Genomic DNA, 225,414 nt, shown 5'->3' with positions numbered 1-225,414 from the left:
TCTTCCCGGCCGGGAAAGCCTGGATCGACGAATATGGCGACCCGGACAATCCGATCGACCTTGAATATCTGCAGTCCTATTCGCCGCTGCACAACGTCAAGCCAGCTTCCGAGATCAGCTATCCATCGATCTATATCGAAAGCTCGAGCAACGATGACCGGGTTCATCCGTCCCATGCACGGCGGTTCGCAGCACAGCTGGAGGCGCTTGGCCACCATCCGCTCTTCCATGAGTTCGCCTCGGGCGGGCATGGCGGCGATGGGGCATCGATGCAGCTCGCAACGCGCACGGCGCTGGGCTACAGCTTTCTGCGGGAGACGATCGTGAAAGGGAAGAACCTCTAAGGCCGTCTTCCGGCTCCCTGCGAAAATCAATGGTTGTACCCGCTTCCGATACGCTTGAAACGCGTCGAGGGGCGTGGTTAGCTGCGGCCGTGATCACGAAGAGCGGGCGAGCCCGCCCGCTCGTATCCGGGGGGAGTCATACATGGATCGTCGTTCATTTCTGCGGAAAGCCGGCGTCGCCGGCGCCGGCTCGGTTGCGGCTGCTGCAACCCTTGCTGCTCCGGCCATTGCCCAGAGCAATCCGAAGATCAATTGGCGCCTGACGTCATCATTTCCAAAGTCGCTCGATACGATCTATGGCGGGGGCGAAGTGCTGTCGAAATACGTGTCTGAAGCCACCGATGGCAATTTCAACATCCAGGTCTTTGCGGCCGGTGAAATCGTGCCGGGCCTGCAAGCCGCCGACGCGACTTCGGCCGGAACCGTCGAGGCCTGCCATACGGTCGCCTATTACTACTGGGGTAAGGACCCGGTTTGGGCGCTCGGAGCGGCCGTTCCCTTCGCGCTCAATGCCCGCGGCATGAACGCCTGGCAATATCACGGCGGCGGCATCGACCTCTTCAACGAATTCCTGGCAACACAAGGGCTGATCGGCTTTCCCGGCGGCAATACCGGCGTGCAGATGGGCGGCTGGTTCCGCAAGGAGATCAATACGCTCGCCGACCTCAAGGGCCTGAAGATGCGCATCGGTGGCTTCGCCGGCAAGGTGGTGGAGCGCCTCGGCGTCGTGCCGCAGCAGATCGCCGGCGGCGACATCTATCCGGCGCTGGAAAAGGGCACGATCGATGCGGCCGAATGGGTCGGCCCCTATGACGACGAGAAGCTCGGCTTCTACAAGGTGGCGCCTTATTACTACTATCCCGGCTGGTGGGAAGGCGGCCCGACCGTGCATGTCATGTTCAACAAGGCAGCCTATGATGGCCTGCCGAAGGCCTATCAATCGCTGTTGCGCACGGCAGCCCAGGCGACGGACGCCAACATGCTGCAGAAATACGATTATCTGAACCCCGCCGCCATCAAGCGCGTCGTCGCCGAAGGCGCGAAGCTCAGGCCGTTCAGCACGGAGATCATGAACGCCTGCTTTGAAAAGTCGAACGAGGTCTATGCCGAAATGGAAGCCTCGAACCCGACCTTCAAGAAGATCTGGGAATCGATCAAGGGCTTCCGTGGCCAGCACTACCTCTATGCGCAGGTCGCCGAATACAGCTACGACGTCTACATGATGACGCTGCAGCGCTCAGGCAAAATCTGACCGGTTCGTAGTTCCGAAACAGAAAGCCCCGGAGCGGCGCTCCGGGGTTTTCGTTGTCGCTGGACCAAAAACGATACGAGCTATCTCGTTCAATTAAAGGACGGCGGCTGGCTGAGATCGTTGACCGGCGGCTTCGGCTGATCGCCTCCGCCCTGCCCGGCCGGCTTTTCGTCCAGCGGGCTGCCTCCGGGAAGCTGCAGGCCCGGCAGGCCGAGGCCGCCGCCATTGTCCTGGCCAGGTGCGCCAAAGCCCGGCACCTCGATCTTGATCGTATTGGGATCGACGCCCGTGCCTGCTCCCTTGTAGTGCATGACCATCTGCGGGAACATGATCGTCAGCGCCACCATCAGGATCTGGATGCCGACGAAGGGCACCGAACCCCAATAGATCTGTCCCGTCGTCACCGGCGCGATCTGCTTGCCTGTCACCTTGTCGAGATACGGCACGCGCGCGGCCACCGAGCGGAGATAGAACAGCGCGAAGCCGAAAGGCGGATGCATGAAGCTCGTCTGCATGTTGACGCCGAGCAGAACGCCGAACCAGATCAGGTCGATGCCCAGCTTGTCGGCCGCAGGTGCCAGCAGCGGCACGATGATGAAGGCAAGCTCGAAGAAATCGAGGAAGAAGGCCAGCACGAAGACGAGGATGTTGACGGCAATCAGAAAACCGACCTCGCCGCCGGGCAGCGACACCAGCAGATGCTCGACCCAGACATGGCCGTTGACGCCATAGAAGGTCAGCGAGAAGACGCGCGAGCCGATCAGGATGAACAGCACGAAGGAAGACAGTCGCGTGGTCGAGGCCAGTGCCGAGCGGATGACCTCCATGTTCAGCCTGCCCTTGGCCGCAGCCATCGCCAGCGCGCCGACCGCCCCCATGGCGCCGCCTTCCGTCGGCGTGGCGATGCCGAGGAAGATGGTGCCGAGCACGAGAAAGATCAGCGCCAAGGGCGGGATGAGCACGATGATGACCTGCTGCGCCAGCCGGGACATCACGTTGAACTTCAATCCCTTGTCCAGAACCGCAATGGCATAGATGAAGGCAACGCCGACGGTGGCGCCGAGAATATCGGCATTCTCGCCATAGGTCGGGGTCAGATAGATGTGGGCGGCATAGGCCATACCGGCGCAGATCAGCAGGGCGATCAGCAGCGAGGTCACGCCGGAGCCGAGCGAGCGGGCCTCCTTCGGCAGCGCCGGCATGGAATTCGGCCGGACGATCGACATGATCAATACATAGAGCATGTAGAGGCCCGTCAGCACCAGGCCGGGAATCAAGGCGCCGGCATACATGTCGCCGACCGAGCGGCCGAGCTGGTCGGCCAACACGATCAGGACGAGCGACGGCGGAATGATCTGCGCCAGTGTGCCGGAGGCGGCGATGACGCCGGAGGCCACCCGCCGGTCGTAACCATAACGCAGCATGATCGGCAGCGAGATCAGACCCATGGCGATAACCGAAGCCGCAACGACGCCGGTGGTGGCCGCAAGCAGCGCCCCGACGAAAATCACCGCATAGGCAAGACCGCCGCGGATAGGCCCGAAGAGCTGGCCGATCGTGTCGAGCAGGTCTTCGGCCATGCCGGATCGCTCCAGCACGATGCCCATGAAGGTAAAGAACGGGATCGCCAGCAGCGTGTCGTTGGACATCACGCCCCAGAACCGATCCGGCAGCGCGTTCAGCAGAGGCCAGGACAGGTGGATGGAGCCGCCCGAATAGGGCGCGAGCTCGACACCGATCCAGAAAAACAGCAGCCCGTTGGCCGCGAGCGCGAAGGCGACGGGATAGCCTATGAGCAGGAAAACAATCAGCGAGGCGAACATGATCGGCGCCATGTTCACGGCAATGAATTCGATCATCAGCGCAGCTCCCCTGTCGGCGTTTCGACCTCAAGGGGCGCGTGCGTCGGCACGTAGGGGGTTGGATCTTCCATATCGCCGCGCATGACGGCGATCTTCTTGATGATCTCGGAGATGCCCTGCAATGCCAACAGGAAGAAGCCGGCCAGCAATACCGCCTTGCCCGGCCAGATGGTCAGGCCGCCGGCACTGGAAGACACCTCTCCCGAGAGGAAGGAGGTGCGGACATAGGGCACGAGATCATAGACCATCAGGAGCACGAAGGGCATCAGGAACAGGCAGTGGCCGAGCAGGTCGATCCAATGCTGCACCCGGCGCGACAGCGAGCCGTAGATGATATCGATGCGGATATGCTCGTTCTGCCGGAGCGTATAGGCGGCGGCAAGCATGAAGGCCGCGCCGAAGAGATACCATTGCGCTTCCAGCCACGCATTGGACGAGGTGTTGAAGACCTTGCGGACGATGGCGTTTCCGGCGCTGACCAAGACAGCGACCAAGATGAGCCATGAGACCGATTTGCCAATAATCTCGGTCACATAGTCCACCATTCGGCTGAAGCCGAGTAATGTTTTCATGATTTTCCCCCCGCGGCGATTCTTCCCGGATCTTTTTGCCGCGCTGAGGCAGAGTGCCGATTTCAGGCTGTGAATCAAGAGCCGGTACTCGTTTTCCAAGCAGGATGGCACACGGGCATGATGGCCCAAGATTGGACCTTGGGCCTTCCCTTGCGATTTGCCGCCCCTTGCCCGAATGTGGCATTCTGTTAAAGATCGCATCAATAATCATACTAATCGAGAGACACCCATGTCCCCCATCAAGCTCGCCATCGTCGGCGTCGGCAAGATCGTCCGCGATCAGCACCTTCCATCCATTGCCAGCAACCCCGATTTCGACCTGATCGCCACGGCAAGCCGCCACGGCACGGTCGAAGGCATTCCGTCGTTTACCACCATCGATGCGATGCTGGAGGCCGTGCCTGAAATCAGCGCCGTTTCGCTCTGCATGCCGCCGCAATATCGCTATGAAGCTGCCTACAAGGCGCTGTCGGCCGGCAAGCATGTTTTCCTGGAAAAGCCGCCGGGCGCGACGCTGAGCGAAGTTGCCGATCTGGAAAACCTCGCGAAAGCCAAGGGTGTTTCGCTCTTTGCCAGCTGGCATTCGCGCTATGCGCCGGCCGTGGAGGCGGCAAAGAGCTTCCTCGCCGGAACGACTATCCGCAGCGCCCACGTGATCTGGAAGGAAGATGTCCGCCACTGGCATCCGAATCAGGAATGGATCTGGCAGGCCGGCGGCCTCGGGGTCTTCGATCCCGGCATCAATGCGCTGTCGATCGTCACCCATATCCTGCCGCCGCTCTTCTTGACCGGCGCGACGCTGGAATTCCCGGAAAACCGGGATTCGCCGATCGCCGCCGATCTGCATTTCAAGAGCGGAGCCGGCCTTCCCGTCCATGCCGAATTCGACTGGCGCCAGACCGGCAAACAGAGCTGGGACATCGTCGCCGAGACGGATGCCGGCCAGATGGTTCTGGCCGATGGCGGCTCCAAGCTTTCCGTCAACGGCGAGCTGACATTCTCCGCGCCCGAGGCTGAATATCCTTCGCTCTATCGCCGTTTTGCCGAGATCGTCAAAGCCGGGACCTCCGATGTCGACGTTTCGCCGCTGCGCCACGTCGCCGATGCCTTCATGCTCGGCAGGCGCAAATTCGTTGAAGCATTTTACGATTGATAGGCATTTCCTAGTGAAGACAATGCGGCCCGCGACGTGCTAGCGTGGCGCATTGTCTTCATCGGGGAGTTGCCGATGGCAACGGAAAATGAACAGCCTTTCGGGCTCGGCGTCGGTCACAAATCCGTCAGGCTCGCCGACCCGAACCAGAGCTGGCACGAGGCCTATTTGCTGGAGGAATCTGCCATTCGCAAGGCTCTCGGCGACCTCGCGGTCGATGTCCAGCATTTCGGCAGCACCTCCATTCCGGAGATCAAGGCCAAGCCGATCATCGACATCGCCGTCGCCGTGCGGCGCTTCGAGGACGGCCTTGCCTGTGTCGAGCCGATGGCGTCGATCGGCTATGTCTATGCCGGCAGCAATATCGTACCGGACGACCATATTTTCGGTCGCGATATCGAAGGCGACACCCGCACGCATCTCGTGCATGTGGTCGAACATGGCGGCCAAAATTGGCGCAATTTCCTGATTTTCCGCGATAAGATGCGCAGACGTCCGGACCTCGCTCACGCCTATGAGGCGTTGAAGATCGAGCTGGCCGCAAAATACGCCAATGATCGCGCGTCCTATACCGCGGCGAAGAAGGACTTCATCCAAAAAATCCTGGCAGAAGGCGAGTAGCACGCCGCTTCCCGGCAAGGCGAGAAGGAACTAGGCCTTCTTCTCCCAACGGCCTTCCTGCGTCTGCTGCCAATAGGTGAGGTTGTGCCCCTCGCCTTTCAGGCGCTTCCATTGCGCGCGCGCGCTTTCCAACTGTTCCTGATCGTACCCGTCGAACATCAGCACCACGCGCTGATAGGCGCCGACATCAGCAACCTCGGCGCCATCGATGAAGAAACGCACGGTGGCATTATTGATATTGTCCGTGGAAACCGTCAGCAGCACAGGCTGGCGGTTTGCCATCTCATCTTCATCGGTACCGTGCGGCAAAAAGCTGTCCTCGCGATAGATCCAGAGATGGTTATCGAGAAGATCGCGTCGTGCCGGCTCGCGCATCTGCACGGCGACCAGCCAGCCGCGCTCGACACTCTTGTCGATCAGCGGCGGCAGGGCGTCTTCGAGCTTCGATTCGGTCAGGTGATAGAAGAGAACGTCTGTCATGCCGCCTCTTCTATCTTACAAAGCAAGGCCGGTCACGATTCGTAATTGGTGCGGACCAGCTCATCGAGCAGGCGCACGCCGAAGCCTGAACCCCAGGACTGATTGATCTCGTCCTGGACCGATCCCATCGCGGTACCCGCGATGTCGAGATGCGCCCAGGGCGTCTCGCCGACGAAACGCTTGAGGAACTGGGCCGCGGTGATCGAACCGGCATAGCGGCCGCCGGTGTTCTTCATATCGGCGAACTTGCTGTCGATCATCTTGTCGTAGTCCTTGCCGAGCGGCATCCGCCACAAGCGCTCGTCGGTTTCAAGACCCGCCGCAGTCAACTCGCCCGCCAGCTTGTCGTCGTTACAGAACAGGCCAGCCTGCAGATTGCCGAGCGCGACGAGGATAGCTCCGGTCAGCGTCGCCAGATTAATCATGAATTGCGGCTTGAAGCGGTCGTTCGTATACCAGAGCGCATCACAGAGAACGAGCCGGCCCTCGGCATCGGTATTGATGATCTCGATCGTCTGGCCAGACATGGAGGTAACGATGTCGCCCGGGCGCTGCGCATTGCCGTCGGGCATGTTTTCCACAAGACCGATGACACCGATGGCGTTGACCTTGGCTTCACGCGCGGCAAGCGCATGCATGAGGCCGGTGACGGCCGCTGCGCCGCCCATGTCGCCCTTCATCTCCTCCATGCCGGCGGCCGGCTTGATGGAAATGCCACCGGTGTCGAAGACGACACCCTTGCCGATGAAGGCCACGGGCTTGTCCTTCGCCTTGCCGCCCTTCCACTGCATGATGACCAGACGAGGCGGGCGGGCCGAGCCCTGCGCCACGCCGAGCAACGCTCCCATACCGAGCCGGCGCATCTCGCGCTCCGTCAGGATCTCGATCTCGACGCCGAGCTTTTCCAGCTCCTTGGCCTTCGCTGCAAACTCCACCGGGCCAAGAACATTCGGCGGCTCGTTGACGAGATCGCGCGCGAGAATCACGCCGCCGGCCACGGCTTCGGAGGTCGCATAGAGCTTCTTGGCGGCCGCCGCCTCCTGGGTAACGATCGTCACCTTCACCGCTTTGCGGGAGGCACCCTTCTCATCGTCGTCACCCTTCTTCGTCTTATAGGTATCGAAGCTATAGGCGCGCAGAAGCATGCCCAGGGCAAAATCGGCGGCTTGCCGGGCACCGACCTCGATATTCGGCGCATCGAGGAAGATCGCGACTTTCTCCGTGTTGCGGATTTTTGCCGCCGCGCTGCCGCCAAGCTTCAGCCAGTCGTGCGCAGTCAGATCCTTGGCCTTGCCGGTGCCGATGACGATGATCCGGTCGACCGGCGACGCTTCAGGCGCGATGATATCCAGATTGCTCAGCGCTTTGCTCTTGAAGCCGGATACGGGTGCGGCCTTGGCGAAAACATTTGCCGGATCGGCGCTCTCGGCGCCAGCCGGCAGCTCACTGTCCGTGCCTTTCAGGAGAATGGCCAGACCGCCGCTGAGGCGAGCCGACTTGGCGAAGGAAATCTCGAATTTCACAGACATTTCTGCTCCGATAAATATGCGTCGTAGTGAAAGAACATTGCACAACCATCATTCAAGGTCTGGCTAGGGAATACAAGCGTTTGGCGCAGCATTCCTTATGTAGGGCGCCCGACGGCTTCAAATCCCTGTCATTTAGCGCAGCTAGACTGCACGCGATGGTGTTCTAGCCGCCGCGCGCGGTACAATCCTTGTCGGAAAGCCGCATTGATCATAGATTTCAACAGCCTCAATCGCGAAGATCGCTTTCCAGAGATTTTGCGTCCGCGCACCGCAGGCGATGCCTTCATCGCCCTCTTCTGTCTCTGGTGGGCTCTGCTGGGTCTGTTTTCGCTCTTTCCACAGATCGACCTTAGTGTCGCGAACATGTTCTTCCTGCCGCAACAATGTCTTGCGAGCGTAAAGCCCGATCAGATCTGCGGCACTTTCCCATTAAGCGGCGATCGGCACATGCAGTTGCTGCGGGAAGTGTTCTTTCAGCTGCCCTATATCGTCGCTGCCGTGCTGGTTTGGATGCTGTTCCAATGCTGGCAGCACCACGGAGCAACCTTCAACAAATTGCATGCGCGCAATCTCAAAGTCGCGCTCGGCTCCTTGCTCATAGGCCCGGTGTTGATCGTCAATCTGTGGCTGAAAACCTTCTCCGGCCGCCCCCGCCCGCGCCAGACGGATCTCTTCGGCGGCACGTTCGATTTCGTGCATGCGGGATCTTTCGCCGGCAAATGTGTCAGCAACTGCTCGTTCATCTCGGGCGAAGCCGCGGCGGCGGGTTGGCTGTTCTGTCTGATCCTCATCATCCCTCAGCCGCTCAGATCAGCTGCCGCTCCGCTGATTGCAGCCGTTTCACTGCTGATTCCAGCACTTAGAGTAGCCTTTGGCGGGCATTATCTCTCCGATGCTATCCTCGGTTGGCTCTCCTCGCTTGTCATATTCGCCGCCCTGCTGGCGTTATCTCAAACGACACACGACAGAAGAATCTCGGAAAATTAACGAATTTTTTTCGAGTTGGTTGTCGCCAAAAAAACGTAAACAGCGTAGAGGAGGGTGAATCTCTGTCGGCTCGCTCGGCAGCTGTTGCGTTTAAGGGCCGGCATGAAGTTATTCGAGACATATATCGTACGGCGTGTCGGTATGATGTTCCTGGTGGCCCTGCTGCCAGTGCTCGCCATTATTTGGACCACACAGGTTCTGCAGCGCATCAATCTCGTGACGGATAGCGGTCAGTCGATGGGGTCCTTCGCGAAGCTCGCGACGCTCATTCTGCCGACGATCATTCCGATCGTTCTGCCCTTCGCACTTGTCATCGGCATCACCCAGACATTGACCGCGATGAACAGCGATTCCGAGCTGACCGTCATGGAGGCCGCGGGCGCAAAACGCAGCATCATCATCCGGCCGATCATGATTCTCGCGATCGCGATCAGCGCGTTTTCGTTCTTTGTCGATAATGTCGTTGAACCAAAGGCGCGCGTTGCCGCCCGTCAGATGGTTGCCGAAGCCTATGCGGACCTTCTATCCACAGTGATTGAAGAGAAGAATTTCCGACGCATCGAAGACGGTCTCTACGTCCAGATTTCCCAGCGCATGTCGGGGCGAATCCTCAAAGGATTGTTCGTAGTCGATTCTCGCGACCCAGCCTTCGACCTTATCTATTATGCGAAGGAAGGAGCCGTCGATCCGAGCGGCACGTCGCTGCTGATGAAGGACGGCGAGGTTCATCGCAAGACGCCCGATGGCAACGTCTCCGTCATCAAGTTCGATTCCTACTCCTTCGATCTATCGGACATGACGCAAAGCCGCGGCCAGGCAAATGCACGAGCCAGCGATCGCAGCCTTGGTTTCCTGCTCAATCCGGACACCAATGATCCGGATTACAAGCAAAGACCTGGCGATTATCGTGCCGAATTGCACCGCCGCCTCAACGACTGGGCGCTGCCGGCAATCTTTGCTCTCATATCCCTGGTGATTGCCGGTGACGCGCGGTCACATCGCGAGGCGCGGCTACATCCGATGGTGTCGGCGCTGACCATATCCTTCGCGCTGCGCTGGGCAGATTTCTACGCTGCCAACCAGATCGACAATTCAGCCAAATTCATCGGCGTTCTCTACGCGTTCAACATCGTTTCGGCCCTTGTCGCCATCGCCCTGCTGTTGCGGAACCGAAAGATGTCAATGCCTGTCTCGATCCGCAATCGCCTCAGCAACTGGCGGCAGAAAGTTCAGGACCGTATGCCGACTGCCCCGGGCAGCTCCAACGGGGGCGGTGCATGATTTTCGGCACGCTCGGGCGCTATTTCTTCACGCGTTACATAGTGACGACGTTCTGGTTCTTCCTCGGCGTCATCTCGATCGTCTACCTCGTCGATTTCAGCGAAACCGCTGGCCGGCTTGCGGGGCTGCCTGGATATACCGTCTCCATCGGCCTGCTGATGACGGCAGTCCGACTGCCGTTCATCCTGCAACAGACGGTACCGTTCATCGCGCTCTTCGTGGGCATGACGGTACTGATAGCCCTCAATCGCCGCCGCGAACTGGTCATCGCGCGCGCGGCTGGCATCTCGGTCTGGCAGTTTATGATGCCCTTCGTGATGGGTGCCTTCTGCGTCGGGCTCATGACCATGCTCGCCCTCAATCCGGTAGCTGCATGGGGCCAGCGGCATGCCGAAGCGATCGAAGCCGATCTGCGCGGCGACCCGTCCTATCGCAATACACTTTCTATTCCGTGGCTGCGGCAGTCCAACGGAAAAGACGACACAATCATCGGTGCCAAGGCCATCCTGGACAATGGAACGACGCTGATGGGCGTCGTGTTTATCCACTTCGATTCACAGGGAAATATCGTCCTGCGGCAGGATGCGCAGTCGGCAAAATTGGAAGATGGTTACTGGCTTCTTAACAATGTCGTCGAACGGCGGCCGGGGGAGATTCCCGACCATAAGAGTTCGATACAAGTCCGTACGAATCTGAAACAAGATTTCGTCTCGCAACGTTTGGCTCAACCGGAAACCATTGCTTTTTATGATCTTTCTAATCGAATAAAGGTCGCACGCTCCTTCGGCATATCGACCAACGCACTTGAGACACAGTTTCATTCGCTGCTGTCACAGCCATTCCTTCTCGTGGCAATGACGCTGATAGCAGCAACTGTGTCCCTAAAATTCAGTAGATTCAATCAATCGCGCTCTGTGATTCTGGGTGGAATACTCTCCGGCTTCGTGCTTTATGTTGTCACCGTGCTTGTAAAGGCATTCGGGAGCAGCGGAGTGGTTCCTCCCTACGTGGCGACATGGATACCCGTGATCGTCGCATTGGCATTCGGAGCAACGATCCTGCTTCATCAGGAGGACGGCTAAGTGGCGGCAGGCAACCGCAAGAGTATCAGAAAATTTGTGGCTGCCCTCGTTACGGGCACGGCCACGTGTGCATATATTTTGAGCCCGGTCGTCGCTTACGCCCAGGTCAACAATAATAATGCCAGCAATAACAATGGCGCTGCCGGCACTGCTACCTCCCCTATCAAGGTGAAGGTGCCGGAAGGCGCAAAGCTAGTCCTTTCGTCCAACGAACTGGTCTACAACAAGGATACTCAGATCGTCACCGCAAGCGGTGCGGTCCAGATCAACTATGGCGGCTACAAAATGGTCGCCCAGAAGGTCGAGTATAATCAGAAATCCGGGCGGATGACAGCTCTCGGCAATGTGGAGCTGATTACCCCGGACGGCAATCGCATGTACGGTGACAAAATGGACGTCACCGACAGCTTCTCCGACGGCTTCGTGAACGCCCTGCGCGTCGAGATGCCTGACAATACCCGCATGGTCGCCGAAAAGGGCGAGAGGGTCGGCGGCACACAGCTCATTCTGACGAAGGGCGTCTACACCGCTTGTATGGCCTGTTCCGAACAGGGGCGCGCGCCACTGTGGCAGGTCAAAGCCCAGCGCGTCGTCCAGAACGGCGTGACGCATACCATACGTCTCGAACACGCTCGCTTCGAGCTGTTCGGCCTACCGATCGCCTACGTCCCGTGGATTGAAGTTCCCGACAACACGGTCAAGCGCAAGTCCGGCTTTCTGTTTCCATCGGCGAGCGTTTCTCAGCGTCTCGGCGTCGGTGTAACGGTTCCTTATTATTATGTCATTTCGCCGAGCATGGATGCGACGGTTACCGCAACGGGCTATTCGAACCAGGGCCTGTTGCTTCAAGGTGAATTCCGTCAGCGGTTCGAGAATGGCACGCATGTCCTGCATGTGGCCGGCATCAATCAGATGGACCCGGGCGTCTTTAGCTCCGGAACCAGCGATGCCGAGCACAAGACTCGCGGCATGATCAATTCCAAGGCGGACTTCAAGATCAATCCCCGCTGGTCTTTCGGCTGGGATGTGATGGTGCAGAGTGATAACAACTTCTCGCGCACCTACGGACTGGACGGGGTGAACCAGAGTACCCATACCAACCAAGCCTACCTGACCGGTATCGGAAAGCGCAATTTCTTCGATATGCGCGCCTTCTACTATAACGTGCAGGATGCCGACAATAACAGCACTGCGCAAAAGCAGCAGGCATACGTCTATCCAAGCATCGACTATGATTATGTCGATCCCAAATCGGTTTACGGCGGTGAACTGTCTGCGAAGATGAATTTCACGCACCTGTCGCGTGACAAGACATCCGTGCTCGATGCCACTACCGCGCTTGGCGACTCCAGCCTGAATGACCGCTATCTTGGTCTTTCCGGAGATTATACCCGCCTGAGCACCGAGGTGCAGTGGCAACGTACATTCACCACGGACCAAGGCCTGGTGTTGACACCGCTGGCGGCGCTTCGCGGCGATGTCTACGGCCTGGACATGAATGGGCCTGCAGCCGGAACTTACTCGGGCAATTACGACACGAGCGACTATGCCTCACGCGGCATGGCAACCTTGGGCCTCGAGGCCAAGTATCCCTTCCTCATCACGACAAGCAACAGCACGCATGTGTTCGAGCCGATCGCACAGATCTATGTGCGCCCGGACGAACAGCTTGGCGGGCGGCTGCCGAACGAGGATGCGCAGAGCCTGGTCTTCGATGCGACCAATCTGTTCGACCGCGACAAGTTCTCCGGCTTCGACCGTGTAGAAGGCGGCACGCGAGCGAACGTTGGATGGCGCTACACGGGCAGCTTCGACAACGGCTACAAGTTGCAGCATATTTTCGGTCAGTCCTATCAGCTTGCCGGACGCAACTCCTTCGCCACCACGGATCTTGCGGGCGTCGGCTCGGATTCGGGCCTTGAAACGACCCGCTCCGACTACGTCACCATGTTCGGCCTGACGACGCCGCAGGGGATCTCGCTGGCAACGTCCTATCGCTTCGACGAGAAGGATTTTGCCTTCCGTCGCGGCGATACATCCGTCGGCTTCTCGAACGATATATTCCAGACATCTCTGATCTACACGCATATTGCTGCCCAACCGCAGTACGGTTTCACCAGCAATCAGGACGAAATCCAGTCGCGCGCGCAGATCAAGTTCAAGGAATACTGGTCTGTCTTCGGCACGGTCAGCTACGATATCAACAATAATCAGATCACCCGCCAAGGCATCGGCCTTTCTTATGAGGACGAATGCACGATCCTCAACATTTCGTTCCTCAATAAAAAGGATACGACCGCCAATTCGGCAAGCGACTGGTCGATCGGCGCCCGCCTGACCTTCCGTACGCTTGGCGATGTCAACCTTGGCAGCGTCCAGGACGCAACGTTCTGACATGGATCGAAACTGCGTGGGAGCCGGCTTCACCGCCGGCTCTTTTGCGTCGAGGCGGTTTGCCGCTTCCGGCGTCATTGTTTCGCCGCAAGGATTTTGCAATTCATCGCGCTTGATGTAGACATGTGGCGCAAAGTTGCCGTATTGCGCGACAGGCATGCCGATACGGCACAATGCTGGCAGGAAATACCTTTGGGAAGGGGTAGTTGATGTTTTCTGGAAAGACACCGATGCGCGCTCTGGTGTTCGGGGCAGTGGCCTTGGTTATGGCGAGCTTTGCCGTGCCGAGCAGCGATGTTGCTTTCGCGGCAAGCGAAGTGAAGGTCCTCGTCAACAGCCAGGTGATCACATCCGGCGACATTGCCAAGCGCGTTGCCTTCCTCAAATTGCAGCGCCAGAAGGGCGATCTGAACAAGCTCGCCAAGGATCAGCTCGTCGACGAAACGCTGAAACGTGCGGAGATCTCCCGCCTGCGCATGTCCGTTTCGACGACGGATGTCGATGCCGCCTTCGGCCGTTTCGCCGCCAGCAACAAGATGACGGTCGCACAGCTCAGCCAGATTCTGGACAAGACCGGCGTCACCGTCGATCATTTCAAATCCTATATCGCCGTTTCCATGAGCTGGCCGCGGATTGTCAATGCACGCTTCGGCGCCAGAAGCCGGATGTCGAACGACGATCTTGTGACACGCATGACGGAAAACAAGACGAAGCCGGTCACGACGGAATACTTCCTGAAGCAGATCGTCTTTGTCGTGCCGGCCGCAAAGCGGAATGCCATCCTGAATGCGCGCAAGGCTGAAGCCGAAGCGTCGCGGTCCAAGTTCCCGGGCTGCGACCAGGCAAAGGTCTTTGCCGCAACCATGCATGACGTCTCCGTCCAGGATCTCGGCCGCGTGCTTGCACCGGAGGTTCCGGAAATTTGGAAGCCGCTGCTGGAAAAAGCGTCCGGCAACACGACCTCTCCCATCATCACCGATCGCGGCGTCGAGTATGTGGCCATTTGCTCGCAGCGCCAGGTGAACGATGACGTCGCCGCGGCTGCCGTGTTCCGCGCCGAGGATCTCGGCAAGAACAATGCAGAAGGCGTCAGCGCCAACGACAAGAAATACATGGATGAGCTGCGCTCCAAGGCGCAGATCGTCTATCGCTGATTGACGATGCCGCCGCGTTCCTCCCTTCCCCTTGCGCTCACGCAGGGGGACCCGGCGGGCATAGGTCCCGATATCACGCTCGCCGCCTGGCTTCGCCGTGGTGAGCTGGATTTACCGCCCTTCCTGTTTTTGGGTGATGCCACTGTGCTGGCAGCAAGGGCGTCCCAGCTCGGTCTGAGCGTACAACTCGCAATCGCCGATCCGGAAAATACCTGCGATATATTTCCGGATGCGTTACCGATCCTGCCTATCGAAGCTGGCATGGAAGTCACCGCCGGCGAACCGCACGTGGCGACGGCAAAAGGCACGATTGCCGCCATCGAGACGGCCGTCTCACTCAGCATGAGCGGCCGGACATCCGCCGTAGTCACCAATCCGATCGCCAAATCAGTGCTCTATGAAGCCGGCTTCGGTTTTCCCGGCCATACGGAATTCCTGGCGGATCTCGCGACGCGTGCGACTGGGAAGCCGGTCATGCCCGTGATGCTGCTGGCCGGTCCGAAGCTCCGCGCGATCCCGGTCACCATCCATATTCCGCTGAAAGAGGTGCCTCAGGCACTGACCTTCGATCTGATCGTCGAGACGTGCCGGATCACAGATCACGACCTGCGCAGCCGCTTCGGCATCGCCACGCCACGCCTGGCCGTTGCCGGCCTCAATCCACATGCCGGGGAGAACGGCGCACTCGGCAAGGAGGACGACGAAATCGTCAGGCCTGCAATCGACACGCTCCGCAGCGAAGGCATTGATGCATTCGGTCCCCTGCCCGCCGACACCATGTTCCATGATGACGCCCGTCAACGTTACGATGTCGCCATCTGCATGTATCACGACCAGGCTTTGATTCCCGCCAAGGCGCTCGGTTTCGACGATTCCGTCAATGTCACGCTTGGCTTACCCTTCGTCCGCACTTCCCCGGATCACGGCACGGCCTTCGGCATCGCCGGCAAGGGTATTGCCAAGGAAAACAGTCTCGTGGCAGCCCTCAAGCTGGCTAGTGAGATTAGCAGCAAGATCGGAAATAATCGCTGATGGCCGCACTCGATGGCTTGCCGCCCCTCCGCGATGTGATCCAGCGCCATGGCCTCGATGCGCGCAAGGCGCTTGGCCAGAACTTTCTTCTCGACCTCAATCTGACCCAGAAGGTCGCACGCACAGCCGGATCGCTTGAAGGCGTCACCGTCTTCGAAGTCGGACCTGGGCCTGGCGGTTTGACGCGCGCCATCCTGGCGCTCGGTGCGGCCAAGGTCATCGCCGTCGAACGCGATGCGCGCTGCCTGCCGGCGCTGGCGGAAATCGCCGATCACTATCCGGGCCGGCTTGAGGTGATCGAAGGCGATGCGCTGAAAACGGATTTTGCGGCAATGGCACCAGAAGGCCCCGTCAAGATCATCGCCAACCTGCCTTACAATGTCGGCACCCAGCTGCTGGTCAACTGGTTGCTGCCGGATCATTGGCCACCTTTCTGGCAGTCTCTGACCCTGATGTTCCAGAAAGAGGTCGGCCAGCGGATCGTGGCGCAGGAGGATGACGACCACTACGGCCGGCTCGGCGTGCTCTGCGGCTGGCGCACGGAGGCACAGATGGCCTTCGACATATCTCCGCAGGCCTTTACGCCGCCGCCCAAGGTGACGTCGACGGTGGTGCATCTGACACCAAGGGAAAATCCCATTCCCTGTGCCGTCGACAAGCTGGAGAAGGTGACCCAGGCCGCTTTCGGCCAACGCCGCAAGATGCTGCGCCAGAGCCTGAAGCCGCTTGGCGGCGAAACGCTTCTGCTGAAGGCCGAGATCGACCCGCAGCGCCGCGCCGAGACGCTTTCGGTGGAGGAGCTCTGCCGGCTGGCAAATTGCCTTTGATCAAGATCAGAGCGTCCGATCGGCTTCAGAGCTGCGGCGTCTCTTCCAGCAGTTCGCGAACGAAATCGAACATGCCATGCCGACGGTCGCGGCGCAGGCGCTCGGCCTTGACGATCGACTGGACCGCATTGAAGGCCAGGGTCAGATCGTCGTTGACGATGACATAGTCATATTCACGCCAATGGGCGATTTCGGCCCGCGAATTGGCGAGACGCCTGGCGATCACCTCCTCGGAATCCTCGGCGCGACGATGAAGGCGCGATTGCAGCTCGGTCATGGTTGGCGGCAGCACGAAGATAGAGACGACATCGGCCGGCATCTTCTCCTGCAGCTGCTGGGCACCCTGCCAGTCGATATCGAAAAGCATGTCGCGACCTTCGGCCATCGCCACCTCTACCGGCTCGCGCGGCGTGCCGTAGAAATTGCCATGCACCTCGGCCCATTCGAGCAGTGAGTCTGAATCGCGGAGGCGCTCGAATTCGCGCTGCGACACGAAATGATAGTGCACGCCTTCGATCTCGCTCGGCCGCCGCTGTCGGGTGGTAACGCTGACCGAAAGGCTGACTTCGCCGTCCTTCTCCAGCAGGTTACGCGCAATTGTCGATTTGCCGGCGCCTGATGGAGAGGAGATGGCAAGCATCAGCCCCCGGCGGGCGATCGGAATGGATGTGGATGTCGCCGGCTTCATGGCCTACTCCAAATTCTGGACCTGTTCGCGGAACTGGTCGATGACCACCTTCAGTTCGATCCCGGCAGCCGTTACGGCCGCCGCGTTCGACTTCGAACAGATAGTATTCGATTCCCGGTTAAATTCCTGTGCAAGAAAATCAAGCTTGCGGCCGACGGGGCCGCCCTTGGACATGAGATCGCGCGCTGCTGCCACATGCGCCTTCAGGCGGTCGATCTCCTCGCGCAAATCCGCCTTGGTGGCAAGCAGGGCGGCTTCTGCATGCAGCCGGTCGCGGTCGAGGCCGGATGAGCCGTCCAGAAGCATGGAAACCTGCGTTGCCAATCTCGCTGCGATTTCCTGCGGCGAACGGGAGGGATCGCCCTCGACTGTGGTCGTCAGCGCCTCGATCGTCGCGACTTGCCCGAGCAGAACCCTGCCGAGCGCATCGCCCTCCTGCCTGCGCATGTCGCGGAGATCGCCGAGTGCCGCCTCAAGGCCGGCCATGATGTCGGCATCGCGCGCTGCGACCGCAACCTCGTCTTCTTCGGCCTCCTTGAACTCCACCAGGCCGCGCACGGCCATCAGGCTTTCCAGCCTCAACGGAGCGGGATCGACGATGCCGACCAGTTGATCGCGCAGCGCCAGGATCGCCGCCAGCGCATCCTGGTTCACGACCACCTCGACACGGCTCTCCTCGACGGAAAGCGACAGGCTGACCTGCAGATTGCCGCGTGAGAGCCGATCCGCAATCGACTTGCGAACATCCGCTTCGAGACGCTCCAGGCCCGGCGGCAGGCGCAGGCGGATATCCAACCCCTTGCCGTTTACCGAGCGCAGCTCCCATGCCCAGCGGCCACGACCGCTCGTTCCCTCACGCCGGGCAAAGCCGGTCATGGACTGCAATGCCATGCAAGCCTCCGATAGTTCCTATCCCCAATCCAACGAAAATCTTCGGATTATGGGGCAATGTAAAGTGAATCCGCGCTGGACTCCTTGGGCGAGCCACAGCGCAGTGGGGATTAGTTGGTCTTCTTCTTCTGTTGCGCGCCCGAGCCAGGGGCCACGGCAGAGTCGTCCGGCTGGCCATCCACGGCAATCGCGCTGGGGTCCTCGCCCTTTTCGGCAACCAGCTTGCGCCAGCGCCTGACATTGGCGTTGTGCTCGTCCAGCGTCGCCGCGAAAACATGCCCGCCGGTGCCGTCAGCCACGAAATAGAGATCCTGCGTCTTCCAGGGATTGGCGACGGCCTCCAGAGCATCCTTGCCCGGATTTGCGATCGGCGTCGGTGGCAAGCCCTTGATGAGATAGGTATTATAGGGCGTGTCCTTCTTCAGATCGGACTGATAGATCGGACGATCGGACGGCTTGCCTTCACCGCCGAAGAGCCCGTAGATCACAGTTGGGTCAGACTGAAGGCGCATGCCCTTGCCGAGGCGGTTCAGGAAGACGGAAGCAACATGCGCACGCTCATCGGCGAGGCCGGTCTCCCTTTCCACGATCGAGGCGAGCGTGATGAAATCCTGCTTGTTCGCCAGCTGCACGCTCGAGTCGCGCTTTTCCCAGATCTGATCGACCAGCTTCGTCTGAGCCGCCGCCATCTGCTGAACGATCTCGCCGCGTTTGGTGCCGCGCGTGAACTTATAGGTGTCGGGTCTGAGGCTGCCTTCCGGCGGCAGGGCCGATGGCAGATCGCCTTCCAGCACGGGATCGGCCTGCAGCTTGTTGAACATCTGCCGCACCGTCAATCCTTCCGGCAGAGTGACCGAATAGAGGATCGACTTGCCAGACTTCAGCAGCTCCATAATGTCCTTCATGGAGGCGCCGGCCTTGATCTCGTACTCGCCGGCGCGAAGGGTCTCGCCGTCATGCAGATAGGTGGCCGTCAGCCAGCGGAAGATGCGCTGATCCGTGATGATGTTATTGGATTCAAGGCGATTGGCGATCTCGCTGAGGCCGGCACCATTGCGAACGATGAAGTTGGTGTTGGTCGTCAGCGGACCGGAACCCTGATAGATCGAAAACGCATAATAGGCGCCGCCGACCGCGGCAACAGCGACAAAAACCGCCAGCGTCATCAGGAAATTCAGGAAGATGACCATCTGGCTGCGAGCTTTGCGCGAACGCTTCGGCGGGTCCGGAACACGTTCCGGACGCAAGGCTTCATTGGCCGATTTCGGGATAATCGGTCCTTTCTGCCCGTTCGGAGTTCCGTTGCTCTGGTTCGTATCGCTCACCGGCAATCCCTTCCCTTTTATGATTGCCTGCTCTTTGGCCAAGCAATGCGGCAAAAAGCAGGTTCAGAAGATAAGGCGGAACTCAGCTCCGACTTCGACCGATCAGACATTCCCGCACCGTATTCCCGAGAAAGACGAAGGCGCAGCAACAATCAAGGACGCGGGCGAGATTGCCGAAAGGCACCCTCGCCCTAACAGTTACGCGTTGTTATTAAGCCTCATAGCGACGCAGGACAAGCGACGCATTCGTGCCGCCGAAGCCGAAAGAGTTCGACAGCGCAACGTTGATTTCGCGCTTGCGAGCCTTGTGCGGAACGAGATCGATGGTGGTCTCGCGCTCCGGATTGTCCAAGTTCAGCGTCGGAGGGGCAATATTGTCGCGGATGGCGAGCGTCGCGAAGATCGCCTCGATGGCGCCGGCAGCCCCAAGAAGATGGCCGGTCGCCGACTTGGTCGATGACATCGAGATCCTCGACGCGGCATCGCCGACCAACCGCTCGACGGCGCCGAGCTCGATCGTGTCGGCCATGGTCGAGGTGCCATGGGCGTTGATGTAGTCGACATCGGCCGGCGTCAGTCCCGCGCGCTTCAGCGCCGAAGTCATGCAACGGAACGCGCCTTCGCCGTCCTCGGACGGAGCGGTGATGTGATGGGCATCGCCCGAAAGGCCATATCCCACGACCTCGGCGTAGATCTTGGCGCCGCGGGCCTTGGCGTGTTCCAGTTCTTCGAGAACGACGACACCGGCGCCCTCACCCATGACGAAACCGTCACGGTCGCGGTCATAGGGGCGCGAAGCCTTCTGAGGCGTATCGTTGAAGTCAGTCGACAGGGCCTTGCAGGCGGCAAAGCCAGCCAGCGAGATACGGCAGACCGGAGCTTCGGCGCCACCTGCCACCATGACGTCGGCATCGCCGAGCATGATCAGCCGGGCGGCGTCGCCGATCGCATGCGCACCTGTCGAGCAGGCGGTGACGACGGCATGGTTCGGGCCACGCAGCTTGTGGCGGATCGAGACCTGGCCGGACACGAGATTGATGAGGCGGCCGGGAATAAAGAAGGGCGAGATGCGGCGCGGGCCCTTGTCGCGCAGCGTATAGCCGGCTTCGACGATGCCTTCGAGGCCGCCAATGCCCGAGCCGATCATGACGCCGGTGGCGATCTGGTCCTCGTCCGTTTCGGGGTGCCAGTGGGCATCGCGCAGCGCCATATCAGCGGCCGCCATGCCATAGATGATGAACGGATCGACCTTGCGCTGTTCCTTCGGCTCCATCCAGTCGTCGGCATTGAACGTGCCGTCGCTGCCGTCGCCGACCGGAATGCGGCATGCGATCTTGGCGGGGAGATCTTCGACCTCGAATTCGGTCACGAGGCGCGCACCGTTGTGCCCAGCGAGCAAACGCGTCCAAGACACCTCCGTGCCGCAGCCCAAAGGTGATACCATGCCGGTACCCGTGATAACGACACGTCTCATCGCCCGCAGACCCCCGTCTTTTTATGATGATATGCGTATAAATATGCTTCGTCCGACTTTATCGGACGAAATAGGGCGGACTCTTCAGCCCGCCCCGTCAAAAAGCGCAAAAGATTAGGCCTGAGCCTTCTCAATGAACTTTACCGCGTCGCCGACCGTCAGGATCGAGTCAGCAGCGTCGTCCGGGATTTCAACGCCGAATTCTTCTTCGAAGGCCATGACCAGTTCGACGGTGTCGAGCGAGTCCGCGCCCAGATCGTCGATGAAGCTTGCGCTTTCAACAACCTTGTCGGCGTCAACGCCAAGATGATCAACAACAATTTTCTTTACGCGTTCTGCGATATCGCTCATGTCGGTTTCCTCGACTTTATATCCTGATCAGAATGCCCTGTGACATCCCTACCTATTCAAACCTGCAGCGTCAGTCCTGACACCGCTGGCAAACCCGTTCAACCCGGCATTGAGTTCCGGTCCAGCGCCTTGAATGCGGCCCAGTCCGTCTGCATTTTCCGGACGACTGTTCTCAGTCATGGCCCGCTTAACACGGTTTAAGTCCGTCGCAAAGCCAGAAAATAGCCGGCTCCGGGTTGCTCAACATGCTATTGGAGGGAAAGTTCCCTCCAATAGCAATTCCTTTAGATCATCGCCATGCCGCCGTTGACATGGATCGTCTGACCCGTGACGTAGCTGGCTTCGGAAGAGGCGAGATAGGCGACCGCCGAAGCGACTTCCTGACCCGTGCCCATGCGCCTCATGGGAATGGCACCCATGATGGCTTCCTTCTGCTTGTCGTTCAGCTTGCCCGTCATTGCGCTCTCGATAAACCCGGGAGCGACACAGTTAACCGTGACGTTGCGGCTCGCGATTTCCTGCGCCAGCGACTTGCTGAAGCCGATCATACCGGCCTTGGAGGCGCAGTAATTCGCCTGGCCGGGATTGCCTGTCACGCCGACGACGGAGGTGATGTTGATGATGCGGCCATAGCGGCGGCGCATCATCGGATGAGTGAGCTCCCGCGTCAGGCGGAAGACCGCCGTCAGATTGACTTCCAGCACCGCGTCCCAGTCCTCGTCGCTCATGCGCACGAAGAGGCCGTCCTTGGTGATGCCGGCATTGTTGACGAGAATATCGACGCCGCCGAGCTCTTCTTCGGCCTTGGCGCCGAGTGCCTTTACCTCGTCACGATCCGACAGGTTGGCCGGGAAGATCTTGACACGATCGCCGAGTTCGGAGGCCAACGTCTCCAGTTTTTCGACGCGCGTGCCGTGCAGGCCGACGATGGCGCCCTGCTTGTGCAGGAGCCGGGCAATTTCTTCGCCGATGCCACCGGATGCACCGGTTACCAGGGCCTTGCGGCCGGTCAAATCAAGCATGTTTGTCCCTCGTTCCTTATTCTATCAGCCGAGCAATGCGCCGAGCGCCGTATCGATGTCTGCAGCATTGTTGACGGCGATGCCGTTGACCGACTTGTCGATGCGACGCGCCAGGCCGGTCAGCACCTTGCCGGCGCCAATTTCATACAATGTTGTCACATTGTTGGCGGCAAACCACTCCACCGTTTCGCGCCAGCGAACCTGACCTGTGACCTGCTCGACCAGCAGCCTGGCGATCTCATCGGCGTCCGTAACCGGAGCGGCCTTGACGTTAGCAATGACGGGCACGACCGGGTTGGCCTTGGCGACGCCGGCAAGTGCCTCGCGCATGGCGTCCGCGGCCGGAGCCATCAGTTTCGAATGGAAGGGTGCCGAGACCGGCAGCAGGATGGCGCGCTTGGCGCCTTTGGCGGTTGCGAGCTCCGTGGCCTTTTCAACGGGAGCTTTCTCGCCGGAGATGACGATCTGGCCGCCGCCATTGTCGTTGGCGATCTGGCAGGCGCCGAGGGCGGACGCTTCGGCACAGACGGCGATGACATCGGCATGTTCGAGCCCAATGATCGCGGCCATGGCGCCGACGCCGACCGGGACCGCCGCCTGCATGGCATTGCCGCGAATGCGCAGCAGCCGCGCTGTGTCCGCAAGCGAGAAAGTGCCGGCGGCACAGAGCGCCGAATATTCGCCGAGCGAGTGGCCGGCCACATAAGCGACCTTGCTCTTCAGATCGAAGCCGCGCGCCTGCAGCACGCGGATAACGGCCATCGACACGGCCATCAGCGCCGGCTGCGCATTGGCCGTCAAGGTCAGCTTGTCTTCCGGGCCGTCGAAGATGACGTCGGAGAGCTTTTCACCGAGCGCTTCATCGACTTCCTCGAAGACGGCGCGCGCCTCGGCGAAATTGTCGGCAAGGTCCTTGCCCATGCCAACGGCTTGGCTGCCCTGGCCGGGAAATGTGAAAGCAACAGTCATTATAAAGCGTCCTTTTGGGGGTCGTTTCGCTTCCCAATGACATTGTTTACAGCGGAGTCAATAGTGCAAGCCCTGTCGCCACAGGCTTTTGCGCCTGCGAAGCACAATGATTTTTTTCTTGCGCTTGCTCAGATCGAGCCTAAATTTGCGCGACCTCATTCATTTTGGCTTTCTCCCATCCCCCAAGGTTTTCCCATGAAATATAAGAATTTAGGCCGCACAGATATTTCCGTTTCGCAGATTTGCCTGGGCACGATGACCTGGGGCACGCAGAATAGCGAAGCCGAAGCTCACGCGCAGATGGACTATGCCGTCCAGAAGGACATCAATTTCTTCGATACCGCCGAAATGTATCCGACGACGCCGGTGGGACCGGAGACGCAAGGGCGCACCGAGGAATATATCGGCACCTGGTTCGAGAAGACCGGCAAGCGCAAGGAAATCGTACTTGCCACCAAGGTCGCCGGCCCTGGCCGCGAGTATCTGCGCGGCGGACAAGGTCCGGATGCCGCCAATATCAACGCCGCGATCGACGCCAGCCTGAAGCGACTGAAGACCGATTATATCGACCTCTATCAGGTCCATTGGCCGAACCGCGGCCATTTCCATTTCCGCCAGAACTGGCGCTACAACCCCTTCAATCAGGACCGCGAAAAGGCGATCGCCGATATCACCGAGATTCTGGAAACGATGGGCGAGCTGGTAAAGGCCGGCAAGATCCGCGCCATCGGCCTGTCGAACGAGACGACCTGGGGCATCCAGAAATACCTGACGATCGCCGAACAAAAGAACTTGCCGCGCGTAGCGACCACGCAGAACGAATACAATCTGCTCTACCGGCATTTCGATCTCGACCTGGCCGAGCTTTCGCATCACGAGGATGTCGGCCTGCTTGCCTATTCGCCACTCGCCGGCGGTATTCTCAGTGGCAAGTATGTCGGCGGCGCCCGGCCTGCCGGTTCGCGTGGCTCGATCAATCAAGACATCGGCGGCCGCCTGCAGCCGCTGCAGGAACCGCCGGTCAAGGCCTATCTCGAAATCGCCGCCAAATACGGCATCGACCCATCGAAGCTGGCGCTCGCCTACTGCCTCACCAAGCCCTTCATGGCCTCCGTCATCATCGGTGCCACGACGATGGCGCAGCTCGAAACCGATATCGCCGCCGCTTATGTGACGCTGCCAACAGAGGTATTGGCCGAGATCGAACAAGTTCACCGGAAATATCCGATGCCGATGTGAAGCTGAAAAGCGCCCCGTTTTCACGCGGGGCGCCCCACTATAAAGTGCCTTGGAGCAGAATGTGCTCAGCACTATTCTATTCCTCCGCCTCCGGCGCGGTCGTCAATTCGGATCCATACGCCTCGCGCAACTCTTCCTGCCCTTTCATGCGGTCCTTGGCCTTGTGAAGCAGGATCGACCGATAGCCTTCCGAACTGCATCCCTCGATCAGGGTGACGTCGGCGTTTCCAGGATTGTCCGAGCGCTCAAACCAATCGACCGGGTGATGCAGGAAGTTCATCTCGAAGGCGCGGTTGGTGACGCCGTGGCCGACGATGATGACATTGTTTCTGCCATTCTCGGCGTCGTGCATGACGGTCTGCAGGAACAGACGGAGGCGCTGGGCGACATCGGCGCGGCTCTCTCCATCGGGCGGCCGTGCATAGAACTTGCCGTTATTGTTGCGCAGCCTCGCCCATTTCTCGAATTCGTCGGGGAACTTCCGCTTCTGTTCGGCATGGTCGTAGATCTCGGTGAAGAGCCCGAAATCCTGTTCGCGCAGCAGATAATCTTCCCTCACATCCCCGATCAGATCGGCCGGCAAAACTTCCAGCAAGGCATCCTTGCTCTGGCGCGTCCTCATGAACGGCGAATACCAGACGCTCAGCTTGCGCAATTCGGCTGATGGCAGTCCTTTCAGATAGGCTGATATCGCCTCCCCCGCCGTCAGCACCTGCCGATACCCCCACTCGGTCAGCGGAACATTGTGATCGCCGAATTGCCGATAGGCCCGGTCGTCGATATTGCCGAGGGATTCGCCGTGCCGAACGAGGAAGATGCGCATGAACCATCCCTATTGCTGTCATTCGCGGCTCATCATATTGGAGAGCGTGGCGGGCGCAACGCTGCTGCCGGCGGGCACTCGCAATTTGGCTTGAGCATTCCCAGCGATCGCATGCCGTCGTCGAGCAAAACGGCATAATTTCGTTCCCACCCTTGCCTTTCGGAGAAAAATCCGTATAAGCCGCCCTGTTCGCAACCCGGTCTTCTGGCTGGTGGCTGAACGGAGGGCCGGTTTTCCGATAAGGGGAATCGTTCGGAACGGAAGCGTTCCAGCCTCCCGTGTCTCCGCTCTCGACCGTCTCGGAAACGCTTTTCTTGCCTGGGTTTATCCCTCTCAGGAGCAGTCGTTGAGGCTTAGCCGCCGAATATCGGGTCAGATCAACGCAAGAAAGGCAAAGCTATCCATGGCTCTTTATGAACATGTATTCCTTGCTCGACAGGATATTTCCGCTCAGCAGGTCGACGCCCTCGTAGAACAGTACAAGGGTGTTATCGAAGCTAACGGCGGTAAAGTCGGGCGTATCGAAAACTGGGGCCTCAAGTCCCTCACCTACCGCATCAAGAAGAACCGCAAGGCTCATTACGCCCTGATGGACATCGATGCTCCGGCCGCTGCGATCCAGGAAATGGAACGTCAGATGCGCATCAGCGAAGACGTCCTGCGTTACATGACGATCGCTGTCGAGAAGCACGAAGAAGGCCCGTCTGCCATGATGCAGAAGCGCGACCGTGACGACCGTCCGCGCCGCGATGGCGACCGCCCGGAGCGCAGCTTCGGCGACCGTGACCGTGGTCCTCGCCCGGATCGTGGTGACCGCGAAGACCGTCCGCGCCGTCCGCGCGAAGACCGCGTATAAGGAGATTTTGAACAATGTCTGAAGTTTCCTCCGCACCGGTCCGCCGCCCGTTCCACCGCCGCCGCAAGACCTGCCCGTTCTCGGGTGCCAATGCGCCGCGCATCGACTACAAGGACGTTCGTCTCCTGCAGCGCTACATTTCCGAGCGTGGCAAGATCGTTCCTTCCCGCATCACGGCCGTTTCCCAGAAGAAGCAGCGCGAACTCGCCCAGGCGATCAAGCGCGCCCGTTTCCTCGGCCTGCTGCCCTACGTCGTCGCTTAATAGCGACCGACGCAGAATGAATTAGAGGGAAGGCAGTCATGCCTTCCCTTCTCCCTTTCGCGATGGGCGCGGATCGGAATATTGAAACCCCATGTTGGGGACGGCTTCCAGAACCGAATTTCGGAAGCATCCTCTAACTGCTCATACGAAGCAGGACAGCGACGTGAAGAAGTTGAACGCAAAAGAGCTTGGCATCGGCGCACTCGCCGGTCTGACCGCCGCCCTACTCGTGTATGGCGCGACGATACAGCCGTTGCTGTTCATCCTGTTCGGCGCGCTTTCCGCTCTCCCGATCCTGATCGTCGGCCTCGGCTGGGGCAACATGGCCGTCATCGTCGCCGTCGTGGCTGCCGGTATTGTCGGCACGGTCGCGCAATCGGTCTATTTCGGGCTGTTCGTCGTTCTGCTGGCCCTGATCCCGGCATGGCTCAGCCATCTTGCCAATCTGGCGCGTCCCGCCTCCGAACTCGGCGGGCCGGATAATCTGACCGCCTGGTATCCGCTCTCCGACATCATGCTGCACCTATGCGGCCTTGCCGCCGTCGTCATCATCGTCGCCGGCGCGGTCATGGGCTACAGTGCCGACCTCGTCGGCCAGGTCGTGGATCTCTACGTCAAGGCCGTCGGCGAGCAGCAGCCATCGTTGCCGCTCGACCCTGTCGCGATCCAGAAGACCAAGAGCCTCATGCTTTATGCGATCCCCGTCGCCTGGGGCATGATCTGGGTCATGATGCTGCTGGCCGCCTATTATGTGGCGACACGCATCGTCGCGACGTCGAGCCGCAATCTGCGCCCCCGCGAAGACATCCCCTCGGCGCTGCGCATGAACCGCAATGCGATCTTCGTCTTTCTCGCGGCGATCGTCGCCATCTTCTTCGGCGGCGTCGTGGCCCTCATCGCCGCCGCCGTGCTCGGTGCCTTCGGCGCGGGCTTCATCGTTTCCGGCTTTGCATCGTTGCATTACCGGACCCGCGGCAAGGACTGGCGCCTGCCGGTGCTGGTCATCTGCTACCTGATGTCCTTCGTGCTGACGCTGCCGCTCTTCATCATTCTCGTTCTCGGCCTCTACGATGTCCGCAAGGCAATATCGCTCACTCCGAACAAGAATGCCGACACACCCAAACAAGACACGAAACTCTGAAATCGAAAGGAACAACGAAAATGGAAGTCATTCTCCTCGAACGCATATCCAAGCTCGGCCAGATGGGCGAAACCGTCAAGGTTCGCGACGGCTTTGCTCGTAACTACCTGCTGCCGCTCGGCAAGGCGCTGCGCGCCAACGCCGCCAACAAGGCCCGCTTCGAATCCGAGCGCGCAACGCTCGAAGCCCGCAACCTCGAGCGCAAGAGCGAAGCCCAGAAGGTTGCCGACGTTCTCGGCGGCAAGTCCTTCATCGTCGTTCGCTCGGCTGGCGAAACCGGCCAGCTCTACGGTTCGGTCGCGGCCCGTGACATCGTCGAAATCCTCGCCGCCGAAGGCTTCAACATCGGCCGCAGCCAGGTTCACATGAACACCCCGATCAAGGCTATCGGCCTGCACGATGTCGCGATCGGCCTGCATGCCGAAGTCGAAATCAAGGTCGAACTCAACGTTGCCCGTTCCGCTGAAGAAGCCGAGCGTCAGTCCAAGGGCGAGACCCTCACCTCCGCCGATGCCATCTACGGCATCGACGAAGACGCCCTGCGTCCGGAAGACTTCTTCGATCCGGAAGCCGACGGCAACGCCGAAGAAGAAGCTTGATCCTCAAGCCTTCTTTAGAGATTACGAACGAAAAAGCCTGGGTCTCGGACCCAGGCTTTTTTATGTTCCAGGAGAGGATAGGACGAACCCTTCGGTCAGTCGCTATCCTTGGCCTCCGGCAGCGGAGCCGAATCCTTGTTGATCGAAACGACGACGGACATGCCGGGCGCCAGGTCATCCGCCAGCGGCTGCCCATCCTCGATCTTGATCCTGACGCCGAGGCGCTGGGCGACCTTGGTGAAATTGCCCGTGGCATTGTCGGGCTTGATGACGGCGAACTCGGAGCCCGCGGCCGGAGAGAAGCGCTGGATACGGCCCTTGATCTCGCGATGCCCGAGAGCATCCACGGAGATCGTTGCGGGCTGATCGAGTTTCATGCCGTCGAGCTGCGTCTCCTTGAAATTGGCGATGACCCAGATGTCCTTCGGGACGAGGTTCATCAGTTGCGTGCCGGGTGTCACATATTGACCGAGACGCACGCCGATTTCCCCGACGCGGCCGTCCTGCGGCGCCCTGATGGTCGTGTTGTCGAGATCAATGTCGGCAAGCTGCACCGCCGCTTCCGCACCACTGACGCCGGCCTCTAGCGAGGCGCGGTTGACGATGATGGTCGTCAGATTCTGCTGCGACACATCCAATGCGGCCTTGGCCTGATTGACCGATGCCTGCGCCTGCTGCAACGTTGCCTGTGCCTGTTCGGAATCGCTTGTCGTCGATACGCCTCTCGAGACCAGTGTCGTCACGCGATCGGCGGCAAGCTGCGCGCGCTTCAACGCGGCATTGGCGCTGTCGATCTGCGCCTGGCTGGAGACGATGCCGGCCTTGGCCGCCTGCTCCTGCTGCTGCGAATTGGCGAGCGCCGCCTTCTGCCCGGCGAGCGTTGCATTCGCCTGCGCCACCTTCTGCTTGTAGATGCGATCGTCGATCTGGGCGAGCACGTCGCCCTCCTTGACGAGCTTGTAGTCCTTGATCGGCACGTCGGTGATATAGCCGCTGACCTGGGGACTGATGGTGGTGACATAACCTTTCACATAGGCATCATCGGTGGTTTCGACCGAGCTTTTGAACGGCGGCAGGTGCCAGGCATAGAGTATCAGCATGACGCCGCCGATGCCGGCGAGAACGGCGATGACTTCGATTGGAGAGCGAACGAGCCTCGACATGGACCTATTTCATATCCTCAAGGGTTGGATGCGATGGCCTGCGACCGACTTTCGGCGAGCCGAGTTCTGACGAAGCGGACAAATACATGCAGCGAAAGTACGGCGAGCGACACAAAGGCGATGGCGGCGGCGACAAAGAATGCATCGCCATAGGCGAGCATATTGGCCTCGCGGCTCACCTGTGAACCGAGCAGCGCCAGCCCTTCGCCCTTCAAGAGCGCGCTATCGCCAATCACCTTACCATAAGACGATGAAAGCTGGCTGACACGCTCGGCCACGTGCGGATCGGTCAGCAGCACCCGCTCGGTCAAGACTGCCGAATGAAACTTCTCGCGAATGATGATCAGCGTGCCGTAGAAAGCCGAGCCGATCAGACCGCCGACGCTTTGCGTGAAGGTGAAGATGACGAAGAAGGTCACCAGATAGGGCGGCCCCTTGGACAGAGCCGCCTTGAAGCCCTCGGACATGGACGGCGGCAGGAAAAGCGCGGCACCGGCCGCGACCAACGCCTGACTGAGATACATCTGCTCAGGTCGGATCAGGTTCGTCACCTGCGAATCCATCAGCGACCCCACCCCCATCAGGATGAGTGCGACGAACTGAATCTGCCAGCTGAAACCATAGCACATGAACACGGTGCAGATGAGCCCGCCGACGACCGAGAAAGCCAAAATGATCCAGTAAAGCAAGGCCAGCTGATCGTAGAGCAGACCGACCGCATTCTGATAGAAGGTCATGATGACCGAGGTCTGCTCGGCGACAATCAGGCGGTACAACAAAAGAACGCCCGTCAAGTGGAGGATCTCCGGCTGCACAAGCCAGCGAATGTCGATGAGCGGTGTCGACCTGCGCAGTTCGGTGACGATGGCAACGGTCAGCGACGCGATGCCGACGGCCAACACGACGCCGAGCCAGGGCACTTCCAGCCACCAATACAGGCGCCCGACCGACAAAACGACCGCGAGACAGCCGAATCCGATCGCAACCAACAGATAGCTGAAGATATCGCCAAGAACGATGATCTTGACGCGCGGCGGCGGCGTTAACGGCAGCAGGTAGATGATCGGCATGACAAGCAACGCCAGGGCCATTTCCAGCGTATAGAGGCCGCGCCATTCGCCATTATCGAGAAGCGAGGGCGATACGAGGCGGGTGATGGGCGCCGCCAACAGCGTATTCATCATCGCCAGACTGACGCCGATTGTCATCTTCTTGGCCGGTTCGAAGGCTTCCAGCATATAGAGGAAACCGAGCGTCGAGAGCGGCGCGCCAGCGATGCCGCTCAAGAAGCGGACCACGATTGCCGACTGCAGATCGGAAACGAAGAGATTGAGCAGCGAGGCGACGACGAAGCCGAGAATGCTGACTTCGGCGAAATTGCGAACGCCATACTGCAGCCGGATCTTTACGAGCGCGATGGCGAGACTGACGTTCGGCGCCATATAGGCGGCGGAGAGCCATGCCGACTCGGTGGTCGTTGCTGCGATGGTTCCCTGAATCTGCGTGAGATTGGCGAAAGCGAGATTGAGGCCCAGACCCTGGGTCAGAAAGAACATGACGGATGCCGCAATATAGAGTGGCACCTTCCAGCCCGGCATAGGCGGCGGAGCGGCAGGGACGGCGTTGGCTTCCGCGTTGGCAACCGGGCCTGGCTCACCGCTCATGCGCTACCTCATGACTTGCCCACGTTCTGGAGGTTGACAGTCATGGCGCGGATAACCTTGAGCGCCATGCTGACATCCTCGTCCGAAATCCCTTCCAAGATATCTGCGCGTACACCGGTGGCAAGAGCCTCGACCTCGGCGGCGACGACTTTTCCGGATTCCGTCATGAAGATCTGCTTGGCGCGGCGATCGGACAGCGCGGCCCGACGCTCGATGAAGTTCTGCGCTTCCATGGCATCGAGAATGCGCACGAGCGTCGGCGTTTCCAGCTCCAGCTCGTCGGCGAGCTCCCTCTGGTTGATTCCGTCCCGGCGGGAGAGCTTGCGAAAAACCCTTGCGCGGGAGAGCGTCATGCCGTGTTCGCGCACAAGGGCGTCAAAAGCCGCCCTCAGCTTGCGATTGAACGCGGAAAGGTCGTCGAAGAGTTCTTGTCTTGATGGCGCACCTGGCATTATTGCAACTCTATACTATTAGCATCCTACCCTAATTTAAAGGAAATACCCGGATTTTCCCAGCTTTTCAAGCATGATAGCCGCAACAATTGATGCACACGGCGAAAGACCCGGCTAAAATATTCCCCACGGATGGTTTGCGTATGTGATTCGTGTGTCGATCCTTTCGTTGCAAAGTGGCCACAAGAGATTTTTTACGTGGCAGAAATCTGTCCCTGTGGACGAGTGGAAAAACGTTGATAGGCCAGACCTATTCGCCCCAGTTCGGGCGGCAGCACATTTGCACGGTTGACCATGACATCGGATCATCGCAAACCAGTCGATACCCTAAAGCACGAAGAGATGGAAAATGAACGAAGCGCCGCGCAAGCTCGCCGCCATTGCTCCCGCCGACCAGCACTATCGCGAAGCGCCCAATAACATCGAGGCGGAGCAGGCTCTGCTCGGCGCCATCCTCGTCAATAACGATGCCTATTACCGCGTCTCCGACTTCCTGAAGCCGACCCATCTCTACGAACCGCTGCACCGGAAGATCTTCGAAGTCGCCGGCGACATCATCCGCATGGGCAAGACCGCCAACCCGGTCACCATCAAGAGCTTCCTGCCGGCGGAGGAGAAGGTCGGCGACATGACGGTGGCGCAATATCTCGCGCGCCTTGCCGTCGAAGCCGTGTCGATCATCAATGCCGAAGACTATGGCCGCGCTATCTACGACCTGGCACTGCGCCGGGCGCTCATCACCATCGGCGAAGACATGGTTAACATCGCCTATGACGCGCCGCTCGACATGCCTCCGCAGACGCAGATCGAAGACACCGAGCGCCGGCTGTTCGAACTCGCGGAAAACGGCCGCTACGATGGTGGTTTTCAGGCTTTCAACGACGCCGTGGCGCTCGCGATCGACATGGCGGCCGTGGCCAAGGAGCGCGATGGCGGCCTCTCGGGCATCTCCACCGGCATCCACTCGCTCGACAGCAAGATGGGCGGCCTGCAGCGCTCCGACTTGATCATCCTCGCCGGTCGTCCCGGCATGGGCAAGACGTCGCTCGCCACCAACATCGCCTACAACATCGCCGCCGCCTTCGAAGGCGAAGTGCAGGCTGATGGTTCCACTAAGGCGAAGAACGGCGGTGTAGTCGGCTTCTACTCGCTGGAAATGTCTTCCGAACAGCTCGCCACCCGTATCATCTCCGAACAGACGGAAGTCTCTTCCTCGAAGATCCGCCGCGGCGACATCAACGACGCCGATTTCGAAAAGCTGGTGGCCTGCTCTATGATGATGCAGAAGGTGCCGCTTTACATCGACCAGACCGGCGGTATCTCCATCGCCCAGCTGTCCGCGCGGGCGCGACGCCTGAAGCGGCAACGCGGCCTCGACGTTCTCGTGGTCGACTACGTTCAGCTGATGACCGGCTCGGGGAAGTCAAACGAGAACCGCGTCCAGGAAATCACACAGATCACCACGGGCCTGAAGGCGCTCGGCAAGGAACTGAACGTGCCGATCGTCGCGCTTTCCCAGCTCTCGCGTGCCGTCGAAAGCCGCGAAGACAAGCGCCCTCAGCTTTCCGATCTTCGCGAATCCGGCTCGATCGAGCAGGACGCCGACGTGGTGCTCTTCGTGTTCCGCGAGGAATATTACGTCAAGAATGCCGAACCGCGCGATATCAACGACCCGAAATATGCGGAATGGGAAGCCCAGTTCGAGCGCGTCAAGGGTACGGCCGACGTCATCATCGCCAAGCAGCGTCACGGACCGACGGGCACGGTAAAGCTCGCCTTCCAGTCGGAATTCACCCGCTTCGCCGATCTCGCCGATTCCTCGTTCATTCAGTATGAGGAACATTGAGGGGAGCGCCTTGCGGCGTATCTATGCGATCTTTGTACCAATGCTGCCGTCAGACCCTAGCTTTGGGCCCGAGGCGAGGGTCCACCCTACAACGGCAGGCGCAGTTCACCTATTGAGATGCGCCTAATGAGATCGATGAAAAGCTGGCATTCGGCAACCATGACCCGTTGTTCTAGCGAAAGCACGTCATCGTCCTGATAGATTTGAACAGTCGAGGTGACCACAGTTCGTCCGTGGTCATACTCTCCGTCAACGAGATGGATCGTTGCACCTGTTTCTGTCTCTCGATTGTCGAGCACGGCTTGATGAACCCTTCGCCCATACATCCCCAACCCGCCATATCGCGGCAACAGTCCCGGATGAACATTCAGTATCCGCTTATCAAACGCGGCTAACGTGAGTGGGCCAAGCTTCTTGAGATAACCAGACAAGACAACTATTTCAGCACTGTGGGCGATGAGCATATCACGAAGCTGCCTGTCCGCTTCAGCCTCCCTACCCTTCGTCGGAATGTGAAATGAGGGGATACCGTTTGCCGCGGCATAAGCCAGCGCTGCGGACGAAGCCTTATTGCTGAACAGCACGACGGCGGCAGCGTTCATTTCATTCGCTCGGATGGCCTCGTTGACAGCACGAAACGATGTTCCATTGTTTGATGCAAGGAACGCTATTGCGAGTTTATCCATTTGAGACCTCGTTGATCGATGCTATCGCGGCAATCAAGATTCCCATTAATGGCAACCGGCGAAGATTTTCAATGAGCGCAAATCGCGCGAAGTTGCCGCCTAGTTACGCATACTTGCTTCGCAGCACTTTTTCTTTTCATCGACGACCGGTATCCTCACCCAGCCAAATCACCTCCGGCCATTTCCTTGTTCAGGCGGCTCCATGACAGACAATTTCAATGACAATGATGCTTTCGCTTCCGCCGGACTGCGGCTGACGGTGGATCTCGGCGCGCTCGTCGAAAACTGGCGCGACCTGGCTCGCCGCTCGGGGAAGGCCCGTACATCAGCCGTCGTCAAGGCGGATGCCTATGGGCTCGGCATCGAGGATATCGGCGAAACGCTCTACGCCGCCGGTGCGCGCGATTTCTTCGTCGCGACCGTGGATGAAGGCGCAACCTTGCGGCTCTATGCTCCCGAGGCGCGCATCTTCGTCCTGAGCGGCATCTGGCCGGGCATGGAGCGCCGATTCTTCGAAAACGACCTGGTGCCCGTCATCGCTTCGGAGGAGCAGCTGACCTTCTGGATGTCGGTTCTGTCTGATTATGGCGACTATCCTTGCGCGCTGCAGGTCGATACGGGCTTCAACAGGCTCGGCCTGCCGATGGAGGATGCGATCGCGCTTGCCGACGACGTCTCCCGTCCGGCCAGCTTTGCGCCTGTTCTGGTGATGAGCCACCTCGCCTGCGGCGACGACCCCGCAAATGCGATGAACAAGCAGCAACTCCAAGCCTTCCGCAAGGTCAGCATCGCCTTCGAGGGCATCGAGGCGAGCCTTGCCAATTCCGCCGGCATCTTTCTCGGACCGGACTATCATTTCGATCTCACCCGCCCCGGCATCGCCACCTATGGCGGCGAGGCGGTTCCCGGCATGGCCAATCCGATGCGTCCGGTCGCGACGGCGGAGGCCCGGATCATCCAGACCCGCTCGGTCAAGGCAGGCGAAACGGTGGGCTACGGCCGGGCCTTGCAATTGACGCGCGACAGCCGGCTGGCGGTCGTCTCGGCCGGCTATGCCGACGGCTACATGCGTAGCCAGTCGAGCGGCGGCGTGCCGCTGCGCCAGACCGGCATTGCCGGCGGTCATGGCTTCATTGCCGGCCACAAGGTGCCCGTTGCCGGCCGCATCACCATGGATCTCACCATTTTCGATATCACCGACCTGCCGGAAAACCTTGTCCGCGCCGGCGATTATGTCGAGCTTTTCGGCAACAACATCTCGGTCGACGAAGCTGCAAGGGCGGCAGGCACGATCGGCTATGAGATGCTGACCAGCATGGGACTGCGGCATGAGCGCCGGTATATCTCGGAAGAGACCGAGGAATAGCCCGGCGTTCCGGATGGAAAGACGCAGCGCCGTTTTCCTGCGATGCCCTAGAGCGGTTCAGTTTTTCACGGAATCTCTGAACCGCTCCATCTCTTTGTTTTCACGCAATTCCGGATGGAAAACCGCTGCGCACTTTTCCTGAAATTGCTCTAGCGATCCATGATCGCCAGCCGGACGCCGAGGGCGACGAACAGCGAGCCGAGCCCACGATCTAGCCACAGGCCAAAGCGGCGATTGCGCCTCAAGGCTTCGCTCAGGCGACCACCGAGCAGGATGATCGGCGGCTCGATGAAGGCGGCAACGACGATGATCAGGCTGCCATGCAGCAGAAGCTGCGCCCAGACCGGACCGGCGCCGTCGACGACGAATTGCGGCAGGAAGGCAAGAAAGAAGATCGCCATCTTCGGATTGAGCAACGAAACCATGATGCCCTGGCGATAGAGGCGGCTCAGGGGTAAAGCGTTGCCAGCCTCCTTGATCCACGCCCCCTCGCCCTTCGAGCGCAGCGCCTGGATGCCGAGCCAGATCAGATAGGCGGCGCCGACCCATTTGATCGCCGAGAATGCCATCGCGGAAGCGGCGAGAACTGCCGAGAGGCCAATGGCCGCCATCAGCACATGCAGGCACGCCCCGCTCCAGATTCCGAACAGTGCCGCAAAGCCGGAGCGGATGCCGCTTCTGATCGTATGGCCAAGAATGAAGGCGAGATCCGGCCCTGGCGACAAGTTGAGAAGAACCGCAGCGGTGAGAAACCCGATCCAGTGCGCAAGCGAATAGTCAAACATCGATCATCATCCATAAAACCCGGCATAAAAGCTGACACGATCGCCATTGATACGGAAATCATTAGTTTTGATAGGCCGGGAAAGACATTATCTGTCAGCCGATCACGATTCGCTGCGAAGAGCGCAGCATTTGAACTTGAGAACAGCATCCGATGGCCAAGGCCCGCACACAATTCATCTGCCAGAACTGCGGCACGGTCCACAATCGGTGGGCCGGCAAGTGCGACGGTTGCGGCGCATGGAACACTATCGTCGAGGAAGATCCGATGGGCGGGATCGGCGGCGGCCCCGCAAAGACACCGCGAAAGGGAAAGCCTGTCACGCTGACGACGCTTTCCGGCGAGATCGAGGAAGCGCCGCGCATCCATACCGGCCTATCCGAGCTCGACCGTGCGACCGGCGGTGGTTTCGTGCGCGGTTCGGCCGTTCTGGTCGGCGGCGATCCCGGCATCGGCAAATCGACGCTGCTGATGCAGGCCGCTGCCGCGCTCGCCCGCCAGGGACACAAGGTCGTCTATGTCTCCGGTGAAGAGGCCGTCGCGCAGGTTCGCCTGCGCGCCCAGAGGCTGAAGGCCGCCGATACCGAAGTGCTGCTCGCAGCCGAAACCAATGTCGAGGATATCCTGGCGACGCTCGCGGAAGGCAAGCGGCCGGATCTCGTCATCATCGATTCCATCCAGACGCTATGGAGCGAGCTTGCGGAATCCGCGCCCGGCACGGTCACACAGGTGCGAACCGGCGTTCAGGCGATGATCCGCTTCGCCAAGCAGACAGGCACTGCGATGGTGCTGGTCGGTCATGTCACCAAGGACGGCCAGATCGCCGGGCCGCGCGTCGTCGAGCATATGGTCGATGCCGTGCTCTATTTCGAAGGCGATCGCAGCCATCATTACCGCATCCTGCGCACGGTGAAGAATCGCTTCGGCCCGACAGACGAGATCGGCGTGTTCGAAATGTCCGACGCCGGCCTGCGCGACGTGCCCAACCCGTCGGAACTTTTCCTCGGAGAGCGCAACGAAAAGTCACCCGGTGCGGCGGTCTTTGCCGGCATCGAGGGCACGCGTCCGGTGCTGGTCGAAGTGCAGGCGCTGGTCGCGCCGACATCGCTCGGCACACCGCGTCGCGCCATCGTTGGCTGGGATTCGGCGCGTCTGTCGATGATTCTCGCCGTCCTGGAAGCGCATTGCGGCGTGCGCCTCGGCCAGCACGATGTTTACCTCAATATTGCCGGCGGCTATCGCATTTCCGAGCCGGCTGCGGACCTTGCGGTTGCCTCTGCACTGGTTTCCTCGCTGGCCGGTCTTGCCCTTCCCGCCGATTGCGTCTATTTCGGCGAAGTCAGCCTGTCGGGCGCCGTCCGGCCGGTTGCGCACACCGCCCAGCGCCTCAAGGAAGCCGAGAAGCTGGGATTTTCCGCGGCCGTTCTGCCTGCCGCTTCCGCCGACCTGCCAAAGGTCAATGGCGGACGCTGGAGCGAGATCGACAGCCTGCCGGATCTGGTGGCGCGCATTGCTGGATCGAAGGGTGCGCTCAAGCGCGCGGAAGATGAGGACTGAGCCTTACTTCAGCCGCTCTTGGCGAAGAAGAGGCTCATGATTGAGGCCGATGCCGACCATGAGGTCTGGCAAGTCTTGAAGTGGATTATAGATGCCCATTACGATTTTCGACGGTATTGTTATCGGCGTTCTTCTCTTCTCCGCCGTTCTGGCCATGGTTCGCGGCTTCTCGCGCGAAATTCTCTCGATCGTCAGCTGGGGCGGCTCCGCGGTCGCCGCCTTCTATCTTTATCCGCTGCTCGTTCCCTATGCCCTGCAATACAAGGCCGATACCAAGATCGCCACGATCGCGTCTGCCGCCGTCATCTTTCTGCTGGCGCTGATCATCATTTCCTTCATCACCATCCGGATTGCCGATTTCATCATCGACAGCCGCATCGGCGCGCTTGACCGGACGCTCGGCTTCCTCTTCGGTGCGGCCCGCGGCCTGCTCTTGATGGTCGTCGTTGTGGCCTTCTGGAATTGGCTGGTGGCACCGGCTGCGCGACCGGACTGGGTCAACAACGCCAAGTCGAAGCCTTTCCTCGATTCGATGGTCGAAAAGCTGAAGTCGGCGCTTCCTGAAAACGTCCAGGCCATGCTGCCGCCGGAGATCATCAACAAGATCGCGCCGAACCAGCAGCAACAGCAGCAGCAAGGAGGTGGCGACAATGCCGCTCCGAACGATACCGCGCCGTCGGATGACGCACCTGCGCCGCAGACAAACAATTGACGGTGCGTTTACAGGCTTGACCTGCCGCCCGAGAATCGCCATTTGAGCGGCGTGACAACAGAAGATCCGGCCCGATATTTTTTCCGGCCGGATTTTAGGCTATTTTAATGGTCACTCGTGACGCCGCCCCGATCCGCCCACGTTGAGAGCAAAGGCCCGCAGCCATGAACCATTCCCATTCCATCGAGGACGATATCGACGGCGACACGCTGCATGAAGAATGCGGCGTCTTCGGCATCCTGGGACATCCCGACGCGGCGACGCTGACGGCGCTAGGCCTGCACGCGCTGCAGCATCGCGGTCAGGAAGCGGCCGGCATCGTCTCCTTCGATGGTCAGCGCTTCCATTCGGAGCGCCGGATGGGTCTGGTCGGCGACCACTATACCGATCCCGCGACGCTCGCACGGCTGCCCGGCGACCGCTCGATCGGCCATGTACGCTATTCGACCACGGGCGAAACCATCCTGCGCAACGTCCAGCCGCTGTTTGCCGAGCTGGAAGTCGGCGGCATCGCCATCGCTCACAACGGCAATTTCACCAACGGCCTGACCATGCGCCGGCAGCTGATCGCCGATGGCGCCATCTGTCAGTCGACCTCGGACACCGAAGTCGTCCTGCACCTCATCGCCCGCTCCAAGCAGACCTCTTCCTCCGACCGCTTCATCGACGCCATCCGGCAGATGGAGGGCGGCTATTCGATGCTAGCCATGACGCGCACGAAGCTGATCGCCGCCCGTGACCCGATCGGCATCCGGCCGCTCGTCATGGGCGAACTCGACGGCAAGCCGATCTTCTGCTCGGAAACCTGCGCGCTCGACATCATCGGCGCGAAATATGTTCGCGACGTCGAAAACGGCGAAGTGGTCATCTGCGAGATCCAGCCCGACGGCTCGATCACCATCGATGCCCGCAAGCCGGAGGTTTCCCGACCCGAGCGCCTCTGCCTGTTCGAATATGTCTATTTCGCCCGCCCCGATTCCGTCGTCGGCGGCCGCAACGTCTATGTCGCCCGCAAGAATATGGGCATCAACCTCGCCAAGGAATCGCCAGTGGCAGCCGACATCGTCGTGCCCGTGCCGGATGGCGGCACGCCCGCGGCCATCGGCTATGCCCAGGCAAGCGGCATTCCCTTCGAGCTCGGCATCATCCGCAACCATTATGTCGGCCGCACCTTCATCGAGCCGACGCAGCAGATTCGCGCCTTCGGCGTGAAGCTCAAGCATTCCGCCAACCGCGAAATCATTGCCGGCAAGCGCGTGGTGCTCGTCGACGATTCCATCGTGCGCGGCACGACCTCGGTCAAGATCGTACAGATGATCCGCGATGCCGGCGCCAGCGAAGTGCATATCCGCGTCGCCAGCCCGATGATCTTCCATCCTGATTTCTATGGCATCGACACGCCGGATGCCGACAAGCTGCTTGCCAACCAGTACAGCAGCCTGAAAGCCATGTGCGATTTCATCGGCGCCGATTCCCTGGAATTCCTGTCGATCGACGGGCTCTATCAGGCTGTCGGCGGCGAGACGCGCAACAATGCGCAGCCGCAGTTTACCGACCACTATTTCACCGGCGATTATCCGACGCGCCTGCTCGACAAGGAAAGCACCAGCAACGTGCGCAAGCTTTCCGTTCTCGCCAGCAACGGCTAACAAGGGGCGCCCTGCCCCTTTCTTCTTCCCACGCATTCGGATCAAGGCAGCATGAGCGTCAATCTCAAGGACAAGATCGCCCTCGTCACCGGCGCATCGCGCGGTATCGGCTATTTTACTGCACTGGAGCTGGCCAAGGCCGGCGCGCATGTCATTGCCTGCGCCCGCACGGTCGGCGGACTTGAGGAACTGGATGACGCCATACAGGCTGCCGGCGGTTCCGCCACGCTCGTTCCCTTTGATCTCGCAGACATGAACGCCATTGACGCGCTCGGCGCCTCGATTTTTGAGCGCTGGGGCAAGCTCGATATTCTCGTCGCCAATGCCGGCGTGCTCGGCGTCATCTCGCCGATCGGCCATGTCGAGGCGAAAGTGTTCGAGAAGGTGATGACGATCAACGTCACCGCCACATGGCGGCTGATCCGCTCGGTCGAGCCGCTGCTGATGCGCTCGGACGCCGGACGCGCCGTCATCCTGTCCTCGGCCGCTGCGCATCGCTGCCGGCCGTTCTGGGGTCCCTACTCCGCATCCAAGGCTGCCGTCGAGGCATTGGCCCGCACCTGGGCCGGGGAAGCGCAAAACACGCCGCTGCGCGTCACCAGTGTCGATCCGGGTGCAACCCGCACCGCCATGCGCGCCCAGGCCATGCCCGGCGAAGATCCGGATACGCTGCCGCACCCTCGCGAGGTCGCCCAGGCGATCCTGCCGCTCGTCGGCCCTGACGTCACCGAAACCGGCAAGCTTTTCGTCGTGCGCGAAAACAAGCTCGTCGACTATCGTATGCCGGAATAAAAAACACCCTTTCCCCCTACCGGGGAAGCTCTCTCCCCACTTGACCAAATTCATCCGGCGCGCGATAAAGCCGCCCATGAAAACGGTTATCTGCATTATCTGCCGGAAAATTATTCGCTAGCGTTTCGCTGGCCTGGCCGTTTTCGTCTCCCAAAATCCAAGATGACAAACGTTCCGGCCGGCCGGTGACGATTTTTTCGGATTTATGCCTTGGGAGAGTGATATGGGCGCCGAGCTGCAATTGAAGTTCTACAACACGCTGACGCGCGAAAAGGTCGATTTCCGGCCGATCGATCGCGAGAACGTCCGCATGTATGTCTGCGGCCCCACGGTCTATGACTTCGCCCATATCGGCAACGCCCGCCCGGCCATCGTCTTCGACGTGCTGTTCCGGCTGCTGCGGCATGTCTATGGCGAAAGCCATGTCACCTATGTCCGCAACATCACCGATCTGGACGACAAGATCAACGCGCGCGCGCTGCGCGACCAACCTGGCCTGCCGCTGAACGAGGCGATCCGCCTGGTGACGGAAAAGACCGAACGGCAGTACCGCGAGGATACCGCGGCGCTCGGCTGCCTTGAGCCGACAGTGCAGCCGCGGGCGACCGACAGTATCGCTGAGATGATTGTGATCATCGAGACGCTGATCGCCAAGGGCCATGCCTATCGCGCGGCCGGCGAAGTGCTGTTCGACACCAAGTCGATGGCCGATTACGGTCAGCTTTCGAAGCGCAATCTCGACGAGCAGCAGGCGGGTGCCCGCGTTGCGGTCGACGAGCACAAGAAGAGCCCCGGCGATTTCGTGCTGTGGAAGCTGTCCGACGAGAACGAGCCCGGTTGGGAAAGCCCCTGGGGTCGCGGCCGTCCGGGCTGGCATATCGAGTGCTCGGCCATGAGCGGACGCTATCTCGGCGACGTCTTCGACATTCATGGCGGCGGGCTCGACCTGATCTTCCCGCATCATGAAAACGAGATCGCCCAGTCGCGTTGCGCGCATGGCACGCATGCGATGGCAAACGTCTGGATGCATAACGGCTTCGTGCAGCTCGAAGGCCGCAAGATGTCGAAATCGGAAGGCAACTTCGTCACCATCTACGAATTGCTGGAGACGGATAAGCTCGGTAGCCGGACATGGCCGGGCGAAGTGCTCCGGCTTGCCATGCTGATGACGCATTATCGCGAGCCGATCGACTTTTCCGTCAAGCGTCTCGAGGAGGCAGAGCGGCTGATCGCCAAATGGCCAGCGGCTGATGTCAGCGATACCGCACCGGATCAGACAGTCCTTGCCGCACTCGGTGACGATCTGAACACCGTTGCCGCCATTCAAGCACTGCATGCGCTGGCGCAAGCGGCCAATGCCGACGCGAGCCTGCTGCCAGTCTTCGCGGCCAGTGCCGATCTTCTCGGTCTGCTGCGGAAAAAGGCGGAGGTCGACGAGGCCGTGGTTGCAGAGATCGATGCCAAGGTACGCCAGCGTCTGGAATTGCTGAAGGCCAAGAGCTTCGCCGAGGCCGACAAGCTTCGCGACGAACTCGCGGCAAGAGGCGTTCAGCTCAAGGACGGCAAGGATGCGGCGACGGGTGAGCGGACCACGAGCTGGGAGATCAAGCGGTGAGCTTAGTTACCCCCCTCTGTCACTTTCGTGACATCTCCCCCACAAGGGGGGAGATTGGGGGGAGGTTGCCGCGCGTCTTCACAAAATCACAGAGCTTGATTTCCGCAGATTCGATCTTCGTTTGTGCCGAGCGAATGCCGCGGGTTAACGATCTCCCCCCTTGTGGGGGAGATGTCCCGACAGGGACAGAGGGGGGTACCTTGCCACACACTCCAGTCCCGCCGAAAACCCGAAACAATGCCCGCCGCATGCGCAAGGTCATGACGGACGCAGAGCTGCGCCTTTGGAATGAACTCCGTGCCCACCGCCTCATGGATCTCGGCTTCCGCCGACAACTACCCATTGCCGGCTATATCGTCGATTTCGCCTGCCCTGCTGAAAAACTCATCGTCGAGGTCGACGGCTCTCAACACGCAAACGGCCGCGATCAAACCTATGACCAGGTTCGCACCCGCCGTCTCGAAGCCGACGGCTGGACCGTTCTGCGCTTCTGGAACGACGATATCCTTCGGGACATCGACAATGTCTGCATGCATATCCTCATCGTCGCTGGAAAGGATCAGGCATGAGCGTCTCGACCCATACCGGCGGCTGCCAGTGCGGCGCGGTTCGTTTCCGGGTGCGGGGCGAGCTGAAGGATGCGTCGATCTGTCATTGCCGCATGTGCCAGAAGGCCTTCGGCGCCTATTATGCGCCGCTGGTCTCGACACGTGGCGCCGAGCTTATCTGGACACGCGGCGAAAGAAAAACGTTCCAATCGTCCAACCATGTGAAGCGCGGCTTCTGCGGAGATTGCGGCACGCCTCTGACCTATGAAGCGCCCGATGGCATCGCCGTCGCGGCCGGCGCCTTCGACGATCCATCGCAACTGCCGCCTCTCGTGCAGTACGGCACGGAAGCCAAGATCGACTTCGTCGACCGGCTGCATCTGCTGCCGGGCCACCGGACGGAAGAGGATGCCGAGCAGGCGCCTTTCGTACTTGATATCGTGTCCTATCAACATCCCGATTACGATACCCAAAGCTGGCCAGAGGAGAAGAGCCATGAGTGAAGCCACCAGAAGCGGCGGATGCCAATGCGGCGCGGTGCGGTTCCGTATTCGCGGCGAGCTCGGTCGTCCGTCGATCTGCCATTGCCGCATGTGCCAGAAGCAGTTCGGCAGCTTCTTCTCGGCACTAGTGACCACACCAAGCGATGGCCTTGAATGGACACGCGGCGAGCCGACCTACTTCCAGTCCTCCGTCAACATCGACCGCGGCTTTTGCAAGAACTGCGGCACGCCGATGACCTATCGCCATCCCGGCGGCCTGGAGATTGCCATCGGCGCCTTCGACGAGCGTGACGATCTCGCGCCGCAGATCCAGGTCAATCATGCTTCGCGCCTGCCCTGGGTCGAGACCATCTTCGAAAAGCCCGTCCATCAGGACCTCGATTTCTATGCCCAGCAAGAGCGGATCATTTCCTTCCAGCATCCCGATCACGATACGGACGTCTGGCCGGCGGAGGGGCTGAAAATATGACGGAGATCCTGCGGACATTCTATCCGGAGATCGAACCCTATGCCTCCGGCCATCTCGATGTCGGAGACGGGCACGTGATCTATTGGGAACGTGTGGGAACGCCCGGCGCCAAGCCGGCGGTCTTCCTGCATGGCGGACCGGGTGGCGGCATTTCGCCCAGCCATCGCCGCGTCTTCGACCCGGCGCTTTACGACGTGACTCTCTTCGATCAGCGCGGTTGCGGGCGATCGACGCCACATGCAGGGCTCGACGCCAACACGACCTGGCATCTGGTTGCCGATATCGAACGGCTGCGCGAGATGGCTGGCGTGGAGAAATGGCTTGTCTTCGGCGGCTCCTGGGGCTCGACGCTGGCGCTTGCCTATTCCCAAACGCATCCGGAGCGGGTTTCGGAGCTGGTCGTGCGCGGCATCTACACGCTGACGAAAGCCGAACTCGACTGGTATTATCAGTTCGGCGTCTCGGAGATGTTCCCCGACAAATGGGAGCGCTTCGTCACCCCGATCCCGCCGGAAGAGCGTCATGAGATGATGGCGGCCTACCATCGGCTGCTAACGCATCCCGAAAAATCAGCCCGCCTGGAGGCGGCCAAGGCATGGTCGATCTGGGAAGGCGAGACGATCACGCTACTGCCGGAACCATCCGTCAGCGCCCAGTTCGAGGATGCGGAATATGCACATGCCTTCGCCCGCATCGAGAACCATTTCTTCGTCAATGCCGGCTGGCTTGAGGAAGGCCAGCTGCTGCGCGATGCCAACAAGCTGAAGGACATTCCCGGCGTCATCGTTCATGGGCGCTACGACATGCCCTGCCCGGCACGCTATGCCTGGGCGCTGCACAAGGCCTGGCCGAAGGCGGAGTTTCATCTGATCGAGGGCGCAGGCCATGCCTCGTCGGAGCCGGGCATTCTTGATCAGCTGATCCGCGCCACGGACAAGTTTGCAGGAAAGATCTGACCTCGGAAGGCCCCTCACCCCAACCCTCTCCCCGCCGGCGGGGAGAAGGAGCGACTGAGCAAGAAGAAACCGGTTCGCCGGAGGAAACAGTATGACACGCGAAAAAATCTATCTCTTCGACACGACGCTCCGCGACGGGCAGCAGACGCCCGGCATCGATTTCTCGGTCGAGGACAAGATTGCGATTGCGACCATGCTGGACGAATTCGGCCTGGATTACGTCGAAGGCGGCTATCCCGGCGCCAACCCGACCGATACGGCTTTCTTCGACGACAAGCGCACGAAATCGGCCTCGTTCGTCGCCTTCGGCATGACGAAGCGCGCCGGCATCTCCGCCTCCAACGATCCCGGCCTTGCCAGCCTGCTGCAGGCGAAATCCGATGCGATCTGTTTCGTGGCGAAGAGCTGGGACTATCACGTCAAGGTGGCGCTCGGCTGTACCAACGAGGAGAACCTCGAAAGCATCACCGAGAGCGTCAAGGCGGCCGTCAATGCCGGCAAGGAAGCGCTTGTTGATTGCGAGCATTTCTTCGACGGCTACAAGGCCAACCCGACCTATGCGCTTGCCTGCGCCAAGACGGCTTACGACGCCGGGGCGCGCTGGGTGGTGCTCTGCGACACCAATGGCGGCACGCAGCCGCCGGAGGTCCGCGCCATCGTCGAGGCCGTCATCGCCTGCGGCGTTCCCGGGCACTGTCTTGGCATCCATGCCCATAACGACACCGGACAGGCGGTTGCCAATTCGCTTGCCGCGGTCGAAGCCGGCGTGCGGCAGATCCAGGGCACGCTGAACGGTATCGGCGAACGCTGCGGCAACGCCAATCTCGTGACGCTGATCCCGACTCTGGCGCTGAAGAGGGCCTATAGCGAACGGTTCGAGACGACGATCGATGCTGAACGGCTGGTGGGCCTGACCGGCCTTTCGCACGCCTTCGACGAGCTGCTCAACCGCTCACCCGACCATCAGGCGCCCTATGTCGGTGCTTCCGCCTTTGCGACCAAGGCCGGCATTCACGCCTCGGCGCTGCTGAAGGACCCCCGCACATACGAACATATCCCGCCTGAAAGCGTCGGTAACTTCCGCAAGGTCATGGTCTCCGACCAGGGCGGCAAGTCGAACTTCATCAACGCGCTGAAGCGACGCGGCATCGAGGTCGGCAAGGATGACCCGAAGCTGGACCAGCTGATCCAGATCGTCAAGGAACGCGAAGCGACAGGCTATGCTTACGAAGGCGCCGATGCCAGCTTCGAACTGTTGGCACGTCGCACGCTCGGCACCATTCCGGAATTCTTCGCGATCGACGGTTTCCGCGTGATGGTCGAGCGCCGCTTCGATTCCCATGGTCGGGTGAAGATCGTCTCGGAAGCCGTGGTCAAGATCATCATCGATGGCGAGACCATCATGTCGGTTGCCGAAGGCGATGGCCCCGTCAACGCGCTCGACCTGGCGCTGCGCAAGAATTTCGGCAAGTACCAGCACGAGATCGACGACCTGGAGCTGGCCGACTTCAAGGTGCGTATCCTCAATGGCGGCACGGAGGCCATAACCCGCGTGCTCATCGAATCCACCGACAGCGACGGCGTGCGCTGGTGGACGGTCGGCGTTTCGGAAAACATCATCGACGCATCGTTCCAGGCATTGATGGATTCCGTCATCTACAAGCTGATGAAGAACCGCCATATGGCCGGCAAAATCGCGGCGGAGTAATCCGCCGCCTATCAAAAAGCTTGACGATGCCGTCAAGGAAATGAATTAGCCATGCGTCACGCATTGGAGTAATCCCCTCTCAAATAACAGTGAGAGACGGGAAAATTCATGGCCACCGATGCGGTGAAACCGGAAATCAAGAACAATGACGCTGTCCGCGGCTTCGGCTTTGCGATGACGGCCTATCTCTTCTGGGGCATCCTACCGCTCTACATGAAGGCACTCGCGCATATCCCGGCTTTCGAAGTCATCGCGCACCGCATCTTCTGGTCCGTGCCCGTCGCCGGCATCGTGCTTCTGGTGCTTGGCCGCATGGGCGACGTGAAGGCGGCGTTTCGCAACCCGCGCACGATCGCCATGGCATCGCTGACGGCGACGCTCGTCACCATCAACTGGGGAACCTATGTCTGGGCGATCGGCGCCGGCCATTCGCTCGACGCCGCCCTTGGCTATTTCATCAATCCGCTGTTCAGCATCGCGCTTGGCGCCATCCTGCTCAAGGAAAAGCTGGCGCCGGCGCAGATCGTCGCGATCTGCCTTGCGGCCGTTGCCGTCGTCATCCTGACCGTCAAGGCCGGCACCCTGCCCTGGGTCGCGCTGTCGCTGACCTTCTCCTGGGGCTTCTACGCCTTTTTCCGCAAGACGCTACCCGTCGGCGCCAATCAGGGCTTCTTCATCGAGGTGCTGCTGCTCTGCATTCCGGCCGCGCTTTACATCGTCTATCTGGAGGTACGCGGCGAAGGCCATTTCTACCAGACCGGCCTTTCGGACACCGCGCTTCTGCTCGGCTGCGGGCTGGTGACGGCACTGCCGCTGATGATCTTCGCCAATGGTGCGAAGCTGCTCAGGATGTCGACCATCGGCATCATGCAGTACATCGTGCCGACTATGGTCTTCCTGATCGCCGTCTTCCTGTTCAAGGAACCCTTCGGCACGACGCAGCTGATCGCCTTTTCGCTGATCTGGGCCGGCCTCGTGCTCTATAGCTGGTCGTTGCTGCGTCAGAGCAGAGGGCGCTAACGACGTGATATGGTTAGTAAATCGCTAATCAGAGCGGTTCAGCTTTTCGTGGAAACCCTGAACCGCTCTTTCTCATTGTCTTTGCGCAATTCCGGACGGAAAACCGCTGCGCACTTTTCCTGGAATTGCTTTTAGAGCTTGGAGATGACGGCCTCTTCGCCGCTGCGGTCGCCACGGGTCTCGGCAGCATGTTTGCGGATGGCCGGAACGATATCCGCCACCTTGTCGATGACGAGCGGCTGGACGCGGTGGGTCGTATGGACGAAGCCCTCTTCCGTCATATGGCGGATGAGTTCCATCATCGGGTCCCAGAAGCCGTTGATATTGGCGAAGACCATCGGCTTTTCGTGGCGGCCCAGCTGACCCCAGGTCATGATCTCGACGATCTCTTCCAAAGTGCCGATACCGCCCGGCAGCGCCACGAAAGCGTCGGCGCGCTCGAACATGCCATGTTTGCGCGTATGCATATCAGGCGTTATGATGAGTTCGTCGAGTTGCCCGAGCGAATGGCGCGTCGCTTCCATATCGACGAGAAATTCCGGAATGATGCCGGTGACCTGACCGCCGTGCGATAGCACGCCGCTCGCGACAGCGCCCATGATGCCCTTCGTACCGCCGCCATAGATCAGGCGCAGGCCATTTTCGGCAATGCTTTTGCCCAGTTCGCGGCCGGCAGCCATATGGGAGGGATCGCGCCCCGGCCGTGAGCCGCAATAAACGCAAATGGATCGAATTGGCGCAGAATCGTCGGTCATGGATGCAAACAACTATGCTGCAGATGCTCAGTCAAGATTTTTCAAAGGAAAACTTGTGTCGGAACATGCGAAAATGGCTGAGAAAGCTTGTAAAAGCAGGCGAAATCGCTAGCAATTTCAGGAGTTGCGACGACTTCGCCGCGTGGAGATGAATGATGATGAAGAACCGTGCCGGTTGGCTGGCTCTGTTGGTGTTGGTGGTTGCGACCCTGTTGATGGTCTTCTTCGTGATGCCGCGCATCAACGGTGACAAGAGCCCGATCGGCAATGCTGTCAATCAGGCCGGCGACGCGGTGAAGAATACGATCGACGAAAACGCGCAGAAGGCAGGCGAGACCGCCCAGAACGCGACCAAGGCCACGCAGAATGTCGTATCGACCGCCGCCAGCACCGCAGACCTCGCCCAGAAGCTGACAGGCCTGACGGGTGCGGCAACCGCCTCGCTCGCCGATCTCAAGGCGCTGTTCAAGGATGGCGGCGCACCAGCCCAGGATATCTTCACGGCTGCGAAGACGAAGGCGATCACCGCGCTGCAATCGATCGTGGGATTTGCGCTTCCCGAGGGGATCGACGCGGCGACGACGGGGATCGTGAAGAAAGCGCAGGACGGCGCGGGCAAGGCGCTCGCCATCATCCAATCTCTGCCTGACAATGCCGCAGAAGCCAGTGCGGCGATCGACAAGGCTTTCGCAGCGCTGACCGGTCAGCCGGCGCCTGGGACCGACGCTGCTGCCAATCCTCGCGTACCATCATTCGACGTGTTGCGTGTCGAGCCGGACGGCTCCACCGTTATCGCTGGCTCGGCCGAGCCGAATGCCAAGCTGGAAATCGTCGACGGCGAAAAGGTCGTCACGACCACCAATGTCGGCCCCAGCGGCGATTTTGCCGCCGTGCTCGACAATCCGTTGCCGCCCGGCGACCACGAGTTGGTGCTGCGTGCCACAGGCAAGGACGGCAAGCCTGTCAATTCCGAGGAAGTCGCGACCGTCTCGGTGCCGAAGGATGATTCCACGCAGCTTCTCGCCATGGTTTCGAAGCCGGGCACGGCAAGCCGCATCATCACGGCACCCTCGGCCAAGCAGGGCCGCGTAGCCTCCGGCGAACAGGATGCTCCGGCTGCCGACCTGCAGGCCAAGCCAGATGCCAAGCCGCAGCAGGACGGCACGGCGGTCGCATCCGCCAACCCGGCCGCCGGCGCAGCAACACCGCCGGCTGCGAAGACGGATGCGGGCGAGGACGTCGTGGTCAACGCCGTGGAGATCGAAAACAACCATATCTTCGTTGCCGGCACCACGAAGCCGAATGCCAAGGTGCGCGCCTACGCCGATGAAAAGCTCATCGGCGAGAACGTTGCGGGCGCGGACGGTCATTTCGTCGTCGACGGACCGATGCCGCTTGCCGTCGGCGATCACAAGATCCGCGTCGACGTGCTCGACGGCGCCGGCAGGGTCGTCGTGCGCACCAGTGTCAACTTCACGCGCCCCGAGGGCAATCAGGTGACGGTCGCGGCGCAGACGCCGGCTGCCGCCAGCGCTCAGGCGGCTGCGACAAGCATGGTGCCGCTCGACGAAGCCGAGCTTACCAAACTCAGGGAAGGCGCCGGCAAGGCTTTCGCTCTGCTCAAGGGTCTCTTTACCGACGGCAAGCAACCGAATGCGGAGCAGCTCGCGGCCGCGCGATCCGGCACGGAAATCGCGCTGAAGTCGCTGTCGGAATTCCGCCCGACCATCGCCGCCAGCGCAGCACTCAAGAAGGCTGCGGCCGATGCCTCCAGCGCTGCCGCCAAGGCGCTTGCCGCTCTTGTCACCCTGCCCAATGACCCGAAATCGATCGGTGCCGCCCTTCCCGGCCTGGAACAGATGATCGCCGTCATCACGGCTCCCGTCCAGACCGCGCCGGCGCAGCCGAATGCGGAGGTATCCTCCAGCGACAACGGCCCGAAGACGCTCGAGCAGGCGCCGCTGTCGCAGGACAGCAATGCCGTCATCATCCGCCGCGGCGATACGCTCTGGCAGATCTCGCGCCGCATCTATGGCGCCGGCGTGCGCTACACGACCATCTATCTGGCCAACGAGGACAAGATCAACAATCCGGACCGGATCTTGCCGGGCCAGGTCTTCGGCCTGCCGAAGGATGCCTTGCCGAATGCCGAGGAGCTTCACCGCAAGCGGCTTTCGGGCGAGCATCTCTAGCGGCAACTACCGTCCATCGTGAACATTGCCATTGGCCAGGCGCCATCAACGCCTGGCCCCTGCTTTTATACGGGATAAAAATAGTATAAGCGTCGCCCGACCCTCATCGCCTTCACGCAACGGCCATGCCTTGGCTGCGAAGGCTTCCCAGTCGGCCGCGCATTCGTTGCTGCGCCCGGCTGCTTCTATCTTTGGCCGGAGACGGACATGGCAGACGGCAAGAAGACCATATCGGCGGATTCCAGCAATCCGTTGAGCACCATCGTCAATCTCTGGCCCTACATGTGGCCTGCCGGCCGCATGGACCTGAAGATGCGGGTGGTCTGGGCGACCGTCTTCCTGCTGGTCTCGAAATTCTTCCTGCTGCTGGTTCCCTATTTTTTCAAATGGTCCGTCGATGCGCTGAACGGCAAGCTCGACATGCAGGGCATCCTGCCGGCATTCATGGTCGGCGCCATCGCCTTGATCGTCGCCACGAACATTACCCGTCTGATTCAGCTCGGGCTCAACCAGCTCCGCGATGCACTGTTTGCAAGCGTCGGCCAATATGCCGTCCGCCAGCTCGCCTACCGGACCTTCGTGCATATTCACGAGCTGTCGCTACGTTTTCACCTCGAACGCAAGACAGGCGGCCTGTCACGCGTCATCGAGCGTGGCACCAAGGGTATCGAGACGATCGTCCGCTTCACGATCCTCAATACGTTTCCGACCTTCATCGAATTCTTGCTGACCGCCATCATCTTCTGGCGCGGCTATGGCTTTTCCTATCTCGCGGTGACGGCCGTCACGGTCTGGCTCTACATCTGGTTCACGGTGAAGGCGAGCGACTGGCGCATCTCCATCCGCCGGACGATGAACGACAGCGACACCGACGCCAATACGAAGGCGATCGATTCGCTGCTGAACTTCGAAACCGTCAAATATTTCGGCAACGAGGAGATGGAGGCCAAGCGCTTCGATCAGTCGATGGCGAAATATGAAAAGGCCGCGACCGGCGTCTGGACGTCGCTCGGCTGGCTGAACTTCGGCCAGGGCGTGATCTTCGGCCTCGGCACGACAGTCATGATGGTCATGTCGGGCTGGTCGGTCCTCAACGGGCATCACACGGTCGGCGACTTCGTCTTCATCAACGCCATGCTGCTGCAGCTCTCGGTGCCGCTGAACTTCATCGGCTTCGTCTATCGCGAGATACGTCAGGGCCTGACCGACATCGAAGAGATGTTCGATCTGCTCGAGGTCAGGCCGGAGGTGGTCGATGCACCCGACGCCAAGGAGCTCATCATCGGCAATGGCGCGATCTCGTTCAAGGACGTGCATTTCGCCTATGATGCGGCGCGGCCGATCCTCAAGGGCATTTCCTTCGAGGTGCCGGCCGGCAAGACGGTCGCCGTGGTCGGACCTTCGGGTGCCGGAAAATCCACGCTGTCGCGCCTGCTCTATCGCTTCTACGACGTGCAGAGCGGCACGATCACCATCGACGACCAGGATCTTCGCACTGTCACGCAGAAAAGCCTGCGCAAGGTCATCGGCATGGTGCCGCAGGATACCGTGCTGTTCAACGACACCATCGCCTACAATGTCCGCTACGGCCGGCCAGGTGCGAGCGATGCGGAGGTGACTGCGGCCGCAGAAATCGCGCAGATCGGCGAGTTCATCCGCCATCTGCCCGAAGGCTTCGAGACCAAAGTCGGCGAACGTGGCCTCAAATTATCCGGTGGCGAGAAGCAGCGCGTGGCGATCGCCCGCACCGTCCTCAAGTCGCCGCCGGTTCTGATCCTTGACGAAGCGACCTCGGCGCTCGATACGACCACCGAGCGCGAAATCCAGACCGCTCTCGACGTCGTTTCCAAGAACCGAACGACGCTCGTCATTGCGCACCGCCTCTCGACCGTCATCGGCGCAGACGAAATTATCGTGCTGAAAAGCGGCGTCATTGCCGAGCGCGGCACGCACGCCGACCTGCTGGCGCAAAATGGGCTCTACGCCTCCATGTGGAGCCGCCAGCGCGAGGCAACGCAGGCCGAGGAGCATCTGAAGCAGGTGCGTGAGAATGACGACCTGGGCGTGGTCAACAGGCTGGCACCGGCAAGCTGAGAAAGCAAATAGCGAGCGCCACGCCACCACCCACCGTAAGCATGGAGCTATGCGGTTATGCACCGGCTGTTGTCACGAGGCTGAGATAACAGCTTGCTAGGTACGGGTCTCACATATAGGGAGCCCCAAAATGCGTACTTTTGCCAAAGCTTTGAGCCTGTTGCTCGTCGTCGGCCTTGCTTCGCCGGTTTTTGCCGATGACGCCAAGCCATTCGCGGATGCCAAGGAGATCAATCTCCTCAACCTGCTGCCGCCGCCGCCCGCCAATGATTCGGCGCAAATGAAGGCCGAGCTCGGCGAAATCCTGACGATCCAGGTCACCCGCACCCCGGAAGCGGCCGCTCGCGCCGTTGCCGATGCGGAAGAGAACGTCTGGCGCTTCTCCGACGTCATCGACAATCCGAAATTCACCAAGGAAAACCTGCCGAAGTTCTCGGCCTTCTTCGATCGCATCGTCGAGACCGAAGGCGCTGTCGTCGATCCGGCCAAGGATGTCTGGAAGCGCCCGCGCCCGCATCTCTACAGCGATCTCGTAAAGCCGATCGTGCCCCTCTCCAAGTCCGGCTCCTATCCGTCCGGTCACACCACGCTCGGCACGCTGATGGGCATCGTGCTTGCGAACATGGTGCCCGAGAAGCGTCCCGTCATCATGGCCCGCGCCTGGGAATACGGCCATAACCGCGTCGTCGGCGGCATCCACTACGCCTCCGACATCGAAGCCGGCCGCATTGCGGGCACCGTCATCGCCGAAACCATCATGACGCATGACGACTACAAGTCCGAGTATGAAGGCGCCAAGGCAGAGCTGCGCGCCGCTCTCGGGCTCTGATTTCAGCCCGAGCATGCAGGACATGCAAGGCCGCCGCTCAACAACGGCGGCCTTCGCTTTACCGCCTGCACTGGCTTAGTTGGGCCATATTCTACAACCAGGGATCGTTGTATCTTGCTTTCGCGCGGATTGCGCTGGGGGCGAGCCCGCCAAAGCATTGCCCATGACAGAGTTTGCCTGTAGTCACGCTCAACTGGTAATCAGAACAAGACCGCTTATCTTGTTCTCATTCTTTTGACTGGCATGATCCCTCCCGGCAACCGGAACCCGGTTCTTGGCGGAGTGCCCTAACGGAGTAGGCCATAGATGAGCTTGTTGAACAGCGTGCGCAACGTCATCGTTCCCGTACACAAGGAGGGCTATCCCTTCGTTGCAGGTTTCTTCGTCGCGTCGCTGGTGCTCGGCTGGGTCTTCAAGCCGCTCTTCTGGATCGGCCTGATCCTGACGCTGTGGTGCGCCTACTTCTTCCGAGATCCAGAGCGTATGACGCCGCAGGATGATGATCTGGCGATATCGCCAGCCGACGGCAAGGTTTCCGGCGTGCAGATGGTGGTGCCGCCGGCTGAGCTCAACCTCGGCAGCCAGCCGATGCTGCGCGTCTCGATCTTCATGAATGTCTTCGACTGCCACGTGAACCGTTCGCCGATGCGCGGCCGCATCACCAACGTCGCCTATCGTCAGGGCAGCTTCCTCAATGCCGAGCTCGACAAGGCGAGCGAACAGAACGAACGCAACGGCCTCGTCATCGAAACGAAGCATGGCGAGATCGGCGTCGTGCAGATCGCCGGCCTCGTCGCCCGCCGCATTCTCTGCTTCGTCCATCCGAACGAGCCGCTGGATGCCGGCGAGCGCATCGGCCTGATCCGTTTCGGCTCGCGCCTCGATGTCTTCTTGCCGGAAGGCGCTTCGCCGCGTGTTGCCGTCGGCCAGCGGGCGATCGCCGGCGAAACCGTCATTGCCGAATTCGGTTCGGCAAAGGGCGCAACCATGAGCCGCCGCAGCTGAACCCGAGCGCATTTCCGCCCTAAACGGAGGCGCTGAAATGCTCTATACCATTGTTTTCACGCAATTCCGGACGCAAAGCCGCTTCGCGCTTTTGCTGGAATTGCTCTAGGAACACGAGCGAGATGAAGACGCCTTTTCCGCCTTTCGAGCCGCATGGGCCCAACGATGAAGCGCGCGGACCGCGCCTGCGGGAGATCCCGTTGCGGCTGATCGTGCCGAACATGATCACCGTGCTGGCCATCTGCGCGGGGTTGACGGGCATTCGCCTCGCTTTCGAAGGCCGCTATGAGCTTGCCGTCGTCGCTGTGCTGGTCGCGGCCTTCCTCGACGGCGTAGACGGGCGTGTGGCACGGCTGATGAAAGCCACGTCAAAATTCGGCGCGCAAATGGATTCACTGGCCGACATCGTCAACTTCGGCGTCGCACCGGCGCTGGTCGTCTATGTCTTCCTGCTCGATCAGGCTCGGTCGCTCGGCTGGATTGCCGCCCTGATTTACGCCATTGCCGCCGCCTTGCGGCTTGCTCGCTTCAACATCATGGCCGAGCGCGAACACAAGGCGTCCTGGCAGTCGGAATATTTCGTCGGCGTCCCGGCACCGGCCGGCGCCATGCTGGTGCTGCTGCCGGTCTACCTCGGCTTCCTCGGACTGACGCCAGACAAGACCTTCGCCTATTGGAGCGCTGCCTATACCGTGCTTATCGGCTTCCTTCTGGTCAGCCGCCTGCCCGTCTGGTCCGGCAAGACGGAAGGCAACGGCGTCAGGCGTGACCTGGTCTTGCCGATCATGCTCGCTCTCGTCGTCTATGTGGCGATGCTGATGAGCTATACTTGGCACGTCATGGTCGTGACCGTCGCCGCCTATCTGCTGTCCCTGCCCTTGGGCGCCCGCTCCTGGGCGAAGAAATACGGCACCTACACCATCAACGGTCCAGCCGATCCCAATGTCGACGATTCCAACGACGACATCGGCCGGCATATCTAGGGCCTGCATCTCTACCTGACGCGCGATAGGCCTCTGACGGCATCGGCCTCCTGCAACCGCAAGTCTGTAAATTTCCCTTATCAATCGAAGGCTTGATGGGTGGCCGTCTGACGCATGGCAAGTCTGCCCCGGCGCGGCATTTCAGCGGATTCGAACATTGCGGCAGTGTGGATTCTACACGAGGATTCGGCGCTAATCTCTCGAAATATGGTCGTTGTTTACAAAAGCTGATTGGAAAACGCCTTCGATTTGTCATGATTTACGACAAGAAGCACTACTCGACTGTGAATCGCGAAATGCTCCGGGGGAGCATGGTGAGGAGTGAAACATGACGCAGAAGAAAGACCAACCGGCACAACCGCAAGCAAAGATCGACCCCAGCAAGCACTATCGCCCGCTGGCCCTGAAAGCCGTTCTTGCAGCGCATCTGATGCTGAAGGCCAAGCCTCTCAAGAAGAAGCTCGCTTAAGAATACGGCCCTGACCGCCGCCGACCAATATCGGCAGGCAGCATGTCCGGTCGCTGGCCGCCGAATGGCGGCCGCTCAGAGAAGGCTTAGTTGGCCGTCATCGGAATCCGTCTTCTTCGGCGGCGTCTTGACCGGAACGAGTGTTACGGGTGTCTGCACGTCCGGTCCCATATTGGCGACCTTGTTGACACGATCCGAAACCGGGATCGCCTCGAAAAAATCCTCCTGGACCGGCTTCATCAGATCGAGGACATCACGCGGCTCCTGCGTCTTGCAATCAAGCCAGCGGGCAAAATCCTCCGGCTTGATGACAACGGGCATGCGGTCATGGATGGATCGGATCGCGCTGTTTGCCGCAGTCGTCAGGATTGCGCCCGTATCGACTTCCGAACCATCGGCGGACGACCAGGTTTCCATCAGCCCGGCAAAGGCGATGACGCCGCCGCTGCGAGGTCTAATCCAGTAGGCCTGCGGCTTCTCGCCGCTTTCCTTCGAAGGGCGGTGCCATTCGTAGAAGCCGGATGCCGGGACGAGGATGCGGCGATGGCGCATGGCGGCGCGGAACGAGGCCTTGCCGATCGCCGTTTCCGCCCGGGCATTGATCAGCAGCGGAAATTCCTTGGGGTCCTTCACCCATCCGGGCAAGAAGCCCCAGCGCACGAGCAACGCGCGACGATCCGGCAGATTGCTGCCCTGCAGCTGCCTTTCGCCCGATATGACGACGAGGATCGGCTGGGTCGGCGCGATATTGTAGCGCGCGGGAAAACCTTCGTTCAGCAGGACGCCTAGTGCTTCCCCCACATGGTCTGCCGTCGATGTCAAAGCAAAACGTCCGCACATGGAGCCTGTTTTGCACCCGCAGGGCGACGGGTCAAGCCTGAGATCAGCCGCGCGGTCCGAGGAGAATGATCCCCGCGCCGACCAGGCAGATGACGGCGCCGGAAATATCCCATCTGTCCGGCAGGCGTCCTTCGGCGAGCCAGAGCCAGAGAATGGAGGCAACGATATAGACGCCGCCATAGGCCGCATAGGTACGTCCGGCCGCCTCGCTCGGCACCAGTGCGAGCAACCAGGCAAAGAGTGCCAGCGACACCAGACCGGGAGCCAGCCACCAGACCGGCTTTGCCAGGCGCAGCCACGCCCAGAAGGCAAAACAGCCGGCGATTTCGGCAAGCGCCGCCAAGACATATAACCCGTAGATCATCTGTGATCGCCCCTATATTCGGCGCGTCAAGAATCATCGCCCCGGCCGGGAGTGAGTTAAGAGGCTTTCCCGGAGGACAGCAAGCATCGTTTCCTGTAGAGGTTGGGCGCCGATGGCCGTCGTCGTCGCACATCGATCTCCTCATCCGGATGCAAAGCGATCCATGACCTCTGTTCCACGCCCCGCCTCCTCCGCCATTCTCGAACGCAACGGCCGCTTCCTGCTGGTGTTGCGCAGCAATCCGCCCTCCGCCGACATGTATGCCTTTCCGGGCGGGCGGGCCGAGGAAGGGGAAACACCGGCCGAGGCAGCGCTGCGCGAATTCGAGGAAGAGACAGGCATAACCGCACGCAATCCGCGCCTGTTCGAAACCTATGACCTGCGCTCCCACGCTGCGGACGGGACGCTGACGAGCCATTTCCTGCTCTCGGTCTTCCTCGTGGATGCCGAGGAGGACGCCGTTGCCGAAGCCGCCGACGATGCGGCTGCCATCGGCTGGTACACGCTGGAGGAAGTGCGCACGCTCCCCGTCCCGGCCAGCGTGCTCGAATGCGTGGAACGGCTTGCTGCAGCAAACGCATAGCTCCGCCCCGAAATTAACGATGCTGAGCAATATCGGCGTGGAAACCACCCTCCCCGCCTTGTTCCCGTCATGCTTGTCCGGTCAACATGGTTACATGATTCATAACAGCCTTGGCCGACCGCTTCTGATCTGCATCGCGCTTGCCGCCGCCTTTCCCGCGGCCGCGCAGCCAGCAGCAAGCGTACCGCCGGCGCAGGCGGCCGATAGCGCGAATGCCGAGCAGCCCACTCCCTATGACGAGCAGCTGTCCCGGCTCTCCGAAATTCTCGGCTCGATCGACTATCTGCGCAATCTCTGCAGCCCGACAGGGGAAGACGGATGGCGCGGCGACATGCAGCACCTGCTCGACACGGAAACCAAGAGCGAGCCGAAACGAAAAGAAAGACTGACCGCCGCCTTCAACCGTGGGTATCGATCCTTTGCATCGGTTTACACGAATTGCACGCCACAGGCCCGCGTCGCGGAAGAGCGATACCGTAACGAAGGTGCAACACTGGCAACAGAAATCACCGCACGCTTTGGAAATTGACGATTTATTAACCTCTTTTCGTGCCGAGCCGTGTCGTTTCGGGAAAAGGCTGATAGAGTTATTAAGTAAGTGGTAAGGACATGAACGTCTCGAGGAAAGAAACAATGGAAACCAGCCTGAACGAAATCGACGACATGATCGTTCATGAGAAGATGCAGGCAGCGCTGGAATACCAGAATGAAGCTTGGGCCGACGGCATGGCAGATGGCATCGAGCCGGAAATCATCGCCGATGCAGCCATTGCCCATGCGATTCGCGAGACGATCCGGATTCAAGGGGAACAGGGCGCGGAAGCCTTGCTCGAATCGCTGCGTGAACGCATGCTCGCTGGCGAATTCTCTCCGAACCGTACCCTGCAATAACACTCAGAGATTGCTTATGCGTATCTTTCCAGGCAATGCGCTTACCTGTTCCATTGCCTCGTTTGCTGCCGTAACCCTGTTGTTGGGCAGCACGGCGTTGCCGCTATCGGCCAATGCCTTCTCTCAGCTCAATCCGCCAGCCCCCCAGGCGAAAGATACCGCACAATCCGCACAGCAGAAGAACGAGAAGCCGATCGAGCAGGCGCTGGAAGCACCCGCCAACAATGCGCTGCCGATGCCCGATCCGCTGATCAACAAGCAGGCCGGCCAGAGCAGCGGCGATGCTTCAAACGCCAATAAATCGGTCGAATTCCTTTTCGATATCGACAAGGCGCCAGAGCCGGTGAAGAAGCTGCGTGCGGCGATCGTGGAGGCTGCCGCTTCCGGCGATCTCGAACGCCTGCGCCCGCTGATGAATATCGGAGCCGGCCTCAAACAGACGCAGGTTACCGCCGACGATCCCGGCGAAGATCCGATCAAGACCCTGCACGACCTTTCGGGCGATCCCGACGGCATCGAGATCCTGTCCATCCTTCTCGACATCATGTCGACCGGCTTTGCCCATGTCGGCCAGGGAACCCCTGACGAAGTCTATGTCTGGCCCTATTTCGCCGAGAAGGACATCAAGACGCTCTCCACGCCCGAGAAGGTCGATCTGATGCGCATCGTGACGGCCGGTGACTATGCCGACATGCTGGAGTTCGGCGGCTATAATTTCTATCGCGTCGGCATTACGCCGGACGGCCGCTGGAAATTCTTCACCTCGGGCGAATGATCCGGCGGGGGAACTTGCGGTTCCCCGCCGAAGGCCCTACCTCTGCGTGATAGGCCAAATCAGCGGAACCATCATGCCAGCCGTATTTCTGAGAGAGCGATCCTTCATCCGCATCACCGGCGCGGAAGCGGAGACGTTCCTGCACAATCTCATCACCACCGATCTTGCCTCGCTTGGCGCCGACGAAGCGCGCCCGGGCGCGCTGCTGACGCCGCAGGGCAAGATCCTGTTCGACTTCATGATCTGGCGGGATGGTCCCGGCTTTCTCATCGAAACCGACGTGGCGCAGCGCGAAGGCCTGCTCAAGCGGCTCACCATGTATCGCCTGCGCGCCAAGGTCGATTTCGCCGACGAGAACGCCCAGGGCGTCACGGTCGCGTGGGGAGATGCCGCAACGGACGGCCCGAGAGACAGCCGCTTCGCCAAGGCGGGAATTGTGTTGACGCGCACGCCCGGCGAGCACGGCAGCGACCCCGAAACGCTCTATGACGCGCTGCGGATCGCCAACGGCATTGTCGTTTCCGGCCGCGATTTCGCATTGCAGGACGCATTCCCGCACGATGTACTGATGGATCTGAACGGCGGCCTGGGCTTCCGCAAGGGCTGCTATATCGGCCAGGAGGTGATTTCCCGCATGCATCATCGCGGCACGGCCCGCAGGCGCGTCGTCATCGTCAACGGCGGCTCCGAATTGCCCCCCTCCGGCACGGAATTGACTGTCGGCAGCAAGCCGATCGGCACGCTCGGTTCGATCGCCGGCAGCATGGGCCTGGCCATCGTCCGCATAGACCGGGCCGGCGAAGCCATTGCAGGGGGCACGGCGATAAAGGCTGGCGATGTTGACGTCACCGTCTCGCTACCGGCATGGTCCAGCCTCTCCTTCCCCGCCCGCGCCGACGAGGCGTCGGCATGACATCAGCCAAGACGGCGCGCGCCTGGCAACGCATGTTATCCGGGCGAAGGCTCGATCTTCTCGACCCGTCGCCGCTCGATGTCGAGATCGGCGACATCGCGCACGGGCTTGCCCGCGTTGCTCGCTGGAATGGGCAAACCTCAGGCGATCACGCCTTTTCGGTGGCGCAGCACAGCCTGGTCGTGGAAGCGATCTTTCGCCATCTCAATCCGGCAACGCCCGACGAACTGCTTGCCGCACTGCTACATGACGCTCCGGAATATGTCATCGGCGACATGATCTCGCCGTTCAAGTCAGTCGTCGGCGGCGACTACAAGGTCGTGGAGAAGCGGCTCGAGGCGGCGATCTACCGGCGCTTTGCCCTGCCCCCGCATTGCGCGCCGCAGCTCAAGGAAAGGATCAAGAAGGCCGACACCGTCTCGGCCTATTTCGAGGCGACGCTGCTTGCCGGCTTCACGCCCGATGAAGCGCGCAAGTTCTTCGGCCAGCCGCGCGATATCACGCGCGAGATGCTGCCGATCGATCCCGTGCCGGCGATCGAGGCGCAACGGCTGTTCCTCGAGCGCTTCGAGGCGATCGAGGCCGAGCGCGCCGCCATGAGGATCGGTGCGTGACCGTAATCGTCGTATCGCCGCTGGCGCGCATCGCCGAAATGGCCGTTCGCCATAAGGCCCGCGAAATGATCAGCCTCATGGCCAAGGAGCAAAGCTTTCATCGTCCCGCCGTCATCAACGCGGACCGGCATCTGCTCCTCAATATGAATGACATCAGCTTTGCCGGAACCGGCGATCTCATCGCCCCCCAGGAGGCGCATGTTCGAGCGATCATCGATTTTGCTATCGGCTGGGATCGAAACGCGCCTCTGCTGATCCATTGCTGGATGGGCGTCTCGCGCTCGCCAGCGGCAGCGCTGATTGCTGCCTTGGCGGTTCACCCTGAGGAAGACGATCTGGTGCTGGTGCGTCGTCTGCGCGCAAGCTCGCCATTCGCTACGCCGAATGCTCGACTGGTGGCCATCGGCGACGACATGCTCGGGCGCCAGGGGCGCCTGGTTGCCGCAGTCAAGGAGATCGGCCGCGGCGCGGATGCGGACGGCAATGCGCCCTTCACGCTGTCGCTGACCGTGTAATGCAATAGCGCATGAAAAACGGAGACTGCGTTTCGCAATCTCCGTTCGCCTCGTGACAATCGACCACCGCGATCACGCGGCGACGCCATCCGTCTGATCCGAGTCATACTGGCCGTAGGTGTTCTGATAAAGCGACGACGGATTCTGCATGTCGTTCAGGAGAACGTCCAGCGCCTGATCCTTGGCTATCGTCGCCGAATCCGTTGGATTGTTGTCGCTCGTGCTCGGCTCCAGCGACAGCATGTCGGCGGCGGAAGCATCCGACGACTTCAGGACATCGAGGCCCTCGGCGAACTGATCCTTCGTCAACGAGCCGGCATTCTGCGTATCCAGGCTCTTGAACAGGCTCTCCGCGTCGCTTTCGCTCATGTCCTTCGGACGCCCGGCAACGAACTCATCCTGCGAGATCGCGCCGTCCTGATTGGTATCGAGGCTGGCAAACAGCTGGTCAACGGGGGATTCGCTAGACGAACCGTCCGTCGACGTGGAACTGCTTGACTGGCTGTTCTGCTGCATCTGCAACAGCATCGACGCCAGGTTGCCGGAAAAGACGTCCGTGGCGCTTGGATCGCTGCTGCTGTCGCTATTCTCGTCGTTGGCGATGCTCGCCGACAGAAGGCCGGACTGCGCCGCCGCCTCCAGCTCTTGGGCATCCACGACGCCATCCTGATTCTTATCCAGGGGACTGTACGAGGCAGCCGTCATGCTGCTTCCAATTGAAGAAACCCCGCTCATCCGAATCTCCTACGGCAAATGCCATCGCGTGTTTGATAGACCCCGGCACGCTTAGTCATCTGCAGATAGGATAGGTTGTTTTGTCCTGTCGGTTAAAGATCGGTGTTAATTCATCATTAACCATAATTGACAGGCTTCGAATCATATTGGCGGTGGGCGCTCAGACCGCCGGAACAACCGTTGCTTGAGCGCCCGCCGTCCCAATGCTCGAATCACTTTCGCTCTTTAGTGGCCGCCTTCCTATTGAATGACGGCACAGGCCAGACGCTTGCCGGCACCGCCGACGGGCTGGCTGCGATAATCATCCGAGTCGGCGTGGATCATCAGCGTGCGGCCACGGATGCCGTTCTTGCCGTTCAGCGATACCATGTTGTTGAAGACCTGGGCGCGCAGCTTGCCGTCCTGATCGACATACTGGTTGGGCATATCGCCGGCATGGGGCCCATTGGCGGCCAGGAAGCCGTGTTCCGCCTTCGTAGGGTTGAAATGGCCACCGGCCGACTCAAAGCCGTGCGTGTGATCGCAACGGCTACTCTCGTGGATATGGAAAGCGACCCAGCGATTGACCGGCAAGCCGGTTACTTCCATCTCGATCAGAACGCCCTTCTTGCCTTCGGTCAGCGTCGCCCGCCCGGCCTGCTTGCCGTCGAGGCCGACAAAATCTGCGGTGGCGGTGTTTTGACTTTGGGTTTGCGCTGCCGCGGGCACGGCTGCGGCAAGAGCAAAAATTGCAACGATCATCATCCGCGTCATGGAACGCCCTCCCTGTTCTGCGTGGCAATTGTCCAACGCATGGCAGGCGCGTGTGTTCCGGCGAATGGAAAAAATGACCCTACATCAAAACGATAAGGCAGCCTGCCGGTATCCCGGCAAGCCACCTATATCATCATGCAATGCAGCCTTTCAGGCCGCTATGCTATTCGTGTCATACTGGCCGTAGGTGCCGTTATAAGCATCCATCGGTGTCAGCAGATCCAGGTCGAAGGTGACGTTGGATTCCGGCGACTTGGCCGTGGAAGTGGCATCGGAACTCGGCAACTGCATGAGCTTGGCTATCAGGCTGCTCAATGCGGCGTTGTTCGAGCTGCCGGCGGTGGCGTTGCTGCCGGTATTGTCGGCCATAAGAATGCCGGGACGCTCGTCCACGGAACGTTCCTCTTGGCTCAAAAGGCCGTCGCCATTCGCATCGAGGCGCGAGAGCGTGCCGCGATACGGATAGGTGCTGGATACGGAAGAAACATGGGACATACAAACCTCCTGAGGTAGGAGCCGCCTCATGCGACGTCGTTTGTACGCAATACATTCAGAGTTAAACTACGAACCTCTATTAAGCTGCTTCGCGCTGTCGGTAAAGACTAATTATTAATGGGTATTAACCATAGTTCTCAATTCGTAAATCCGGTTTTCCTAATATCTCCTTTGCAATCCCTTATGGGGTCGATCAGCATAATCCACTGGAATCATAGGGGAATCTGACTATCTAACCTTACCGGGCTGGCGGTTTCGTATATGGTACGGCGGATCGCCCATGGAGGGGACATGATGGAATTATTGCCGCTCGTCATCCTGGTCGTCGGTATCCTGGTACTGCGAGGCCACAACCTAAGGATAAGGCAGCTGGAAGCGCGCGTTCTGGAGCTGCAGAACGCTCTCGCGGGCAAGGTGCCGACAGCGGCTGCGAACGAATCGATTCCCACGACAGATAGCGTGCTTCATGCCGCCGAAGAGCCGATCGAAGATGAGGCGAAAGCCGCGATCGAGGATGCTTCAGAGACGGATATCGAAGCGCCCGCCCTCGCCGCGCGCAGCACCGCGGATACATTCGAGGAAGCGGCCGCTCCTCTTGCAGGCCAGACACCTGCGCAGGCGAAGGAAAGCCTGGAGAGCACGATCGGAGCGCGCTGGGCCGTCTGGGTCGGTGGCATCGCGCTGGCGCTCGGCGGCATCTTCATGGTCAAATATTCGATCGAGAGCGGCCTTCTCAGCCCCGGCGTGCGGCTTGTCCTTGCGGCGCTCTTCGGCCTTGCGCTGATCGCCGCCGGCGAAGCCATCCGCCGCCGTGCCGCCCCGGTTCTGAACAACGCCTTCCAGAATGCGATGATCCCCGGCGTGCTGACGGCAGCCGGTGTCGTCGCCCTGTTCGGCTCCACCTATGCGGCGCATGCCATCTACGGGTTCATCGGGCCGGCCACGGCTTTCATTCTCCTCGGCCTCATCTCACTCGCCACACTCGGGTTATCACTGCTGCACGGACAAGCGCTTGCCGGCCTTGGCCTTCTGGCGTCGATGACGACCCCTGCCCTGATCGCTTCGACCGCGCCGAGGCCCTGGGTACTGTTCGGCTATCTCGTTCTGACCTGGCTTGCGACCCTATTGGCCTCGCGCCTGCGTCGCTGGTTGATCGCCCCATCCCTCGCGAACGGGCTGCTGAGCCTTTGGCCCCTCCTCTACGTCACCTTCAGCCCCGCCGTCGATCTGACGCCGGTTAAGCTGTCCATGCTGGCGATGATCGGCGGCACCATCTTCCTCTGGCCGGGGCGTTACCCGATCTCCGAGCTTGTGGGGGAAGATACCGCGACGGCGCTGGCCGAAGACGCGCGTCCACCACTGGGTGCCGGCACGGAATGGGCGGCGTTTCTGGTCCGGCAGCCGCTCGGCATGACGCTGACGGCAGCGGTCGGCGCGCTTGCGGTGTCGCTCTGCCTCATCACCTACAGCCTTCAACAGGGATATCCCATTGTCGATGCCACATTCATGTTCGCTGCGATTGTTGCGGCGGTTGCGGCATTCGGCGCCGGCCGCCTATACGCGGCCTGGGCAACGATCCTGTCGGCGGTCATCGCCGTCGTCGGCGCGTCTGGCGTTCTGACCAATTGGATCGCCGGTCTCGATGCCGGCGCCACGGACGGCACCGTCAGCCTGCAGAGCGTGGTACTCTATGAATTGCTCGGCCTCGGCGCTCTTTTTGTGCTGATCGGCACCTTCTTCCTAAGACGCTTCGCCAGGCAGGAGAAAGCCTATGCCGCGCTTTGGAGCCTGGTCATGGCCGCCACGCCGCTGGCGATCGCCACGATCAGCTTCGTCAACTTCGGCAACTGGACGCTCGACTGGCTGCATGGGCTTTACGGCATCGGGCTGGCCCTCGTGCTGATCGCGGTTGCCGAATGGCAGGATCAGCAGGCGGGCGAAGGGCTGAACCTGCCGACGAACATCCTCACCGCCGGCTCCTTCGCCGCTGCAATCTTTGCCCTGCACACGCTTGCGCATCATGCCACCGCGACGATCCTGCTGCCGGTTCTCGGCATCGTCTATCTGCTGGCGGGGCGCCTGCGCAATTGGCCCGTCCTTCCATGGGCAATGGTTGCCGCGCTGGTCATCGCCATGGGGCGCATCGCCTGGCAGCCGACGATCGTCGATCCCTCGGAGCTCGGCACGACGCCGGTCTTCAACATGCTGCTTGCCGGCTACGGCATACCGGCGGCGCTTGCGGTCGTTGCGGCCTTCATCACCCGTCATGCACCGAGCCTGCGGCTGCGCAACGCCCTGCAGGCGCTCGCCTGCGTCCTCGTGCTGCTGACCATTGCCATCCTCGTGCGCCATGCCATGAACGGCGGCGTCCTCAACGATGCCGTTCCGACGCTCGGCGAACAGTCGATCTACACGCTGCTGGCGATCGGTGCCTCCGCGACGCTGATGGCCCTCGATCTGAGCGCGGCAAGCCCCGTCTTCCGCTATGGCGGCATGGCGCTCGGCGTCATTTCTGTCGTCATGATCCTCACCCTGCATCTGCTGGGGCTGAACCCGTTCATCACGGGCGAGAGCACGGGCCGCATCCCGCTCTTCAATCTCCTGTTGCTTGCCTATCTTCTGCCCGCCGTCGCCTATGGCGGATTGGCGCTCTTTGCGCGCAACCGGCGCCCCCTGCCCTATGTCAGCATGCTGGCCGTCGCGGCGGCCGTCATGGCCTTTGCATGGGCAACCTTGTCGGTACGCCGCCTCTGGCAGGGCGAATATATTCCCTTCTGGAACGGCTTCATCCAGGGCGAACTCTATTCCTATTCCGTCGTCTGGCTTTTGATCGGCATTGCGCTTCTCGGGCTCGGCGCCCGCTTCGAGGCACGGAGCCTGCGTATCGCCTCGGCGGTGCTGGTCTTCATCGCCGTCGTCAAGGCCTTCCTCATCGATATGGCAAACCTCGAAGGCTTCCTGCGGGCGCTGTCCTTCATCGGCCTCGGCGCCGTGTTGATCGGCATCGGCCTGTTCTACCAGAAGATCCTGACGCGCAAGAAAGCGACGGAGTGATTGCGGCGAATCCTTTCGCCCGGTAGGACGGAGGCAACTGCCGACAGATCAATCTGGAGCGAATGCGATCATGGAGACCGACAAGATGGCGCGGGCCTTTGCCCCGTTCGAGGCACTGGCTGCGGATCTCATCCCCCACGCCGCCGATGGCGACGACGGTTCGCACGATATTGCCCATATTCTGCGCGTCTTCCGCAATGCCATGGCCATCCAGGCCGAAGAAGGCGGCAATGCCCGCATTCTCGCGGCCGCCGTGCTGCTGCATGATTGCGTTGCCGTGGAAAAGAACTCACCACATCGCGCCCAGGCGTCGAGGCTCGCTGCGGAGAAGGCTTCGGGCATCCTGCGGCAACTCGGCTGGGCGGACGAGGATATCGCGGCCGTGGCGCATGCGATCACCACGCATAGTTTCTCCGCCAACCTGCCGCCGGAAACGCTGGAAGCAAAGATCCTGCAGGATGCCGACCGGCTGGATGCGATCGGCATGGTCGGCGCAGCACGCTGCTTCTACATTGCCGGGCGGCTCGGCTCCGGTCTCTACGATCCGTTCGATCCGCTTGCGACAGAGCGGCCGCTCGACGACAAGCGCTTCGCCATTGACCATTTCGAGACAAAGCTGTTCAAACTGGCGGACGGGTTCCAGACCGAGACCGGGGCCAGGTTTGCCGAAGCACGGCATGACCGGCTGAAGACCGTGCTGGCAATGTTCATCGACGAAATCTGAGGGTCATCCATGCGCGTCAGCGATCTTTTCATCTACCCCCTCAAGAGTGCGCGCGGTATCGCTATCTCCTCGGCCGCCATCGATGCATTCGGTCTTACGGGCGATCGTCGCGCCATGCTGGTCGACCCCTCGGGCAACTTCATTACCCAGCGCGAATTGCAGGCATTGGCGCGGATCGACATCCAGCCAGCACCTTCCTACCTGCGCCTGAAAATGGAGGGAAAACCCGACATCATCGTGCCGCCGCCACATCCCGACAACCGCATGGATGTCGTCGTCTGGAAATCAGCCGTCAACGCCTCCGTTGCCGATGATGAAACCAACAAGGCCTTGTCGGCCTGGATGGGACGTGAGGTCAGGATGGTCTTCTTCGACAGGCTTGCCGAACGCGTCGCCAGCCCGGAATGGGCGGGCGAAGATACACCTGTGACTTTTGCCGACGGATACCAGATCCTCGTCACGACCACCGGCTCGCTGAAGGCGCTGAATGCCAATCTTGCCGGTCATGGCGAAGGCGCAGTCGGCATGGAGCGCTTCCGCCCGAATATCGTCATCGATATCGACGAGGAATGGCCGGAAGACCGCTGGGCGGCCATCGAGATCGGCGGCATCCGCCTTGATCTCGTCAAGCCTTGCGCGCGCTGCATCATGACGACGCAGGATCAGCAGACAGGCTCGCGCGACGTGCCGAACCCCATGCCCGCCATGGGCCGCATCCGCATGTCCGCCGACCGGCGCGTCCCCGGCCCGCTCTTCGGCTGGAACACGGTGCCGCGCGGCGAAGGCACGGTGAAGATCGGCGACACGGTGACGGTGCTCGAGGAGCGGCCGGAAGGCTGGGCGCTGAAGCGACGCTAGAATAGCGCCCCTTTTGCGGGCGCTTCACTATTCAGCCTTTGGCTATAAGGCCTGGCGTTACCATACCATCATCCAGCGAAGCGACGGCAACCGCCTTTAGTGCGGCTTGCATAAAGCCGTCGCGCGCCGCGGCGATCTCTATGCCGCGCGGTTCGTAGACGTGGCGATGCAGGAAGAAGCCGGTCAGGCGGAAGGCGGCGGAAAGGCTTTCCCTATCCGCGGCGACCATGGCTCCGGTCGAAAGGAACGGCGGCAGGGCGAGCATCTTGTCGGCCCACGGCAGACCTGCCGCACGGCAGACGGCCCGCCCGCTTTTGGGCGAGACAAAGGCCAGGTCCTCGCGCACGCCAGTTGCGGCGCATTCGGTCAAATCGAGGCCGAAACCGAGATCATTCAGCACGGCAAGCTCGAAGCGTACGAAGAGCTCGCCGGCATCGGCGGGGTTCTGCAGGTTCTCCAGGATGACGTCGAGCGCGTCGTAGAGATGCGGATGCGGGTCGCGCTCCGGCAGCAGCCGCAGCAATGCGGCCATCGCCTGCACGCCATAGACGGCGGTCGCGGTTTCCATCAGCCGCGCGGCCCTCAGCGTAACCGGCTCCATGCGAAATTCGCCGAGATGCTCGTGCAGCCTTGCCCGCCAGGTTACCTCGACGAGATTGCCGGCCTGCAGCACGGGCTGCATCGTGCGCGAGCGGCCGGATCGTACCAGTCCCATATGTCGACCGCGGGCGCGCGTCATCACCTCGGCGACGACGCTGGTCTCGCCGAGGCGTTTTACGCCCAGAATGATTGCATGGTCCTGCCACTGCATCGGCCGGCTGCCCCGAAAGATTTTTGCGATTCGAGTTTAGGACAAATGGCTGCCGCTGTCACACGGCGAGGGAGGAGCCGCCCGCCAGCGTCTCGACGAAGAGGCGCATGGCCTGCTCGTCGAAGGGTTTGTTCAAAAGCGGCACATGCCGCAGATCCGCCGGGAAATCGAGTGTATCGGAATAGCCGCTGACGAAGCCGAATGAAATACCGCGTTCCATCAGCAGGCGGGCAAAGCCAAAGCTCGTGGACTCCCCGAGATTAACGTCGAGCATCGCGAAGTCGTAATGTTCGGAATGAACAGCATTGACCGCCTGTTCCAGATTTGAAGCAATCTCGACCTGCTGGATTCCCACGAGGCGAAGAATTTCCTCAGCCTCCATGGCAATAATCAGATTGTCTTCCAGAATAAGGACGCGCTGAAACGTCATATCAACGCCATCCTTGCATAAAGGCGCCGGCCGGCGCTCCCCGTAAAATGTCCCACATCGATCCCTCCGGCGCCAATCATCGGCCCGTATTGAATGGATGACTTTCGCCATCCGTGCCGGCTCAGTCTCTTGTGACATGACCTTGCCTCCAAACCGCTTCGCACTTTTTGCACTGCGGCACTATGGGCTCGTCGACGTGCTCCAATCGCTTTTGCCGCCGGGGTTAGTAAAAGGTGAAACTGGTGGAAAAGTGACCGTGATAGTAATCTAAGCTGATACAGGTGCTGTCAGCATTTAAAAAAGACATGTTGTTTGCAGGAAGGTCACCACTCAAATGAAGGGACGCCTGCCCGAATCAAGACCGTCCCAGCCGGCAAGCGCGGCAAGCCCTTCTCCGTCCAGCACCTCGCAGCCTCGCTCCTGCCAGAGTAGCAACTCTCGAGCCGCCAGCTTTTTCAAAGTCTTGTTGGTATGAACGACCGAAAGACCGAGCGTATCGGCGACGTGCTGCTGCGTGATGGGAATGATCTTGCTGCTGTTGAACAGACGCAGAGCGCTGGCGCGCTGATGCAGATATGCGATGAGATAGGCTGCGCGCTCGACCGCCGAGCGGCGACCGATGCTCAGAAGATGTTCATCCAGGATTCGCTCTTCCCGCGACGCGATCCAGGTCAGATCGTAGGCCAGCGAGGCGTGGGAATTGTAGAGCGTCATCAATTCGGTGCGCTCGAAGACGCAAAGCGATATCGGCGAAAGCGCCTCCGTCGAATGCTGCATCTCGCCCATGATCGAGCCCTGCAATCCGATAAGATCGCCGGGCATCACGTAGTTGAGGATCTGACGGCGTCCATCCTCCAGCGTCTTGTAGCGGAAGCCCCAGCCGGAGAGGATGGTGAAGAGATGGGCGCTATGCGCACCTTCGAGGAAGATCGTGGCGCCCGCGTCCACCAGCAGCTCGCCCTTCTTGAAGCCGCTGATGAAATTCAGCTCGTCACGCTCGAATTCACGGAAATGCGGCAGAGACCTTAGCGGACATTGCTGGCACGGTGTGCGTTGTCCATGCACCGTCGCGGCGGTCCTTGCCATGAAACGCTCCCTTGAGTTGCATCAGCTCAGGCGACACGCCCGACAAACTGTTGCAATATAAAGCCCTCGGGGAAGCAAAGTTCCATTAACGCGGGAAATCGAGCCCCATCTCCCGGAAGCGCTCCGGATCGTCTCCCCAGTTTTCGCGCACCTTGACGAAGAGGAAGAGATGAACCGGCTGCTCGAGGATCTCGGAGAGCTCCTTGCGCGATGCGGTCGAGATCGACTTGATCGCGTCGCCTCCCTTGCCGAGCGCAATCTTCTTCTGGCTCTCTCGCTCGACATAGATCACCTGTTCGATGCGAACAGAGCCATCCTTGCGCTCTTCCCACTTTTCCGTCTCGACATGCGAGGAATAGGGAAGTTCCTGATGCAGGCGGAGAAACAGTTTCTCACGGGTGATTTCGGCGGCAAGCTGACGCATCGGCAGATCGGAAATCTGGTCTTCCGGATAATACCATGGTCCCTCAGGCAGGGTCTTTGCCAGATAGTCCATCACGTCATCGCAACCGGAGCCGTTTTCGGCCGATACCATGAAAGTCTGCGTGAATTCGATCTTCTCGTTAGCCGCGGCGGCAAGCGCCAGCAGGTCCTCGCGGCGGACACGGTCGATCTTGTTGAGGACGAGGATCTTCGGCTGTGAAACTTCCTTCAATCCTTCGAGGATGGCCTCGGCATCGCCACGCAATCCACGCTCGCTGTCGATCAATAGCATGATGAGATCGGCATCCTTGGCGCCGCCCCAGGCAGAGGTCACCATGGCCCGGTCGAGACGGCGGCGCGGCTTGAAGATGCCGGGCGTATCCATGAACACGATCTGCGCGTTGTCGTGGATGGCGATACCGCGAACGATCGCGCGCGTCGTCTGCACCTTATGGCTGACGATCGAAACCTTGGCGCCAACGAGCCGGTTGAGCAGCGTCGACTTGCCGGCATTGGTCGGGCCGATGAGAGCCACGAAACCCGAATGCGTCGGGCCGATATGTTCAACCGCGCCGTCGCCGGCGGGCGTATCTTCTTGATTGGTCATTTTTTCCGTCATTCCTTAGAGCCGGATGATTTTAGGCCGAATCGACCTAAAATCTGAATCCGCTCTAAACTCAAAGAAGTAGAACATGACGTCGTGCGAAACCGCTCACACTTTTCGGCATCATGCTCTAGCAGTTACTTCTCACTCAATTGAGGCTGCCATACACCTTCACGCTCCAGAATCCGAGTCGCGGCCACCTGCTCGGCCGCACGCTTGGAGCGTTCTATTCCCGTCTCGGGTTTCGTGCCCTTCACTTCCACGGTCACCGTGAAGTGAGGATCATGATCCGGTCCGCTGCGATCATCAACCCTGTAGATCGGAGTGACGCCGAATTTCGCATGCGCCCATTCCTGCAACTCCGTCTTGGCATCACGCCTTGCACCTTCCGGCCGGGTGGCGCGGCGCTCCCAAAAACGCAGGATGAATGCGCGGGCGACTTCAAGTCCGCCGTCCAGATAGAGGGCGGCAATCAGGCTTTCGACGACATCGGCGCGCACATTGAGCATACGCTTGCCCGTCAGCTTCTTCACGTCGGCACCGGTGCGGATGTAAAGATGCAGCTCCATCTCATCGGCGACTTCAGCGCAGGTTTCGGCGCTCACAAGCTGATTGAGGCGCACCGAAAGCTCGCCTTCCGTCGCCGCGCCGAAGGTCTTGAAGAGCAATTCGGCGATACACAGGCCAAGAACCCGGTCGCCGAGAAACTCCAGCCGCTCGTAGTTGCCTGTTTTGTGCGTGCGCGCGCTGGCATGTGTCAGCGCGCGATCGAGACGCTCCCTTTCGGCGAACTCGTGGCCTATAGCAGCCTCAAGCCTGGCACGATCCGCCTGGGTGAGCGTCTGCGCCTTCGTCATTCGACAACCTTGAAGATACGATCCCAACGCATGTTGGTCGGCCACTTCCAGACTTCGCGGAAGGAGGTGTCGTGACCCAGCGAGAAGAAGATGATGCTGGCGCGACCGATCAGGTTTTCAGCCGGAACATAGCCGACGTCGAAACGGCTATCGTCGGAATTGTCGCGATTGTCGCCCATCATGAAGTAATGGTCCGGCGGAACGACATATTCCTGAGTATTGTCGCCACGCGAATTCGGCGAAAGATCCAGCGTGTCATAAACCTTGCCGGTATCCTGCAGGCGCTCGCTGTAGACGGGAATATTGTCGCCGGGCTCCTGGCTGTAATCAGACGAGAAGGTGCCGTGCGGCTCGCGCGGAACGGCCTGGCCGTTGATGTAGAGGACGTCGTTCTTCATCTGGATGCGATCGCCGGGCAAGCCGATGACGCGCTTGATGTAGTCGACATCCGGATTCGGCGGGAAGCGGAAGACCACGACATCGCCGCGCTTCGGCTCGCTGCCCAAGATGCGGCCGCTGAACAGATCCGGCGAGAACGGCATTGAATACTTCGAATAGCCGTAAGCGAACTTGTTGACGAAGATATAGTCGCCGACAAGAAGTGTCGGCATCATCGAGCCGGACGGGATGGTGAATGGTTGAAAGAGAAACGTGCGGATGATCATGGCCAGGACGAGCGCCTGAACGATGACCTTGATGTTCTCCCACAGGGCGTTCTGCTGTTTTACGGCTTTCTCGGACACGCAGTCTTATTCCTTTTTCGCACCCCACCGGCGCACTTGCATTCAGGCACTGTCTACTCGCTTCACATCATCGCGGCAATGGCGCGGATGCCAAAAGCGACACACGGCCATGATTCAGCCGTCTATCGGCAGCGCCTCGATGATCACAAAAGCCTGAGCAAGAGGAAAATCATCCGTTATCGTCAAATGAATGGCAGCGCGATGATTTGGCGGCAGCATGGAGGCCACTCTTTCGGCGGCACCACCCGTCAGCTGCATCGTCGGCTTACCGCTTGGCAGATTGACGACTCCCATGTCGCGCCAGAAGACGCCCTGCGCCAACCCGGTGCCCAGAGCCTTGGAACAGGCTTCCTTGGCGGCGAAGCGCTTGGCGTAGGAAGCCGCCTTGTTCTTGCGGCGTTCGGATTTGGCACGCTCGATATCAGTAAAGCAGCGCTCGGTGAAGCGGTCGCCGAAACGCTCGATCGTCTTTTCCACCCGGCGGATGTCGATGAGATCGCTGCCTATGCCGATAATCATGGAAAGGCCCTCCTGGCGGCCGGGACGAGGTCACGCACGTCAGACGCTCGACGCGTTCTCGGCAAGTGCCAGCCGCTCGCGGGCGCGCTCCATCAGCCGCTCCTTGCGGCGCGTCTTGAAGGTCTTCACGCCATAATAGGTGAGCGCATAGACGATGACACCGGTCACGATGGCGGGCGGAATGCCGCCGATCAGCATCGGCTTCAAAACCGGGTCCCAGATCTGCAGGAGATCGCCCTTGTGCCACAGTGCTGGCAGATCGATGCCGCCGCCCTGTCCACCGCTATCGCGCGCCAGGATCAGATGGCCGATTTCCCAGGTGAAGGCCCAGATGAAGGGGTAGGTAATGGGATTGCCGGCAGCCAGACAACCGAGCGCGGAGGCTATGACATTGCCGCCGACCAGATAGGCGATGATGATCGCCATCACAAAATGCACACCGATAAACGGCGTCCAGGATACGACGATGCCCGCTGCAAAGCCGGCCGCAACCGAATGCGGCGAGGCGGCAAGGCGAACAAGGCGCTTGCCGAAATATTGGAACGAGCGGACGAAACCCTTGCGGGGCCAAAGGTGCTCCCGCAACTTTTCCTTGAATGTCAGTGGTTTTCGGCGACGAAACAGCATGCGGCTTATCTAGTGCAATGGGGGCCGTCGTGACAAGAGCGGCCAAACGTGTCACGCACCGATTAAGAGCCGAAAGTGCGGCCCTTTTTTGGAACGTCGCCTGCTCAGGGTGCAGAAAACAGACATTCTCTTCATTTAGCGGAAGCAATCCCGTAAGATCGGGATGCTCCAAGGGCGCAACAACAACGCGCCCCTCCTGGTCTTGCAAGTATTAACAGCGATTAACGCATGCGGAACAGGCCGCGGTCGATCTGGCGCTGACGATATTCAAGGTCAAAGCGGTCATGCGAACCGTTCAGGTAAGCCATTTCGCGTTCTTCAACACTCGGAACACGCAAGGCGCGGGCGATTTTCTTGATCGGGGTAAACATTGTCTTCTCTCATCTCAGTTTCGTTTCTTCGATGACCAGAAGATAAGCGCGATAAGGGTTAATTACCACCGCTCGAAAATACACGCAGCCATGCATTCAATGCATATCAATCCGGAAAGGTGCTCGAATTTGGTCATAAAATGATCACAAAATATGCAGCCTGCCCTGGATTGATAGCAACGCCGCGTGGATATCACTCGTAGAGGCGCTTTACCGTCGCGATGCAATCGAGCTCCTTGAGCTGTACCAGCAGCTGGTTGAGCTGACGCAGATCCCAGACTTCGACATCAAGGGCCATTTCGGTGAAATCGGCGGCGACGCGAACGGTGTTGAGCACGCGGATATTGACGTCGACATCGGCGACGGTCTGCGCCACCTTCGCCAGCGTGCCCGGCTCATTGAGAGCATTGATCAGGATGCGCGCGGCAAAGCGGGACTTGTTGGCCTCGTCCAGATCCCAGCGCACATCGATCCAGCGCTCCGGTTCGTCATCGAACCGCTGCAAGACCGGCGACTGGATGGGATATATGGTGATGCCTTTGCCCTTTTCCATGATGCCGACGATGCGGTCGCCCGGAACGGCGCCGGTCGATGCGAAATGCACCTCGACATTGGCGGAGATACCGCGGATCGGCGGGGCATCGAGATCGGCGCCATCGGAAACGTCAGCCTTGTTCTTGCCCGGGATCTTGAAGATCATGCCGGAAGCGCTGCGGACATTGAACCAGCCTTCGTCGCCGGCGGGCTTCACGGTCACGCGTTCGTCCTGATGATCGGGGTAGACGGCGCGCAAGACGTCGAGCGACGACATCTCCCCTCGCCCGACGGCAGCGATCGCATCCTCGACATCCTTCTGGCCGAGGCGATGCAGGGCCGGCTTCAGCCCATCGCGCGAGAAGACCTTGCCGGCGCGCTCGAAGGTGCGCTCGAGAATACGATGGCCGAGACCGGCATATTGCTTGCGGATTGCAAGGCGGGTGGCGCGGCGAATGGCGGCACGCGCCTTGCCAGTTACCACGATCTCTTCCCAGGCGGCCGGCGGCACCTGCACGCCGGAGCGGATGATCTCGACTTCATCGCCATTGTTCAGCCGCGTCACCAGCGGCATGATGCGGCCGTTGATCTTGGCACCGACGGTCGTATCGCCGATGTTCGTGTGGACGGCGTAGGCAAAGTCGATCGGCGTTGCGCCGCGCGGGAGCGCGATCAGCTTGCCCTTGGGCGTGAAGCAGAAGACCTGATCCTGGAAAAGCTCCAGCTTCGTGTGCTCGAGGAATTCTTCCGGGCTGTCGCCTTCGGCCAGCGCCTCGATGGTGTGGCGCAGCCAGGAATAGGCGTTGCTTTCGCGCGACGCCAGGTCGGTGTCACCATTGCCATTGCCGTTGGTGCCGTCCTTGTAGAGCGTGTGGGCGGCGATGCCGAATTCGGCGATCTCATGCATGCGCTTGGTACGGATCTGCAGCTCGATGCGCTGACTGGAAGGACCGACGATCGTCGTATGCAGGGAGCGATAGTCGTTCTGCTTCGGCGTCGAAATATAGTCCTTGAAGCGGCCGGGAACGACGCGCCAGCGGGTATGCACGATGCCGAGCGCCCGGTAACAGGATGGAATGTCGTCGACGAGAAGACGGAAGCCGTAGACATCGGAAAGCTGCTCGAAGGAGAGCGACTTCGACTGCATCTTGCGGAAGACCGAATAAGGCTTCTTCAGCCGGCCCTTGACCATGGCATTGGCAAGGCCATTGGCCACGAGCAGATCGCGCAGCTCGGTCTCGATCTTCTTGACCAGCCCTTCATTGCGCCGCGACAGCTCTTCGAGCCGCTTGGTGACGGTGTCGTGTGCTTCCGGGTTGATATGGCGGAAGGAAAGCTCTTCCAGCTCCTCGCGCATGTCCTGCATGCCCATGCGGCCGGCGAGCGGCGCATAGATTTCCATCGTCTCCTCGGAGATGCGGGCGCGCTTTTCCGGCGACATGTGATCGAGCGTGCGCATATTGTGCAGGCGGTCGGCGAGCTTGACCAATAGCACGCGGACGTCGTCGGAAATGGCGAGCAGCAGCTTGCGCAGGTTTTCCGCCTGCTTGGCCTTCTTGGTGACGAGGTCGAGCTTCTTGATCTTGGTCAGACCCTCGACCAGACGACCGATATCCTCGCCGAACATCTCGTCGATTTCGGCGCGGGTCGCCGTGGTGTCCTCGATCGTGTCGTGAAGAAGAGCGACCGCGATGGTCGATTCATCCAGACGCATGTCCGTCAGGATGGCGGCAACTTCGAGAGGATGGGAAATATAGGGATCGCCGCTGGCACGTTTCTGCTGCCCATGCTTCTGCATTGCATAAACATAGGCTTTGTTGAGAAGAGCTTCGTTGGCATCGGGCTTGTATTTCTGCACGCGCTCGACAAGCTCGTATTGCCGCATCATTCCGAAGCTACTCCCGCAAAAACAAAAGCGCGCCAGTCATCTGACCGGCGCACGCATCCTCTCATCATATCGCTCCTGCCCGGAGCATCAAGCTCGACGATCAGTAATCGTCGCTTTTTTCCGGCGGAACCAGGCCCTCGATACCGGCCAGAAGCTCTTCTTCCGACATCTGGTCGAAAGTGACGGTTTCCGGCAGGTCTTCTTCCTCTTCGCTGGTGGCGGAAGCGCCAGCCGCAATGAGGCTTGCCGGATCGGGCTCGGGCTCGTCCACTTCGACATGCTTCTGCAGCGAATGGATCAGGTCTTCCTTGAGATCATCAGGCGACAACGTCTCGTCGGCGATTTCGCGCAGCGCAACGACCGGGTTCTTGTCGTTGTCGCGATCGATCGTGATCGAGGAACCCTGCGAAATCAGACGGGCGCGATGGCTGGCGAGCAGCACGAGCTCGAACCGGTTCTCTACTTTATCAATGCAATCTTCTACTGTGACACGGGCCATTGCCTGTCCTTTGCGGTCGTGATGTCGTCATCATGTCTCGGAGTAGCACGCCGATACAAGCAAACGAAGGCAAATTCAAGTTTTTCCTGTTTCAGCGCCTTTGCACCCTCCGGAAAAGTGTTAAAATTCCCCTATACAAACGGTGATTTCCACCTGAGGTTGCTTGGAATATCGCATTTCGTGCCCTAAATCTCGGTTATATGAATAATTCATAAAGTAATACGAATTATTCTGCAACGCCTTACAAGGCATTGTTTTAGCTAACCTTTGAATGAAGTGATTACGTTTTTATAACAGTGGATATGTAAGCGATGTTTGACCCACGCGAAAAAATTGCACTCTTTATAGACGGCGCCAATCTCTACGCTGCATCCAAGAGCCTCGGCTTCGATATCGATTATCGCAAGCTCCTGAAGGCATTTCAGAAACGCGGATATCTGCTACGCGCCTATTATTACACGGCCCTTATCGAGGATCAGGAATATTCCTCCATTCGCCCGCTGATCGACTGGCTCGATTATAACGGCTACAAGGTCGTCACCAAGCCCGCCAAGGAGTTCACCGACTCCATGGGGCGCCGCAAGATCAAGGGCAACATGGACATAGAGCTGGCGATCGACGCCATGGAGCAATCCGAGACCGTCGATCATCTGGTGATCTTTTCCGGCGACGGCGACTTCACGAACCTCGTGGAAGCGCTCCAGCGCCGCGGCCGCAAGGTCTCGGTCATCTCGACCATGGCGACCCAGCCGCCGATGATCGCCGACGATCTCCGCCGCCAGGCCGACCATTTCATCGATCTCGTATCGCTGAAGGCTGAGATCGGCCGCGAACCGTCCGAGCGCCCTCACCGCTCCGCAGAGCCAGCCCACGTGGAAGCGGATGCTGACGAGCAATAGCGCCTGAAAACTCTTGGCTGGCGGCGGTTGCGCTTCGGTTTCCGGTGTGCCTAAGTTGCCCTCTGCGCAAGACAATCTCGGCCACGCATTCATCCGCAGAATGCTTGCGGAAAAACACTGCGATGCCTAGAGCAATTCCAGGAAAAGTACGTAGCGGTTTTCCGTGCGGAATTGCGTAAGTACAAAAGGATAGGACGTTTTCGCGATTCGAAGAAAAGCGGAAAGGTTCTAGCGGTTGTCCTTCAACAGACGGCTCTTCTGCCGGTTCCAATCGCGTTCTTTCTCCGACTCGCGCTTGTCGTGGAGCTTCTTACCCTTGGCGAGCGCCAGTTCCAGCTTCGCACGGCCATTGTCGTTGAAATAGATCTTCAACGGCACCAGAGTCATGCCTTCGCGGTTGATACCAGAACGCAGCCGACCAATTTCGCGGCTGGAAAGCAATAGTTTACGACGGCGGCGTGGCTCATGATTGAACCGGTTCGCCTGCAGGTATTCCGGCAGATAGGAGTTGATCAGCCAGATCTCGCCACCTTCGTCCGAAGCGTAGGATTCGGCGATGTTGGCCTTGCCTTCGCGCAGCGACTTGACCTCCGTACCCATCAGCACGATCCCTGCCTCATAGGTGTCGATGATCTCATAGTTGAAGCGTGCCTTGCGGTTTTCCGCCACGATCTTGTTGACTATGCGTTGGCTGCCTTTGGGGGCCATGATTGTTCTTCTTTTCTTTGTTCATTCCGGCGGTAGCCGTCGGCGCGCCAAGTTCCTGCACCCTAAATAAGCGAGACCGCCCTCCTTGTGAAGAGAGCGGCCTTGCGGAGAGTTTTCCCAGTTCGTCTACTATGCCGTCAGTTCAGGAGACCGGCATGGCGCATGGCCGCATCGATTGCAGCCTCCGTGCCTGGCTCCAGGGTCGACAAAAGCGGCGAACGCACGTTGCGGCTCATCCGGCCGAGGCGGGAAAGGCCATACTTGGCGCCGCAAAGGCCGGGCTCGATGAAAATCGCCTTATGCAGCGGCATCAGGCGGTCCTGATATTCGAGGGCCTTGGCATAATCGCCGGCAAGCGTCGCAGCCTGGAGTTCCGCACACAGGCGCGGCGCGACATTGGCCGTCACCGAGATGCAGCCGATACCGCCATGGGCGTTGAAGCCGAGCGCCGTGGCATCCTCGCCGGAAAGCTGGCGGAAGTCGCGGCCGCAGCTAATGCGCTGCTCGGAAACGCGTTCGATCTTGCCGGTCGCATCCTTCACGCCGACGATATTGGCATAGGTCTTGGCGAGCGCACCCATCGTCTCCGGCGTCATGTCGACAACCGAACGGCCGGGGATGTTGTAGATATAGATCGGCACCTTCACGGCTTCCGCAACAGCTGCGAAATGCGCGTAGAGCCCCTTCTGGGTCGGCTTGTTGTAATAGGGGGTGACGACCAGAACCGCATCGGCGCCGACCTTTTCGGCGTGCTGTGCCAGCTCGATCGCCTCGCGGGTATTGTTCGACCCCGCTCCCGCCATGACCGGGACGCGCTTGTTGGCGATCTCGATGCAGAGTTCGACGACGCGCTTGTGCTCGTCATGCGACAGGGTCGGCGATTCGCCCGTCGTACCCACGGGCACCAATCCCTTGCTGCCCTCTTTTATCTGCCAGTCGACATGCGAGGCAAAGGAAGCCTCGTCCACCTTGCCGGCGTCAGTAAAGGGCGTAACGAGTGCGGGAATGGACCCCTTGAACATGCAAGTCTCCTAGCGGCGCTGCTTTCATGCTTCAGCCGCAATCCATGGTTATGAATCCGCGCACCATAAAGCGCCGATTTGACGGCGACAAGCGCGCTTTGAATGGTAAAGGGCAGTTTCCGATATCATAATTGATTGAAATTCGGACCACCGGTAAGGTTTCGTTAATATAGCATTTGGCAAATGGAAAGGGCCTGTTTGTTTTGTGAGTAGCCGGATGAAGAGACCTGTCATGATCTGGACCGCTGTTGGCTTGGCGGTCGCCTGGGGCGCCGTTGCCTCACAGCTTCCCGGCCAGCAGACATCAACACGCTCAAGCGCCGACGTCGCCATGGCGACGGACCCCATGAGCACAGCCGCGATCCCGCGCAGCGGAGCCATCGCGCCTGTCAGCGGCGACCTGAAAGCCGGTCTCGACGCTCTTTCCAACAAGAACCCGATGCAGGCGCTCGCCATCCGCAACGGCATGGGCGAAGGCTCGCTTGATCGCCATATTCTGACCTGGGCGATCGCCACTTCAGGCCAGCCAGGCATCCCCTCCGGCGAAATTGCCGCGGCCGCCCGCGAGCTCGTCGGCTGGCCGGGGCTCGGCAGCCTGCGTGCCAATTCCGAGCGGGCGCTCTACACCGAAAATCCGGCGACCGATCAGGTGCTTGCCGCGTTCGGCAACACGCAGCCTGAGACCGTGGAAGGCAGCATCATCCTCGCGCGCGCGCTCATGGCGCGAGGTTCGTCGGCACAAGCCGCAAAGCTGATCCGCAAGATCTGGCGCGACGAGCCGCTCGACAAATCGCTTGAGGACAAGATCCTCGCAGAATTCCCGAGCCTGCTTTCGCCCGCCGATCACAAGGCGCGCATGGACTATCTGCTTTACCGCGACCGGACAGCGCAGGCCAAACGCTTTGGCGATCTCGGCCGGGCGCAATCCCTCTATAAGGCCTGGGCAGCGGTCAATGACCGCTCGCCGAAGGCGGACGCGCTGATAGCAGCCGTCGACACGCAATGGCGCAAGGACCCCGCCTATCTCTTCATGCGGATCGAAAATCTGCGCCGCCAGAACAGATATGACGATGCCGCCAATCTTCTGGCGCAAATGCCGCGAGACCGCAGCGTGCTTGTCAGCCCCGGCGCGTGGTGGAGCGAGCAGCGCATCGTCAGCCGTGGCCTGGTGGATCAGGGTGAATTCAAGGCTGCCTATCGCGTCGTCGACGCCAGCGTCGCGGAAAGCCCGCAGGACGTCGGCGAGGCCGAATTCCACGCGGGCTGGTACGCTCTGCGCGGCCTGCAGGACGGTGCGAACGCGGCAACCCATTTCCGCAAGATCCTGCAGGTGTCGAACGGACCGATCTCGCAATCGCGCGGCTGGTACTGGCTCGGCCGTGCCGCCGAGGCAGGTGGACCGGGCAAGGCTGCCGATTTCTATGCGAAGGCCGCTTCCTATCCGAGCACCTTCTATGGCCAGCTTGCCGCCGAGAAGCTTGGTCGCCGTACCCTGAACGTTACCTATCCCGCTCCGTCGGCGGTAGATCGCCAGCGTTTCCAGGGACGTGAGGCCGTGCAGGCGATTTCACGGCTTGAGGCAGCAGGACACGGCTGGCGTGCCGATGCGCTCTATCGCGCATTGGCGAAGCAACTGGAAAGCCCCGGCGAGGTTGCCCTGCTCGCCGCCCGGTCCGAGCGTTCGGGCAACCACCAGCTTTCGCTTCAGATCGGCAAGATCGCCTATGGGCGCGGCATCGACGTCGCAGCGCTCGCCTTCCCGATCGGTGTCATTCCGGACAATGCCAATATTTCCGGCTCCGGCAAAGCGCTCGCCTATGCCATTGCCCGGCAGGAAAGCGCTTTCAATCCGGCCGCCGTTTCCTCCGCCAATGCCCGCGGCCTGCTGCAACTGCTGCCGAAGACCGCAAAGGCCGTTGCCGGCCGGCACGGCATGGCCTACTCCGCCGACAAACTGACGCAGGATGCCGGCTATAATGCCACGCTCGGCGCCCACTATCTCGGCGAGCAGATCGACACGTTCGGCGGGTCCTATATCCTCACCTTCATCGCCTACAATGCCGGACCGAACAAGGTGCCGGAGTGGATCAGCCGCTATGGCGATCCGCGCGGCAAATCGCTCGATGACGTGGTCGACTGGATCGAGCGCATCCCCTTCCCCGAGACCCGCAACTATGTTCAGCGGGTCATGGAAAACTATCAGGTCTACAAGGCCCGGCTGGGACAGAAGCCCGATATCGTACACGATCTGGTCTCCGGCCGCGGCTGAACGCATCGTTATCGCCAGGCCTTTGGGTGGCCTGCCATGGGAGACGGCGCCGGTTGTGCGCGCTGCGGAAATGACGTTACATCCCCGGTGATAGCCAACGCACGAGGTATGACGCATGCGCAGTGACGACCAAAGCGGTTTCCTTGCCAGGACGATAGCGGCGGAGGATGGCCTGAAGCTCTATGTGCGCGATTATGCCGGCGACGACGACGCCACACGAACCCGGCCGCCGATCTTCTGCCTGCCCGGCCTGACGCGCAATTCGCGGGACTTTCATCAACTGGCGCTGCTTCTATCGCAGGATTCGACGGCCCCGCGTAGGGTGATCACGCTCGATGCCCGTGGGCGCGGGGCATCCCAATGGGATGCGGACAAATCTCACTACAGTCTCATTGTCGAAGCACAGGATGTGCTGACCGTCTGCGCTGCCCTTGGGATGCAGCAGGCCATCTTCGTCGGTACCTCACGCGGCGGACTGGTGCTGCATGTGCTTGCCGCCAGCCGGCCGGACGTCCTCAAGGCGGTGATTCTCAACGACATCGGTCCAATTCTCGAGAAAATCGGATTGGCGGATATTCGCGACTATCTCAACCGGGACAAGAAGCCCGCCAATTGGAGCGAGGCGATCGAGATCCTTCGGGAAAACCACGGCAGTGCTTTTACGGCGCTTGACGAAGGCGACTGGCAGGACATGGCGCGGGCTATCTATGCCTTTCGTGACGGCACACCTGTTGCCGACTACGATCCCGCCATAGCCGCACAAATGCAGGCGCTCGATCTGGAAGCGCCGATCCCGGACTTGTGGCCGCAATTCCAAGGGTTTCAGGATATCCCGCTGATGGTGATTCGCGGCGAGAATTCGAAGCTTCTGACGCAAACCACGACCTATGAAATGGCAGACCGCCATCCGGGTATGACCGTCAAGAGCGCGCGAGGACAAGGACATGCCCCCATTCTGCATCTCGGCGATATTCCAGACGCAATCCGGCATTTCATCTCAGGGCTTTGACGACGGGGGCTCTCAGGGTCGACACCCCTCTGAAAATCAAAAGGCCCGGTTGGGAGACCGGGCCTTTCCTCTTCTGATCGGAGGTCTGACCAGAAGATTTTCAAACTCGTTCGGCGGACCGAATTAGAAGCTGCGCTGGAAGCGGAGGATACCAGCCCACTGATCCTGGTTCACAGAATCAAAGTTGGTGTAGGTCACTTCCGGCTCGATCAGGAAGCCCTTGACCGGCGTGAACTTGAGGTTCGTCGTCGCTTCGAAGATCTTCGAGTCGGTGTAGGCGAGCTGGAGGTTCCACTTCAGCTTTGCGTTGATCGGAACGCCAACGCCGCCCCAAACAGCCCAGTCACCCCAGCCGCAAAGATCGCCGCGGCCAGTCGGGCAAGCAGATGCGTTCAGGTTCGAACCGGCATACTGGTTCAGCTTCTTGCCATCGGTGTTGTAGCCGCCCATCAAGAAGGCCGTGAGGAAGCCGAAGTCGGCATCGATACGAGCCTTGACAGCGCCTTCTTCGACGATCGAGTCATAGCCGCCGACAACCTTGAAGCCGAAGCCGCCAGCCTTGTAGCCGATACCGGCAACGGCGTTCGGAGCGTAGTGGTTAGCCTTCGACTGAACCCAAGCGCCGCCATAGGTCGTCGAATCGGAACCGGAGTTCGAGTCTTCGAGCGAGACGACAGCCGTGAAGCCGTTGCCGGCGTCGTAGTTGTAGGTCAGCTGGTTGAGTTCGTACGGGCCGTCATAGATCACGTCGTCGTTGATGACGTCGCCGGCGTAGCCGGTGTACAGGTTGTACTGCGAGTCCTGCTTACCGACGAGGAAGCCGCCGAGGCTGATGTTGGCCCAGAGCAGCTTGGTGGTGGTGGAGCCGCCGTCGTTCCAGTCGAAACGATAGACGGTGTTGGTCTTCAGCGGGCCGTATTCGGTGTCGGTCGCTGTGTCGACGCTCAGCTGAGCGCGGGTATGCCAGTAGGTGCCGCGGTCGCCGCCCGGGCCTGGATTGTAGGCGTTGTACCAGCCGCCTTCGGTACGGACCATACCGCCGACCTTGAGGCAGGTTTCAGTGCCTGGGATGAAGAAGTAGCCAGCACCGTAAGCATCGCAGATGCGGACGTATTCGAGCGGCTCGGGCTCAGCGGCGACGATCGCGTCGGCAGCATGAGCACCCGATACTGCTGCCAGCGCAGCAGCGGAGCCGAGAAGAAGGCTCTTGATGTTCATAGTAACTCCAGTTCCAATATCAATTAGGTATGAGAATTCGCGCCGAGAAAATCGACGCGCCCTACCCCACCCGGTTTTAAGTTGACCCCTGATCTGGGAGAACCAAGACGCTAAGTCTCGCTTCCGATTTGGAACCTACAGATCGTTTTTTTCAGAGCAATATCAGAGATAAACTATGAACAATTGTGACGGCTGTTTCAAAAAATGCGTTGCACAAAAATCACGTCGCAAAACTGTCATACTGCCAGCATCTCGATAGTAGAAAACTACTTGGGGTTATTTAGAAAATACACACAACCTAAAGATAGTATTTGAGTGGAAAGACGTGGAGGGGTCTGCAAGCTACATTTCAGCTTGCCGATACTCGAAAAAAAGCCCGGCCAATGGCCGGGCTTTCCGTCACAGTAGTGACCAATCGGATTGACCGAAGTCAGATCAGATTAGATTAGAATGCACGCTCGAAGCGCAGGATACCAGACCACTGATCCTGATTGATGGAGTCCCAGTTGGTGTAGGAGACTTCCGGACGGATGGTCAGGTTCTTAACCGGGTTGAACGTGAGGTTCGTGGTCGCGGCGAAGATCTTCGAGTCGGTGTAGGCGAGCTGGAGGTTCCACTTCAGCTTTTCGTTGATCGGAACGCTAGCACCGCCCCAAACTGCCCAGTCGCCCCAGCCGATGTTGGCGGCATCGCCAGCACCGTTTGCACCGGCATACTTGTTCAGCTTGTTGCCATCGGTGTTCCAGCCGCCCATCAAGAAGGCCGAGAATGCGCCGAAGTCGGCGTCGACGCGAGCCTTGATGGCGCCTTCTTCAACGATCGAGTCGTAACCGCCGACGACCTTGAAGCCGAAGTTGCCAACCTTGTAGCCGAGACCGGCAACAACGTCAGGAGCATAATGGTCGGAGCTGTCTTCGCCGTTGACGCCAGTCGCACCAACACCAGAGTTGCTGTCTTCGAGCGAGATCACAGCGGTGAAGCCGTTGCCTGCATCGTAGTTGTAGGTGATCTGGTTGAGTTCGTACGGGCCGTCATAGACAACGTCGTCGTTGATGACGTCGCCGGCGTAGCCGGTGAAGACGTTGAACTCGGAGTCTTCCTTACCAATCGTGAAGCCGCCGAGGCTGATGCTGGCGTGCAGCAGATTGGTCTTCGTGCTGTTGCCGTCGTTCCAGTCCCAACGAATTTCGGTGTTGGTCTTCAGCGGGCCGTATTCGGTGTCGCTTGCGGTTGCGAGACGGAGCTCAGCGCGGGTGTGCCAGAGCGTGCCCAGGCGGCTGTTCGGGTTGTAGGCATCGTACCACTGACCTTCGGTACGAACCTTACCGCCGATCTTGAGGCAGGTTTCCGTGCCCGGGATGAAGAAATAACCAGCACCGTAGGCGTCGCAGATGCGGACGTATTCCAACGGCTCCGGCTCAGCAGCAACGATAGCGTCAGCTGCATGAGCACCGGAAACTGCCACAAGCGCAGCAGCGGAGCCAAGAAGAAGGCTCTTGATGTTCATATTGACCTCCAGTCAAAGTTTTTATCGAGAATGAGAACTACCCGAAGGTATTCCCTGTCCCATCCTCGCGTTTCAAGAAGTGGACGATCAATCGCCCTCGCTTCCGAGATTGAAAATACAAGACGCGCACTGTCACGCAATCGACATCTTGTCGGAAAGGGGGATTTGCGTAAGCCTTCCGCAATTCCTGTTGCCGAAAGGACACAAGTCAGCAACACGGCTGCCGCAATTATTTAGGTTTTATTAAGAAAGCTCTTAATCTACGGCCACTTAGAAATGTATCTCTATAGAAGCGCAGGAAATACAGGCGGGCGAGAAAACGGCACTTCTGCGGCGACTTTGGGACTTTCGCGACGACTTACAGACGATTTGCGGCATTTGGCGCCGCGACTTCACTCCGGCGTCGCCGACGAGCCCTCCTCCGGACTGTCTCAAATCGATGCACGTACCTAGATGATTCGGATTTATCGATTCGAAGCAAAGCGATCGAGCCGAACATTTTGGCAGGATTGCCATGGACGCGGCAGCGGAATCGCGAGAGATCGGCGCGCCTCAGCTCAAGCAATCAGATACAAATTGGAAAGGAAGAAAGCCGGGCAGAACTCACCGGCCGAAATGCCATCTCTATCTGCTGGGGATCTGGGATGGCGGAGAAGATGGGATTCGAACCCACGATACCATTTCTGGTATACTCCCTTAGCAGGGGAGCGCCTTCGACCACTCGGCCACCTCTCCGGTGCGGCCCTGATAGGGCCATTCATTTATCGACGCAAGCGCTTTTTCGCCTTCACGCACGTTCTTTCCGAGATTCGGCAACAGCCGGTTGCCGAATGAAGCGCGCCTTGGTCGATGTGAAAATCGCGTCAGGCCAATAGTTGCTTGAGGTCGGCGGCAGGATCGGAAAGAATCGCTTTGGACGGATTGGCGCCGGTTTCCAGGAGCTTCTTGCCGGTAACATAGGCCTTTGCGTCGTTTACGGCGTCGACGGCGATAAAACGGCCCTGCTTGAAATACCAGACGGAGGCTGCGCCCTCGCGCGCGCCGGGACGCAGCAGCGTCTCGTCGTAACCGAGGTTGAAACCAGCGATCTGCAGCTTCACGTCATATTGATCCGACCAGAACCACGGCTTCGGATCATAGGCCTTGTCGCCGCCGGCGATGATTCCAGCCGCGGCTTCCGCCTGATCGACGGCGTTCTGCACCGATTCGAGCCGGATTCGGCCGCCCTCCCAAGGCAGTTCGACGCAATCGCCCATGGCGAAGATGGACGGATCGGATGTGCGGGCAAACGAATCGACGACGATGCCGTTGCCGACCTCCAGGCCCGCCTCCTTGGCGAGCCTGTCATTCGGGGCGACGCCAATGCCGACGACGACGAAATCGACCTCGATGGTCGAGCCATCCGACAGTTCCGCGGCGGCGACATGGCCATTGCGGCCGATGAGCTGCTTCAGCCCGGTCTTTTCGCGAATGACGACATCGTGCTTCTGATGGATGGCCCTGAAGATGTCGGCCGTTTCCTTGGCCGCCACGCGCTGCAATATCCTGTCGCCCATCTCGATGAGGGTGACCTCAAGACCGCGATGGCGCGCGACGGCCGCCGCCTCAAGCCCGATATAGCCGCCGCCGATGATGAGCACCCGGCGGCCGGGGCGCATTTCGCCGGCAAGGAGATCCGCATCGCGCTTGTCACGAGCGAGATAGACGCCTTCAAGCGCGCCACCGACTGAGGGCGGCAGGCGGCGTGGCGTTGATCCCGTCGCCAACGCCAGCGTCTCATAGCCCAGCCTGGAGCCGTCCTGCATGACGATCTGCTTTGCGGCGCGATCGATCTGCTCGACCCAGGTGGACACGCGAATCTCGACATTATTGTCGGCATACCAATGTTCCGGGCGGAACAGCAGGCGATCGAAGCTCATCTCGCCAAGCAGGTATTTCTTGGTCAATGGCGGCCGCTGATAGGGAAGGCTCTCTTCCGCGCCGACAATGGTGATCGGCCGCGAATCACCCAACCCACGCAATTTGGCTGCGAGCGCGAAACCCGCCTGCCCGGCCCCGACAATGACCAATCTGCCCGTCACGATCCGTACTCCATTGTTATTATGGCAATCCAACCCATGCGATGCGGAAGAATGCCTATGGACTTCAGGGGTAACGCCTGCATCTGCAAGCGTCAATCACGGCTGACCCTGCGCCCCGGATCGGGAGAAAATTAGGCCGAACGCTCAGCTGGCCACTTCGATCCAGCGCCGTTCGTGGAAAGATCGCGCCATGGCATGCACCGATTTCTCGATTCGCAGGCCATCTTTGAAAGCCACGACTGACGCAGCCTCGCCTGATATGGCGCGGATCAGCTCGCGGCATTCGATGATCTTCAGATCGTTGAAGCCGAGGCCGTGGCCGGGCGCCGGGATGAAGCGGTCATAGGGCTTGTGGGCGGGAGCGGCCAGCACCTTGCGGAACCCCTGTTCGCTGTCCCTGCCCTCGGCCTGATAGAATTCAAATTCGTTCATGCGCTCCTGATCGTAGGAGATCGAGCCCTTGGAGCCGAAGATCTGCAGGGCTATCCGCCCCTTGCGGCCCCAGGCCGAGCGATTAGCCATGAGCACGGCGGAAATTCCGCCGCCAAGCCGCATCAGGACGTTGGCGAGATCGTGATTCTCGACCGTGCGGCTGCCGCCATCCTTCAACGGCCGCTCGGCATAGGGCTTCACCATATCGGTGATGACAGCCTCGACGTGACCGAAGAGGAACCAGAGCAGCGAAAGCGGATGCACGGCGAAGTCATCCAGAGCGCCGTAGCCGGAGGCAAGCTCGCTCTTCCAATAGAAAAGGCCGTTCGGATCGGCCATGAAATCCTCGTCCATCTCGACACGGACATGATTGACCGCACCGATCGCACCCTCTTCGATCAGCGACTTGATGTGCCGCATCACGGGGTTCTGGATATAATTGTATCCGAGAATGGCGACCTTGCCGGAAGCCCTGGCCGCGGCCAGCATGCGTTCAGCATCCTCATAGGCAGGAGCCATCGGCTTTTCGCACCAGACATGCTTGCCGGCCTCAAGGGCGGCGATCGCCATGTCCGGGTGGAACTGATTGGGTGTCGTGACGGAGACGACGTCGACCTCGGGGTCCGCGATGAGCGCGCGCCAGTCGGCCGTTGCCTTTTCGAAACCGAATTCGTCACCGCGCGCCTTTGCCAGATCGGCATTGGCTTCGGCCAGATGCACCAGGCGCGGCCGGGCGACATCGCCAAAAACGGTCTTGACCGCATTCCATGCCAGCGCATGGCATTTGCCCATGTAGCCGGTACCGATCAATCCAACACCCAACGGCTTCATTTGCTTGTTCTCCTCAAATCCTCACCCGAAGTTGCGTGATTTTTGGAATATTTAGACCGTTTTGACAAGCGTACTCATGCAGTCGAGATTCGAATTAAAGCTCGGAATTCATATTTATTGACGTAAAATCATTATGTTAAAATTATTCGTGCCGAACGAATCAAAATCCGGTATCGTTACAAATATGGAACGTTTGTTTCATTGACGGTGTAGGGGAAGCTGAAGGACGGCGCATGGACAACAATATCGAGACGCAAACCAGGGTGCCGCGCGACTTCGAAAGCCTGCGCAGCATCATCATCGAGCGCAAGAATGCCATGCCGAAGCGTCTCGCACAGGTGGCCGCCTTTGCGCTCGGCAATCCCGATGAGATCGCCTTCGGCACGACGGCCAGCATTGCGACGGCGGCCGAAGTGCAGCCGTCGACGCTGGTGCGCCTTGCCCATCACCTCGGCTATGAGGGCTTCTCCGATCTGCAGAGCATCTTCCGAGAGAGATTGCGCGATCGGACGCTGAGCTATGAAGAGCGGCTGGTGACGCTCGAGCGATCGGGCATTCAAGACGAGGAGGCCGGTATCCTCTCCGGCTTCCTGTCCGCCGCCAGCCAGTCCATCAACAAGCTCGCAGCAACCATCGAGACGGATACCTTTGTTAAAGCCATCGATGTCCTCGCCTCGGCGGAGACGATCTACCTCATCGCCAAGCGTCGCTCCTATCCGCTGACGGCGCATATGAGTTACGCCTTTTCCAAGCTGAACATACGTCACCAGATCGTCGCCTCGCCCAACGGCATCGACGGTGAGATCGCCCGCTTCGCAACGGAGAAGGACGCAGCGATCGCCGCGAGCTTTTCGCCCTATGCCGCCGATAGCCTGGCGCAGGCGCAGGATCTCGCCGCGCGCAACGTGCCCGTCATCGCCATCACCGATTCGGCCTTCTCGCCCCTCACTGCCTGCGCGACACATTGGTTCGAAGTGGCCGAGGCAGACTTTGCGGGCTTCCGCTCGCTTTCGGCATCCATGGCACTCATCATGGCCTTTCCCGTCGCCATCGCCGAGCGCCGGCGAAAGGACGCAACAAAAGCCGATAAAACGAAAATGGAATAAACATTCCGAATTGACAAAATCTCGGAACCAATGTTTCACTACAACCAGGATCACGGCCGCGGGAGATGGCCGTCCGTTCCATAGCAACCGGGACGAAACGAACACCGGCACTTTCAATAACGCATGATCTCGGCGCAGGCTGAAAAGCAAAAGAGGTCATGCCCCGACGGGAGGACATCATGGCACACGACAATCCTGGCGCCGAGCCGGAAGCGAAACTCGATGTGATCACCATCGGCCGCTCTTCCGTCGACCTTTACGGCCAGCAGATCGGCTCGAAGCTCGAAGATATCGCCTCTTTCGCCAAGTCGGTCGGCGGCTGCCCGGCCAATATCGCGATCGGCACGGCGCGGCTCGGCCTGAAGTCCGGCCTCATCACCCGCGTCGGCGACGAGCAGATGGGTCGCTTCATCCGCGAACAGTCAGCCCGAGAAGGCGTCGCCGTCGAAGGGATCGCCACGGACAAGGAGCGCCTTACGGCGCTGGTGCTGCTGGCGGTCGAGGCCGAAGGCGTCTCGCCGATGATCTTCTACCGTTCCGACTGCGCCGACATGGCGCTGAACGAAGACGATATTGACGAGAACTTCATCAAGTCCTCCGGCGCCGTTCTGGTTTCCGGCACGCATTTTTCCAAGCCCAATACCGAGGCCGCACAGCGCAAGGCGATCCGCATCGCCAAGGCGAACGGCCGCAAGGTGCTCTTCGACATCGACTACAGACCGAACCTCTGGGGCCTGGCCGGTCATGCCGAAGGTTTCGAGCGATATGTGAAGTCGGATCGCGTCTCCGCCAAGATGAGGGAGACGCTGCCCGATTGCGATCTGATCGTCGGCACGGAAGAAGAGATCATGATCGGCTCGGGCGTTGACAACGTGCTCGGCGCCTTGAAGGAAATCCGTCGCCTTTCATCCGCCGTCATCGTGCTGAAGCGCGGCGCCATGGGCTGCATCGTCTATGATGGGCCGATCTCGGACGATCTCGAAGCCGGCATCGTCGGCGAGGGATTCCCGATCGAGGTGTTCAATGTTCTCGGCGCCGGCGATGCCTTCATGTCCGGCTTCCTGCGCGGCTATCTGCGCGGCGAGCTGCTGAAAACTTGTGCCACCTGGGCAAATGCCTGCGGTGCTTTCGCTGTTTCACGCCTGCTCTGCTCGCCGGAATATCCGACCTGGACGGAGCTCGATTTCTTCCTGAAGACGGGCAGCAAGCACCGAGCGTTGCGCAAGGACGAGGCGATCAACCATATTCATTGGGCAACGACCCGCCGTGGCGACGAGATCCCGCTGCTGATGGCGCTGGCCATCGATCATCGCTCGCAGCTCGTCAGCGTCGCCGACGAACTGGGCGTTGGCCACGACAGGATCGTCGCCTTCAAGCGGCTGGCGGTCGAGGCAGCAGCGCGGGTGGCTGACGGTCGGCCCGGTTACGGCATGCTGATCGACGAACGCTTCGGCCGCGATGCCTTCTTCGACGCGGCGACCAAGAATTTCTCCTGGATCGGACGGCCTGTCGAGCTGCCGGGATCGAAGCCGCTGAAATTCGAATTCAGCCAGGATATCGGTTCGCAGCTCGTCGAATGGCCGCTCAACCATTGCATCAAATGCCTCTGCTTCTACCATCCTGACGATCCGAAGGACTTGAAGGCGGAGCAGCAGGAGAAGCTGCGGACGCTGTTTGAAGCGGCGCGCAAGGTCGGCCGCGAACTTCTGGTCGAAATCATCGCCAGCAAGAATGGGCCGCTCACCGACGACACGATCCCGACAGCCATGGAAGAGCTTTATGCGCTCGGCATCAAGCCGGACTGGTGGAAGCTGGAGCCGCAGGAATCGACGACTACATGGAAAAAAATCGATGCCGTGATCGCCAAAAATGATCCATGGTGCCGGGGTATCGTGCTGCTCGGCCTGGAGGCGCCGGCGGAGGAATTGATCCGTAGCTTCGAGGCAACGCTGGCAGCACCCTCTGTTAAGGGTTTCGCCGTCGGCCGGACCATCTTCTCTGATGTGGCCCGCGCCTGGCTGTCTGATGGCATGAACGACGAGGAGGCGATTGCCGACATGGCCGGCCGCTTCCGGCAATTGACGCAAGCGTGGCTTAAAACCCGCGGCCTGTAAGAATTCTAGAGCGGTTCAGTTTTCACGGAAGCTCTGAACCGCTCTATATCTCTGTTTCGCAATTCCGGACGGAAAACCGCTACGCACTTTTCCTGGAATTGCTCTGGTATTTGGGAGGCGCCCGATGGGCAAGACGATCCGATTGACGATGGCACAGGCCGTCACGCATTTCCTCAAGCAGCAGATGACCATCATCGACGGCCAGAAGCAGCCGATCTTCGGCGGCGTCTGGGCGATCTTCGGTCACGGCAATGTCGCCGGCATCGGCGAGGCGCTCTATCAGGTGCGCGAGGAATTGCCGACCTATCGCGCCCACAACGAACAGGGCATGGCGCATGCCGCCATTGCCTATGCCAAGGCAAGCTTCCGCCAGCGCTTCATGGCCTGCACGACATCGATCGGCCCCGGCGCGTTGAACATGGTGACGGCCGCCGGCGTGGCGCATGTCAACCGCATTCCAGTTCTTTTCCTGCCCGGCGACGTCTTCGCCAACCGCGCGCCCGATCCGGTGCTGCAGCAGATCGAGGATTTCGGCGACGGCACCGTTTCGGCCAACGATGCCTTCCGCCCGGTGTCCCGCTATTTCGACCGCATCACCCGACCCGAGCAGATCATCTCCGCGCTGAAACGCGCCATGCAAGTGCTGACCGATCCGCTCGATTGCGGCCCGGTGACGCTGTCGCTTTGCCAGGACGTGCAGGCGGAAGCCTTCGACTATCCCGAGAGCTTCTTCGAGGAGCATGTCTGGACGCAGCGGCGTCCGCAGCCTGACGCAGACGAGCTTGCCAATGCCATCGCGCTGATCCGCAAATCGGAAAAGCCGGTTATCCTCGCCGGCGGCGGCGTGCTCTATTCACAGGCAACGAAGGAACTCACGGCTTTCGCCGAAGCACATGGCGTGCCCGTGGTCGTGACCCAGGCCGGCAAATCGGCGATCAATGAGACACACCCCCTTGCGCTCGGCTCAGTCGGCGTGACGGGCACCTCAGCCGCCAATGCCATTGCCGAGGATACCGATCTGGTGATCGCAGTCGGAACCCGCTGCCAGGATTTCACCACCGGCTCCTGGGCGCTGTTCAAGAACGAAAGAATGGCCATAATCGGCCTCAACATCGCGGCCTATGACGCGCTGAAGCACGACAGTCACCCATTGGTGACGGATGCGCGCGAGGGGCTGAAGGCGCTCGACGCGGGCCTTGCAGGCTGGAAGGCTCCCGCAGCGCTTGCCGAGAAGGCCGCCCGTGAAAAGAAGATCTGGATGGAGGCCGCCGCCAAGGCGATGGCGACCACGAACGCCGCCCTGCCCTCCGACGCGCAGGTGATCGGTGCTGTCACGCGGACGATCGGCGGCGAGAAGACCATCGTGCTCTGCGCCGCAGGCGGCCTACCCGGCGAGCTGCACAAGCTCTGGCCGGCAACCGCGCCCGGCAGCTACCACATGGAATATGGCTTCTCCTGCATGGGTTACGAGATCGCCGGCGGGCTTGGGGCGAAGATGGCCCATCCGGAAAAGGAAGTCGTCGTCATGGTCGGCGACGGCTCCTACATGATGATGAATTCGGAGCTGGCGACCTCCGTCATGCTCGGTCTGAAGATCACCGTCGTGCTGCTCGACAACAGGGGCTACGGCTGCATCAATCGCCTGCAGATGGCGACCGGCGGTGCCAACTTCAACAATCTGCTGAAGGATGCGCGCCACGAGGTGATGCCAGAAATCGATTTCCGGGCGCATGCGGCCAGCATGGGTGCTGTCGCCGTCAAGGTTTCCTCCATCAGCGAGCTGGAACAGGCGATCGAAACTTCGAAGAAGAACGACCGCAGCTCCGTCATCGTCATCGACACCGATCCGCTGATCACCACGGACGAAGGCGGCCATTGGTGGGACGTCGCCGTTCCCGAAGTCAGCCCGCGCGTCGAGGTCAACAAGGCTCGCGCCGCTTACGAAAAGGCGCGCGGCGCCCAGCGCATCGGCTGATCGATTTCCGTCATTTTTCCGGAGGAGCTGAGACGCTCCTCCAGCACCGTTTTCAAGGAGACCATTGATGAAGGCCAAACTCGGCATGTCGCCCATCGCCTGGTGGAATGACGATCTTCCGGAGCTTAGCGACGACGTATCCCTCGAAGAATGCCTGCGTCAGTCGCGCGGCGCCGGCTTTACCGGCATGGAACAGGGCCGCCGTTTCCCGAGCAACCCTGATGAGATGCTGCCGATCCTGCGCGCCGCCGACGTCACGCTTTGCGGCGGCTGGTTCTCGGGAACGCTCGTCAATGAGGAGCTTGCCGCCAACAAGGACCGCATCGCGCCGATGATCGAGCTGTTCAAGGCGGTCAATGCGCCTTGCATCGTCTATGGCGAAGTTGGCCGCTCGATCCAGGGTGACCGTTCCAAGCCGCTCTCCACCAAGCCGCGTCTCTCGGATGACGAGATGAAGGCCTATGCCCGCCGTGTCACCGAGTTCGGCGAATGGTGCGCTGCGCAGGGCATGCCGCTCTCCTATCATCATCACATGGCGGCTGTCGTCGAAACCGAGCCGGAACTCGATGCCTTCATGCGCAATTCCGGCGCAGGCATTCCGCTGCTGCTCGATGCCGGCCATCTCGCCTTTGCCGGCGGCGACGTGCTGCGCGCCATCGACAACCACCATGCCCGCATCAACCACGTTCACGTCAAGGACATCCGCAAGTCGGTCGTCGATGGGCTGGATCGCAGCCGGCAGTCCTTCCTCGATGCCGTGGCGCTCGGTGCGTTTACGGTGCCGGGCGATGGTTCGTTGGATTTCGGCGCCATCGTCAAGCGCTTCGCGCATTACGGCTATGAAGGCTGGTTCGTGGTCGAGGCCGAGCAGGACCCACGCAACGCGCCACCGCAGAAGATGGCCGAGATCGGCCATGCCGAACTGATGCGTGTCATGACGGCGGCAGGCTACACCGTGGAAACCGAAGGTTTTCCCAAGTAAGCAAGGAACAACGTCCATGCCCAATCTCAAGGTCAAACCTGACGGCTCTCATGGCCGCGTTACCCATGTCACGCCGCAAAGCGCCGGCTGGACTTATGTCGGCTTCGATCTTCACTGCCTGAAGCCCGGCGAAACCGCCTCGGCTGAAACCGGCGACCGCGAGGTTTGCCTCGTTTGGGTCAGCGGCAAGGGAAGCGCCAAGGCGGGGGCCAAGGATTTCGGCCTACTCGGCGGGCGCATGAGCCCCTTCGAGGGCGCGCCGCATGCGCTCTATATCCCGGCCGGATCGAGCTGGTCCGTTACCGCAGAGACCGATCTGGAGCTGGCCGTCTGCTCGGCGCCGGGCGGCGGCTCCTATGAGGCGCGCGCTATTCCACCGGGCACGCATCCGGCGCTGACGCGCGGCAAGGGTACGAATGTCCGCCACGTCAACAACATCATGCCGGAAGACGATGGGGCGGCGCATTCGCTGCTGGTCGTGGAAGTGATCACGCCGGGCGGTCACACCTCGTCCTACCCTCCGCACAAGCACGATCAGGACGATCTCCCGAACGAAAGCTTCCTCGAGGAGACCTATTATCATCGCCTTAACCCGCCACAGGGTTTCGGCTTCCAGCGCGTCTATACGGACGACCGCTCGCTGGACGAAGTCATGGTGCTGGAGGATGGCGACGTGACGCTGGTGCCCAAGGGGTATCACCCATGTGCAGCGTGTCACGGCTACGATCTCTATTATCTCAACGTCATGGCCGGCCCGAAGCGCATCTGGAAATTCCACAATGCCGTGGAGCATGAATGGCTGCTCAAGTCCTGAAGTGGCGTCGTCGTTCCTAACACCCGCCCTCGTGGTTCGAGACGGTCCTTTGGACCTCCTCACCATGAGGGCTGGTCTCCTGCGCAAGACGACACTTTGAACTCGCTTCATGCATAGGAAGCTGTTTTATGTAACGGTGTGCGCTCCATCCTCACCCTGAGGAGCGAAGCCTCGAAGGGCGAGGATGGCCCCGAACCTCACACAAAAAGGCCGCGCCCGAGAGCGCGGCCTTTTGCATATCATGCGGGCAACAGGCCGTAACGCCAGCCTCGATCCCTGGCGTTGCGCGACAACACGAGCCAGGTGAGCAGGATCATCCCCGCTTCCGCGAAGATCGGCGTCATGCAGATCCCCCGTTCGCCGAAAACGAGCGGAAGGAGAAATGTCAGCGGCAAGGTGAACAGATAGGATCGCGACAGACCGAAGATCGCGCCGCGCTTCGCATCGCCGATCGACTGGAAATAGGACGACAGGATGATTGCCTGGCCGAATAGGAAATAAGCGCCGATCGTCCAGGGCAGGATGCGGCCGACTTCCTCGACGATCAGCGGATCGGCCACGAAGACCGACCCCAAATGTCTCGCCAAAAGCTCGACGATCAGTTCGACGGCCGCGCAATAGACCAAAGCCGAGATCATGGCGATGATAACGCTATGGCCGACGCGGGCAGGAAGGGCAGCACCATGATTATGGCCCGATATCGTCTGCAACGCGATGCTCAAGCCCAGAAGTGGCAGGTAGGCGAAGGTCATCACGCGGGTGACGATGCCATAGGCGCCGATGGTCGCGACGTAGTCTCCTTGATGCCAGATCGACACGTTGAAGAGAATTGCCGCCGAGCTCAGCGAGATGCCGATGAAGCCGAGGCTCATCGGCGCACCGAACGCGAAGATGCCGCGCCATTCGCGCAGGTGCAGCTTCATGTCGACCGCGAGCGCGCCGGGGCGACGCAGGCGGTAAACTATGACGATCGACAGGCAGATGAATTGCGCCAGGATCGAGCCACTGGCTGAGCCGACGACACCCCAATGCGCGACCGCCATCAGCAACCAGTTTGCCAGAATATTGAGCAAGGTCGAAGCAAGCGTCACCAGCGTCATGAAGCCGAGCTTTCCCTCGCATCGCAGCCCATCGATGTGCAGCGACAGGAAGAAGCTGATCGGCGCGAAGGCGACCATGACGCCCATGAAGGCCTCGGCGCTTCGAGCGACATCGGCGTTTCCGGCCGCGGCGACGGCAATGAATTGCCGGCCGGCTAGCCAATAGATGAGGTTGATCGCCGCAACGACGGCGATCGCCAGCGTGTGGGCACCGGTGAACACCGCCCTTGCGCCTTCTTGATTTCCCGCCCCGAGACGGCGCGCGAGAATGCTCGCCATGCCGTTCGAAACCAGCGCCTGCAGCGCGATCAGCAGCATGAGCGCGGGAAAGATGAGGCTGACGGCGGACAGCGCGTCGGCCCCGACATAGACACCGAGGAAATAGGCGTCGACGACGGCAAATAGGCCGCTGACCGTGGTGATGACGATGATCGGCGCGGCGGTTTTGATGAAGACGCCGGGCAACCAGCCGGTGAGGAACATATTGTTTTCAGTGGTGTGCGTCATGGGGGTATCCGGACGGGAATGCGCGTTATCGGCGAAGATAACGGCCCATCGATGAAAGATGAATGTCAGATGTCGAGTATGAGATGCGGCAGGCCGTTCGAGGTCCTGCGCGGCGAAATGCCGTCGGCATCGACCTGGGCGTTGATGCGCTGGCGGAATGCCGAGAAGCTCTCGAACTCCACCACATCGACGGGCTCGTCGAAGTGAATGGTGATCCTGTAGAGCCCGCCTGACTTCGCCGACATCGCCACGACCTTGCCCGTAAAGGGCTTGTTCAGATAGCGGCCGCGCACCGCGGAGCCGACATCGAAGGACGCATCCGGCCCGTCATTCGGTTTTGCGGCGAGCGCCGACAGCGTATTCCAATCACGCAGTCCGTGTTGCTTGGCGATGAGCTCCAGCGCCGTCGAGTGGCTCATGTCGTCGCCGCGCTCGGCCATGGCCTGACGCAAACGTCGGGCTTGAGCCTTCAATTCATCTATGGACGGATACGTCGTCATAGGATCAGCCTTTGCTAAGGCACGCAATTACGACCGTGAAACGGGGCTCGCATTACCGTCAGTCAGCATGCCCTAAATGGCTGTGACCAAAACTGCGAGGACTTCACCTTGGATTTTCATCCGCGAGCGGCAGGCGCCTCGAACCGGGAATTCGTATGATCGAAGCCGATCCCGCTGTCAAGATGCGCTCAAATCGGCACAAAAGACGAACCCGTTAAAATTCTATCTATGGAATTGACGCTTCCGCAAAATCTCCGTGCAAGGTTCGTGGTGTAACCGAGATGAATTCGGTCTGTTCTTCAACAGGGAATGACAATGCTTCGCGCAACGCATCTGGCGAAAGTCAAATCCGAAGTCTACGAACGAAGCTGGGAACGGTTCTACGTTCAGCGGCCGGCGCGTCTCATCGCAGTACGCCCCTGTCTCACCGGCATCTCGATGCGCAGCGCCGAGATCGTCGATATCTCGCGCGGTGGCGCCAGCTTTGTCGTCGCGACGACGGTCGGCCTACCGACCCACTACTATCTGAACATCCTTGGCCTTGCCTACCGCATCGCCTGCGCCGAAACGAGCCGCAACGGCAACCGCATCCATGTCCGCTTCATCAACCTGATCGAACCGGAAACACTGCGCCGTGTCGTGCGCGCCGATTTCATGATCGGCAATGCCGAGGCGCTCGCCGCACGCGGCAGGAGGCGACCGGCATAATTCCGAGGGACTCGGTGATGTAGCCAAAGACTGCGCTCGGCCCCAAGCGGCCTTGCTGCAAGTGCTTCAGATGCGGCTGCGGCAAGCGCGATCAGGGTGATAAAGACACTCAATGGCGCAAGGTGTGCGTACTCGCGGTGGCGCAGAACCGTCACTAGCGCAGCCGCGATGATTACCGCCCCAAGCGCCACACCGATGATGCGGCTGACAGGAAGCGCAATCAGCACGGCACTGGATATCTCCAACCCACCTGTGAAAATGCCCCACCAGCGCGGGTAGCCCCATCGAGCGAAATCGCTTCGTGTCTCGGACACGCCGATCGCGTTGACCAGGCCTGCGCCAGAGAATGCAACAACTAAGAACCAGATTGAAGGAACGTGAACCATCTCAGTGCGCACCAATTATCATGGGGATGGCAGCCAGGACCATGATCACCGCCGTGAGGCCGTGAACGCCGAAGGCGCTTTTGATAGAGCCTTTCGCTGCGAGAATGAGCGACATGTCACCGACGGGGATAATCGCCTCAACCAAAAGCACGATGCCGATCTCCCGCTGGGTCCCCCACACCATAAAAGCAAGTACCAGTAGTCCCGCTACGATGTCGCGAACCCCTTTGAGGCGAAGCCACCAGGAGATGTTTGGGCCGTCTTCAGGAAGCGGCAGGCCAAAACTGCGCGTTGTGGTCGTTGGGCTCGCGATATAGCTGGTGCCGATAGCGATAATCGCGAGCGCCACGAGTAGACTCGTCCCGTTAAGAAGCCAGTACATTTTGCAATTCTCCTAGCAATGCAATATAATCTATCACCGCTAGATAAATGACCTAGCATTGCTAGATAGTCAAGCATTGTTATAAGTTCGGCGTATATTTCCCCTGTGGGACATGGAGATTTTGGAATGAGTGTCGCAGGCCGAAAAAATCGGGAACGGGCGGAACGCGAAGATCGCATCGTCGCGGCAGCACGTGTGATCGCGGAAAGCGAAGGGTGGGATGCGGTTACGATTCGCCGTCTGGCTAAGGAGATCGAATATAGCCAGCCCGTCCTCTACTCACATTTCGTGAACAGGGATGCCATCGTCGCAGCAGTTGCGGTGGAAGGCTTCAAGGAGCTCGCAGCAATTCTTCGCGCGGCAGCAGAAGCGGCAGACGGACGACGGGACGCCCTCATAAACGTTGCCACGGGCTATTTTACGTTCGCACTCAGTCGCCCCGCACTCTACGACGCCATGTTCACCTTACCGACCCAATTGAGGTTCGCCGAAGCTGAAACGACAGCAGAGCTTCGGGACGGTTTCGAAGTAATTGCAGCAGTCGTGTCTCCGTTCTGCACTAATGTGGAGATCGTAACCGAGACTTTCTGGGCGGCTCTTCATGGGCTCGCCGAGCTCGAACGTTCAGGCCGCGTGAGGCCTGGCATGCATGAAAAGCGCATCGCCCTTGTCGTTCAGGCAATAGTGGATGCCGGAAACGCCGGGCCTGGCTGAGGCTCATGTCATTGGAGTCGAACGACCGCTAATGGCGCATCCCGCAACAGCATCTTTCCGCTCTTGCAACCACCTGCCAAGCGCCTATTCTGCCGCACCCTGCAACTGAATTCGGAAACAAAGCCCGCATGTCCGCCTTCTCGCGCTTTACGCCGCTGATCAGCGCCCTTCCCTCCACCGTTCCTTTCGTCGGTCCCGAAGCGCTGGAGCGTCAGCGGGGGCTAACGGTCAAGGCCCGCATCGGCGCCAACGAGAACGGCTTTGGACCTGCGCCCTCCGTCATCGCGGCCATGCGCGAGCATGCGGGCGATATCTGGATGTACAACGATCCGGAAAATTTCGAGCTGAAGCAGGCGCTTGCGGCACATCTCGGCGTTCAGCCGGCCAATATCGCCGTCGGCGAAGGCATCGACAGTCTACTTGGCCTGATCGCGCGCATGGTCATCGAGCCGGGCACGCCTGTCGTCACCTCGCTCGGCGGCTATCCGACCTTCAATTTCCATGTTGCCGGTTTCGGCGGTCGCCTGGTGACTGTGCCCTATGTCAATGATCGCGAGGATCTCGATGGGCTGCTCGAAGCGGTGAAGCGCGAGAACGCGCCGCTCGTCTATTTCGCCAATCCCGACAACCCGATGGGAAGCTGGTGGGATGCTGACAAGATCGTCGCCTTTGCCCGCGCGCTGCCGGAAAACTGCCTACTGATCCTCGACGAAGCCTACAGCGAAACGGGTCCTGCCAACTCGTTGCCCGATATCTCAGCCCTGATCGACCTGCCGAATGTCTTGCGAACCCGCACCTTCTCCAAGGCTTATGGCCTTGCCGGCGCCCGCGTCGGCTACGTGATCGGGATGCCCGAGACGGTGCTCGCCTTCGACAAGATCCGCAATCATTTCGGCATGAACAGGCTCGCCACCGTGGCAGCACTCGCCGCGCTGAAGGATCAGGCCTATCTTGCCGAGGTGGTCGGCAAGATCCGCGCCGCGCGCGAGGAGATCGGCGCGATCGCCCGCGACAACGGGCTCTTGCCGCTCGCCTCCGCAACCAACTTCGTCGCCATCGATTGCGGCCGGGACGGCGTCTATGCCCGCGCCATCGTCGATGGGTTGATCCAGCATGGCGTTTTCATCCGCATGCCGGGCGTTGCCCCGCTCAATCGCTGCATCCGCGTTAGTGTCGGGCCCAAGCAGGACTTGGATCTCCTGGCCGAAGCACTGCCCAAAGTGCTGAAGACGATCGGTTGAGGCGTGGAGCATTTCGCGGAATCGCTCTAGGTCGATATTCTCACGCAATTCCAGACGGAAAGCCGCTGCGCACTTTTCCTGGAATTGCTCTGAGACGACGAAACCGCGCCTGCCTTGTCCCGGCCGGTCGCGGTTTTCATCATTCGGCGGGCATCTCCGTCGGCCGCCGACATCCCCTCTTTCGAGGTCAGTCAGGAAGTCGCCTTATATGCGGCGCGCCTCAGTGCGTGGTCATCCACTCGCGAGCGGCGCGGAGTGCGGTCGCGAGCTGCATCTTGGTCAAGGTCGCGGCGACGTCGGCACGAAGCTCGGCGGCGCGTTCGCTGCCACGGATGGCGGCGATATTCAACCATTTGTGGGCGGCAACGAGGTCTGCGGCACAGCCCCTGCCGGTCGCGTAGTTCACGCCGAGTTCGCAAAGGGCATCGGCGCCGTTACCACCCATCATGGCATTTCCAGACATCGTCGTTTCGAAGCGTGCCATTGGTTTTATCCCTGTTTTACTTCTGTTCGTATCTGCCCTGTTTTCCGTCCGAACCTTGCCGTCATTCGCGGCTTTCCGGTTCTTCCGGCCGGCGGGTTTGCCCCGCTCGTTTGATGGCTTCACTATCGCAGACGGCTTTCAAAAAACGCCTAAAATGCATGATTAATTCGATGCAAACAAAGTGCAAATGCTTGGTAAACTTCGGTTTTTGTTAAACATCGCTTCCCTTGCAAATTAAGGATTTTCGGGCGAGCTTAACCTTCCGTTAGGATCTGGATTTAAACCCTTCGTTCACCACAAAAAGAGCGCAGTTCAATCGGATGCCGTTTTTCGGCACAGCGCGGATATCCGACAGGACAGGAGATTTGCGCTTCGAAAACCATATTTACCTTTACGTTCGCGTTAGATAATCTCACCACATTCCCGGTTACAGAACCGGATGGCGCCTTGGGGGAGGAATGACATCATGATCCGTACCACCGTTCTTGCTACCGCATTGCTGATGAGCGCGAGTGCCGCCTTTGCCGAAGAACCGATCGTCGGCAATTGGAAAACGGTTGCTGGCGATACCGCCGCCATCGCACCCTGCGGCGACAGCTACTGCGTGACGCTGAAAACGGGCAAATACGCCGGCAAGCAGATCGGCAAGATGCAGGGCAAGGGCAACAGCTACACGGGCGAACTGACCGATCCCTCCGAAGACAAGACCTACAGCGGCTCAGGCACCATAAGCGGCGCCAGCATCAGGATGAGGGGCTGCGTTCTGAAGGTATTCTGCAAGTCTCAGACCTGGACGAGGCTCTAAAAAGCCGATAGCTGCTCACGATAGACATGATCGAGCCTGCTCGCCATCGGCCGGCAGGCCTCTTATTGTTTTCCAGCAAATAGACACAAGCGACCATTCGAATCCGGTAATATTTCTGAACGCCAGATGAACCGGTATCTCAGCACCTGTTCAGCCTGACCATGGCAAAACAGTGTCCAGTATAGGGCACTGGTAGGGCCAGGAACATGGACTCGATGATTATCGCGCGGCGCTTTGTTGTTATCATGCTGTTTGCCGCCATCTTTGCATTCAGCTTCTCGGTTGCGGTAGAACATGCCGGCCGCAGCGGCGCGCAATCGCATTTCGGTGCAAGCTTCACCTGCGTTGAGGCCGGCACCCCATATTGCACGACGGTACAATAACGAGCGCCTGCGCGACGACCTCGCGCGGGCTCGGGGCCGCTCGCGAAAATAGCTGCGAGAATCCGGGGCATGGCAGGCAACGTCGTTTGCTTGTAATCAACGACACTCTATAATAGCTCATGAGCAACAGAATCTCTCCTTTTTCACCCCTCGACATCTCCTCCCCCAGCCCGTTCCAGCCGCGAACTTTCGATGATCCCGGCAAAGCCGTGGAAGCGCTGACCGAGCTCTACGATCGCAACACCAAGTTCCTGATCGACAATTTCACCAAGCTCGCCAAGGGCGCACCGATTACTGCGCGCTATAGGGCCTTCTATCCGCAAGTGAGCATCGAGACGACGAGCTTCGGCCATGTCGACTCGCGTCTCTCCTACGGCCACGTGACGGCGCCGGGCGTCTATACGACGACGATTACCCGCCCGCAGCTCTTCAAGCACTACCTCAAGGAGCAGCTGACGCTGCTGATGCGCAGCCATCAAGTACCGGTGGTCGTCTCGGAATCGAACACGCCGATCCCGCTGCACTTCGCTTTCGGCGAAGGCGCGCATGTCGAAGCGTCCGCCTCGGCTTTTGAAGATATTCCCTTGCGCGATCTCTTCGATACGCCTGACCTCAACACCACGGACGACGAGATTGCCAATGGCGAATATATCCCGCCGCCGGGCGAGCCCTCGCCGCTTGCGCCGTTTACCGCGCAGCGCATCGATTATTCCCTGGCTCGCCTCGTCCACTACACGGCGACCAGTGCGGCGCATTTCCAGAACTTCGTGCTGTTCACGAACTACCAATTCTATATCGACGAATTCTGCAAGTGGGCGCGCGAGCTGATGGCGAGCGGCGGCGGCGGCTATACCGAGTTCGTCGAGCCTGGCAACATCATCACCAAGGCCGGCGCAAGCCAGCCCGAAGGCGACACCACGCCGCCGCGCCTGCCGCAGATGCCCGCCTACCATCTGAAGAAGAAGGGGCACGCCGGCATCACCATGATCAATATCGGCGTCGGCCCCTCCAACGCCAAGACGATCACCGACCATGTCGCCGTGCTGCGTCCGCATGCATGGCTGATGCTCGGCCATTGCGCCGGCCTGCGCAACAGCCAGCGGCTCGGCGACTATGTGCTCGCCCACGCCTACATGCGCGAAGACCACGTTCTCGACGACGACCTGCCGGTCTGGGTTCCGATCCCGGCGCTGGCCGAAGTGCAGGTGGCACTTGAGGCCGCCGTTGCCGAAATCACCGGCTATGAAGGCTTCGAGCTGAAGCGCATCATGCGCACGGGCACCGTCGGCACCATCGACAACCGCAACTGGGAACTGCGTGATCAGGCAGGGCCTGTCAAGCGGCTGTCCCAGGCCCGCGCGGTCGCGCTCGATATGGAATCGGCAACGATCGCCGCCAACGGCTTCCGCTTCCGCGTTCCCTATGGCACGCTGCTCTGCGTTTCGGACAAGCCTCTGCACGGCGAACTGAAGCTGCCGGGCATGGCGACCGCCTTCTATCGAACCCAGGTAAACCAGCACCTGCAGATCGGTATCCGCGCCATCCAGAAACTGGCGGAAATGCCGCCGGAAAAGCTGCATTCGCGCAAGCTGCGCAGCTTCTTCGAAACGGCGTTCCAGTAAGCAACGGAGCATTCGCCCTGGAGCACATTTCCGCTTTTCTTCGAATCGCGAAAACGCTCCATCCTTTTATTTTGACGCAATTCCGGACGGAAAACCGCTACGCACTTTTCCTGGAATTGCTCTATTGCCCATCCACAGATATCGAATGTGTCTGAGCAGCGGCCGCAACTTGCGGCCGTTCGTTGTTTGGCGCTGCAGCCAGGCTCAGGCACAGGATCAGCAGGGCAAAGCCCGCAAACCCTATCCACACGCGGAACACGACCCTTCCGACATCGGCTGCGTCGAGCAGTTCCTCTTCCGACAGGGTCTTCCTTTGCCAATAATGAACGATTGCGGCTTCCAGACTGTACATTTCCGTCTCTCCTTGTCGTGTTGACGGAACTGGTCGACTGGAACGGGGCTTTTTCGACAGCGCTCGAAATTTTTGTCATGCTGCGGATCGGGATGTCGATTTGCTGGGAGGCTGCTCGTCTATGGCCGTCAGCAAGTTGAAAAAGGAGGCGCTGCGATGAAATATCTCTGCCAGGTCTGGTTCGACGGCACGAGGCTCGACGTCATGACCAAGGAGGAAAAGCACAAGCTCGATTCGGATTCGTTCGGCTATGACCAGGATCTGATGGCGAGCGGCAATATGATCCAAGCCGAAGCATTGCAATCGCCGCGCTCGGCGGTGACGGTTAGGGTTCGCAATGGAGAGACCTCTGTGACCGACGGTCCCTTCATCGAGACCAAGGAATATCTCGGCGGCTTCATCCTGATCGAGGCGAAGGACCTCAACGATGCGATCCGCGTTGCCGCCGGCATTCCGCTCGCCAAGCTCGGCGCCATCGAGGTGCGGCCGATCCATGATTTCGGTCCTGACGCTTGAGGAGGCTCGGATGAAATTTCTTTGCCAGGTGTGGTTCGAAACCACAGAGATTGCCAAGCTCTCCGAAGAGGAAGGGCGAAAGCTGACGCAGGATTCGATCGACAACGACAACCGGCTGCGCGACAGCGGCCATATCATCGTCGCCAACGCCTTGCTCGAACCTGTGACAGCGAGAACGGTTCGGGTGCGCCGGGGCGAGGTCGCCGTGACCGACGGCCCCTTTGCGGAGATCAAGGAGCATCTCGGCGGCTTTGTGCTGATCGAGGCGCGGGACATGAAGGAAGCGACTGAAATCGCCGCCACCTTTCCCGTGGCGCGCTACGGCATGATCGAGGTTCGCGCCGCCTTCGACATCCGCTTTCCGGACGAATAGCCATGGAGGGAAAAACATGCGGTTTTTATGCCTGATCTACACATCCGTCGATGTCGACGGACGATTGACGCCGAACGAGATGAACCATCTGATCGGCGAGCATTTCGTCTTCGACGAGGGCTTGCGAGAGGACGGCACTCTCATTGTTTCGGATGCGTTGGTACTCCGGGACAAGTCGATCGTCATCCGCCCCGATGGCGGCACGTTTTCGGTCACGGACGGGCCGTTCGTGGAGACGAAGGAGCATCTGGCGGGCTTCTATCTCATTGAAGCGCCCGATCTTGAGGGAGCAACGGAGATCGCCAAGCGCATTCCCTCGGCGCGTTACGGCGCCATCGAGATCCGCCCGGTGCGCATCCTGACACTTCACGGAGATCTCGCGGAGAGTAGTTGACGCTCGTGTCTCTGAACCAGACCATCGAAGGCATCTATCGCAGCCATTCACGTCGTGTGCTGGCAACGCTGATCCGTCTGCTCGGTGATTTCGACCGAGCAGAGGAAGCGGTCCACGATGCGTTTGCGACAGCTGCGCAGCAGTGGACGGAAGAGACCATCCCGGCCAATCCCTATGCCTGGCTCGTCTCCGCCGGACGCTTTCGCGCCATCGACCACTTGAGGCGGCGATCGCGTTTCGACTCGGCTGAGGCCGATATCGCCGACAGCCTCTATCCGGAAGGCGAAACAATGGAGACATCGGAAAGCGAGGAGATCGAGGACGACATGCTGCGGCTGATCTTCACCTGCTGCCATCCGCTCGTGCCCGCCGAAGCGCGGATGGCGATGGCGTTGCGCGAGGTCTGCGGGCTGACGACGGAAGAGATCGCCCATGCCTTCCTGATCCCGGCTCCGACCGTCGCCCAACGCATCGTCCGCGCAAAGAACCGCATCCGCACTGCCCAAATTCCCTACGAGGTGCCGGACAAGACGGAACTGCCGGAACGGCTGGCACAGGTGCTGCATGTCATATACCTCGTCTTCAACGAGGGGTATTCCGCATCTTCTGGCTCAGCGATCGTCCGCGCCGATCTCGCGGCCGAAGCCATTCGGCTTGGCCGGTTGCTGCTGCAACTGCTGCCGGATGCGGAGGTCGAGGGGCTGCTTGCGATTATGCTGCTGCAGGATTCGCGGCGGCTTGCCCGCGCCGATGCAGCGGGCGCTCTCGTGCTACTTGCCGATCAGGATCGCTCGCTCTGGGATTACGAAAGAATTCGAGAGGGCCTTGCGCTCGCGGCCACGGCCATGGCGGCGGAAAGTGTCGGCACCTACACCCTGCAGGCAGCCATCGCCGCTGAACACGTTCGGGCTGAAACGGCCGAAGACACCGATTGGCGACAGGTCGTTGCACTCTATGATCTGCTGCTGACGGCAAGTCCCTCCCCGGTGATCGAACTCAATCGGGCGGTGGCCGTCTCGATGTGTGACGGGCCATCGGCGGCACTTTCAATCGTCGACCGATTGCTCGGGGAAGAGCGCATGGGACGGTATCATCTTGCTCACGCGGCAAGGGCCGATTTCCTACGCCAGCTCGGACGCAACGATGAAGCGCGGCAATCCTATGAAACGGCGCTCTCGCTTTGCCGGCAGGCGCCGGAACAAGCCTTCCTGCGCAAACGACTGGCTGAACTTCAGGGCAACATCCAGCAGTAGCCGGATCAGGCGCGTTTGCGCGATACAAGCAATCCGATCGCGGTTCCCGTCAGCGCCGAAACGACAATCAACAGGTGAGCATTGATGCTGGCCTGTGCGAGATTTTCGATTGCTTCCTTCGCACTCGAAGCACCGAAGGCCATGGCGCCGGCGGTGATACCGGCCGGATAGGTGCCCACACCGCCCGGCGCATGCACCGGCAGGACGGATGATAATTCGCCGCCGAGCGCGCCGCCAAAGCTTGCCGACAGCGGGGTGACATTCATGAGGCCGAGCGCCCAGGCGAGCACCACGACCTTGACCAGCCAGTTGACGATGGTCGTCAGCCAGGCACGTGCAAAAGCACTGACATCGACCGGCAGCCCTCGTTCCAGCTCATGCACCAGCCCTTGCGCCTTCTTCGGCAGGATGCGGGCGGCAATGCGGATCAGCGGTCGGCGAGAGGCAAAGCCAACGACCGGCAGGAGCAAGAAGGCCACCCATATGACCCAAGCCAAGACATGATAGCGCGAGGCAAGCGCGAGGCCGATGCCGGCCGCGGCCAGAAGCGCGTGCAGGTCAAGGAGCCGCATGACGAACAGCGCCGATGTGCCCCGCGCCAGCGGAATGCCGAACTCTGACCGCATCAGCACCGGGAAGCTCGTCTCTCCAGTGCGAAACGGCATCATGATATTCAGCAGATTATGAACCTGCGTCACGCGGAACAGTGCCGCGAAATGGCCCGAGGTTTCCTTTGGGAAGTAATCGTAGATGCGCCAGGTGCGCAGGAAATAGGTGCCGGTCAGAAGTACAAGAGCGAGCAGGATCGGCAAGGCGCCGACCCTGCCCCATTGCGCCAGGATCGAGCTCCAGCCCCAGAACCATTCGATGAAGGCGGCGTAAGCCACGACGACGCCGAGCGTCAGCAGCGTCATTCGGTTGCGAATAAACCAATTCTGTCGGCTGGCAACCGTCGGAGTCTTCATGTAGTTAGGGCACCCAAATGCGAGCGGAAGGCTGAAACCGGACTTTTCGCTCGTTCCGTCCGGCAGGTACTGTCGGTCTTTTAGGAGAAACACGTGTTGCAGACAACGGCAGAGTCGACCCTCCCCCAGGCCGATCCAGCAAGCCCCCTCGAGCTTTCGCTGGTCGTGCCCGTCTTCAACGAGGAAGAAAGCGTCGGACCGCTCATCGAGCGCATCAGTTCCGCAATGGCTGGATTTGCCAAATCCTGGGAGTTGATCCTGGTCGATGACGGCAGCACGGACGCGACGCTCGTCAACGCCCGCCGCTCGCTTTCGCAGGAAGGGCTGACGCTGCGCATCGTCGAGCTTCAGCGCAATTTCGGTCAGACGGCGGCCATGCAGGCCGGCATCGATGCCGCCAGCGGCCGCCTGATCGCCACCATGGACGGCGACCTGCAGAACGACCCGAAGGACATTCCTTCGATGGTCGAGGAGCTGGAACGCCGTCAGCTCGACCTGCTTGTGGGATGGCGCAAGAACCGCCAGGACGGGCTTCTGCTGCGCAAGATCCCCTCCTGGTGCGCCAACTACCTCATCGGCCGCATCACCGGCGTCAAGCTGCACGACTATGGCTGCAGCCTGAAGATCTACCGCGCCTCGATCATCAAGCAGGTGAAGCTGATGGGCGAGATGCACCGCTTCATCCCCGCCTGGGTCGCCGGCGTGGTGCCGAGCTCGCGTATCGGCGAAGTACCGGTTACCCATCATGCCCGCCAGCACGGCACGTCGAAATACGGGATCTCGCGCACCTTCCGCGTCATCCTCGATCTGCTGTCGGTGATGTTCTTCATGCGCTACAAGGCGCGGCCGGGTCATTTCTTCGGCTCGCTCGGTCTCGGCCTCGGCGCGCTTGCCGGCGTGATCCTGCTCTGGCTCTTCATCGACAAGTTCATCTTCGGCGACGATATCGGCAGCCGTCCGCTGCTGATGGTCGGCGTCGTGCTGCTGCTGTCGTCGGTTCAGATGATCACCACGGGCATCCTCGCCGAAATGATCGCCCGCATCTACTATCGCGACGATCTCTCGCCGAATTACATTGTCCGCAAGATCTTCGATCGTGATCATCAGGACGCATAGGCATCTCGCGCCTATGCACGGGGCCGTCCGCAGCAGGAGCTAAGCCGCGCATGAGCTCGAAGGATGATATTGCAAGCCTGCTGTCGGACACGGTTGACCTGCCACCATGGCGGACGACGGGTTCAACGCATCTCGTTCATGATCGCTGGCTGAAAGTTCGCGCCGACAACTGCGTGACGGCGGAGGGCGTGGAGATTGCGCCTTACTACGTGCTGGAATATCCCGATTGGGTCGAGATCATCGCGCTCGATGCCGAGGATCATATCTATCTCGTCCAGCAATATCGTCATGCACTCGGCGTCGTGGCGCTTGAGCTTCCGGGTGGAGCCATGGATGCGAGCGATGCAAGCCCGGTAGAAGCCGCAGCGCGCGAGCTGCGCGAGGAAACCGGGCTCTCCTCCACCGATTGGGATTATGTCGGCAAGCTTGCGCCCAACCCGGCCACGCATACCAACCTTGCGCATATCGTCATTGCCCGTAATGTTGAATTCAGCACCAAGCCGGCGGATGACCCGACGGAACGCATCCGCCTAATCCGTATGCCGATCCGGCAGGCGATCGAGCTGGCGCTGGAAGGGAAAATGATCCAGATGATCCACGTCGCGGCACTCACCCTTGCCCTTCACAAGGCGGGCAAGTGGGACGTGCTGACGGCCGAGCGCTAGTCAGGATTTCATCTCCGCCCATACGGCATCGAGCGCGCCCCGTGCGATGCGCACCATCGTATCCACTTCCTCATGACTGATGACGAGCGGCGGCGAGGCCAGCATGCGGTCGCCGGTTGCGCGCAGCACGAGACCGTTTGCCAGGGCATGGTTGCGCACGGCGGAACCGATCGCATCCGGCTTTTCGAACCGGCGGCGGGTGGATTTGTCGGCGGCGAGCTGCAGACCGCCCATCAGGCCGATGCTGGCGGCTTCACCAACCATGTCGTGATCGGCAAGGCTGCCCCAGGCTTTGGCGAAATAGGGACCAATATCGTCGCGCACGCGCTCGACCAACCCTTCCTCCTCGATGATCCGGAGGTTTTCGAGGGCGGCAGCCGCGCAGACCGGGTGGCCGGAATAGGTGAAGCCGTGGTTGAACTCGCCGACTTCATTGATCAGCACATCGGCGATGCGGTCACTGACGAGCACGCCACCAATCGGCAGATAGCCTGATGACAGCCCCTTTGCGATGGGGGCCAGATCGGGCTCGACGCCGAAATGCTGATGGCCGAACCATGCGCCGAGACGACCGAAGCCGCAGATGACTTCATCGCAGACGAGCAGGATGTTTCGTGCCTTGCAGATGCGGGCGATCTCAGGCCAGTAGGTCGACGGCGGGATGATGACGCCGCCAGCGCCCTGCACCGGCTCGGCGATGAAAGCCGCGACATTCTCCTCACCCAATTCGTCGATCTTGGCTTCGAGTTCGCGGGCGATCCTGAGGCCGAACTCCTCCGGCGAGAGATCGCCGCCCTCGGCATACCAATAGGGCTGGCCGATATGGACGACACCTGGGATCGGCAGGTCGCCCTGTTCGTGCATGTATTTCATGCCGCCCATGCTGGCACCGGCGACCGTGGAGCCGTGATAGCCGTTCTTCCTGGCAATGACGGCCTTCTTCATTGGCTTGCCAACAGCGCTCCAGTAAACGCGCGCCATGCGAAACCAGGTGTCGTTGGCCTCCGAGCCGGAGTTGGTGAAGAAGACGTGATTGAAATGCGGCCCGGCATGGGCGCAGACCTTTTCCGATAGCAACGTTGCCGGCGTGGTCGTGGTGCCGAAGAAGGTGTTGTAATAGGGCAGCTCGTTCATCTGCCGGATCGCGGCATCGGCGATCTCCGTGCGGCCATAGCCGATATTGACGCACCAGAGACCGGCGAATCCATCCAGATATTTCTTGCCGTTGCTATCGAAAATGTAGACGCCTTCGCCGCGCTGGATGATGCGCGCACCATCCGCGTTCAATTTCTTCATGTCCGCAAAGGGATGAAGATGATGGGCGGCATCAAGGGCGGCGAGGTTGGAGCGGCTTGATGTATCGGGCATCTGCGAAGTTCCTGTCGGATTGAAAGGCTGGCGTCGATGGTTTACGACCATGGCGTGAGCATGGGGGATTTACAAGAGCATGGCGGCCGATAACGCAACCGAAGGTAACGCGCGCATCGAGGTGCTGATTTCGGACATGAACGGCCGGCTCAGGGGTAAGCAGATCCCAATTGCAGCCGAAAAGAAGGTCTGGTCCGGCGGTGTGCGGCTACCAACCTCGACCCAATCGCTCGACATCTGGGGCGACGACAATGACGACATTACCGGCCTATCGCTGACGATCGGCGATCCGGACGGGACCTGCGTTGCCGATGAGCGCACGCTCGCAGATATGCCCTGGGCGCCAGCTGGATCGAAGCAGGTGCTCGCCACCATGCATGAGCTCGACGGCAGCCCGAGCTTTCAGGACCCGCGCGCCATTCTTTCCGCCGTGGTCGACCGATACAAAGCGCTCGGCCTGACGCCCGTCATCGCCACCGAGTTGGAATTCTACCTGCTTGCGGGAGACTGGCGCGAAAGAGGCATCCCCTCGCCGCCGGCACCCCTGACCTACCAGGGCGAGCCGAACGGCTTTCAGCTCTACGACATGGATGCCGTCGACCTGCTCGACGGCTATCTCGAAACGCTGCGCGCTTATGCGCGGGCGCAGGGGTTGCCGGCGGATGCGACAACGGCGGAATTCGGCCCAGGCCAGTTCGAGATCAATCTGTTGCATCGACCGGATGCGCTTGCCGCCGCTGACGATTGCATCATGCTGAAGCGCGTCGCCGAGCAGGCAGCGCGCAAGCACGGACTGAAATCGACCTGCATGGCGAAACCCTATACCGAACACGCCGGTTCGGGACTGCATGTACATGCCAGCATCATCGACGCTCAGGGCCGCAACGTCCTCGACGCTGCCGGCGGCGAGCCGAAGAGGCTGAAGTCGATCTGCGCAGGGCTGTTACAGACCCTGCAGGATGCGCAGCTGATCTTCGCGCCCTATGCCAACTCCTATCGCCGTTTCCAGCCAGGCTCTTTTGCTCCAGTCGATCTCACCTGGGGCTTCGGGCATCGGGGCACCGCCATACGCATTCCCGAAAGGGACGGAGCGGGCGCGCGCATCGAGCATCGCGTCGCCGGCGCAGACGCCAATCCCTATCTAATGCTGGCTGCAATCCTCGGCGGCATGCTGCTCGGCCTGCAGAACGACCTGGACCCCGGCGAGGAAACCACGCCCGCGAACGTGCCGGCCGATGCCCCGCGACTGACGCATGATTTCCTGACAGCCGTCGAGCGCTTCCGCAGCTCGGCGTTCATCGTCGATATCTTCGGCGAGCGGTATCAGAAGCTCTACGGCGAGACCAAGCACAAGGAAGCGATCCGCTATCTGCGCAGCGTTTCGGACTTCGACTATCGGACCTACCTGCCGCGCCTTTGATCGCGTCAAATGGCGACGCTGTCGACGGCACCTTCGCGGACAACGCCGGCGGCGGTTCCCTCCCGGACCATCACTTTGAGTTCGCCCGGATGCACCTTGAGCGTCACGTCACGCGCAAGCGGCAGTAGCTCGCCATCCATCACGCAGTTTGCGAGCTGGCGGAGCTTCGGAAAATGCAGATGCACCTCCGGCGCATGCATCACCATGACATCGGTGTTCTCGCGAACCCGGCCGCGCAGCATGTCGACGGCAAGGCGGGCAACGCCGAGCGGCCGCAACGGCTTCGCCGTGTAAAAGCCCAGCTCGCCGCTGCGCAGGCTGTCGGCGTAAAGCAGCGCATTGGCGCCGAACGGATTGTTGGAGACCGAAATTGCCGAGACATGCCGGCGCCCGTGAATGTCGCCCGCCTCGAAATCGACATCGAACTCCGGCGGATTGGCGATGACGCCGAAGGCGGCCCGGGTACTGGCCGACATCTTGCCGATGCGCGAACGATAGGTGTAGCCGTTACGATAACGCACCAGACGCGCATGCAGGCCGGCGGAAAACTGATGCACGAAGGCGCGGCCGTTGGCGCTGCCGATATCGACATTGTCGACCTCGCCCCTCGCCAGCACCCCGAGCGTCTGCCAGATGTCAAGCGGCAAGCGCAGAGAACGGGCAAAGAGGTTCATGGTGCCGGCCGGGATGACGCCAAGCGCAACGCCGTTCTTCCAGGCGATGGCTGCGGCGGCCGAAATCGTGCCATCACCGCCGCCGGCGACGATCCCGTCAATATCGTCGCGGCGCGCTGCGCGCTCCATCGCCGATACGATGTTGCGCCCCTCCACGGCCACAGCTTCGAAATCGTGACCAGCGTCGCTGAAGACCTGTTCCGCTCTCTTCTCGTAGGCAGCCATGTCGGTCGTACGGAACGTACCGCCATCGCGATTGAAAAAGCCGATCAATTTCATTGGGGCTCTCGGTCTTCCCGCAAATTGTGTGTCTGAGGGCTGAAGCCCCGTGCGCTTCTTCTCAGATGGTTTTGGATAGAGCGATTTCAAGCATCGTGGCCGTTTCGCCCGATCAGCCGCCGCCACGCACTTATGCACGACACGACATGCTGCACTGCAAAAAATGCACGCGACAGACGTATTGGCTTCATTGATAGTACCAACGGAGGCATGTCCGTGCCCCACCAGTCCCATATCCCAGTTTGATGCATTGAACGCCGAATGCCGGAGTTCGCTGCCTGATTCGCGGTGTTTCGACCCGATTGCCGCCCAAGGAGTTTTCGTGAGCGATATAGCCGTCGACGCCCTCGACACCCAGACCGCCCTGGAAGCACCGTCGCGCACGGCAATCGCGCTGGTGACGCTGGCTCTCGCCGTCGGCAGCTTCGGTATCGGCACGGGCGAATTCGTCATCATGGGACTTCTGCCCAACGTTGCCGATACCTTCGGCGTCACCACGCCTGAAGCCGGCCACGTGATCAGCGCCTATGCGCTCGGCGTCGTCGTCGGTGCGCCTGTTATCGCCGTGCTCGCCGCCAAGATGGCGCGGCGCACGCTGCTTCTGCTGATGATGGCGATCTTTGCCGCCGGCAATATTTCCAGCGCATTTGCGCCGACCTTCGAAAGCTTCACGGCGCTACGCTTCATCACCGGCCTGCCGCATGGCGCCTATTTCGGCGTTGCAGCACTCGTTGCCGCCTCCATGGTACCGGTCCACCGCCGGGTGCGCGCCGTCGGGCAGGTCATGCTCGGCCTCACGATCGCGACGCTCATCGGCACGCCGATCGCCACTTTCCTCGGGCAGATGCTCGAATGGCGCGCGGCCTTCATGATGGTCGGCGCGGTTGGTCTCGTTACCATGCTGCTCATTGCCCTCTTCCTGCCAAAAGACAAGGTCGAGGAAGGCGCCAGCATCACCCGCGAATTGGGCGCGCTGAAGCGCATCCAGGTCTGGCTGACGCTTGGCGTCGCCGCCGTCGGCTTCGGCGGCATGTTCTCGATCTTCAGCTATGTCGCCACGACGACGACCCAGGTTGCCGGTCTTGGCGCCGCCATGGTGCCGGTCGTGCTTGCGCTGTTCGGCATCGGCATGAATGTCGGCAACATCGTCGGTTCACGCCTCGGCGATATCTCGATCAACGGAACGATCGGCGGCATGATGGTCTTCAACATCATCATCATGACGCTCTTCTCGCTGACGGCTGCCAATCCCGTCATGCTCTGCGTCTGCGTCTTCCTGATCGGTTGCGGCTTTGCCGCCTGTCCGGCCGTGCAGACACGCCTTATGGATGTTGCCGCAGATGCGCAGACGCTGGCCGCCGCCTCCAACCACTCCGCTTTCAACATCGCCAATGCGCTCGGAGCCTGGCTTGGTGGCCTGGTGATCTCATGGGGCTTTACGGCGGCTGCGACCGGCTACGTCGGTGCCGTTCTCTCCGTCGGCGGCCTTGCCGTCTTCGCCCTCTCAGTTAGCCTGGAGCGTCGCACCGCTCACGCATGAGGCTGCGGGCGCTGCCAGCTCCTGCCGGCCATTGTGGCAGAACACATTCTCCTCGCCCCATACGGCCATCGCCTTGATGATCGGCCCCAGGCTGGCGCCGAGCGGCGTCAGTGCATATTCGACGTGCGGTGGCACGACCGGGAAGACGGTGCGTGACACCAGCCCGGCTTCCTCCAGTTCGCGCAGCTGCTTCGTCAGCATGCGCTGCGTCACCGACGGCAGCTTGCGGCGGATCTCGTTGAAGCGCAGCGTTCCTTCCATCAGGTGAAACAGGACCACACCCTTCCATTTGCCGTCGAGCAAGCTCAGCGTCGCCTCGACCGGGCAACCCGGGAAATTCCTGACAAGCTTGGAGCGAGGAACCGACATCGACAGTATCCTTTTTGTACCTACGGACAGAATTTGTGCATTCTTGCGTCATTTGAAGATAATGCGCATCTAGCCTCTGTGCAACAAATCCAGGAGCTTCTCCCATGCGTGCAGTCGCCTACCAGCAACCCCAGCCCATTTCCGCCGAGACATCCCTGATCGATGTCGATCTGCCGACCCCCGAGGCCAAGGGCCGCGATCTCCTGATCGAAGTAAAGGCCGTCTCCGTCAATCCGGTCGACGTCAAGGTCCGCGCCAACGTCGCGCCGGCCGAGGGCGAATACAAGATCCTCGGCTGGGATGCCGCCGGCATCGTCAGGGCGGTCGGCCCGGACGTCGCGATGTTCGAGCCGGGAGACGAGGTCTTCTACGCCGGCGCCATCAACCGGGGCGGCTCGAATGCCGAATTCCACCTCGTCGACGAACGAATCGTCGGTGCCAAGCCGAAGAGCCTCGATTTTCCGGCTGCCGCAGCATTGCCGCTGACCTCGATCACCGCCTATGAGGCGCTGTTCGACCGCCTGAAGGTGCAGGACCCCGTTCCCGGCGTCGCCAATGCCATCCTCATCATCGGCGGCGCCGGCGGTGTCGGCTCGATCGCTATCCAGATCGCACGCGCATTGACCGATCTTACGATCATCGCCACCGCATCCCGGCCGGAAACGCAAGCCTGGGTCAAGGAGCTCGGCGCCCATCACGTCATCGATCATTCGAAGCCGCTTGCACCTGAGATCGAGGCGCTCGGCATCGGCGCCCCGGCTTTCGTCTTCTCAACGACGAACACTGCCGATCACATCGGCTCGATCGTCGATGCCATTGCGCCGCAGGGCCGGTTCGCCCTGATCGACGACCCGAAGACCCTCGATGTCATGCCCTTCAAGCGCAAGGCGGTGTCGATCCATTGGGAGTTGATGTTTACCCGCCCGCTCTTCAACACGGCCGACATGATCGAGCAGCACAAATTGCTGACGAAGGTTGCCGAACTGGTGGATGCCGGCAAAATCAGGTCAACCCTGACGGAGACCGCAGGCACGATCAACGCGGCCAATCTGAAGAAGGCCCATGCCCTCGTCGAGACCGGCAAGATGAAGGGTAAAGTCGTTCTGGCAGGCTTCTGAGCAATCGAAATCAAGAGCGGAACGGGCCGGGCGCATGTCGTCCGGCCGACTTGCTTTAACGCATTGGCAACGGATTTTGTTGCATCGCACAAATTTCAGCCGCCTAAGCAAATTTTTCTTGCGACATAGGGTCTTAAACCACTTCCACCTCTTGACTTTTTATGCCTTCGGCGCGACTTCTGCCGCACGTGGGGAACACCGTTTTTCCATGCCGATTAACCGGAGCCATCTTTAGATGCCTAGCGACAGTAGTAGTCGATTGCCTTTGCCGTCAGTAGCATTCGTGCACTAACCGACTCCTGTCGGCTCGCCACGATCCGCTACGACGGCGGATCGACCGGAAAGGCGAGCTATAATGAACATGAACAGCCTCCCGATGCGAGCCGGCAACGCCGCTCGTGCATTTATCAATAATAATCGCGCCGTAACCATTGCCGAACGTGTCGAGGCTCTGAACGCAGTCGAAGTGGCGGAAGCTGCTCGCATTCTTGCGAAAATGCCGGAAGAGCGCGCCGTACACATTCTCGACCGGCCAGAACTGCGCAACGCCGCCGCCATCCTCGAAGTCATGGGCAATGCAGACGCGGCGCGCCTGCTGCATGGCATGTCGAACGACCGCGTCGCCGACGTGCTGCTCGAGATGGATGTCGAGACGCGCGCCCGGCTCTTCGCAACATTCGACGAGCATGCCCGCCTGGCTATCCAGGGCCTGATGGGCTATCCACCGCGCACCGCCGGCGGCATCATGACGACGGAGTTCGTCAGCGTGCTGGCAAGCTGGACCATTGCCCAGACCCTTGACCATATCCGCCAGGTCGAGCGCTCCCGCGAAACCGTCTACGCCATCTATGTCCTCGACGACGAAACGCATGTGCTGCTGCATGTCGTGACGCTGCGCCGTCTCATCACCGGCGAGCCCGATGCCTGTATTCTGACCGTCGCACAGAAGGGCACGCCGGTCACGGCGCCGCCACTGATGAAGCAGGAGGACGTTGCCCGCTTGATCCGTCGCCACGATCTGCTGGCTCTCCCGGTCGTCGACGACAAGGGCCACATGCTCGGCATCGTCACCGTCGACGACGTCATCGACACGATGATCGCCGATACGACTGAAGACGCCCAGAAGTTCGGTGGTATGGAGGCCCTCGGCCAACCCTACATGAAGATCAGCTTCGCGGGCATGATCCGCAAGCGCGCCGGCTGGCTTGCCGCCCTCTTCCTCGGCGAAATGCTGACCGCAAGCGCCATGCAGCATTTCGAAGGCGAGCTGGAAAAGGCCGTCGTGCTGACCCTGTTCATCCCGCTGATCATGAGCTCGGGCGGCAATTCCGGCTCGCAGGCGACCTCGCTGATCATCCGGGCGCTGGCGCTCGGCGAACTCAAGCTTTCGGACTGGTGGCGGGTCGCGATACGCGAACTGCCGACCGGGATCGTACTCGGCTCCATCCTCGGCCTCGTCGGCTTCGCCCGCATCGTGCTCTGGCAGAGCATCGGCCTCTTCGATTACGGTCCGCACTGGCAGCTGGTCGCCCTGACCGTCTTCGCAGCCCTGATCGGCATCGTCACTTTCGGCTCGCTTGCCGGCTCGATGCTGCCGTTCATCCTGCAGAAGCTGCGGCTCGACCCGGCCAGCGCATCGGCGCCCTTCGTCGCAACCCTGGTCGATGTCACCGGCCTGGTGATCTATTTCTCGGTCGCGCTGCTGATCCTCAGCGGCACGATGCTCTGAGGATAATCAAATTTTTATCGCAAAGGGGCCGGAAACGGCCCCTTTTCATTTTCACTCCGGCATGGGCAGCTTCAGCGCACCATTGGTCTTGATGGTCCTGATCGCGAAGTTCGAACGTAGATCGACCACGCCGGGAAGGACCAGAAGCTTCTCCGACATCACCTTTTCGTAGGCGGCAAGATCCGCTACCACGAGCTCCGCCAGGAAGTCGGCCGATCCCGAAATCAAATGGCAGGCGACGACTTCCGGAATGGCGAGCAATGCTGCCTGCTGCGCTTCGGAATTCTCCTTCGAATGATGACCGACCTTGAGCTCCACGAAGACGGTGAGGCCAAGTCCTGCTTCCTTGCGATCGATATCGGCGCGATAGCCGCGCAGCAGTCCCGATTTCTCCAGATTGCGAATGCGTCTGAGGCAGGGAGACGGCGAGAGATTCACCCGTTCGGCGATCTCGACATTGGTGGCGCGCGCGTCCTCCTGAAGGCAGTTGAGGATCGCGATATCGAACTTATCCAATTTTGGCATATTAAAGAATCTCAGCTACGTATATTGGCAGATTATTGCTCATAGCATGGTTTTCGAGCCATAACTAGCAAGGACATGCCTCGGCCTTTGGCGCTATCTTTTCCTCATTCGAAAGAGAACCGGATCGTTGGAAAGGATATGTCGATGACCGCTTTGTCTCTCTCCACCCGCAAGGCAACCCCCACCATGGTCGGCTATGCCGGTGCCATCGTCACCGTCTTGATCTGGGCGAATTGGATTCTCGCCACCCGTCACACGGCCGAAACGCAGATGAGCACCATCGATCTCGGCCTCATCCGCTATGGCGTGCCTGCCCTGGTGCTGGCTCCCGTCTGGTGGCGGACGGGCCTGCTGCCGAAGGGCGTGCCGCTGAAGCTGCTGGCGCTGATGGTCTGCGGCTCCGGCGCCCTCTTCTTCCAGCTCACCACCTTCGCCATTCAGTTCACCCCGGCCTCGGCAGCCGGCATCCTGCTCGGCGGTTCCATGCCGCTGGCAGCCGCGGTAATCGGCGTGACGCTGTTTCGCGAGCGGCTGGATATCACCCGTTGGCTCGGCCTCGGCGGCATCGTCGCTGGTGTCGTCATCCTGCTGGTACGCAGCCTTTACGGTGTGCAGATCTCCTGGGAAGGTTTCACGCTGCTGCCGCTGGCCGCTCTGCTCTGGGCAAGCTACACCCATGCCTTCCGCCGCTCGGGGTTGAGCGCCGTGCAATCGAGCGCCATCATCGCCGTCTGGTCGTTCCTGATCCATGTCGGCCTAGCCGCCATCTTCGGCAGCTCGCTCGCCTCCGTGCCGCTGCCGGAAATCGGCCTGCAGATCGTCAGCCAGGGCTTGCTGTCCGGCCTAGCTGCTACCCTCGCCTATGGTCTCGCCGTTCAGGCTCTCGGCGGCACGCAGGCGGCAGCCTTCACCGCGATCACGCCGGTTCTGGCCACTATCGGCGGGGGGTTCCTGCTCGGCGAAGAAATCGGAATGGCCGGAATTGCAGCAGCGATCGTCACCGGTATCGGCGTTGCCCTCTCTACCGGTCTGCTGGCCCGGAAGGCCGTCCAGCACTAATTCGCATCTCGCGGAGACATGGAGCGGTTCAGCGAAATGCTGAGCCGCTCCTTCTATCTGTTCCGACGCACTTTATAGAACACAGATCAAAATCGAAGCGCCATTGCCACGCGTCTGGCCGGATCGGCACCGTGGGCAAACTCGTGCTCGAGAATCTGCGTGAGAACAGCCGGCCTTTCCTGGTCATCCAGGATGCGAAACCCCAGCGAGGCATAGAAAGGCGCGTTGAAGGCCACCTGCCGATCTGTGGTAAGCGTGACGCCCATAGCGCCTTGAGCTCTGGCCGCTTCAATGCCGGCCTCCATCAGCCGCCGCCCGACACCCCGCTTCTGCCAACGCCTGACGACATCGAGCTCGGCGATGTGAACGGAACCGTCCTTGCCGATGCCGGCCAGGAAGCCGAACGGCCGGTCCTCGTCATCGACGGCGACGAGCAGCAACTGCTCCGCCAGAGATTGCTTGAGGACATCGAGAGGTAGCGATGTGGGCTCACAGGCGACCGCGCCCGCCTCATGCAAGGCCCAGAAAGCATCGATCTCGATAGCGGCGAGCAAATGCAGCTCGTCGGCTCTGGCGGCGCGGACCGTCCAGGCGCCTTGCGCAATCTCAGTCATTGCATCTCACATATTGGGATAGACCGGTCCTTCGCCGCCCTGCGGGGGAACCCAGTTGATGTTCTGGTTCGGGTCCTTGATGTCGCAGGTCTTGCAGTGGACGCAGTTCTGGGCGTTGATGACAAAGGTTTCCTTGCCGTCCTTCTCCACCCATTCATAGACGCCGGCCGGACAGTAGCGTGTCGACGGGCCGGCAAAGACGTCGTGTTCCGACGACACCTGCAGCGCCATGTCCCGGACATGCAGATGCACCGGCTGGTCTTCCTCGTGATTGGTGTTCGACAGGAACACCGAGGAGAGGCGATCAAAGGTGAGCACGCCATCCGGCTTCGGATAGTCGATCTTCGTGTGCTGGGCCGCGGGTTCCAGCGATTGGGCATCCGTCTTGCCATGCTTCAGCGTGCCGAAGAAGGAGAAGCCGAACAGCTGGTTCGTCCACATGTCGAGGCCGCCAAGCCCCACGCCGATCGCGGTGCCGAACCTCGACCACAGCGGCTTGACGTTCCTGACGCGCTTCAGATCCTTGCCGATATCGGTCTGGCGCCATTCGTTCTCGATCTCGATCACTTCGTCATTCCCACGGCCGGCCGCGATCGCCTCGGCGACCTTGTCTGCCGCCAGCATGCCCGACAGCACCGCATTGTGGCTGCCCTTGATGCGAGGGACGTTGACGAGGCCGGCCGAGCAGCCGATCAGCGCGCCGCCGGGGAAGGTGAGCTTCGGCACCGACTGCCAACCGCCCTCGGTGATGGCGCGGGCGCCGTAGGAAATGCGCTTGCCGCCCTCGAAGGTGCCACGGATCGCCGGATGGGTCTTGAAGCGCTGGAATTCCTCGAAGGGGTAGAGATAGGGGTTCTTGTAGTTCAGATGCACGACAAAGCCGACGGCGACCAGATTGTCCTCGAGATGATAGAGGAAGGAGCCGCCGCCCGTCTTCATGCCCAGCGGCCAGCCGAAGGAGTGCTGCACGAGGCCCTTCTTGTGGTTCTCGCGCTTGACCTCCCAGAGCTCCTTGATGCCGATGCCGAATTTCGGGACGTCGCTGTCCCGCGACAGATCGAACTTGGCAATCAGCTGCTTGGCGAGCGAGCCGCGCACGCCTTCTCCAACAAGCACATATTTGCCGAGCAGAGCCATGCCGCGCGTATAGTTGGGGCCGGGCTCACCGTTCTTCTCGATGCCCATGTCGCCGGTGGCGACACCGATTACCGCGCCATCGTCATTGTAGAGGACTTCGGTCGCGGCAAAGCCGGGATAGATTTCGACGCCGAGCGCTTCCGCCTTCTCGGCCAGCCAGCGACAGACATTGCCGAGCGAGACGATATAGTTGCCGTGATTGTTCATCAGCGGCGGCATCAGGAAATTCGGCAGGCGGATGGAGCCGGCGGGGCCGAGGAACAGGAAGTGGTCCGAGGTCACCTTGGTCTTGAAGGGGTGCCCCTCCTCCTCGCGCCAGTCCGGCAGCAGGCGATCGATGCCGATCGGGTCGACGACGGCGCCCGAGAGAATATGCGCGCCGACTTCGGCGCCCTTCTCGAGCACGACGACGGTCAGATCCGGATTGATCTGCTTCAGCCGGATCGCAGCCGAAAGCCCCGCAGGACCTGCGCCGACAATCACAACGTCGAATTCCATGCTCTCGCGTTCCGGCAGCTCGCTCGCGTCTGTCATTCACTCTCTCCGCTTGGCCGGCGTCCGGATGTCGGATCGCAGCCTTGTCCCCTTTGGGCGTCTTCCCCGCTTCGCTTATCTCTTGTCAAAACAAGAGAGAATTGTCGAGCCGGGAAGCGACAGGCAATCCTCCAATTCGCCCAAGGTTCGAAACAAGTTAAATGACGCTTACGTTAACGTCAATATTTCGGCAACATTTGCCCGTTTCACCTGCCAGGCGGCTTTCAAAAGCTGCCGACGGCGCTCTATAAGTCTTAACTGGGAATTCCAGATAGCATGAAGGGTGGTCAAAATGGATCTTCGTATCGGCGGAAAGCGCGCGCTGGTGCTCGCCTCATCCAAGGGGTTGGGACATGGCATCGCCGTGGCGCTTGCCCGCGAGGGCGTGAACGTTCTCCTCTGCGGCCGCAGCGGCGAACGGCTTGACAGCAATTGCAAGGCCATCAATGCTGAGGGCAAGGGTCACGCGGACTGGATCTGGGCCGACCTCAATGACGAGAACTTCGTCGAAGTCGTCATCAAGGCCGCCACCGAGAAGCTCGGGGGCATCGATATTCTCGTCAACAACAGCGGCGGCCCGACGCCGGGAACGACGGAGGATATGACCGCCGACCGGCTGGAGACCTTTTTCATCTCCATGGTGTCGCGGATCATCAGCCTCACCAATGCCCTATTGCCTGATATGAAGGCGCAGGGCTGGGGGCGCATCCTCACCGTCGCCTCGTCCGGCGTCATCGAGCCCATCCCCAATCTCGCGCTTTCCAACACGCTGCGCCCGGCGCTTGCCGGCTGGAGCAAGACGCTCGCCAGCGAAGTGGCGGCGCATGGCATTACCGTGAACATGCTGCTGCCGGGCAGCATCGCGACCGACCGGCTGGCCGAACTCGATACGGCCACGGCCAAGCGCGGTGGCAAGAGCCTGGAAGATGTTAGCGCCGAGCGTCAGCAGCGCATCCCCGCCGGTCGTTACGGCCGCATCGAGGAATTCGCTGAAACCGCCGCTTTTCTCTGCAGCGAGCCGGCAAGCTACGTAACAGGAACGATGGTCCGCTGCGATGGGGGAGCTGCCCGCTCCCTTTGAGGTCGTCATCAGCGAACAGAGTGTGGGCCTCCTGCAAGTAGGCCCCACAACACAATTGCGTGAGCGACGACGGCGCCCCATGCACGCTACAGCATGTCTTTACACTATAATTACCGCCCAAGGCTGTTTTGCCGCCCGATTATTACATAACCGCAATCAAAAAATAGTCATTTGACTGTTTGTTGCACCGCACAAACAGGAACAATTCGAAAGCTTTCCAAGCTTTAATTTTTCGTCGTGCCGAACTGTGGTAGATTGCGCAGCATCAGCGTTCATGAATTCGCGTTAAAGGGACAGAATTACCGAACGTTAGCGGTAACGGCGATGTGATGGATTGCGGCGAAGCTCGTCTTTGTTGTGCGACGCAATAGATACACTTCAACGTCACCGCGCTTCCTGCAACAAGCCCCGACCGGTTCTTTAAATATGAAAAAATTCTGGCTTCCCCTCGGCCTTATTGTCGTCGTAGCCCTCGCCGTATGGGGCTATCGCGACCGTATTCCTTTCCTTTCCACATTTGTCGATCAAGCCTCTGCAGAAACCAAAGACGCTGGCAAGGCGGCGCAGGCCGGCAACAAGCGTCAGGCAGGCCCAATCGCCGTAAAGACGGTTGCCGCCGTCAAAACTGCGCTTCCCATGGATGTCCCCGCGACCGGCTGGGTCGTGCCGATCGATTCAACGACGATCGCCGCGCAGGAAGCCGGGCTGATCACGCAGATTGCGGTGAAAGATGGCGCGACGGTCAAAGCCGGCGACCTGATCGCAAAGCTCGATCCGCGTACGGCACAGGCTGCAGTCAACAAGGACCAGGCAAACCTTACCAAAGACCAGGCAAATCTCGCCCAAGCGGAGACCGCGCTGACCCGCGCCAACAGCCTGCTCACGAGCAGCGCCGGCACCCAGGCGACTGCCGATGAAGCACGCGCGACCCGCGACGCCGCTATCGCCACACTCAGCGCGGACCAGGCACAGCTTGCCTCCGATCAGGTTCTGCTCGGAAACACCGACATACGGGCACCCTATGATGGCCGGCTTGGCGATGTTCAATTGAGCCTGGGCGCTTATGTCAGCGCCGGCACGTCAATTGTCACGATTGCCAAATATAATCCGGCATACATCAAGTTCACCTTGCAGGAAAACAACCTGCGCGAACTGCAGGAGCAGTTGGCCGCGGGTCCTGTCCAGGTCACAACCGTTCCTCGTTCCGCACAGGGCAAGCCTCGCACCGGAACGATCACCTTCTATGACAACACAGTCGACCAGGCTTCCGGAACGATCGCCGTGAAGGCAACCTTCGAGAATGCCAACGGCGCCTTGTGGCCGGGACGCTCCACGAATGTCATGGTTCACTTTGCCGACAACGAGCAGCTTATCGTCGTGCCGACCGTTGCCGTCAGCCCGGGGCCTGATGGCTACATCGCCTTTGTGGTGAAGGACAACAAGGTCAAGATCACGCCGGTGACGATTGCTCGCGCCAATGGCGGTCGCACGGCCGTTGCCACGGGCCTTTCGGTCGGCGATCATGTCGTTGTCGAAGGCCAGTCGCAACTGAACAACGGCACCGAAGTCAAGGAACAGTTCAGCGACAATCCAAACGAGAAGGTCGCTTCGGCCGATGATGGAAAGACCGAAACCATCGCAGTTGGAGCGCAACAATGATCCCGACCTTCTGTATTCAGCGTCCGGTCGCGACCACGCTTCTTGCGATCGGCGTGGTGCTTGCCGGTCTCGCCGGCTATCAGCTCATCCCCGTCGCGGCTGTGCCGCAGGTGGATTTCCCGACGATCAACGTCTCGGCCCAGCTGACGGGCGCCTCACCACAGACAATGGCGACGTCAGTCGCCACGCCGCTGATAAAGCAGTTCGAGACGATCCCCGGCATCAGCGAAATTTCTTCGACAAACTCGCTTGGTAATACCAGCATCGTGCTGCAGTTCAATCTCGACCGCAACATCGACGCCGCCGCCGGTGACGTGCAGGCGGCGATTTCGACCGCGCAAAGAAAACTTCCCAACAACCTGACCACCCCGCCAAGCTACAGGAAGACCAATCCGGCCGACGCGCCTGTCATGCTGATCGCCGTACAAAGCGACACCTTGCAGCGCAGCAAGCTCGACGATATCGCCGAGAACATCATCTCTCCATCGATCTCGACGTTGCCTGGTGTCGCCGAAGTGACCGTAAACGGGGCACAGACCTACGCGGTACGTATCGACGTCGATCCCAACAAGCTTCTGGATCGCGGCATCGGTATCGACACGGTCAACACAGCCGTGGTCAACGCCAACAACCAGGTCCCGGTCGGCACGTTGCAAGACTCGGCGCAGAGCATGACGATCAATGCGGATACGCAGCGCGTCAATGCCGACGAGTTTCGCACACTTGTGATTGCCAATCCCAACGGCAAGCCAATTCACCTCGGCGACGTCGCAGACGTGCAGGACAGCGTGGAAAACCAGAATATCGGCAGCTGGTATGATGGCCAGCGGGCGATCATTCTGGCTATTCAACGCCAGCCCGATGCCAATACCGTCGACGTCGTCGATGCCGTCAACAAGACACTGCCGAAGCTGCAGGCCGAAATGCCGGCTTCCGTTAAAATGACCGTTATGAACGACTCGGCCCAGCCGATCCGCGAGGCCATCTCGGACGTCAAGTTTACCTTGCTGCTGACCATCGGCCTGGTCGTTCTCGTCATTTACCTGTTCACGGGCCACGTGACGGCAACGATTATTCCCGGCCTCGCCGTGCCTCTTTCGCTGATATCAACTTTCGGCATGATGTATGTGCTCGGCTACAGCGTCGATAACATCTCACTGCTCGGATTGACGATCGCGGTGGGTCTCGTGGTGGACGACGCCATCGTCATGCTGGAGAACATCCTGCGACACATGGAAGAAGGCATGCCTGCGCTGCAGGCGGCCATCAAAGGCGCGGGCGAAGTCAGCTATACGATTATCTCCATGTCTATTTCGCTGATCGCCGTGTTCATCCCTATCTTGCTGATGGGTGGCGTCGTCGGCCGCATCTTCAACGAATTCGGCATGGTCGTGGCCATCGCCATCGTTTCGTCCGCCGTGGTCTCGCTGACTGTCACGCCGATGCTCGGCTCACGTCTCTCCAACGCCCACAGCCATCCTCCCCTGCCGGTACGCCTCTTCAACAAGGGCTTCAACTGGACCGAGGTCAATTACGGCAAGGGCGTGGAATGGTGTATTCGCCATCGCTACATCGTGCTTGGAAGCTTCCTTGCTTCGGTCGCGCTCTCGGCCTACCTCTTCTTGACGCTGCCGGCCAGCTTCTTCCCGCAGGAAGATATCGGTCGGCTGCAGATTTCGACGCGCGCCCGCCAGGATATTTCTTATCCGGCGATGCGTGATCTACAGAACCAGGCGGCTGACGCGATCAAGGCGAACCCTGCCGTAGAGCACGTGATGTCGGTTGTCGGCGCCAGCGCTCGCCAGACACTCAACAACGGTACAATCTACGCTCAGCTGAAGGATAAGAAGGATCGTCCGCCGCTCGACCAGACCTTGCGCGAAATGCGTGCCGCCGTGGCCAAGATCCCAGGCATTCAGGTCTTCATCAACCCACAGCAAAGCCTTCGTTTCGGCGGACGCCAGACGGCCAGCCAGTATCAGCTCGTCATCCAGGCACTCAGCGCCGATCTGACGAACCAGTGGGCCAACAAGATGCTGCAAGAGATGCGCAAGGATCCACGTTTCACCGACGTGACCACCGACGCGCAATATAACGCATTGCAGGCCAATATCGTGGTCGATACGGAGAAGGCTGCCGCCTACGGCATCAACAACAATCTGCTGCGCACCACGCTTGAAGAGGCCTTCAGCGACTACGCCGCCGCACAGATCCAGTCGACCGGCGACAGCTATGACGTGATCATCGAATATGACGCGAACCAGCCTTGGGACGACCAGAAACTGTCGCGCATCCATGTGACATCTTCGAGCGGCCAGCAGGTTCCGTTATCGGCCTTCGCGCACATCGAGCGCAACACCGGTCCGGTGACCATCAACCAGACCGGCCAGCTCGTCTCGACCACGGTATCCTTCAACCTGCCGGCCGGCGAAGCGCTTGGCGACGCCACGGCACAGATCGAACAGATCAAGAAGGACATTGACATGCCGGCGGACATCTTCACGTCCTACGGCGGTACGGCGCAGATCTTCCAGCAGTCGCAGGGCAGCACACCCTACCTGATCCTCGCTGCGGTGCTGACGATCTACATGGTTCTCGGCGTTCTCTACGAAAGCTTCATCCACCCGCTGACCATTCTTTCCGGCCTGCCGGCTGCCGCTCTCGGCGCCCTGCTTGCCCTGAAGCTCTTAGGCTTCGACCTGTCGATCATCGCGCTCATCGGCTTGCTGATGCTGATCGGTATCGTCAAGAAAAACGCGATCATGATGATCGACGTGGCGCTGGAAACGCTGCGCTCGAGTACTGGCATATCGCCGGCGGAAGCGATCCACGAAGCCTGCGTGCGTCGTTTCCGCCCGATCATGATGACGACCTTCTGCGCCCTGCTCGGCGCTCTGCCGATCGCTGTTGGCGGCGGTGCGAGCTCTGAGCTGCGTCAGCCGCTCGGCGTCGCTGTTGTCGGCGGTCTGCTGGTCTCACAGCTTCTGACTTTGTTCATCACGCCGGTCATCTTCCTTGAGATGAACCGCCTGAGCGACTTCCTCGGCCGTCTCGGCAAGCGCAAGGACACCGACCCGCATCACAAGGACCCACCAGCGGCCATCGCCGCCGAATGACCCCAACGGGCGCCCAAGGGCGCCCGTTTCGTTTGCGAGGCAACCGGTCGCAGAAGCGCTGCCGACGAACGCCACGACAGGCGAAAATAAAAGCATCTTCCCGTCTTGAACTTGACGCTCAGCCATGTCATGACGCGCCCTCTTTACGACAGGGCGCGTCATGCGCCTCACAGGGGCGCCTCACAGGGGCTTGGCCCAATCCAGACAATTTTGACGAAAAGGAGTGCGGGCATGGCTCGGGCGCTTGGTTTCGACTTCGGCACGACGAATACGGTCCTGGCGATGGCTGACGGACCCGCGACACAATCGGTCGCCTTCAACAGTGCTGCCGGCACGGCAGACAGCATGCGCACCGCGCTCTCCTTCATGAAGGACCCGGGATTGGGCGCGACCGCGCTCAAGGTCGAGGCCGGGCACGCGGCCATCCGGCAATTCATCGACAATCCGGGCGACTGTCGTTTCCTGCAGTCGATCAAGACCTTCGCGGCGAGCGCGCTCTTTCAGGGCACGCTGGTCTTCGCCAAGCGTCATACTTTCGAGGATCTGATGGAGATCTTCGTGCGCCGCCTGCGGGCCTATGCCGGCGAAGGCTGGCCGGAAAACGTCTCGCGCATCGTCACCGGACGACCGGTGCATTTTGCCGGCGCCAATCCGAACCCGGCCCTTGCGACGGAGCGCTACAATGCCGCTCTCACCAGATTCGGCTTTCCGGAAATCCATTATGTCTACGAACCCGTGGCGGCCGCCTTCTATTTCGCCCAGCATCTGAAGAAGGACGCGACCGTGCTGGTCGCGGACTTCGGCGGCGGCACGACCGACTATTCGCTGATCCGCTTCGAAACCCATGGCGGCAAGCTGACGGCGACCCCGATCGGCCACTCCGGCGTCGGCATTGCCGGCGACCATTTCGATTTCCGGATGATCGACAACATCGTCTCGCCGGCAATCGGCAAGGGCAGCTTCTTCAAGAGCTTCGACAAGCTCTTGGAAGTGCCGACCTCCTATTACGCCAATTTCGGCCGCTGGAACCAGCTGTCGATCTTCAAGACCTCGCGCGAATATGCCGACCTGAAGACCCTGGTGCGCAGCAGCCTGGAGCCCGAGAAGCTGGAGACCTTCATCGAACTCGTGGAGCACGACGAAGGCTATCCGCTCTATCAGGCCGTGTCGGCAACCAAGATGGCACTTTCGAGCCAGGAAGAGGCGGAATTCAACTTCCCGCCGCTCGGCAAGGCTGGTCGCAAGCAGGTCCGCCGCGCCGATTTCGAAAGCTGGATCGCCGATGATCTCGCCCGCATCGAAGGCGCGCTCGATGATGTGCTGACGACCACGAACACAGCGGCTGATACGATCGACAAGGTGTTCCTGACGGGCGGCACCTCCTTCGTGCCGGCGGTGCGGCGCATCTTCACGGAGCGATTCGGCCAGGACCGGATCGAGACGGGCGGCGAGCTGCTGTCGATCGCCCACGGCCTTGCGCTGATCGGCGAGCGCGAGGATATCGCCCAGTGGACGGCTTGAGATAGCAGGCCACCCTGCCCTTTCGTTCCCGCGCCGCTTTCGCTAGACTTCGTCCATGATTTCCGCCAGCGACCTCACACCGGCCGAACTTGCCGCTCTTCTGCATTTCCATGCGGATGCTGGCGTCGATTGGCTGCTGGAAGATCAGCCGGTGGATCGCTTTGCGGAATTCGAGGCGATGCGTGCGGCAAGACAGGGCGCGCGGGCTGTGCAGCCACGGCCTGAAGCACCTGTCTCCACGACGAGAGTGCAGCCCGAGCGTCGCCAGGCCGCAAAGCCAGCCGCTCCACCCGCTGCACCGCCGCCGCGTGCCACGCCCGCCATTCCGGACGAGCAAGTCGTGGAACAGGCCCGATTCGCGGCCGAAAGTGCGCGTTCGCTCGCCGAGCTGAAGACTGCGATCGAAGCCTTCAATGGCTGCAATCTCAAGAACAGCGCCCGTTCGACGATCTTTGCCAGCGGCACGCCGGAAGGCCGGATCATGGTGATCGGGCCGATGCCGAGCGCCGACGACGACCGCGAGGGCGCGCCGTTTGCCGGCCGCGCGGGACAGTTGCTCGACAGGATGCTGACCGCCATCGGTCTGCAGCGCGATGCGATCCTGCTCACCAATGTCATTCCGTGGCGGCCGCCGGGCAATCGCGCCCCTTCACCGCCCGAAATCGAGATATGCCGTCCGTTCATAGAACGGCAGATCGCGCTTGCCGAACCGAAAGCGGTGCTGCTGCTCGGCAACTTCACCGCCCGGCACTTCTTCGGTGGTGGCGAAACCATCCATGGATTGCGCGGACAGTGGCGCGAAATCAGCATTCTCGGCCGAACCGTGCCGGCCATAGCCAGCCTGCACCCGCAGGAATTGCTGACCGCGCCTATCAATAAGCGCCTGGCCTGGAGCGATCTTCTTGCCTTCAAGAATTATATCGCCGCCGAAATATTAGGCTGATTCTCACGAGTACTAACGAAAAATGACAATAGTCATGCGTTTTACGCATGGCAGTGTTCCTTTGTTGTGCATTGCGGAATCGATGCTGCACCGCAATATATATGGTGTCTTGGGAGGAATTTCGAAAGGAACCAAGGCCATGACTGCACGTTTTCGTCCTATACATTGCGGGTTTGACACCCTGCGCCGCGCGCTCGAACCCGTGCGCGCCACAAGCGGACACCGCAACCTCGGCATCGCTGCCAACGAGCAGATGACCGCGAGAGGCACCGGCGTCTCGGCACGCATCAGCCGCCCGACGGCCATTTTCGCCGATTTCCGCGCCTGCTGACCGACAGGCGCGAATAGCGCGGCAGTCCAGTGTAACGTTTGATTATCAGGAATTACATCATGTCTTCGGGTTTGCGTTCATTCATCACCCTGTTCGATTCCGTCGGACACATCGGCTCCGCGGTACGGGCCGCCGAAGAATTTGAGCGTGCGCGCAACTTTCGCAAGGGCGATTGCCGCGACACAAGCGACGCACGGATCGCAGCAGCCAGCATTCCCCTTTGAGATCTCACGGGCAGAATTGCGCTGCCCATCATCGGCTCAGCGAGAGCCGAACCGGCAAGCCCTGCCCGCCCCTCTCCAAACAAACAGCCGCGTGAATTGAACTGAGGCCAATCAGGTCGCCCAAACACTACGGCGCGCCTGCGATGGCGACTTTCGAAAAAGCTGTAATCTGGAGCGCGGTAAGCCAATTCGCAGGATTGCGACCCGCCTCAGACGGATCGCGCCCAGGCGAAAGCCTCGTCGACCGCTGCCAGCTTGACGGCCTGCCATCCGCAATACTGATCCAGAAAATTGCGCGATATCCACATACGCGTTTTCTTGACCTCGTCATGCCAGCCTATATCGCCGCGATCAGCGGACTTGCGCAGCAGACGCTGCAAATGGGTTCGCGATATCATGAAATGCGTCGCCAAAGCGCGCGCATCGATACGACCGATATCGATCCGATCGCCCACGCCTCCACTGAGATCCAGCTTCGACATGATATGATCGACGACCAGCCCGCCGGATTCCGTCCAAAGGAACAAGGCGACACTTTCCGGCGGCTCGCGCCAAAGGTCCGTCGCCAGGCAATTGCGGGCCATGCGTGGCTGCGCCAGATCCAGCAGCATCGGCGCGGCGGCCAGCGCGGCCGCACGATCGCCGTCATCAAGCAGATCGAGCGCTGCCAGATTGGCGAGATACCAACCAAACATCGCCGAGTAGGTGGTTTCGGTCGGCACATAACGGCGCGGACGGCGAGCCGGCCCTGGAGCCAGCTCCAGAAAGCGATAGGTCAACAACTCCTCAATGAAACTCAGGACCGTATTGCGGCTGGCGACGCGGTAATGCGTGATCAGGTCACGTAGCGCGACAACGGTTAGCCCCGTGCCTGGAACCGTGGGATCATGTTCAAGATGAAGCGCATAGGCCGACTGGCTCAGAAGCCAGCGCTGATGCGAGGCAAGCATGCGCGCAACCCTTGGCCCGCTATCATAACGGTTACGCAGCGCCTCGGAGAGAAATCGCAGGGACGCTACGAATTTGGGATGACGAGCAAGCTGCTCGATGGGGAAACTCAATCGGGCCTCCTTGGGGTGCCCTTTGCAATAAAGCGACAGAAAGAGGATGTTTCATTTTTGTGAACGAATTCAGCGGAATCGATCATAATTCCGATATCTAATAGCATGCTATAGTTATGCAGATGCCGTTTTATCGCAAGAGGTTAAACAAATAATTTACTCTAATTTATCGTTTCCTTACTCGAACAGCCTGCATTCGAAGGTAGTGCAGTCATGATCATCTGGCTGAACGTTATGGTAGCAATTGTACTTTCAGTCTGCAAATGCAGGCGGAGATTTGCCGTTTTCCAGTCGAATAATCATTCCGGATTTGCGTTCAACCTGAAACGAGAACGGCTCGCCAAGCGAATACTTATTGTGCCATAACAAAACATGTCGATATCACGACATGACTTTAACTTTGGTTCAGATTTCGATGTAATGATGCCGCCACTTTCAGTCCGGAGGAGGGCTTCGGACCGTGCCCGCCATAGCATAAGCCTGATCAGGATAGACCATGCGAACAGACACCGGCCAGATCGTCAATCTGGCAGATTATCGCCCCACCGACTTCGTTCTGGAACGCGTGGACCTCACGTTCGACCTGCATCCCACCGAGACCAAGGTGGAAGCGCGGCTTATCTTTCATCGCCGAGAAGGCATCGACCCCAAGGCGCCGCTCGTGCTCGATGGCGACGAGCTGGTGCTGTCCGGGCTGCTGCTCGACCAGGCCGAGCTGCCCACTGCGCAATATGACGTCACGCCCGAGAGCCTCACGGTTCGCGATCTGCCGGAAAGCGCGCCTTTCGAGCTGACGATCACGACCGTCATCAATCCCGAAGCCAACACGCAGCTGATGGGCCTCTATCGCACCGGCGGCGTCTACTGCACGCAATGCGAGGCCGAAGGCTTCCGACGCATCACCTATTTCCCTGACCGGCCTGACGTTCTCGCGCCCTATACGGTCAACATCATCGCCGACAGGGATGCCAACCCGCTGCTGCTGTCGAACGGCAATTTCCTCGGTGGCGCCGGCTATGGCGAAGGCAAGCATTTTGCCGCCTGGTTCGATCCGCATCCGAAGCCGAGCTATCTCTTCGCGCTCGTCGCCGGCGATCTGGGTGTCGTCGAAGACACGTTCACCACCCTATCCGGCCGCGAGGTCGCACTGAAGATCTATGTCGAGCACGGCAAGGAGCCGCGTGCCGCCTATGCCATGGATGCGCTGAAGCGCTCGATGAAATGGGATGAAGAGCGGTTCGGCCGCGAATATGATCTCGACATCTTCATGATCGTCGCCGTGTCGGACTTCAATATGGGGGCGATGGAGAACAAGGGCCTCAACGTCTTCAACGACAAGTACGTTCTGGCCGATCCCGAAACTGCGACCGATGCCGACTACGCCAATATCGAAGCCATTATCGCGCACGAATATTTCCACAACTGGACAGGCAATCGCATCACCTGCCGCGATTGGTTCCAGCTCTGCCTCAAGGAAGGCCTGACGGTCTATCGCGATCACGAGTTTTCCGCCGACCAGCGCTCGCGTCCCGTCAAGCGCATCGCCGAGGTCCGGCACCTGAAATCGGAACAGTTTCCGGAGGACGGCGGTCCGCTCGCCCATCCGGTTCGCCCGACGACATACCGTGAAATCAACAACTTCTATACGACGACTGTCTACGAGAAGGGCAGCGAAGTCACGCGTATGATCGCGACGCTACTCGGCCGCGATCTGTTCAAGAAGGGCATGGACCTCTATTTCGATCGGCATGACGGACAAGCCGTGACGATCGAAGATTTCGTCAAATGCTTCGAAGATGTCAGCGGCCGCGATCTCACGCAGTTTTCGCTTTGGTATCATCAGGCCGGCACGCCGCTCGTGACGGCTTCCGGCGCCTACGATGCCGACGCCAAGACATTTAGCCTGTCGCTTGAGCAGATGGTGCCGGCAACGCCGGGGCAGATCGCCAAGAAACCGATGCATATTCCGCTGCGCATGGGCTTGCTTGCCGAAGACGGCGCCGTGATCGCGCCTGCCTCCGTTACCGGGGCGGAGCTTACCGACGACGTGCTGCATGTGACGGAGCAGACGCAGACGGTGACGTTCCACGGCATCCCCTCGCGGCCGGTTCTCTCGCTCAATCGAAGCTTCTCGACGCCGATCAATCTGCAGTTCAGCCAGAGCGCCCGCGATCTCGCATTGATCGCGCGCTATGAGACCGATCATTTTGCCCGCTGGCAGGCGCTCATAGACCTCGGCCTGCCCAACCTCTTGCAGGCGGCGCGCGACGCGCGACAAGGCTTCGATATCAGCTGTGATCCGGCCTTTACCGACGCGCTACTCGCAGCTGCCGCCGATGAGAGCCTGGAGCCGGCCTTCCGCGCCCAGGCGCTCGCCCTGCCAAGCGAGGCCGATATCGCCCGCGAGCTTGGTGGCAACAACGATCCCGATGCCATTCGCGCCGCGCGGCAGACGATCATCAAGCGGGTTGCTGAGGCCGGAAAGGATGTCTTCGCAGCCCTGTATGACGGCATGCAGACTTCAGGCCCCTTCACCCCGGACGCTGCAAGCGCCGGCCGTCGAGCATTGCGCAACGCGGCATTGAGCTATCTGTCGCAGCTGGACGGGACACCGGCGAGAGCGAAAGCCGCCTACGATGCTGCGAACAACATGACCGATCTCAGCGCCGCGTTGACCATACTGGCGCACCACTTCCCGGATTCGGCTGAGACAGCGGCAGCACTTGCGCATTTCCGCGACCGCTTCGCCGACAACGCGCTCGTCATCGACAAGTGGCTCGCCATTCAGGCCGCTATTCCCGGCGCTGGCGCGCTGGAGCGCATCCGGCTGCTCATGGAGACGCCGCTGTTCAAGCGCGCCAATCCGAACCGCGTACGCGCGCTTGTCGGCACGTTCGCCTTCGCAAATCCGACAGGTTTCGGCCGGGCCGACGGCGCCGGATACAATTTCCTGGCCGACGAGATCCTGGAGATCGATCAGCGCAATCCGCAGCTTGCCGCCCGCATCCTGACCTCGATGCGCTCCTGGCGCCTGCTGGAACCGGTGCGCGCCGACCGTGCCCGCGAGGCACTGATGCGGATCGAACGCTCGAACAATCTTTCGACCGATGTGCGCGACATCGTGGATCGCATCCTCAAGGAATGATTTCAGGCGTTCACGCCACTGATTTTGGAAGCTGATTTGCATCGGTCTTTTCAGCTTCAACGAGTCCAGAGCACGCACAACTTACCAGTGCGTGTGTTAAATATGCTGAAATCGCAGATGGTTAAGAAAGTTTTACCTCACCCTCTGGACAAGCCGAATCGCGAGTGATTCATTAAGGCAGATTCGGGCGAGCGGCGCAGCGAATCACACGAGGGACAAGGCTAAAGCGATGGTGGACGTGCGGCGGGCAACCGCGGCCGATGGACGGCTGCGTGTTAATTTCGACGGTCTGAAATCCTGGCATAGCGGCGTTACCGATCGAACCGGAGTGCGGGTTGAGACGATTTCCAGTCGTTTTCCGCAGACGGAACATATTCTCAAGCGCATCATTCCGGTCCTCATCGTTTCCTTCCTGATGGTCGTTGCCGCCTCGCATTTCTTCGGCATGATGACGGAACATAGCCGGATGGCGGCTTCGGCGCGCCGCACGACCTCGCTCTCGATCGCCGCCGCATCCGCCGCGTTCTCGAACGATGCCACCCTGTTCCAGGCCGGCGACCGGGGTAACGCGGAACGGAAACTGGCCTCCTACCTTCCGCAGGATCGATTGGACACCGGCGCCTTCGTGCTGCTCGTGCAGTCGAGCGGCCGGGTGTTCGGCTCATCCGCAGCCGGATCGGGCTATATCGGCATGCTGGTCTCCGACTTCTTTCCCGAAGTGTCTGCCATCCGCAGTTTCGGCGATCATGCCGGCGTGATCGAGACCATGATCGGCGGCGAGCCCTATTACGCGGCGATTTCCCTCATCGGCGACAAGGGCGATTTCATTCTCTCGGCCGCATCGATGGATCAGATCGACAAGCTCTGGCGTGACGAACTGACGCTCAACGTCACGCTCTTTGCCGGCATCTCCTCCATTTTGCTCGTCATTCTATATGCCTATTATACCCAGGTGAGACGGGCCCGGGATGCGGACGAAATCTTCCTCGAATCCAATCTGCGGGTCGAAACCGCGCTGTCGCGCGGCCGCTGCGGCCTCTGGGATTTCGACTTCACCAGCCGCAAGTTCTTCTGGTCGCGCTCGATGTACGACATGCTCGGGCTGCCGGCTGCCGACAAGCCGCTCGCCTTTACCGATGCGGCGCGGCTGATGCACCCGGATGATAACAGCCTGCATATGCTTGCCCGCACCGTCACCCGCGGCAATGCCGGCCAGGTCGACCAGATCCTGCGCATCCGCCATGCCAAGGGGCACTATGTGTGGATGCGGGCCCGCGCCCAGGTCATCCGCGCCAACTCCGGCCGCGTGCACATGATCGGCATTGCCATGGACGTGAGCGAGCAGCACCGATTGGCACAACGCTATGCCGAGGCCGATCAGAGACTGGCCGATGCCATCGAATGCACCTCCGAGGCTTTCGTGCTGTGGGACAAGAACGACCGCCTTGTCATGTGCAATGCTCACTACCAGCAGGCTTACGGCCTGCCGGACAATGTGCTCGTGCCCGGCACCGAGCGCGCCGTCGTCAATGCGGCGGCAGCCCGTCCGGTCATCGAGCGCCGTATCGTCGACCCCGGCCGTTCCAACCATTCGCAGACGACGGAAGTGCAGCTCGCCGACGAGCGCTGGCTGCAGATCAACGAGCGCCGCACCCGTGACGGCGGCCTCGTTTCCGTCGGCACCGACATCACGCAGCTGAAGCGCAATCAGGAGCGTCTTCGCGAGTCCGAACGCCGGCTGATGGCGACCATCAACGATCTCTCCGCATCGCGGCAGATCCTGGAGAAGCAGAAGGCGGAGCTTTCGACCGCCAACACCAACTACCTTGCGGAGAAGGAGCGCGCCGAAGCCGCCAACAAGGCAAAATCGGAATTCCTCGCCAACATGTCGCACGAGCTACGTACGCCGCTCAACGCCATTCTCGGCTTTTCGGAGATCCTGCAGGACCAGATGTTCGGCCCGCTTGGCTCCGCCCGCTACAACGAATATGCCAAGGACATTCACGACAGCGGCAAGCATCTGCTGAATGTCATCAACGACATTCTCGACATGTCGAAGATCGAAGCAGGGCATATGAAGCTTTCCTGTGAGCGGATCAATCTTGCGCCGCTCATCGAGGAATGCCTGCGCTTCACCCGCATTCCGGCCGCTCAGAAGAACATTCTCGTCGAGCAGACCATTTCCGCCGACATCAAGCTCAATGCCGACCGGCGGGCGATGAAGCAGATCGTGCTGAACCTGCTTTCCAACGCCGTGAAGTTCACCAATGACGGCGGCCGCATCGCGGTTCGCACCCGCAGGGTCGAGAATGCGGTGATGCTTGTGATCGCCGATACGGGCATCGGCATTCCGAAATCGGCGCTCAGCAAGATCGGCCAGCCCTTCGAACAGGTGCAGAGCCAATATGCGAAGAGCAAAGGCGGCTCCGGACTCGGGCTCGCCATTTCAAGATCGCTGACGGCACTGCATCATGGCCGCATGCGCATCCGCTCGCGCGAAGGCGTGGGCACGGTCATTGCGATCCGCATCCCGGATCAGCGCTAAAGCGCGTCGCGACCTTTCAGATTCGCTTCTGGCGCTTTAGGCCCTTGATTTTGCGCATGTCGTTATCGCAAAACCGCTGCGCACTTTTGCGCGACGTGCTTTAGCTTCCAACCGTCCCCTGGAATATCTTCCGCACTGCCTTCGACAACCGCTTCAGTTCCGCCTCCAGCGTGCGGATATCCGGGCAGTCGCCGGCACGGCAGACCAGTTCGATCAGGCCGGAAGGTGTATTTTTCGGATCGAACGTACCGTCGATACAAAGGCGGATCAGCTGCGACACTTCCGTGTAGAGTTGCAGAGCCTCAAGGCAAATATCCAGATCATTGCGATCCACCAGGCTGCCGCCGAGCAACTTCAACGTTTCGGCCGTGCTGAGGCCGTTTGCGTCGATACCGACGCCGCGGGCCGGCGCGATCAACCGCAGATACTGTGCGATGAATTCGATATCGATCAGCCCACCGGGGATCAGCTTCAGATCCCAAATACTCTCCGGCGGTTTTTCCTGTTCGATCAGGAGGCGCATCTCGCGAACATCCCTGGCGATCTTGGCGACATCTCTCTTTGTCGAGAGAACCTCGCCGATGACGCGCTCCGCGTCGTTCACCAATTCCTCGTCGCCGCAGATCAACCGCGCCCGCGAAAGCGCCATGTGCTCCCACGTCCAGGCTTCCTCGCGCTGGTACTTCTCGAACGAGTTGACGCGCGTGGCGACCGGGCCTTTGTTGCCTGAAGGCCGCAGGCGCATGTCGACCTCGTAGAGCACGCCCTCGGCCGTCGGCGCCGAAAGGGCGGCGATCAGGCGCTGGGTGATGCGCGTGAAATAACGCATGGCGTCCAGTGGCTTGGGGCCGGAGGATTCAGCCGCCGTTTCATCGTAGTCATAGAGCAGAATGATATCGATGTCGGAACCGGCCGAGAGCTCGAAACTGCCGAGCTTACCCATTCCGACGACGGCAACGCGGCCGCCGGGATATTCGCCATGGGCTGAACGGATTTCCTTCATGACGGCATCCAGCGCCGCTTCAACGATCAGATCGGCAAGGAAGGTAAAGGCGCGAGCCGCCATGTTCCCTCCGATCGCACCGGTCAGCAACCGAATGCCGATCAGGAAGCGTTGTTCGGAGGCGAAGATGCGCAGCAGGTCGAGTGTTTCCTCATAGTGCCTTGCCGGGGCCAGGAAGCTTCTGAGGCGTTCGGCCAGATAATCGCGCGTCGGCAGTTCGGCCATGAGCCTTGGGTCCAGCATGCCGTCGAAGACATGCGGCTTGGCCGCAATGATCTCGGCAAGACGCGGCGCCGAGGACATGATGTTGACGATGAGCGAGAGCAGTGCCGGGTTGGTGCCGAGCAGCGAGAAGAGCTGAATGCCCGCCGGCAAGCCGGAAATGAAACTGTCGAAGCGCAACAGGGCCTTGTCCGCACGCTTGCTTTCGCCGAAGACGCGCAGCAGCTCCGGCGTCAGCTCTGTCAGCCGCTCGCGCGCCTCGACGGATTGCGTGGCGCGGTATCGGCCGTAATGCCAGGTGCGGATGACATTGGCGATGTCGGATGGCCTTTCGAAGCCGAGGCGGCGCAGCGTCTCGAGCGTATCTGGATCGTCGCCCTGGCCGGTAAAGACCAGATTGCCCGTTTCCGACGACAGCTTGGTTTCCTGCTCGAACAACCGCGCATACCGCCGTTCGACGGTCTTCAATGTCGTCACCAGCGCTTCGGAGAAGGCCGATGCGTCGGCAAAGCCCATCATGAACGCGATGCGTCGGAGTTCGGCATCCGTTTCCGGCAACAGATGCGTCTGCTCGTCTCTCACCATCTGGATACGGTGCTCGACATCGCGCAGGAACCAATAGGCTGATGTCAGTTCATCGCGAGTCTCCCCGTCGATCCATTTCGCCTCGGTCAGTTCGGAGAGCGTTTGCTCCGTCGACTGGCAACGCAATGCCGGCATGCGCCCGCCGGCAATCAACTGCTGCGTCTGCACGAAGAACTCGATCTCGCGGATGCCACCGCGGCCGAGCTTGACGTTGTGGCCCTTGACCGCGATCGCGCCATGCCCCTTATGCACATGGATCTGCCGCTTGATCGAATGAATGTCTGATATCGCGGCATAATCAAGATATTTGCGGAAGACGAAGGGTACGAGATCGCGGATGAAAGCCTGGCCGGCAGTGATATCGCCACCGACAGGCCGCGCCTTGATGAAGGCGGCGCGCTCCCAGTTCTGTCCCCTGCCTTCGTAATAAATCATCGCCGCATCCACCGGAATCGCAAGCGGCGTCGAGCCAGGATCGGGGCGCAGACGCAGATCGGTGCGGAAAACGTAACCATCCGCCGTGCGTTCCTGCAGGATGCGAACCAACCGCCGCATCAGCCTCGGAAAAATATCGATGGCGTCGTCGGGATCGGGAACGACGCCGGCGATCTCATCGAAGAAGACGACCAGATCGATATCCGACGAATAGTTCAGCTCCTCGGCGCCGAGCTTGCCCATGCCGAGCACGATCAGGCCGGATTTCCAGCTCGGGGCAGTTGGATCGGGAAGCACGATCTTGCCGGTCTCGTGCGCCGACAGCAGCAGATGATCGATGGCCGCAGAAATGGACGCCTCCGCGAGCCTGCTCAGCCAGCGGGTGGTCACCTTGCCGTCGTAGATGCGCGCGAGGTCGGCAAGCGCGACCAGAAAGGCGGCGCGGCGCTTGGCGATGCGCAAGCGGCTCATTACTTCGGATTCCGAAGGCGACGCACCCTCGCCTTCCGCCGGCAGCCAGGCTCGCCGCGCCTCCTCGACCAGAGCTTCTATCTGCGGCGACAGTGGCTTCTCGATCGCGGCGACAAGCAGCGACGGTTCGAGATTGGCTATTTCGCGCAAGTGAGGCGACAAGGCCAATGCGGCGATGTTGAAATCCCGCAAAGCGCTCTCGCCGGCAAGCAGATCGGCGACGACGGGCTCAGCCCCGGCAATCTGCTTGAGATCGGCCAGCGCAGACTTCGCCTCCGTCTGGTTCAGCGGCCGCAACCGCCCAGACGGGACATCCCGGAGCAAATCGCTTTGCGTCGTCGTCATGCAGTTCTCCCCAACAGCAAGCGGATACTGCAGGATTAACCTATTGTTTCTGCATGGGGAAGATCATGGTCACCGTTAATCCCTTGGCATCGGGACTGTCGGGATCGGTATCGGAAAGCTCCAGCCGTCCGCCATGCAGCTCCATGACCGCCTCCACCAGCGCAAGGCCAAGGCCCGTTCCCGGCTTGGAGCGGCTTTCATCCAGGCGGAAGAAGCGCTTGACGACATCGGCGCGCTGATGGGCGGGAATGCCTGCTCCGTGGTCGGCGACGGCAAGCGTCACAGCGTCGTTCGTACGCGCCAGCTTGAAGGTTATCGCTTGTTCGCCATTGCCGCCCGTCGCATATTTGAGGGCATTGTCGATGAGATTGAAGAGCGCCTGGCCGATCAGCTCGCGATTGCCCTGCACCTCGACATCAGGCTGGATATCGGAGGTCAGCGTCAAGCCCGCTTCCTCGGCGACCGGCTCATAGAGTTCGGCGGTATCGGCGACGATAGACGAGAGATCGACGCCGGTCATTTCGGCGGCCACCGATCCCGCCTCGACGCGAGAGATCATCAGGAGTGCATTGAAGGTGCGGATCAGCTGATCGGATTCGCCGATGATACCCTCTAGCGCCGTGCGGCGGCCATCGCTGTCGGCATTGTCGAGCGCATCGGCCGCCTTGTTGCGCAGGCGCGTCAGTGGGGTCTTGAGGTCGTGTGCAATATTGTCGGAGACCTGCCGCAACCCCTCGTTCAACTTCTCGATGCGCCCGAGCATGGCATTCAGCGATGCCGACATGCGGTCGAACTCGTCTCCGGAACCACCGACAGGCAGACGCTGGGAAAGATCCCCCGCCATGATCTTGCGGCTGGCATCCGTCATCCGGTCGATGCGCTTCAGCGCATTGCGACCGATGCCGAACCAGATGACCAATGCGCCGAGCCCCATGATCGCCAGCGCCAGCATCAGCGCCTGGCGCACCAGCACGCGGAAGCGCTCCGGCTCGCCAAGGTCTCGGCCGATCAGGATGCGCAGGCCATTGTCGAGAATGAAGATATTGGCGATCGCCAGATGCTGGCGTTCAGGATCGTTGGAGGCGTCGGTATAGCGCTCATAGATGAAGGGCAGCTCCGTCCAGCCAGCCGCGCCGAGCACGCCGGGCTGCACGGAGGCGACGTTGCCGGCCAGAATATCGCCGGAGGGACCGGCAATGACATAGAGGTTGGCGCCCGGCTGGCGCGCACGCCGCTCCATCGTGCGCAGAAGCAGGTTCAGCCCGCCGATATCGTAGGCGCGCTTGACCTGATTGACTTCCTGTTGAACAGCATCGCGAATCTGCCCCGTCAGCAGCCGTTCGGACATGGCGGTGACGTAGAACACCAGTGTCGCGGCGCAAAGCGCAAAGAGAAGGATATAGAGAGCGGAAAGGCGGACTGCGGTGGACTTGAAGAGGACGCGGAAGCGACTCATCCCTCGTCCTTGATCATGTAGCCGGCGCCGCGGATCGTCTTCAGCAGCGGCTGGCTGAAATCCTTCTCGATCTTGGAGCGGAGGCGCGAAACGTGGACGTCGATGACGTTCGTCTGCGGATCGAAATGATAATCCCAGACATTCTCGAGCAGCATCGTGCGGGTGACGACCTGGCCGGCATTCTTCATCAGATATTCCAGCAGGCGGAATTCACGCGGCTGCAGCGGGATTTCCTTGCCGCCGCGGCGCACCTCGTGGGAGAGGCGATCGAGTTCGAGATCACCGACGCGATAGAGGACATCCTGCTCCGGCGTGCCCTTGCGGCGGCCGAGCACTTCAACACGCGCCAACAACTCGCTGAAAGCATAGGGTTTCGGCAGATAATCGTCGCCGCCGGCACGCAAGCCCGTGACGCGATCGTCGACCTGGCCAAGTGCGGAAAGGATCAAGACCGGCGTATGCACGCCCTTGCGGCGCAGCTCGCTGATGACGGATAGCCCGTCGCGGCGCGGCAACATGCGGTCGATGATGGCGACATCGTAGGTGTTCTCGGTGCCCATGAACAGGCCGCTCTCGCCGTCGCTTGCGTGATCGGCGATGATGCCGGCCTCGCGAAACGCCTTGGTGAGATAGGCGGCGGCCTCGAGATCGTCTTCGATAATCAGAATCTTCATGTGAGCGACATTACCTGCCGAGGCTGCCTCGGCACAACCAGAATCGGAAGAGTTCACGGCATGTTGGCCAGCGGTTGTCATCTTTCACCTGCCTTGGAGCCAGTCATCTCTGACACATTATAAAAAGGGAAGCCGCGCAAGCCGTGGCCTGCGCGGCTTCCCGATGCATTTCATAGGCTGAAGGGATCAACCGGCGTTGATCGGCAGGGCAACGAAGCGGCTGCCGTCGCCGGACTGAATCTGGAACAGGGCGCGCGTGCGGCCATCCTTCTTAGCCTGCTCGATGACCTTAGCGATGTCGCCGGCGTTCGAAACCTGCTGGTTGTTGACCGAGGTGATCTTCTCGCCTTCCTTCACGCCCTTGTCGGCAGCATCGGAATCCGGGTCGACGGCGGTGATCGCGACACCCTTGCCATCGTCGGAGGGGCCGACGGTGAGGCCGAGATCAGCCAGCGCCTTCTCGGAAGAAGGCTGCTGCGGCTGCTGCTCCTGCTGCGTGTCGTCATTGGAGGCCTGGTTCTGATCGGCGGGCAGCGTGCCGAGCTCGACCGTGACCGACTGCGATTTGCCGCCACGCCATAGCGAAACCTCGACCTTGGAGCCCGGCTGCATGTTGCCGATACGGCGGGCGAGATCGCGCGGGTCCTTCACCGGATCGCCATTGACTGCGGTCACGACGTCGCCATTCTTGATTCCGGCCTTCTGGCCTGGCGAACCATCCTGCGGGGAGACAACCAAAGCGCCGCTCGCTTCGGAAAGGCCGAGGGATTCGGCAATATCCTTGGTGACGGGCTGGATCTGCACGCCGAGCCAGCCACGCGAAACCGTGCCGGTCTTGATCAGGTCGGCAACGACGTCCTTGGCGGTTGTTGCCGGAATTGCGAAGGCGATGCCGACGCTGCCGCCCGACTGCGAGAAGATGGCGGTGTTGATGCCAACCACCTGGCCGTTCAGGTTGAAGGTCGGGCCACCGGAATTGCCCTTGTTCACCGGCGCATCGATCTGGATGTAATCGTCATAGGGGCCGGAATGGATATCGCGGCCACGAGCCGATACGATACCCGCGGTAACCGTGCCGCCAAGGCCGAAGGGGTTGCCGACGGCAACGACCCAGTCGCCGACACGGACCTTGGAATCATCGGCCCAATCGACATAGGTGAACTTCTTGCCCTTGGGGTCGACCTTCAGGACGGCGAGATCGGTGCGTGAATCCTTACCGACGAGCTTGGCGTCAAGCTCGGTGCCGTCATTGAGAACGACGACGAAAGCGGCACCATCGGAAACGACATGGTTATTGGTGACGATGTAGCCGTCTTCCGAAACGAAGAAGCCGGACCCTTGAGCGACCGGGCGCAGGCGGCCCTTGTCTTCGGAGTTCTTCTGCTGGTTCTGGCCGTGCTGCTGGCCGCGGCCCTGCTGCTGTTCAAACTGGCGGAAGAACTTCTTCAGCGGGTGATCGTCAGGGAGATCGTCGAAGCCGCGGCCGAGACCAAAGGAATCATCTTCATCGGCAACCGGGTTGATGCGGGATTCGACGCGAACGGAGACGACGGCCGGCGATACGGCATCCACCACGTTGGCAAAGCTCGGGACCTGCGGCGCCTGAACATTGACGGCATCGGCATAGGCGCCGTTGATGGCGGCCGGGACACCCGTAGCCAGGGCAGCGACAGCGAGGCCGGCGACGACGGAAGCCTTCAAAGCAGTGCTGCGGGACAAGGTGTCCTTGATATTCCTGAACATAGGCGAATTACCTTCTCTTTTCTCGTCAGATTTGCGCCGGCGGAACCGGCTATGGTTCGTCATGGTAGAGATATAGGGCACGACACCTTACAACGAACTGTCCGCCCCATGAAAAATTCGTAATGTAAGGAAATCGTTGCAATGACATGACGGACGATGACGGCCGCGTCACTTTCCAAGGATGTCTTTCAATTGCGCTTCTTCATCGGCGCTCAAGGGTTTGCCGGTAGGCTTGCCGGCGCGACGGCGCGCGTAGACGGCGAGAGCCAAACCGCTCACCATGAACAGCACAATGGGGGCTCCCCAAAGAAAATAGGTCTTTTCGCTCAGGCGCGGCTTGAGCAGAACGAATTCGCCATAACGTGAGACGATGTAATCGAGCACCTGTCGATCGGTATCGCCATCCGCGAGACGCCTCCGCACCAGCAAGCGCAGGTCGCGGGCAAGATCGGCGTTGGAATCGTCGATGGACTGGTTCTGGCAGACCATGCAGCGCAATTCGGCAGAGATGGTCCGCGCCCGCGCCTCAAGAGCCGGATCGGGCAGAACTTCATCTGGATTGACGGCAAAGGCGCTCATCGGCGCCAGAAGCGCGACAAGGCAAAGAAACAGCCGCAGGACGCCGCCGAAACCGCGGATGCCGGCAAAGCGCGATGTCGGCCAGCCCCTGCTCATTCGGCCGGCTCCAGGGCCGGACGAACCGGTTTCGTCTTGCGGCTCGGTGCGCCGACGCGCAGGCGACGGTCGCTGAGCGACACGAAACCGCCGATCGCCATGACAAGCGCGCCCATCCAGATGCAGAGAATGAACGGCTTCCACCAGATACGTACGACCATGCCGCCATCCTTGCTGGCATCGCCGACCGATACATAGAGCTGATTGAGACCAAGCGTGAGAATGCCGGACTCGGTGGTTGCGGTGCGGCTTGCGGTAAAGACGCGTTTGGCGGACGACATTTCCGCAAAAGCGACCCCGCCGCGGCTGACCGTGAAGCGGGCGCGCTCCTCGGTGAAGTTGGGGCCGACGCCGGGCTGCATGCCTTCGAAGCGCAGGCTGTAGCCGCCCAGCTCGGCCGTCTCGCCCGGCTTCATGCTGGTGATATGTTCCGCCTCGTAGGTCGTCACCGCGATGATGCCGAGGACGGTGATGCCGAGGCCCGCATGGGCAAGCGCGGTGCCAAAAGCAGAGCGCGGCAGCCCGCTCAGGCGGCGCCAGGCGACGGCCATCTCCACCTTGCCGACGCCAGCGCGATACCAGAGATCGGCCAAAGCGCCGAAGATCAGGAAGAAGCCGGCGGCGAGGCCGAGAATGGCCAGCACCGGTCCGCCGTGCTTGATATAGAACAAGACAAGGCCCGCCAGGAACGCAAGGCCCGCGACGACATAGAGCCTCTGCAGCGCGCCGAGAAGATCGCCGCGTTTCCAGGCAAGCAGCGGGCCGAAGGGCACGGCGATCAGGATCGGCGTCATCAGCAATCCGAAGGTCATGTTGAAGAAGGGCGGACCAACGGAGATCTTGTCGCCGGTCAGCGTTTCGAGCGCCAGCGGATAGAGCGTGCCGGTCAGCACCGTGCCGCAGGCGACCGTCAGGATCAGGTTGTTCAGCACCAGCGCGCCCTCGCGCGAGATCGGCGCAAACAATCCGCCTGCCGCAAGCTTCGGCGCCCGCAAGGCGAAGAGCGACAGCGCGCCGCCGATGAAGACGAGGAGAATGCAGAGAATGAAGATGCCACGTGTGGGATCGCTGGCGAAGGAATGCACAGAGGTCAGCACGCCGGAGCGGACGAGGAAGGTGCCAAGCAGCGACAGGGAGAACGTGAGGATCGCCAGCAGCACCGTCCAGATCTTCAGGGCGTCACGCTTTTCCATGACCAGTGCCGAATGCAGCAGCGCGGTACCGGCAAGCCATGGCATGAAGGAGGCATTTTCCACCGGGTCCCAGAACCACCAGCCGCCCCAGCCGAGCTCGTAGTAAGCCCAATAGGAACCCATCGCGATACCAAGCGTCAGGAAGCTCCACGCAGCCAGCGTCCAGGGACGGACCCAGCGCGCCCAGGCGGCATCGATGCGACCTTCCAGAAGCGCTGCAACGGCGAAGGAGAAGCAGACGGAAAAGCCGACATAACCGAGATAGAGCAAGGGCGGATGGATCGCCAGGCCGATATCCTGCAGGATGGGGTTGAGGTCCTTGCCCTCGGCGGGTGCCGGGTTCAGTCGAATGAAGGGATTGGATGTGAGCAGGATGAAGACCAGAAAGGCGGAGGAGATCCAAGCCTGCACGGCGAGCACATTGGCGCGCAGCACATCAGGCAGATTACGCCCGAACAGCGCGACAAGCGCACTGAACAGCGCCAGGATCAACAGCCAGAGCATCATCGATCCCTCGTGATTGCCCCAGACGCCGGAAATCTTGAAGATCAACGGCATCAGCGAATGGGAATTGGCCCAGACGTTGAGGACGGAGAAATCGGAGGCAACATAGGCGTAGGTCAGCACAGCGAAAGAGAAGGCGACCAGCAGGAACATGACGATCGAGCCGATCGGCGCGATATCCATCATCGATACGTCACTGCGCCGCGCGCCGACGACAGGCAAAATTGAGACGATCAGCGCGGTCGCGAGCGCCAGCACCAGGGCATAATGTCCGAGCTCGATGATCATTGGCTGGCCTCCTCGCCCTTCCACACGCCATCGGCCTTCAGCTTGTCGGCGACCTGCTTCGGCATGTAGCGCTCATCATGCTTGGCCAGTACGCTATCGGCAACGAAAACGTCGCTGCCCGGCTCGAACTTGCCTTCGGTGACCACGCCCTGCCCCTCACGGAACAGATCCGGCAGGATGCCGTCATATCTAACCTTGATCGTGTCGGTGCCATCCGTGACAGAGAACTGAACCTGTGTGCCCTGGCCGCGCACGATCGAGCCTTCGCCGACAAGGCCGCCGAGGCGGATCAGCGTCCCGGCATTAACAGGCGTCTTGGCGAGGTCAGCCGGCATGTAGAAATAGGCGACCGACTGACTGAAGGCGAACAGAACCAGCAGCACGGCGGCGGCGATGAAACCCATGCCGCCAGCGATCACCGCCAACCGTTTTTGCTTGCGGGTCATTGCTGCGTCACCTCCGTCGGCAGTCCCAATTCCTTCGCCAGCGCCAGAAGCTGCTGGCCCTCCCCTCCGTCGGCCGGAAAGGCCGCAAGGCCGCGTTTCAGCGCATCGGCGGCGCGATCCCGATCGTTGAGCACGGCATAGGAACGGATCAGCCGCATCCAGCCTTCGAAATTCTTCGGATCTTCCTTGAGTTTGGCATCGAGGCTATCGACCATTCCACGGATCATCTGCTGGCGATCGCCACTGCTCAGCGCATTCGCCGCCGCCACATCTTCCGCGGTCGGATTGCCGGGCGCATTGGCGTTCGCAGAAGCCATCGCCTGGCCGCCGTTCTTGACGATATGCTCGTTGACGGCGGCAAGCCAGGGCGCATCCGGCGGCGATTGTTTCGCCAGGGCCTCGAAGGCGGTCTTCGCATCGGCTGCCTTGCCTTCCTGTTCCAGCGCCAGCGCCAGATAGAAAAGCGTGCGGGGATTGGCGGCATCGAGCGCTAGGGATTGCTGCAGCGTGCCGCGCGCCTCCGCCGTCACGACACCATTGGCCTTGACGACCAAGACCTCGCCCAGATCGCCGAGGCGGGCCGCATTCGGCCCCAGCAGGCGGATGACATTGCGATAGGCAAGCTCCGCGTCGCCGATACGATTGGTCTTGAAATAGACCGGTGCGAGGATTTCCCAGCCCTTGGCGTCATCCGGGTTCTTGGCCAGATGCTGCTCGATCTTGACGATGGAAATGGCGAGATCGTTTCCAGGCTTTTCAAGCCGCGCTTCCAGCGGCTGTGCCGGCAGACCGGGATCGCCATTGGCGAGATAGAGACAGAGGCCGACGGCCGGAAGAACGACGATGATGAAGGCCTGGGCAAGACGATAGCCGCCATCCGCAGACGATTTCGCTTCCGTCTTCTCATCCTTGGCGGCAGCGATAAGGCGCCTGCCGATCTCGGCGCGGGCATAGCCTGCCTCCTGCGCGGAGATGAGACCGCCGGCAAGATCGCGGTCCAATTCGCGAAGCTGATCACGATAGACTTCGGCTTCTCCGGAGCGACAGTCCTCCGCCTCCTTCGCACCACGCAGAAGAGGGTAGAGCAGCACAGCGCCGACAACAGCCGTCAGAACGGCCACGAGAATCCAGAACAGCATAGACGCCCAATACTTTAACGGCGCGCGTATTCCAACCGAGAAAGGCCATCTGACGAAGATTTGAGGCGTTTGGCCGCGCCCTTGAGCGCGGAAACCTATTCGAGCGGCGTCCAGGTGCCGTCGTCATTGCGACAGGCCGAACCCCTTGCCGTCGTCGGCTTGCCCTCGACCGTGATCGTATGGGTGTATTGCCGGCAATTCTGCGAGCCGACCTGATAGGGTGCGGCCGGGATGACTTCGCCGCTGGCACCCCTGCCCTTCCAGGCTACGGGTTGGCCAAGCGGAGATGTCTCGAGCGCCCGATATTCCGCTTCAAGTGCTCGTTGCTTGTCGCTGTCGCTGAGCTTGATGCCGGTGCGATCGACGATACCGCCATCAAGAGCATTGATGAAGGTCGCGGAGGCCGGAGGCTTCGCAGACGAAAACAGACTCTTGCCGATCACCGTGCCGCTCGTCGTCGAGCAACCAGAAAGCGCAACCGCGGCGAAAAGAGAGGGAACGACCAGAAAAAAGGTACGAAGCTTCATACAACCGAACCAGTATCAAAAAGCAAAACCATAGGTACTGCGATGCGGCATCATCATGACCCACAAAGTCTTTGTGGCATCATGCCGCTTCTCACGCAACATCCTTCGTCAGACCCGGCAAAATTAGGCTTGCCCGAAGCCCACCCCAGCTGCCCCGGGAGAGTTCGAAACGGCCTTGATATTCATTCGTGATCTCGCTGACGATCGAAAGGCCAAGCCCCGTGCCGGGCTTGCTCTCATCGAGCCTGCGCCCACGTTTCATGGCTTCGCGGATCTGATCCGGTTCCAGACCGGGGCCGTCGTCTTCAACCACCAGTTCCACCCAGTGGCGCCGCGCCGGATCGATGCCCTTGGTCTCGGCCGGCGCCTCGTTTGCAACCACTCGCACCTTGTGGTCGGCAAAGCGCGCGGCATTTTCGAGAAGATTGCCGACCGTCTCTTCCAGATCCTGCTGCTCCATGGCAAGCGCCAGATTGGGAGAGACGGAAAGCTCGAACTCCTTGTCGGCATTCAGCCGCCGCATCACGCGGACAAGCCGCTCGAGTGCCGGCTCTGCCTCGGTGCGCGCCAGCACGGATTCGCGCTGGGCGGCGATGCGGGCGCGATTGAGGTAGGATTGAACCTGCCCCTGCATGGCTTCGGCCTGGTTCTTCACCAGATCGCCATGGGAGCGCTCCAATACGCGGGATTCGTTGAGCAACACTGCGATCGGCGTCTTCAGGGAATGGGCGAGATTGCCGACCTGCATGCGGGCGCGCTCGACGATGCGCCGGTTGCTATCGATCAGCGCATTGATCTCGTTGGCTAGCGGCAAGATCTCGCGCGGGAAGTCGCCCTGCAGCCGTTCGCTCTCGCCGGCACGGATGCGTTCCAGAGCGGCACGGGCTTTGTCGAGCGGTTTCAAACCATAAAGAATGGCGAGCGCGTTGACGATCAGACTGCCGACACCGAAGCCGACGAGCGCGAGATAGAGGCTGTGGGAGAAATTCCGGACGTCATCCTCGACGACGGCGACATTGCCGGTGACGCGAAACCGAGCCGCATGGCCGTCCGTATCGAGCACGATTTCGGTTTCAACCACCTGCACGCGGTTTCCGAAGGCGTCGGTGACGATGTAGTAGCGTTGGTAATACTTGTCGAAGGGTGCCTCGAGCACCGACAGCACAGGCAGGTTCGACGCGCCGAGCGACGACGATACCAGCGGCGTCGCGGTGTAGGTGCCGAGCGGCTCGACCATCCAGTACCAGCCGCTTTTCGGCTGGGCGAAGCGCAGGTCGCCAAGCTCCGGCTTGCCTGTTAGCCCACCCTGATCGCCGATGGTGACCGAATTGATCACGCTGGAGAGCTGTGCCCGCAACAGGTCCTGAAAGCCGCGCTCGGCGCTCTTGCGATAGATATTGGAGATGACAAGGCCAATCACTACCAGCGCTACCGCGGACCAGAGTGTGGTCAACAGCAGGACGCGAGCGGTGAGCGACTTAATTCGCATTGGTCGGAGCTTGGATTCTGTAACCAAGGCCACGCACCGTCTCGATCAGATCAACACCCATTTTCTTGCGCAGACGCCCGACGAAAACCTCGATCGTATTGGAATCCCTATCAAAATCCTGGTCGTACATATGCTCGACCAGTTCGGTGCGCGAGACGACCTCGCCCTTGTGATGCATAAGATAGGCGAGCAGCCGGTATTCGTGAGAGGTGAGCTTCAACGGCTTGCCGTCGACGGTCGCCTTTGAACTCTTAGTATCGAGCCTGACCGGACCGCAAACAATTTCCGAGGACGCGTGGCCGGCGGCGCGGCGGATCAGGGCGCGGATGCGCGCGAGCACCTCCTCGACATGGAAGGGCTTGGCGACATAATCGTCGGCGCCGGCATCGATACCCGCCACCTTGTCGCTCCAGCGGTCGCGCGCGGTCAGAATCAGCACAGGCGTTGCCCGCCCTGCGCCGCGCCATTTCTCCAGCACTGTAATTCCGTCCATTTCAGGCAAGCCGATATCCAGGATAATAGCGTCGTAGGGTTCGGTATCGCCGAGGAAATGTCCCTCCTCACCATCAAAGGCGGTATCGACCACATAACCGGCCTCCTTCAAGGCTTCGGCAAGCTGGCGATTCAAGTTGATATCGTCTTCGACTATGAGAATGCGCATGTCTAAATCCAATTTCCCCGGTTCGAGAAACAGTACTGTAAATCGCGCTACAGTGGAATCACGGAAACAATAAGATTTTCTGTGAGATTCAAGGCTTTAGGTTGGTGCCAAAAAGCATTTGCGTCACATCGGCACCTTCATCGTCACCTTGCGCGGGCGCTGCCCATTGCCCTGGACGAGAACGGTGATGATACAGCTGTCGCCGGATGGCTGCGCGGAAAGAAGCTGGCCGCCGGTCTTGGCGACGACCTCCTCGGCTGCCTCGCTGCAATCGCTGTTGGCGCGCGCGACCAGGGTCGACATCGGCGCTGGCGCCGGCAGAACAGACGAGCCGGCCAGGACGAGGGCCGCTGCTGCTATGCTTGTAAATGAGGCCATGCTTCGGTCTTCCCACAGGGACATTAACTTGGCCGATTATTTACCCAAACACGTCTGAATGGCAAATGAATGGGCCGTAATTTTTGGCCAGCCGGGCCGCCAAACCGCGCAACTGGTGATTTAAGACTTTGAAATCATTGAATACGAAGCTGTGCTGTCGCCAAAATGGCAACCGATTGTCGTTCCAAGGCGCTGCGCCGATACAATCTATCAGCGATCTGTGTGTGGCTGCGCATATCCGGGTTTGCCGGCATCGGGCTCGGAGCCGCTGGCTCAGCCATTTTTAATCATTCCTGCTTATCATCGACCCATGGATGCGACACGACCGCCGCTCCACCATGGCCAATGCAAGCGGTCAGGCAAGTGCCTTACAGGGTGAGGCGCTTTGATTTCCTTGAGTCCTTTGAATCGCTTGTCGCGATTTCTTCTCAAGCTCATTCCGGAACTTCAAGAATTGATTCAAGAACCTCAGGCGGAGAGTCCAGTTGCCGACAATCCGATTCCGCTCGAATGCTCAATCCGTTGAAAAGACTGATGGAGCTTGCCCCTCCTCACACCCCGCATTCAGAATGGCTCGCGGACGGCAGCCGCCGTTTCGTAGTCTGCCGCAATGCGCATCTCGCGCAACGGACGAACGCGTTCGATCGAGCGCTGGTAGTTCGGATGTGCCTTGTAGGCCGCCAATGCCGCTTCGTCGTCGAACTCGCCGTAAACGACAAGATCGACTTCGGTTCCGAGCTGATCGGTCTTCACATTCATGCCGATCTCCAAGAGCCGCGCATGCGGAATGGCCGTGAGGATGGAAAGACCCGAGCGGACCTCCTCGAACTTGGCGCGATCGGGAACGGTGAAGAAGACGATATGACGGATCACGCGGCGGCTCCTTGGCACATATGCGGGGGCATGGCGCGATACCATGGGTACAGGCTCAATTCAATGAACTGACCACATCGTCCACGGCACCGTTTCGCTGCGGATCACACCACTTCCCTTGCACTTATCGCGGTGTCGTCAGCTATGATACCATAGGGTCAATGACCGACCAGGAACTCATATCCCTTGCCCTCGGCCTGCCCGAAACGGCGGAAGGCGCACATTTCGGCACCCGTGACTTTCGGGTGCGGGGCAAGATCTTCATGACCCTACCGGGGCCGGATTTCTGCGTCGTCAAACTGACGCCGGACCAGCAGCAGATGGCACTCGCAACCATGCCGGAGCATGTCGCCGCCGTGCCAGGCGGCTGGGGATTGAAAGGCTCGACGCGGCTCTTCCATCATGAAGCCGACGATGACGAGGTCAAGACGCTGGTGCGCCGCGCATGGCGCAATGTCGCACCGAAATCTATGGCTTTGCCGGGGGATTAGGCTCCATGTCGTCTTTGGCGGTCAGCGGCCAATCGACGACATAATCCTCGAAGTCGTCGAGCTCGACGTCGTTCTCGCTGACCGTGCGTCCCCGCGCCGAGACGCGGGCAATATGCACGGTTTCCGGATCGCCCGAGATCAGCGGATGCCACCAGTAGAGATCGTGGCCTTCCTCGACGAGACGGTAGGCGCAGGTGGGCGGCAACCATGCCAGCTCCGGCACCTTCTCCGGCGTCAGCTGTACGCAATCGGGCACGAAATCCCAGCGGTTCGGGTAGCTGGTGCAACGACAGCTTTCGCCATCCATCAGCTTGCAGCGAACGGATGTGAAATAGACATCGCCGCTATCCCAGTCCTCCAGCTTGTTGAGACAACAGAGGCCACAGCCGTCGCAAAGACTTTCCCATTCCGGCGTGCTCATCTCCGCCAGGGTCTTGCTTTTCCAGAAGGGCATCTCGTCTGTCATCATTGTCGTCCTCGCCACCCGACAGAGGGGGAAATCGGGCTGCGGCATGCATGTCTCTTGTTCTTTTCTCTAAATCAACCAATTATTCAATCAGCCGTTCTATGAGATAATAGGCTTTGCGCGTGCCACAAGGAACGCGCGGCAGTAATGTGGGCGGGAAGTAGAGCGTGGAAGACCCATCCAATCCAGAAAACGGGCCGAAGATGGAGCCCGAGACGCCTAGGGATAGCGGAGCCGAAAAGCCGCGGCGGCGGAAGCGCTATTTCTTTTTGCGCCTCGATTCATGGATCGACTCCACTTTGTGGAATGCCGGTTTCCGCCTTGCTGAAGCCTGGGAAGATATCACGATCTTCTTCCGCCGCTTCCGCGTGCGCGGCTGGAAACGCATTCTGTTCGAATTGCTCGGCGAGGGCCTGACGCTGGGTACCGCCGGCTCGGTGGTCATGCTGATGCTTGCCATGCCGGCCTTCGAGGCGACCCAGGGCGACTGGCGCAATCGCGGCAATTTCGCCGTCACCTTCCTCGACCGCTACGGCAACGTCATCGGCCATCGCGGCATCATTCACGAGAATTCCGTGCCGGTCGACCAGCTGCCGGACTATTTCATCAAGGCGGTGCTGGCGACCGAGGACCGGCGGTTCTTCGACCATTTCGGCATCGATGTGATCGGGTTGTTCCGCGCGGTGACCGTCAATGCCCAGGCCGGCGGCGTCGTCCAGGGCGGCTCGACGCTGACGCAGCAGCTCGCCAAGAACATCTTCCTCAACAACGAACGCTCCATCGATCGCAAGATCAAGGAGGCTTTCCTGGCGATCTGGCTCGAAGCCAATCTCTCCAAGAAAGAGATCCTCAGCCTCTACCTCGACCGCACCTATATGGGCGGCGGCACCTTCGGCGCGGCAGCGGCGGCGCAATTCTATTTCGGCAAGAGCATCACCGACGTCAATCTGGCCGAAGCCGCCATGCTGGCTGGTCTCTTCAAGGCGCCGGCGAAATATGCGCCGCACGTCAATCTGCCGGCGGCCCGCGCCCGCGCCAACGATGTCTTGTCCAATCTCGTGCAGAGCGGGCTGATGACCGAGGGACAGGTGATCGCTGCGCGGCGCAATCCCGCCTCCGTGGTCGATCGCGCCCAGATCGAATCCCCGGATTATTTCCTCGATTGGGCTTTCGATGAGGTGCAGCGGCTTTCGATCCGGTTCCCGGAGCGCTCGCTGATCGTGCGCACCACCATCGACATGGGATTGCAGAAGGCTGCGGAAGATTCCGTTCAATCCAGCCTGATGGAGTTCGGCGAACGCTATAAGGCCAAACAGGGCGCTTCCGTCGTCATCGAAAGCGGCGGTGCGGTGCGCGCCATGGTCGGCGGCAGCGACTATGGCGAAAGCCAGTTCAACCGCGCAACCAAGGCGCTGCGCCAGCCGGGCTCGTCGTTCAAGATCTACACCTATTCGGTGGCGATGGAGAACGGCATGACGCCGACATCCACCATCGTCGATGCGCCGATCACCTGGGGCAACTGGAGCCCGCATAATTACGAGAACCGCTACGAGGGCAAGGTCACGCTCACCCAGGCGCTCACGCAGTCGATCAACACGATCCCCGTGCGTCTCGCCAAGGAGAAGCTGGGCATCCAGCCGATCCGCGACATGGCCAAGGCCATGGGCGTCGAAACACCGATCCGCAACGACAAGACCATTCCGATCGGCACGTCCGAAGTGACCGTGCTCGACCAGGCGACAGCCTATGCGGTCTTCCCGGCCGACGGCATGCAATCGCGCCGCCACGGTATCGAGCAGATCGCCGGCTACGACGGCAAGGTGCTTTACGACTTCAGCCACGATGAACCGGCCGCCAAGCGGGTTCTGAGCGAAAAAGCCACGTCCTACATGAACCAGATGCTGACGCAGGTTCCGGTGATCGGCACCGGCCGCAAGGCGGCGCTCGACAACGGCATTGTCGTCGGCGGCAAGACCGGCACCACGCAGGCCTATCGCGATGCCTGGTTCATCGGCTTTACCGGCAACTACACCTGCGCCGTCTGGTTCGGCAATGACGACTATACCTCCACAAACAACATGACGGGCGGCACGCTGCCGGCCATGACCTTCAAGAAGATCATGGATTACGCCAATCAAGGCGTCGTGCTGAAGCCGATCCCCGGTATCAGCAACCCGTTCCCAGTACAGAAGCCGCAAACAGTTGCGAACAAGAAGCCCGCCGACCCCGCCAATGGCGGACTGCCGCCGCTGGTGCGGCCACGCTCGCTTTCGGTGGATTCCACGAATATCCTGCGCGATATCGGCGAAAGGCTGAAAGCGGCTGCACCGCTTGGCGCGCAAAAGGTGGCGACGGCAGAGTAGCTTCGATTCGCAACGTCGGTATAACTGCAACTAAGATCTGGCCCGGGCGCTAAATGCTTCGGCAGGATTGCGACAGGAGCCGCGAAAAGTGATCATCGGAGATAGCGACCTATTCGCAATCGAAAGCGAGATCACGACAGCATTTCCGAGCCTCTCCCAACTTGCTTTGGGCTTTTTCGCTATTCACATCGGCGGGCGGGCTTTCGGTGTGAGAGCACCGGACGCTTCAATGCTGGGATGTTCTTTCGACGAAGTGAATAATCGATTGCGCCGACGTGGGACGCATTTCGTCGCTGTTTTGGCCGCTATCGAGGCCTCCGATATAATGAACGCGTACTTGGATGCCTTTTATCGCGATAGCTCACGGATTGATTACTTCGGATTGTCGTCGGAAGCATTTGTCGAAGCATTGCTTTCGAATGCGGTGATATGGGCTCCAGACGGAGACGAAGCATTTGATGATGGAAGTCACATACTCCAGTTCGATATCGGCGGCATGGTTCGCCTTATCGCTTTTGTCAACGAGCACACTAGTCGCAGCGGCATTGGCGCGATCAGCGAAAAATGGCTGAACGCCGATACTTTTTATCAGATTCTCGCCCGTTGGAGCGAATTGTTCACAGCGGAATGGGCAAAGGAATTGGAGCGAGAGAACTCAATCCGATGAAGCCGGCTACCGTCTTTCGGCACATCTGCGCTCTGACATGGGGGTCTCAAAGACTGAGAAGGACGCGAAATTTCCATAAGCGTCCATGATTTATGGTTGACGGTATTGTTCGCCTAATGCTCTCAAACGACAGCCTGCCCTTCCCCCTGTTGCCAGAATCAGGGATAAATCGACACCGATTTGTCACGAGGACGATCCCAGGGTGTTCCGAGTTCCCCTTCTTGTTGCGCTTTCGCTTGTCATCGCCTTTGGCGGCGGTATCGTGTTCACGCTTCTGGCGCTGGATGCGACCTCCGGATTCGGCGCCATCAAGCTCGGCGCCTGGCAAGCTTTCCCCGAAATGCAGACGGCGGATGCGGACCCTTACGCGAAATCCCACAGGGCGCGTGCCGGACGGCTGCTTTACGGCACGGCCGAGGGGCTGGTGTTTACCGCTTCCGACGACGATGGCGGCGCAAGGTTGACGGCGAGCTGTACCTACCGCATCAACGGTCAGGCGCCGCCAGCGAGACTTTGGACCCTCTTTATCGCCGGCAATGACGGCCGGCCGATCGAAGACGCTACGGGCCGGCCCTCCACCATCAATTCCTGGGTCGTGCTGCGCAAGCCGGATTCGACCTTCAACATCACCGTTTCATCCAATGCTCAAGCCGGCAACTGGCTCGCCCTGCCGCCGACAGGCAATTTCCGCCTGGTGTGGACGCTGCTGGATTCGCCGGCGGCCAGCAATTCCGGCCTGATCGATCTCGGCATGCCGAAACTCGAGAAGATCGGGTGCGGCAATGTTTAGATTCGTCTTCGCGATCCTGACCGGCCTGTTCGGTGCGGCACTGCTGCATATCATCATCATTCTGTCGCTGCCGCATTTCTCGGACCGTGACGCCTATACGCGCGTATCGGACGAGGGCGACGAGAACCATTTCTACATGCTCGACAACAAGGATGACGATGCGGGGCTTTCCAACACCGATCCCTATATCCGCACCGCCGTCTGTGCCTTCGACATTGAGGATACGCCCGTCCATCTGACCGCGAAGGGCAAGGTGCCGTTCTGGTCGCTCGCCATCTATGACGCGGCGTCCAATGAAGTGTTCAGCATGAGTGACCGCACATCGGTCGGCGGGACGCTCGATTTGCTGCTGGCATCTCCCGTCCAGCTGACAGGCATACGCAAGGCACTACCGCCCGCGCTTGCCCAGTCGATCCTCGTGGAAGTCCCGCGAGCCCAGGGCTATGCCGTGCTGCATACGATGGCGCCCCAGGCAAGTTTCGACGACGCCGCGCGGGAGTTTCTCTCCCAAGCCGGCTGCGACGAATTCGACAACGGCTGAAAGCTTGGGCTGAAATCCTGGGCTGAAAAATCCTGGACCGCGAATTGAGCAGCTGAAACAACACCGATCGTTGAAAGCTGCTATCGCAGGCGACGTTCGGCCCCATAGAAGGTACAATCAACGGGAGCGCATGAGCAAGCCATGCGCTTGGGTATCTTGAAGTGGACTACTTACCCTTTGCCCGCTTCGACCCCGTTCCGGGGCGATGTGTCGGCGTGTCCAGATGCTCGTAACGTACACCGGTGAACAAAAGTATCTTTGCTTCCACCGGCTCTTTCTGGGCGCGCGGCGTCAGGCGCAATCGCCAATCCGAAAGAGATATGATCCTTGCCATTCTCGTCTCCATTAACGTCTCGAGACGGATGAACCTGCGACTTGATTTCACCCTGCCCGCCACCGAAGCGGGCTAGCGCTTCCCTCCATTCCAGCCTTGTTCTTCCGGCTTCAATGGAGGCATTCACGCCTTCTCACGGCATTTTCCCTACACCGTGGCATGGGCGCCGATTTCGGCTTCCATGCTGTCCTTACACTCGATCACATTCTGCCAATGGCTGCTTTCAATCGGAATTCAGACATATCGCAGTTAACAGAATGCTAATTCTCGTCGCTCGTCGTCCTTGGCATCGCTCGTCATACCCTATTAACGCTGTGGCGGTGGCTTTGGTTTCATCGGCCGTCGAAAAATCGCCGGAAGCGCTTTTGCCGTGAAGTCGAACAATATCATATTCTTAGATAAACAGGTGGCACTGCGGGCAAATGGAAAACATTGGCGCCGCGTTGCAGAAAAGCGTCACGCAAATATTATTTGCGCTCACGAAAAATTAACGTAATGTAAGGCTGAAATTCGAGGGCGATCAATGTTTGCGACGGGCAGTTCCGTCTTTTCTCCGGAGGATGTCACCGTCCTGCGCGATGCGCTGGATGGGTGGTGTCTGGAAAAGCGGATTGATATTAGAAGTACCGAAGCCCAGTTTGCGGCCACCGCCGCCCTCGGCCTTTTCCAATCCGGCTACAACACCTCGGAAAAGCTGCTCGCAGCGTTGCGCGAGCACAAAGGCATCTGAGGTATTCCTCATTCCCGCCAAGAGACCAGCCGAAGCGTGATTTGCGCTTCGCAGCGTGGTGACGTCACCTCCAGTTACCTTTTCGCCGTAAGCACCCATAGGTTGAGCAAAGCTTCAGGTGCGTGTGCCGCGGAAAGGTTTTCCACAAGCAGCCTTGCGCGCCAAACCAGCGCCTGTGCGGCCAAAATCCCATTGCCGCCCTCGCGCAAGCTTAGCGCGTAATTTTTATTCGGATTTTAATAAAGTTTTCACGAACCATTAACCCTGGCGGCCTTAGTCTTTCGCGAAAGCCAGATAAGGACGACCGTGTCCAAACCCGTTTCGACAATCGCTGCCGAGGATACCCTCCTTATCGAAAGGGTCGTCCGGTACGACTGGAATGAGACGAGGCGAAATGCTTGGTCGACCATCCGGCTCCCTGCTTTTTTGTTCAGCGTATCAGTATGGGTGTTGGCGTGCGTGACCGGTTTCGTGACCTTGAAGAGCCTGCGACAGTCCGGAAGAAGGACGTGGTTCTGATGGCGACGATTACCAGTTTCGAGGGCATGGGCCATCCGTCCAAATCGGAACTCCGCCAGTTCGCCGAGCTCTTTACCCCCGTTTTCCAAGCGTCATCGGACGAGGCGAAGCGGCAGGCGGTTGCCGCCCTCTCCCAATGTGCGACGGTGCCACAGGCTGTCGCCCTGTTCATCGGCTGTCAGCCGATCGCCATCGCCGCTCCCTTCCTGACCGGCTCGCAGGCGATCGATGACGAAACGCTCATCACCATCGCTCGCACGCAAGGGGCCGCTCACGCACGGGCCATCGTTCGCCGGCAATCCCTCTCCCCCAAGGTCATCGATGCGCTTGTCGGCCTGCATCAGGCCGAGCCGGAGCGTGGCATGACGATGGCGGAGCAACAGGCGGATGCCGTTTCATCCCAGGTAGAGACGGTGGAAGCCGAACGGCAGTCGCGCGAAGAGATCCTGCGCCAACAGATCAAACAGGCTGCCCGCCACCTGACCCGCGACGACAGCGATCGGCTCGGCCTGCGCAGCCTCGACGAGACACAGGAAGCGCTGCTTGTCCGCTTTGCGCGCGAACGCGATGCGGTGCAATTTGCAACGACGCTCGCCGATGCGCTTTCCTCCAGCTACTGGCTTGCGGAACGCATCCTGCTCGACACGTCCGGACAGCAGCTCGCCGTCACGCTCGTCAGCCTCGGCATGGGCATTGCCGACGCGGTCTATTCGCTCGAGCGCTTCTATCCGCATCTGACCGAACGGCATGGCAGCGTCAGCCGGGCATGGCTTGTGCTCGACGATATCGATGCGGAAGAGAGCCAGGGCCGGGTCGAGGCGTGGCGCCGCGCCGACAACTACACCTACCTGCCGCAGGACAAGCCTGCACAGCGTCCCGCAGCGCCGTTGTTCGGCCCGAAATCGGGCTCCATCCACGAATTGCGTGTGGCAAACCGGCGATAGAGACGGCTCAATCGAGCGGATTGGCGCGGAAACCGGCTAAGGGGACGATATCGGCGATATCGTCCGTCTCCAGCTCGACAACCCACAAATCCGGATCGAACTTCAGCTCGCGATCAAGGGTCTCGCGGATTTCCTGCGGCTCCTTGCGGTCGATGCGGATCTCGAAGAGCCGTGTCCCGCTCTCCTCTTCGTCGAACAGGCTTTGCGGAGCAGGTGCATAAAGGGTTTCCGAACCGTCTCGGAAGCGCTGGCGGATGAAGATCGCGCCGGCGTGCTCCTCACCCTTCCGCTCGACGGCGGCAAAATCGCCCCTGGCGAACAGGCGGCGGACAAGAGCGGAAACAAAGATGTCGCTGCGCAATCTCATATGCGAGCTATAACGGCGCAGGGCAGTCAAGGCAATTGAAGCCACCCTGCAGCGTACTGTCACAAGCTAACGGACAAGCATTCACACGGCAGGCTCAAAGCGCGCCAATATCCTGCAGCTTCTTGAGGACCGCCATATTCGGCTCCCCGGTTTCCGGCAAGCGATAGTGCTTCTGAAAGCGGCGGATGGCCGCCTTCGTCTGCTCTCCGGCAACACCGTCGATGCTGACATTGCTATAGGCGATGTTGCTCAGACCCTTCTGGATCTGCATGACCATGTTGACCTTGTTGACCGTATCATTCGGCGTCGCCCTGGCGACGACCGCGCCGGTCTTCATGTTCTTCTCGGCATTCTGGATGGCGGCGGCGACGGGGTCGATCGCATCCGCCGTGGCGGAAACATTGACGGGGCGTTCGGCCGGAACGGCTGCGGCCGTGTTCGTCCTGCCGCCTGTCGTCTGCGCGTTGGCGGCATTGCTGGCCTTCAGGGCGGCCAGAAGGTCCGGTGTCGGCGCACCCGTTTGTGCAAGGCCGGACGCCTCCTGGAAGAAGAGGATTGCGGCCGTGGTACGAGACCCGGGCTTTCCGTCGGCAACGCCATCATAAAGGCCGTGACGGATGAGTTCGGCTTGAACATCGGCAATGAGTTTCGTTTGGGTAGCGGACGACTGCGCCGCGGCTGAGCCTGCCGCCCGTCCGCTTGGCGGCGTGGCGGGATCGGAAGCCGAATCCTGCCGTTCGATCCGGAAGGTGGTGACATTGCCGGCATCGGCCTGCTGCGCGTGCAGGAAGGATCTGCGGCCGGGGATCTGATAGGGAGAGGCGGGGTCACGGGTGCGCAGGATCGGCGACGGATGTGCGCCCGTCTGATACCAGAGCGCATTGGCGGTGACGAAACCGAAAACCCCGAAGAAGAGTGCGACGCCGCCGGCAATGGCGGGATGACGGCCGACCGCACCGCCGACGAGAGCGGCGAGCGCACCAGCACCGCGCAAGCCAAGGCCGCCCAGTGCCGTGCTGCCGCGCAGGCTCAGGCTGCCCAGAGCAACCGCACCACGGGAAGCAAGGCCGGGCTGCTTGCGCTTGCCCTTTCCTCTTCCCTTAGGCGATTTTCGCTTTTGCGGGGCCATTCATCAGTTCCTTGTTTCGCCCTTCATCCATCTCCACAGTATGTTTCAGGCGCGGCGGAAAATCGACAGGGCGATTGCCATCCACAGCCTGCTGCATCGTCGCGACGCCGGACCCGTCAAACGGAATGAGGATGGTGATGACCGTGCCCTCACCCGGCGCGCTCGCAATCGAGAAGCTTCCGCCATGCAGGCCGACCAGGCCCTTGACCAGCGACAGGCCGAGGCCGGTGCCGGCGTAACGGCGCGTGTAATCGTTCTGGATCTGTACGAAGGGCTGCCCGAGCGACGCCAGCCGCTCGCTCGCAATGCCGATCCCCGTATCGCCGATCGACAGCTTCAGCATGCCATCGGCCAAAGCCGCGTCGATGGTGATCGCGCCGCCGGCATCGGTGAACTTGATCGCATTGCCGACGAGGTTGATGAGGATCTGCTGCAGGGCGCGCTGGTCGGCGACGATCTCGCCGAGGCCGCGCTGGATGCGGCTCGTGAGCGTCAACCCCTTTTCCTTCGCCTGCAGCCCCAGCATCGCTTCGCATGTCGCAATCGAATCCTCGATCGAGAAGGATTCGAGCAGCAGCTCATAGCGACCGGCTTCGATCTTGCTCATGTCGAGCATGGTATTGACCACGGACAGCAGATGCGCGCCCGACTGGCGGATCAGGCCGACATATTCGCGCTGGCGGTCGTTTTCCAGCTTGCCGAAATATTCGCCGCTCAAAATATCGGAGAAGCCGAGGATCGCATTGAGCGGCGTGCGAAGCTCATGGCTGACGGCCGCCAGGAAGCGTGACTTGGCATCATTGGCCGATTCCGCCTCGGCGGTCTTGCGCGCCGCATCGGCGCGAAGTTGCTGATCCTGCGAGATATCGCGCAGCTGACCGACGATCGCCGTCAGGCGCCCCTCGGCGTCACGGCGAGCAGTTAGCTCCATGCGCACGTAAACGAACTGTTCCTCGCCGCCGGCGACCGCGGAGCGTTCCAGGCGCAAATCGGCGCCATGGGCATCCCTGCCCTGGCGAAGCACATCGACCGCCTGCAGGAAGACGATCCTGTCGGAGACATGGATCTGTTCGACGAAGCCGCGTCCGGTGGGATCGCGCATCCAGCTCAGGAATTCCGTGCGATCGCGACCACCGACGGTCGTGACATTGCCCTGGGGGTCGAGCAGCAGGACAAGGCCGAAAGCCGATTCCAGCATCAGGTCGTGGTGCTCGACAACGACTGCCTCCGCCTGATGGGACGTGGGCCGCTGGCGCGACAGCGCGATGCTGCCGACGGCGGAAAACAGGAAAGCGGCGCAGACAGTGGCGACACCGACAGGCAGTGCCACAGCCGGGCTGGTGACCAAAGAGAGGCCCGCCGGAACGGCAAACAGCGCGACGGAAGAGGCAAGCGCGAGGCGGCGCAGGATCGCCAGCTCCTGCCCACGGACTTCGCCATTCCCGCTCGTCCGGGAGAGCCAGCTTCGGCCTACCCGGTCCACGAGAGCTACAGCCCCGACAGAAATGTCACTCAATACGCGCACACTACAACCCGTCAAAACGGTCATTTATCGGACTGCACAATAGGCCCCGCCGGCTTAAAGAAAGAATAAAGACGGAACGCGCCGGACGGCTGAAAGGGCTCCAAAATCCCGTTTTGGCTCAGAATGAGGGACCATTGTTTTTTGTGGTTAACAGCGGGTAAGCAACGGATTTTATTCGTATTTCCGCCACGCGTTAACTTTTGCGGCAAGGCCTGCATCCGCAAAGCCCTGCATATCAACGGCATCGGGCGAGACATGCTTAACATCAATCGCTACAATTTGAACCAAATGCTGCTCAAAGTCGGAAAGCTAAAATTTGAATCAAAATTTCAGAAAATGCTGCCGAGTTTTGAAAAGCGCTGTTGTCCTCTGCCGGATAGGGTTCGAACCAGATCGGACGAGCAAGTCCGAATCGGCGCTCGAACCGAGCGACAGAGAGGATGGGCTGTGCGATGTGGTTTCTGATTAGAGCAGGGTTCTGGTTTTCGCTGGTTCTCATGTTCCTGCCGATCTTTGCAAAGCCCGAAGGCGGGCCTCGGCCGGGCAGTGAACCGACGGTACAGGTTTCCGATGCGATTTCGGCTGCATCGGGCGTCGTCCAGTATGTCGGCGCCATGTGCAGCGAGAAGCCGGATGTCTGCCTCAAGGGCGGCGAAACGCTGACCGCTCTCGGCTATCAGGTCGGCGACGGCGCCCGCGTTGCCTACGACATGCTTGGCCGTCATTTCAAGGATCAGCAGTCGGCCGCCCAGGCCGATGCCGCAACAGTTCACGCAAGCGCCGATCAGGCCGCCGCCATGACCCAGCCGATGCCGGCCAAGCGCATCGCAGCCACCGAAACGGCCGACGTCGTCGTTACCGGCACGGTCAAGCTGCCGTCTTCCATTCCGCTGCCGATGCCGCGCCCGCGCATCTGACAACTTTTCCATTGGCCCCAACTTCAGCGCCGCGGACCTTCGATGGTCAGCGGCGTTCTTTGTCGTCCTGGGTTCAAATCGTGCCCCGTTTCGCCTATATCCAAGACAATGGACAATCTGGACGGCTGCAATGACACCGCTTGACAAGATCATCGAAGACTTTTCGTTCCTGGACGACTGGGAGGATCGCTATCGCTTTGTGATCGAACTCGGCAAGGCGCTGCCCGATCTGGCGGAGGAAAGGCGGACGCTGGAAAACAAGGTTCAAGGCTGCGCGAGCCAGGTCTGGCTCGTCACGCATGTATCCGGCGATCCGGACAATCCGATATTGACCTTTGAGGGCGATTCAGACGCACATATCGTGCGCGGGCTGGTGGCGATCGTGCTGGCGACCTATTCCGGCAAGCCGGCCTCGGAAATTGCGGCTCTCGACGCACTCGACGTCTTCGGCAGGATCGGCCTGGTGGAGCATCTCTCCTCGCAACGAGCCAATGGATTGCGCTCGATGATCAAGCGCATCCGCGAAGAGGCCCGGGTCAGAGCCGCGGCATAAGCACGAACTTGCAACAATCATAGAGACAACCCGGCCCGAAAGCCGGGTTGTCTTCAATTCGCTATCGAACTCTCAGCGGCTGCCGCGCTTGCGGCGTTGGCCGAGGCCCATTTCCTTTGCAAGGCGCGAACGGGCTTCCGCGTAGGCTGGTGCCACCATCGGATAGTCGGCGGCAAGATCCCACTTCTCGCGATACTCTTCCGGCGAGAGACCATGGTGGGTCATGAGATGGCGCTTCAGAGACTTGAAGCTGCCACCACATTCCAGGCAGGTGATCTGGTCATCCTGTACGGATTTACGAACGGATACGGCCGGCTTCTGCTTTTCGACCACGGTTACGGCAGGTGCCGGAGCCGAGGTGTTGCTCAAGGCGGAATGTACGTCGGAAATCAAATTCGGAAGGTCGCTGACCGGTACGACATGGTTGCTGACATAGGCCGCGACGATGTCGGCAGTCAGTTCAACCAGTAACTCCTGCCCGTTGCCAAGGGCCGCATCTGTCATTGTGTTCTCCTGTTCATCGGCTTGCTTGCTGCATCCGCGCCTCCGGAGAGTGCGCAAGGCACAACGTTGCTATATGATTTGCGCTTGACTATGGAAATCTGTTGATTTCGCTATGTCCCAGCGCCGAGCAATGCGCGCGAACGCATTGCTCGCATTCGTAGCAGTCACCAGCAAGAAAACGGTGGATAAAGCCAAATTTCTTACCTCATGAAATCCACCCCTAGACCTCATGCGATAGAAAACCGCCCCTTGCCGCCTGATGTCAGAATTAACGACCGCGATAGCGATCTTTAATCGCTTACCGGAAGAAAGTTTTGCTCAGCTTTTCATCAAAGAAAGATAAAAGCATCGAGAGCTTAAACCCGGTCGAGACTAACTCAACATCAGAACTCTACTTGAATCTGAATTAGCACTCTTTACCCAAATGTCCAGTTTTTAATCCCTACATTTCTTCGCAAAAATTTCATCTACTAAAAAATAGATAACTAATAACGCGAATAGCTATTCCTTCATCAACAATCTCCGCGTTTGTTAGCCCTTCTTTCTATACCCGCGTCTCGCGATCTGCTCCTGTGCCAGCAGTTCGTCCCGCACCGAAGGCGGCGTCAGCCGATGTCCGGCCTTGTGTGCCGCGCGTGCCAGAAGATGTGCCGCAATCGGTGCCGTCAGCACGAAAAAAACGAACCCGGCCAGCGCTCGGGCCAGGATCGACATGTCCTGCGAGTGGATACCGACCGCAAGTAGCAACAGGCCGGAGCCGACCGTGCCCGCCTTCGACGCCGCATGCATGCGGCTGTAAAGATCGGGGAGGCGAACGATGCCGATTGCGGCGATGAGCGAGAATAGCGCGCCCGAAAGTAGAAGCGCGGTTACTATGATGGCCCAGAGCAAATCCACTACCGCCCTCCCTTCTTCCGCTTGTCGTGCTTACGCACCTTCCTGTCTTCAGACGCGACGCCAGCAGTTCGCCCGGCGACCGTCCGCTCCGAGGCGTCGGATTGCGCCTGTGTCAGAATGAAGCGTGCGAAGGCGACGGTAGCAAGAAAGCCTACAAGGCCGAGCGAAATGGCGATATCGATATAGAGCGTGAAGCCGGTCTTGATGGCGATGACAGCGATGAAGCCGATGGCGATCGCCACCAGCATATCGAGCGCCAGGACCCGGTCCGGCAATGTCGGGCCGACCACTACGCGATAGACGGTAAACAGAAACGCGATGCTCAAAATGCCGAGCGCGACCATCGCGGCGGCTGAAATGACGGATGCCGCCATCATCGGAAAGCCTCCATGATCCGGCGTTCGAAGCCATCGGCAATGCTGCGCCTGATGGCTTCCGGATCGGAGCAGTCGAGCGCGTGAACATAGAGCGTCTTGCGATCATCGGAGACGTCGACGGACAGTGTTCCCGGCGTCAGGGTGATGAGGTTGGCAAGCAGCGTGATTTCGAAATCGCGGTCGACGGTCAGCGGAAAGGCGAAGATCCCCGGCTTCACATCCATCCTGGGGCTCATGACAGCGACGGCGACCGCCCAGACCGACTTGGCGAGTTCGCACACGAACACCAGCAGCAGAACGAGGATTCGCCTGACACGGCTGAGATAGAGCACACCGCCATAGGATGAGCGCACGATCGCCAGCGCAATCGCCGCCAGTATGAAGCCGAACACCAGATTGATAAAGGAGGTACTGCCCGTAATGGCGACCCAGACGATGGCGAGCAGCAAATTGAAGATGAACAGGATCATTGAGCGCCTCCAGCTGCTGGGAAGACGGACTGCAGATAGGCCGATGGCTGCTCGAGGCCGAGAGCTGCTGCCCGCGTCAGGTGCAGGAGCCATTCCGGAAACAGGCCGAAGCCCACGACAAGCAGAGAAAGAGCAAGGAGCGGTACGGCGGCCTGCCATCCGATCGATTCTGCCGCTGTGGCTTCAGCGGCCGCAGGGCGCCAATAAGCGAGCAGGAACACCCGCCCGAAGACGATCGTCGTCAGGAAACCGGCCAACAGGATTGTTGCGGCGAGCCACCACGCACCCGTCGCAAGCGCGGCCTTGACCAGCACGACCTTGGGCCAGAAGCCCGAGAACGGCGGCAAACCGCTGATGGCGAAGAACAGCACCAGCGAAAGGCCGGCAAACCAGCCGCTGCGGCGATAAAGCCCGCCAAGGGCGGCAAGCGAAAAGCCGCCGCCGAGCCGTGCCGCCTGCCCGGCGATCAGATAAAGGGCGGTCATCAGCACCATCGAATGCAGCGCATAGAAGATTGCGCCGGTGAGGCCATCGGCGCTGCCAAGCGCCACGCCGGCGAGCATCGTGCCGATGCCCGATATGACGATATAGCCGAGCATGCGGCGGATATCGCTTGCGCCCAGCGCCCCCACCACGCCGATAAGCATGGTCGCGATGGCGATGACTGTGATGAGCGGGCCAAGTCCCGCCCGCTCGACCGGCAACAACATGACCAGAATCCGGATGAGCGCGTAGACGCCGACCTTGGTCAGCAGGCCGGCGAACAGGGCCGAAACGGTGATGCGAGGCGTGTGATAGGAGGCCGGGAGCCAGAAATTGACCGGGAAAGCCGCCGCTTTCATGCCGAAGGCCAGCAGGAAAAGACCGGCCAGCGTCGTCAGCGGCGCGGCGCTGTCGCCCGCCCTCGCCTTCATGGCGATATCTGCCATGTTGAGCGTGCCGAAGACGGCATAGAGGTAGCCGACGGAGACGAGGAAGAGCGTGGTGGCGATGAGATTGAGGACGGCATATTTCAACGCGCCGTCGATCTGCTCCGGCTCCGAGCCGAGGATCAGCAGCCCGAAGGACGAGATCAGCAGCACCTCGAACCAGACATAGAGATTGAAGACATCGCCGGTCAGGAAGGCGCCGCTGACACCGGCCAGCAGCAGCATCAGGAAAGGAAAGAAGCCGTACCGCCTACCGCTCGCGGTGATTTCGCCGAGCGAATAAACGCTTGCCGCAAGCGCCGCGATCGCCGCCGTCAGAGCCATGAGCGCGCTGAAAATATCGACGCTGAAGGCGATGCCGAAGGGCGGCAGCCACCGCCCCATGACCATGGTCACGGCTCCATCGCTGACGACCCTGTAGAGCAAGGCGGCATCGATCAACACCAGCAGCACCAGACCCGGAATGGCAATCCATGAATGCCACTCCGTCCGATTGCGCAGCATCAGAAGGATCGCACCGAGCCCGATGCACAAGGCGACCGGCGATATGACCAGCCAATGCGCCATCGGTATCGGCGCGGCAACCAGTGCATGCGAGAGGTCGACTGCGATATCCGTGGGTCCAGCCATGGCGTCAGTACCCCAAAGGCGGCAGCGGCCGCTCGTCCGGTTCGGCGAGCAGCATCTCGTCCGTGTTGTCGGTCTTCAGGTCCTGATAGGCGCGATAGGTCAGGACAAGCAGAAAGGCGAGAAACGAGAAGGAGATGACGATCGCCGTCAGGATCAATGCCTGCGGCAGCGGATTGGCGGCTGCGTTATCGAGTGTGCTCGCGCCTTTCTGGATGATGGGCGGCACTTCGGGCGTCACCCGGCCGGCGGTGAACAGCAGGAGATTGACGGCATTGCCGAGGATCGCGATGCCGAGCATGATGCGGATCGAATATCGCGACAACATCAGATAGATGGCAGCAGTGAAGAAAAAGCCGACGACGACGGCAAAGACGGCTTCCATCAATCCACCTCCCGCTCTTCGAGCGCCAGCGCGATCGAGGTGATGGCTCCAACGACGACGAGATAGACGCCGATGTCGAAGAGCGTGACCGTGGAGAGCGGTATCTCCACGCCGAACAGATGCGGATAGATCCACAGTCCGGTCATGAAGGGAACGCCGGCGAAGATGGACAGGATGCCCGCGGCAGTCGAGGCGAGCAGGCCGAACCCGGCAATCGCCAGCGGATGAAAGATGATGGCCCGCCGGACTGCCGTAACACCGCAGGCAATGCCACAGATTGCCAGCGCCGAGGCCGCGATCAAGCCGCCGATAAAGCCGCCGCCGGGTTCGTTATGGCCGCGCAGCAGCACGAAGACCGAGAAGAGCAGCATCAGGGCCGTCAGAAATGGCGCGGCGGTGCGGAAGATCAGCGTGTTCATGAGTGCCTGACCTCTATCCCTTCGCCAAGACCGGGCTTCTCCTCAAGATCGGGATCGTTGGCCGCAAGCTTGCGTTCGCCGCCGGCGCGGATGCGGATCAGCGCCAGGATCGCAAGCCCGGTCATGGCGACGACGGCGATCTCACCGAGCGTATCGGTGCCACGGAAGTCGACGATGATGACGTTGACGACGTTGTCGCCGTGGGCGATCAGCTTCGAATACTGATTGAAGAAGGCGGTCAGCGTCAGGTCGAATGGCGCCTGGGTCGCTTTCAGCAGGAGCAGCGCAAAGCCAGTGCCACAGGCAATTGCGAGCACGGCATGGGCAATTCTGGCCAGGGGCGGCCGGTGATCGGAAGGCGAAAGGCGCAGGCGCGTCATGACAAGCGCCAGGATCACGACCGAAAGCGTCTCGACCATAAACTGGGTGAAGGACAGATCCGGCGCGCCGAACAGCAGGAAAATGACGGCGACGGCAAAGCCCTGGATGCCGAGCGAAACGATCGCCGTCAGCCGGTCGCGCGCAAACACGACCGCGGCAACGCCGATGATGGCGATGAGGAAGATCGTCGCTTCATGCCATTGCAGGTTCGGCCAGGCGGGCATATCGGGCAATTCGCCATGAACCATGAGGGGGATCAGCAGCATCGCCGCCAGGCAGAGGAAAGTCACGGTGACGTAGATTTCCAACCGCCCAGGCTGCAGGAGCCGCGATACGGCATGCGACAATCGCACCAGGCCCGAGATGAACCCGTCGAAGCCGCGATCCGGCCCAGGCCCGAGGCTCCGCAGGACGACCGACATCAGGAAGCGGGCGCGATCCAGCTGCCAATAGACGGCGATGCCGATCAGCACGGTGACCAGAGAGAGCGCCAGGGGCACGCCGATATGCGGGACCAGCGAGACCGATATTTCCAATCCCTTGCCGCCGACGGCGCTGGCCATCGGCGAAGAAACATACTGATGCCACAAGCCCGAGAACAAAGCCGCCAGAAGGCCCAGCAGAGCGAGCATCACCGGCCCGAGCCAAAGCAATGGCGGCGCTTCATGTGGATGTCGCGGCGTCTCGGCCAGCTGCCCGATGAAGGGCTTCAGCGCCACGGCAAAGGCGATGGCGAACATCAGCGCATTGCCGGCCACGGCGATGACCGTCAGGACGATCGCAGCCGGCGATGCCTGAGCCAGCGCGGCGTAGATCTCTTCCTTGGCAAGGAATCCAAAGGCCGGCGGCAAGCCGCCCATCGACACGGCCGCAACGAGGGCAGCGGCAAAGGTCAATGGCATGGCGGAGCGCAGGCCGCCCAACCGGGTGATGTCGCGCGTTCCCGTCTCGTGATCGACAATGCCGGCGACCATGAACAGGGCTCCCTTGAACAGCGAATGCGCCACCAGATAGAGAACGGCGGCCTCGACGGCATAGTCCGTGCCGAAGCCTGTCAGCATCACCAGCAGGCCAAGCGAGGAAACCGTCGTATAGGCAAGCTTCAACTTCAGATCGGTCTGGCGGATGGCAAGCAGGGTTCCGACGAGCAAGGTCGCCGCGCCGAAGACCGGCAGGATCGTCTGCCAGGCTGTCGTGCCGCCCATGACCGGATTGAGCCGCATCAGCAGATAGACCCCCGCCTTCACCATGGTTGCCGAGTGAAGATAGGCCGAGACGGGCGTCGGCGCTTCCATGGCATTCGGCAGCCAGAAGTGAAACGGAAACTGCGCCGACTTGGTGAAGGCGCCGCCGAGCACGAGAATGAGGGCGGCAAGATAGAACGGGCTTCCGCGCAGGGCATCGCCGGCCTTCAGGAGATCGGACATCGCGCCGATGCCGGTCACCTGCCAGATCAGCAACAGACCCGCCAGCAGCAGCAATCCGCCGCCGCCGGTCACGACAAGCGCCTGCAATGCCGCCCGGCGCGATGCCTCTCTTCGGTGATCGAAGCCGATCAGCAGGAAAGAGGTGATCGAGGTCAGTTCCCAGAAGACGAAGAGCGTCAGGAAGCTGTCCGATACGACGAGGCCGAGCATCGAGCCCATAAAAAGAAAGATGAAGGAGAAGAAGCGCCCGAGATCGACATGTCCCTTTAGATAGCCGCCGGCATAGAGCACTATCAGCGTGCCGATGCCGGTGATGAGCAGGGCAAAAGTCAGCGACAGGCCGTCAATCAGCCAGGAAAACCTGAGATCAAGGCTTGGCACCCAATCAAAGCCGCCGAGTTCGACGCGTCCGGCTGCGACGGCGGGAAAGAAGCCCGAAAAATGCAGAAAGGCGAGAGCGGGGAGCAACGCCAGGGGCCAGGCCGCCTTGTGGCCCAACCGCCGAACGGCTATCGGCGCGATCAGCGCACCGATAAAGGGCAGGCATAGAGCCAGGAATGTCAGGCCCGCGGTGGCGGCGGCCATGTCCCCCCCTTATTCTACGTTCATGCGGAATCCGGCAAAGCCGAAGCTGATTTGAAGGGATAGGCGAAAGGGCACACCGTCTCAAGCCCTGACAAGGGAAAACCGGACGTAAACCACTGAAATCGGCCTTCCACGCAGATAACCGCATGGGTTGCAGGAGATCGCCGGCAGTCCGGAGGCTCGCGATTTCCGGCCGGAGGCCGCACCGCCGCTGATTACATTGCCGATCCTGCATGGCTCGCAATGAAGCTGTAATGAATTTGCGCTAATTTATCGGCGATTTCCTGAATCGCTATGGAAACTGTGCTGAAAAATGCGCTATTCTTGATCGGTTTGCAGATCCCGCCTCCCGGAAACCGCAATGCTCGCCCGCTTGATCGCCGTCCTGCTCCTCTCCCCCACCACGGCTCTTGCCGCGGACTGGTGGTCCTATGACAATGCGGGCCTTGGCTATGCGATCGAACTGCCGTCGGAATTCCATCTTGCCGCATCTTCCGAAGATACCGATCGGCTGTCGCTGTCGCCGGCGGATCGTTCCGCCTCGCTACAGGTCTTCGGGACGATGACCGCCGATGGCGACTTTACGTCGGAAGCAAATGGGCGCGTCGCCCTTGCCAGGGACGAAGGCTGGAAGATTTCCTACTCCAAATCGAACTCTCGCGGCATCAGCTTTTCAGGCACCAAGCAGGGGCGCATCGTCTATGTGCGCGGGGTCGCGCTCTGCAATGGCGCAGCCGCCTTCTTCCAGATGGATTATTTAAAAGCGGATATGCAGCGCTACGACGCCATCGTCATGCGCCTGGTGCGCAGCCTGCGTTCGACCAAGAAATGCACGCCGACGGCCGAGATCGTCAAAAGTTTTCCGGCGACAGGCTGAAGCAGGTCAAGACAGCCGAATAGTGTACGGCGGCGGCGGCAACGACAAAGCCGTGCCAGATGGCATTCTGGAAGCGCAGCTTTTCCCAGACGTGAAAGATCACCCCGAGCGAATAGATCACACCGCCGATGACGATGAGTAGCATCGAGGCGAACGGGATATACATGGACACCGGCTTGGCAACGAGGACGCCGCTCCAACCCATCGCAAGGTAGAGCAGGATCGCCAATCGATCGAAGCGGCCGGGAAAAAGGACTTTCAGGACAATACCGAACGCCGCGAACGCCCAGACGGCGATCAGCACGCCGAAGAGCAATGGGTCCTCGGCTCCCCGCTCGAGAAAGGGCGTGTAGGTGGCGGCAATCAGGATATAGATAAAGGAATGGTCGAAGCGGCGCAGAAACCACTTCGTCCGGGATACCGGCCACAGATTGTAGGTGAAGGACATGCCGAGCGTCAGCACCAGGCCGACGCCATAGATCCAGGCGGCGGCAATCTCGCCGTGGGAGCTCCAGACAGTCGCATAGAAGATCAACACGGTGGCGCCGATCAGCGCGAAGACCACGCCGACACCGTTGACGATGCCGTCTGCGATAATCTCATATCGGTCATAGGCCCAACGGATGCCTCTGTACTCGGTCATTTCACCCTGTTCCGTTTGCGTGCGGCGTCGATCCTTGCACCGCAGCGACGAGGACGCAACTGCGCCAAACGAGTGCATCGATAAATCTTCGTGAATGCTTTACGTTTGGCATGTCCGTTGCCCGTCAATGGAAAGCGAACGCTCAATCCGCAATTTGTGGCCTTCTGTGAACAATCGAAATCGGCCATATGGATGTGCAAGTACAGTGGGCCGGGGGATCAAAGAGGCATATCAACCGGCGAAACCCTCCTGCCCGCCACTGGCGGCTCCTGCCGCCGACGCCGGTTGCCTTTTCAAGACCATCGAGGTTGAAACTGACCCCATGACCGAAACCGCCCCCTCCTATGCCCTCACCCGTCCTGCCTATGTCGGCGGGTCCCATCTCGTCGTCGCCGACCTGCCGCTGGTATCCCGCTTCTATCAGGACATGTTGGGCCTGAAAGTGATCGAGAAGACAGCGAGCGCAGAGGTTCTGGGCGTTGCCGGCCATCCGCTTCTGACGCTGACGACGGATCGCGCGGCCACGCGTGCGCCAAGGACGGCGGCGGGCCTGTTCCATACCGCCTTCCTGCTGCCGAGCCGCATCGAGCTTGCGCGCTGGCTTCGCCATGCAGCGCAAAACAATGTCGCGCTCGAAGGTGCCTCCGACCATATCGTCAGCGAAGCCATCTACCTCTCCGACCCTGAAGGCAACGGCATCGAGATCTATGCCGACCGACCGCATGAGACGTGGACGTTCCATGACGATGGCACCGTTGAGATGGCCACGCTCCGGCTCGATCTGCAGAAGCTTTATGAGACCGCCCCGCAAGATCGCTGGGAGGGCATGGCCGAGGGATCGGCGATCGGCCATATCCATCTGCAGGTCGGCGACGTCGCCGAAGCGAACGCCTTCTACCGCGACGTACTCGGGATGACGGTCATGGCGGCGCGCTATCCCGGCGCCACATTCCTTGCGACCGGTGGCTATCACCATCATCTCGGCGCCAATACCTGGAACAGCCGCGGCGCCGGCGTGCGCACCGAGCATATGACCGGCCTTTCCGACTATACGCTGCGCTTCAACGACAAGGCGGCCCTGGACAAGGCCGTCGTCGCCCTGGAGCAGCACGAGATCAAGACGGAAAAGCGTGATGGCGGCGTGTCGCTGCGCGATCCCTGGGGCATCGGGCTCAATCTGGTCGCCTGACGCCAACCCCGAATATCCCTAGGAAAAAGGCCCGTTGCGGAACCGCGGCGGGCTTTTCGCGTTGGAGTGGTGAGGCGATCCTGCCTTCGGGGAATTTTCTAGGGATGGATATCGACAAAATCGCCGCCAGCCGATCAGATGCAGCCGCAGCGCAGGAGACCGGCTCGAGCACGGGCCGCAACGCATCCCGCGCACATGAAGACGCGGAAATTTCAGATATACTCGACGGGACCGGAGACAGGAAACTCCATATCGCCGCCTCCTGGGCAACAATTGGCATTTTCCTCATGCTGGCCTTGGCCGCCGTCTACACGATGTCGCTGATCCTCATCCCGGTGACGCTGGCGGTCGTCGTCGGCATGATCCTCGGCCTGGCGGCGGAAAAGCTCAGCAAGATGGGCGTGCCTCGCGTCCTGAACGCCATTCTGCTGTCATCGGGCGTGGCCTTGGTCATCTTCCTGATTATCAATGCGCTCGCCGGGCCGGTCGCCAAGCTGGCGCAAGAAGCGCCTGACTTCTTCCAGCGCACATCCGACCGGCTGATGCCCTACCTCGACCGGTTCAAATGGCTGCACATTTCATCCGAGACCCTTCAAGGCAGCCCGATGTCCATCAACACCTTGCTGGAAAACAGCGGCAATGTTCTGCATGTCGTTTCCAGCAACCTCACACCGGCCATCGTTCAGATCCTGATCTTCTTTGCGGCGCTCTTACTGTTTCTCGTCAGCAGGCTCAGCCTGCGCAAGACGATCATCATGACCTTTTCCAACAGGGCGGCGAGATTGACGACGATCCGCATCATCAACGCGGTGGAGCAGGTGCTCGGCTTTTATTTCGCCACAGCCTCGCTGATCTATGCCGGCATCGGTGTCGCCATGACGGTCATTGCCTATGCCGGCGGTTTGAGCGTGCCGGTGCTCTGGGGCGCGTTCGCCTTCGTTGCCAGCTTCATTCCATTTCTCGGCGTCACCGCCATGACGATCGCATTGGCGATCGCCGGCATCCTTACGCATTCGGACATAGTCTTTGCGCTGGCTCCCGCCATTGTCTTCTTTGCCGTCCATCTAGCAGTGGAAAACCTGGTCTTTCCAGCCGTGATGGGCCGTCAGTGGGAGCTCAATCCCTTCGTCGTCTTCTTCGCCATCATCTTCTGGACGTGGATGTGGGGTGCGGTCGGCGCCATGCTGGCACTGCCGTTGTCGCTGATCGTCATGACCGTCATCGACGAACTTTTCATCGAGGAAAAGGCCCAGCCGCAATTGCCGGGCTGAGGCAGACCCGCGGATTACCCGTCAGTTCGTGGTGTCGTCATCACCCTTTTCGGAGATATCCTGCAAGCGAACGAACTGCACGCCTTTGGTCTTCAACGCCAGAATGCTTGCCGCCACGCCCTCACCCGCCGCATGCGTCGGCTGGTTGATGTGCGAGATGATGACATCACCATCCTTGGCGGAGGCATACTGCTTTTCCACCATCTTGGCCGGCAAAAGCGAGCCGCTGTCACCATTCACCGAGTAGCCGGCGATCCGGTAGCCCATGCCGCGGATCTGCATAATGGCCGCAGGCGTGTATTTGGCGGTTGCGCCGCGAAACCAGCGCGGCTGCGGAATACCGGCGGCGACCATCGCATCGGCGCCTCCCTTGACCTCCTGTGCCACAGCCTGCGGCGAACCAGCAGCGGCAATGCCGTAGACCTTGGTCGGGATATCGACGGCCGGGATATGGTTCTGCCCGTGGTTTTCCAGTTCGAAAAGATCGGGATGGGCGAGGAAAACCTTCAATGCGTCCGGATTGGTACGCAGCCAGCGCGCGGTGACAAAGATCGTCGCCGGGATGCGTTGATCGACAAGGGTGCCGAGGATGCGCGGATCGGTCTTGCCCATGCAGGCATCGAAGGTGAGCGCGATGCGGGGCGCGCCTTTGTCCGCGCGATCAACGTGCAGATGCGGCTCCACAAGCTTGACCTTCGAAGCCGGCGCCTTCGGCGGCAATTGCGGCCAACCGGCTGGCGGCTGCTCCGGCGGCGCGGCAAAGGCGGCGCGTGCGGCAAGCAGTATTATGGATGTCAGCAACAGGCGTTTCATCAGGCGGCCACCGGGTCGATCAAGCAAGCGAAATCTTCTGGCAGGGAGGCGTCGCCACCCCAACCGCACCGCCCGAGATCATCCGGCAACACGCCGGAAATATGGCAAACCGGCGGCATCCTGTCCATTTCACATCACAAATGCGCCAAACATGAAGGCCGCAAAGTGCGGGCTTCAACCTGACCGCGTCTATGCTACGATTGATATGAGATTGGCGTAGCACTATCTGCGTATTTTTCCGTGCTCCCAAAGAGAGACATGCATGAGTCGCGATCCCTATGAAGTTTTGGGCGTAAAGCGAGACGCCCCGCAAAAGGATATCCAAAGCGCCTATCGCAAGCTTGCCAAGAAGCTGCATCCCGACCTTAACCCCGGCGACAAGCAGGCCGAGGAAAAGTTCAAGGAGGTCTCTGCAGCCTACGGCATTCTCGGCGACGAGGAGAAGCGCGCGCGGTTCGACCGCGGCGAGATCGACAGCAGCGGTGCCGAGCAGGCGCCGCGCAACTATTATCGTGATTATGCGGCGCAGGAAGGCCAGCGCGGCCCCTATCAGAATACGGGCGGCTTTGCCGATTTCGGCGATGCCGACGACATGTTTTCCAGCTTCTTCTCACGGCGCAGCCGAGGCCAATCCCAGATGCAGGGTCAAGACCGTCACTATACGATGGAGGTCGATTTTCTGGACGCCATCAATGGCGCAAAGAAGCAGATCAGCCTGCCCGAGGGACCAGCACTCGACGTTCAAATTCCGCCCGGCACGCGCGATGGTCAGACGCTGCGCCTGAAGGGCAAGGGCGATCCAGGCTTCAACGGTGGCAAGCCCGGCGATGCGCTGATTGCGGTGCATGTCGGCCCGCACAGGTTCTATACCCGCGACGGCGACGACATCAGGATGGAACTGCCGATTTCGCTGACGGAAGCGGTGCTCGGCGGCAAGATCCGGGTTCCGACGCCCTCCGGCGCGGTCACCGTCACGCTGCCGCCGAACTCCAATACGGGCAAAGTGCTACGCTTGAAGGGCAAAGGCGCGCCGGTGCGCGGCAAGGACAATGGCGATGCCTATGTCTCGCTGAAGATCGTCCTGCCCGATACATCGGACCCCGAGCTGACGCGCTTCGTTTCCGACTGGGAAGCGGGCAAGGCGCAAGATCCCAGAAAGACCATGGGAGGATAAGCGATGAACGAGAGCGAGTTTCGACTGCACCTCCGGATCGAAACCACGATACTTGAAGTCTGGATATCCCAGGGCTGGGTTGTGCCCGAAGTCACGGATCAGGGGCGAAGCTTCCGCGACGCCGATATTGCGCGCGGCCAGCTCATCCTCGATCTGAGCGGAGCGATGGGCGTCAATGAGCCCGGCGTCGATGTCGTCATGGATCTGGTCGACCAGCTTCACAGCCTTAGAACGACGATGCGCGACCTGACAGATGCCGTTTGCCGGCAGCCGTCCGATGTGCAGGATCACATCCTGTCGGAGCTGACCCGTGTGGAGTCGCTGAGACGGCGGTGATCTCCACGCGTCAGGATAGGCGGCTTCGGAACAGATCGCGGTCGCCGTGAAACCGTATCCGCAGCTGGGGCGACCCAGAGCGATCAATCGTAGAGATAATGCTCCTGCCAGGCATCGCGCGGCACCTTGTCGCCGATCTGATAGCTCAGATCGCGGACATGGATGTGCTGTGGGCCTGTGACGCAATTATACGAGAGATGATACCAGTCGCCCTTGCTGCGGAACACAGCGCCGGGCGCATTCATCGAATCGGGATTCATGGCGGGATCGCCGAATGTGTAGGCAATCACCTTGTCCGGCTTGAAACCCGTCTTGTCCGTTCCGATCCGCTTCATGGCTTCGGCATCGCATGCCTGCTCCATCCGCTCCGAGGGGTCGAGCTTTTCCAATTGCTTCTTCATGGCCGGATCGACGGCATAGGCAGAGCTGGCGACGGAAGCCAAAGGAATCAGGATGGCGAAGAGTTTCAGCATGAAGACCGGTCCCTTGCATTGTTTTGGATTTGAGTGCGACCGTCCCATCGGGGAAGGCGTTCAACCGCCTTTATGTCGACGCACTGTATGCCGACTTCGGTAAAGAATGTGGTCTCATCAAGGCAGCGCCCCAATCCGGTCTCCCGCAAGCTGCCTGTTCAAGCCACGCTAATGTCGGCTGCTTGCATGAAGCTTGAGGAACAGACTTGCCGCTTGAACCTCGTCGCGGCGCCCTCTATTTCTCTCTTCACTTCACATCCGACTTTCACACCAGAGAAAGCGCTCCCCGTGTCAGTTTTCAAGAATCTCCCCACCCCGCCTGTCGCCCCGAAAAAGCCGCTTACGAATACACGTCACGGCATTGCCCGCACCGACGATTATGCCTGGCTGCGTGCCGACAACTGGCAGGCGATGTTCAAGGACCCGTCGATCCTCGCACCGGAAATCCGGTCGCATCTGGAAGCCGAGAACACCTACATGAACGCCGCGATGGCGGACACGAAGGAGCTGCAGAAGGTTCTCTTCGGCGAGATGAAGGGGCGCATCAAGGAAGACGACAGCTCGATACCAATGAAGGACGGCCCCTATGCCTACGGCACGCTCTTCGTGATCGGCGGCGAGCAACCCCACTTTTTCCGCGAGCCTCGCAATGGCGGCGATCGCAAGCTGCTGCTGAACGGCGACAAGGAGAACGAAGGAAAATCCTATTTCCGTCTTTCCGGTCTCGACCATTCCTCCGACCACAGCCACGGTATCTGGGGATATGACGACAAGGGTTCGGAATATTTCACGCTGAAGATCCGCAATTTCGAGACCGGCTCGGATCTCGCCGACGTGATCGAGAACACAGGCGGCGATGCGGTCTGGGCGCCCGATGGCAAGAGCTTCTTCTACACGCTGCAGGACGAGAACCATCGCCCCTCGAAGATCTTCCACCACATCATCGGCACGCCGCAGTCGGACGACCGGCTGGTCTATGAGGAGGAGGACCCGGGCTTCTTCATGGGTGTCGGCGGCTCGCTTCTCGACGACTATATCTTCATCGATATCCATGACCACGAGACCAGCGAATACCGCATCATCCCGACCTCCGACCTGACCGCCGAGCCCAAGATCGTGGCCGAGCGCGAAACCGAGATCGAATACGAGATCACTGAAGGCGGCGATGTCTTCTACATCCTCACCAATGACGGCGACGCCAAGGATTTCAAGATCATGGAGACGCCGGCGAAGGAGCCGGGCAAGGAAAACTGGCGCGAGGTCGTGGCGCATAAGCCGGGCACGCTGATCCTCAGCCATCTCGCCTATGCCCGTCACCTCATCTGGCTGGAGCGCAAGGACGGCCTGCCGCGCATCATCATCCGCGACCGTCGTACTGGCGAGGAGCATGCGATCGCCTTCGAAGAGGAAGCCTATGCGCTCGGCCTGCAGGGCGCGGCCGAATATGACACGGATGTCATCCGTTTCTCCTATTCCTCGATGACGACGCCAAGCCAGCTCTACGACTACAACATGGTGACGCGCGAGCGCACCCTGCTGAAGACGCAGGAAGTGCCTTCGGGCCACAATGCGTCGGACTATGTAACGCGCCGCGTCTTCGCGCCGGCCTGGGACGGCGAGCGGGTGCCGGTGACGCTGCTTTATCGCAAGGACACGCCGCTCGACGGCTCCGCACCCTGCCTGCTCTATGGCTACGGTGCCTATGGCGTTACCATTCCGGCCGGTTTCAACACCAATTGCCTGTCGCTCGCCGATCGCGGCTTCGTCTATGCCATTGCCCATATCCGCGGCGGCAAGGACAAGGGCTTTGCCTGGTACGAAGACGGCAAAATGGAAAAGAAGACCAATACCTTCAAGGACTTCATTGCAGCGGCCGACTATTTGAATCAGGAGAAGTTCACCTCTTACGCGAACATCATCGCCGAGGGCGGATCGGCCGGCGGCATGCTGATGGGTGCGGTCGCCAACATGGCGCCGGAGAAATTCGCCGGCATCATCGCTGCCGTGCCCTTCGTCGACGTGCTCAACACCATGCTCGACGACACCCTGCCGCTGACGCCACCGGAATGGCCGGAATGGGGCAATCCGATCGAGAGCAAGGAAGAGTACGAGCAGATCGCCGCTTACAGCCCTTATGACAATGTCGGCGAAAAGCCCTACCCGCCGATCCTGGCGCTCGGCGGCCTCACCGACCCGCGCGTCACCTACTGGGAACCGGCAAAGTGGGTCGCCAAGCTGCGCGACAAGACGACGAGCGAAGCACCGATCCTGTTGAAGACGAACATGGATGCCGGTCACGGCGGCGCCTCCGGTCGCTTCCAGCGCCTGGAGGAAGTGGCGTTCGAATATTCCTTCGCCGTCAAGGTCGCGGGCAAGATGTAAGCCGAACGGCGGGAGGCAACCATGACCGTCTTCGTCGCCCTGCTGCGTGCCGTCAATGTCGGCGGCACCGGCATGCTGTCCATGGCCGATCTCAAGGCGCTCTGCGAGGAAATCGGCTTCAAGGATGTAAAGACCTACATCCAGAGCGGCAACGTGGTCTTCCGCAACGAGGAGGACGAGACAACGGTGCAGGCTCGGCTTGAAGAGGCGCTGGAGCGCAAGATGGGCAAGTCTCCGGGCGTGATCCTGCGCAGCCGGGAAGTCTTGGAAAGGGTGGCGGAACATTCACCCTTCCCGCACGCCAAGCCGAACTACCTGCTGGTGACCTTCCTCCAGGATGCGGCACCGAAGGATGCTCTGGACAAGCTCGTTGCACCCGGCGGCGAGGAAGTGCATATCGCCGGCCGCGAAATCTACGTGCACTATCCCGATGGCTCCGGACGCTCGAAACTGAAGCTGCCGGCGCTGAAAGCGGGAACGTCGAGAAATCTCAATACGGTGCGCAAGCTTGCGGAGATGGCGCGGGAGCTGGAAAGCAATTAGGCTCGCGTCACGAGGGCTGTGTAATCTCTGCTTCCGAAGAAGATGTTGGTGATCCAGACTGCATTTTCGACAATGGTGTAAAGGATAACGACGCTTTTTTCGAAGACCGCCATACGAATACCGGGACCTAGGTCGTCTCGAGCAACGCCTCCGAACGGAGCATCGCCGATCTTTTCACAACGCGCGTAAATACGGCCAACATACCCCTCCGTCGTTCTAATATTCTGACTTAGCTCGAACACGTAAGCTGCGACTTCAAGCAGATTTTCCATGGCCTCCGGGCGATACTCGACCGCATATCGTTCCATGGCCTACCGGCGCTTGTCAAAAAAGGCATCAAGGCGCTGTTTTACGTCGTGTCCGCTCAAATTTGGCCGAGGGTCGTCCAATGATGCGGCGACCTTTTGCCTGATTGCTGAAATACGTTCTTTGTACTCTTCCTCTTCCCGCAGCCAAACCCTCACGGCGGCGCGCAGCACCTCGCTCGTGGAGGCATAACTGCCCGCATCGACGCGCGCCTTGATGGCAGCAACCATTTCACTGGGGAGCGAAATGCTCAGTTTCTCGTTCATCGCAAAGTCCTCACATCTGGTAGGATAAAGTAGGATGATTTCTTACCCCAAGCAAGCGCCTTGCGCCTCCTCTCCGCCCGCCCTACCTTAGGAAGCATGAGCTCTATCCTTCCCGAAACAGAGATGCTTCAGGCACCGCCGGTTCCGTTCGACAACAGCTATGCACGCCTGCCGCCGCAGTTTTTCGCGGATCAGGCACCGACGCCCGTGACGTCCCCGACGCTGATCAAGTTCAACGAGGCGCTGGCGCATGAGCTCGGGCTCGACGTGGAAGCCTTGAGAGAGAATGCCGCCGCGATCTTTTCCGGCAACGAAGTACTGCCGGGATCGCAGCCGATCGCCATGGCCTATGCCGGGCACCAGTTCGGCAATTTCGTGCCGCAGCTCGGCGATGGCCGGGCAATCCTCCTCGGCGAGGTAAAGGACCGGAGAGGCAGGCGCCGCGACATCCAGCTCAAGGGTTCGGGACCGACGCCATTCTCCCGCCGGGGTGACGGACGCGCAGCAATCGGTCCGGTGCTGCGGGAATATATCGTCAGCGAGGCGATGCACGCCCTCAGCATCCCGACGACGCGGGCGCTTGCGGCCGTCATTACCGGAGAACCTGTCTATCGCGAGGAAGTGCTGCCGGGCGCGGTGTTCACGCGCGTGGCGGCGAGCCATATCCGCGTCGGCACCTTCCAGTTCTTTGCCGCGCGCGGCGATACGGATAGCCTGAAGATCCTGGCGGATCATGTCATCGCCAGGCATTATCCTGACATCGGCGACAGGGCGAACCCCTATCTCGCGCTGCTGGAAGCGGTGGCAGACCGGCAGGCGGCGCTGATCGCCCGCTGGCTGCATGTCGGCTTCATCCATGGCGTGATGAACACCGACAATATGACCGTATCCGGCGAGACCATCGATTTCGGCCCCTGCGCCTTCATGGATGCCTACGATCCGGCAACCGTCTTCTCCTCGATCGACCGCAACGGCCGCTATGCCTATGCCAATCAGCCGGCCATCGGCCAATGGAATCTCGCACGCCTCGGCGAAACGCTCATTCCGCTGATCGCCCCCTCCGTCGATACGGCGATCGAGCTGGCGAATGTCATCATCAAGGCCTATGGCGAGCGCTTTCAGGCCTATTGGCTTGCCGGCATGCGCGCCAAGATCGGGCTTGCGAGCGAGGAAGACGGTGATCTCGAGCTGATCCAGTCGCTCTTGGCGACCATGCAGCAACAGGTTGCGGATTTCACGCTTACCTTCCGCCGGCTCGCCGCACTTGCCGCCGACGAGGACGTGACCGATTTTGCCGCCACGTTCAACGACCCGCAATCAGCGGCACCGTGGCTTGAACGGTGGCGCGAGCGGCTGGCGCGTGATCCGCAGACGCCGGCGGCGCGGGCCACAGCAATGCGCAGGGCCAATCCGGCCTTCATTCCTCGTAATCACCGAATCGAGCAGGCCATCGAGGCTGCGGTCGAGGATGGCGATTTCTCGTTGTTCGAAGCATTGCTGAAGGTGCTCGCAAGCCCTTATGAGGACCAGCCTGCCTTCGCGCCCTATGCCGAGCCACCACTGCCGAACGAGCGCGTGCTTCAGACCTTCTGCGGCACCTGAGGAAGCGCGCAACATAAGCCACGGACAGGTTTGCGGAGTCATGGTCTTGCCAACCCATGGGGAGACATGACGATGAGAGTGCATCACAGCACACAGAGCTATTTCAGCACGCCGATCCGCAGCCAACAGAGCAGCGATACCGATGACAGCACGCCCTTCACTCTGCCGGACGATGGCGGCGGCCAGCAGGACGAAGCGCCAGGACCTTCCATCTCGTCCAGTGGTGTTCCCTCTTCCATCTCATCCGGCCTTTGGCTCAGCCAGTTCGGCAGCACATCGTCTTCGACATCGACTGATGGGACCGATCAGGATAGCGCGACGGCAGCTGACGAAAGCAGTTCGACATCGTCGAGCGAGCAATCCAATCAAGACATTCTGGACGAGTTTGCGAAATGGGCGAACATGACGCCCGCCCAGAAAATCCGCGCGCAATATCTGGACGCGCATGGCTTGACCGAAGATTCCTTCAAGTCCCTGTCGGCCGACGACCAGAAGGCGATCAACGACCAGATCGCCGACGAGATCAAGCAGAAGCTCGGTGCCGACAACGCCGATGGTGACGGCAACAAAGAAACGGACAGCGCCGCCGCGGCATTGTCCATGGTCTAAAGCACGCCGCTATTGGAAAACCGCTGCACACTTCGGGCAAGTTACCAGATTGCATGAAGACGATACGATCCTGATTCAGATCGAGACCGTATCATCTTGTTTTTGTTGATTCTATTCGGCTATTGCCCCACCATTCCCACGACGATCTGGCTGACCTCGGCAAAGACGGCCTCGACGTCCTTTGCAGGTGCGGTGGCCTCGGCCACGAAAGTCGTCACCAGGACAGGACCGCGCTCCGGCGGCCAGATGACGGCGATATCGGCATAGGAGCCGTTGTTGCCGGTGCCGGTCTTGTCGCCGACCTTCCATTCTTTCGGCAAGCCAGCACGCAGGCGATTGTTGCCTGTCGTGTTGGCGACCAGCCAGTTCACCAACTGATCCCTTGATGTATCCGACAGTGTGTTGCCGAGCGTCAGAAGACCGATCGTATCCAGCATCGAATCCGGCGTCGTAGTATCGCGCGGATCGTCCTTGATGGCCTGGTTAACGTCAGGCTCGTTGCGGTCGAGGCGGGTTTCGGTGTCACCTGTCGTGCGCAGCCATGAGGTCAGCGCTGCCGGGCCGCCGAAGCTTTCGAGCAGCAGATTGCCGGCCGTATTGTCGCTCAGCGTGATCGCGGCGGCGCAGAGTTCAGCCACGGTCATGCCATCGCCATCGACATGCTTTTCCGTCTCCGGCGAATAGGTGACCACCTTATCCTTGCCGTAGGTGACACGGCGGTCGAGCTTTTCCGTGCCCTGGTCGACGCGTGCCAGCACGAAGCCGACGGCGAGCGCCTTGTAGGTACTGCAAAGAGGAAAACGCTCCTCCTCGCGATGGCCGAGGGAAATATTGGTTTCTGTGTCGAGCACTGAGACACCGAGCCGGCCGCCGGTCTTCTTTTCCAGATCGGCCAGCTGCTTGTCGACATCATCGGTCAGCTGGGAATTGTCCTGCGCGCCGCTGTCTCCACCCTGACCGCCGGCGGCCGGCGCTGCCGAATTGTCCGTTGCGGCAGGCGCCTGCGGCGAGGTACCGGCGTCCTCGGCTAGCAGCACCCGAGGACCGAGCGTCAGGGCGGGAAGAAGCATCGCCGAGCCCGCCATGAGACGACGGCGGGTGAGCAATTTGTGCATAAGAAAGCCTCCAGCAGAATCGGGCAGATTTCGGGCTATGCGAGGAATATGGCAAGCCTCTGACCGCTCCGATTGCTATCCGATTTCATGCCGCCTTGTCGACCGTGACTTCTACCGTGACGTGGGACAATTCATGAATATCCGCCAGCCGTGCCTTGTAGAAGGCTGGATCGCGCGACACGGGGGTCGCGACCGCGACGATCGCTGCATGATGTCCAGGCCCGACCTGCCAGACATGCAGATCGGTGATGCGGTCCTCAGCCGTCTCGATCGCCTCGCGGATCTCCTCCGGCAGATCTTCGCCCTTCGGAATGAAATCGAGGAGAACGGCGCCGGAGGCGCGCAGCAGGCTCCATGCCCATTGCAGGATCACCAGGCCGCCGACGATGCCCATCATGGGATCGAGAAAGGTCCAGCCGAAGCGGCTGCCGAGCAGCAGGGCAACGATGGCAAGCACCGAGGTCATGGCATCGGCGATGACATGGACATAGACGGCGCGCAGATTGTTGTCCCTGCCGCCTTTCTGGCCGTGGTCGTGATGGTGAGCATCGTCATGGGCGTGATGACGATCATGGGCGTGGTCATGCCCGTGGCCGTGATGATGATGGCCGTGATCGTCGCGCAGCAGCCATGCGCTGACGAGATTGACGATAAGGCCGACCACCGCGATGGCGATCGCTTCGCGGAAGTTGATCGCCACCGGATCGAGCAATCTGAGAATGCTCTCCCAGCCCATGATCAGCGCGATCATCGCCAGCACGATGGCGCTGGCAAAGCCTGCGAGATCGCCGAGCTTGCCGGTGCCGAAGGTAAAGCGCGCATTGTGCGCATGCCGGCGCGCGTAGAGATAGGCAAGCGCCGAGATCAGCATTGCGCTGACATGGGTCGACATATGCCAGCCATCGGCGAGCAGCGCCATCGAACCATAAATCGTGCCCGCGCCAATCTCGATCACCATCATGACGGCGGTCAGCGCTATGACGAGCCAGATGCGGCGTTCGTTGCGCTGGTGATCGGAACCCAAAAAAATGTGGCTGTGGCCCATTTCGGAGGAAATACTCATGACATTACTCTCTCGTTGAACGCTTGAAGCCTGGTCACCGCAGATAGGTCTTCAGCACATCGGCGATCTCGTCGACCGCCTGGCGGCGGGCCTCTTCGCTTTCGGCGTGAAGCACATGCTCATGCAGATGATCCTCCAGAATCTCCCCCGTCAGCCCCGTCAGGGCGCCGCGAATGGAGGCAAGGAGTTGCAGCACCTCTCCGCATGGCCGTTCGGCCTCGAGCGCCCGCTCCACCGCCTCCATCTGCCCCTTGAGACGGCGGACGCGGGAGAGAAGCTTGGCTTGCTGACGAATGGTATGGGACATTGCGACCTCGAATTATAATATAGGGGGGTATACTATCTTTGCGAACGGATTGGAAGCCGCATTCTCAAAGCAGCGGCATGTAGGTCCATTGGCGACGGAAATAACCAATGGGCCGCTGCAGGCCTCGGCAACCCTTGCAAATTCTGCGCGAGGCCTCATATGATGCTATAGAGACTAGAGGTATCGGAGGCGATGCAATGTTGACGATCGGCGACCTGTCCAAGCGTACCGGCGTGAAAGTGCCGACGATCCGCTATTACGAGCAGATGGGTCTGATCTCGGAGCCCGAACGCAGCGAAGGCAACCAGCGGCGCTATTCCAAGACGGATCTGGAGCGCCTCGCCTTCATCCGCCATGGCCGCGATCTCGGCCTGACCATCGACGCCATCAAGGAGCTGATCTCGCTCAGCCAGCACCCGGACCGCCCCTGTGTGGGTGCCGACCGGATCGCCAAGGAGCACCTGGATGATGTACGCATCAAGATCATGCAGTTGAAGAGGCTGGAGCACGAGCTGGAGCGCATCGTCTCGCATTGCGACGGCCACAGCATCGAAGACTGCTACGTAATCCGCGCGCTTTCCGACCACGGACTATGCGAACACGAGCACTGAGCGCCCATTGACAAATGCGCTGAACCGGATCATTGATGCGCCCATGATCACGAACGCGCTCCATAATTGCTCGTATTTTTGGCTGTACCTGTAAGGGGCGGCCAAGACAGATCATATGTCAACAAGCCGCCGTCAGGCGGCTTTGTTGTATCGGCAGCGTCCTGACGGCTCATTAAAAAACAAGGACGCAAAATGCCATGCTAGACGATAGCGACATCTCACTTCTTCGCCCGCCGGTTCTGACCATCCGCAACGCGCAGCCGCGCGACCTTCCGGAAATCAACGACATGATCCGGCTGCTGGCCGCCCATCACGGCGACCCCTCCGGCGCGACGCCAGAGCAGCTCGAGCGCGATCTCTTCGGCCCCCTGCCCTGGATCACGGCGCTGGTGGCCGAAGGCGAAAATGGGCTGATCGGCTACGCGATCCTCGTGCCGCTCTACAAGGCACAGGAGGGGCAGCGCGGCATGGACCTGCATCATCTGTTCGTTCGCGACGGTCATCGCGGCCATGGCATCGGCCAGCATCTCGTCGACCGCGCCCGCGACATCGCCCGCAAGTCCGGCTGCAGCTTCCTTTCCGTGGGAGCAGCCACAGGCAACGTCCAGGCCCACCGCTTCTACGAAAACATGGATTTCAAACCGCGCCCGGTTACCGGCATGCGCTATCTGCAGGCACTGGCCTGATGCCGGCCTTTACCGGGATCGTCGTCAAACGCACTTAACTCAGCGATCGATGGCGATCCCGCGGCCGGCAAAGAACCTGTCGAAAATCTCAAGCGGCATCTCCGCATTCTCGCGCGTCGCATCAATGTGACCGGAGGGATTGTGGAAGCGGATCATGTCTTCTTCGAGAGCCGTGACCAGCACCAGATGACCGCCCTTCGCCGGCGGCTCGGTCTCCGGCCAGCGAATGGAATGGTGGACCGAGGCGATGAAGAACTGTGATTGCCTCAGGATGTCACCGATCTCAGTAACCGGAATGCCGGTGACGACCCTGGCTTCCAGATTGAACCGATCCCGGACGAAGGGAACGAAGGGCGCATAGATCAGCCCCTTGATCCTGCCGTCCTGTTCTTCGACGTAACCGCCGTATTCCTTGCAGCCTATGGCCAGATCCATGATCGGGAGCGTTTTGCCGGTGCGCGCGGCAAGCACCATCTTCAGGCAGGCCATGCCGCAGAGATTGCCGGCCCACCGGGCATAATCCTCAACGCTGGATGCACCGGACAAGGCCCAGAGCGGGTCCTTCAGCAAGGCGGTCTGCGCACCCTCGGCGACGACAGCCAGCGTCATGTCAGGCGTCTCCCATTGGCTGAAATAAGGAACCCGCTGCTTCACTCTTGCGTCCACGACCGCCCTCTCCCGTTGCCGAATCCCGCGCTATTGCCGCTACAAGCTTGAGCGGAAATGCGCTAGAAAAATGGCTGCCGGCTTCGATCCGCAACTGGAGGCGCGCCTTGGAACAGCGGTTCACATTCGACGGTGTCGCCAACCTCTACGACGATGCCCGTCCCACCTATCCCGATGCGCTCTTCGACGATGTGATCGCCTTCGCCGGACTGGAGGACCAGGACCAGATCCTCGAAATCGGCTGCGGCACGGGACAGGCGACGCAAGGCTTTGCGCGCCGGGGTCTCTCCATTCTCGCGCTCGATCCGGGCGAGGAATTGATCGCGGTCGCAAGGAAAGGTCTGGAGGAATTTCCAAATGTCCGCTTTGTGCAAACCACCTTCGAGGCATTTCCGGGCGAAGCGGCGAACTTCAAGCTGATAGCCGCGGCGCAATCATTCCATTGGGTTTCGCCGGACCTGCGCTTCGCCAAGACTGCCGCCCAGCTTACACCGGCAGGAACACTCGCCGTCTTCGGCAACGTGCCGATGCCATCCGAGCCGCCATTCGCGGAAGAATTCGCCGATATCTATGCCCGCCATGCTCCGCAGCTTTCGGGACCGCCGGCGGAGGCCTGGTATCTGCCGGGTGGTCCGTTCGTCGAATTCCTGCGCCAGTCCGAGCATTTCGAAGCGCAGGCGCAGCGCTGCTATCGCTGGAGCCGAACGCATACCGAGCAAAGCTACACCGACCTGTTGCGCACGCTCTCAAGCTATCGGCTTTTGCCGACGGAAGAACGGGAAACGCTTCTTTCCGCCATTGCCGATGCAATCACTGCTCAAGGCGGCGAATTCGAGCTGCGATACGAAACGCATCTTTATCTCGCAAGGCGTTCGGGCGCGATCTAGGAAACGCTCGCCTCACCGCGACGGCACCGCCTTCAAATAAGCCGCGATCGCCTCGCGGTCCGTTGCCGGCAGGTGCGCGATATTCTGCTGAACTTCGGCCATCGAGCCGCCCGCCGAATCATAGTCCGGGGTGAAGCCGGTTTCGAGGTAGTTGGCGATATCGCCGGCGCTCCAGCTGCCGATCGCCTTGGAGCCGGGCGTGATGTCGGGAATCTGGCCTTTGCCTTCCGGGTTAGGGGCTCCGGCCAGCCATTGGCCGTTGACAAAGCCGCCAAGCGCGTCGCGCGGCGTATGACATTCGCCGCAATGGCCCGGCCCTTCCACCAGATATTGCCCACGCTTGACCTTCTCGTCGGCATTGGCGAGCACGACACGCGGCTGATCGTTGAGATAGAGGAATTTCCAGGCGCCGAGCGCCAGCCTGATATCGAAGGGAAAGGGCAGCTCGTGCGGCGGCGCCACATTGTCGCTCTTCGGGAGTGTCTTCAGGAAGGCCCAGAGATCGTTGATGTCCTTGTCGCTCATGCGGGTATAAGAGCCATAGGGAAAGGACGGGTAGAGATGTTCGCCGTTCTTTCCGACGCCCCGCTTCATGGCATTGCCGAAATCGGCAAGCGTCCAGCTGCCGAGGCCTGCCTTCTCGTCCGGCGAGATGTTCGGTACGTGGAAAGTGCCGAACGGGCTGGTGAGAGCCAAACCGCCTGATAGTACGAGTTTAGCATCGCCCTGAGCGCCTGAAGCCGCATGGCAGCTGGTGCAGCCGCCGGCCCAGAACACCATTTCGCCGTTCTTCACATCGGGATCGCCGAGATTGGCCCAGTGGCTCGCCGGCAGTGGCGACGGCGCGGTGACGACATAGAATGCGCCAAAGCCGAGAGCGATCACGCCGAAGAGACAAAGCAACCACCGGACAAACCGCACCATCACAACTACCCCTTAGCCTGGCTCTAAAACCATAAGGCTCCGCACCGGCGGCAAAAACCGGTGCGGATGCCGAAACCAACTCTGAGACGAGGCCGACCTACCGCTTAGTCCTTCTTGATGCGGTAGGCCTGATGACAGGCGCCGCAGCTGCCGCCCAAGGTCTTCAGCGTCGCGCCGACGCCGACCTTGTCGGCCGGAAGCTGAGCGAGCGCCGTCTCTGCATCGGTGGAAAGCTTGGCGGCATGCGCCTTGAAGTCATCGAGGTTGTCCCAGATCTTCGGGTTGACCTCGGCATCGGTCTTGTCGCTCTGCGGATTGAACTGATCCGGAAACGCCTTCGCGGTTTCTGCGATCGTCGTCAGCGAGGCCTTGACGATCTCGGCATCATAGGGCTTGTCACCCTTGGCAATTGCGCCGAGAGCGCCTGTCGCGCCGCCGATCTTCTTCATCATGCCGATGCGGCTGTCGTGCGTGCCGTCGGCTGCGACGACGGAACCAAGAGCGACGCCGGCCAGAGCCGTCGCCATCACAATCGCTTTCCACTTCATTTCGTTCTCCTACCTTTCTCCGAATGATCAAAACCGCCAAAGCGGCCGGCGCATGAATACGGCGCCATGTTTGCCGGTTTCCCCGCCGGCAATGAAGTCACAAAGTGGTGAGAACCAAGTGAAATCAGCGTCATGCTATCGACACACTCGTTCGCCGCATCAACCCTCACGCCATTCTCAAACCTTCCCAGACCGTGAACACAGAAACCGCGACAAGCAGCAGCCCAGCAGCCCGGCCAGCGAATGCGGTTGCCTGTGGATTGGCGACCAGCAGGTCACGGCTGCGCCCGGCGGTGATGGCGAGGCCTCCATAGACGGCAAATTGCGTTACGATGGTCATGGCTCCCATGATGACCGCCTGTATCCACATCGGGCCATAATCCGGCTTCAGGAATTGCGGATACACCGCAAAGATGAAGAGATAGGCCTTGGGATTGATCAGGCAAGTCAGCGCACCCTGGCGGAAAGCCTTCCAGGCGGAGCGGCTGCCGGCCGGCCCCTCGCCCCCGACGGTGATGGAGCTGCGCATCAGCGTGAACCCGATATATGCCATATAGGCACCGCCGGCGATCAGCAGCGGATTGAAGAGAATGGGCACGAAATGCATCAAGAGGCCGATGCCGATGGCGCCGTTCAGTGAATGCACCGCCCCTCCGAGCATGATGCCACCCGTTGCGGCAAGGCCCCGATTGCTGCCGCCAGTCAGGGAATTGGCGAGCACGAACAGCATGTCCATGCCCGGCACGATGATGATGCCTAAGAGAAGGATGAAGAAGAGCCAGAGATTTTCCGCATAACCCATGTCAGTTGCCTATCGTTCTCTCCTTAAAAACCGGAGAGGAAATGGTTGATTTTCAAGTTGATAGACAGTCTTATAAATTGAGCCAACTGACGATGTATTGTCAGTAGCCTTCATCTTGAGGGTATGAAATGCGCAAGGCGTCGCGCCTGTTCGAGATTATCCAGATCCTGCGGCTGGCCAAGAAGCCGGTGACGGGGGCCGATATTGCCGACCGGCTGGAGGTGACGGTGCGCTCGGTCTATCGCGATATCGCCGCACTGCAGGCGATGCGGGTGCCGATCGAGGGCGAGCGCGGCATCGGCTACATCCTGCGGCCCGGCTTCGACCTGCCGCCATTGATGTTCTCGATCGAGGAGATGGAGGCTATCGTGCTGTCGCTGGCGCTGCTGGAGCGCACCGGCGACGCCGAGCTAAAACAGGCGGCCAAGCGCGTGACCGCCAAGATCGCCGGCGCCGTGCCGCCGCCGCTGCGCCAGACCCTCGATGCCAATGCCTTGCATGCCTGGGGCTTTGCCGCACCGTCGGCCTCGGCGATCGATCTCTCGCTGGTGCGCCGTGCCATTCGCGACGAGGAAAAACTCGATCTTGACTATCGCGACGAACACGGCAGCGCCACCGAGCGCCTGATCCGGCCGATCGCGCTGATCTATTATGCCGAAACGGCCAATATCGTCGCCTGGTGCGAGTTGCGCCAGGCGATCCGCAATTTCCGCAGCGACCGGATCGAGGATTGCCAGCCGACCGGCCTCTGGTTCAAGGGCGAAGGCGACGGCCTGCGCCAGATTTGGGTGAATGGCTGGCAGATAAGTTCACAGACGACAACGCCCTGAGCGCGTCAGAGGGTCAAAACCATGCGCGAATAGGATGACCCCGTTCGGCCCAGAATATATACCACTCTCCGGCCGCACGAAGAATGTCGATCGGAGTGCCAGTCTCCTCCGTCATGGTAGGCGCCGGCTTTTTTCGCAGCCCCAATCTCTCGAGAAAAGAGGGAGTGGACTCCGCGCGGCGAGAAGCGGCGTCCGCGATCTTTAGGAGCTGGCGGCCATAGGTTATGGCCTCTTCCGGCCACATATTATTCCAAGCCCTAGCAAGTATCTTTTCGTCGAGCACTGATTTGCATTCATTCAGAAAGGAGCCACGAAAGCTCGTCTCATCGACACCGTATCCCAAAGTAGCATTGGAATAGCGCGGTATGCCAGGCGGCCCTACCAAGGCGATTGCGTAATAGCCATGAAACGTCTTCAGACAATCGGCAATCTCGTCCTTGGTTTGAGCCTTCCTCGTGTTGATAATCCATCGATTGGCGGCATCATCATAACCGACGCGCGGCGCATTGATGGTCTGATATGCCGGGACGCTGATCTCAGCAAACCTTGCTTTGATTTCGTCCGAAAATTCCTCACCATTGAAATATCGTTGAACCAGTTGTCGCCACTCGGCTTCGTGGCCCGGCTTAGCTTTCGCTTCAGGAAGGAGGTCGAGGCCCATATCGTATTCCAAGCCTTCATCTATCTAAGATAGCAATAAGCATTGTCGATTCGGGACAATTTGAGAAGGCTTGGAACGCTACTTCCTCGTATGGACCAACCATCAAGTGCGGTAGAAGTTTGACCCTGAACACGCTGCCGGAAATGACTACAAATCGGCCTGCCTGGTTTAAATCACCATCCCACCAGAGACTTCGATGCGCTGGCCGTTGACCCAGCGATTGTCGTCCGACAGCAACGAGGCGATCATCGGGCCGATATCGTCAGGCAGGCCGGCACGACCGAGCGCCGTCATGGACGCGACCATCCGGTTGACCTCGGGGTTGTCGCGGACAATGCCGCCGCTGAAATCCGTCTGGATCGCACCCGGCGCCACCGTGTTGGCCGTAATGCCGCGCGGGCCGAGCTCCTTGGCGAGGTAGCGCGTCAGCACTTCGACCGCGCCCTTCATGGCCGCATAGGCCGACGAGCCCGGATTGCTGAAACGGGCAAGACCGGAAGAAATGTTGACGATGCGGCCCCCGTCCTCGATGAAGGGCAAAAGCGTCTGCGTCAGGAAGAACACGCCCTTGAGATGGACGTTGTAGAGCTTGTCGAACTCGGCTTCCGTCGTTTCCGCGATGGAGGCGTGATAGGACGTACCGGCATTGTTGACCAGGAAGTCGAAGCGATCTCGACCCCAGCCCTGCTGCAGTGCATGGCCGGTGTCAGTGACGAAAGCATCGAAGGACGCGACATTGCCGGCATCGAGCTTCAATGCCACGGCCTTTTGGCCGAGGGCTTCGATCTCGGCGACTGCGCTATCGGCTTCTGCCTTATTTGCGTTATAGGTCAGGATGGTATCGACGCCACGCAGGGCGAGATGAATGGCGGTATTGCGGCCGAGACCACGGCTGCCGCCCGTAATGATCGCGATCTTTCTCTTTGATCTATCAATATTTTCGGTTGTCATTGCAGATTCTCCAAGGAATGCTTGATGACGGAAAATTACGCCCTTGAAGCCATTTCCTTGAATGCCGGAACTCTCGAATTTCTTGCCTATTCCTCCAGCCGCCTTGTTCGCAACAACCCCTCTGTTATGATGATGGAATGGCACCCTGCCCCGGAGACCGCCGATGTCGTCTGCTCTCAAAGATGCGATCACCCAATTCATCGAGGCCAGCGATGGCGGCGAGAACGGATTGTTTTCGACCGGTATCGACGGCCTGCACATCATGCGCTCGACTGAATTGAAGATGCCGCATGCGATGATCTACAGACCGGCGCTCTGCGTCATCGTTCAGGGTGCCAAACAGCTGATGTTGAACGAGCGGGTGATCGACTATGCCGAGATGCAGGCCCTGATCATCAGCATCGAGTTGCCCGCCGCAGGCCGCGTGGTTCAGGCAAGCGTGGAGAAACCCTATATGGCGATCTCCCTTGAATTCGATGCGGGCATGATGCGCGAGGTGGTGGAGCAGCTCGACAAGCCGCCGAAACCGACAGGCAGCTCCGGTCTCGGCATCTTTGTCGAGGATCTCAGCCAGCCGCTCGCAGATTGCCTGGTGCGATTGACCCGCCTGCTTGCGACACCGAGCGCCATTCCGGTGCTCTATCCGGCAATCATGCGGGAAATCTGCTTCTGGCTGCTGACCGGGCCAAATGGCGGCGAGGTGTGCAAGCTGGTGCTGCCCGACGGCCAGACCCGCCGTATTGCCGATGCAATCCGCCTATTGCGGGACAATTTTGCCAAGCCGGTGCGAATCGAGCAGCTGGCGGCAGCGGCACGCATGAGCCCCTCCTCCTTCCACCAGCATTTCAAGACGCTGACCTCGATGACCCCCCTGCAATATCAAAAGCAGATGCGGCTGCTCGAAGCCCGCCGTCTGATGGTCGCCGGCCACGCCAATGTCGAGAGTGCCGCCTATCGCGTCGGCTACGAGAGCGCCTCGCAGTTCAGCCGCGAATATACGCGCATGTTCGGCACGCCGCCGAAGCGAGACGTGACCGAGATGCGGATCGCAGCTGAGTAAGTATCAGTGCAGCTCCAACGTCCTATCGGTCTCGCGCCCGAACCCGATGATATCAAGCCGATCCTCGTAGACCGAAACGATCGCATAGGCACCCGTATCTTCGGTATCGACCATGCCCATGAAATTGACGAAATGGGTTCCGTCCAACGTCCCGAAATTGCCGGCGTGATTGTGGCCGTTGAGATAAGCGACGACGTGGTCGTGCTCGGCCAGAAGCGATAGCATGCGGTCGCTGTCGAGCGCGTTATGCGGATTATCCGGGAAGACCGGATAATGGTTCATGATGACCACCTTCTCGCCCACCGTCTTTGCCTCCCGCAGCTTTGCGGCAAGCCAGTCGAATTGCGTGTCGCTGATGGCCGCATTCCAGCGCTGGCCGTTCGTCGCGCCCGAGCTCTCCAACGCCTTCATCAATGTCTTGGCCTCATTCCGGCGCGGATCGCCCTCCGGCGGCGCGAAGACGCTGATCTCGTTGCCATCGAGGGCGATGAAGCGATAGCCCGCATGGTGGAAGTCGTAATAGGCCGACGGCATGCCGACACGCTTGGGAACGGTCTGCAGGTGCTCCGGCGCGATGGCGAAATCGTGATTGCCGAGCAGGAAATGCTTCGGATGGCGCAAGGCCTCGTAAACGGGCAGAATGGCGTCGAAGCTCTTCCATTCGCGGTCGATGATGTCGCCGAGCGTCACCACGAAGGCGAGGTCATGCCGATTGAACTCCTCTATCGCCTTGCGAAGCTTGACGATGCTGTTCGCCGGGTAGCGATTGAGGGTCAGGTTCGGCTCCAGATCGGCATATTGCGGATCGGCGATGACACCAAAACGGAAGAGCGGTGCTGATGGCATTCAGCCTCCTTGGGCAGTCTCCTGGGGCCGCCATACGGCACACCGATAATCAATGGAGGCCGGCGGATAAGAAAACACCCGACGCCGAAAAGACGCCGGGTGCGAAAGCCAGCCTATACGGCAAACCTTACTTCGTAGCGGCTTCGTAGCGCTCCAGGACGTAGTCCCAGTTGATCAGGCTGTCGATGAAGGCTTCGAGATACTTCGGACGCAGGTTGCGGTAGTCGATGTAGTAGGAGTGTTCCCATACGTCGACGCCGAGGATCGGGTTGGCGCCGTGAACGAGCGGGTTTTCGCCGTTCGGGGTCTTGGAGATTTCGAGCTTGCCGTTCTTGACGGAAACCCAGGCCCAGCCGGAGCCGAACTGGGTGGCGCCGGCAGCGGCGAAATCGGCCTTGAATTTGTCATAGCCGCCGAGATCGGAAGCAAAAGCTGCTTCGAGCTTGCCCGGCAGCTTGTTGCCGCCGCCGCCCTTCTTCATCCACTTCCAGAAATGGATGTGATTGTAGTGCTGGGCTGCATTGTTGAAGAGGCCTGCATTGGTGCCGAAGGACTTCTTCACGATCTCTTCGAGCGAAAGATCGGCAAGACCTGCTTCCGCAGCGAGCTTGTTGCCATTGTCGACATAAGCCTTGTGGTGCTTGTCGTGGTGATACTCAAGCGTCTCACGCGACATGAAGGGCGAAAGGGCGTCGTAATCGTAGGGAAGTTCAGGCAATTCGAAAGCCATGGTCATATCTCCTCTTGGCAAAAGATTGCGTCGGCAGGTGAACCGGAACATAGGAGCGGTCGCCTGGAAGAGCAACCGGCGACATGCCAAAAAAGTTGCACGCATGAGCAAAAATTGCCCTATTTTTCAATCTCATATAGCATGGACTTAGAAGTTTACCTTATTGCATATCACGACATTCGGATACATGACTGAACGCCGTCCCGAAATGTCGACAAGGTACGTTGCCGAAGCTAGGTTTACGGATCTTCTGCCGCGATGAGGAATGCCCGTGACGATCGCCTGCCTGCACACCGCCGAGAGCAACATTGCCGTCTATGAGGCGGCGGCAAAGGCGCTCGGACTGCCTGATGGCATGCTGCGTCATCATGTCCGTGCCGATCTACTGCTCGCCGCCGAAAAGGTGGGGCGACTGACGGATGAGATTTCCGCCGAAACGGCAGCGCTCCTCTGGCACCTGGCCGAAGATGCCGATGCCGTCGTGCTCAACTGCTCGACACTCGGCCCGGCAGTCTCGAAGGTCGCAACAGGTGCAGCTGCGCCGATCATCCGTGCGGATGCCACGCTCGCCGACCAAGCCGTCAAGGACGGCGGCAAGGTCATCATCCTCTGCACGGTCGAAACAACCATTCCCCCAACCACCGCACTGTTCGAATCAGCCGCGAAGGCGACAGGAGCCGAAATCGAGGTTCGGCTGGTGCCCGGCGCATGGGCGCATTTTCGCGCGGGTGATCTGTCGGCCTATCTTGCCGCCATTGCCGACGCCGTGAAGGCGGCCAATGGCGAAGGCCCTGTGACGGTCGCCTTCGCGCAGGCGTCGATGACGGACGCGGCACGCCTTCTTCCGGAAGGCCATCCGCAACCGATGACCGGCCCGGCAACTGCACTTGCGGCGACGATGGTGAAGATCACCGCCGACTGAGCGGTCAGAGATTCCGCCCGAAATAGACATTGACTTCGGCGATGCGGTCGCCGGCAAAGCGGATCAGCTCGACATTGCGAAAGCTGCCGCCATCCATCTTCTCGGCGCGATAACCGACGATCACGTCGTCGCCATCGGCGACGAGATGTTCGATGCGAATGTCGCGAAAGAGCTTCTCCTTCGGCCAACAATGCTCGAAGTACCGTTTCTTATCAATATGATCGTCGCGCGGGCTGGAAAAGGTGAAATCCGAGGTCAGCATCGGATCGGCGATGTCGGGATGTTGCGCGACATAGGCTGCAAACAGGCGCTTGACCGTATCGCAACGGGCATTTTCGAGAGCGTTCATGATGTGCCTCCTCTTTCTCGGCAAAGCGACTTCCACGATCCGACCACAAACCGATTGCAAAATGCAATCGGAAAATAACATAAGGCAGGCGAACCAACAAGGCGCTTTGCGGGCTTGGCATCGTCATTCGTGTGGTTCAAACTCCTCGAACATACCCAATCAGCAGGAAGCCATCGCAGTGTCCGAGGCTCATCACCACATGTTGGAAAAGCTGCGCCGCCTGGCGGCGAAGGATAATCGCCCGACGGTCTCGCCGAGCGGCATCGGCAGCTATTCCACGCTCTTCACCTTCGTCACCCGAGAGCGCGAGCGCATTGCCGGCTCGGCCTTCTCACAGGTTTCAATCGTCGCCGTGCTCGAAGGTTCCAAGGAAATCGTCAGCATGGGGCGCCAACGGCATTTTTCAGCCGGCACGGTGATCGTGCTGCCGGCCGGCTGGAGCGGCGATGTCGTCAATGATCCAGATCCGCAGACCGGCGTTTACCGGGCGATCTTCATCACCTTTCCCGAGGAGCTGACGCGGCGGGCAGCGAAAGCCTTTCCGCCTGCGCAAATCGCGTCACAGGCAGACCTACCGCTCGATCCACTGCTGGCGGCCACAATCAACCATGCGGGTGAAGGCATTGCCGGCGGCAACATGCCGATCCCTTTGATCGAACACAGGCTTCTCGAAATCCTCTTGGTGCTCGGCATGCGCGGCGCCCTGCCCGGTTCGCCCGAGACAACCGCCGAGGCGGTGCGTGCGCTGGTGCGCTGGCAGCCGGATCGCCCCTGGACGGCCGATCTCATCGCCGCAGAACTCGGCACCAGCAATGCGACGCTGCGCCGGCGCCTGTCGCGCGAAGGTGCCTCGCTGCGGGACGTGCTGGCGAGCGAGCGCGTGGCGCTGGCGACGACCCTTCTTGCCGAGGACGGACTTTCGCTGCGCGAAGCCGCCCTTGCCACGGGCTATCGCTCGCCGCGGCGCTTCGCCGATCGACTTCGCAGCGCGTGAGCGTTTGCGACCGCATTTTGAGCGTTTGCGTGCGCAGACGCTCGACCCGAATTTGTTAGATCCTGCCCTCGAAGGCTCACAGGGGCCGCAATACGAAAGGGCAACATCATGAAAACCATGCTCAAAGTTCTGAACGTCATCGTCATCGCAACAGCCATCGCCACGCCGGCGCTATCGGCCGATCTCAAAGTGGCGTTCGCGAAGAGCAACGGCCGGATGCTGCTGCCGGAAAACGCTTCCTGCATTTCGACATCATCAGACAAATCGGCACCCGGACCGAACAAAAGCCTTGCTGTATCCTGGTCGAAGGGGCCGAAGGGAACGCGTTCCTATGCGCTGACCATGGTCGACCCCGACGTTCCGACGGATTTCTCGCTCTTCAACAAGGCCGACAAGACCATTCCGAAGGATTTCAAGCGGATGGAATTCGTCCACTGGGTGCTGGCCGATATCCCGGCGTCGCGCACCAGCCTTGCCGAAGGCACCGACGGAAACGGGCCCTCGGCCAATGGCCTGCCGCTTGAGCGCACTGCCTATGGGCGACGCGGCCAGAACGGCGCCGGCGGCGGCAACTTGAAGGACGGGCCGCATGGCGGTTACATGGGCGCCTGCCCGCCCTGGAATGACGCGCGCATCCACAGCTATCACGTCACCGTCTACGCGCTGGATGTCGATCGGCTGAACCTTCCGGACCTCTTCACCCGCGCCGACCTCATCGCCGCCGCGAAGGGTCATATCCTGGCATCGGGTAACCGGGAACTGTTTTACACATTGAATGCAAAGGCCGAGAAATGACCGAGACCAGATGGGATGCAGCAGCGCCGGCCGAGCCGGAAACCGCACATTGGATGCGAAATCTGATCATCTGCCTCGTCGGCTCGTTCACGACGATCGTGGCGATGACGCTACTGCTCCCCTTCCTGCCGCTCTATGTCGAGGAGCTTGGCGTCAGCGATAAAGCCGCGATCGTGCAATGGTCCGGCATCGCCTATGGCGCCACCTTCTTTGCCGCCGCCTTCGTCGCCCCAATCTGGGGGCGGCTCGGCGATATCTACGGCCGCAAGCTGATGCTGATCCGCGCCAGCCTCGGCATGACGATCGCCATCTCGCTGATGGGCATGGCCGGCAATGTCTGGGAGTTGGTCGCGCTGCGTCTGTTCACTGGCCTTGCCGGCGGCTATGCCTCGGGATCGATGGTGCTGGTGGCGGCGCAGACGCCGAAGCATCGCTCCGCCTGGGCGCTCGGCACGCTGTCGGCCGGCATCATGGCCGGCAATCTCGTCGGACCGCTTATCGGCGGCGCGCTGCCGCCGCTGATCGGCATTCGCGGCACGTTCCTGCTGGCCGGCGGCGTGATCTTCTTCACCTTCCTGGCAACGACCTTCCTGATCAAGGAGGAGAAATCCACCGCGCGGAAGAAGGCAGCGAAGGCAAGCGGCAGCTGGGCCTCCATCCCGGACAAGCGCCCGGTCATCGCCATGCTGTCGCTCGGCCTGTTGCTGATGCTGGCCAACATGTCGATCGAGCCGATCATCACCGTCTATGTCGCCCAGTTCGTCAACGACGCTAACGTGACGATGGTCTCCGGCGTCGTCATGGCGGCGGCAGCGCTCGGCAGCATCCTGTCGGCCTCTTGGCTCGGCAAGCTCGCCGACCGCATCGGCCACTGGAGCGTCATCATGGCCGCTCTGGCCGTCGCCGCGCTGTTGCTGATCCCGCAGGCTTTCGTGACCTCGGCTTGGCAGTTGATCGGCTTGCGCTTCCTGATGGGCGTGGCGCTCGGTGGTCTTCTGCCCTGCATTACCGCCGTCATCCGGCACAATGTTCCCGATGCGGCGACGGGCAGTATCCTCGGCCTTTCCATCTCGTCGCAATATGTCGGCCAGGTGGCAGGCCCTGTCATGGGCGGCTTCGTCGGCGGCCATATCGGCATGCGCTACGTGTTTCTCGGAACCTGCGTGCTGCTGGCGCTCGGCGCCGTCTATTGCTGGTGGGTCAGCCCGAAGAAGGAAGCGGAGTAGTCTCTCCAGCAAAAATCAGCGCAGAGCCAATCCTCGCCGCATATGGTTGGGAGAGAGCCGCGACAGTTCGTGAAATTCATTCCGGTAGGAATCTTTCGTCCATCTCCAGGCCTCTTGGATCTCGTACTCTCGATTATAGAGTATCCAAATGAGTTGGTCCCATTCATAGTTGCGTGCCTTGGGAACCATGGTGACGAAACTTCCCGGCTTTCCGCTGGGGCGGTTTGCCTTGATTTGATATCGCTCTCCATTGAAGGTGAAATCAAAACCCCGACGAACAGCACCGGCGAGCCCCATGGATGCTCCGTAGTCGGATTCTGATATTCCAAGCAACGTTACCGCTGCATCATACTCGGAAATTGCCGACGTGATTGATGGGGCAATTCCATATGCGCCTTGCCAAGCCAAGGCGACCCGAACAAGTTCATCGCGGAGCGTCATCGGCAGCTTCCTCGTAAACCGCAAGTTAATCTGTATGCAAACATTCGCATATACATAAAGGAAAGACCACTCATACCGTCGGCGTTGCCGTTGCGCACAACTCGCGAAAGCGACCGTCACTATTTTACCAAATCATGTTGAGCTCAAACGCCTTTTGATATTCTCTCACCATTGGCAGTTGTGGAGATATCTCTATGGCGCTTCCAAGCTTCGAAACCGAGCGACTGGTCCTCCTTCCCCGCACCATGGCCGACCTTGGCGACTGCATCGCCATGGATCGTGATCCGGAAGTGACGCGCTTCATTCCAGGCCCGTGGCACGATGCGGAGGCGCACCGGACCTTCGTGAAAGGTCGGATCGAAGCGGATTTCGGCGACGGGTTGGGTTACTGGTCGATCCGCGCCCGCGAGAATCGCGCGCAATTCCTCGGCTGGATATTGCTGATACCCGCCGATGCCATCGGGCCCGACATCGAGATCGGGTGGCGGTTGAACAGGCTTGCCTGGGGCAAGGGCTATGCGACAGAAGCGGCAAAGCCCGTTCTCGCCCATGCCTTCCAGACGCTCGAACTCGACCGCGTCATCGCCGATATCGCCCCCGGCAACGCGGCATCCATCCGCGTCGCGCAGAAGCTCGGCCTCTCACAGCCGCGCCGGACCACCTATCACGATGAGCCCTTTGCCTCCTACAGCATGACGAGGACCGCCTTCGAAGCCGATACCGCGAAGCAGTGATCCCATTGCCTCGGCGGTCGATAGCAACTCACTCTTCGCTGGCGCTGCGGCCGTGTGCCCAACTCATGTAGAGTTCCAGCGCCTTGCGGGCGACCGGCCCTTCCTGGAATTCGCGACCATCGAGACGGTTGACGCTGACGACCTTGGAATAGTTGCCGGTCGTGAAAATCTCGTCTGCCGCCATGAACTGTTCGACGGAGAGGGTTTCCTCGCGGACATCGAAGCCTTCCCGGCGCAGCAGGCCGATGACGCGGGCGCGCGTGATGCCGGCGAGGAAGGTGCGGTTGGCGACAGGCGTATAGACGATGCCGTCCTTGACCATGAAGACGTTGGAGGATGCCGTCTCGACGACATTGCCGTTCATGTCGCGCACCAGCGCATTGTTGAAGCCGCGACCCCTCGCTTCGAGGATCATACGACCGCTATTCGGATAGAGCGAACCGGCCTTGGCATCAGTCATCGCCGTTTCCGGCGACGGGCGGCGGAAGGGCGAGACGGTGAGCGTGATGCCGCCGGTGCCGCCAAGCGGCGCTTCGAACAGGCAGAGGGCAAAGCGCGTCGATTCCGCATCGACCGCGACGACGCTGCCCGGCGAACCATGCTCGCCCCAATACATCGGCTTGATGTAGATCGGGGTCTTGCCGTCGAATTTCTTGATGCCTTCCCACGCGAGCGCCGCGATTTCCTCCGAGGTCTTGACCGGCTTCAGGCCCATGGCAGCGGCCGAGCGATTGATGCGCTGGCAATGGAGATCGAGATCGGGGGCGATACCATCGAACCAGCGTGCGCCGTCGAACACCGTCGAACCAAGCCACATGGCGTGCGAGGTCGGCCCGATCAGCGGCGGATTGCCGGAAAGCCATTCGCCTTCGACATGGGTCCAGGTGGCGGTGCGGGGCGAAGTATCGACAGTCATGGTGGTTTCCTCTCTTAAAGCGGTTCAGTTTTTCACGGGATCTCTGAACCGCTCCAGCTCTTTGTTTTCACGCAATTCCGGACGGAAAACCGCTGCGCACTCTTCCTGAAATTGCTCTAGTGGCGATGAGCAAATAACCGCACAATCACAGGGTCAAGCAGAAACTGCGCGACAGAATTCATTTGCAACAAAGCGCCCGATACCGCATTCATAACGCAATTTTCATGCGCCGAAACAACAACTTGACGAATGGGTCCATCAGGAAAAATGATGGGCTGCAGCGATCGTCAGGAAATAGCGAGAACTCACATGAAAGCCATGTATTACGAGGCCTTCGAGGCGACCCCCGAAATCCGCACCTTGGCCGACCCGACACCGGGCGAGGACGGCGTGGTCATCGCGGTCGGCGCGAGCGGGCTCTGCCGCAGCGATTGGCATGGCTGGATGGGTCACGACCCGGATATCAGGCTACCGCATGTGCCGGGACATGAGCTGGCCGGCAAGGTCGTCGCGACCGGTCGCGGCGTGGTGCGCTTCAAGGTCGGCGATCGCGTCACCGTCCCCTTCGTCTCCGGCTGCGGCCATTGCGCCGAATGCCATTCCGGCAACCAGCAGGTCTGCCCGAGCCAGTTCCAGCCCGGCTTCACCCATTGGGGTTCCTTCGCCGAATATGTCGCCATCGACTATGCCGACACCAATCTCGTCCACCTGCCTGAGACGGTCGATGACGCGACGGCGGCAAGCCTCGGCTGCCGCTTCGCCACTTCCTTCCGTGCCGTCGCCGACCAGGCGAAGACGCGGCCGGGCGAATGGATCGCCGTGCATGGCTGCGGCGGCGTCGGCCTGTCGGCGATCATGATCGCCAGCGCGCTCGGCGCCAATGCCATCGCCATCGACATTTCCGACGAAAAGCTCGCCTTTGCCCGCGAGTGCGGGGCAGTGGCAACGATCAATGCGGCTGAGGTCGCCGATGTGGCGGAGGCAGTGCGCGAGATCACCAAGGGCGGCGCCCATGTGTCGATCGATGCGCTCGGCCATCCAACGACGTGCTTCAACTCCATCAGGAATCTGCGCCGGCGCGGCCGGCACGTGCAGGTCGGCCTGATGCTCGGCGAGCATGCGATGCCACAGATTCCCATGGGGCAGGTCATCGGCCACGAGCTGGAAATCTATGGCAGCCACGGCATGCAGGCCTGGCGCTACGATGCCATGCTCGACATGCTCGCCGCCGGCAAGATCGCGCCGCAGAAGCTGATCGGCCGCAGGATTAGCCTTGAGGAGGCCGTCCCGGCGCTGATGTCACTCGACAAGGCCGAGGGCAAGGGCATCAGCGTCATCACACAATTTTGAACGCTGGCAGCCTCGACGAAGAAATCCCAATAGTTGCTCGCATCGCCCGCCTCAACCGGGCGATGCGGAGACATTTTCGAAAAACTGTCATGCAATCCGGATAGACTGATTTATCCGATGCCCTTGCGCAAATCTCATTTCGTGTCCAGATTGCCGCCCATGCCCGAAAGCGAGCCTTATAGTTCCTGCTCCCGGAAAGCCGGCCCGACAAATAACGATCCGGATAGCGACGGCTGTATAAGCCGCGCGGCGGCAATGACGCGCGGCATCTCACCCGACAAACAGAAGGAAAGAATTGGCAGGCCCATTACGGCCGGCGCCAAGCTTGCACATTAATGATCTTCGACTGGCTATCCGACCCTTCCGCCTGGATCGGCCTTGCTACCCTGATCGTTCTCGAGATTGTTCTCGGTATCGACAATCTCGTCTTCATCGCGATTCTGGCCGACAAGCTGCCGCCGCATCAGCGTGATGCCGCGCGCATGATCGGCCTGGCGCTGGCGCTCATCATCCGCCTTGCGCTGCTTACCTCCATTGCCTGGATCGTGACGCTGACCACGCCGCTGGTGTCCATCTGGGGCTTCAGCCTGTCCGGCCGCGACCTCATTCTGATCTTCGGCGGCCTGTTCCTCCTGTTCAAGGGCACGATGGAACTGCACGAGCGACTGGAAGGACATGAGGCGCAAGGTGAAAAGAAGCTGGTTCACGCCGTCTTCTGGCAGGTGATCGTGCAGATCGTCGTGCTTGATGCCATCTTCTCGCTCGACAGCGTCATCACCGCTGTCGGTATGGTGCAGGAGCTTTCGATCATGATGGTTGCCGTCATCTTCGCGGTCGGCGTCATGCTGTTCCTGTCGAAGCCGCTGATGGCCTTCGTCTCGAAGCACCCGACCGTCGTCATCCTCTGCCTCGGCTTCCTGATGATGATCGGCTTCTCGCTTATCGTCGAAGGCTTCGGCTTCCATGTGCCGAAGGGCTATCTCTATGCGGCAATCGGTTTCTCGATCATCATCGAAACGCTGAACCAGCTCGCGCGGCGCAATAAGGAGCGGCTGATCACGCCGACCAATATCCGCAATCGCACCGCCAATGCCGTTCTCGGCCTGCTCGGTGCGAAAAGGCCGCAGAGTCCGCTCGGCGAAGTGACCGAGCGGACGGCGGAAGAGACGGTAAACGAGGCAGTCTTCTCGACAGAAGAGAAGGAGATGATCCACGGCGTGCTGACGCTGGCGGAGCGCTCGGCCCGTTCGATCATGACACCCCGCACCGATATCGTCTGGCTCGATCTCGATAAGCCGCGCGAGGAGCAACAGCGCTGCGTCATCGAGATCGGCCACTCGCGTTTTCCGGTCGTGCGCGGCAGCCTCGACGATTTCGTCGGCATCGCCAGCGCGCGCGACGTCTTGCGCGACCTCACGCAGAAGGGCGAAATCGACCTGGAACGCTCGATCCGCCAGCCGCTCGCCGTGCATGAGAGTATCAATGTGCTGAAGCTGATGGAGCGGCTGCGTCAGGCAAACCAGGCCATGGCGCTGGTGCTCGACGAATATGGCGAAATCGAAGGCCTGGTGACGACGACGGACCTCTTCGAAGCCATCGCCGGCGAATTCCCCGACGAGGACAACGAACCGCTGACGATCGACAAGGGCGAGGACGGATCACTGACCGTCGACGGCTGGATCGACATTCGCCGTCTGTCGAAACTGGTCGGCATCGATCTCGTCGACGAGACCGATCGTTATTCGACGCTTGCCGGTTTCATCCTGTGGGGTCTCGGCCATCTGCCGCACGAGGGCGAGCGCTTCAACTCCGGCCGGCTCGCCTTTGAAGTGGTCAAGCTCAATGGCCGAAATATCGACAAGGTCCGGATTCAACCGCTGGAATATGCAATCTAGGAAGAGGATACGCTCATGGCATGGTCTGCCGGCCAATATGTGAAATTCGAGGATGAACGCACGCGCCCGGCGCGCGACTTGCTGGCGCAGGTGCCGCTGGAGCGCGTCGAGCGGGCGATCGACCTCGGTTGCGGACCCGGCAATTCGACTGAGCTGATCGTCGAGCGATACGGCGCCGCCGGCGTCTCCGGCCTCGACAGCGACGACAACATGCTGGAGGCCGCGCGCAAGCGCATGCCCGGCACGAGTTTCGTCAAGGCCGATCTTGCCGCATGGCGGCCCGAACAAGCGGCGGATCTGCTCTTTGCCAACGCCGTGTTTCAATGGCTGCCGAACCATCTCGACATTCTCGATGAGCTGATGGACGGGCTGACGCCCGGCGGCGTGCTTGCCGTGCAGATGCCCGACAATCTGACCGAGCAGAGCCATATGATGATGGAGGAGACCGCAAGGAACGGCCCGTGGAGCGATGCCTTCGCCAGGAAGAGCGTACGGCGCAATCCGCTGCCGACACCGTCCGTCTATTACAACAGGCTGATCGGCAAGTCACAGCGCGTCGACATCTGGCACACCAACTACAATCACGCGCTGGAGAATGCGGCTGCCATCGTCGAATGGGTGAAGGCCACGGGCCTGCGCCCCTATCTCGACCATGCCGGCGCCGAGCATCGCGATGCCTTCGCCGCCGAATATCTGAAGCATATCGAGAAAGCCTATCCGCCGCTCGTCGACGGCAAGGTGCTGTTGCGCTTCCCGCGGCTCTTCCTGGTCGCCGTGAAGAAATAGACTAATGCCGATCCCGAAATCCAAGCCGACGGCGGTGCGTCGATCCCATCGACAACCGGCGTCGGCACGCGCTAGAACATGGCAAGCCAAAGCTGAAACAGCAACAGCTCCGAGGAGATAGTCGATGTCGTCCAGAAGCCCCGAGTATGGCCGCCAGAAGGAGATGCGCTCATGACCACCCCCGACGTCGCACCGGCCCCGCCGCTGACATTCGTGATCTTCGGCGCCGCCGGCGATCTCACCCGGCGTCTGCTGATCCCGACGCTGATCAACATGACCCGCAGCGGGCTGATCGGAGAGGACCTGCATATCCTCGGTATCGGCATCGAGACCGGCGGCGTCGACATGCTGCTGGAACGGCTGGAATCATTCCTGAAAACCTCCGGCGACATGGACGATCCGGAGCGGCAGGCGGCATGGCAGAGCCTGCGCAAGCGCATCAGCTACATTTCCGGCGATTTCACCCAGAATGGCGTCTACAAGGAGATCTCGGATTATCTCTCGCATGCGGCAAGCGCCAACGCGGCCTTCTATTTCGCCGTGCCGCCGCGCTTCTTCGGCGATATCGCCGAGAAGCTTTCTGAAAACGGCCTGATGAACGAGGCGACCGGCGCCTTCCGCCGTATCGCGATCGAAAAGCCCTTCGGCAACGATCTCGCCTCGGCGCAGGCGCTGAACGCCCGGCTGCTGAACCACACGCACGAAAGCCAGATCTACCGCATCGACCATTTCCTCGGCAAGGAAACGGTGCAGAACATCATGACGACGCGCTTCGCCAACATGATGATCGAGGCCCTGTGGAACAACAACTATATCGACCACGTACAGATCACGGCGGCCGAACTGGTCGACGTCGGCACGCGCGGCAAATTCTACGACGCGACCGGCGCGCTTCGCGACATGGTGCCGAACCATCTCTTCCAGCTGCTGGCCATGGTGGCGATGGAGCCGCCGAACAGCTTCGACGCGGAATCGATCCGCAACGAAAAAGGCAAGGTGCTGAAAGCCCTGCGCGCATATTCGCGTGAGGAAGCAGTCCAAAACGGCGTGCGTGGTGCCTATACCGCAGGCCCGATCGCCGGCAGGGATCTGCCAGCCTTTACCGAGACCGCCGACGTCGCACCCGACAGCAACACCGAAACCTTCGTGGCGCTGAAGCTCTTCGTCGATACCTGGCGCTGGGCCGGCGTGCCCTTCTACCTGCGCACCGGCAAGGCGATGAAGGCGCGCGATACGGAAGTGGTCATCACCTTCCGCCAGGTGCCCTTCGCGCAATTCCCGCGCCACGGCGCCCAGCCCGCGCTGCCGCCAAACAGGCTCGTCATCCAGGTGCAGCCCGACGAGGGACTGGACATGGAAATCTCGATCAAATCGCCGGGTCTGGTACTGAAAACCGCGCCGGTCTCACTCGACTTCCGCTATGCCGACAACTTCGACATCGGCAAGCAGACCGGCTATGAAAGCCTGTTCTACGAACTCTTCGTCGGCGACCAGACCCTGTTCCAGCGCGCCGACGGCATCGAAGCCGGCTGGGCGGCCGTGCAGCCCTTCCTCGATCTCTGGGCAGAGGGTGGCAAGCCCGATCCCTACGCCCCCGGCAGCACCGGCCCGGCCTCCGCCGACGACCTCATCGAACGCGACGGCCGCAAATGGCATCAGCTCAACGGGACGTCGAGCGGCAAGAAGGTCTAGGACCGGAAAGGGCCGGTATCGGCGGATACCGCCCCTTCCCATCAACAAAAAGCCCCGCGAGATCGTCGCGGGGCTTTTTGTTGTCAAAACAACAGCGCCTAGACGAACTGGCTCAGGCCTGGAACGGAATTCACGACTTCGTCGACGACGTCGTTGCCGGCATATTGGCGGGCTGTCGCGACCGTTTCCTTGGCGAGCGAGGAAATCTCGCCCATGCTGAGGCCACTGCTCATCAGCTGCTGGCCGAGGCCCATGACGCCGCCGCCGGCACCGACCGCGCTCAACAGGCCGCCGAGGAGGCCGCCGCCGCCCGATGCCTGATCGCCGCCGTACTGGGCGACGAGATCGGTTGCGCCCGGGAACGATTCGATCATCTTCGTAACGGGGCCATCCGGAGCCTCGCGCTGCAGGAAGCTGAGAATCATGCCGACGGCCTTCTCCGCGAGGTCGGGAGCGATGCCGGCTTTGGTCGCGATCTGATCAATAACTTCGTTCACTGTGGCCTCCTGCCTTTACGACGTTAACGTCAACGTAACTGAATGAAGCAACCGGCACAAGCCGCGCCGGAGGTCAACATTCTACCAGAAGCGGAACCTTGACGCGAATGGTTGTCCCTCTTCATGTGAGTTCTTATAACAGTGTCAGGACAAATCGATGAACGGCCCTGGCAGCCCTTAAAAGCTGCTGTGCCGCCGCACTAGAACCGGATGACTTTGGATCGAAACGATCCAAAGTCATCCGGTTCTAGAATCAAATAGGTAGAGCATGATGTCGTCCGAAAACCGGTGACACTTTTCGGCATCATGCTCTAAGGGAGACGACACCATGCCGCAGCAGGATGGACAGATTTTCGTCGGCGCAAGCCGCAATCCGGACGAAAGCATCAACAAGGACGAGTTCCTGACGCTGAAATTCGGCAACCGCCACGGCCTCGTTACCGGCGCGACCGGCACCGGCAAGACGGTGACGCTGCAGGTGCTGGCGGAAGGGTTTTCCAAGGCCGGCGTGCCCGTCTTCTGCGCCGATATCAAGGGCGATCTTTCCGGCATCGCGGTCAAGGGCGAGGCCAAGGATTTCCTGCTCAAGCGGGCCGAGGAAATCGGCCTGAAGCCCTATGAGTTCGAGCAATTTCCGGTGATCTTCTGGGACATCTACGGTGAAAAAGGCCATCGCGCGCGCGCCACCGTCGCCGAGATGGGGCCCCTGCTGCTTGCCCGGCTGATGGATGCCTCGGAGGCGCAGGAAGGCGTGCTCAACATCGCCTTCAAGATCGCCGATGAACACGGCCTGGCGCTGCTCGACTTCAAGGACTTCCAGGCACTGCTGAACTACATGGGTGAAAACGCCAGCGAGCTTTCCAGCAAATACGGCCTGATCTCCAAAACCTCGGTAGGTTCGTTGCAGCGATCGCTTCTGGTGCTGGAGCAGCAGGGCGCGGAAAACTTCTTCGGCGAGCCGGCGTTGAAAATCTCCGACATCATGCGCGTCAACAACAACGGCTATGGGCAGGTGTCGGTGCTTGCCGCCGACAAGCTGATGATGAACCCACGGCTCTACGCCACGTTCCTGCTGTGGCTGTTGTCCGAGCTCTTCGAAGAACTGCCCGAAGTCGGCGACCCTGAAAAGCCGAAGCTGGTCTTCTTCTTCGACGAGGCGCATCTGCTCTTCAACGACGCGCCGAAGGTGCTGATCGAGCGCGTCGAGCAGGTCGTGCGCCTGATCCGCTCCAAGGGCGTCGGCGTCTATTTCGTCACGCAAAACCCGCTCGACGTGCCGGAAACGGTGCTGGCGCAGCTCGGCAACCGCGTGCAGCATGCGCTGCGCGCCTATACGCCACGCGAACAGAAGGCGGTGCAGACAGCCGCCGAGACGTTCCGGCCGAACCCGGCCTTCAAGACTGCCGATGTCATCACCACGCTCGGCACTGGCGAGGCGCTGGTGTCGATGCTCGAAGGCAAGGGCGCGCCGTCAATCGTCGAGCGTACCCTGATCCGGCCGCCGTCCGGCCGCATCGGCCCCCTGACCGATGCCGAGCGCCAGGCCATCATCAATGCCAGCCCGGTCGCCGGCGTCTACGACCAGACCATCGATCGTGAATCCGCCTACGAGATCCTCGCCGCGCGCGCCGGCAAGGCGGCCGATCAGGCGGCGACCAAGGAAGATAGCTCCAGCACCGGCGGCTGGACGCTTCCCGGTTTTGGCGGCGGCGATAGCAAACCTGCAGCTCGCGGCCGCTCCGGCTATCAGCGCGAGACGATCCTGGAAGCGACGATGAAAAGCATGGCACGCACGGTGGCGACGCAAGTCGGGCGTGCCCTAGTTCGAGGAATTCTCGGCAGCCTGAAGCGGTAGAAGATCACCCTCCCCTCGAGGGGGGAGGTCGCGGCAAAGCCGCGGGTGGGGGTGACACGCCGCAAACTTGGAGATCACCCCACCCCGGCCCTACGGGCCGACCCTCCCCCTCAAGGGGAGGGTGAACATCAGCGTACCGGCGCGACCAGCGAGAAGAACGCTCCCTGCGGGTCGGTGGCCTGGACGATCCAGCTGCCGCCGGGAACTTCCATAGGACCATTGACGATGCTGCCGCCGCCTTCGGTGATGCGGGTGATCGCCGCGTCGATTGACGGGACATTGATGTAGAAGTTCCAGGCAGCCACGGGCATTTCCGCCGGCTTGGTCATGATGCCGCCGAAATCCCGGTCGCCGATCTTGAAGATCTTGTACTTGCCCATCGGCCCCATATCGAAATCGGAGCTCAGCTCCCAGCCGAACATTTCGCTATAGAAATCGAAGGCCTTCGGGCCATCGCCGGAATAAAGTTCATGCCAGCCGAAATAGCCTGGGGTAGCGGGGGCCGCAGGCTCCCAATCCTGGCCCGGCAGAGGCGTGAACAGGCAGAAGGCGGCGCCATAGGGGTCGGAGACGACGGAAAATCTGCCCACGCCTGGAATATCCATGGGCTCGCGATAGATCTTGCCGCCCTTGCCAACGACCGCCCTGGTCGCTTCATCGACATTGGGAACGCCGATATAGCCGGTCCAGCAGGGCGGTGTGCCCATGGCCTTCGCCTCTTCCGGCAGGATCATCAAGCCGGCAACGGGGCCTGCCCCGGCGCTGAAGAGCGTGTAATCCATCCCGACTTCGGGCATGCCGGCATCCGCCGCATCCCAGCCGACGACCTTGGTATAGAAAGCTTCAGCCGCCTTCATGTCCGACGTCATCAGCTCGTACCAGACAAAATATCCCTTCTCAGCCATAGCATCGCTCTCCCTATTTTGATTGTTGCAGTCACCCGTCCCGTCCTGAGCCGGATATCGGCGCAGGCATATCATGGCCGATGAAAATGACGGCCGAACGATGGTCGATCGCTTGGTCCGTAGGTCCCCGGCAGGCAAGCACTGGCTTTGCCTAGACACAAAACGCAGAATCTCGCCCGCTGTTCCCCACGGCGCAAGTTCTGCGGCTTCACCATACATCAATGGCAGCAGGACTGCGCCTTCGGCGCATCCTCATATTCGTCATGACGGCGAACGAAGTGCATCGTGCTGTCTTCGTTACGCCCCTTCGGAGCACGGTCGAGGATCATCAGCGTGCCGATCAATTCCTCGGGACCTCGGGCATAGCTCGAATAGGTATGGAAGACATTGCCGGCCTCGTCCTTGTAGAAGGCGCTGAGGCCAGGAAGCTCATCAAATCCCTCGGCCGCATCCATCGGCGTGAAATTGTAAAAGACCTTTTCCCCGGCGAGTTCCTCCTTCGAGAAGGAGACGTGATAATCGAAGTTGAAGTCGTTGGCGAAAGACGACACCCAAGGGAAACCCCAGCCCATGCGCTTCTTATAGGCTTCCACCTTCTCCAGCGGCGCGCGGGACACGGCGACCAGCGTGACATCATGGTGATTGAGATGCGGCAGCGCTCCATCGAAATGATCGGCAAGGAACGAGCAGCCGGTACAGCCGGCATCCCAATCCGGGCCGAGCATGAAGTGATAGACGATGAGCTGGCTGCGGCCAGCGAAGAGATCGGCAAGCGATTTCTTGCCGGTGGGCGTATCGAAGACATAGTCCTTATCGACCTGCACCCACGGCAAAGCGAGGCGTTCCGCATTGACGCGATCGCGCAGATGCGTAGCCTCCTTCTCACTGACGAGCAGTTGACGGCGAGCCTCCAGCCACACGTCCCTGGAAACGACCTGGTTCATTGTCCGCGCCCTCCTCCGGCGTTTTAATTCCCAAATCTTGACAAATACATTGATATCAATATTAATAAATCATGTCAAACGCAGTCGAAATCCCCTTTGAAACGACACTGTTAGTGCGCGACACCTGCCTGTGTCTGCATGTCCAGCGAGCGGCTCGTGCGCTTGCCCGTCGTTTTGACGAGGCGCTGCGGCCGTTTGGGCTCACCAACGGCCAGTTCTCCCTGATGATGTCGCTGAACAGGCCCGCGCCGGCGTCCATGGGATCTGTAACGGCTTTGCTGGCAATGGACCAGACGACGCTGACGGCGGCGTTGAAGCCGTTGGAGCGGCGTGGATGGGTGAGCATCGTGCCCAATCCGAGAGATCGCCGCGCCCGCCTCATCAGCCTCACGCCCTCGGGCAAGGCAGCACTCGCCGCCGCCGTGCCGATCTGGAAGACGACGCATGCGACCCTCGAGGAGCGGTTGCCCGACGGCAATGGCGACCGCCTGCGCAGCGATCTTGCTATTCTGCTTTGAACTGCAGCTCCGACAGTCGGGGATCGCCCTCGAAATCCCGCCTTTCGAAGCCGATTCGGCGCCGGGGAAATTCGCACAGCGCCTGCACGCCGACGCGCGACAGCCGAATGCGCCAGGTCTGGCGCTCGACGGGGTCGCGGACAGAAAAGGCCTTGGCCGTGAGCAACGCGATGTTCCGGCCACCGTTTGGGTCCCGGACGGAGCGATAGAGGATTGCCTCTATGCCGCCGGTGCGCGCCGCTTCGGCAAGCGACTGGCAGGCCTCGTAGTTGACAGGATCGGTCCATAGCTGCCGATCGCGGTCCATGGGAGGCGCCGTCAGATCGATCGTCGCCTTCGTCGCAACCGCGGCGGCAAAAGCGGTATATTCCGCGGCATTGGCGGGCAGCGGCGTATCGGGAGAATCGCGAAAGAAGAGCAGCCTGTAGAAGCTCATCTCCGCCAGCGCCGTTTCCACCTGCTCGGAGGCGTAGAAAACGCCGAGCGTGCGGCCGGCGCGGCGGAAACGGGAGCCGTGGGGATAGATCGCCCCATAGCGAAAGGGCGTCGCAAGCAGATAGTCGAGCCCGGCGCATTCCGGCGGCAGAACCGGCTTGCTTTCCTCCAGGATGTTTTCGAGAAGAGCCTGCTCCTCCAGCGTATCGACAAGCTTCAGCGTCGAAACCTGATGCTGCGATTCCACCAGTCGCCAATATTGGCCGGAAATGGCCCTTGTCTCAGACGAGAGCGCGGCGGGCGTCCAGATAGGCAAGGACATCGGTCAAACCGGAAATTGAAGTGATCTTGTCGATGGGGGCTGCGGCAAAGGCGAGATTGCCGTTGCGCAGCCATTGGCGCGCCACAGCCTCGTCACCACCGACGATGGCATCGAGCGAACGAAAGAGACGAACGAGAAGCACGGCAAGCTCGAAGGGCTTGCTATCGCGCTCCAGCAGATGATCCTGCCGCTTCATGCGCGATACCGTAGCTTCCGACACGCCGATGATGGCCGCGAGGATGCGGGCATTCAATCCCAGCCGTTCGGCGGCACTGACGACGGCCTTGGTGATGACGAGCGCTTCGCCGGGCATCGGCTGGCCTATTGCCTGGGCTTTTATCATGACTATTTCCTTTCCTAAGAAAAGATATAGCATTTTTCTTGCGAAAGAAAAGGAGCGGCAGATAAAACTGCCGCTCCTTTTCAATATATCTCACATATCCGATCTTCGATCGGCCGGTGACGCGCTTCGCGTCAGACAACAGCAACCGGCACTTCGGTCGAGGTGCGCATGGCGTGGCTGTAGGGGCATACGATGTGCGCGGCGGCGGCAAGCTTTTCAGCCTCGGCCTTGTCCATGCCGGGGATGTGAACAGCCAAGGACACTTCGATGCCGAAGCCGGTGCCGTCTGCGCGCGGGCCGATGCCGACGGTCGCCGTGACCTTTGCGTCTTCCGGAATCTTGACCTTCTGCTGGCCTGCGACAAATTTCAAAGCACCCAGGAAGCAGGCGGAATAACCGGCTGCAAAGAGCTGCTCCGGATTGGTGCCGGTGGCGCCGTCGCCGCCGAGTTCCTTCGGCACGGTCAACGTGACGTCGAGGACGCCGTTTTCGGAAGCCGCATGGCCGGCGCGGCCACCGGTGGCGGAAGCTTTGGTCGTATAAAGAATAGGCATGTCATGTCTCCCTTCGGTTGGATGGATTTTATATACATCACGATTTAATCGTGCGCAATAGATATTTTGCGATTTGATTTCACAAAATGAATTTGTGAGAATGCCGACAACAAGAAAATGGCGGAGCAGCAATGACAGACAAGCCGGATGGAAACCTTTCGATCCCGGACGAAGAAAAATGGCTGGAACGGCAGCTTTGCTTTGCCGTCTACAGCGCCGCACACGCCTTCAATCGCGCCTACAAGCCGATCCTGGACCGCGTCGGCCTCACCTATCCGCAATATCTCGTCATGCTCGTGCTGTGGGAAAAGGGCTGCCTGCCGGTCAAGACCATCGGCGAAAAGCTCGATCTCGATTCCGGCACGCTGTCGCCGCTTCTGAAGCGGCTCGAACAGGCCGGCCTGATCAGCCGCACCCGCGATCCGAAAGACGAGCGCCAGGTCATTATTTCGCTGACGGAGAAGGGCATGGGCATGAAGTGTCAGGTCGGCACGATCATGGACGCCATCGGCCAGGCAACCGGCTGCGACATGACCGAAATCGCCAGCCTGCGCGACCAGCTGCAGCAGCTGAAGGTCAATTTGACAACGGATTAACGCCGGCTTCAGGACGCCGGATGCTTCCGATAAAGACAACAAACAAAAAGGGCGCCAACGGCGCCCTCTCTTTGCGATGATGCGATATCAGGCCGTGACCAGGATCGGCGCGCGCTCGGGAACGCGATCATAGAGATCGATGACATCCTGGTTCAGGAGACGAACACAGCCGGAGGAAACAGCCTTGCCGATGGAGCGCCAGTCGGGATTGCCGTGCAGGCGATAGAGCGAATCCTGCTTGTCCTCGAAAATGTAAAGCGCGCGGGCGCCGAGCGGATTCATCAAGCCCGGGCTCATGCCGCCATTGGCGATGGAGTATTTGACGAGTTCCGGCTGACGCGCGACCATCTCATCCGGCGGGTTCCAGCGCGGCCACTTCTTGCGCCACTGGATGATGCCGCGGCCCTGCCAGGCAAATCCCTCGCGGCCGACGCCGATCCCGTAGCGCATCGCCGTGCCACCCTGCTCGGTGACGTAGAGCATCCGCTGCGTGGTGTTGACGATCACGCTACCCGGCGCCTCGCCCGTGGGATCGACCACCCGCTGACGGTAGAAGCGCGGGTCGATCTGCTTGTACGGAACCGCCGGAATCACAAAACCGCCATCCTCGACGGACGCGTAGATTACCGCCGGATCGGGTTGCTCGCCATCATAGCTGGAGAACCAAGTACGAAACGGCCTCGGCGAACCGGTATATTGAACCGGACTGACGACGGGGCCGTTATCGATGGTGGAGGCACAGCTGGCAAGCGTCGAAACGGCGCCAAGACCAGCAAGAGCGAGGAAATTACGTCGTGATAAGGGTGAAGGAAGGCTCATGTCGACAGCATAGTTCCTTTTGTGGAGGAAGCGATAACCCGTAGCCACAGGCTGATTCGGTTCCCCGAGAGGTTCGCAGAGACAGACGCAAAACTAAAGAGCGCCGACCACCCCGACTATCGCACTTATGCAACATCACGAAAATTTGTGGTAAAATACCGCTACAGAACGACGATTTCTGCCTTTTCGGGCACCCGGTTGTAGAGATCCATCACGTCCTGGTTGAGCATACGCACACACCCCGAGGATGCGGCCTTGCCGATCGACTGCCAATCCGGCGTGCCGTGAACCCGATAAAGCGTATCGCGGCCGTTCTGATAGATGTAGAGCGCCCGCGCGCCAAGTGGGTTGGTCGGCCCTGGATTCATGCCGCCACGCTCGGCCGAAAGCGGCCGGATCTGCGGGTCGCGCGCCACCATTTCGGCCGGCGGCGTCCAGCGCGGCCATTTCTGCTTCCACTGGATCACACCTCTGCCATGCCAGGCATATCCCGCCGCGCCGAGGCCGACGCCGTAGCGCATGGCCTTGCCGCCCGGCTCGATGAAATAGAGGAAATGGCTTCGCGTATCGACGACGATGGTGCCGGGGCGCTCGTTGGTCTGGTAATCCACTTCCTGCCGCAGAAAGCGCGAATCGATGCGCTTGTAGGGAATGGCCGGCAGCGTGAAATCATCTTCGCTGCGCTGCGCATACATGGCCTGATGCACCGGATTGAAGGTCGGCAGGCCGTAGGTCTGATGGAACTGCGTCTGGAAAAGATCGCGTGCCTGCGGCACCGGCTGGACCGGCAGGCGCTTTACCCTATTCGGATCGATACCCTCCGGACGATAGAAGACCGGCGTGGTCTCCTGCACGAACCGATCCGGGTCGGTCGCGCCGGTATCGGGAATGATGCTGCAGGCAGACAGAGCCGCCAAGGCGGTCGCGGCAAGCAGGTGTCGGGAGGCGGGCAGCAGATCAGCCATCATCGGAAACCAGTTGGAACATATCGGATCGGCCGCATAATGACCGCCGCGGCTGGAGCGAGGCTGGCGTCGATCGCCAAGATGGCGCCAATGAAGATATTGCACGGATTGGCCAAACTCCTGTTTTCCCTTGCTGCGTCATGGGCTAGACCAGTGCGGTACGGAGGAGCGCATGAACATCGACAGTCTCGACCCGAACATGTTCAGCCGGAGCGACCACAAAGCCTGGCTGAAGCTTGTGGAGCGGGCGCTGAAAGGCAAGGATTTCCAGGAAACGCTGGTATCGCGAACCGATGACGGGATCGCCATCCAGCCGCTTTACGAAAGATGGCGCGACGATGCGCCGCTTTCCCGCCAGCGGGCCGATATGCCCTGGACCCTGACCCAGCGCATGGACGACCCGGACATGGAGCGGGCGCTCGCGCAACTCGGCGACGACCTCGCCAATGGCGCCAGCGGCGTCTCACTCGTCTCCATCGATTCCGGTTCGGCTTTTGGCACCGGCATGGATGCGACCCTCCCGATCTTCTCCGAGGCATTGGCGGCCACATTGAGCGGAACGGCGACACTGCGCCTCGATGGCTTTTCTTCCGGTGTCGCCAAAACGGTGGCAGCCTCGATTGCGGGTGACGGTACCCAAAGATTACACCTTGGCCTCGATGCTTTCTTGTCAGCCGTGCATTTCACTAATTTTTCTAGCGATATCAAATACTTCAAAGAGTTGCAGCTGGTTGGCACGATCGTCAATGCCGACGGCCGCGCCGTCCACAATGCCGGCGGGACCGAGGCTCAGGAACTGGCGGTGATGGCCTCAAGCCTGGTTGGCCATTTGCGATTGCTGGAAACGGCCGGCCTTTCGCCGGAAGCAGCGCTTGCGGCAACCAGCCTCTGCCTTTCGGCCGATCAGAACCAGTTCACGACGATCGCCAAGATCCGTGCCGCGCGGCTGATCTCTACCCGGATCGCCGAGGCCTGCGGTATCGCCGATCCGCAGCCGGCGCATCTCTTTGCGGAAACGAGCTACCGCATGCTGACACGCCTCGATCCGGAGACGAACATCCTGCGCAACACCATCGCGGTCTTTTCAGCCGGCGTCGGCGGCGCCGATGAAATCTCCGTCCTGCCGCATAGCCTGACGCACGGCATTCCCGATCCACTGGCGCGGCGGCTGGCACGCAACACGCAGACGATCCTCATGGCCGAAAGCCACCTCGATCATGTCATCGATCCCGCAGCAGGAGCCGGCGGCATCGAGGCGCTGACCGACGCTCTCGTCGAGCGGGCATGGGATATATTTACCGACATCGAAGGCAACGGCGGACTGGCGAAGGTGATCGCCAGCGGTGAGCTTGCGGCGATGGTTGCCGAGGCACGCGCAGAGCGCGTCGCCAAGCCGATCGTGGGAACGACACTGTTTGCGATGAAGACGGAGCGGCCGGTGGCTGTCTTGGGGGCTTTGGGTCCGATTGCTGATGGCATGGGGTTGATGCCCGTGCGGCTGGATGAGGGGGTGGAGGGATGAGAATGAACATCGCGTTTGCGGAAACTGCGCACCCCCCTCTGTCACTTCGTGACATCTCCCCCACAAGGGGGGAGATCGTTCCGACCCGGACTTTAAGCCCTTCAGTACTGACAACCCTCGCCGCTACGGATGAGGTATTGGTTTGGGGCAGAGAGGCCCCGCGAGTTTCCAATCTCCCCCCTTGTGGGGGAGATGTCGCGCAAGCGACAGAGGGGGGTGCCGCACGTCCGGCATCCACGGAGGCTTCCGCTCCATGACCAAAATCCCGGATTTCACCACGATCCCTTGGATCAAACCGCAAGCAACGGCATCAACGACCACGGCCCCAGCCTGGGAAACCCCCGAAGGCATCAGCGTCAAACGCAGCTACAACGAAAGCGATCTCGCCGGCCTGAACTTCCTGGAGACCTACCCCGGCGCAGCACCGTTCATTCGCGGCCCCTACCCGACAATGTACGTCCAGCAGCCCTGGACCATCCGCCAATATGCCGGTTTCTCCACCGCCGAGGAGTCCAACGCCTTCTATCGCCGCAACCTTGCCGCCGGGCAGAAGGGCCTTTCGGTCGCCTTCGATCTTGCCACCCACCGCGGCTATGACAGCGATCATCCGCGCGTGGCGGGCGATGTCGGCATGGCGGGTGTGGCGATCGACTCCATCCTCGACATGCGCCAGCTCTTCGATGGCATTCCGCTCGACGAGATGAGCGTGTCGATGACGATGAACGGCGCGGTGCTGCCGGTCATGGCGCTCTATATCGTTGCGGCTGAGGAACAGGGCGTCTCCGAGGACAAGCTGTCGGGCACGATCCAGAACGACATCCTCAAGGAGTTCATGGTCCGCAACACCTATATCTATCCGCCGCAGCCTTCGATGCGGATCGTCTCGGACATCTTCAGCTACACCAGCGAGCGGATGCCGAAATTCAACTCCATCTCGATCTCCGGCTACCACATGCAGGAAGCCGGTGCGACGGCGGATCTGGAACTCGCCTACACGATCGCCGACGGGATCGAATATGCGCGGGCGGGCGTTGCCGCCGGACTTGATATCGACAGCTTCGCCCCCCGCCTCTCCTTTTTCTGGGCCGTCGGCATGAACTTCTTCATGGAAGTCGCCAAGATGCGGGCGGGACGGCTGATCTGGGCCGCGCTGATGCAGAAGAATTTCGCGCCGAAGGACCAGAAGTCGCTTGCTCTCAGGACGCACAGCCAGACCTCCGGTTGGTCGCTGACGGCGCAGGACCCGATGAACAACATCATCCGCACCATGGTCGAAGCGATGGCGGCGACGCAGGGGCATACGCAGTCGCTCCACACCAATTCCTTCGACGAAGCCTTGGCGCTGCCGACCGATCATTCGGCTCGCATTGCCCGCAACACGCAGATCCTGCTGCAGAAGGAATCCGGCATAACAGGCATCATCGACCCCTGGGGAGGTTCGGCCTATGTCGAACGGCTGACCCATGATCTTGCAGCCCGCGCCCTTGCTCATATCGAGGAGGTCGAGGCCCTCGGCGGCATGGCGAAGGCGATCGAGAAGGGCATTCCAAAGCTCAGGATCGAGGAAGCCTCCGCCCGCACGCAGGCCCGCATCGACAGCGGCCATCAGATCCTCGTCGGCATCAATTTTTCCAAGCCGGAAAAGGACATCGAAGTCGATGTGCTGAAGGTCGACAATTCCGAAGTGCGGGCACGGCAGCTCTCCAAGCTGCAGCAATTGAAGGGTACGCGCGAGACGACTGCCGTCGAAACCGCCCTGGATGCGCTGGCGGATGCCGCGCGCAACGGCAGCGGCAATCTGCTCGACTTCGCCATCAAGGCGGCGCGCGCAAGGGCGACGGTCGGCGAAATCTCGCTGGCGCTCGAAAAGGCCTATGGCCGGCACGTCGCCGAGATCAGGACGATCTCTGGCGTCTATCGCCAGGAGGTCGGCGATGCCGATCCCGCTTTCAACAAGGCGGTCGCAAAGGTCGAAGCCTTCCGCAAGGCGCGCGGCGAAAAACCCCGCATCCTCATCGCCAAGATGGGCCAGGACGGGCACGATCGCGGACAGAAGGTCATCGCAACGGCCTTTGCCGATCTCGGCTTCGACGTCGTCGTCGGCGCGATGTTCCAGACGCCGGAGGAAGTGGCCGATGTCGCCGTGCGCGAAGGGGTCGATATCCTCGGCGCATCATCGCTTGCCGCGGGACATCTGACGCTGGTTCCGGAATTGAAGGAGGCGCTCATCCGCCGCCACGCCCGCAACATTCTGATCGCGGTCGGCGGCGTCATCCCGCCCCAGGATTTCGCCGCCCTGGAGGCAGCCGGTGCCGATGCGATCTTCCCGCCGGGAACCGTGATCGCCGAAGCGGCGACGGCTCTGATAGAGAAGCTGATGGCGTGACCAACCGGGTTTAGACGGCGACGCTCTTGAAGAACTCGATGCTTTGCTCGATCTCGCCCGGCAAAGCGGAATTATGGCTGCCCGGCATCGTCGCCATCTCCATCTTCACGCCCGCTGCCGTCGCCCGCTTTGCAAGCAGGGCGAGGCGCGAATCGAAATGGGCTTCCTCGGTGCCGCGGAACAGCTTGACCGGGCTTTTGAAACTGTGCGCGTAGCAGAGCGGCGACCGCATCTGGAATTCGCGCGGGTTCTTGGTGTTGAAGCGAATGTCCTGCGGATAGCGGCTGAAGAAAGCATAGGCATCAGGATTGCCCGATATCGGCGCAACTGCCCGGAACCGCTTCGCCGACATGGCGGCGAGCATGGCAAGCGTACCGCCGATGCTGTGTCCCGCCAGGAACATTCGATGCGGATCGACACCGGGCAGATGCCGCAACCGGTTGGATGCTGCCAGCACATCGGTGACCTCGTCATAAAAGCCCGAGAAATTTCCCTTCTGGCCGTTCTCGCCGCGCATGGAGGGGATCATGACGACATAGCCCGCTTCGACATAAGGCTTCATCAGCTGCCAATGCCCCTGGCCGATGGCGTTGCCACCATGCAGGAAAAGTACGGCCGGCTTCGGCTTCTCCGAGCGCGTATAGCGGGAAACCCATGCGACCAGCTCCAGCTCTTCGCCGACGCCGCTGCGATAGAAAAGCCGCTCGGCCGTAGACGGCGTAACCAGAGGCTCGTAGATGTCGGGAGCCGGCCCCTTGCTGATGAGGTCCGTCTTGAACAGATGGCGCTCCAGCCGATAATCTCCTGAGAGCAGCGGCGGAGCGTCTTCGGCCTTCTCCTCGTGTCGGGCGGCGGCCTTGTTATCGGCAGGCTTGGTTCCGGTCGTGCTGTCGTCGGCTGCTTTGACGATAGCGGGCGCAAAAAGCGTGGCGGCGATGCCGGCAAGAACACTGCGGCGGGGATGAAATGCGTTGTCGTCAGACATGGTCATCGGCTCTGTCCAAATATCCCGGCGCAGCGCAAATCTGCACGGGTTGAAAGGCAAGGCCAACTCACTTTGTGGTGAGGAATCGCCCTGCCCTATTCATCGACAGTTGGAGCCTTGGCGTCAATCATCGCGATCAAACTTTCCAGCCTGTCGGCCTCATAAGGCGGCTTGTCAGGCCGCAGCCGTGCAATGCGCGGAAAACGCATCGCGACACCGGATTTATGGCGGGTGGAACGGTTGATGCCTTCGAAGGCGACTTCGAGCACAAAGCCGAAATCGCGATCGGCGCGCACGGCCCGCACCGGGCCGAAGCGATCGACGGTATTATTGCGCACGAACTTGTCGAGCACTTCCAGCTCGGCGTCGGTGAAGCCGAAATAGGCCTTGCCGACAGGTACGAGCTGCTCGCCCTCCGGAGTCATGGCCCAGACGCCGAAGGTGAAATCGGAATAGTAGCTAGATCGCTTGCCGTGGCCGCGCTGCGCATACATCAGCACCGCATCGACATTATAGGGATCGCGCTTCCACTTGAACCAGGGTCCCTTGGCCCGGCCGGCGAGATAGGCGCTATCCCTACGCTTGATCATCACGCCCTCGATCACCGGATCGGGTGGTGACGAGCGCAGCCGGTCGAGCTCCTCCCAGGAGGAGAAATCGACGAGCGGCGAGAGATCGAAGCGATCATGCGGTGCCGTCTCGACAATCTCGGTCAGCCGCTTGCGCCGATCGAGGAAGCCGCGGGCACGCACATCCTCGGCGCCATCGAAGAGAAGGTCGTAAGCGCGGATGAAGGCCGGGAACTCCTCCAGCATTTTTGCCGTCACAGTCTTGCGATTGAGACGCTGCTGCAGATCGGAAAAGCTTCGCGTCGGACTGTTGGAGCGCACCGTGCCGCCGACCAGCAGCTCACCATCCATCACTCCCTCGAAGCTCATCGCATCGACGATGTCAGGGAAGGCGCCTGAAATATCATCGCCGGAGCGCGAATAGAGCTTGCTTGTCGCCCCCGAGCGCGAGAGTTGGACGCGAATGCCGTCCCATTTCCATTCGGCGGCAAAATCGCGGGGGTCGAGGCTGTCGAGATCGCCTGA

At 60.5% G+C, this 225,414-nt stretch carries 224 protein-coding genes, 1 tRNA gene and 1 pseudogene (2 of these 226 running past the window's edge); 116 read left to right on the top strand and 110 right to left on the bottom strand.

Going from position 1 to position 225,414, the window contains the following annotated elements; translation table 11 throughout:
- Both ACIQWP_RS14605 and ACIQWP_RS14600 read left to right on the top strand, forming a co-directional pair.
- On the top strand, positions 1–344 hold the 3' portion of the coding sequence (locus tag ACIQWP_RS14605; protein ID WP_402788312.1) for a prolyl oligopeptidase family serine peptidase. The gene continues 1,717 nt to the left of window position 1, outside the view; the window shows 344 of its 2,061 coding nt (coding positions 1,718–2,061); its start codon lies beyond the left edge, outside the window; the stop codon is at positions 342–344.
- A 142-nt stretch (positions 345–486) separates the two neighbouring features.
- Entirely contained in the window at positions 487–1,596 is a 1,110-nt protein-coding gene (locus ACIQWP_RS14600) for a TRAP transporter substrate-binding protein (RefSeq protein WP_402788310.1), read from the top strand.
- An 89-nt stretch (positions 1,597–1,685) separates the two neighbouring features.
- On the opposite strand, the gene ACIQWP_RS14595 is transcribed toward ACIQWP_RS14600, so the two are convergent.
- Together ACIQWP_RS14595 and ACIQWP_RS14590 are read right to left on the bottom strand one after the other, a co-directional pair.
- A complete protein-coding gene (locus ACIQWP_RS14595; protein WP_402788308.1) occupies positions 1,686–3,455 on the bottom strand; it encodes a TRAP transporter large permease subunit in 1,770 nt (589 codons plus the stop codon).
- Entirely contained in the window at positions 3,455–4,030 is a 576-nt protein-coding gene (locus ACIQWP_RS14590; RefSeq protein WP_402788306.1) for a TRAP transporter small permease subunit, read from the bottom strand. The genes ACIQWP_RS14595 and ACIQWP_RS14590 overlap by 1 nt, the downstream gene beginning before the upstream one ends.
- Positions 4,031–4,259: 229 nt before the next feature.
- Here ACIQWP_RS14590 and ACIQWP_RS14585 point away from each other — a divergent pair, with 229 nt between their 5' ends.
- On the top strand, positions 4,260–5,183 hold the full coding sequence (locus ACIQWP_RS14585; RefSeq protein WP_402788304.1) for a Gfo/Idh/MocA family protein: 924 nt from the start codon (positions 4,260–4,262) through the stop codon (positions 5,181–5,183).
- Between the two features lie 75 nt (positions 5,184–5,258).
- Positions 5,259–5,804 carry a GrpB family protein gene (locus ACIQWP_RS14580; RefSeq protein WP_402788302.1) on the top strand — a complete coding sequence of 182 codons (546 nt, stop codon included), beginning with the start codon at positions 5,259–5,261 and terminating at the stop codon, positions 5,802–5,804.
- A gap of 30 nt (positions 5,805–5,834) precedes the next feature.
- On the opposite strand, the gene ACIQWP_RS14575 is transcribed toward ACIQWP_RS14580, so the two are convergent.
- Together ACIQWP_RS14575 and ACIQWP_RS14570 are read right to left on the bottom strand one after the other, a co-directional pair.
- Complete coding sequence (locus tag ACIQWP_RS14575) at positions 5,835–6,284, bottom strand: DNA polymerase III subunit chi (RefSeq protein ID WP_402788300.1); 450 nt, start codon at positions 6,282–6,284, stop codon at positions 5,835–5,837.
- A 32-nt stretch (positions 6,285–6,316) separates the two neighbouring features.
- Positions 6,317–7,813: a leucyl aminopeptidase gene (locus tag ACIQWP_RS14570; RefSeq protein ID WP_402788298.1), complete on the bottom strand. Its 1,497-nt coding sequence runs from the start codon at positions 7,811–7,813 to the stop codon at positions 6,317–6,319.
- Positions 7,814–8,017: 204 nt separating this feature from the next.
- Here ACIQWP_RS14570 and ACIQWP_RS14565 point away from each other — a divergent pair, with 204 nt between their 5' ends.
- From ACIQWP_RS14565 to rsmA, 7 genes are all read left to right on the top strand, one after another.
- Positions 8,018–8,800 (top strand): phosphatase PAP2 family protein, encoded by a 783-nt coding sequence (locus tag ACIQWP_RS14565; RefSeq protein WP_402788296.1) that lies wholly within the window; start codon positions 8,018–8,020, stop codon positions 8,798–8,800.
- A gap of 102 nt (positions 8,801–8,902) precedes the next feature.
- On the top strand, positions 8,903–10,081 hold the full coding sequence (locus ACIQWP_RS14560) for an LptF/LptG family permease (protein ID WP_402788294.1): 1,179 nt from the start codon (positions 8,903–8,905) through the stop codon (positions 10,079–10,081).
- Entirely contained in the window at positions 10,078–11,163 is a 1,086-nt protein-coding gene (gene lptG / locus ACIQWP_RS14555) for an LPS export ABC transporter permease LptG (RefSeq protein ID WP_402788292.1), read from the top strand. Before ACIQWP_RS14560 ends, lptG begins: the two co-directional genes overlap by 4 nt.
- A complete protein-coding gene (locus tag ACIQWP_RS14550) occupies positions 11,164–13,557 on the top strand; it encodes an LPS-assembly protein LptD (RefSeq protein WP_402788290.1) in 2,394 nt (797 codons plus the stop codon).
- Positions 13,558–13,823: 266 nt separating this feature from the next.
- Entirely contained in the window at positions 13,824–14,711 is an 888-nt protein-coding gene (locus ACIQWP_RS14545; RefSeq protein WP_402788733.1) for a peptidylprolyl isomerase, read from the top strand.
- 6 nt (positions 14,712–14,717) lie between these two features.
- Entirely contained in the window at positions 14,718–15,743 is a 1,026-nt protein-coding gene (gene pdxA, locus ACIQWP_RS14540) for a 4-hydroxythreonine-4-phosphate dehydrogenase PdxA (RefSeq protein ID WP_402788288.1), read from the top strand.
- Positions 15,743–16,570 (top strand): 16S rRNA (adenine(1518)-N(6)/adenine(1519)-N(6))-dimethyltransferase RsmA, encoded by an 828-nt coding sequence (rsmA, locus tag ACIQWP_RS14535; protein WP_402788286.1) that lies wholly within the window; start codon positions 15,743–15,745, stop codon positions 16,568–16,570. Before pdxA ends, rsmA begins: the two co-directional genes overlap by 1 nt.
- A 25-nt stretch (positions 16,571–16,595) precedes the next feature.
- Here the strand turns inward: rsmA and gmk are convergent, their stop codons facing one another.
- From gmk to fabD, 7 genes are all read right to left on the bottom strand, one after another.
- Positions 16,596–17,258 (bottom strand): guanylate kinase, encoded by a 663-nt coding sequence (gmk, locus tag ACIQWP_RS14530; RefSeq protein WP_402788284.1) that lies wholly within the window; start codon positions 17,256–17,258, stop codon positions 16,596–16,598.
- Positions 17,259–17,261: 3 nt separating this feature from the next.
- Complete coding sequence (locus ACIQWP_RS14525; protein WP_402788282.1) at positions 17,262–18,149, bottom strand: YicC/YloC family endoribonuclease; 888 nt, start codon at positions 18,147–18,149, stop codon at positions 17,262–17,264.
- A gap of 110 nt (positions 18,150–18,259) precedes the next feature.
- Positions 18,260–19,474 (bottom strand): endolytic transglycosylase MltG, encoded by a 1,215-nt coding sequence (gene mltG / locus ACIQWP_RS14520; protein ID WP_402788280.1) that lies wholly within the window; start codon positions 19,472–19,474, stop codon positions 18,260–18,262.
- 211 nt (positions 19,475–19,685) lie between these two features.
- On the bottom strand, positions 19,686–20,948 hold the full coding sequence (gene fabF / locus ACIQWP_RS14515; RefSeq protein ID WP_402788278.1) for a beta-ketoacyl-ACP synthase II: 1,263 nt from the start codon (positions 20,946–20,948) through the stop codon (positions 19,686–19,688).
- A gap of 114 nt (positions 20,949–21,062) precedes the next feature.
- Complete coding sequence (locus ACIQWP_RS14510; protein WP_004122114.1) at positions 21,063–21,299, bottom strand: acyl carrier protein; 237 nt, start codon at positions 21,297–21,299, stop codon at positions 21,063–21,065.
- Between the two features lie 284 nt (positions 21,300–21,583).
- Positions 21,584–22,321 (bottom strand): 3-oxoacyl-[acyl-carrier-protein] reductase, encoded by a 738-nt coding sequence (gene fabG / locus ACIQWP_RS14505; RefSeq protein WP_402788275.1) that lies wholly within the window; start codon positions 22,319–22,321, stop codon positions 21,584–21,586.
- Positions 22,322–22,345: 24 nt separating this feature from the next.
- A complete protein-coding gene (gene fabD, locus ACIQWP_RS14500) occupies positions 22,346–23,290 on the bottom strand; it encodes an ACP S-malonyltransferase (RefSeq protein ID WP_402788273.1) in 945 nt (314 codons plus the stop codon).
- A gap of 195 nt (positions 23,291–23,485) precedes the next feature.
- On the opposite strand from fabD, the gene ACIQWP_RS14495 reads away from it, so the two are divergent.
- Complete coding sequence (locus ACIQWP_RS14495; RefSeq protein ID WP_402788271.1) at positions 23,486–24,529, top strand: aldo/keto reductase; 1,044 nt, start codon at positions 23,486–23,488, stop codon at positions 24,527–24,529.
- Between the two features lie 76 nt (positions 24,530–24,605).
- On the opposite strand, the gene ACIQWP_RS14490 is transcribed toward ACIQWP_RS14495, so the two are convergent.
- Positions 24,606–25,352, bottom strand: coding sequence for a histidine phosphatase family protein (locus tag ACIQWP_RS14490; protein ID WP_402788269.1), 747 nt, complete (start codon positions 25,350–25,352; stop codon positions 24,606–24,608).
- Positions 25,353–25,755: 403 nt separating this feature from the next.
- On the opposite strand from ACIQWP_RS14490, the gene rpsF reads away from it, so the two are divergent.
- The 4 genes from rpsF (at position 25,756) to rplI (ending at position 28,211) form a co-directional block, all read left to right on the top strand.
- A complete protein-coding gene (gene rpsF, locus ACIQWP_RS14485; protein WP_092851559.1) occupies positions 25,756–26,208 on the top strand; it encodes a 30S ribosomal protein S6 in 453 nt (150 codons plus the stop codon).
- A 14-nt stretch (positions 26,209–26,222) separates the two neighbouring features.
- A complete protein-coding gene (rpsR, locus tag ACIQWP_RS14480) occupies positions 26,223–26,471 on the top strand; it encodes a 30S ribosomal protein S18 (RefSeq protein WP_004122103.1) in 249 nt (82 codons plus the stop codon).
- A 163-nt stretch (positions 26,472–26,634) separates the two neighbouring features.
- On the top strand, positions 26,635–27,612 hold the full coding sequence (locus ACIQWP_RS14475) for a DUF2232 domain-containing protein (RefSeq protein ID WP_402788266.1): 978 nt from the start codon (positions 26,635–26,637) through the stop codon (positions 27,610–27,612).
- Between the two features lie 20 nt (positions 27,613–27,632).
- A complete protein-coding gene (gene rplI / locus ACIQWP_RS14470) occupies positions 27,633–28,211 on the top strand; it encodes a 50S ribosomal protein L9 (RefSeq protein ID WP_402788264.1) in 579 nt (192 codons plus the stop codon).
- Between the two features lie 95 nt (positions 28,212–28,306).
- Here rplI and ACIQWP_RS14465 read toward each other — a convergent pair whose 3' ends face one another.
- Genes ACIQWP_RS14465 through ACIQWP_RS14455 form a run of 3 tightly spaced genes read right to left on the bottom strand, consistent with a single transcriptional unit; the run spans position 28,307 to position 31,490 of the window.
- Positions 28,307–29,374 carry an HlyD family secretion protein gene (locus ACIQWP_RS14465; protein ID WP_402788262.1) on the bottom strand — a complete coding sequence of 356 codons (1,068 nt, stop codon included), beginning with the start codon at positions 29,372–29,374 and terminating at the stop codon, positions 28,307–28,309.
- A 17-nt stretch (positions 29,375–29,391) separates the two neighbouring features.
- Positions 29,392–31,038: an MFS transporter gene (locus ACIQWP_RS14460; protein ID WP_402788261.1), complete on the bottom strand. Its 1,647-nt coding sequence runs from the start codon at positions 31,036–31,038 to the stop codon at positions 29,392–29,394.
- An 8-nt stretch (positions 31,039–31,046) separates the two neighbouring features.
- A complete protein-coding gene (locus tag ACIQWP_RS14455; protein ID WP_402788259.1) occupies positions 31,047–31,490 on the bottom strand; it encodes a MarR family winged helix-turn-helix transcriptional regulator in 444 nt (147 codons plus the stop codon).
- Positions 31,491–31,839: 349 nt separating this feature from the next.
- Between ACIQWP_RS14455 and ACIQWP_RS14450 the strand changes: the two genes are divergently transcribed.
- Complete coding sequence (locus ACIQWP_RS14450; protein WP_402788257.1) at positions 31,840–33,336, top strand: replicative DNA helicase; 1,497 nt, start codon at positions 31,840–31,842, stop codon at positions 33,334–33,336.
- Between the two features lie 86 nt (positions 33,337–33,422).
- On the opposite strand, the gene ACIQWP_RS14445 is transcribed toward ACIQWP_RS14450, so the two are convergent.
- Entirely contained in the window at positions 33,423–34,022 is a 600-nt protein-coding gene (locus tag ACIQWP_RS14445; RefSeq protein ID WP_402788255.1) for a formyltransferase family protein, read from the bottom strand.
- A gap of 202 nt (positions 34,023–34,224) precedes the next feature.
- On the opposite strand from ACIQWP_RS14445, the gene alr reads away from it, so the two are divergent.
- Complete coding sequence (gene alr, locus ACIQWP_RS14440; RefSeq protein WP_402788253.1) at positions 34,225–35,388, top strand: alanine racemase; 1,164 nt, start codon at positions 34,225–34,227, stop codon at positions 35,386–35,388.
- Positions 35,389–35,537: 149 nt separating this feature from the next.
- Here alr and ACIQWP_RS14435 read toward each other — a convergent pair whose 3' ends face one another.
- A complete protein-coding gene (locus ACIQWP_RS14435) occupies positions 35,538–36,173 on the bottom strand; it encodes a LysE family translocator (protein WP_402788251.1) in 636 nt (211 codons plus the stop codon).
- Positions 36,174–36,325: 152 nt separating this feature from the next.
- On the opposite strand from ACIQWP_RS14435, the gene radA reads away from it, so the two are divergent.
- The 11 genes from radA (at position 36,326) to rarD (ending at position 47,701) form a co-directional block, all read left to right on the top strand.
- Complete coding sequence (radA, locus tag ACIQWP_RS14430) at positions 36,326–37,729, top strand: DNA repair protein RadA (protein ID WP_402788249.1); 1,404 nt, start codon at positions 36,326–36,328, stop codon at positions 37,727–37,729.
- A 91-nt stretch (positions 37,730–37,820) separates the two neighbouring features.
- Positions 37,821–38,441 (top strand): CvpA family protein, encoded by a 621-nt coding sequence (locus ACIQWP_RS14425; protein WP_402788247.1) that lies wholly within the window; start codon positions 37,821–37,823, stop codon positions 38,439–38,441.
- 164 nt (positions 38,442–38,605) lie between these two features.
- Positions 38,606–40,090: an amidophosphoribosyltransferase gene (purF, locus tag ACIQWP_RS14420; RefSeq protein WP_402788245.1), complete on the top strand. Its 1,485-nt coding sequence runs from the start codon at positions 38,606–38,608 to the stop codon at positions 40,088–40,090.
- Positions 40,091–40,141: 51 nt separating this feature from the next.
- Positions 40,142–40,882 carry an SDR family NAD(P)-dependent oxidoreductase gene (locus ACIQWP_RS14415; RefSeq protein ID WP_402788243.1) on the top strand — a complete coding sequence of 247 codons (741 nt, stop codon included), beginning with the start codon at positions 40,142–40,144 and terminating at the stop codon, positions 40,880–40,882.
- Positions 40,883–41,105: 223 nt separating this feature from the next.
- The gene (cysS, locus tag ACIQWP_RS14410; protein ID WP_402788241.1) at positions 41,106–42,497 is read left to right on the top strand and encodes a cysteine--tRNA ligase; all 1,392 of its coding nucleotides are present in this window, start codon (positions 41,106–41,108) and stop codon (positions 42,495–42,497) included.
- A 200-nt stretch (positions 42,498–42,697) separates the two neighbouring features.
- A complete protein-coding gene (locus ACIQWP_RS14405; RefSeq protein WP_402788239.1) occupies positions 42,698–43,066 on the top strand; it encodes an endonuclease domain-containing protein in 369 nt (122 codons plus the stop codon).
- On the top strand, positions 43,063–43,548 hold the full coding sequence (locus tag ACIQWP_RS14400) for a GFA family protein (RefSeq protein ID WP_402788237.1): 486 nt from the start codon (positions 43,063–43,065) through the stop codon (positions 43,546–43,548). Before ACIQWP_RS14405 ends, ACIQWP_RS14400 begins: the two co-directional genes overlap by 4 nt.
- Positions 43,541–44,017: a GFA family protein gene (locus tag ACIQWP_RS14395; RefSeq protein WP_402788235.1), complete on the top strand. Its 477-nt coding sequence runs from the start codon at positions 43,541–43,543 to the stop codon at positions 44,015–44,017. The genes ACIQWP_RS14400 and ACIQWP_RS14395 overlap by 8 nt, the downstream gene beginning before the upstream one ends.
- Positions 44,014–44,973, top strand: a complete 960-nt coding sequence (gene pip / locus ACIQWP_RS14390; protein ID WP_402788233.1) for a prolyl aminopeptidase — start codon at positions 44,014–44,016, stop codon at positions 44,971–44,973. The genes ACIQWP_RS14395 and pip overlap by 4 nt, the downstream gene beginning before the upstream one ends.
- A gap of 91 nt (positions 44,974–45,064) precedes the next feature.
- Positions 45,065–46,681 (top strand): citramalate synthase, encoded by a 1,617-nt coding sequence (gene cimA, locus ACIQWP_RS14385; protein WP_402788231.1) that lies wholly within the window; start codon positions 45,065–45,067, stop codon positions 46,679–46,681.
- A gap of 108 nt (positions 46,682–46,789) precedes the next feature.
- Positions 46,790–47,701, top strand: a complete 912-nt coding sequence (gene rarD, locus ACIQWP_RS14380; protein WP_402788229.1) for an EamA family transporter RarD — start codon at positions 46,790–46,792, stop codon at positions 47,699–47,701.
- Positions 47,702–47,832: 131 nt separating this feature from the next.
- Here the strand turns inward: rarD and ACIQWP_RS14375 are convergent, their stop codons facing one another.
- The gene (locus ACIQWP_RS14375) at positions 47,833–48,456 is read right to left on the bottom strand and encodes a TIGR00730 family Rossman fold protein (RefSeq protein WP_402788227.1); all 624 of its coding nucleotides are present in this window, start codon (positions 48,454–48,456) and stop codon (positions 47,833–47,835) included.
- Positions 48,457–48,611: 155 nt separating this feature from the next.
- Between ACIQWP_RS14375 and ACIQWP_RS14370 the strand changes: the two genes are divergently transcribed.
- From ACIQWP_RS14370 to ACIQWP_RS14345, 6 genes are all read left to right on the top strand, one after another.
- Positions 48,612–50,648 carry a LysM peptidoglycan-binding domain-containing protein gene (locus ACIQWP_RS14370; protein WP_402788225.1) on the top strand — a complete coding sequence of 679 codons (2,037 nt, stop codon included), beginning with the start codon at positions 48,612–48,614 and terminating at the stop codon, positions 50,646–50,648.
- A gap of 207 nt (positions 50,649–50,855) precedes the next feature.
- Positions 50,856–52,742 (top strand): ABCB family ABC transporter ATP-binding protein/permease, encoded by a 1,887-nt coding sequence (locus ACIQWP_RS14365; RefSeq protein ID WP_402788223.1) that lies wholly within the window; start codon positions 50,856–50,858, stop codon positions 52,740–52,742.
- A 130-nt stretch (positions 52,743–52,872) separates the two neighbouring features.
- Positions 52,873–53,571, top strand: a complete 699-nt coding sequence (locus ACIQWP_RS14360; protein ID WP_402788221.1) for a phosphatase PAP2 family protein — start codon at positions 52,873–52,875, stop codon at positions 53,569–53,571.
- Positions 53,572–53,877: 306 nt separating this feature from the next.
- Positions 53,878–54,576, top strand: a complete 699-nt coding sequence (locus tag ACIQWP_RS14355) for a phosphatidylserine decarboxylase (protein ID WP_402788219.1) — start codon at positions 53,878–53,880, stop codon at positions 54,574–54,576.
- A gap of 122 nt (positions 54,577–54,698) precedes the next feature.
- Entirely contained in the window at positions 54,699–55,559 is an 861-nt protein-coding gene (pssA, locus tag ACIQWP_RS14350) for a CDP-diacylglycerol--serine O-phosphatidyltransferase (RefSeq protein WP_402788217.1), read from the top strand.
- Positions 55,560–55,887: 328 nt separating this feature from the next.
- Positions 55,888–56,028, top strand: a complete 141-nt coding sequence (locus ACIQWP_RS14345) for a hypothetical protein (protein WP_402788215.1) — start codon at positions 55,888–55,890, stop codon at positions 56,026–56,028.
- 75 nt (positions 56,029–56,103) lie between these two features.
- Here ACIQWP_RS14345 and ACIQWP_RS14340 read toward each other — a convergent pair whose 3' ends face one another.
- Together ACIQWP_RS14340 and ACIQWP_RS14335 are read right to left on the bottom strand one after the other, a co-directional pair.
- Entirely contained in the window at positions 56,104–56,868 is a 765-nt protein-coding gene (locus tag ACIQWP_RS14340) for an SOS response-associated peptidase (RefSeq protein WP_402788213.1), read from the bottom strand.
- A 43-nt stretch (positions 56,869–56,911) separates the two neighbouring features.
- Entirely contained in the window at positions 56,912–57,232 is a 321-nt protein-coding gene (locus tag ACIQWP_RS14335; RefSeq protein ID WP_402788211.1) for a YnfA family protein, read from the bottom strand.
- Between the two features lie 163 nt (positions 57,233–57,395).
- Here ACIQWP_RS14335 and ACIQWP_RS14330 point away from each other — a divergent pair, with 163 nt between their 5' ends.
- The 7 genes from ACIQWP_RS14330 (at position 57,396) to ACIQWP_RS14300 (ending at position 61,523) form a co-directional block, all read left to right on the top strand.
- Positions 57,396–57,815 carry an NUDIX hydrolase gene (locus ACIQWP_RS14330; protein ID WP_402788209.1) on the top strand — a complete coding sequence of 140 codons (420 nt, stop codon included), beginning with the start codon at positions 57,396–57,398 and terminating at the stop codon, positions 57,813–57,815.
- A gap of 94 nt (positions 57,816–57,909) precedes the next feature.
- Positions 57,910–58,344, top strand: coding sequence for a TIGR02301 family protein (locus tag ACIQWP_RS14325; RefSeq protein ID WP_402788731.1), 435 nt, complete (start codon positions 57,910–57,912; stop codon positions 58,342–58,344).
- 104 nt (positions 58,345–58,448) lie between these two features.
- Positions 58,449–58,706, top strand: coding sequence for a hypothetical protein (locus tag ACIQWP_RS14320; RefSeq protein ID WP_034507811.1), 258 nt, complete (start codon positions 58,449–58,451; stop codon positions 58,704–58,706).
- A gap of 16 nt (positions 58,707–58,722) precedes the next feature.
- The gene (locus ACIQWP_RS14315; RefSeq protein WP_402788206.1) at positions 58,723–59,481 is read left to right on the top strand and encodes a hypothetical protein; all 759 of its coding nucleotides are present in this window, start codon (positions 58,723–58,725) and stop codon (positions 59,479–59,481) included.
- 73 nt (positions 59,482–59,554) lie between these two features.
- Positions 59,555–60,394: a YgfZ/GcvT domain-containing protein gene (locus ACIQWP_RS14310; protein ID WP_402788204.1), complete on the top strand. Its 840-nt coding sequence runs from the start codon at positions 59,555–59,557 to the stop codon at positions 60,392–60,394.
- Positions 60,391–61,008, top strand: a complete 618-nt coding sequence (locus ACIQWP_RS14305; protein WP_402788202.1) for a YfbR-like 5'-deoxynucleotidase — start codon at positions 60,391–60,393, stop codon at positions 61,006–61,008. The genes ACIQWP_RS14310 and ACIQWP_RS14305 overlap by 4 nt, the downstream gene beginning before the upstream one ends.
- Positions 61,005–61,523 (top strand): tyrosine phosphatase family protein, encoded by a 519-nt coding sequence (locus ACIQWP_RS14300; protein WP_402788200.1) that lies wholly within the window; start codon positions 61,005–61,007, stop codon positions 61,521–61,523. Before ACIQWP_RS14305 ends, ACIQWP_RS14300 begins: the two co-directional genes overlap by 4 nt.
- Before the next feature lie 72 nt (positions 61,524–61,595).
- On the opposite strand, the gene ACIQWP_RS14295 is transcribed toward ACIQWP_RS14300, so the two are convergent.
- The 3 genes from ACIQWP_RS14295 to ACIQWP_RS14285 all read right to left on the bottom strand — a co-directional run bounded on the left by ACIQWP_RS14295 (position 61,596) and on the right by ACIQWP_RS14285 (position 63,506).
- Positions 61,596–62,228, bottom strand: a complete 633-nt coding sequence (locus ACIQWP_RS14295) for an EF-hand domain-containing protein (RefSeq protein ID WP_402788198.1) — start codon at positions 62,226–62,228, stop codon at positions 61,596–61,598.
- 270 nt (positions 62,229–62,498) lie between these two features.
- A complete protein-coding gene (locus ACIQWP_RS14290; RefSeq protein ID WP_402788196.1) occupies positions 62,499–63,011 on the bottom strand; it encodes a superoxide dismutase family protein in 513 nt (170 codons plus the stop codon).
- Positions 63,012–63,161: 150 nt separating this feature from the next.
- Positions 63,162–63,506 carry a hypothetical protein gene (locus ACIQWP_RS14285; RefSeq protein ID WP_402788194.1) on the bottom strand — a complete coding sequence of 115 codons (345 nt, stop codon included), beginning with the start codon at positions 63,504–63,506 and terminating at the stop codon, positions 63,162–63,164.
- 294 nt (positions 63,507–63,800) lie between these two features.
- Between ACIQWP_RS14285 and ACIQWP_RS14280 the strand changes: the two genes are divergently transcribed.
- From ACIQWP_RS14280 to ACIQWP_RS14270, 3 genes are all read left to right on the top strand, one after another.
- Positions 63,801–66,560, top strand: a complete 2,760-nt coding sequence (locus ACIQWP_RS14280) for a DUF2339 domain-containing protein (protein WP_402788729.1) — start codon at positions 63,801–63,803, stop codon at positions 66,558–66,560.
- A gap of 70 nt (positions 66,561–66,630) precedes the next feature.
- On the top strand, positions 66,631–67,284 hold the full coding sequence (locus tag ACIQWP_RS14275) for an HD domain-containing protein (protein ID WP_402788192.1): 654 nt from the start codon (positions 66,631–66,633) through the stop codon (positions 67,282–67,284).
- A gap of 9 nt (positions 67,285–67,293) precedes the next feature.
- Positions 67,294–68,142, top strand: coding sequence for an MOSC domain-containing protein (locus ACIQWP_RS14270; protein WP_402788191.1), 849 nt, complete (start codon positions 67,294–67,296; stop codon positions 68,140–68,142).
- A gap of 31 nt (positions 68,143–68,173) precedes the next feature.
- On the opposite strand, the gene recO is transcribed toward ACIQWP_RS14270, so the two are convergent.
- The 11 genes from recO to rpoZ all read right to left on the bottom strand — a co-directional run bounded on the left by recO (position 68,174) and on the right by rpoZ (position 77,534).
- Positions 68,174–68,953, bottom strand: a complete 780-nt coding sequence (recO, locus tag ACIQWP_RS14265; protein ID WP_402788189.1) for a DNA repair protein RecO — start codon at positions 68,951–68,953, stop codon at positions 68,174–68,176.
- A gap of 58 nt (positions 68,954–69,011) precedes the next feature.
- Positions 69,012–69,494, bottom strand: a complete 483-nt coding sequence (locus tag ACIQWP_RS14260; protein ID WP_402788187.1) for a response regulator — start codon at positions 69,492–69,494, stop codon at positions 69,012–69,014.
- 219 nt (positions 69,495–69,713) lie between these two features.
- Positions 69,714–70,469 (bottom strand): Crp/Fnr family transcriptional regulator, encoded by a 756-nt coding sequence (locus tag ACIQWP_RS14255; protein ID WP_402788185.1) that lies wholly within the window; start codon positions 70,467–70,469, stop codon positions 69,714–69,716.
- An 85-nt stretch (positions 70,470–70,554) separates the two neighbouring features.
- A complete protein-coding gene (gene era, locus ACIQWP_RS14250; protein ID WP_402788183.1) occupies positions 70,555–71,499 on the bottom strand; it encodes a GTPase Era in 945 nt (314 codons plus the stop codon).
- 134 nt (positions 71,500–71,633) lie between these two features.
- Positions 71,634–72,353 carry a ribonuclease III gene (gene rnc / locus ACIQWP_RS14245; protein WP_402788180.1) on the bottom strand — a complete coding sequence of 240 codons (720 nt, stop codon included), beginning with the start codon at positions 72,351–72,353 and terminating at the stop codon, positions 71,634–71,636.
- Positions 72,350–73,096 (bottom strand): signal peptidase I, encoded by a 747-nt coding sequence (gene lepB, locus ACIQWP_RS14240; protein ID WP_402788178.1) that lies wholly within the window; start codon positions 73,094–73,096, stop codon positions 72,350–72,352. The genes rnc and lepB overlap by 4 nt, the downstream gene beginning before the upstream one ends.
- A gap of 114 nt (positions 73,097–73,210) precedes the next feature.
- The gene (gene acpS, locus ACIQWP_RS14235) at positions 73,211–73,615 is read right to left on the bottom strand and encodes a holo-ACP synthase (protein WP_402788176.1); all 405 of its coding nucleotides are present in this window, start codon (positions 73,613–73,615) and stop codon (positions 73,211–73,213) included.
- 39 nt (positions 73,616–73,654) lie between these two features.
- A complete protein-coding gene (locus tag ACIQWP_RS14230) occupies positions 73,655–74,242 on the bottom strand; it encodes a DUF2062 domain-containing protein (protein ID WP_402788174.1) in 588 nt (195 codons plus the stop codon).
- Between the two features lie 221 nt (positions 74,243–74,463).
- Complete coding sequence (locus ACIQWP_RS14225) at positions 74,464–74,613, bottom strand: DUF3563 family protein (RefSeq protein WP_082011744.1); 150 nt, start codon at positions 74,611–74,613, stop codon at positions 74,464–74,466.
- A 193-nt stretch (positions 74,614–74,806) separates the two neighbouring features.
- A complete protein-coding gene (locus ACIQWP_RS14220) occupies positions 74,807–77,035 on the bottom strand; it encodes a RelA/SpoT family protein (RefSeq protein ID WP_402788171.1) in 2,229 nt (742 codons plus the stop codon).
- A 100-nt stretch (positions 77,036–77,135) separates the two neighbouring features.
- The gene (rpoZ, locus tag ACIQWP_RS14215; RefSeq protein WP_047627240.1) at positions 77,136–77,534 is read right to left on the bottom strand and encodes a DNA-directed RNA polymerase subunit omega; all 399 of its coding nucleotides are present in this window, start codon (positions 77,532–77,534) and stop codon (positions 77,136–77,138) included.
- Positions 77,535–77,845: 311 nt separating this feature from the next.
- Here rpoZ and ACIQWP_RS14210 point away from each other — a divergent pair, with 311 nt between their 5' ends.
- Positions 77,846–78,433 (top strand): NYN domain-containing protein, encoded by a 588-nt coding sequence (locus ACIQWP_RS14210; protein ID WP_402788167.1) that lies wholly within the window; start codon positions 77,846–77,848, stop codon positions 78,431–78,433.
- 228 nt (positions 78,434–78,661) lie between these two features.
- Here ACIQWP_RS14210 and smpB read toward each other — a convergent pair whose 3' ends face one another.
- Positions 78,662–79,141, bottom strand: coding sequence for an SsrA-binding protein SmpB (smpB, locus tag ACIQWP_RS14205; RefSeq protein WP_402788164.1), 480 nt, complete (start codon positions 79,139–79,141; stop codon positions 78,662–78,664).
- A 137-nt stretch (positions 79,142–79,278) separates the two neighbouring features.
- Positions 79,279–80,163: a 4-hydroxy-tetrahydrodipicolinate synthase gene (dapA, locus tag ACIQWP_RS14200; RefSeq protein WP_402788161.1), complete on the bottom strand. Its 885-nt coding sequence runs from the start codon at positions 80,161–80,163 to the stop codon at positions 79,279–79,281.
- Between the two features lie 217 nt (positions 80,164–80,380).
- On the opposite strand from dapA, the gene ACIQWP_RS14195 reads away from it, so the two are divergent.
- Both ACIQWP_RS14195 and ACIQWP_RS14190 read left to right on the top strand, forming a co-directional pair.
- Positions 80,381–82,432 carry a transglycosylase SLT domain-containing protein gene (locus tag ACIQWP_RS14195; RefSeq protein WP_402788158.1) on the top strand — a complete coding sequence of 684 codons (2,052 nt, stop codon included), beginning with the start codon at positions 80,381–80,383 and terminating at the stop codon, positions 82,430–82,432.
- Between the two features lie 115 nt (positions 82,433–82,547).
- On the top strand, positions 82,548–83,441 hold the full coding sequence (locus tag ACIQWP_RS14190; RefSeq protein WP_402788155.1) for an alpha/beta fold hydrolase: 894 nt from the start codon (positions 82,548–82,550) through the stop codon (positions 83,439–83,441).
- Between the two features lie 123 nt (positions 83,442–83,564).
- Here the strand turns inward: ACIQWP_RS14190 and ACIQWP_RS14185 are convergent, their stop codons facing one another.
- The 5 genes from ACIQWP_RS14185 to ACIQWP_RS14165 form a co-directional block, all read right to left on the bottom strand.
- A complete protein-coding gene (locus tag ACIQWP_RS14185) occupies positions 83,565–84,659 on the bottom strand; it encodes a porin (RefSeq protein WP_402788152.1) in 1,095 nt (364 codons plus the stop codon).
- A gap of 445 nt (positions 84,660–85,104) precedes the next feature.
- Complete coding sequence (locus ACIQWP_RS14180) at positions 85,105–86,166, bottom strand: porin (protein ID WP_402788149.1); 1,062 nt, start codon at positions 86,164–86,166, stop codon at positions 85,105–85,107.
- A gap of 645 nt (positions 86,167–86,811) precedes the next feature.
- A tRNA-Ser gene (locus ACIQWP_RS14175) sits at positions 86,812–86,901 on the bottom strand.
- 128 nt (positions 86,902–87,029) lie between these two features.
- Positions 87,030–88,247: an NAD(P)/FAD-dependent oxidoreductase gene (locus ACIQWP_RS14170; protein ID WP_402788146.1), complete on the bottom strand. Its 1,218-nt coding sequence runs from the start codon at positions 88,245–88,247 to the stop codon at positions 87,030–87,032.
- Positions 88,248–88,391: 144 nt separating this feature from the next.
- The gene (locus tag ACIQWP_RS14165) at positions 88,392–89,510 is read right to left on the bottom strand and encodes a Gfo/Idh/MocA family protein (protein ID WP_402788143.1); all 1,119 of its coding nucleotides are present in this window, start codon (positions 89,508–89,510) and stop codon (positions 88,392–88,394) included.
- Between the two features lie 233 nt (positions 89,511–89,743).
- Between ACIQWP_RS14165 and ACIQWP_RS14160 the strand changes: the two genes are divergently transcribed.
- The 5 genes from ACIQWP_RS14160 to iolB all read left to right on the top strand — a co-directional run bounded on the left by ACIQWP_RS14160 (position 89,744) and on the right by iolB (position 96,501).
- On the top strand, positions 89,744–90,616 hold the full coding sequence (locus ACIQWP_RS14160) for a MurR/RpiR family transcriptional regulator (protein ID WP_402788140.1): 873 nt from the start codon (positions 89,744–89,746) through the stop codon (positions 90,614–90,616).
- Positions 90,617–90,795: 179 nt separating this feature from the next.
- Positions 90,796–92,730 (top strand): 5-dehydro-2-deoxygluconokinase, encoded by a 1,935-nt coding sequence (iolC, locus tag ACIQWP_RS14155; protein ID WP_402788137.1) that lies wholly within the window; start codon positions 90,796–90,798, stop codon positions 92,728–92,730.
- Positions 92,731–92,854: 124 nt separating this feature from the next.
- Complete coding sequence (gene iolD, locus ACIQWP_RS14150; RefSeq protein ID WP_402788134.1) at positions 92,855–94,705, top strand: 3D-(3,5/4)-trihydroxycyclohexane-1,2-dione acylhydrolase (decyclizing); 1,851 nt, start codon at positions 92,855–92,857, stop codon at positions 94,703–94,705.
- A 67-nt stretch (positions 94,706–94,772) separates the two neighbouring features.
- A complete protein-coding gene (iolE, locus tag ACIQWP_RS14145; protein ID WP_402788131.1) occupies positions 94,773–95,687 on the top strand; it encodes a myo-inosose-2 dehydratase in 915 nt (304 codons plus the stop codon).
- A 16-nt stretch (positions 95,688–95,703) separates the two neighbouring features.
- On the top strand, positions 95,704–96,501 hold the full coding sequence (gene iolB / locus ACIQWP_RS14140) for a 5-deoxy-glucuronate isomerase (protein ID WP_402788128.1): 798 nt from the start codon (positions 95,704–95,706) through the stop codon (positions 96,499–96,501).
- Between the two features lie 239 nt (positions 96,502–96,740).
- On the opposite strand, the gene ACIQWP_RS14135 is transcribed toward iolB, so the two are convergent.
- Positions 96,741–98,108 (bottom strand): MATE family efflux transporter, encoded by a 1,368-nt coding sequence (locus ACIQWP_RS14135; RefSeq protein ID WP_402788125.1) that lies wholly within the window; start codon positions 98,106–98,108, stop codon positions 96,741–96,743.
- 65 nt (positions 98,109–98,173) lie between these two features.
- Positions 98,174–98,608 (bottom strand): glyoxalase superfamily protein, encoded by a 435-nt coding sequence (locus ACIQWP_RS14130; protein WP_402788122.1) that lies wholly within the window; start codon positions 98,606–98,608, stop codon positions 98,174–98,176.
- A 309-nt stretch (positions 98,609–98,917) separates the two neighbouring features.
- Between ACIQWP_RS14130 and ACIQWP_RS14125 the strand changes: the two genes are divergently transcribed.
- A complete protein-coding gene (locus ACIQWP_RS14125; protein ID WP_402788119.1) occupies positions 98,918–99,316 on the top strand; it encodes a PilZ domain-containing protein in 399 nt (132 codons plus the stop codon).
- A gap of 68 nt (positions 99,317–99,384) precedes the next feature.
- Here the strand turns inward: ACIQWP_RS14125 and ACIQWP_RS14120 are convergent.
- Together ACIQWP_RS14120 and ACIQWP_RS14115 are read right to left on the bottom strand one after the other, a co-directional pair.
- A pseudogene (locus ACIQWP_RS14120) lies at positions 99,385–99,702 on the bottom strand (DoxX family protein); the annotation flags it as partial.
- A gap of 1 nt (position 99,703) precedes the next feature.
- Positions 99,704–100,084, bottom strand: coding sequence for a DUF4267 domain-containing protein (locus ACIQWP_RS14115; protein ID WP_402788116.1), 381 nt, complete (start codon positions 100,082–100,084; stop codon positions 99,704–99,706).
- A 126-nt stretch (positions 100,085–100,210) separates the two neighbouring features.
- Between ACIQWP_RS14115 and ACIQWP_RS14110 the strand changes: the two genes are divergently transcribed.
- The gene (locus ACIQWP_RS14110) at positions 100,211–100,798 is read left to right on the top strand and encodes a TetR/AcrR family transcriptional regulator (RefSeq protein WP_402788113.1); all 588 of its coding nucleotides are present in this window, start codon (positions 100,211–100,213) and stop codon (positions 100,796–100,798) included.
- A gap of 128 nt (positions 100,799–100,926) precedes the next feature.
- Positions 100,927–102,039 (top strand): pyridoxal phosphate-dependent aminotransferase, encoded by a 1,113-nt coding sequence (locus ACIQWP_RS14105; protein WP_402788110.1) that lies wholly within the window; start codon positions 100,927–100,929, stop codon positions 102,037–102,039.
- A gap of 220 nt (positions 102,040–102,259) precedes the next feature.
- Here ACIQWP_RS14105 and ACIQWP_RS14100 read toward each other — a convergent pair whose 3' ends face one another.
- On the bottom strand, positions 102,260–102,523 hold the full coding sequence (locus tag ACIQWP_RS14100) for a tetratricopeptide repeat protein (protein WP_113348177.1): 264 nt from the start codon (positions 102,521–102,523) through the stop codon (positions 102,260–102,262).
- Positions 102,524–102,989: 466 nt separating this feature from the next.
- Here ACIQWP_RS14100 and ACIQWP_RS14095 point away from each other — a divergent pair, with 466 nt between their 5' ends.
- From ACIQWP_RS14095 to ACIQWP_RS14085, 3 genes are all read left to right on the top strand, one after another.
- Positions 102,990–103,328: a DUF2147 domain-containing protein gene (locus ACIQWP_RS14095; RefSeq protein WP_402788105.1), complete on the top strand. Its 339-nt coding sequence runs from the start codon at positions 102,990–102,992 to the stop codon at positions 103,326–103,328.
- A gap of 206 nt (positions 103,329–103,534) precedes the next feature.
- The gene (locus ACIQWP_RS14090; protein ID WP_402788102.1) at positions 103,535–103,711 is read left to right on the top strand and encodes a hypothetical protein; all 177 of its coding nucleotides are present in this window, start codon (positions 103,535–103,537) and stop codon (positions 103,709–103,711) included.
- A gap of 119 nt (positions 103,712–103,830) precedes the next feature.
- Entirely contained in the window at positions 103,831–105,333 is a 1,503-nt protein-coding gene (locus ACIQWP_RS14085) for an AMP nucleosidase (protein WP_402788099.1), read from the top strand.
- A 121-nt stretch (positions 105,334–105,454) separates the two neighbouring features.
- On the opposite strand, the gene ACIQWP_RS14080 is transcribed toward ACIQWP_RS14085, so the two are convergent.
- Entirely contained in the window at positions 105,455–105,685 is a 231-nt protein-coding gene (locus tag ACIQWP_RS14080) for a hypothetical protein (RefSeq protein WP_402788096.1), read from the bottom strand.
- 156 nt (positions 105,686–105,841) lie between these two features.
- Here ACIQWP_RS14080 and ACIQWP_RS14075 point away from each other — a divergent pair, with 156 nt between their 5' ends.
- The 4 genes from ACIQWP_RS14075 to ACIQWP_RS14060 are packed head-to-tail and all read left to right on the top strand — an operon-like array spanning position 105,842 to position 108,221.
- Positions 105,842–106,201, top strand: coding sequence for a YciI family protein (locus ACIQWP_RS14075; protein ID WP_402788093.1), 360 nt, complete (start codon positions 105,842–105,844; stop codon positions 106,199–106,201).
- 10 nt (positions 106,202–106,211) lie between these two features.
- Positions 106,212–106,574, top strand: a complete 363-nt coding sequence (locus ACIQWP_RS14070) for a YciI family protein (RefSeq protein WP_402788090.1) — start codon at positions 106,212–106,214, stop codon at positions 106,572–106,574.
- 16 nt (positions 106,575–106,590) lie between these two features.
- Positions 106,591–106,968 carry a YciI family protein gene (locus tag ACIQWP_RS14065; RefSeq protein WP_402788088.1) on the top strand — a complete coding sequence of 126 codons (378 nt, stop codon included), beginning with the start codon at positions 106,591–106,593 and terminating at the stop codon, positions 106,966–106,968.
- A gap of 11 nt (positions 106,969–106,979) precedes the next feature.
- A complete protein-coding gene (locus ACIQWP_RS14060) occupies positions 106,980–108,221 on the top strand; it encodes an RNA polymerase sigma factor (RefSeq protein WP_402788727.1) in 1,242 nt (413 codons plus the stop codon).
- 5 nt (positions 108,222–108,226) lie between these two features.
- On the opposite strand, the gene ACIQWP_RS14055 is transcribed toward ACIQWP_RS14060, so the two are convergent.
- A complete protein-coding gene (locus ACIQWP_RS14055; protein ID WP_402788086.1) occupies positions 108,227–109,186 on the bottom strand; it encodes a lysylphosphatidylglycerol synthase domain-containing protein in 960 nt (319 codons plus the stop codon).
- 96 nt (positions 109,187–109,282) lie between these two features.
- Here ACIQWP_RS14055 and ACIQWP_RS14050 point away from each other — a divergent pair, with 96 nt between their 5' ends.
- The gene (locus ACIQWP_RS14050) at positions 109,283–110,302 is read left to right on the top strand and encodes a glycosyltransferase family 2 protein (RefSeq protein ID WP_402788725.1); all 1,020 of its coding nucleotides are present in this window, start codon (positions 109,283–109,285) and stop codon (positions 110,300–110,302) included.
- A gap of 50 nt (positions 110,303–110,352) precedes the next feature.
- Positions 110,353–110,967, top strand: a complete 615-nt coding sequence (locus ACIQWP_RS14045; RefSeq protein WP_402788083.1) for an NUDIX hydrolase — start codon at positions 110,353–110,355, stop codon at positions 110,965–110,967.
- On the opposite strand, the gene ACIQWP_RS14040 is transcribed toward ACIQWP_RS14045, so the two are convergent.
- Complete coding sequence (locus tag ACIQWP_RS14040; protein WP_402788080.1) at positions 110,968–112,335, bottom strand: aspartate aminotransferase family protein; 1,368 nt, start codon at positions 112,333–112,335, stop codon at positions 110,968–110,970.
- 79 nt (positions 112,336–112,414) lie between these two features.
- On the opposite strand from ACIQWP_RS14040, the gene ACIQWP_RS14035 reads away from it, so the two are divergent.
- Complete coding sequence (locus ACIQWP_RS14035; RefSeq protein ID WP_402788078.1) at positions 112,415–113,755, top strand: glutamine synthetase family protein; 1,341 nt, start codon at positions 112,415–112,417, stop codon at positions 113,753–113,755.
- Positions 113,756–113,760: 5 nt separating this feature from the next.
- Here ACIQWP_RS14035 and ACIQWP_RS14030 read toward each other — a convergent pair whose 3' ends face one another.
- Positions 113,761–114,708 carry a diacylglycerol/lipid kinase family protein gene (locus ACIQWP_RS14030; protein WP_402788075.1) on the bottom strand — a complete coding sequence of 316 codons (948 nt, stop codon included), beginning with the start codon at positions 114,706–114,708 and terminating at the stop codon, positions 113,761–113,763.
- Between the two features lie 322 nt (positions 114,709–115,030).
- On the opposite strand from ACIQWP_RS14030, the gene ACIQWP_RS14025 reads away from it, so the two are divergent.
- Positions 115,031–116,248, top strand: a complete 1,218-nt coding sequence (locus ACIQWP_RS14025) for an MFS transporter (RefSeq protein WP_402788072.1) — start codon at positions 115,031–115,033, stop codon at positions 116,246–116,248.
- Here ACIQWP_RS14025 and ACIQWP_RS14020 read toward each other — a convergent pair.
- The gene (locus ACIQWP_RS14020; RefSeq protein WP_402788070.1) at positions 116,213–116,617 is read right to left on the bottom strand and encodes a winged helix-turn-helix transcriptional regulator; all 405 of its coding nucleotides are present in this window, start codon (positions 116,615–116,617) and stop codon (positions 116,213–116,215) included. The genes ACIQWP_RS14025 and ACIQWP_RS14020 overlap by 36 nt on opposite strands.
- Before the next feature lie 104 nt (positions 116,618–116,721).
- Between ACIQWP_RS14020 and ACIQWP_RS14015 the strand changes: the two genes are divergently transcribed.
- A complete protein-coding gene (locus tag ACIQWP_RS14015) occupies positions 116,722–117,735 on the top strand; it encodes a zinc-binding alcohol dehydrogenase family protein (protein ID WP_402788067.1) in 1,014 nt (337 codons plus the stop codon).
- A 355-nt stretch (positions 117,736–118,090) separates the two neighbouring features.
- Entirely contained in the window at positions 118,091–119,464 is a 1,374-nt protein-coding gene (gene mgtE / locus ACIQWP_RS14010; protein ID WP_402788064.1) for a magnesium transporter, read from the top strand.
- A 51-nt stretch (positions 119,465–119,515) separates the two neighbouring features.
- Here mgtE and ACIQWP_RS14005 read toward each other — a convergent pair whose 3' ends face one another.
- The gene (locus ACIQWP_RS14005; RefSeq protein WP_402788061.1) at positions 119,516–119,989 is read right to left on the bottom strand and encodes an Lrp/AsnC family transcriptional regulator; all 474 of its coding nucleotides are present in this window, start codon (positions 119,987–119,989) and stop codon (positions 119,516–119,518) included.
- A gap of 144 nt (positions 119,990–120,133) precedes the next feature.
- On the opposite strand from ACIQWP_RS14005, the gene ACIQWP_RS14000 reads away from it, so the two are divergent.
- Positions 120,134–121,048 (top strand): DMT family transporter, encoded by a 915-nt coding sequence (locus tag ACIQWP_RS14000; RefSeq protein ID WP_402788058.1) that lies wholly within the window; start codon positions 120,134–120,136, stop codon positions 121,046–121,048.
- Positions 121,049–121,134: 86 nt separating this feature from the next.
- Here the strand turns inward: ACIQWP_RS14000 and ACIQWP_RS13995 are convergent, their stop codons facing one another.
- Together ACIQWP_RS13995 and ACIQWP_RS13990 are read right to left on the bottom strand one after the other, a co-directional pair.
- Positions 121,135–121,662 (bottom strand): GNAT family N-acetyltransferase, encoded by a 528-nt coding sequence (locus ACIQWP_RS13995; RefSeq protein ID WP_402788055.1) that lies wholly within the window; start codon positions 121,660–121,662, stop codon positions 121,135–121,137.
- A 6-nt stretch (positions 121,663–121,668) separates the two neighbouring features.
- Positions 121,669–123,333: a 4Fe-4S dicluster domain-containing protein gene (locus ACIQWP_RS13990; RefSeq protein ID WP_402788052.1), complete on the bottom strand. Its 1,665-nt coding sequence runs from the start codon at positions 123,331–123,333 to the stop codon at positions 121,669–121,671.
- A gap of 292 nt (positions 123,334–123,625) precedes the next feature.
- Between ACIQWP_RS13990 and ACIQWP_RS13985 the strand changes: the two genes are divergently transcribed.
- The 7 genes from ACIQWP_RS13985 (at position 123,626) to ACIQWP_RS13955 (ending at position 132,208) form a co-directional block, all read left to right on the top strand.
- The gene (locus ACIQWP_RS13985; protein WP_402788049.1) at positions 123,626–124,414 is read left to right on the top strand and encodes an SDR family oxidoreductase; all 789 of its coding nucleotides are present in this window, start codon (positions 123,626–123,628) and stop codon (positions 124,412–124,414) included.
- Positions 124,415–124,840: 426 nt separating this feature from the next.
- Entirely contained in the window at positions 124,841–126,073 is a 1,233-nt protein-coding gene (locus ACIQWP_RS13980; RefSeq protein WP_402788046.1) for an efflux RND transporter periplasmic adaptor subunit, read from the top strand.
- Positions 126,070–129,189, top strand: a complete 3,120-nt coding sequence (locus tag ACIQWP_RS13975) for an efflux RND transporter permease subunit (RefSeq protein ID WP_402788043.1) — start codon at positions 126,070–126,072, stop codon at positions 129,187–129,189. Before ACIQWP_RS13980 ends, ACIQWP_RS13975 begins: the two co-directional genes overlap by 4 nt.
- Positions 129,190–129,420: 231 nt before the next feature.
- Positions 129,421–130,710 (top strand): Hsp70 family protein, encoded by a 1,290-nt coding sequence (locus tag ACIQWP_RS13970; protein ID WP_402788040.1) that lies wholly within the window; start codon positions 129,421–129,423, stop codon positions 130,708–130,710.
- 55 nt (positions 130,711–130,765) lie between these two features.
- Positions 130,766–131,653: a uracil-DNA glycosylase family protein gene (locus ACIQWP_RS13965; protein ID WP_402788037.1), complete on the top strand. Its 888-nt coding sequence runs from the start codon at positions 130,766–130,768 to the stop codon at positions 131,651–131,653.
- Between the two features lie 139 nt (positions 131,654–131,792).
- A complete protein-coding gene (locus ACIQWP_RS13960; protein ID WP_402788723.1) occupies positions 131,793–131,984 on the top strand; it encodes a hypothetical protein in 192 nt (63 codons plus the stop codon).
- Between the two features lie 59 nt (positions 131,985–132,043).
- On the top strand, positions 132,044–132,208 hold the full coding sequence (locus tag ACIQWP_RS13955; protein ID WP_402788034.1) for a hypothetical protein: 165 nt from the start codon (positions 132,044–132,046) through the stop codon (positions 132,206–132,208).
- A gap of 209 nt (positions 132,209–132,417) precedes the next feature.
- Here the strand turns inward: ACIQWP_RS13955 and ACIQWP_RS13950 are convergent, their stop codons facing one another.
- A complete protein-coding gene (locus ACIQWP_RS13950; RefSeq protein ID WP_402788031.1) occupies positions 132,418–133,269 on the bottom strand; it encodes a hypothetical protein in 852 nt (283 codons plus the stop codon).
- Between the two features lie 496 nt (positions 133,270–133,765).
- Between ACIQWP_RS13950 and pepN the strand changes: the two genes are divergently transcribed.
- Both pepN and ACIQWP_RS13940 read left to right on the top strand, forming a co-directional pair.
- Positions 133,766–136,414, top strand: a complete 2,649-nt coding sequence (gene pepN, locus ACIQWP_RS13945) for an aminopeptidase N (protein ID WP_402788028.1) — start codon at positions 133,766–133,768, stop codon at positions 136,412–136,414.
- Positions 136,415–136,643: 229 nt separating this feature from the next.
- Entirely contained in the window at positions 136,644–138,959 is a 2,316-nt protein-coding gene (locus ACIQWP_RS13940) for a PAS domain-containing sensor histidine kinase (protein ID WP_402788025.1), read from the top strand.
- A 100-nt stretch (positions 138,960–139,059) separates the two neighbouring features.
- Here ACIQWP_RS13940 and ACIQWP_RS13935 read toward each other — a convergent pair whose 3' ends face one another.
- From ACIQWP_RS13935 to ACIQWP_RS13875, 13 genes are all read right to left on the bottom strand, one after another.
- On the bottom strand, positions 139,060–142,020 hold the full coding sequence (locus ACIQWP_RS13935) for a bifunctional [glutamine synthetase] adenylyltransferase/[glutamine synthetase]-adenylyl-L-tyrosine phosphorylase (protein WP_402788022.1): 2,961 nt from the start codon (positions 142,018–142,020) through the stop codon (positions 139,060–139,062).
- 40 nt (positions 142,021–142,060) lie between these two features.
- Complete coding sequence (locus ACIQWP_RS13930; protein WP_402788019.1) at positions 142,061–143,476, bottom strand: sensor histidine kinase; 1,416 nt, start codon at positions 143,474–143,476, stop codon at positions 142,061–142,063.
- The gene (locus ACIQWP_RS13925) at positions 143,473–144,231 is read right to left on the bottom strand and encodes a response regulator transcription factor (RefSeq protein WP_402788016.1); all 759 of its coding nucleotides are present in this window, start codon (positions 144,229–144,231) and stop codon (positions 143,473–143,475) included. Before ACIQWP_RS13925 ends, ACIQWP_RS13930 begins: the two co-directional genes overlap by 4 nt.
- Before the next feature lie 105 nt (positions 144,232–144,336).
- Positions 144,337–145,893 carry a Do family serine endopeptidase gene (locus ACIQWP_RS13920; protein ID WP_402788013.1) on the bottom strand — a complete coding sequence of 519 codons (1,557 nt, stop codon included), beginning with the start codon at positions 145,891–145,893 and terminating at the stop codon, positions 144,337–144,339.
- Positions 145,894–146,061: 168 nt separating this feature from the next.
- Positions 146,062–146,568, bottom strand: coding sequence for a cytochrome c-type biogenesis protein CcmH (locus ACIQWP_RS13915; RefSeq protein WP_402788010.1), 507 nt, complete (start codon positions 146,566–146,568; stop codon positions 146,062–146,064).
- Positions 146,565–148,553, bottom strand: a complete 1,989-nt coding sequence (locus ACIQWP_RS13910) for a heme lyase CcmF/NrfE family subunit (protein ID WP_402788007.1) — start codon at positions 148,551–148,553, stop codon at positions 146,565–146,567. The genes ACIQWP_RS13915 and ACIQWP_RS13910 overlap by 4 nt, the downstream gene beginning before the upstream one ends.
- A complete protein-coding gene (gene ccmE, locus ACIQWP_RS13905) occupies positions 148,550–148,999 on the bottom strand; it encodes a cytochrome c maturation protein CcmE (RefSeq protein ID WP_402788004.1) in 450 nt (149 codons plus the stop codon). Before ccmE ends, ACIQWP_RS13910 begins: the two co-directional genes overlap by 4 nt.
- Positions 148,996–150,138: a c-type cytochrome biogenesis protein CcmI gene (gene ccmI / locus ACIQWP_RS13900; protein ID WP_402788001.1), complete on the bottom strand. Its 1,143-nt coding sequence runs from the start codon at positions 150,136–150,138 to the stop codon at positions 148,996–148,998. Before ccmI ends, ccmE begins: the two co-directional genes overlap by 4 nt.
- Before the next feature lie 95 nt (positions 150,139–150,233).
- Positions 150,234–150,665, bottom strand: coding sequence for a hypothetical protein (locus ACIQWP_RS13895; protein ID WP_402787998.1), 432 nt, complete (start codon positions 150,663–150,665; stop codon positions 150,234–150,236).
- A gap of 91 nt (positions 150,666–150,756) precedes the next feature.
- A complete protein-coding gene (locus tag ACIQWP_RS13890; protein WP_402787995.1) occupies positions 150,757–152,154 on the bottom strand; it encodes an ATP-binding protein in 1,398 nt (465 codons plus the stop codon).
- On the bottom strand, positions 152,144–152,815 hold the full coding sequence (locus tag ACIQWP_RS13885; RefSeq protein ID WP_402787992.1) for a response regulator transcription factor: 672 nt from the start codon (positions 152,813–152,815) through the stop codon (positions 152,144–152,146). Before ACIQWP_RS13885 ends, ACIQWP_RS13890 begins: the two co-directional genes overlap by 11 nt.
- A gap of 123 nt (positions 152,816–152,938) precedes the next feature.
- The gene (locus ACIQWP_RS13880; protein WP_402787989.1) at positions 152,939–153,193 is read right to left on the bottom strand and encodes a hypothetical protein; all 255 of its coding nucleotides are present in this window, start codon (positions 153,191–153,193) and stop codon (positions 152,939–152,941) included.
- A gap of 564 nt (positions 153,194–153,757) precedes the next feature.
- Entirely contained in the window at positions 153,758–154,066 is a 309-nt protein-coding gene (locus ACIQWP_RS13875; protein ID WP_402787986.1) for a Dabb family protein, read from the bottom strand.
- A 161-nt stretch (positions 154,067–154,227) separates the two neighbouring features.
- Here ACIQWP_RS13875 and ACIQWP_RS13870 point away from each other — a divergent pair, with 161 nt between their 5' ends.
- Positions 154,228–154,557, top strand: coding sequence for an MmcQ/YjbR family DNA-binding protein (locus ACIQWP_RS13870; protein ID WP_402787983.1), 330 nt, complete (start codon positions 154,228–154,230; stop codon positions 154,555–154,557).
- On the opposite strand, the gene ACIQWP_RS13865 is transcribed toward ACIQWP_RS13870, so the two are convergent.
- Complete coding sequence (locus ACIQWP_RS13865; RefSeq protein WP_402787980.1) at positions 154,535–155,023, bottom strand: YcgN family cysteine cluster protein; 489 nt, start codon at positions 155,021–155,023, stop codon at positions 154,535–154,537. The genes ACIQWP_RS13870 and ACIQWP_RS13865 overlap by 23 nt on opposite strands.
- 167 nt (positions 155,024–155,190) lie before the next feature.
- Here ACIQWP_RS13865 and ACIQWP_RS13860 point away from each other — a divergent pair, with 167 nt between their 5' ends.
- The 4 genes from ACIQWP_RS13860 (at position 155,191) to ACIQWP_RS13845 (ending at position 159,384) form a co-directional block, all read left to right on the top strand.
- Positions 155,191–157,386, top strand: a complete 2,196-nt coding sequence (locus ACIQWP_RS13860; RefSeq protein WP_402787977.1) for a transglycosylase domain-containing protein — start codon at positions 155,191–155,193, stop codon at positions 157,384–157,386.
- Between the two features lie 88 nt (positions 157,387–157,474).
- On the top strand, positions 157,475–158,053 hold the full coding sequence (locus tag ACIQWP_RS13855) for an Imm42 family immunity protein (protein WP_402787974.1): 579 nt from the start codon (positions 157,475–157,477) through the stop codon (positions 158,051–158,053).
- A 202-nt stretch (positions 158,054–158,255) separates the two neighbouring features.
- Positions 158,256–158,843 carry a DUF1214 domain-containing protein gene (locus ACIQWP_RS13850; RefSeq protein ID WP_402787971.1) on the top strand — a complete coding sequence of 196 codons (588 nt, stop codon included), beginning with the start codon at positions 158,256–158,258 and terminating at the stop codon, positions 158,841–158,843.
- Complete coding sequence (locus ACIQWP_RS13845; protein WP_402787968.1) at positions 158,836–159,384, top strand: DUF1254 domain-containing protein; 549 nt, start codon at positions 158,836–158,838, stop codon at positions 159,382–159,384. The genes ACIQWP_RS13850 and ACIQWP_RS13845 overlap by 8 nt, the downstream gene beginning before the upstream one ends.
- A 166-nt stretch (positions 159,385–159,550) precedes the next feature.
- On the opposite strand, the gene ACIQWP_RS13840 is transcribed toward ACIQWP_RS13845, so the two are convergent.
- Positions 159,551–159,718, bottom strand: a complete 168-nt coding sequence (locus tag ACIQWP_RS13840; RefSeq protein WP_402787965.1) for a hypothetical protein — start codon at positions 159,716–159,718, stop codon at positions 159,551–159,553.
- A gap of 523 nt (positions 159,719–160,241) precedes the next feature.
- Between ACIQWP_RS13840 and ACIQWP_RS13835 the strand changes: the two genes are divergently transcribed.
- Both ACIQWP_RS13835 and ACIQWP_RS13830 read left to right on the top strand, forming a co-directional pair.
- The gene (locus ACIQWP_RS13835) at positions 160,242–160,448 is read left to right on the top strand and encodes a hypothetical protein (protein ID WP_402787962.1); all 207 of its coding nucleotides are present in this window, start codon (positions 160,242–160,244) and stop codon (positions 160,446–160,448) included.
- Positions 160,449–160,891: 443 nt separating this feature from the next.
- The gene (locus tag ACIQWP_RS13830) at positions 160,892–161,911 is read left to right on the top strand and encodes a DUF2336 domain-containing protein (protein ID WP_402787959.1); all 1,020 of its coding nucleotides are present in this window, start codon (positions 160,892–160,894) and stop codon (positions 161,909–161,911) included.
- Between the two features lie 7 nt (positions 161,912–161,918).
- Here the strand turns inward: ACIQWP_RS13830 and ACIQWP_RS13825 are convergent, their stop codons facing one another.
- The 3 genes from ACIQWP_RS13825 to ACIQWP_RS13815 all read right to left on the bottom strand — a co-directional run bounded on the left by ACIQWP_RS13825 (position 161,919) and on the right by ACIQWP_RS13815 (position 164,956).
- Positions 161,919–162,278 carry a DUF1491 family protein gene (locus ACIQWP_RS13825; protein WP_402787956.1) on the bottom strand — a complete coding sequence of 120 codons (360 nt, stop codon included), beginning with the start codon at positions 162,276–162,278 and terminating at the stop codon, positions 161,919–161,921.
- Positions 162,279–162,372: 94 nt separating this feature from the next.
- The gene (locus ACIQWP_RS13820; protein ID WP_402787953.1) at positions 162,373–163,407 is read right to left on the bottom strand and encodes a peptidoglycan-binding protein; all 1,035 of its coding nucleotides are present in this window, start codon (positions 163,405–163,407) and stop codon (positions 162,373–162,375) included.
- Positions 163,379–164,956 carry a sensor histidine kinase gene (locus tag ACIQWP_RS13815; RefSeq protein WP_402787950.1) on the bottom strand — a complete coding sequence of 526 codons (1,578 nt, stop codon included), beginning with the start codon at positions 164,954–164,956 and terminating at the stop codon, positions 163,379–163,381. Before ACIQWP_RS13815 ends, ACIQWP_RS13820 begins: the two co-directional genes overlap by 29 nt.
- Positions 164,957–165,384: 428 nt before the next feature.
- Between ACIQWP_RS13815 and ACIQWP_RS13810 the strand changes: the two genes are divergently transcribed.
- Both ACIQWP_RS13810 and ACIQWP_RS13805 read left to right on the top strand, forming a co-directional pair.
- Positions 165,385–165,849, top strand: coding sequence for a DUF5330 domain-containing protein (locus ACIQWP_RS13810; RefSeq protein WP_402787947.1), 465 nt, complete (start codon positions 165,385–165,387; stop codon positions 165,847–165,849).
- A gap of 130 nt (positions 165,850–165,979) precedes the next feature.
- Positions 165,980–166,402: a SufE family protein gene (locus ACIQWP_RS13805; protein WP_402787944.1), complete on the top strand. Its 423-nt coding sequence runs from the start codon at positions 165,980–165,982 to the stop codon at positions 166,400–166,402.
- 72 nt (positions 166,403–166,474) lie between these two features.
- On the opposite strand, the gene ACIQWP_RS13800 is transcribed toward ACIQWP_RS13805, so the two are convergent.
- The 8 genes from ACIQWP_RS13800 to ACIQWP_RS13765 form a co-directional block, all read right to left on the bottom strand.
- Complete coding sequence (locus tag ACIQWP_RS13800) at positions 166,475–166,906, bottom strand: MucR family transcriptional regulator (RefSeq protein WP_047627360.1); 432 nt, start codon at positions 166,904–166,906, stop codon at positions 166,475–166,477.
- A 531-nt stretch (positions 166,907–167,437) separates the two neighbouring features.
- Positions 167,438–167,803, bottom strand: coding sequence for a monovalent cation/H(+) antiporter subunit G (mnhG, locus tag ACIQWP_RS13795; RefSeq protein ID WP_402787940.1), 366 nt, complete (start codon positions 167,801–167,803; stop codon positions 167,438–167,440).
- On the bottom strand, positions 167,803–168,180 hold the full coding sequence (locus ACIQWP_RS13790) for a cation:proton antiporter (RefSeq protein WP_402787937.1): 378 nt from the start codon (positions 168,178–168,180) through the stop codon (positions 167,803–167,805). Before ACIQWP_RS13790 ends, mnhG begins: the two co-directional genes overlap by 1 nt.
- The gene (locus ACIQWP_RS13785; RefSeq protein WP_402787934.1) at positions 168,177–168,650 is read right to left on the bottom strand and encodes a Na+/H+ antiporter subunit E; all 474 of its coding nucleotides are present in this window, start codon (positions 168,648–168,650) and stop codon (positions 168,177–168,179) included. The genes ACIQWP_RS13790 and ACIQWP_RS13785 overlap by 4 nt, the downstream gene beginning before the upstream one ends.
- Positions 168,647–170,209, bottom strand: a complete 1,563-nt coding sequence (locus ACIQWP_RS13780) for a Na+/H+ antiporter subunit D (RefSeq protein ID WP_402787931.1) — start codon at positions 170,207–170,209, stop codon at positions 168,647–168,649. The genes ACIQWP_RS13785 and ACIQWP_RS13780 overlap by 4 nt, the downstream gene beginning before the upstream one ends.
- Positions 170,210–170,213: 4 nt before the next feature.
- Positions 170,214–170,591, bottom strand: a complete 378-nt coding sequence (locus ACIQWP_RS13775) for a Na+/H+ antiporter subunit C (RefSeq protein WP_402787928.1) — start codon at positions 170,589–170,591, stop codon at positions 170,214–170,216.
- Complete coding sequence (locus tag ACIQWP_RS13770; protein WP_402787925.1) at positions 170,591–171,010, bottom strand: Na(+)/H(+) antiporter subunit B; 420 nt, start codon at positions 171,008–171,010, stop codon at positions 170,591–170,593. Before ACIQWP_RS13770 ends, ACIQWP_RS13775 begins: the two co-directional genes overlap by 1 nt.
- Positions 171,007–173,403 carry a putative monovalent cation/H+ antiporter subunit A gene (locus ACIQWP_RS13765; RefSeq protein ID WP_402787922.1) on the bottom strand — a complete coding sequence of 799 codons (2,397 nt, stop codon included), beginning with the start codon at positions 173,401–173,403 and terminating at the stop codon, positions 171,007–171,009. Before ACIQWP_RS13765 ends, ACIQWP_RS13770 begins: the two co-directional genes overlap by 4 nt.
- A 361-nt stretch (positions 173,404–173,764) precedes the next feature.
- Here ACIQWP_RS13765 and ACIQWP_RS13760 point away from each other — a divergent pair, with 361 nt between their 5' ends.
- On the top strand, positions 173,765–174,280 hold the full coding sequence (locus ACIQWP_RS13760) for a hypothetical protein (protein ID WP_402787919.1): 516 nt from the start codon (positions 173,765–173,767) through the stop codon (positions 174,278–174,280).
- Here the strand turns inward: ACIQWP_RS13760 and ACIQWP_RS13755 are convergent.
- Positions 174,255–174,923, bottom strand: a complete 669-nt coding sequence (locus ACIQWP_RS13755) for a hemolysin III family protein (RefSeq protein WP_402787916.1) — start codon at positions 174,921–174,923, stop codon at positions 174,255–174,257. The two genes, ACIQWP_RS13760 and ACIQWP_RS13755, sit on opposite strands and share 26 nt — an antisense overlap.
- 322 nt (positions 174,924–175,245) lie before the next feature.
- Here ACIQWP_RS13755 and ACIQWP_RS13750 point away from each other — a divergent pair, with 322 nt between their 5' ends.
- Positions 175,246–176,112, top strand: a complete 867-nt coding sequence (locus tag ACIQWP_RS13750) for a VOC family protein (RefSeq protein WP_402787913.1) — start codon at positions 175,246–175,248, stop codon at positions 176,110–176,112.
- A 104-nt stretch (positions 176,113–176,216) separates the two neighbouring features.
- Complete coding sequence (locus ACIQWP_RS13745; RefSeq protein ID WP_402787910.1) at positions 176,217–177,383, top strand: AI-2E family transporter; 1,167 nt, start codon at positions 176,217–176,219, stop codon at positions 177,381–177,383.
- Between the two features lie 21 nt (positions 177,384–177,404).
- Here ACIQWP_RS13745 and ACIQWP_RS13740 read toward each other — a convergent pair whose 3' ends face one another.
- The gene (locus ACIQWP_RS13740; protein WP_402788721.1) at positions 177,405–178,196 is read right to left on the bottom strand and encodes a polysaccharide deacetylase family protein; all 792 of its coding nucleotides are present in this window, start codon (positions 178,194–178,196) and stop codon (positions 177,405–177,407) included.
- A gap of 262 nt (positions 178,197–178,458) precedes the next feature.
- On the opposite strand from ACIQWP_RS13740, the gene ACIQWP_RS13735 reads away from it, so the two are divergent.
- Positions 178,459–179,370 (top strand): DnaJ C-terminal domain-containing protein, encoded by a 912-nt coding sequence (locus ACIQWP_RS13735; RefSeq protein WP_402787908.1) that lies wholly within the window; start codon positions 178,459–178,461, stop codon positions 179,368–179,370.
- 3 nt (positions 179,371–179,373) lie between these two features.
- On the top strand, positions 179,374–179,706 hold the full coding sequence (locus tag ACIQWP_RS13730) for a chaperone modulator CbpM (RefSeq protein WP_402787905.1): 333 nt from the start codon (positions 179,374–179,376) through the stop codon (positions 179,704–179,706).
- Between the two features lie 83 nt (positions 179,707–179,789).
- On the opposite strand, the gene ACIQWP_RS13725 is transcribed toward ACIQWP_RS13730, so the two are convergent.
- Positions 179,790–180,179 carry a DUF930 domain-containing protein gene (locus ACIQWP_RS13725; protein ID WP_402787902.1) on the bottom strand — a complete coding sequence of 130 codons (390 nt, stop codon included), beginning with the start codon at positions 180,177–180,179 and terminating at the stop codon, positions 179,790–179,792.
- A gap of 288 nt (positions 180,180–180,467) precedes the next feature.
- Between ACIQWP_RS13725 and ACIQWP_RS13720 the strand changes: the two genes are divergently transcribed.
- Together ACIQWP_RS13720 and ACIQWP_RS13715 are read left to right on the top strand one after the other, a co-directional pair.
- A complete protein-coding gene (locus ACIQWP_RS13720) occupies positions 180,468–182,561 on the top strand; it encodes a S9 family peptidase (RefSeq protein ID WP_402787900.1) in 2,094 nt (697 codons plus the stop codon).
- A gap of 21 nt (positions 182,562–182,582) precedes the next feature.
- Positions 182,583–183,104, top strand: coding sequence for a DUF1697 domain-containing protein (locus ACIQWP_RS13715; protein ID WP_402787897.1), 522 nt, complete (start codon positions 182,583–182,585; stop codon positions 183,102–183,104).
- On the opposite strand, the gene ACIQWP_RS13710 is transcribed toward ACIQWP_RS13715, so the two are convergent.
- Positions 183,101–183,412, bottom strand: a complete 312-nt coding sequence (locus ACIQWP_RS13710; protein ID WP_402787894.1) for a type II toxin-antitoxin system RelE/ParE family toxin — start codon at positions 183,410–183,412, stop codon at positions 183,101–183,103. The two genes, ACIQWP_RS13715 and ACIQWP_RS13710, sit on opposite strands and share 4 nt — an antisense overlap.
- Before the next feature lie 3 nt (positions 183,413–183,415).
- Positions 183,416–183,676, bottom strand: a complete 261-nt coding sequence (locus ACIQWP_RS13705; protein ID WP_402787891.1) for a type II toxin-antitoxin system ParD family antitoxin — start codon at positions 183,674–183,676, stop codon at positions 183,416–183,418.
- A 96-nt stretch (positions 183,677–183,772) separates the two neighbouring features.
- Here ACIQWP_RS13705 and ACIQWP_RS13700 point away from each other — a divergent pair, with 96 nt between their 5' ends.
- Positions 183,773–185,278, top strand: coding sequence for a YdiU family protein (locus ACIQWP_RS13700; protein ID WP_402787888.1), 1,506 nt, complete (start codon positions 183,773–183,775; stop codon positions 185,276–185,278).
- A gap of 72 nt (positions 185,279–185,350) precedes the next feature.
- On the top strand, positions 185,351–185,887 hold the full coding sequence (locus ACIQWP_RS13695) for a hypothetical protein (RefSeq protein WP_402787885.1): 537 nt from the start codon (positions 185,351–185,353) through the stop codon (positions 185,885–185,887).
- A gap of 119 nt (positions 185,888–186,006) precedes the next feature.
- Here the strand turns inward: ACIQWP_RS13695 and bla are convergent, their stop codons facing one another.
- From bla to dmeR, 3 genes are all read right to left on the bottom strand, one after another.
- Complete coding sequence (bla, locus tag ACIQWP_RS13690) at positions 186,007–187,002, bottom strand: class A beta-lactamase (protein WP_402787882.1); 996 nt, start codon at positions 187,000–187,002, stop codon at positions 186,007–186,009.
- Between the two features lie 85 nt (positions 187,003–187,087).
- Positions 187,088–188,065: a CDF family Co(II)/Ni(II) efflux transporter DmeF gene (gene dmeF, locus ACIQWP_RS13685; protein WP_402787879.1), complete on the bottom strand. Its 978-nt coding sequence runs from the start codon at positions 188,063–188,065 to the stop codon at positions 187,088–187,090.
- 34 nt (positions 188,066–188,099) lie between these two features.
- Positions 188,100–188,372 (bottom strand): Ni(II)/Co(II)-sensing transcriptional repressor DmeR, encoded by a 273-nt coding sequence (dmeR, locus tag ACIQWP_RS13680; protein ID WP_402787876.1) that lies wholly within the window; start codon positions 188,370–188,372, stop codon positions 188,100–188,102.
- Between the two features lie 197 nt (positions 188,373–188,569).
- Here dmeR and ACIQWP_RS13675 point away from each other — a divergent pair, with 197 nt between their 5' ends.
- Both ACIQWP_RS13675 and ACIQWP_RS13670 read left to right on the top strand, forming a co-directional pair.
- Positions 188,570–188,983 carry a helix-turn-helix domain-containing protein gene (locus tag ACIQWP_RS13675; protein ID WP_402787873.1) on the top strand — a complete coding sequence of 138 codons (414 nt, stop codon included), beginning with the start codon at positions 188,570–188,572 and terminating at the stop codon, positions 188,981–188,983.
- A 197-nt stretch (positions 188,984–189,180) separates the two neighbouring features.
- Positions 189,181–189,669, top strand: coding sequence for a GNAT family N-acetyltransferase (locus ACIQWP_RS13670; protein WP_402787870.1), 489 nt, complete (start codon positions 189,181–189,183; stop codon positions 189,667–189,669).
- Positions 189,670–189,708: 39 nt separating this feature from the next.
- On the opposite strand, the gene ACIQWP_RS13665 is transcribed toward ACIQWP_RS13670, so the two are convergent.
- The gene (locus ACIQWP_RS13665) at positions 189,709–190,335 is read right to left on the bottom strand and encodes a C39 family peptidase (protein ID WP_402787867.1); all 627 of its coding nucleotides are present in this window, start codon (positions 190,333–190,335) and stop codon (positions 189,709–189,711) included.
- Between the two features lie 107 nt (positions 190,336–190,442).
- Between ACIQWP_RS13665 and ACIQWP_RS13660 the strand changes: the two genes are divergently transcribed.
- Positions 190,443–191,222, top strand: a complete 780-nt coding sequence (locus ACIQWP_RS13660; RefSeq protein WP_402787864.1) for a methyltransferase domain-containing protein — start codon at positions 190,443–190,445, stop codon at positions 191,220–191,222.
- A 12-nt stretch (positions 191,223–191,234) separates the two neighbouring features.
- Here the strand turns inward: ACIQWP_RS13660 and ACIQWP_RS13655 are convergent, their stop codons facing one another.
- From ACIQWP_RS13655 to ACIQWP_RS13645, 3 genes are all read right to left on the bottom strand, one after another.
- On the bottom strand, positions 191,235–192,149 hold the full coding sequence (locus ACIQWP_RS13655; RefSeq protein ID WP_402787861.1) for a c-type cytochrome: 915 nt from the start codon (positions 192,147–192,149) through the stop codon (positions 191,235–191,237).
- Between the two features lie 101 nt (positions 192,150–192,250).
- On the bottom strand, positions 192,251–192,694 hold the full coding sequence (locus ACIQWP_RS13650; protein WP_402787858.1) for a c-type cytochrome: 444 nt from the start codon (positions 192,692–192,694) through the stop codon (positions 192,251–192,253).
- Between the two features lie 166 nt (positions 192,695–192,860).
- On the bottom strand, positions 192,861–193,496 hold the full coding sequence (locus ACIQWP_RS13645; protein ID WP_402787855.1) for a LysE family translocator: 636 nt from the start codon (positions 193,494–193,496) through the stop codon (positions 192,861–192,863).
- A gap of 128 nt (positions 193,497–193,624) precedes the next feature.
- Between ACIQWP_RS13645 and ACIQWP_RS13640 the strand changes: the two genes are divergently transcribed.
- Entirely contained in the window at positions 193,625–194,326 is a 702-nt protein-coding gene (locus tag ACIQWP_RS13640; RefSeq protein WP_402787852.1) for a helix-turn-helix transcriptional regulator, read from the top strand.
- A 13-nt stretch (positions 194,327–194,339) separates the two neighbouring features.
- Here the strand turns inward: ACIQWP_RS13640 and ACIQWP_RS13635 are convergent, their stop codons facing one another.
- On the bottom strand, positions 194,340–194,987 hold the full coding sequence (locus tag ACIQWP_RS13635) for a hypothetical protein (RefSeq protein WP_402787849.1): 648 nt from the start codon (positions 194,985–194,987) through the stop codon (positions 194,340–194,342).
- A 168-nt stretch (positions 194,988–195,155) separates the two neighbouring features.
- Positions 195,156–195,938, bottom strand: coding sequence for an SDR family NAD(P)-dependent oxidoreductase (locus tag ACIQWP_RS13630; RefSeq protein ID WP_402787846.1), 783 nt, complete (start codon positions 195,936–195,938; stop codon positions 195,156–195,158).
- Positions 195,939–196,101: 163 nt separating this feature from the next.
- Here ACIQWP_RS13630 and ACIQWP_RS13625 point away from each other — a divergent pair, with 163 nt between their 5' ends.
- The gene (locus tag ACIQWP_RS13625; RefSeq protein ID WP_402787843.1) at positions 196,102–196,998 is read left to right on the top strand and encodes an AraC family transcriptional regulator N-terminal domain-containing protein; all 897 of its coding nucleotides are present in this window, start codon (positions 196,102–196,104) and stop codon (positions 196,996–196,998) included.
- A 3-nt stretch (positions 196,999–197,001) separates the two neighbouring features.
- Here ACIQWP_RS13625 and ACIQWP_RS13620 read toward each other — a convergent pair whose 3' ends face one another.
- The gene (locus tag ACIQWP_RS13620; RefSeq protein WP_402787840.1) at positions 197,002–197,844 is read right to left on the bottom strand and encodes a metallophosphoesterase; all 843 of its coding nucleotides are present in this window, start codon (positions 197,842–197,844) and stop codon (positions 197,002–197,004) included.
- 127 nt (positions 197,845–197,971) lie between these two features.
- On the bottom strand, positions 197,972–198,574 hold the full coding sequence (locus tag ACIQWP_RS13615; RefSeq protein ID WP_112340320.1) for a superoxide dismutase: 603 nt from the start codon (positions 198,572–198,574) through the stop codon (positions 197,972–197,974).
- A 271-nt stretch (positions 198,575–198,845) separates the two neighbouring features.
- Here ACIQWP_RS13615 and ACIQWP_RS13610 point away from each other — a divergent pair, with 271 nt between their 5' ends.
- The gene (locus tag ACIQWP_RS13610) at positions 198,846–199,496 is read left to right on the top strand and encodes an aspartate/glutamate racemase family protein (RefSeq protein WP_402787835.1); all 651 of its coding nucleotides are present in this window, start codon (positions 198,846–198,848) and stop codon (positions 199,494–199,496) included.
- 4 nt (positions 199,497–199,500) lie between these two features.
- On the opposite strand, the gene ACIQWP_RS13605 is transcribed toward ACIQWP_RS13610, so the two are convergent.
- Positions 199,501–199,845 (bottom strand): nuclear transport factor 2 family protein, encoded by a 345-nt coding sequence (locus ACIQWP_RS13605; RefSeq protein ID WP_402787832.1) that lies wholly within the window; start codon positions 199,843–199,845, stop codon positions 199,501–199,503.
- Between the two features lie 178 nt (positions 199,846–200,023).
- On the opposite strand from ACIQWP_RS13605, the gene ACIQWP_RS13600 reads away from it, so the two are divergent.
- The 3 genes from ACIQWP_RS13600 (at position 200,024) to ACIQWP_RS13590 (ending at position 202,860) form a co-directional block, all read left to right on the top strand.
- Positions 200,024–200,839 carry a helix-turn-helix domain-containing protein gene (locus ACIQWP_RS13600; protein ID WP_402787829.1) on the top strand — a complete coding sequence of 272 codons (816 nt, stop codon included), beginning with the start codon at positions 200,024–200,026 and terminating at the stop codon, positions 200,837–200,839.
- Positions 200,840–200,947: 108 nt separating this feature from the next.
- Positions 200,948–201,634, top strand: coding sequence for a YbhB/YbcL family Raf kinase inhibitor-like protein (locus ACIQWP_RS13595; RefSeq protein ID WP_402787826.1), 687 nt, complete (start codon positions 200,948–200,950; stop codon positions 201,632–201,634).
- Positions 201,631–202,860, top strand: a complete 1,230-nt coding sequence (locus ACIQWP_RS13590) for an MFS transporter (protein WP_402787823.1) — start codon at positions 201,631–201,633, stop codon at positions 202,858–202,860. The genes ACIQWP_RS13595 and ACIQWP_RS13590 overlap by 4 nt, the downstream gene beginning before the upstream one ends.
- A 15-nt stretch (positions 202,861–202,875) precedes the next feature.
- On the opposite strand, the gene ACIQWP_RS13585 is transcribed toward ACIQWP_RS13590, so the two are convergent.
- Positions 202,876–203,301: a hypothetical protein gene (locus ACIQWP_RS13585; protein ID WP_402787820.1), complete on the bottom strand. Its 426-nt coding sequence runs from the start codon at positions 203,299–203,301 to the stop codon at positions 202,876–202,878.
- 194 nt (positions 203,302–203,495) lie between these two features.
- Between ACIQWP_RS13585 and ACIQWP_RS13580 the strand changes: the two genes are divergently transcribed.
- The gene (locus ACIQWP_RS13580) at positions 203,496–204,035 is read left to right on the top strand and encodes a GNAT family N-acetyltransferase (RefSeq protein WP_402787817.1); all 540 of its coding nucleotides are present in this window, start codon (positions 203,496–203,498) and stop codon (positions 204,033–204,035) included.
- A gap of 28 nt (positions 204,036–204,063) precedes the next feature.
- On the opposite strand, the gene ACIQWP_RS13575 is transcribed toward ACIQWP_RS13580, so the two are convergent.
- Positions 204,064–204,951, bottom strand: a complete 888-nt coding sequence (locus tag ACIQWP_RS13575) for a branched-chain amino acid aminotransferase (RefSeq protein ID WP_402787814.1) — start codon at positions 204,949–204,951, stop codon at positions 204,064–204,066.
- Positions 204,952–205,260: 309 nt separating this feature from the next.
- On the opposite strand from ACIQWP_RS13575, the gene ACIQWP_RS13570 reads away from it, so the two are divergent.
- From ACIQWP_RS13570 to zwf, 4 genes are all read left to right on the top strand, one after another.
- Entirely contained in the window at positions 205,261–206,301 is a 1,041-nt protein-coding gene (locus ACIQWP_RS13570) for a zinc-dependent alcohol dehydrogenase family protein (protein WP_402787811.1), read from the top strand.
- Between the two features lie 335 nt (positions 206,302–206,636).
- Positions 206,637–208,196, top strand: a complete 1,560-nt coding sequence (locus tag ACIQWP_RS13565; RefSeq protein WP_402787808.1) for a TerC family protein — start codon at positions 206,637–206,639, stop codon at positions 208,194–208,196.
- Positions 208,197–208,211: 15 nt separating this feature from the next.
- The gene (tam, locus tag ACIQWP_RS13560) at positions 208,212–208,982 is read left to right on the top strand and encodes a trans-aconitate 2-methyltransferase (protein WP_402787805.1); all 771 of its coding nucleotides are present in this window, start codon (positions 208,212–208,214) and stop codon (positions 208,980–208,982) included.
- 171 nt (positions 208,983–209,153) lie between these two features.
- The gene (gene zwf / locus ACIQWP_RS13555) at positions 209,154–210,674 is read left to right on the top strand and encodes a glucose-6-phosphate dehydrogenase (RefSeq protein WP_402787802.1); all 1,521 of its coding nucleotides are present in this window, start codon (positions 209,154–209,156) and stop codon (positions 210,672–210,674) included.
- Between the two features lie 98 nt (positions 210,675–210,772).
- On the opposite strand, the gene ACIQWP_RS13550 is transcribed toward zwf, so the two are convergent.
- On the bottom strand, positions 210,773–211,171 hold the full coding sequence (locus ACIQWP_RS13550) for a hypothetical protein (RefSeq protein WP_402787799.1): 399 nt from the start codon (positions 211,169–211,171) through the stop codon (positions 210,773–210,775).
- A gap of 328 nt (positions 211,172–211,499) precedes the next feature.
- Here ACIQWP_RS13550 and ACIQWP_RS13545 point away from each other — a divergent pair, with 328 nt between their 5' ends.
- Positions 211,500–213,026: a helicase HerA-like C-terminal domain-containing protein gene (locus ACIQWP_RS13545; protein ID WP_402787796.1), complete on the top strand. Its 1,527-nt coding sequence runs from the start codon at positions 211,500–211,502 to the stop codon at positions 213,024–213,026.
- Between the two features lie 128 nt (positions 213,027–213,154).
- Here the strand turns inward: ACIQWP_RS13545 and ACIQWP_RS13540 are convergent, their stop codons facing one another.
- Positions 213,155–213,931 (bottom strand): VOC family protein, encoded by a 777-nt coding sequence (locus ACIQWP_RS13540; RefSeq protein ID WP_402787793.1) that lies wholly within the window; start codon positions 213,929–213,931, stop codon positions 213,155–213,157.
- Positions 213,932–214,149: 218 nt separating this feature from the next.
- Positions 214,150–214,875, bottom strand: coding sequence for a DUF899 domain-containing protein (locus tag ACIQWP_RS13535; RefSeq protein WP_402787790.1), 726 nt, complete (start codon positions 214,873–214,875; stop codon positions 214,150–214,152).
- 71 nt (positions 214,876–214,946) lie between these two features.
- On the opposite strand from ACIQWP_RS13535, the gene ACIQWP_RS13530 reads away from it, so the two are divergent.
- Positions 214,947–215,393, top strand: a complete 447-nt coding sequence (locus tag ACIQWP_RS13530; RefSeq protein WP_402787787.1) for a MarR family winged helix-turn-helix transcriptional regulator — start codon at positions 214,947–214,949, stop codon at positions 215,391–215,393.
- On the opposite strand, the gene ACIQWP_RS13525 is transcribed toward ACIQWP_RS13530, so the two are convergent.
- The 3 genes from ACIQWP_RS13525 to ACIQWP_RS13515 all read right to left on the bottom strand — a co-directional run bounded on the left by ACIQWP_RS13525 (position 215,380) and on the right by ACIQWP_RS13515 (position 217,047).
- Positions 215,380–216,150: an RES family NAD+ phosphorylase gene (locus ACIQWP_RS13525; protein ID WP_402787784.1), complete on the bottom strand. Its 771-nt coding sequence runs from the start codon at positions 216,148–216,150 to the stop codon at positions 215,380–215,382. The two genes, ACIQWP_RS13530 and ACIQWP_RS13525, sit on opposite strands and share 14 nt — an antisense overlap.
- On the bottom strand, positions 216,110–216,493 hold the full coding sequence (locus tag ACIQWP_RS13520) for an antitoxin Xre/MbcA/ParS toxin-binding domain-containing protein (protein ID WP_402787781.1): 384 nt from the start codon (positions 216,491–216,493) through the stop codon (positions 216,110–216,112). The genes ACIQWP_RS13525 and ACIQWP_RS13520 overlap by 41 nt, the downstream gene beginning before the upstream one ends.
- Positions 216,494–216,624: 131 nt before the next feature.
- A complete protein-coding gene (locus ACIQWP_RS13515; protein WP_106997273.1) occupies positions 216,625–217,047 on the bottom strand; it encodes an organic hydroperoxide resistance protein in 423 nt (140 codons plus the stop codon).
- A 131-nt stretch (positions 217,048–217,178) separates the two neighbouring features.
- Here ACIQWP_RS13515 and ACIQWP_RS13510 point away from each other — a divergent pair, with 131 nt between their 5' ends.
- Positions 217,179–217,643, top strand: a complete 465-nt coding sequence (locus tag ACIQWP_RS13510) for a MarR family winged helix-turn-helix transcriptional regulator (protein WP_402787776.1) — start codon at positions 217,179–217,181, stop codon at positions 217,641–217,643.
- A gap of 87 nt (positions 217,644–217,730) precedes the next feature.
- On the opposite strand, the gene ACIQWP_RS13505 is transcribed toward ACIQWP_RS13510, so the two are convergent.
- Together ACIQWP_RS13505 and ACIQWP_RS13500 are read right to left on the bottom strand one after the other, a co-directional pair.
- Complete coding sequence (locus ACIQWP_RS13505) at positions 217,731–218,462, bottom strand: L,D-transpeptidase family protein (protein WP_402787773.1); 732 nt, start codon at positions 218,460–218,462, stop codon at positions 217,731–217,733.
- Positions 218,463–218,623: 161 nt separating this feature from the next.
- Positions 218,624–219,427, bottom strand: a complete 804-nt coding sequence (locus ACIQWP_RS13500; protein WP_402788719.1) for a L,D-transpeptidase — start codon at positions 219,425–219,427, stop codon at positions 218,624–218,626.
- A 172-nt stretch (positions 219,428–219,599) separates the two neighbouring features.
- Here ACIQWP_RS13500 and ACIQWP_RS13495 point away from each other — a divergent pair, with 172 nt between their 5' ends.
- Together ACIQWP_RS13495 and scpA are read left to right on the top strand one after the other, a co-directional pair.
- Positions 219,600–220,949 carry a methylmalonyl-CoA mutase family protein gene (locus tag ACIQWP_RS13495; RefSeq protein WP_402787770.1) on the top strand — a complete coding sequence of 450 codons (1,350 nt, stop codon included), beginning with the start codon at positions 219,600–219,602 and terminating at the stop codon, positions 220,947–220,949.
- Between the two features lie 253 nt (positions 220,950–221,202).
- Positions 221,203–223,335: a methylmalonyl-CoA mutase gene (gene scpA / locus ACIQWP_RS13490; protein ID WP_402787767.1), complete on the top strand. Its 2,133-nt coding sequence runs from the start codon at positions 221,203–221,205 to the stop codon at positions 223,333–223,335.
- Positions 223,336–223,345: 10 nt separating this feature from the next.
- Here the strand turns inward: scpA and ACIQWP_RS13485 are convergent, their stop codons facing one another.
- Both ACIQWP_RS13485 and ACIQWP_RS13480 read right to left on the bottom strand, forming a co-directional pair.
- Complete coding sequence (locus tag ACIQWP_RS13485) at positions 223,346–224,326, bottom strand: alpha/beta hydrolase family protein (protein ID WP_402787764.1); 981 nt, start codon at positions 224,324–224,326, stop codon at positions 223,346–223,348.
- An 89-nt stretch (positions 224,327–224,415) separates the two neighbouring features.
- A protein-coding gene (locus tag ACIQWP_RS13480) for a cisplatin damage response ATP-dependent DNA ligase (protein ID WP_402787761.1) crosses the window boundary here: on the bottom strand, positions 224,416–225,414 show its 3' portion. The gene runs 639 nt beyond the window's last position; the window shows 999 of its 1,638 coding nt (coding positions 640–1,638); the start codon falls outside the window, past its right edge; it ends in the stop codon at positions 224,416–224,418.

The organism is Rhizobium sp. NPDC090279 (assembly GCF_044769665.1).
Lineage (GTDB): Bacteria > Pseudomonadota > Alphaproteobacteria > Rhizobiales > Rhizobiaceae > Rhizobium.
The sequence above is the reverse complement of the archived record's forward strand: the minus strand, read 5'-3'. Positions and strand labels throughout refer to the sequence as shown.

Coding starts and splice junctions, on each gene's coding strand:
- ACIQWP_RS14600 (WP_402788310.1), top strand. CDS start 487: ATGGATCGTCGTTCATTTCTGCGGAAAGCCGGCGTCGCCGGCGCCGGC.
- ACIQWP_RS14595 (WP_402788308.1), bottom strand. CDS start 3,455: ATGATCGAATTCATTGCCGTGAACATGGCGCCGATCATGTTCGCCTCG.
- ACIQWP_RS14590 (WP_402788306.1), bottom strand. CDS start 4,030: ATGAAAACATTACTCGGCTTCAGCCGAATGGTGGACTATGTGACCGAG.
- ACIQWP_RS14585 (WP_402788304.1), top strand. CDS start 4,260: ATGTCCCCCATCAAGCTCGCCATCGTCGGCGTCGGCAAGATCGTCCGC.
- ACIQWP_RS14580 (WP_402788302.1), top strand. CDS start 5,259: ATGGCAACGGAAAATGAACAGCCTTTCGGGCTCGGCGTCGGTCACAAA.
- ACIQWP_RS14575 (WP_402788300.1), bottom strand. CDS start 6,284: ATGACAGACGTTCTCTTCTATCACCTGACCGAATCGAAGCTCGAAGAC.
- ACIQWP_RS14570 (WP_402788298.1), bottom strand. CDS start 7,813: ATGTCTGTGAAATTCGAGATTTCCTTCGCCAAGTCGGCTCGCCTCAGC.
- ACIQWP_RS14560 (WP_402788294.1), top strand. CDS start 8,903: ATGAAGTTATTCGAGACATATATCGTACGGCGTGTCGGTATGATGTTC.
- lptG (WP_402788292.1), top strand. CDS start 10,078: ATGATTTTCGGCACGCTCGGGCGCTATTTCTTCACGCGTTACATAGTG.
- ACIQWP_RS14545 (WP_402788733.1), top strand. CDS start 13,824: ATGGCGAGCTTTGCCGTGCCGAGCAGCGATGTTGCTTTCGCGGCAAGC.
- pdxA (WP_402788288.1), top strand. CDS start 14,718: ATGCCGCCGCGTTCCTCCCTTCCCCTTGCGCTCACGCAGGGGGACCCG.
- rsmA (WP_402788286.1), top strand. CDS start 15,743: ATGGCCGCACTCGATGGCTTGCCGCCCCTCCGCGATGTGATCCAGCGC.
- gmk (WP_402788284.1), bottom strand. CDS start 17,258: ATGAAGCCGGCGACATCCACATCCATTCCGATCGCCCGCCGGGGGCTG.
- ACIQWP_RS14525 (WP_402788282.1), bottom strand. CDS start 18,149: ATGGCATTGCAGTCCATGACCGGCTTTGCCCGGCGTGAGGGAACGAGC.
- fabF (WP_402788278.1), bottom strand. CDS start 20,948: ATGAGACGTGTCGTTATCACGGGTACCGGCATGGTATCACCTTTGGGC.
- ACIQWP_RS14510 (WP_004122114.1), bottom strand. CDS start 21,299: ATGAGCGATATCGCAGAACGCGTAAAGAAAATTGTTGTTGATCATCTT.
- fabG (WP_402788275.1), bottom strand. CDS start 22,321: ATGCTTGATTTGACCGGCCGCAAGGCCCTGGTAACCGGTGCATCCGGT.
- fabD (WP_402788273.1), bottom strand. CDS start 23,290: ATGACTGTTGCTTTCACATTTCCCGGCCAGGGCAGCCAAGCCGTTGGC.
- ACIQWP_RS14495 (WP_402788271.1), top strand. CDS start 23,486: ATGAAATATAAGAATTTAGGCCGCACAGATATTTCCGTTTCGCAGATT.
- ACIQWP_RS14490 (WP_402788269.1), bottom strand. CDS start 25,352: ATGCGCATCTTCCTCGTTCGGCACGGCGAATCCCTCGGCAATATCGAC.
- rpsF (WP_092851559.1), top strand. CDS start 25,756: ATGGCTCTTTATGAACATGTATTCCTTGCTCGACAGGATATTTCCGCT.
- rpsR (WP_004122103.1), top strand. CDS start 26,223: ATGTCTGAAGTTTCCTCCGCACCGGTCCGCCGCCCGTTCCACCGCCGC.
- rplI (WP_402788264.1), top strand. CDS start 27,633: ATGGAAGTCATTCTCCTCGAACGCATATCCAAGCTCGGCCAGATGGGC.
- ACIQWP_RS14465 (WP_402788262.1), bottom strand. CDS start 29,374: ATGTCGAGGCTCGTTCGCTCTCCAATCGAAGTCATCGCCGTTCTCGCC.
- ACIQWP_RS14460 (WP_402788261.1), bottom strand. CDS start 31,038: ATGAGCGGTGAGCCAGGCCCGGTTGCCAACGCGGAAGCCAACGCCGTC.
- ACIQWP_RS14455 (WP_402788259.1), bottom strand. CDS start 31,490: ATGCCAGGTGCGCCATCAAGACAAGAACTCTTCGACGACCTTTCCGCG.
- ACIQWP_RS14450 (WP_402788257.1), top strand. CDS start 31,840: ATGAACGAAGCGCCGCGCAAGCTCGCCGCCATTGCTCCCGCCGACCAG.
- ACIQWP_RS14445 (WP_402788255.1), bottom strand. CDS start 34,022: ATGGATAAACTCGCAATAGCGTTCCTTGCATCAAACAATGGAACATCG.
- alr (WP_402788253.1), top strand. CDS start 34,225: ATGACAGACAATTTCAATGACAATGATGCTTTCGCTTCCGCCGGACTG.
- ACIQWP_RS14435 (WP_402788251.1), bottom strand. CDS start 36,173: ATGTTTGACTATTCGCTTGCGCACTGGATCGGGTTTCTCACCGCTGCG.
- radA (WP_402788249.1), top strand. CDS start 36,326: ATGGCCAAGGCCCGCACACAATTCATCTGCCAGAACTGCGGCACGGTC.
- ACIQWP_RS14425 (WP_402788247.1), top strand. CDS start 37,821: ATGCCCATTACGATTTTCGACGGTATTGTTATCGGCGTTCTTCTCTTC.
- purF (WP_402788245.1), top strand. CDS start 38,606: ATGAACCATTCCCATTCCATCGAGGACGATATCGACGGCGACACGCTG.
- ACIQWP_RS14415 (WP_402788243.1), top strand. CDS start 40,142: ATGAGCGTCAATCTCAAGGACAAGATCGCCCTCGTCACCGGCGCATCG.
- cysS (WP_402788241.1), top strand. CDS start 41,106: ATGGGCGCCGAGCTGCAATTGAAGTTCTACAACACGCTGACGCGCGAA.
- ACIQWP_RS14400 (WP_402788237.1), top strand. CDS start 43,063: ATGAGCGTCTCGACCCATACCGGCGGCTGCCAGTGCGGCGCGGTTCGT.
- ACIQWP_RS14395 (WP_402788235.1), top strand. CDS start 43,541: ATGAGTGAAGCCACCAGAAGCGGCGGATGCCAATGCGGCGCGGTGCGG.
- pip (WP_402788233.1), top strand. CDS start 44,014: ATGACGGAGATCCTGCGGACATTCTATCCGGAGATCGAACCCTATGCC.
- cimA (WP_402788231.1), top strand. CDS start 45,065: ATGACACGCGAAAAAATCTATCTCTTCGACACGACGCTCCGCGACGGG.
- rarD (WP_402788229.1), top strand. CDS start 46,790: ATGGCCACCGATGCGGTGAAACCGGAAATCAAGAACAATGACGCTGTC.
- ACIQWP_RS14375 (WP_402788227.1), bottom strand. CDS start 48,456: ATGACCGACGATTCTGCGCCAATTCGATCCATTTGCGTTTATTGCGGC.
- ACIQWP_RS14370 (WP_402788225.1), top strand. CDS start 48,612: ATGATGAAGAACCGTGCCGGTTGGCTGGCTCTGTTGGTGTTGGTGGTT.
- ACIQWP_RS14365 (WP_402788223.1), top strand. CDS start 50,856: ATGGCAGACGGCAAGAAGACCATATCGGCGGATTCCAGCAATCCGTTG.
- ACIQWP_RS14360 (WP_402788221.1), top strand. CDS start 52,873: ATGCGTACTTTTGCCAAAGCTTTGAGCCTGTTGCTCGTCGTCGGCCTT.
- ACIQWP_RS14355 (WP_402788219.1), top strand. CDS start 53,878: ATGAGCTTGTTGAACAGCGTGCGCAACGTCATCGTTCCCGTACACAAG.
- pssA (WP_402788217.1), top strand. CDS start 54,699: ATGAAGACGCCTTTTCCGCCTTTCGAGCCGCATGGGCCCAACGATGAA.
- ACIQWP_RS14345 (WP_402788215.1), top strand. CDS start 55,888: ATGACGCAGAAGAAAGACCAACCGGCACAACCGCAAGCAAAGATCGAC.
- ACIQWP_RS14340 (WP_402788213.1), bottom strand. CDS start 56,868: ATGTGCGGACGTTTTGCTTTGACATCGACGGCAGACCATGTGGGGGAA.
- ACIQWP_RS14335 (WP_402788211.1), bottom strand. CDS start 57,232: ATGATCTACGGGTTATATGTCTTGGCGGCGCTTGCCGAAATCGCCGGC.
- ACIQWP_RS14330 (WP_402788209.1), top strand. CDS start 57,396: ATGACCTCTGTTCCACGCCCCGCCTCCTCCGCCATTCTCGAACGCAAC.
- ACIQWP_RS14325 (WP_402788731.1), top strand. CDS start 57,910: ATGATTCATAACAGCCTTGGCCGACCGCTTCTGATCTGCATCGCGCTT.
- ACIQWP_RS14320 (WP_034507811.1), top strand. CDS start 58,449: ATGGAAACCAGCCTGAACGAAATCGACGACATGATCGTTCATGAGAAG.
- ACIQWP_RS14315 (WP_402788206.1), top strand. CDS start 58,723: ATGCGTATCTTTCCAGGCAATGCGCTTACCTGTTCCATTGCCTCGTTT.
- ACIQWP_RS14310 (WP_402788204.1), top strand. CDS start 59,555: ATGCCAGCCGTATTTCTGAGAGAGCGATCCTTCATCCGCATCACCGGC.
- ACIQWP_RS14305 (WP_402788202.1), top strand. CDS start 60,391: ATGACATCAGCCAAGACGGCGCGCGCCTGGCAACGCATGTTATCCGGG.
- ACIQWP_RS14295 (WP_402788198.1), bottom strand. CDS start 62,228: ATGACGGCTGCCTCGTACAGTCCCCTGGATAAGAATCAGGATGGCGTC.
- ACIQWP_RS14290 (WP_402788196.1), bottom strand. CDS start 63,011: ATGACGCGGATGATGATCGTTGCAATTTTTGCTCTTGCCGCAGCCGTG.
- ACIQWP_RS14285 (WP_402788194.1), bottom strand. CDS start 63,506: ATGTCCCATGTTTCTTCCGTATCCAGCACCTATCCGTATCGCGGCACG.
- ACIQWP_RS14280 (WP_402788729.1), top strand. CDS start 63,801: ATGGAATTATTGCCGCTCGTCATCCTGGTCGTCGGTATCCTGGTACTG.
- ACIQWP_RS14275 (WP_402788192.1), top strand. CDS start 66,631: ATGGAGACCGACAAGATGGCGCGGGCCTTTGCCCCGTTCGAGGCACTG.
- ACIQWP_RS14270 (WP_402788191.1), top strand. CDS start 67,294: ATGCGCGTCAGCGATCTTTTCATCTACCCCCTCAAGAGTGCGCGCGGT.
- recO (WP_402788189.1), bottom strand. CDS start 68,953: ATGCAGTGGCAGGACCATGCAATCATTCTGGGCGTAAAACGCCTCGGC.
- ACIQWP_RS14260 (WP_402788187.1), bottom strand. CDS start 69,494: ATGGCGAAAGTCATCCATTCAATACGGGCCGATGATTGGCGCCGGAGG.
- ACIQWP_RS14255 (WP_402788185.1), bottom strand. CDS start 70,469: ATGGCAAGGACCGCCGCGACGGTGCATGGACAACGCACACCGTGCCAG.
- era (WP_402788183.1), bottom strand. CDS start 71,499: ATGACCAATCAAGAAGATACGCCCGCCGGCGACGGCGCGGTTGAACAT.
- rnc (WP_402788180.1), bottom strand. CDS start 72,353: ATGACGAAGGCGCAGACGCTCACCCAGGCGGATCGTGCCAGGCTTGAG.
- acpS (WP_402788176.1), bottom strand. CDS start 73,615: ATGATTATCGGCATAGGCAGCGATCTCATCGACATCCGCCGGGTGGAA.
- ACIQWP_RS14230 (WP_402788174.1), bottom strand. CDS start 74,242: ATGCTGTTTCGTCGCCGAAAACCACTGACATTCAAGGAAAAGTTGCGG.
- ACIQWP_RS14225 (WP_082011744.1), bottom strand. CDS start 74,613: ATGTTTACCCCGATCAAGAAAATCGCCCGCGCCTTGCGTGTTCCGAGT.
- ACIQWP_RS14220 (WP_402788171.1), bottom strand. CDS start 77,035: ATGATGCGGCAATACGAGCTTGTCGAGCGCGTGCAGAAATACAAGCCC.
- rpoZ (WP_047627240.1), bottom strand. CDS start 77,534: ATGGCCCGTGTCACAGTAGAAGATTGCATTGATAAAGTAGAGAACCGG.
- ACIQWP_RS14210 (WP_402788167.1), top strand. CDS start 77,846: ATGTTTGACCCACGCGAAAAAATTGCACTCTTTATAGACGGCGCCAAT.
- smpB (WP_402788164.1), bottom strand. CDS start 79,141: ATGGCCCCCAAAGGCAGCCAACGCATAGTCAACAAGATCGTGGCGGAA.
- dapA (WP_402788161.1), bottom strand. CDS start 80,163: ATGTTCAAGGGGTCCATTCCCGCACTCGTTACGCCCTTTACTGACGCC.
- ACIQWP_RS14195 (WP_402788158.1), top strand. CDS start 80,381: ATGAAGAGACCTGTCATGATCTGGACCGCTGTTGGCTTGGCGGTCGCC.
- ACIQWP_RS14190 (WP_402788155.1), top strand. CDS start 82,548: ATGCGCAGTGACGACCAAAGCGGTTTCCTTGCCAGGACGATAGCGGCG.
- ACIQWP_RS14185 (WP_402788152.1), bottom strand. CDS start 84,659: ATGAACATCAAGAGCCTTCTTCTCGGCTCCGCTGCTGCGCTGGCAGCA.
- ACIQWP_RS14180 (WP_402788149.1), bottom strand. CDS start 86,166: ATGAACATCAAGAGCCTTCTTCTTGGCTCCGCTGCTGCGCTTGTGGCA.
- ACIQWP_RS14165 (WP_402788143.1), bottom strand. CDS start 89,510: ATGAAGCCGTTGGGTGTTGGATTGATCGGTACCGGCTACATGGGCAAA.
- ACIQWP_RS14160 (WP_402788140.1), top strand. CDS start 89,744: ATGGACAACAATATCGAGACGCAAACCAGGGTGCCGCGCGACTTCGAA.
- iolC (WP_402788137.1), top strand. CDS start 90,796: ATGGCACACGACAATCCTGGCGCCGAGCCGGAAGCGAAACTCGATGTG.
- iolD (WP_402788134.1), top strand. CDS start 92,855: ATGGGCAAGACGATCCGATTGACGATGGCACAGGCCGTCACGCATTTC.
- iolE (WP_402788131.1), top strand. CDS start 94,773: ATGAAGGCCAAACTCGGCATGTCGCCCATCGCCTGGTGGAATGACGAT.
- iolB (WP_402788128.1), top strand. CDS start 95,704: ATGCCCAATCTCAAGGTCAAACCTGACGGCTCTCATGGCCGCGTTACC.
- ACIQWP_RS14135 (WP_402788125.1), bottom strand. CDS start 98,108: ATGACGCACACCACTGAAAACAATATGTTCCTCACCGGCTGGTTGCCC.
- ACIQWP_RS14130 (WP_402788122.1), bottom strand. CDS start 98,608: ATGACGACGTATCCGTCCATAGATGAATTGAAGGCTCAAGCCCGACGT.
- ACIQWP_RS14125 (WP_402788119.1), top strand. CDS start 98,918: ATGACAATGCTTCGCGCAACGCATCTGGCGAAAGTCAAATCCGAAGTC.
- ACIQWP_RS14115 (WP_402788116.1), bottom strand. CDS start 100,084: ATGTACTGGCTTCTTAACGGGACGAGTCTACTCGTGGCGCTCGCGATT.
- ACIQWP_RS14110 (WP_402788113.1), top strand. CDS start 100,211: ATGAGTGTCGCAGGCCGAAAAAATCGGGAACGGGCGGAACGCGAAGAT.
- ACIQWP_RS14105 (WP_402788110.1), top strand. CDS start 100,927: ATGTCCGCCTTCTCGCGCTTTACGCCGCTGATCAGCGCCCTTCCCTCC.
- ACIQWP_RS14100 (WP_113348177.1), bottom strand. CDS start 102,523: ATGGCACGCTTCGAAACGACGATGTCTGGAAATGCCATGATGGGTGGT.
- ACIQWP_RS14095 (WP_402788105.1), top strand. CDS start 102,990: ATGATCCGTACCACCGTTCTTGCTACCGCATTGCTGATGAGCGCGAGT.
- ACIQWP_RS14090 (WP_402788102.1), top strand. CDS start 103,535: ATGGACTCGATGATTATCGCGCGGCGCTTTGTTGTTATCATGCTGTTT.
- ACIQWP_RS14085 (WP_402788099.1), top strand. CDS start 103,831: ATGAGCAACAGAATCTCTCCTTTTTCACCCCTCGACATCTCCTCCCCC.
- ACIQWP_RS14080 (WP_402788096.1), bottom strand. CDS start 105,685: ATGTACAGTCTGGAAGCCGCAATCGTTCATTATTGGCAAAGGAAGACC.
- ACIQWP_RS14075 (WP_402788093.1), top strand. CDS start 105,842: ATGAAATATCTCTGCCAGGTCTGGTTCGACGGCACGAGGCTCGACGTC.
- ACIQWP_RS14070 (WP_402788090.1), top strand. CDS start 106,212: ATGAAATTTCTTTGCCAGGTGTGGTTCGAAACCACAGAGATTGCCAAG.
- ACIQWP_RS14065 (WP_402788088.1), top strand. CDS start 106,591: ATGCGGTTTTTATGCCTGATCTACACATCCGTCGATGTCGACGGACGA.
- ACIQWP_RS14055 (WP_402788086.1), bottom strand. CDS start 109,186: ATGAAGACTCCGACGGTTGCCAGCCGACAGAATTGGTTTATTCGCAAC.
- ACIQWP_RS14045 (WP_402788083.1), top strand. CDS start 110,353: ATGAGCTCGAAGGATGATATTGCAAGCCTGCTGTCGGACACGGTTGAC.
- ACIQWP_RS14040 (WP_402788080.1), bottom strand. CDS start 112,335: ATGCCCGATACATCAAGCCGCTCCAACCTCGCCGCCCTTGATGCCGCC.
- ACIQWP_RS14035 (WP_402788078.1), top strand. CDS start 112,415: ATGGCGGCCGATAACGCAACCGAAGGTAACGCGCGCATCGAGGTGCTG.
- ACIQWP_RS14030 (WP_402788075.1), bottom strand. CDS start 114,708: ATGAAATTGATCGGCTTTTTCAATCGCGATGGCGGTACGTTCCGTACG.
- ACIQWP_RS14020 (WP_402788070.1), bottom strand. CDS start 116,617: ATGTCGGTTCCTCGCTCCAAGCTTGTCAGGAATTTCCCGGGTTGCCCG.
- ACIQWP_RS14015 (WP_402788067.1), top strand. CDS start 116,722: ATGCGTGCAGTCGCCTACCAGCAACCCCAGCCCATTTCCGCCGAGACA.
- mgtE (WP_402788064.1), top strand. CDS start 118,091: ATGAACATGAACAGCCTCCCGATGCGAGCCGGCAACGCCGCTCGTGCA.
- ACIQWP_RS14005 (WP_402788061.1), bottom strand. CDS start 119,989: ATGCCAAAATTGGATAAGTTCGATATCGCGATCCTCAACTGCCTTCAG.
- ACIQWP_RS14000 (WP_402788058.1), top strand. CDS start 120,134: ATGACCGCTTTGTCTCTCTCCACCCGCAAGGCAACCCCCACCATGGTC.
- ACIQWP_RS13995 (WP_402788055.1), bottom strand. CDS start 121,662: ATGACTGAGATTGCGCAAGGCGCCTGGACGGTCCGCGCCGCCAGAGCC.
- ACIQWP_RS13990 (WP_402788052.1), bottom strand. CDS start 123,333: ATGACAGACGCGAGCGAGCTGCCGGAACGCGAGAGCATGGAATTCGAC.
- ACIQWP_RS13985 (WP_402788049.1), top strand. CDS start 123,626: ATGGATCTTCGTATCGGCGGAAAGCGCGCGCTGGTGCTCGCCTCATCC.
- ACIQWP_RS13980 (WP_402788046.1), top strand. CDS start 124,841: ATGAAAAAATTCTGGCTTCCCCTCGGCCTTATTGTCGTCGTAGCCCTC.
- ACIQWP_RS13975 (WP_402788043.1), top strand. CDS start 126,070: ATGATCCCGACCTTCTGTATTCAGCGTCCGGTCGCGACCACGCTTCTT.
- ACIQWP_RS13970 (WP_402788040.1), top strand. CDS start 129,421: ATGGCTCGGGCGCTTGGTTTCGACTTCGGCACGACGAATACGGTCCTG.
- ACIQWP_RS13965 (WP_402788037.1), top strand. CDS start 130,766: ATGATTTCCGCCAGCGACCTCACACCGGCCGAACTTGCCGCTCTTCTG.
- ACIQWP_RS13960 (WP_402788723.1), top strand. CDS start 131,793: ATGACTGCACGTTTTCGTCCTATACATTGCGGGTTTGACACCCTGCGC.
- ACIQWP_RS13955 (WP_402788034.1), top strand. CDS start 132,044: ATGTCTTCGGGTTTGCGTTCATTCATCACCCTGTTCGATTCCGTCGGA.
- pepN (WP_402788028.1), top strand. CDS start 133,766: ATGCGAACAGACACCGGCCAGATCGTCAATCTGGCAGATTATCGCCCC.
- ACIQWP_RS13940 (WP_402788025.1), top strand. CDS start 136,644: ATGGTGGACGTGCGGCGGGCAACCGCGGCCGATGGACGGCTGCGTGTT.
- ACIQWP_RS13935 (WP_402788022.1), bottom strand. CDS start 142,020: ATGACGACGACGCAAAGCGATTTGCTCCGGGATGTCCCGTCTGGGCGG.
- ACIQWP_RS13930 (WP_402788019.1), bottom strand. CDS start 143,476: ATGAGTCGCTTCCGCGTCCTCTTCAAGTCCACCGCAGTCCGCCTTTCC.
- ACIQWP_RS13925 (WP_402788016.1), bottom strand. CDS start 144,231: ATGACAACCGCTGGCCAACATGCCGTGAACTCTTCCGATTCTGGTTGT.
- ACIQWP_RS13920 (WP_402788013.1), bottom strand. CDS start 145,893: ATGTTCAGGAATATCAAGGACACCTTGTCCCGCAGCACTGCTTTGAAG.
- ACIQWP_RS13915 (WP_402788010.1), bottom strand. CDS start 146,568: ATGAGCAGGGGCTGGCCGACATCGCGCTTTGCCGGCATCCGCGGTTTC.
- ACIQWP_RS13910 (WP_402788007.1), bottom strand. CDS start 148,553: ATGATCATCGAGCTCGGACATTATGCCCTGGTGCTGGCGCTCGCGACC.
- ccmE (WP_402788004.1), bottom strand. CDS start 148,999: ATGACCCGCAAGCAAAAACGGTTGGCGGTGATCGCTGGCGGCATGGGT.
- ccmI (WP_402788001.1), bottom strand. CDS start 150,138: ATGCTGTTCTGGATTCTCGTGGCCGTTCTGACGGCTGTTGTCGGCGCT.
- ACIQWP_RS13895 (WP_402787998.1), bottom strand. CDS start 150,665: ATGAAGCTTCGTACCTTTTTTCTGGTCGTTCCCTCTCTTTTCGCCGCG.
- ACIQWP_RS13890 (WP_402787995.1), bottom strand. CDS start 152,154: ATGCGAATTAAGTCGCTCACCGCTCGCGTCCTGCTGTTGACCACACTC.
- ACIQWP_RS13885 (WP_402787992.1), bottom strand. CDS start 152,815: ATGCGCATTCTCATAGTCGAAGACGATATCAACTTGAATCGCCAGCTT.
- ACIQWP_RS13880 (WP_402787989.1), bottom strand. CDS start 153,193: ATGGCCTCATTTACAAGCATAGCAGCAGCGGCCCTCGTCCTGGCCGGC.
- ACIQWP_RS13870 (WP_402787983.1), top strand. CDS start 154,228: ATGACCGACCAGGAACTCATATCCCTTGCCCTCGGCCTGCCCGAAACG.
- ACIQWP_RS13865 (WP_402787980.1), bottom strand. CDS start 155,023: ATGACAGACGAGATGCCCTTCTGGAAAAGCAAGACCCTGGCGGAGATG.
- ACIQWP_RS13845 (WP_402787968.1), top strand. CDS start 158,836: ATGTTTAGATTCGTCTTCGCGATCCTGACCGGCCTGTTCGGTGCGGCA.
- ACIQWP_RS13840 (WP_402787965.1), bottom strand. CDS start 159,718: ATGGCAAGGATCATATCTCTTTCGGATTGGCGATTGCGCCTGACGCCG.
- ACIQWP_RS13835 (WP_402787962.1), top strand. CDS start 160,242: ATGTTTGCGACGGGCAGTTCCGTCTTTTCTCCGGAGGATGTCACCGTC.
- ACIQWP_RS13830 (WP_402787959.1), top strand. CDS start 160,892: ATGGGTGTTGGCGTGCGTGACCGGTTTCGTGACCTTGAAGAGCCTGCG.
- ACIQWP_RS13825 (WP_402787956.1), bottom strand. CDS start 162,278: ATGAGATTGCGCAGCGACATCTTTGTTTCCGCTCTTGTCCGCCGCCTG.
- ACIQWP_RS13820 (WP_402787953.1), bottom strand. CDS start 163,407: ATGGCCCCGCAAAAGCGAAAATCGCCTAAGGGAAGAGGAAAGGGCAAG.
- ACIQWP_RS13815 (WP_402787950.1), bottom strand. CDS start 164,956: ATGACCGTTTTGACGGGTTGTAGTGTGCGCGTATTGAGTGACATTTCT.
- ACIQWP_RS13810 (WP_402787947.1), top strand. CDS start 165,385: ATGTGGTTTCTGATTAGAGCAGGGTTCTGGTTTTCGCTGGTTCTCATG.
- ACIQWP_RS13805 (WP_402787944.1), top strand. CDS start 165,980: ATGACACCGCTTGACAAGATCATCGAAGACTTTTCGTTCCTGGACGAC.
- ACIQWP_RS13800 (WP_047627360.1), bottom strand. CDS start 166,906: ATGACAGATGCGGCCCTTGGCAACGGGCAGGAGTTACTGGTTGAACTG.
- ACIQWP_RS13790 (WP_402787937.1), bottom strand. CDS start 168,180: ATGATGGCGGCATCCGTCATTTCAGCCGCCGCGATGGTCGCGCTCGGC.
- ACIQWP_RS13785 (WP_402787934.1), bottom strand. CDS start 168,650: ATGATCCTGTTCATCTTCAATTTGCTGCTCGCCATCGTCTGGGTCGCC.
- ACIQWP_RS13780 (WP_402787931.1), bottom strand. CDS start 170,209: ATGGCTGGACCCACGGATATCGCAGTCGACCTCTCGCATGCACTGGTT.
- ACIQWP_RS13775 (WP_402787928.1), bottom strand. CDS start 170,591: ATGGAAGCCGTCTTTGCCGTCGTCGTCGGCTTTTTCTTCACTGCTGCC.
- ACIQWP_RS13770 (WP_402787925.1), bottom strand. CDS start 171,010: ATGAACACGCTGATCTTCCGCACCGCCGCGCCATTTCTGACGGCCCTG.
- ACIQWP_RS13765 (WP_402787922.1), bottom strand. CDS start 173,403: ATGGCCGCCGCCACCGCGGGCCTGACATTCCTGGCTCTATGCCTGCCC.
- ACIQWP_RS13760 (WP_402787919.1), top strand. CDS start 173,765: ATGCTCGCCCGCTTGATCGCCGTCCTGCTCCTCTCCCCCACCACGGCT.
- ACIQWP_RS13755 (WP_402787916.1), bottom strand. CDS start 174,923: ATGACCGAGTACAGAGGCATCCGTTGGGCCTATGACCGATATGAGATT.
- ACIQWP_RS13750 (WP_402787913.1), top strand. CDS start 175,246: ATGACCGAAACCGCCCCCTCCTATGCCCTCACCCGTCCTGCCTATGTC.
- ACIQWP_RS13745 (WP_402787910.1), top strand. CDS start 176,217: ATGGATATCGACAAAATCGCCGCCAGCCGATCAGATGCAGCCGCAGCG.
- ACIQWP_RS13740 (WP_402788721.1), bottom strand. CDS start 178,196: ATGAAACGCCTGTTGCTGACATCCATAATACTGCTTGCCGCACGCGCC.
- ACIQWP_RS13735 (WP_402787908.1), top strand. CDS start 178,459: ATGAGTCGCGATCCCTATGAAGTTTTGGGCGTAAAGCGAGACGCCCCG.
- ACIQWP_RS13730 (WP_402787905.1), top strand. CDS start 179,374: ATGAACGAGAGCGAGTTTCGACTGCACCTCCGGATCGAAACCACGATA.
- ACIQWP_RS13725 (WP_402787902.1), bottom strand. CDS start 180,179: ATGCTGAAACTCTTCGCCATCCTGATTCCTTTGGCTTCCGTCGCCAGC.
- ACIQWP_RS13715 (WP_402787897.1), top strand. CDS start 182,583: ATGACCGTCTTCGTCGCCCTGCTGCGTGCCGTCAATGTCGGCGGCACC.
- ACIQWP_RS13710 (WP_402787894.1), bottom strand. CDS start 183,412: ATGGAACGATATGCGGTCGAGTATCGCCCGGAGGCCATGGAAAATCTG.
- ACIQWP_RS13705 (WP_402787891.1), bottom strand. CDS start 183,676: ATGAACGAGAAACTGAGCATTTCGCTCCCCAGTGAAATGGTTGCTGCC.
- ACIQWP_RS13700 (WP_402787888.1), top strand. CDS start 183,773: ATGAGCTCTATCCTTCCCGAAACAGAGATGCTTCAGGCACCGCCGGTT.
- ACIQWP_RS13695 (WP_402787885.1), top strand. CDS start 185,351: ATGAGAGTGCATCACAGCACACAGAGCTATTTCAGCACGCCGATCCGC.
- bla (WP_402787882.1), bottom strand. CDS start 187,002: ATGCACAAATTGCTCACCCGCCGTCGTCTCATGGCGGGCTCGGCGATG.
- dmeF (WP_402787879.1), bottom strand. CDS start 188,065: ATGAGTATTTCCTCCGAAATGGGCCACAGCCACATTTTTTTGGGTTCC.
- dmeR (WP_402787876.1), bottom strand. CDS start 188,372: ATGTCCCATACCATTCGTCAGCAAGCCAAGCTTCTCTCCCGCGTCCGC.
- ACIQWP_RS13675 (WP_402787873.1), top strand. CDS start 188,570: ATGTTGACGATCGGCGACCTGTCCAAGCGTACCGGCGTGAAAGTGCCG.
- ACIQWP_RS13670 (WP_402787870.1), top strand. CDS start 189,181: ATGCTAGACGATAGCGACATCTCACTTCTTCGCCCGCCGGTTCTGACC.
- ACIQWP_RS13650 (WP_402787858.1), bottom strand. CDS start 192,694: ATGAAGTGGAAAGCGATTGTGATGGCGACGGCTCTGGCCGGCGTCGCT.
- ACIQWP_RS13645 (WP_402787855.1), bottom strand. CDS start 193,496: ATGGGTTATGCGGAAAATCTCTGGCTCTTCTTCATCCTTCTCTTAGGC.
- ACIQWP_RS13640 (WP_402787852.1), top strand. CDS start 193,625: ATGCGCAAGGCGTCGCGCCTGTTCGAGATTATCCAGATCCTGCGGCTG.
- ACIQWP_RS13635 (WP_402787849.1), bottom strand. CDS start 194,987: ATGGGCCTCGACCTCCTTCCTGAAGCGAAAGCTAAGCCGGGCCACGAA.
- ACIQWP_RS13630 (WP_402787846.1), bottom strand. CDS start 195,938: ATGACAACCGAAAATATTGATAGATCAAAGAGAAAGATCGCGATCATT.
- ACIQWP_RS13625 (WP_402787843.1), top strand. CDS start 196,102: ATGTCGTCTGCTCTCAAAGATGCGATCACCCAATTCATCGAGGCCAGC.
- ACIQWP_RS13620 (WP_402787840.1), bottom strand. CDS start 197,844: ATGCCATCAGCACCGCTCTTCCGTTTTGGTGTCATCGCCGATCCGCAA.
- ACIQWP_RS13615 (WP_112340320.1), bottom strand. CDS start 198,574: ATGGCTTTCGAATTGCCTGAACTTCCCTACGATTACGACGCCCTTTCG.
- ACIQWP_RS13605 (WP_402787832.1), bottom strand. CDS start 199,845: ATGAACGCTCTCGAAAATGCCCGTTGCGATACGGTCAAGCGCCTGTTT.
- ACIQWP_RS13595 (WP_402787826.1), top strand. CDS start 200,948: ATGAAAACCATGCTCAAAGTTCTGAACGTCATCGTCATCGCAACAGCC.
- ACIQWP_RS13590 (WP_402787823.1), top strand. CDS start 201,631: ATGACCGAGACCAGATGGGATGCAGCAGCGCCGGCCGAGCCGGAAACC.
- ACIQWP_RS13585 (WP_402787820.1), bottom strand. CDS start 203,301: ATGACGCTCCGCGATGAACTTGTTCGGGTCGCCTTGGCTTGGCAAGGC.
- ACIQWP_RS13580 (WP_402787817.1), top strand. CDS start 203,496: ATGGCGCTTCCAAGCTTCGAAACCGAGCGACTGGTCCTCCTTCCCCGC.
- ACIQWP_RS13575 (WP_402787814.1), bottom strand. CDS start 204,951: ATGACTGTCGATACTTCGCCCCGCACCGCCACCTGGACCCATGTCGAA.
- ACIQWP_RS13570 (WP_402787811.1), top strand. CDS start 205,261: ATGAAAGCCATGTATTACGAGGCCTTCGAGGCGACCCCCGAAATCCGC.
- ACIQWP_RS13565 (WP_402787808.1), top strand. CDS start 206,637: ATGATCTTCGACTGGCTATCCGACCCTTCCGCCTGGATCGGCCTTGCT.
- tam (WP_402787805.1), top strand. CDS start 208,212: ATGGCATGGTCTGCCGGCCAATATGTGAAATTCGAGGATGAACGCACG.
- zwf (WP_402787802.1), top strand. CDS start 209,154: ATGACCACCCCCGACGTCGCACCGGCCCCGCCGCTGACATTCGTGATC.
- ACIQWP_RS13545 (WP_402787796.1), top strand. CDS start 211,500: ATGCCGCAGCAGGATGGACAGATTTTCGTCGGCGCAAGCCGCAATCCG.
- ACIQWP_RS13540 (WP_402787793.1), bottom strand. CDS start 213,931: ATGGCTGAGAAGGGATATTTTGTCTGGTACGAGCTGATGACGTCGGAC.
- ACIQWP_RS13535 (WP_402787790.1), bottom strand. CDS start 214,875: ATGAACCAGGTCGTTTCCAGGGACGTGTGGCTGGAGGCTCGCCGTCAA.
- ACIQWP_RS13530 (WP_402787787.1), top strand. CDS start 214,947: ATGTCAAACGCAGTCGAAATCCCCTTTGAAACGACACTGTTAGTGCGC.
- ACIQWP_RS13525 (WP_402787784.1), bottom strand. CDS start 216,150: ATGTCCTTGCCTATCTGGACGCCCGCCGCGCTCTCGTCTGAGACAAGG.
- ACIQWP_RS13520 (WP_402787781.1), bottom strand. CDS start 216,493: ATGATAAAAGCCCAGGCAATAGGCCAGCCGATGCCCGGCGAAGCGCTC.
- ACIQWP_RS13515 (WP_106997273.1), bottom strand. CDS start 217,047: ATGCCTATTCTTTATACGACCAAAGCTTCCGCCACCGGTGGCCGCGCC.
- ACIQWP_RS13510 (WP_402787776.1), top strand. CDS start 217,179: ATGACAGACAAGCCGGATGGAAACCTTTCGATCCCGGACGAAGAAAAA.
- ACIQWP_RS13505 (WP_402787773.1), bottom strand. CDS start 218,462: ATGAGCCTTCCTTCACCCTTATCACGACGTAATTTCCTCGCTCTTGCT.
- ACIQWP_RS13500 (WP_402788719.1), bottom strand. CDS start 219,427: ATGGCTGATCTGCTGCCCGCCTCCCGACACCTGCTTGCCGCGACCGCC.
- ACIQWP_RS13495 (WP_402787770.1), top strand. CDS start 219,600: ATGAACATCGACAGTCTCGACCCGAACATGTTCAGCCGGAGCGACCAC.
- scpA (WP_402787767.1), top strand. CDS start 221,203: ATGACCAAAATCCCGGATTTCACCACGATCCCTTGGATCAAACCGCAA.
- ACIQWP_RS13485 (WP_402787764.1), bottom strand. CDS start 224,326: ATGACCATGTCTGACGACAACGCATTTCATCCCCGCCGCAGTGTTCTT.